Annotated in this window: 232 protein-coding genes and 4 tRNA genes (2 of these 236 running past the window's edge); 52 read left to right on the top strand and 184 right to left on the bottom strand. The window is 72.0% G+C overall.

Going from position 1 to position 223469, the window contains the following annotated elements; translation table 11 throughout:
• On the top strand, positions 1 to 592 hold the end of the coding sequence (locus DFQ13_RS09120) for a carboxyl transferase domain-containing protein (protein WP_110079483.1). Its footprint begins 737 nt before the window's first position; the window shows 592 of its 1329 coding nt (coding positions 738-1329); its start codon lies off the left edge, out of view; it ends in the stop codon at positions 590 to 592.
• On the opposite strand, the gene DFQ13_RS09115 is transcribed toward DFQ13_RS09120, so the two are convergent.
• Genes DFQ13_RS09115 through glmS form a run of 6 tightly spaced genes read right to left on the bottom strand, consistent with a single transcriptional unit; the run spans position 589 to position 7277 of the window.
• Positions 589 to 1290, bottom strand: coding sequence for an HAD family hydrolase (locus DFQ13_RS09115; protein ID WP_110079482.1), 702 nt, complete (start codon positions 1288 to 1290; stop codon positions 589 to 591). The genes DFQ13_RS09120 and DFQ13_RS09115 overlap by 4 nt on opposite strands.
• An 11-nt stretch (positions 1291 to 1301) precedes the next feature.
• Positions 1302 to 1784 carry a tRNA (adenosine(37)-N6)-threonylcarbamoyltransferase complex ATPase subunit type 1 TsaE gene (gene tsaE / locus DFQ13_RS09110; protein WP_110079481.1) on the bottom strand — a complete coding sequence of 161 codons (483 nt, stop codon included), beginning with the start codon at positions 1782 to 1784 and terminating at the stop codon, positions 1302 to 1304.
• Between the two features lie 6 nt (positions 1785 to 1790).
• Positions 1791 to 2879 (bottom strand): alpha/beta fold hydrolase, encoded by a 1089-nt coding sequence (locus tag DFQ13_RS09105; protein ID WP_233438330.1) that lies wholly within the window; start codon positions 2877 to 2879, stop codon positions 1791 to 1793.
• Complete coding sequence (gene alr, locus DFQ13_RS09100) at positions 2876 to 3991, bottom strand: alanine racemase (RefSeq protein ID WP_233438329.1); 1116 nt, start codon at positions 3989 to 3991, stop codon at positions 2876 to 2878. Before alr ends, DFQ13_RS09105 begins: the two co-directional genes overlap by 4 nt.
• Positions 3972 to 5414, bottom strand: coding sequence for an NAD(P)H-hydrate dehydratase (locus DFQ13_RS09095; protein ID WP_110079479.1), 1443 nt, complete (start codon positions 5412 to 5414; stop codon positions 3972 to 3974). Before DFQ13_RS09095 ends, alr begins: the two co-directional genes overlap by 20 nt.
• A 3-nt stretch (positions 5415 to 5417) precedes the next feature.
• The gene (glmS, locus tag DFQ13_RS09090) at positions 5418 to 7277 is read right to left on the bottom strand and encodes a glutamine--fructose-6-phosphate transaminase (isomerizing) (RefSeq protein ID WP_035290628.1); all 1860 of its coding nucleotides are present in this window, start codon (positions 7275 to 7277) and stop codon (positions 5418 to 5420) included.
• 49 nt (positions 7278 to 7326) lie between these two features.
• Between glmS and DFQ13_RS09085 the strand changes: the two genes are divergently transcribed.
• Positions 7327 to 8151, top strand: a complete 825-nt coding sequence (locus DFQ13_RS09085; protein WP_035290626.1) for a dienelactone hydrolase family protein — start codon at positions 7327 to 7329, stop codon at positions 8149 to 8151.
• Positions 8152 to 8242: 91 nt separating this feature from the next.
• On the opposite strand, the gene DFQ13_RS09080 is transcribed toward DFQ13_RS09085, so the two are convergent.
• From DFQ13_RS09080 to DFQ13_RS09010, 15 genes are all read right to left on the bottom strand, one after another.
• Positions 8243 to 8497, bottom strand: a complete 255-nt coding sequence (locus tag DFQ13_RS09080) for a hypothetical protein (RefSeq protein ID WP_035290624.1) — start codon at positions 8495 to 8497, stop codon at positions 8243 to 8245.
• On the bottom strand, positions 8494 to 10848 hold the full coding sequence (locus DFQ13_RS33040) for a WXG100 family type VII secretion target (protein ID WP_146241180.1): 2355 nt from the start codon (positions 10846 to 10848) through the stop codon (positions 8494 to 8496). The genes DFQ13_RS09080 and DFQ13_RS33040 overlap by 4 nt, the downstream gene beginning before the upstream one ends.
• Entirely contained in the window at positions 10848 to 11177 is a 330-nt protein-coding gene (locus tag DFQ13_RS09070; RefSeq protein ID WP_146241179.1) for a hypothetical protein, read from the bottom strand. The genes DFQ13_RS33040 and DFQ13_RS09070 overlap by 1 nt, the downstream gene beginning before the upstream one ends.
• A 123-nt stretch (positions 11178 to 11300) precedes the next feature.
• Positions 11301 to 11819, bottom strand: coding sequence for a hypothetical protein (locus DFQ13_RS09065; RefSeq protein ID WP_146241177.1), 519 nt, complete (start codon positions 11817 to 11819; stop codon positions 11301 to 11303).
• Between the two features lie 5 nt (positions 11820 to 11824).
• Complete coding sequence (locus tag DFQ13_RS33680; RefSeq protein WP_181399899.1) at positions 11825 to 14320, bottom strand: hypothetical protein; 2496 nt, start codon at positions 14318 to 14320, stop codon at positions 11825 to 11827.
• Entirely contained in the window at positions 14317 to 14640 is a 324-nt protein-coding gene (locus DFQ13_RS09055) for a hypothetical protein (protein WP_146241175.1), read from the bottom strand. Before DFQ13_RS09055 ends, DFQ13_RS33680 begins: the two co-directional genes overlap by 4 nt.
• A gap of 148 nt (positions 14641 to 14788) precedes the next feature.
• Positions 14789 to 16123, bottom strand: a complete 1335-nt coding sequence (gene glmM, locus DFQ13_RS09050; RefSeq protein WP_110079475.1) for a phosphoglucosamine mutase — start codon at positions 16121 to 16123, stop codon at positions 14789 to 14791.
• A 135-nt stretch (positions 16124 to 16258) separates the two neighbouring features.
• Positions 16259 to 16852: a 30S ribosomal protein S9 gene (rpsI, locus tag DFQ13_RS09045; RefSeq protein WP_407643146.1), complete on the bottom strand. Its 594-nt coding sequence runs from the start codon at positions 16850 to 16852 to the stop codon at positions 16259 to 16261.
• Entirely contained in the window at positions 16849 to 17292 is a 444-nt protein-coding gene (rplM, locus tag DFQ13_RS09040; RefSeq protein ID WP_035290612.1) for a 50S ribosomal protein L13, read from the bottom strand. The genes rpsI and rplM overlap by 4 nt, the downstream gene beginning before the upstream one ends.
• A 402-nt stretch (positions 17293 to 17694) precedes the next feature.
• Positions 17695 to 17988: a WXG100 family type VII secretion target gene (locus DFQ13_RS09035; protein ID WP_035290610.1), complete on the bottom strand. Its 294-nt coding sequence runs from the start codon at positions 17986 to 17988 to the stop codon at positions 17695 to 17697.
• A gap of 74 nt (positions 17989 to 18062) precedes the next feature.
• Positions 18063 to 18374 carry a WXG100 family type VII secretion target gene (locus tag DFQ13_RS09030; protein WP_035290608.1) on the bottom strand — a complete coding sequence of 104 codons (312 nt, stop codon included), beginning with the start codon at positions 18372 to 18374 and terminating at the stop codon, positions 18063 to 18065.
• Positions 18375 to 18609: 235 nt separating this feature from the next.
• Positions 18610 to 19086 carry a hypothetical protein gene (locus tag DFQ13_RS09025; protein WP_110079474.1) on the bottom strand — a complete coding sequence of 159 codons (477 nt, stop codon included), beginning with the start codon at positions 19084 to 19086 and terminating at the stop codon, positions 18610 to 18612.
• A 33-nt stretch (positions 19087 to 19119) separates the two neighbouring features.
• Positions 19120 to 21039: a type VII secretion-associated protein gene (locus DFQ13_RS09020; RefSeq protein ID WP_110079473.1), complete on the bottom strand. Its 1920-nt coding sequence runs from the start codon at positions 21037 to 21039 to the stop codon at positions 19120 to 19122.
• Between the two features lie 150 nt (positions 21040 to 21189).
• On the bottom strand, positions 21190 to 25185 hold the full coding sequence (gene eccCa / locus DFQ13_RS09015; RefSeq protein ID WP_110079472.1) for a type VII secretion protein EccCa: 3996 nt from the start codon (positions 25183 to 25185) through the stop codon (positions 21190 to 21192).
• Between the two features lie 45 nt (positions 25186 to 25230).
• Complete coding sequence (locus DFQ13_RS09010; RefSeq protein WP_110079471.1) at positions 25231 to 25920, bottom strand: hypothetical protein; 690 nt, start codon at positions 25918 to 25920, stop codon at positions 25231 to 25233.
• 136 nt (positions 25921 to 26056) lie between these two features.
• Between DFQ13_RS09010 and eccD the strand changes: the two genes are divergently transcribed.
• On the top strand, positions 26057 to 27448 hold the full coding sequence (eccD, locus tag DFQ13_RS09005; protein ID WP_110079705.1) for a type VII secretion integral membrane protein EccD: 1392 nt from the start codon (positions 26057 to 26059) through the stop codon (positions 27446 to 27448).
• Positions 27448 to 28887: a type VII secretion-associated serine protease mycosin gene (mycP, locus tag DFQ13_RS09000; RefSeq protein ID WP_110079470.1), complete on the top strand. Its 1440-nt coding sequence runs from the start codon at positions 27448 to 27450 to the stop codon at positions 28885 to 28887. Before eccD ends, mycP begins: the two co-directional genes overlap by 1 nt.
• Before the next feature lie 625 nt (positions 28888 to 29512).
• On the opposite strand, the gene DFQ13_RS08995 is transcribed toward mycP, so the two are convergent.
• The 3 genes from DFQ13_RS08995 to eccB all read right to left on the bottom strand — a co-directional run bounded on the left by DFQ13_RS08995 (position 29513) and on the right by eccB (position 32832).
• Positions 29513 to 30781 (bottom strand): WXG100 family type VII secretion target, encoded by a 1269-nt coding sequence (locus DFQ13_RS08995; RefSeq protein WP_052020790.1) that lies wholly within the window; start codon positions 30779 to 30781, stop codon positions 29513 to 29515.
• Positions 30782 to 30792: 11 nt separating this feature from the next.
• Positions 30793 to 31107, bottom strand: a complete 315-nt coding sequence (locus tag DFQ13_RS08990) for a hypothetical protein (protein WP_052020789.1) — start codon at positions 31105 to 31107, stop codon at positions 30793 to 30795.
• Positions 31108 to 31212: 105 nt separating this feature from the next.
• On the bottom strand, positions 31213 to 32832 hold the full coding sequence (gene eccB / locus DFQ13_RS08985; RefSeq protein WP_052020788.1) for a type VII secretion protein EccB: 1620 nt from the start codon (positions 32830 to 32832) through the stop codon (positions 31213 to 31215).
• A gap of 434 nt (positions 32833 to 33266) precedes the next feature.
• On the opposite strand from eccB, the gene eccE reads away from it, so the two are divergent.
• The 3 genes from eccE to DFQ13_RS08970 all read left to right on the top strand — a co-directional run bounded on the left by eccE (position 33267) and on the right by DFQ13_RS08970 (position 37038).
• A complete protein-coding gene (gene eccE, locus DFQ13_RS08980) occupies positions 33267 to 34457 on the top strand; it encodes a type VII secretion protein EccE (RefSeq protein WP_110079704.1) in 1191 nt (396 codons plus the stop codon).
• A complete protein-coding gene (locus tag DFQ13_RS08975; protein ID WP_052020787.1) occupies positions 34454 to 35185 on the top strand; it encodes a hypothetical protein in 732 nt (243 codons plus the stop codon). The genes eccE and DFQ13_RS08975 overlap by 4 nt, the downstream gene beginning before the upstream one ends.
• 293 nt (positions 35186 to 35478) lie before the next feature.
• Entirely contained in the window at positions 35479 to 37038 is a 1560-nt protein-coding gene (locus DFQ13_RS08970; RefSeq protein WP_110079703.1) for a S8 family peptidase, read from the top strand.
• Between the two features lie 94 nt (positions 37039 to 37132).
• On the opposite strand, the gene truA is transcribed toward DFQ13_RS08970, so the two are convergent.
• The 38 genes from truA to DFQ13_RS08780 form a co-directional block, all read right to left on the bottom strand.
• Complete coding sequence (truA, locus tag DFQ13_RS08965) at positions 37133 to 37918, bottom strand: tRNA pseudouridine(38-40) synthase TruA (RefSeq protein WP_200873318.1); 786 nt, start codon at positions 37916 to 37918, stop codon at positions 37133 to 37135.
• A gap of 68 nt (positions 37919 to 37986) precedes the next feature.
• Positions 37987 to 38565, bottom strand: coding sequence for a 50S ribosomal protein L17 (gene rplQ / locus DFQ13_RS08960; RefSeq protein ID WP_035279567.1), 579 nt, complete (start codon positions 38563 to 38565; stop codon positions 37987 to 37989).
• A 48-nt stretch (positions 38566 to 38613) separates the two neighbouring features.
• The gene (locus DFQ13_RS08955; protein ID WP_035279566.1) at positions 38614 to 39663 is read right to left on the bottom strand and encodes a DNA-directed RNA polymerase subunit alpha; all 1050 of its coding nucleotides are present in this window, start codon (positions 39661 to 39663) and stop codon (positions 38614 to 38616) included.
• A gap of 134 nt (positions 39664 to 39797) precedes the next feature.
• Entirely contained in the window at positions 39798 to 40403 is a 606-nt protein-coding gene (rpsD, locus tag DFQ13_RS08950) for a 30S ribosomal protein S4 (RefSeq protein WP_035279565.1), read from the bottom strand.
• A 23-nt stretch (positions 40404 to 40426) separates the two neighbouring features.
• On the bottom strand, positions 40427 to 40834 hold the full coding sequence (gene rpsK / locus DFQ13_RS08945; RefSeq protein ID WP_035279563.1) for a 30S ribosomal protein S11: 408 nt from the start codon (positions 40832 to 40834) through the stop codon (positions 40427 to 40429).
• A gap of 15 nt (positions 40835 to 40849) precedes the next feature.
• Positions 40850 to 41035, bottom strand: coding sequence for a hypothetical protein (locus DFQ13_RS08940; RefSeq protein WP_110079469.1), 186 nt, complete (start codon positions 41033 to 41035; stop codon positions 40850 to 40852).
• Entirely contained in the window at positions 41032 to 41412 is a 381-nt protein-coding gene (gene rpsM, locus DFQ13_RS08935; RefSeq protein WP_035279562.1) for a 30S ribosomal protein S13, read from the bottom strand. Before rpsM ends, DFQ13_RS08940 begins: the two co-directional genes overlap by 4 nt.
• Before the next feature lie 184 nt (positions 41413 to 41596).
• Entirely contained in the window at positions 41597 to 41710 is a 114-nt protein-coding gene (rpmJ, locus tag DFQ13_RS08930; protein WP_018682809.1) for a 50S ribosomal protein L36, read from the bottom strand.
• Between the two features lie 58 nt (positions 41711 to 41768).
• Positions 41769 to 41990, bottom strand: a complete 222-nt coding sequence (infA, locus tag DFQ13_RS08925) for a translation initiation factor IF-1 (RefSeq protein ID WP_005166804.1) — start codon at positions 41988 to 41990, stop codon at positions 41769 to 41771.
• A 250-nt stretch (positions 41991 to 42240) separates the two neighbouring features.
• The gene (gene map, locus DFQ13_RS08920; RefSeq protein WP_035279643.1) at positions 42241 to 43017 is read right to left on the bottom strand and encodes a type I methionyl aminopeptidase; all 777 of its coding nucleotides are present in this window, start codon (positions 43015 to 43017) and stop codon (positions 42241 to 42243) included.
• A 50-nt stretch (positions 43018 to 43067) separates the two neighbouring features.
• Positions 43068 to 43616 (bottom strand): adenylate kinase, encoded by a 549-nt coding sequence (locus DFQ13_RS08915; protein ID WP_110079468.1) that lies wholly within the window; start codon positions 43614 to 43616, stop codon positions 43068 to 43070.
• Positions 43613 to 44911 (bottom strand): preprotein translocase subunit SecY, encoded by a 1299-nt coding sequence (secY, locus tag DFQ13_RS08910; RefSeq protein ID WP_035279557.1) that lies wholly within the window; start codon positions 44909 to 44911, stop codon positions 43613 to 43615. The genes DFQ13_RS08915 and secY overlap by 4 nt, the downstream gene beginning before the upstream one ends.
• Positions 44912 to 45403: 492 nt before the next feature.
• Positions 45404 to 45847 carry a 50S ribosomal protein L15 gene (gene rplO / locus DFQ13_RS08905; protein ID WP_035279555.1) on the bottom strand — a complete coding sequence of 148 codons (444 nt, stop codon included), beginning with the start codon at positions 45845 to 45847 and terminating at the stop codon, positions 45404 to 45406.
• A gap of 1 nt (position 45848) precedes the next feature.
• Positions 45849 to 46028, bottom strand: a complete 180-nt coding sequence (gene rpmD / locus DFQ13_RS08900) for a 50S ribosomal protein L30 (RefSeq protein ID WP_035279552.1) — start codon at positions 46026 to 46028, stop codon at positions 45849 to 45851.
• A 2-nt stretch (positions 46029 to 46030) separates the two neighbouring features.
• Positions 46031 to 46690 carry a 30S ribosomal protein S5 gene (gene rpsE / locus DFQ13_RS08895; protein WP_035279549.1) on the bottom strand — a complete coding sequence of 220 codons (660 nt, stop codon included), beginning with the start codon at positions 46688 to 46690 and terminating at the stop codon, positions 46031 to 46033.
• Between the two features lie 31 nt (positions 46691 to 46721).
• Complete coding sequence (gene rplR / locus DFQ13_RS08890; RefSeq protein ID WP_035279547.1) at positions 46722 to 47123, bottom strand: 50S ribosomal protein L18; 402 nt, start codon at positions 47121 to 47123, stop codon at positions 46722 to 46724.
• A gap of 2 nt (positions 47124 to 47125) precedes the next feature.
• Positions 47126 to 47665 (bottom strand): 50S ribosomal protein L6, encoded by a 540-nt coding sequence (gene rplF / locus DFQ13_RS08885; protein WP_035279546.1) that lies wholly within the window; start codon positions 47663 to 47665, stop codon positions 47126 to 47128.
• A 15-nt stretch (positions 47666 to 47680) separates the two neighbouring features.
• Positions 47681 to 48079 carry a 30S ribosomal protein S8 gene (rpsH, locus tag DFQ13_RS08880; RefSeq protein ID WP_035279544.1) on the bottom strand — a complete coding sequence of 133 codons (399 nt, stop codon included), beginning with the start codon at positions 48077 to 48079 and terminating at the stop codon, positions 47681 to 47683.
• Positions 48080 to 48181: 102 nt separating this feature from the next.
• Positions 48182 to 48367, bottom strand: coding sequence for a type Z 30S ribosomal protein S14 (locus DFQ13_RS08875; protein WP_035279543.1), 186 nt, complete (start codon positions 48365 to 48367; stop codon positions 48182 to 48184).
• 1 nt (position 48368) lies between these two features.
• Entirely contained in the window at positions 48369 to 48932 is a 564-nt protein-coding gene (rplE, locus tag DFQ13_RS08870) for a 50S ribosomal protein L5 (RefSeq protein WP_035279541.1), read from the bottom strand.
• Positions 48933 to 48934: 2 nt separating this feature from the next.
• On the bottom strand, positions 48935 to 49270 hold the full coding sequence (rplX, locus tag DFQ13_RS08865) for a 50S ribosomal protein L24 (RefSeq protein WP_035279539.1): 336 nt from the start codon (positions 49268 to 49270) through the stop codon (positions 48935 to 48937).
• 1 nt (position 49271) lies between these two features.
• Positions 49272 to 49640, bottom strand: a complete 369-nt coding sequence (gene rplN / locus DFQ13_RS08860; RefSeq protein WP_018682823.1) for a 50S ribosomal protein L14 — start codon at positions 49638 to 49640, stop codon at positions 49272 to 49274.
• 73 nt (positions 49641 to 49713) lie between these two features.
• The gene (gene rpsQ, locus DFQ13_RS08855) at positions 49714 to 49992 is read right to left on the bottom strand and encodes a 30S ribosomal protein S17 (protein ID WP_035279536.1); all 279 of its coding nucleotides are present in this window, start codon (positions 49990 to 49992) and stop codon (positions 49714 to 49716) included.
• Positions 49989 to 50234 carry a 50S ribosomal protein L29 gene (rpmC, locus tag DFQ13_RS08850; RefSeq protein WP_035279534.1) on the bottom strand — a complete coding sequence of 82 codons (246 nt, stop codon included), beginning with the start codon at positions 50232 to 50234 and terminating at the stop codon, positions 49989 to 49991. Before rpmC ends, rpsQ begins: the two co-directional genes overlap by 4 nt.
• Positions 50234 to 50653 (bottom strand): 50S ribosomal protein L16, encoded by a 420-nt coding sequence (gene rplP, locus DFQ13_RS08845; protein ID WP_035279531.1) that lies wholly within the window; start codon positions 50651 to 50653, stop codon positions 50234 to 50236. The genes rpmC and rplP overlap by 1 nt, the downstream gene beginning before the upstream one ends.
• Before the next feature lie 3 nt (positions 50654 to 50656).
• Complete coding sequence (rpsC, locus tag DFQ13_RS08840) at positions 50657 to 51487, bottom strand: 30S ribosomal protein S3 (RefSeq protein ID WP_035279527.1); 831 nt, start codon at positions 51485 to 51487, stop codon at positions 50657 to 50659.
• Positions 51487 to 51900 (bottom strand): 50S ribosomal protein L22, encoded by a 414-nt coding sequence (gene rplV / locus DFQ13_RS08835; RefSeq protein WP_035279524.1) that lies wholly within the window; start codon positions 51898 to 51900, stop codon positions 51487 to 51489. The genes rpsC and rplV overlap by 1 nt, the downstream gene beginning before the upstream one ends.
• Positions 51901 to 51946: 46 nt before the next feature.
• Positions 51947 to 52228, bottom strand: a complete 282-nt coding sequence (gene rpsS / locus DFQ13_RS08830; protein ID WP_018682829.1) for a 30S ribosomal protein S19 — start codon at positions 52226 to 52228, stop codon at positions 51947 to 51949.
• Between the two features lie 17 nt (positions 52229 to 52245).
• Positions 52246 to 53079 (bottom strand): 50S ribosomal protein L2, encoded by an 834-nt coding sequence (gene rplB / locus DFQ13_RS08825; protein WP_035279522.1) that lies wholly within the window; start codon positions 53077 to 53079, stop codon positions 52246 to 52248.
• Between the two features lie 14 nt (positions 53080 to 53093).
• Entirely contained in the window at positions 53094 to 53393 is a 300-nt protein-coding gene (rplW, locus tag DFQ13_RS08820) for a 50S ribosomal protein L23 (RefSeq protein ID WP_035279520.1), read from the bottom strand.
• Complete coding sequence (rplD, locus tag DFQ13_RS08815) at positions 53390 to 54076, bottom strand: 50S ribosomal protein L4 (RefSeq protein WP_035279519.1); 687 nt, start codon at positions 54074 to 54076, stop codon at positions 53390 to 53392. The genes rplW and rplD overlap by 4 nt, the downstream gene beginning before the upstream one ends.
• Entirely contained in the window at positions 54076 to 54726 is a 651-nt protein-coding gene (gene rplC / locus DFQ13_RS08810; protein ID WP_035279518.1) for a 50S ribosomal protein L3, read from the bottom strand. The genes rplD and rplC overlap by 1 nt, the downstream gene beginning before the upstream one ends.
• A 24-nt stretch (positions 54727 to 54750) precedes the next feature.
• Complete coding sequence (gene rpsJ / locus DFQ13_RS08805; RefSeq protein ID WP_003938093.1) at positions 54751 to 55056, bottom strand: 30S ribosomal protein S10; 306 nt, start codon at positions 55054 to 55056, stop codon at positions 54751 to 54753.
• Between the two features lie 355 nt (positions 55057 to 55411).
• Positions 55412 to 56605, bottom strand: a complete 1194-nt coding sequence (gene tuf / locus DFQ13_RS08800; RefSeq protein ID WP_035279517.1) for an elongation factor Tu — start codon at positions 56603 to 56605, stop codon at positions 55412 to 55414.
• Positions 56606 to 56783: 178 nt separating this feature from the next.
• Entirely contained in the window at positions 56784 to 58883 is a 2100-nt protein-coding gene (fusA, locus tag DFQ13_RS08795) for an elongation factor G (RefSeq protein ID WP_035279515.1), read from the bottom strand.
• 73 nt (positions 58884 to 58956) lie between these two features.
• On the bottom strand, positions 58957 to 59427 hold the full coding sequence (gene rpsG / locus DFQ13_RS08790) for a 30S ribosomal protein S7 (protein WP_035279513.1): 471 nt from the start codon (positions 59425 to 59427) through the stop codon (positions 58957 to 58959).
• A gap of 1 nt (position 59428) precedes the next feature.
• Complete coding sequence (gene rpsL / locus DFQ13_RS08785) at positions 59429 to 59803, bottom strand: 30S ribosomal protein S12 (protein ID WP_018682837.1); 375 nt, start codon at positions 59801 to 59803, stop codon at positions 59429 to 59431.
• A gap of 483 nt (positions 59804 to 60286) precedes the next feature.
• Positions 60287 to 61021: a D-Ala-D-Ala carboxypeptidase family metallohydrolase gene (locus DFQ13_RS08780; RefSeq protein WP_110079467.1), complete on the bottom strand. Its 735-nt coding sequence runs from the start codon at positions 61019 to 61021 to the stop codon at positions 60287 to 60289.
• Positions 61022 to 61446: 425 nt separating this feature from the next.
• Between DFQ13_RS08780 and DFQ13_RS08775 the strand changes: the two genes are divergently transcribed.
• Entirely contained in the window at positions 61447 to 62235 is a 789-nt protein-coding gene (locus DFQ13_RS08775) for an MHYT domain-containing protein (RefSeq protein WP_110079466.1), read from the top strand.
• A gap of 60 nt (positions 62236 to 62295) precedes the next feature.
• Here the strand turns inward: DFQ13_RS08775 and DFQ13_RS08770 are convergent, their stop codons facing one another.
• Positions 62296 to 63081, bottom strand: coding sequence for a DUF7687 domain-containing protein (locus tag DFQ13_RS08770; RefSeq protein WP_146241173.1), 786 nt, complete (start codon positions 63079 to 63081; stop codon positions 62296 to 62298).
• A gap of 200 nt (positions 63082 to 63281) precedes the next feature.
• Between DFQ13_RS08770 and DFQ13_RS08765 the strand changes: the two genes are divergently transcribed.
• Positions 63282 to 64133 (top strand): DNA adenine methylase, encoded by an 852-nt coding sequence (locus DFQ13_RS08765; RefSeq protein WP_052020785.1) that lies wholly within the window; start codon positions 63282 to 63284, stop codon positions 64131 to 64133.
• A gap of 203 nt (positions 64134 to 64336) precedes the next feature.
• Here DFQ13_RS08765 and DFQ13_RS08760 read toward each other — a convergent pair whose 3' ends face one another.
• The 16 genes from DFQ13_RS08760 to rplJ all read right to left on the bottom strand — a co-directional run bounded on the left by DFQ13_RS08760 (position 64337) and on the right by rplJ (position 85563).
• Positions 64337 to 64591 carry a hypothetical protein gene (locus DFQ13_RS08760; protein WP_035279504.1) on the bottom strand — a complete coding sequence of 85 codons (255 nt, stop codon included), beginning with the start codon at positions 64589 to 64591 and terminating at the stop codon, positions 64337 to 64339.
• A gap of 102 nt (positions 64592 to 64693) precedes the next feature.
• The gene (locus DFQ13_RS08755; RefSeq protein WP_035279501.1) at positions 64694 to 68593 is read right to left on the bottom strand and encodes a DNA-directed RNA polymerase subunit beta'; all 3900 of its coding nucleotides are present in this window, start codon (positions 68591 to 68593) and stop codon (positions 64694 to 64696) included.
• A gap of 103 nt (positions 68594 to 68696) precedes the next feature.
• Positions 68697 to 72200: a DNA-directed RNA polymerase subunit beta gene (gene rpoB / locus DFQ13_RS08750; RefSeq protein ID WP_035279498.1), complete on the bottom strand. Its 3504-nt coding sequence runs from the start codon at positions 72198 to 72200 to the stop codon at positions 68697 to 68699.
• A 331-nt stretch (positions 72201 to 72531) separates the two neighbouring features.
• Positions 72532 to 73677, bottom strand: a complete 1146-nt coding sequence (locus tag DFQ13_RS08745; RefSeq protein WP_146241171.1) for a hypothetical protein — start codon at positions 73675 to 73677, stop codon at positions 72532 to 72534.
• 27 nt (positions 73678 to 73704) lie between these two features.
• On the bottom strand, positions 73705 to 74406 hold the full coding sequence (locus DFQ13_RS08740; RefSeq protein ID WP_110079463.1) for a hypothetical protein: 702 nt from the start codon (positions 74404 to 74406) through the stop codon (positions 73705 to 73707).
• 61 nt (positions 74407 to 74467) lie between these two features.
• Complete coding sequence (locus tag DFQ13_RS08735; protein ID WP_110079462.1) at positions 74468 to 75733, bottom strand: MCE family protein; 1266 nt, start codon at positions 75731 to 75733, stop codon at positions 74468 to 74470.
• The gene (locus DFQ13_RS08730) at positions 75733 to 76974 is read right to left on the bottom strand and encodes an MCE family protein (protein ID WP_110079461.1); all 1242 of its coding nucleotides are present in this window, start codon (positions 76972 to 76974) and stop codon (positions 75733 to 75735) included. Before DFQ13_RS08730 ends, DFQ13_RS08735 begins: the two co-directional genes overlap by 1 nt.
• On the bottom strand, positions 76974 to 78170 hold the full coding sequence (locus DFQ13_RS08725; protein ID WP_110079460.1) for an MCE family protein: 1197 nt from the start codon (positions 78168 to 78170) through the stop codon (positions 76974 to 76976). Before DFQ13_RS08725 ends, DFQ13_RS08730 begins: the two co-directional genes overlap by 1 nt.
• The gene (locus DFQ13_RS08720; RefSeq protein ID WP_035279489.1) at positions 78167 to 79159 is read right to left on the bottom strand and encodes an MCE family protein; all 993 of its coding nucleotides are present in this window, start codon (positions 79157 to 79159) and stop codon (positions 78167 to 78169) included. Before DFQ13_RS08720 ends, DFQ13_RS08725 begins: the two co-directional genes overlap by 4 nt.
• A 5-nt stretch (positions 79160 to 79164) precedes the next feature.
• Entirely contained in the window at positions 79165 to 80202 is a 1038-nt protein-coding gene (locus tag DFQ13_RS08715) for an MCE family protein (RefSeq protein ID WP_110079459.1), read from the bottom strand.
• Complete coding sequence (locus tag DFQ13_RS08710) at positions 80199 to 81566, bottom strand: MCE family protein (protein ID WP_052020783.1); 1368 nt, start codon at positions 81564 to 81566, stop codon at positions 80199 to 80201. Before DFQ13_RS08710 ends, DFQ13_RS08715 begins: the two co-directional genes overlap by 4 nt.
• Positions 81563 to 82414 (bottom strand): MlaE family ABC transporter permease, encoded by an 852-nt coding sequence (locus tag DFQ13_RS08705; RefSeq protein WP_035279483.1) that lies wholly within the window; start codon positions 82412 to 82414, stop codon positions 81563 to 81565. Before DFQ13_RS08705 ends, DFQ13_RS08710 begins: the two co-directional genes overlap by 4 nt.
• Before the next feature lie 2 nt (positions 82415 to 82416).
• A complete protein-coding gene (locus DFQ13_RS08700) occupies positions 82417 to 83211 on the bottom strand; it encodes an MlaE family ABC transporter permease (RefSeq protein WP_110079702.1) in 795 nt (264 codons plus the stop codon).
• Positions 83208 to 84344, bottom strand: a complete 1137-nt coding sequence (locus DFQ13_RS08695) for an ABC transporter ATP-binding protein (protein WP_233438328.1) — start codon at positions 84342 to 84344, stop codon at positions 83208 to 83210. The genes DFQ13_RS08700 and DFQ13_RS08695 overlap by 4 nt, the downstream gene beginning before the upstream one ends.
• 211 nt (positions 84345 to 84555) lie before the next feature.
• The gene (rplL, locus tag DFQ13_RS08690) at positions 84556 to 84942 is read right to left on the bottom strand and encodes a 50S ribosomal protein L7/L12 (RefSeq protein ID WP_035279481.1); all 387 of its coding nucleotides are present in this window, start codon (positions 84940 to 84942) and stop codon (positions 84556 to 84558) included.
• A 63-nt stretch (positions 84943 to 85005) separates the two neighbouring features.
• A complete protein-coding gene (rplJ, locus tag DFQ13_RS08685; RefSeq protein WP_035279479.1) occupies positions 85006 to 85563 on the bottom strand; it encodes a 50S ribosomal protein L10 in 558 nt (185 codons plus the stop codon).
• 273 nt (positions 85564 to 85836) lie between these two features.
• Here rplJ and DFQ13_RS08680 point away from each other — a divergent pair, with 273 nt between their 5' ends.
• Positions 85837 to 86607, top strand: coding sequence for a hypothetical protein (locus DFQ13_RS08680; RefSeq protein ID WP_146241169.1), 771 nt, complete (start codon positions 85837 to 85839; stop codon positions 86605 to 86607).
• 71 nt (positions 86608 to 86678) lie between these two features.
• On the opposite strand, the gene rplA is transcribed toward DFQ13_RS08680, so the two are convergent.
• The 12 genes from rplA to DFQ13_RS08620 form a co-directional block, all read right to left on the bottom strand.
• Positions 86679 to 87398 (bottom strand): 50S ribosomal protein L1, encoded by a 720-nt coding sequence (rplA, locus tag DFQ13_RS08675; RefSeq protein ID WP_035279477.1) that lies wholly within the window; start codon positions 87396 to 87398, stop codon positions 86679 to 86681.
• A gap of 121 nt (positions 87399 to 87519) precedes the next feature.
• On the bottom strand, positions 87520 to 87951 hold the full coding sequence (gene rplK, locus DFQ13_RS08670) for a 50S ribosomal protein L11 (RefSeq protein WP_035279476.1): 432 nt from the start codon (positions 87949 to 87951) through the stop codon (positions 87520 to 87522).
• 109 nt (positions 87952 to 88060) lie between these two features.
• Positions 88061 to 88972, bottom strand: coding sequence for a transcription termination/antitermination protein NusG (gene nusG, locus DFQ13_RS08665; RefSeq protein WP_110079457.1), 912 nt, complete (start codon positions 88970 to 88972; stop codon positions 88061 to 88063).
• Positions 88973 to 89043: 71 nt separating this feature from the next.
• Complete coding sequence (secE, locus tag DFQ13_RS08660; RefSeq protein ID WP_084175342.1) at positions 89044 to 89475, bottom strand: preprotein translocase subunit SecE; 432 nt, start codon at positions 89473 to 89475, stop codon at positions 89044 to 89046.
• Positions 89476 to 89551: 76 nt separating this feature from the next.
• Positions 89552 to 89624: transfer RNA gene (locus DFQ13_RS08655), tRNA-Trp, on the bottom strand.
• 161 nt (positions 89625 to 89785) lie between these two features.
• Positions 89786 to 90892, bottom strand: a complete 1107-nt coding sequence (locus DFQ13_RS08650) for an aminotransferase-like domain-containing protein (RefSeq protein ID WP_110079456.1) — start codon at positions 90890 to 90892, stop codon at positions 89786 to 89788.
• Positions 90893 to 91050: 158 nt separating this feature from the next.
• Positions 91051 to 91443 carry a MaoC/PaaZ C-terminal domain-containing protein gene (locus DFQ13_RS08645; RefSeq protein ID WP_110079701.1) on the bottom strand — a complete coding sequence of 131 codons (393 nt, stop codon included), beginning with the start codon at positions 91441 to 91443 and terminating at the stop codon, positions 91051 to 91053.
• A 5-nt stretch (positions 91444 to 91448) separates the two neighbouring features.
• Positions 91449 to 91904 carry a MaoC family dehydratase N-terminal domain-containing protein gene (locus DFQ13_RS08640; protein WP_035279466.1) on the bottom strand — a complete coding sequence of 152 codons (456 nt, stop codon included), beginning with the start codon at positions 91902 to 91904 and terminating at the stop codon, positions 91449 to 91451.
• Positions 91905 to 92004: 100 nt separating this feature from the next.
• Positions 92005 to 92169 carry a 50S ribosomal protein L33 gene (gene rpmG, locus DFQ13_RS08635; RefSeq protein ID WP_035279464.1) on the bottom strand — a complete coding sequence of 55 codons (165 nt, stop codon included), beginning with the start codon at positions 92167 to 92169 and terminating at the stop codon, positions 92005 to 92007.
• 106 nt (positions 92170 to 92275) lie between these two features.
• Positions 92276 to 92348: transfer RNA gene (locus DFQ13_RS08630), tRNA-Met, on the bottom strand.
• A gap of 64 nt (positions 92349 to 92412) precedes the next feature.
• Positions 92413 to 92485 (bottom strand) — tRNA-Thr (locus DFQ13_RS08625).
• Between the two features lie 84 nt (positions 92486 to 92569).
• Entirely contained in the window at positions 92570 to 95254 is a 2685-nt protein-coding gene (locus DFQ13_RS08620; RefSeq protein WP_035279462.1) for a putative bifunctional diguanylate cyclase/phosphodiesterase, read from the bottom strand.
• Between the two features lie 523 nt (positions 95255 to 95777).
• On the opposite strand from DFQ13_RS08620, the gene DFQ13_RS34895 reads away from it, so the two are divergent.
• Positions 95778 to 96722: a GNAT family N-acetyltransferase gene (locus tag DFQ13_RS34895; protein WP_233438327.1), complete on the top strand. Its 945-nt coding sequence runs from the start codon at positions 95778 to 95780 to the stop codon at positions 96720 to 96722.
• 7 nt (positions 96723 to 96729) lie between these two features.
• Here the strand turns inward: DFQ13_RS34895 and DFQ13_RS08610 are convergent, their stop codons facing one another.
• Both DFQ13_RS08610 and DFQ13_RS08605 read right to left on the bottom strand, forming a co-directional pair.
• The gene (locus tag DFQ13_RS08610; RefSeq protein ID WP_110079454.1) at positions 96730 to 97725 is read right to left on the bottom strand and encodes a DNA glycosylase AlkZ-like family protein; all 996 of its coding nucleotides are present in this window, start codon (positions 97723 to 97725) and stop codon (positions 96730 to 96732) included.
• 2 nt (positions 97726 to 97727) lie between these two features.
• Entirely contained in the window at positions 97728 to 98144 is a 417-nt protein-coding gene (locus tag DFQ13_RS08605) for a VOC family protein (RefSeq protein WP_110079453.1), read from the bottom strand.
• Positions 98145 to 98237: 93 nt separating this feature from the next.
• Between DFQ13_RS08605 and DFQ13_RS08600 the strand changes: the two genes are divergently transcribed.
• Positions 98238 to 98744, top strand: a complete 507-nt coding sequence (locus DFQ13_RS08600) for a sigma-70 family RNA polymerase sigma factor (RefSeq protein ID WP_035279458.1) — start codon at positions 98238 to 98240, stop codon at positions 98742 to 98744.
• Complete coding sequence (locus DFQ13_RS08595; protein ID WP_110079452.1) at positions 98741 to 99922, top strand: hypothetical protein; 1182 nt, start codon at positions 98741 to 98743, stop codon at positions 99920 to 99922. Before DFQ13_RS08600 ends, DFQ13_RS08595 begins: the two co-directional genes overlap by 4 nt.
• A gap of 59 nt (positions 99923 to 99981) precedes the next feature.
• On the opposite strand, the gene DFQ13_RS08590 is transcribed toward DFQ13_RS08595, so the two are convergent.
• On the bottom strand, positions 99982 to 100470 hold the full coding sequence (locus tag DFQ13_RS08590; RefSeq protein WP_146241167.1) for a hypothetical protein: 489 nt from the start codon (positions 100468 to 100470) through the stop codon (positions 99982 to 99984).
• Between the two features lie 594 nt (positions 100471 to 101064).
• Between DFQ13_RS08590 and DFQ13_RS08585 the strand changes: the two genes are divergently transcribed.
• Together DFQ13_RS08585 and DFQ13_RS34375 are read left to right on the top strand one after the other, a co-directional pair.
• Entirely contained in the window at positions 101065 to 101286 is a 222-nt protein-coding gene (locus DFQ13_RS08585; protein WP_035279449.1) for a type II toxin-antitoxin system HicB family antitoxin, read from the top strand.
• Positions 101283 to 101432, top strand: a complete 150-nt coding sequence (locus tag DFQ13_RS34375; RefSeq protein WP_200873317.1) for a type II toxin-antitoxin system HicA family toxin — start codon at positions 101283 to 101285, stop codon at positions 101430 to 101432. The genes DFQ13_RS08585 and DFQ13_RS34375 overlap by 4 nt, the downstream gene beginning before the upstream one ends.
• A 130-nt stretch (positions 101433 to 101562) precedes the next feature.
• Here the strand turns inward: DFQ13_RS34375 and DFQ13_RS08575 are convergent.
• Positions 101563 to 101643: transfer RNA gene (locus DFQ13_RS08575), tRNA-Tyr, on the bottom strand.
• A gap of 152 nt (positions 101644 to 101795) precedes the next feature.
• Between DFQ13_RS08575 and DFQ13_RS08570 the strand changes: the two genes are divergently transcribed.
• A complete protein-coding gene (locus DFQ13_RS08570; RefSeq protein ID WP_035279447.1) occupies positions 101796 to 102287 on the top strand; it encodes a YajQ family cyclic di-GMP-binding protein in 492 nt (163 codons plus the stop codon).
• A gap of 442 nt (positions 102288 to 102729) precedes the next feature.
• Entirely contained in the window at positions 102730 to 103611 is an 882-nt protein-coding gene (rfbA, locus tag DFQ13_RS08565; protein ID WP_110079451.1) for a glucose-1-phosphate thymidylyltransferase RfbA, read from the top strand.
• Positions 103612 to 103633: 22 nt separating this feature from the next.
• Here rfbA and DFQ13_RS08560 read toward each other — a convergent pair whose 3' ends face one another.
• From DFQ13_RS08560 to DFQ13_RS08550, 3 genes are all read right to left on the bottom strand, one after another.
• A complete protein-coding gene (locus DFQ13_RS08560) occupies positions 103634 to 106561 on the bottom strand; it encodes an NACHT domain-containing protein (RefSeq protein WP_110079450.1) in 2928 nt (975 codons plus the stop codon).
• Positions 106562 to 106606: 45 nt separating this feature from the next.
• Positions 106607 to 107470, bottom strand: coding sequence for a zinc metalloprotease HtpX (gene htpX / locus DFQ13_RS08555; protein WP_110079449.1), 864 nt, complete (start codon positions 107468 to 107470; stop codon positions 106607 to 106609).
• 87 nt (positions 107471 to 107557) lie between these two features.
• Positions 107558 to 108337 carry a siderophore-interacting protein gene (locus DFQ13_RS08550; protein WP_063935897.1) on the bottom strand — a complete coding sequence of 260 codons (780 nt, stop codon included), beginning with the start codon at positions 108335 to 108337 and terminating at the stop codon, positions 107558 to 107560.
• 81 nt (positions 108338 to 108418) lie between these two features.
• On the opposite strand from DFQ13_RS08550, the gene DFQ13_RS08545 reads away from it, so the two are divergent.
• Both DFQ13_RS08545 and DFQ13_RS08540 read left to right on the top strand, forming a co-directional pair.
• Positions 108419 to 109801, top strand: coding sequence for an amidase (locus DFQ13_RS08545; RefSeq protein ID WP_110079448.1), 1383 nt, complete (start codon positions 108419 to 108421; stop codon positions 109799 to 109801).
• Positions 109794 to 110339, top strand: coding sequence for a TetR/AcrR family transcriptional regulator (locus tag DFQ13_RS08540; RefSeq protein WP_110079447.1), 546 nt, complete (start codon positions 109794 to 109796; stop codon positions 110337 to 110339). Before DFQ13_RS08545 ends, DFQ13_RS08540 begins: the two co-directional genes overlap by 8 nt.
• Here DFQ13_RS08540 and DFQ13_RS33670 read toward each other — a convergent pair.
• Positions 110320 to 110469, bottom strand: a complete 150-nt coding sequence (locus tag DFQ13_RS33670) for a hypothetical protein (RefSeq protein ID WP_161784432.1) — start codon at positions 110467 to 110469, stop codon at positions 110320 to 110322. The two genes, DFQ13_RS08540 and DFQ13_RS33670, sit on opposite strands and share 20 nt — an antisense overlap.
• A 217-nt stretch (positions 110470 to 110686) precedes the next feature.
• Here DFQ13_RS33670 and DFQ13_RS08535 point away from each other — a divergent pair, with 217 nt between their 5' ends.
• Positions 110687 to 111319: an alpha/beta fold hydrolase gene (locus DFQ13_RS08535; protein WP_110079446.1), complete on the top strand. Its 633-nt coding sequence runs from the start codon at positions 110687 to 110689 to the stop codon at positions 111317 to 111319.
• Positions 111320 to 111428: 109 nt separating this feature from the next.
• Here the strand turns inward: DFQ13_RS08535 and ddaH are convergent, their stop codons facing one another.
• Positions 111429 to 112319 (bottom strand): dimethylargininase, encoded by an 891-nt coding sequence (ddaH, locus tag DFQ13_RS08530; RefSeq protein ID WP_084175341.1) that lies wholly within the window; start codon positions 112317 to 112319, stop codon positions 111429 to 111431.
• A 74-nt stretch (positions 112320 to 112393) separates the two neighbouring features.
• Between ddaH and DFQ13_RS08525 the strand changes: the two genes are divergently transcribed.
• The 4 genes from DFQ13_RS08525 to DFQ13_RS08510 all read left to right on the top strand — a co-directional run bounded on the left by DFQ13_RS08525 (position 112394) and on the right by DFQ13_RS08510 (position 117100).
• Positions 112394 to 112843: an Lrp/AsnC family transcriptional regulator gene (locus tag DFQ13_RS08525; protein WP_035279433.1), complete on the top strand. Its 450-nt coding sequence runs from the start codon at positions 112394 to 112396 to the stop codon at positions 112841 to 112843.
• Between the two features lie 84 nt (positions 112844 to 112927).
• Complete coding sequence (locus DFQ13_RS08520) at positions 112928 to 113692, top strand: enoyl-CoA hydratase (RefSeq protein ID WP_110079445.1); 765 nt, start codon at positions 112928 to 112930, stop codon at positions 113690 to 113692.
• A gap of 383 nt (positions 113693 to 114075) precedes the next feature.
• Positions 114076 to 115971: a 2-oxoacid:acceptor oxidoreductase subunit alpha gene (locus DFQ13_RS08515; protein WP_110079444.1), complete on the top strand. Its 1896-nt coding sequence runs from the start codon at positions 114076 to 114078 to the stop codon at positions 115969 to 115971.
• Between the two features lie 58 nt (positions 115972 to 116029).
• On the top strand, positions 116030 to 117100 hold the full coding sequence (locus DFQ13_RS08510) for a 2-oxoacid:ferredoxin oxidoreductase subunit beta (RefSeq protein WP_035279426.1): 1071 nt from the start codon (positions 116030 to 116032) through the stop codon (positions 117098 to 117100).
• 65 nt (positions 117101 to 117165) lie between these two features.
• Here DFQ13_RS08510 and DFQ13_RS08505 read toward each other — a convergent pair whose 3' ends face one another.
• The 19 genes from DFQ13_RS08505 to DFQ13_RS08410 form a co-directional block, all read right to left on the bottom strand.
• Positions 117166 to 117585, bottom strand: coding sequence for a hypothetical protein (locus tag DFQ13_RS08505; RefSeq protein WP_110079443.1), 420 nt, complete (start codon positions 117583 to 117585; stop codon positions 117166 to 117168).
• Between the two features lie 88 nt (positions 117586 to 117673).
• Positions 117674 to 119827, bottom strand: a complete 2154-nt coding sequence (locus DFQ13_RS08500; RefSeq protein WP_110079442.1) for a sunset domain-containing protein — start codon at positions 119825 to 119827, stop codon at positions 117674 to 117676.
• Between the two features lie 150 nt (positions 119828 to 119977).
• Positions 119978 to 120994: a polyprenyl synthetase family protein gene (locus DFQ13_RS08495; RefSeq protein ID WP_035279425.1), complete on the bottom strand. Its 1017-nt coding sequence runs from the start codon at positions 120992 to 120994 to the stop codon at positions 119978 to 119980.
• Between the two features lie 179 nt (positions 120995 to 121173).
• Positions 121174 to 122763 (bottom strand): NADH-quinone oxidoreductase subunit NuoN, encoded by a 1590-nt coding sequence (gene nuoN / locus DFQ13_RS08490; RefSeq protein ID WP_035279622.1) that lies wholly within the window; start codon positions 122761 to 122763, stop codon positions 121174 to 121176.
• A complete protein-coding gene (locus DFQ13_RS08485) occupies positions 122763 to 124391 on the bottom strand; it encodes an NADH-quinone oxidoreductase subunit M (protein ID WP_110079441.1) in 1629 nt (542 codons plus the stop codon). Before DFQ13_RS08485 ends, nuoN begins: the two co-directional genes overlap by 1 nt.
• On the bottom strand, positions 124388 to 126379 hold the full coding sequence (gene nuoL, locus DFQ13_RS08480) for an NADH-quinone oxidoreductase subunit L (RefSeq protein WP_233427453.1): 1992 nt from the start codon (positions 126377 to 126379) through the stop codon (positions 124388 to 124390). Before nuoL ends, DFQ13_RS08485 begins: the two co-directional genes overlap by 4 nt.
• A 10-nt stretch (positions 126380 to 126389) precedes the next feature.
• Positions 126390 to 126689, bottom strand: a complete 300-nt coding sequence (gene nuoK, locus DFQ13_RS08475; protein WP_035279422.1) for an NADH-quinone oxidoreductase subunit NuoK — start codon at positions 126687 to 126689, stop codon at positions 126390 to 126392.
• Entirely contained in the window at positions 126686 to 127516 is an 831-nt protein-coding gene (locus tag DFQ13_RS08470) for an NADH-quinone oxidoreductase subunit J (RefSeq protein WP_035279615.1), read from the bottom strand. The genes nuoK and DFQ13_RS08470 overlap by 4 nt, the downstream gene beginning before the upstream one ends.
• An 8-nt stretch (positions 127517 to 127524) precedes the next feature.
• A complete protein-coding gene (nuoI, locus tag DFQ13_RS08465; RefSeq protein ID WP_110079440.1) occupies positions 127525 to 128049 on the bottom strand; it encodes an NADH-quinone oxidoreductase subunit NuoI in 525 nt (174 codons plus the stop codon).
• The gene (gene nuoH / locus DFQ13_RS08460; RefSeq protein WP_035279419.1) at positions 128046 to 129347 is read right to left on the bottom strand and encodes an NADH-quinone oxidoreductase subunit NuoH; all 1302 of its coding nucleotides are present in this window, start codon (positions 129345 to 129347) and stop codon (positions 128046 to 128048) included. Before nuoH ends, nuoI begins: the two co-directional genes overlap by 4 nt.
• Positions 129344 to 131797, bottom strand: a complete 2454-nt coding sequence (locus DFQ13_RS08455; RefSeq protein WP_110079439.1) for an NADH-quinone oxidoreductase subunit G — start codon at positions 131795 to 131797, stop codon at positions 129344 to 129346. Before DFQ13_RS08455 ends, nuoH begins: the two co-directional genes overlap by 4 nt.
• Entirely contained in the window at positions 131794 to 133119 is a 1326-nt protein-coding gene (nuoF, locus tag DFQ13_RS08450; RefSeq protein ID WP_035279417.1) for an NADH-quinone oxidoreductase subunit NuoF, read from the bottom strand. Before nuoF ends, DFQ13_RS08455 begins: the two co-directional genes overlap by 4 nt.
• A complete protein-coding gene (gene nuoE / locus DFQ13_RS08445; protein ID WP_052020777.1) occupies positions 133116 to 133976 on the bottom strand; it encodes an NADH-quinone oxidoreductase subunit NuoE in 861 nt (286 codons plus the stop codon). The genes nuoF and nuoE overlap by 4 nt, the downstream gene beginning before the upstream one ends.
• Positions 133973 to 135370, bottom strand: a complete 1398-nt coding sequence (locus DFQ13_RS08440) for an NADH-quinone oxidoreductase subunit D (protein ID WP_110079438.1) — start codon at positions 135368 to 135370, stop codon at positions 133973 to 133975. The genes nuoE and DFQ13_RS08440 overlap by 4 nt, the downstream gene beginning before the upstream one ends.
• Positions 135367 to 136167, bottom strand: coding sequence for an NADH-quinone oxidoreductase subunit C (locus tag DFQ13_RS08435; RefSeq protein WP_052020776.1), 801 nt, complete (start codon positions 136165 to 136167; stop codon positions 135367 to 135369). Before DFQ13_RS08435 ends, DFQ13_RS08440 begins: the two co-directional genes overlap by 4 nt.
• 11 nt (positions 136168 to 136178) lie before the next feature.
• Positions 136179 to 136727 (bottom strand): NuoB/complex I 20 kDa subunit family protein, encoded by a 549-nt coding sequence (locus tag DFQ13_RS08430; RefSeq protein ID WP_035279413.1) that lies wholly within the window; start codon positions 136725 to 136727, stop codon positions 136179 to 136181.
• Positions 136728 to 136744: 17 nt separating this feature from the next.
• Positions 136745 to 137143 (bottom strand): NADH-quinone oxidoreductase subunit A, encoded by a 399-nt coding sequence (locus DFQ13_RS08425; protein ID WP_035279410.1) that lies wholly within the window; start codon positions 137141 to 137143, stop codon positions 136745 to 136747.
• Positions 137144 to 138300: 1157 nt separating this feature from the next.
• Complete coding sequence (locus tag DFQ13_RS08415; RefSeq protein ID WP_110079437.1) at positions 138301 to 138780, bottom strand: DinB family protein; 480 nt, start codon at positions 138778 to 138780, stop codon at positions 138301 to 138303.
• A gap of 72 nt (positions 138781 to 138852) precedes the next feature.
• Positions 138853 to 140154 (bottom strand): geranylgeranyl reductase family protein, encoded by a 1302-nt coding sequence (locus DFQ13_RS08410; protein WP_052020775.1) that lies wholly within the window; start codon positions 140152 to 140154, stop codon positions 138853 to 138855.
• A gap of 144 nt (positions 140155 to 140298) precedes the next feature.
• On the opposite strand from DFQ13_RS08410, the gene DFQ13_RS08405 reads away from it, so the two are divergent.
• Positions 140299 to 141006, top strand: coding sequence for a DUF4328 domain-containing protein (locus DFQ13_RS08405; protein WP_052020774.1), 708 nt, complete (start codon positions 140299 to 140301; stop codon positions 141004 to 141006).
• Here the strand turns inward: DFQ13_RS08405 and DFQ13_RS08400 are convergent.
• Complete coding sequence (locus tag DFQ13_RS08400; RefSeq protein ID WP_035279407.1) at positions 140996 to 141682, bottom strand: demethylmenaquinone methyltransferase; 687 nt, start codon at positions 141680 to 141682, stop codon at positions 140996 to 140998. The genes DFQ13_RS08405 and DFQ13_RS08400 overlap by 11 nt on opposite strands.
• Positions 141683 to 141706: 24 nt before the next feature.
• Entirely contained in the window at positions 141707 to 142816 is a 1110-nt protein-coding gene (locus DFQ13_RS08395) for a glycosyltransferase family 4 protein (protein ID WP_035279406.1), read from the bottom strand.
• A gap of 155 nt (positions 142817 to 142971) precedes the next feature.
• Here DFQ13_RS08395 and DFQ13_RS08390 point away from each other — a divergent pair, with 155 nt between their 5' ends.
• From DFQ13_RS08390 to DFQ13_RS35925, 3 genes are all read left to right on the top strand, one after another.
• A complete protein-coding gene (locus DFQ13_RS08390) occupies positions 142972 to 143790 on the top strand; it encodes an inositol monophosphatase family protein (RefSeq protein ID WP_035279405.1) in 819 nt (272 codons plus the stop codon).
• Between the two features lie 95 nt (positions 143791 to 143885).
• A complete protein-coding gene (locus DFQ13_RS08385; protein WP_035279404.1) occupies positions 143886 to 144647 on the top strand; it encodes an alpha/beta fold hydrolase in 762 nt (253 codons plus the stop codon).
• 68 nt (positions 144648 to 144715) lie between these two features.
• Positions 144716 to 145717 (top strand): mechanosensitive ion channel family protein, encoded by a 1002-nt coding sequence (locus DFQ13_RS35925; protein ID WP_219994340.1) that lies wholly within the window; start codon positions 144716 to 144718, stop codon positions 145715 to 145717.
• Positions 145718 to 145731: 14 nt separating this feature from the next.
• Here the strand turns inward: DFQ13_RS35925 and DFQ13_RS08375 are convergent, their stop codons facing one another.
• Complete coding sequence (locus tag DFQ13_RS08375; RefSeq protein WP_052020772.1) at positions 145732 to 146199, bottom strand: DUF3592 domain-containing protein; 468 nt, start codon at positions 146197 to 146199, stop codon at positions 145732 to 145734.
• 93 nt (positions 146200 to 146292) lie between these two features.
• Here DFQ13_RS08375 and DFQ13_RS08370 point away from each other — a divergent pair, with 93 nt between their 5' ends.
• The gene (locus DFQ13_RS08370) at positions 146293 to 147630 is read left to right on the top strand and encodes a hypothetical protein (RefSeq protein ID WP_110079436.1); all 1338 of its coding nucleotides are present in this window, start codon (positions 146293 to 146295) and stop codon (positions 147628 to 147630) included.
• Positions 147627 to 148484, top strand: coding sequence for a hypothetical protein (locus DFQ13_RS08365; protein WP_110079435.1), 858 nt, complete (start codon positions 147627 to 147629; stop codon positions 148482 to 148484). Before DFQ13_RS08370 ends, DFQ13_RS08365 begins: the two co-directional genes overlap by 4 nt.
• Positions 148485 to 148574: 90 nt before the next feature.
• Here the strand turns inward: DFQ13_RS08365 and DFQ13_RS08360 are convergent, their stop codons facing one another.
• Positions 148575 to 149450, bottom strand: a complete 876-nt coding sequence (locus DFQ13_RS08360; protein WP_035279600.1) for a 1,4-dihydroxy-2-naphthoate polyprenyltransferase — start codon at positions 149448 to 149450, stop codon at positions 148575 to 148577.
• A gap of 135 nt (positions 149451 to 149585) precedes the next feature.
• Between DFQ13_RS08360 and DFQ13_RS33665 the strand changes: the two genes are divergently transcribed.
• Entirely contained in the window at positions 149586 to 149735 is a 150-nt protein-coding gene (locus DFQ13_RS33665) for a hypothetical protein (protein WP_181399898.1), read from the top strand.
• Positions 149736 to 149920: 185 nt separating this feature from the next.
• On the opposite strand, the gene DFQ13_RS08355 is transcribed toward DFQ13_RS33665, so the two are convergent.
• A complete protein-coding gene (locus tag DFQ13_RS08355) occupies positions 149921 to 151012 on the bottom strand; it encodes an FAD-dependent monooxygenase (protein ID WP_110079434.1) in 1092 nt (363 codons plus the stop codon).
• An 80-nt stretch (positions 151013 to 151092) separates the two neighbouring features.
• Here DFQ13_RS08355 and DFQ13_RS08350 point away from each other — a divergent pair, with 80 nt between their 5' ends.
• Complete coding sequence (locus tag DFQ13_RS08350) at positions 151093 to 152019, top strand: TetR/AcrR family transcriptional regulator C-terminal domain-containing protein (protein WP_110079433.1); 927 nt, start codon at positions 151093 to 151095, stop codon at positions 152017 to 152019.
• On the opposite strand, the gene menE is transcribed toward DFQ13_RS08350, so the two are convergent.
• A complete protein-coding gene (gene menE, locus DFQ13_RS08345; RefSeq protein WP_110079432.1) occupies positions 151933 to 153072 on the bottom strand; it encodes an o-succinylbenzoate--CoA ligase in 1140 nt (379 codons plus the stop codon). The genes DFQ13_RS08350 and menE overlap by 87 nt on opposite strands.
• A gap of 80 nt (positions 153073 to 153152) precedes the next feature.
• On the opposite strand from menE, the gene DFQ13_RS08340 reads away from it, so the two are divergent.
• Both DFQ13_RS08340 and DFQ13_RS08335 read left to right on the top strand, forming a co-directional pair.
• The gene (locus DFQ13_RS08340; protein WP_035279399.1) at positions 153153 to 153548 is read left to right on the top strand and encodes a VOC family protein; all 396 of its coding nucleotides are present in this window, start codon (positions 153153 to 153155) and stop codon (positions 153546 to 153548) included.
• A gap of 3 nt (positions 153549 to 153551) precedes the next feature.
• The gene (locus DFQ13_RS08335; RefSeq protein ID WP_110079431.1) at positions 153552 to 154451 is read left to right on the top strand and encodes an arylamine N-acetyltransferase family protein; all 900 of its coding nucleotides are present in this window, start codon (positions 153552 to 153554) and stop codon (positions 154449 to 154451) included.
• Between the two features lie 10 nt (positions 154452 to 154461).
• Here DFQ13_RS08335 and DFQ13_RS08330 read toward each other — a convergent pair whose 3' ends face one another.
• Entirely contained in the window at positions 154462 to 155373 is a 912-nt protein-coding gene (locus DFQ13_RS08330) for a 1,4-dihydroxy-2-naphthoyl-CoA synthase (protein WP_110079430.1), read from the bottom strand.
• A gap of 72 nt (positions 155374 to 155445) precedes the next feature.
• Here DFQ13_RS08330 and DFQ13_RS08325 point away from each other — a divergent pair, with 72 nt between their 5' ends.
• Positions 155446 to 156747 carry a hypothetical protein gene (locus tag DFQ13_RS08325; protein ID WP_035279395.1) on the top strand — a complete coding sequence of 434 codons (1302 nt, stop codon included), beginning with the start codon at positions 155446 to 155448 and terminating at the stop codon, positions 156745 to 156747.
• Positions 156748 to 157167: 420 nt separating this feature from the next.
• Positions 157168 to 158859: a 2-succinyl-5-enolpyruvyl-6-hydroxy-3-cyclohexene-1-carboxylic-acid synthase gene (menD, locus tag DFQ13_RS08320; protein WP_110079429.1), complete on the top strand. Its 1692-nt coding sequence runs from the start codon at positions 157168 to 157170 to the stop codon at positions 158857 to 158859.
• A gap of 1422 nt (positions 158860 to 160281) precedes the next feature.
• Here the strand turns inward: menD and DFQ13_RS08315 are convergent.
• The 6 genes from DFQ13_RS08315 to DFQ13_RS08290 all read right to left on the bottom strand — a co-directional run bounded on the left by DFQ13_RS08315 (position 160282) and on the right by DFQ13_RS08290 (position 163939).
• Positions 160282 to 160710, bottom strand: coding sequence for a hypothetical protein (locus DFQ13_RS08315; protein WP_052020768.1), 429 nt, complete (start codon positions 160708 to 160710; stop codon positions 160282 to 160284).
• Between the two features lie 2 nt (positions 160711 to 160712).
• Complete coding sequence (locus DFQ13_RS08310) at positions 160713 to 161603, bottom strand: WXG100 family type VII secretion target (RefSeq protein WP_110079428.1); 891 nt, start codon at positions 161601 to 161603, stop codon at positions 160713 to 160715.
• Positions 161603 to 161938: a hypothetical protein gene (locus DFQ13_RS08305; RefSeq protein ID WP_035279389.1), complete on the bottom strand. Its 336-nt coding sequence runs from the start codon at positions 161936 to 161938 to the stop codon at positions 161603 to 161605. Before DFQ13_RS08305 ends, DFQ13_RS08310 begins: the two co-directional genes overlap by 1 nt.
• Before the next feature lie 103 nt (positions 161939 to 162041).
• Entirely contained in the window at positions 162042 to 163127 is a 1086-nt protein-coding gene (cds1, locus tag DFQ13_RS08300; RefSeq protein ID WP_110079427.1) for an L-cysteine desulfhydrase Cds1, read from the bottom strand.
• Between the two features lie 56 nt (positions 163128 to 163183).
• Positions 163184 to 163453 carry a DUF4229 domain-containing protein gene (locus DFQ13_RS08295; protein ID WP_035279384.1) on the bottom strand — a complete coding sequence of 90 codons (270 nt, stop codon included), beginning with the start codon at positions 163451 to 163453 and terminating at the stop codon, positions 163184 to 163186.
• A 9-nt stretch (positions 163454 to 163462) separates the two neighbouring features.
• Positions 163463 to 163939, bottom strand: coding sequence for an Lrp/AsnC family transcriptional regulator (locus DFQ13_RS08290; RefSeq protein WP_035279383.1), 477 nt, complete (start codon positions 163937 to 163939; stop codon positions 163463 to 163465).
• Between the two features lie 200 nt (positions 163940 to 164139).
• On the opposite strand from DFQ13_RS08290, the gene DFQ13_RS08285 reads away from it, so the two are divergent.
• On the top strand, positions 164140 to 164352 hold the full coding sequence (locus DFQ13_RS08285) for a BldC family transcriptional regulator (protein ID WP_035279382.1): 213 nt from the start codon (positions 164140 to 164142) through the stop codon (positions 164350 to 164352).
• Between the two features lie 83 nt (positions 164353 to 164435).
• Positions 164436 to 164630 carry a hypothetical protein gene (locus tag DFQ13_RS08280; RefSeq protein WP_035279381.1) on the top strand — a complete coding sequence of 65 codons (195 nt, stop codon included), beginning with the start codon at positions 164436 to 164438 and terminating at the stop codon, positions 164628 to 164630.
• A 62-nt stretch (positions 164631 to 164692) separates the two neighbouring features.
• On the opposite strand, the gene DFQ13_RS08275 is transcribed toward DFQ13_RS08280, so the two are convergent.
• The 13 genes from DFQ13_RS08275 to DFQ13_RS08215 all read right to left on the bottom strand — a co-directional run bounded on the left by DFQ13_RS08275 (position 164693) and on the right by DFQ13_RS08215 (position 175377).
• On the bottom strand, positions 164693 to 166183 hold the full coding sequence (locus tag DFQ13_RS08275) for a MinD/ParA family ATP-binding protein (protein WP_110079426.1): 1491 nt from the start codon (positions 166181 to 166183) through the stop codon (positions 164693 to 164695).
• A gap of 117 nt (positions 166184 to 166300) precedes the next feature.
• Positions 166301 to 167269 (bottom strand): c-type cytochrome biogenesis protein CcsB, encoded by a 969-nt coding sequence (gene ccsB / locus DFQ13_RS08270; protein ID WP_035279379.1) that lies wholly within the window; start codon positions 167267 to 167269, stop codon positions 166301 to 166303.
• A complete protein-coding gene (gene resB / locus DFQ13_RS08265) occupies positions 167269 to 168762 on the bottom strand; it encodes a cytochrome c biogenesis protein ResB (protein WP_084175346.1) in 1494 nt (497 codons plus the stop codon). Before resB ends, ccsB begins: the two co-directional genes overlap by 1 nt.
• Before the next feature lie 38 nt (positions 168763 to 168800).
• A complete protein-coding gene (locus DFQ13_RS08260; RefSeq protein WP_035279375.1) occupies positions 168801 to 169571 on the bottom strand; it encodes a cytochrome c biogenesis CcdA family protein in 771 nt (256 codons plus the stop codon).
• A gap of 77 nt (positions 169572 to 169648) precedes the next feature.
• Positions 169649 to 170221 carry a TlpA family protein disulfide reductase gene (locus DFQ13_RS08255; protein WP_110079425.1) on the bottom strand — a complete coding sequence of 191 codons (573 nt, stop codon included), beginning with the start codon at positions 170219 to 170221 and terminating at the stop codon, positions 169649 to 169651.
• 3 nt (positions 170222 to 170224) lie between these two features.
• A complete protein-coding gene (locus tag DFQ13_RS08250; RefSeq protein WP_035279371.1) occupies positions 170225 to 170854 on the bottom strand; it encodes a histidine phosphatase family protein in 630 nt (209 codons plus the stop codon).
• Positions 170851 to 172170, bottom strand: a complete 1320-nt coding sequence (gene hemL / locus DFQ13_RS08245; RefSeq protein WP_110079699.1) for a glutamate-1-semialdehyde 2,1-aminomutase — start codon at positions 172168 to 172170, stop codon at positions 170851 to 170853. Before hemL ends, DFQ13_RS08250 begins: the two co-directional genes overlap by 4 nt.
• A gap of 36 nt (positions 172171 to 172206) precedes the next feature.
• Positions 172207 to 172521: a hypothetical protein gene (locus DFQ13_RS08240; protein WP_110079424.1), complete on the bottom strand. Its 315-nt coding sequence runs from the start codon at positions 172519 to 172521 to the stop codon at positions 172207 to 172209.
• A 37-nt stretch (positions 172522 to 172558) separates the two neighbouring features.
• Positions 172559 to 172954 (bottom strand): hypothetical protein, encoded by a 396-nt coding sequence (locus DFQ13_RS08235; RefSeq protein WP_146241165.1) that lies wholly within the window; start codon positions 172952 to 172954, stop codon positions 172559 to 172561.
• A 60-nt stretch (positions 172955 to 173014) separates the two neighbouring features.
• Positions 173015 to 173575 carry a hypothetical protein gene (locus DFQ13_RS08230; RefSeq protein WP_146241163.1) on the bottom strand — a complete coding sequence of 187 codons (561 nt, stop codon included), beginning with the start codon at positions 173573 to 173575 and terminating at the stop codon, positions 173015 to 173017.
• A 64-nt stretch (positions 173576 to 173639) separates the two neighbouring features.
• Positions 173640 to 174164 (bottom strand): hypothetical protein, encoded by a 525-nt coding sequence (locus DFQ13_RS08225; protein WP_110079423.1) that lies wholly within the window; start codon positions 174162 to 174164, stop codon positions 173640 to 173642.
• The gene (locus DFQ13_RS33660) at positions 174161 to 174865 is read right to left on the bottom strand and encodes a hypothetical protein (protein ID WP_181399897.1); all 705 of its coding nucleotides are present in this window, start codon (positions 174863 to 174865) and stop codon (positions 174161 to 174163) included. The genes DFQ13_RS08225 and DFQ13_RS33660 overlap by 4 nt, the downstream gene beginning before the upstream one ends.
• Positions 174862 to 175377 (bottom strand): hypothetical protein, encoded by a 516-nt coding sequence (locus DFQ13_RS08215; protein WP_110079422.1) that lies wholly within the window; start codon positions 175375 to 175377, stop codon positions 174862 to 174864. Before DFQ13_RS08215 ends, DFQ13_RS33660 begins: the two co-directional genes overlap by 4 nt.
• A gap of 148 nt (positions 175378 to 175525) precedes the next feature.
• Here DFQ13_RS08215 and DFQ13_RS08210 point away from each other — a divergent pair, with 148 nt between their 5' ends.
• Complete coding sequence (locus DFQ13_RS08210; protein WP_110079421.1) at positions 175526 to 176251, top strand: dienelactone hydrolase family protein; 726 nt, start codon at positions 175526 to 175528, stop codon at positions 176249 to 176251.
• Between the two features lie 86 nt (positions 176252 to 176337).
• On the opposite strand, the gene DFQ13_RS08205 is transcribed toward DFQ13_RS08210, so the two are convergent.
• The 5 genes from DFQ13_RS08205 to DFQ13_RS08185 all read right to left on the bottom strand — a co-directional run bounded on the left by DFQ13_RS08205 (position 176338) and on the right by DFQ13_RS08185 (position 179973).
• Positions 176338 to 177123 (bottom strand): phosphotransferase, encoded by a 786-nt coding sequence (locus tag DFQ13_RS08205; protein WP_052020791.1) that lies wholly within the window; start codon positions 177121 to 177123, stop codon positions 176338 to 176340.
• A 54-nt stretch (positions 177124 to 177177) separates the two neighbouring features.
• Positions 177178 to 177921, bottom strand: a complete 744-nt coding sequence (locus DFQ13_RS08200; RefSeq protein WP_181399896.1) for an AAA family ATPase — start codon at positions 177919 to 177921, stop codon at positions 177178 to 177180.
• A gap of 14 nt (positions 177922 to 177935) precedes the next feature.
• Complete coding sequence (locus tag DFQ13_RS08195; protein ID WP_181399895.1) at positions 177936 to 178820, bottom strand: radical SAM protein; 885 nt, start codon at positions 178818 to 178820, stop codon at positions 177936 to 177938.
• 95 nt (positions 178821 to 178915) lie between these two features.
• Positions 178916 to 179095, bottom strand: a complete 180-nt coding sequence (locus tag DFQ13_RS08190) for a DUF397 domain-containing protein (protein WP_110079420.1) — start codon at positions 179093 to 179095, stop codon at positions 178916 to 178918.
• A complete protein-coding gene (locus DFQ13_RS08185; RefSeq protein ID WP_110079419.1) occupies positions 179092 to 179973 on the bottom strand; it encodes a helix-turn-helix domain-containing protein in 882 nt (293 codons plus the stop codon). Before DFQ13_RS08185 ends, DFQ13_RS08190 begins: the two co-directional genes overlap by 4 nt.
• Positions 179974 to 180162: 189 nt before the next feature.
• On the opposite strand from DFQ13_RS08185, the gene DFQ13_RS08180 reads away from it, so the two are divergent.
• Complete coding sequence (locus DFQ13_RS08180) at positions 180163 to 180405, top strand: hypothetical protein (protein ID WP_110079418.1); 243 nt, start codon at positions 180163 to 180165, stop codon at positions 180403 to 180405.
• On the opposite strand, the gene hemB is transcribed toward DFQ13_RS08180, so the two are convergent.
• The 8 genes from hemB to DFQ13_RS08140 all read right to left on the bottom strand — a co-directional run bounded on the left by hemB (position 180392) and on the right by DFQ13_RS08140 (position 189830).
• A complete protein-coding gene (gene hemB / locus DFQ13_RS08175) occupies positions 180392 to 181369 on the bottom strand; it encodes a porphobilinogen synthase (RefSeq protein ID WP_110079417.1) in 978 nt (325 codons plus the stop codon). The two genes, DFQ13_RS08180 and hemB, sit on opposite strands and share 14 nt — an antisense overlap.
• An 86-nt stretch (positions 181370 to 181455) precedes the next feature.
• Positions 181456 to 182988, bottom strand: coding sequence for a bifunctional uroporphyrinogen-III C-methyltransferase/uroporphyrinogen-III synthase (locus tag DFQ13_RS08170; RefSeq protein ID WP_035279349.1), 1533 nt, complete (start codon positions 182986 to 182988; stop codon positions 181456 to 181458).
• 22 nt (positions 182989 to 183010) lie between these two features.
• Positions 183011 to 183970, bottom strand: coding sequence for a hydroxymethylbilane synthase (gene hemC / locus DFQ13_RS08165; RefSeq protein ID WP_035279346.1), 960 nt, complete (start codon positions 183968 to 183970; stop codon positions 183011 to 183013).
• Positions 183967 to 185271, bottom strand: a complete 1305-nt coding sequence (locus DFQ13_RS08160; protein ID WP_110079416.1) for a glutamyl-tRNA reductase — start codon at positions 185269 to 185271, stop codon at positions 183967 to 183969. Before DFQ13_RS08160 ends, hemC begins: the two co-directional genes overlap by 4 nt.
• Positions 185268 to 186062, bottom strand: a complete 795-nt coding sequence (locus DFQ13_RS08155; protein WP_110079415.1) for a redox-sensing transcriptional repressor Rex — start codon at positions 186060 to 186062, stop codon at positions 185268 to 185270. Before DFQ13_RS08155 ends, DFQ13_RS08160 begins: the two co-directional genes overlap by 4 nt.
• A 353-nt stretch (positions 186063 to 186415) precedes the next feature.
• Positions 186416 to 187981: a molybdopterin-dependent oxidoreductase gene (locus DFQ13_RS08150; protein WP_110079696.1), complete on the bottom strand. Its 1566-nt coding sequence runs from the start codon at positions 187979 to 187981 to the stop codon at positions 186416 to 186418.
• A gap of 90 nt (positions 187982 to 188071) precedes the next feature.
• The gene (locus DFQ13_RS08145) at positions 188072 to 188308 is read right to left on the bottom strand and encodes a glutaredoxin family protein (protein ID WP_035279340.1); all 237 of its coding nucleotides are present in this window, start codon (positions 188306 to 188308) and stop codon (positions 188072 to 188074) included.
• A gap of 22 nt (positions 188309 to 188330) precedes the next feature.
• On the bottom strand, positions 188331 to 189830 hold the full coding sequence (locus tag DFQ13_RS08140; RefSeq protein WP_110079414.1) for an AMP-binding protein: 1500 nt from the start codon (positions 189828 to 189830) through the stop codon (positions 188331 to 188333).
• Between the two features lie 230 nt (positions 189831 to 190060).
• On the opposite strand from DFQ13_RS08140, the gene DFQ13_RS08135 reads away from it, so the two are divergent.
• From DFQ13_RS08135 to DFQ13_RS08120, 4 genes are all read left to right on the top strand, one after another.
• Entirely contained in the window at positions 190061 to 190741 is a 681-nt protein-coding gene (locus DFQ13_RS08135) for a sigma-70 family RNA polymerase sigma factor (protein WP_035279339.1), read from the top strand.
• Between the two features lie 114 nt (positions 190742 to 190855).
• Positions 190856 to 192136: a DUF5667 domain-containing protein gene (locus tag DFQ13_RS08130; RefSeq protein ID WP_110079413.1), complete on the top strand. Its 1281-nt coding sequence runs from the start codon at positions 190856 to 190858 to the stop codon at positions 192134 to 192136.
• Between the two features lie 177 nt (positions 192137 to 192313).
• Positions 192314 to 193123: an HAD family hydrolase gene (locus DFQ13_RS08125; protein ID WP_110079695.1), complete on the top strand. Its 810-nt coding sequence runs from the start codon at positions 192314 to 192316 to the stop codon at positions 193121 to 193123.
• Positions 193124 to 193230: 107 nt separating this feature from the next.
• Positions 193231 to 194487: a cytochrome P450 gene (locus DFQ13_RS08120; protein WP_110079412.1), complete on the top strand. Its 1257-nt coding sequence runs from the start codon at positions 193231 to 193233 to the stop codon at positions 194485 to 194487.
• 4 nt (positions 194488 to 194491) lie between these two features.
• On the opposite strand, the gene DFQ13_RS08115 is transcribed toward DFQ13_RS08120, so the two are convergent.
• The 18 genes from DFQ13_RS08115 to DFQ13_RS08030 all read right to left on the bottom strand — a co-directional run bounded on the left by DFQ13_RS08115 (position 194492) and on the right by DFQ13_RS08030 (position 212720).
• Positions 194492 to 195463, bottom strand: coding sequence for a lysophospholipid acyltransferase family protein (locus DFQ13_RS08115; RefSeq protein ID WP_035279336.1), 972 nt, complete (start codon positions 195461 to 195463; stop codon positions 194492 to 194494).
• A 29-nt stretch (positions 195464 to 195492) separates the two neighbouring features.
• Positions 195493 to 196521, bottom strand: coding sequence for an NAD-dependent epimerase/dehydratase family protein (locus DFQ13_RS08110; RefSeq protein WP_035279335.1), 1029 nt, complete (start codon positions 196519 to 196521; stop codon positions 195493 to 195495).
• A 174-nt stretch (positions 196522 to 196695) separates the two neighbouring features.
• Positions 196696 to 196797 carry a 30S ribosomal protein bS22 gene (locus DFQ13_RS08105; protein ID WP_018684825.1) on the bottom strand — a complete coding sequence of 34 codons (102 nt, stop codon included), beginning with the start codon at positions 196795 to 196797 and terminating at the stop codon, positions 196696 to 196698.
• A gap of 153 nt (positions 196798 to 196950) precedes the next feature.
• A complete protein-coding gene (locus DFQ13_RS08100; RefSeq protein WP_035279333.1) occupies positions 196951 to 197166 on the bottom strand; it encodes a helix-turn-helix domain-containing protein in 216 nt (71 codons plus the stop codon).
• A gap of 127 nt (positions 197167 to 197293) precedes the next feature.
• The gene (gene proC / locus DFQ13_RS08095; protein ID WP_035279330.1) at positions 197294 to 198121 is read right to left on the bottom strand and encodes a pyrroline-5-carboxylate reductase; all 828 of its coding nucleotides are present in this window, start codon (positions 198119 to 198121) and stop codon (positions 197294 to 197296) included.
• 64 nt (positions 198122 to 198185) lie between these two features.
• Entirely contained in the window at positions 198186 to 199046 is an 861-nt protein-coding gene (locus DFQ13_RS08090; protein WP_233427452.1) for a thioesterase family protein, read from the bottom strand.
• 60 nt (positions 199047 to 199106) lie between these two features.
• On the bottom strand, positions 199107 to 200027 hold the full coding sequence (locus DFQ13_RS08085; protein WP_035279324.1) for a proline dehydrogenase family protein: 921 nt from the start codon (positions 200025 to 200027) through the stop codon (positions 199107 to 199109).
• Positions 200028 to 200890: 863 nt separating this feature from the next.
• Positions 200891 to 201691, bottom strand: coding sequence for a sugar phosphate isomerase/epimerase family protein (locus DFQ13_RS08080; RefSeq protein ID WP_110079411.1), 801 nt, complete (start codon positions 201689 to 201691; stop codon positions 200891 to 200893).
• Positions 201688 to 203421, bottom strand: a complete 1734-nt coding sequence (locus tag DFQ13_RS33655) for a hypothetical protein (RefSeq protein ID WP_181399893.1) — start codon at positions 203419 to 203421, stop codon at positions 201688 to 201690. The genes DFQ13_RS08080 and DFQ13_RS33655 overlap by 4 nt, the downstream gene beginning before the upstream one ends.
• Positions 203422 to 203511: 90 nt before the next feature.
• The gene (locus DFQ13_RS08070) at positions 203512 to 204465 is read right to left on the bottom strand and encodes a Ppx/GppA phosphatase family protein (protein WP_035289692.1); all 954 of its coding nucleotides are present in this window, start codon (positions 204463 to 204465) and stop codon (positions 203512 to 203514) included.
• A 24-nt stretch (positions 204466 to 204489) separates the two neighbouring features.
• The gene (locus tag DFQ13_RS08065) at positions 204490 to 205179 is read right to left on the bottom strand and encodes a response regulator transcription factor (protein ID WP_035289690.1); all 690 of its coding nucleotides are present in this window, start codon (positions 205177 to 205179) and stop codon (positions 204490 to 204492) included.
• On the bottom strand, positions 205176 to 206372 hold the full coding sequence (locus DFQ13_RS08060; RefSeq protein ID WP_219994338.1) for a sensor histidine kinase: 1197 nt from the start codon (positions 206370 to 206372) through the stop codon (positions 205176 to 205178). The genes DFQ13_RS08065 and DFQ13_RS08060 overlap by 4 nt, the downstream gene beginning before the upstream one ends.
• Positions 206373 to 206701: 329 nt before the next feature.
• On the bottom strand, positions 206702 to 207448 hold the full coding sequence (locus tag DFQ13_RS08055; RefSeq protein WP_035289687.1) for a phosphoglyceromutase: 747 nt from the start codon (positions 207446 to 207448) through the stop codon (positions 206702 to 206704).
• 497 nt (positions 207449 to 207945) lie between these two features.
• Complete coding sequence (locus DFQ13_RS08050; RefSeq protein ID WP_233438326.1) at positions 207946 to 208875, bottom strand: DUF4349 domain-containing protein; 930 nt, start codon at positions 208873 to 208875, stop codon at positions 207946 to 207948.
• A gap of 77 nt (positions 208876 to 208952) precedes the next feature.
• Entirely contained in the window at positions 208953 to 209474 is a 522-nt protein-coding gene (locus DFQ13_RS08045; RefSeq protein WP_035289684.1) for a type III secretion system chaperone family protein, read from the bottom strand.
• Positions 209471 to 210757: a D-inositol-3-phosphate glycosyltransferase gene (mshA, locus tag DFQ13_RS08040; RefSeq protein ID WP_233438325.1), complete on the bottom strand. Its 1287-nt coding sequence runs from the start codon at positions 210755 to 210757 to the stop codon at positions 209471 to 209473. The genes DFQ13_RS08045 and mshA overlap by 4 nt, the downstream gene beginning before the upstream one ends.
• Positions 210758 to 210762: 5 nt before the next feature.
• Positions 210763 to 211563, bottom strand: a complete 801-nt coding sequence (locus DFQ13_RS08035; protein WP_233438324.1) for an alpha/beta fold hydrolase — start codon at positions 211561 to 211563, stop codon at positions 210763 to 210765.
• On the bottom strand, positions 211560 to 212720 hold the full coding sequence (locus DFQ13_RS08030; RefSeq protein ID WP_407643153.1) for a L,D-transpeptidase: 1161 nt from the start codon (positions 212718 to 212720) through the stop codon (positions 211560 to 211562). The genes DFQ13_RS08035 and DFQ13_RS08030 overlap by 4 nt, the downstream gene beginning before the upstream one ends.
• Before the next feature lie 173 nt (positions 212721 to 212893).
• Here DFQ13_RS08030 and DFQ13_RS08025 point away from each other — a divergent pair, with 173 nt between their 5' ends.
• Positions 212894 to 213631: an SDR family NAD(P)-dependent oxidoreductase gene (locus tag DFQ13_RS08025; protein ID WP_035289675.1), complete on the top strand. Its 738-nt coding sequence runs from the start codon at positions 212894 to 212896 to the stop codon at positions 213629 to 213631.
• On the opposite strand, the gene DFQ13_RS08020 is transcribed toward DFQ13_RS08025, so the two are convergent.
• Together DFQ13_RS08020 and DFQ13_RS08015 are read right to left on the bottom strand one after the other, a co-directional pair.
• Positions 213579 to 214607, bottom strand: a complete 1029-nt coding sequence (locus DFQ13_RS08020) for a threonine ammonia-lyase (RefSeq protein ID WP_110079409.1) — start codon at positions 214605 to 214607, stop codon at positions 213579 to 213581. The two genes, DFQ13_RS08025 and DFQ13_RS08020, sit on opposite strands and share 53 nt — an antisense overlap.
• Positions 214608 to 214617: 10 nt before the next feature.
• Entirely contained in the window at positions 214618 to 215724 is a 1107-nt protein-coding gene (locus DFQ13_RS08015) for a UDP-N-acetylmuramate dehydrogenase (RefSeq protein ID WP_035289672.1), read from the bottom strand.
• A 25-nt stretch (positions 215725 to 215749) separates the two neighbouring features.
• Between DFQ13_RS08015 and DFQ13_RS08010 the strand changes: the two genes are divergently transcribed.
• From DFQ13_RS08010 to DFQ13_RS07990, 6 genes are all read left to right on the top strand, one after another.
• Entirely contained in the window at positions 215750 to 216253 is a 504-nt protein-coding gene (locus tag DFQ13_RS08010) for a DUF2505 domain-containing protein (protein WP_110079408.1), read from the top strand.
• A complete protein-coding gene (locus DFQ13_RS08005; RefSeq protein ID WP_110079407.1) occupies positions 216253 to 217080 on the top strand; it encodes an SAM-dependent methyltransferase in 828 nt (275 codons plus the stop codon). The genes DFQ13_RS08010 and DFQ13_RS08005 overlap by 1 nt, the downstream gene beginning before the upstream one ends.
• Positions 217081 to 217134: 54 nt before the next feature.
• Positions 217135 to 217905 carry a MerR family transcriptional regulator gene (locus DFQ13_RS08000; protein ID WP_110079406.1) on the top strand — a complete coding sequence of 257 codons (771 nt, stop codon included), beginning with the start codon at positions 217135 to 217137 and terminating at the stop codon, positions 217903 to 217905.
• Positions 217906 to 218006: 101 nt separating this feature from the next.
• A complete protein-coding gene (locus DFQ13_RS34885) occupies positions 218007 to 218156 on the top strand; it encodes a hypothetical protein (protein ID WP_233438322.1) in 150 nt (49 codons plus the stop codon).
• Positions 218157 to 218252: 96 nt separating this feature from the next.
• Complete coding sequence (locus DFQ13_RS34880; protein WP_233438321.1) at positions 218253 to 218399, top strand: hypothetical protein; 147 nt, start codon at positions 218253 to 218255, stop codon at positions 218397 to 218399.
• A 6-nt stretch (positions 218400 to 218405) separates the two neighbouring features.
• Positions 218406 to 218987, top strand: a complete 582-nt coding sequence (locus DFQ13_RS07990) for a DUF3558 domain-containing protein (protein WP_110079405.1) — start codon at positions 218406 to 218408, stop codon at positions 218985 to 218987.
• 64 nt (positions 218988 to 219051) lie between these two features.
• Here DFQ13_RS07990 and DFQ13_RS07985 read toward each other — a convergent pair whose 3' ends face one another.
• Together DFQ13_RS07985 and DFQ13_RS07980 are read right to left on the bottom strand one after the other, a co-directional pair.
• Positions 219052 to 219207, bottom strand: coding sequence for a DUF397 domain-containing protein (locus tag DFQ13_RS07985; RefSeq protein ID WP_084176400.1), 156 nt, complete (start codon positions 219205 to 219207; stop codon positions 219052 to 219054).
• 2 nt (positions 219208 to 219209) lie between these two features.
• Positions 219210 to 220040 carry a helix-turn-helix domain-containing protein gene (locus tag DFQ13_RS07980; RefSeq protein WP_181399892.1) on the bottom strand — a complete coding sequence of 277 codons (831 nt, stop codon included), beginning with the start codon at positions 220038 to 220040 and terminating at the stop codon, positions 219210 to 219212.
• A gap of 325 nt (positions 220041 to 220365) precedes the next feature.
• On the opposite strand from DFQ13_RS07980, the gene purU reads away from it, so the two are divergent.
• On the top strand, positions 220366 to 221241 hold the full coding sequence (purU, locus tag DFQ13_RS07975; protein WP_110079403.1) for a formyltetrahydrofolate deformylase: 876 nt from the start codon (positions 220366 to 220368) through the stop codon (positions 221239 to 221241).
• Between the two features lie 207 nt (positions 221242 to 221448).
• Here purU and DFQ13_RS07970 read toward each other — a convergent pair whose 3' ends face one another.
• From DFQ13_RS07970 to DFQ13_RS07955, 4 genes are all read right to left on the bottom strand, one after another.
• Entirely contained in the window at positions 221449 to 221889 is a 441-nt protein-coding gene (locus DFQ13_RS07970) for an SRPBCC family protein (protein ID WP_110079402.1), read from the bottom strand.
• 73 nt (positions 221890 to 221962) lie between these two features.
• On the bottom strand, positions 221963 to 222652 hold the full coding sequence (locus tag DFQ13_RS07965; protein WP_063936046.1) for a response regulator: 690 nt from the start codon (positions 222650 to 222652) through the stop codon (positions 221963 to 221965).
• A gap of 99 nt (positions 222653 to 222751) precedes the next feature.
• Positions 222752 to 223300: a YbaK/EbsC family protein gene (locus DFQ13_RS07960; RefSeq protein ID WP_110079401.1), complete on the bottom strand. Its 549-nt coding sequence runs from the start codon at positions 223298 to 223300 to the stop codon at positions 222752 to 222754.
• 10 nt (positions 223301 to 223310) lie between these two features.
• Positions 223311 to 223469, bottom strand: partial view of an alpha/beta hydrolase gene (locus DFQ13_RS07955; RefSeq protein ID WP_233427904.1) — the 3' end only. Its footprint extends 573 nt past the window's final position; 159 of the gene's 732 nt are visible here — the last part of the coding sequence; its start codon lies beyond the right edge, outside the window; it ends in the stop codon at positions 223311 to 223313.

Raw genomic sequence — 223469 nt, 5'->3', positions numbered from 1 at the left:
CGCGGTGACGGGGGCGCGCGCCGCGTCGCGGCCTCGGGCGGAGGCGTACCTGGACGACTACTTCGACCTGCGGCGGGAGATCCGCGGGGACCGCGCGGGCGGGGTGGACGCGGGGATGCTGTGCGGGGTGGGGCTGCGGGGGCGGCACGCGGTCGCCTTCGCGGCGCAGACCGGGACGGCCACCACACCGGCCGGGTTCCGGACCGCGTCCCGGTTGGTGCGGCTGGCCGAGCGGCTCGGGCTGGCGGTGCTGACGCTGGTGGACACGCCGGGCGCCGCGAACGACGCGGTGGCCGAGCGGGCCGGGGTCGGCCCCGCGATCGCGGAGCTGTTCGGGGTCGTCGGCGGGGCGCGGGTGCCGGTCACCACGCTGGTCATCGGCGAGGGCGGGTCCGGCGGGGCACTGGCGCTGGCCGCGCCCGAGCGGACGTGGATCGCGCCGGACGCCTACTTCTCCGTCATCGCACCGGAGTTGAGCGCGGCGATCCTCAAGCGGACCCCGGAGGACGTGCCCGCGCTGTCCGACCAGTTGCGGCTGCGCCCACAGGACCTGCTCGAACTCGGGGTGGTCCGGGGGATCGCGGCGCGCTAGAGCAACCAGGTGTCGAGGACTTCGGGCAGTTCCGACAGGGACTGGATCACCGCGTCGGGGGCAACGTCCACGGGGACCTGCTGGACCGCCGGGATGGTGCTGTGCGGGATGAGGACCGCCTTCATGCCCGCCGACTTGGCGCCGCTGATGTCGTCGTACGGGCGGTCGCCCACGTAGACGCACTCGGCGGGGTTGTCCACGCCCACCGCTCGCATCGCCGCCTCGAACGCGGCTCGGTGGGGCTTGGTGTGGGCGAGGTCGCTGCTCCAGACCCGGGCGTCGAACAGGTCGCGCACGCCGTCGCGGTGCAGGACGTGCTCGTGCCAGTCGGCGGGCCAGGCCGTGGAGGACAGGACGCCGGTGAGCAGGCCCCTGTCCTTCAGGGCTTTCAGCATGGGGGCGGCTTGCGGGTCGGTGTGGGTGGCCCGGTCCCAGTAGCGGCGGAAGGCGTCGAGGGCCTGGTCGTCGTGCGGGCCGCCCGCGTTCTCCAGGACCTCGGCGAGGGTGAAGGCGCGGTGTTCCTCGCGGACCCGCAGCCACAGGGCGTCCTCGGCCCCCAACGCCGTGGTGGCGAGGGTCGCCGCCCGGCCCGGGTCGTCGGGGTGGACGACGTCGGCGTAGGCGCGCCAGGCGGCCAGGTGGTCCATGGTGACCCAGGGGGTGAGGGTGCCGCCCCAGTCGAAGATCACTGCGCGCATGGGGGGGCAGCCTAGGGGACCGGGTTCGGTCGGGGGAAAGGGAAATCGACGCGGTCCACCCAGGTGCCGTGCGGCTCCAGGGTGAGCGTGCGGGTGTCGTCGGGGTGGCGGGTGAGGCGGACGACGAGGTGGTCGGGGGTGAGGCGGTCGGCGCTGCCCTCGCCCCACTCGACCACCACGGCCGAGTCGACCAGTTCGCTGTCGAGGTCCAGGTCGTCCAGCTCGTCCAGGTCGCCGCCGAGGCGGTAGGCGTCCACGTGGATGAGCGGGATGCCCCGGGGACCGGCCGGGTGCTCGCGGGCGATGACGAAGGTGGGGCTGCTGACCCGGCCCCGCACGCCCAGCCCGGCGGCGATTCCCCGCGTCAGCACGGTCTTCCCCGCGCCCAGCGGGCCCGCCAGCAGGACCAGGTCACCGGCGCGCAGGGCCTCGCCCAGGGCGTGGCCGAAGGCCTCCGTGTCTTGCGGGGTGCGCAGCGACAACCGCTCGGGCACGGTCCCTCACTTCCTCGTCGGAGCCGCGCCCTCGGAGTCCGCGCCGCGACCGCGGGCGCACTCGCGCAGCAGGGTGGTCAGGTGCCCGGTGACCAGGTCGGGCTGTTCCAGCATGACGGTGTGCCCCGCGCCCGGGGCCTTGACCAGGGTGGCGTCGGGCAGTGCCAGGGCGATGCGCTCGGAGTGGGAGAAGGGGGTCATCCGGTCCTCGTCGCCGCCGAGGACCAGGACCCGGCAGTGCTTGAGACCGGCCAGGGCGGCGTAGCGGTTGTGGCTGCCCAGGGTGTCGGCGAAGTCGGCGAGGACGCGGACCGGGGTGGCGTCGAGCATGGACACCAGGAAGTCGACGGCGGCCGGGCTGACGTCGCCGCTGCCGAAGCCCAGGACGCGCGTCCCCCGGCGGGTCAGGCGCCCGCCCGCCGACCGGACCAGTTCCACCAGGCGGGGCTGCCGGTCGGCGACGACGCCGAGGAGCCGGACCGTGGGGTTGTACTTCGACAGCAGCGGCCGGGGCAGGCCGGACTTGCCGACCTCGCCCGCGGAGGTGCCGATGAACGCCACCCCGCGCACCCGGTCGGCGAACAGCCCCGGGTCGCGCTCGGCCAGCGCCATGATCGCCATGCCGCCCATGGAGTGCCCGACAAGGACCAGCGGGCCGGTGGGGGCGACGGCGCGGATGACCTCGTCGAGGTCGGCGGCGAGCTGGTCGATGGTGCTGGTGTCGGCCCGCGCCCTGGCGGAGCGGCCGTGGCTGCGGTGGTCGTAGAGGACCTGGCGGACCCGGGGGTCGGTCAGCGCGGCGAGGTCGCGGCGCTGGAAGTGCCAGCAGAGCCTGCTCATGGCGAAGCCGTGGACGAGGACCGCGGTCAGCGCGGGCTCGCCGCCGTCGTCGGGGTCGACCTCCTCCACCGACAGGGCCAGGCCGTCGGCGGTGGTCACGGTGGACTCGCGGGTGGGGGCCAGCCCGCCCAGGCGGTCACCCGGGTCCGGCTCCCCGGACCCGCGGCCCCTGGCGACGCGGACGGCGACGGTGGCGCCCGCGGCGGCGACGCCGACCGCGGCGCCGACCAGGCCCGCCCAGCCCGCGCGGTTCACCTCGCCCCCGGGTACCGCCGCACCACGCGGGGGCGGTACATGCCGGTGACGACCTCGTAGTCGATGGTGCCGATCGCCTCGGCCCACTCGGTGGCGGTCGGCTCGCCGCGCGACCCGTCGCCGAACAGCACGACCTCCGCGCCCACGGCCACCTCGTCGTCGCCGCAGTCGACGACGACCTGGTCCATGCAGACCCGGCCGCGCACCGGGCGGCGGCGACCGGCGAGCAGGACCTCCATCCGCCCCGACAGCAGCCGGGGGACGCCGTCGGCGTAGCCGACGGGGACCAGGGCCACCGTGGTGTCGCGGTCGGCGGTCCAGGTGTGCCCGTAGGAGACGGACTCGCCAGCCGGGAGGCGCTTGGTCAGCGCCACCGACGAGCGGAACGACATGACCGGGCGCAGGTCCTCGCGCTGCGGCACCGGGTTCAGCCCGTACATGGCGATGCCGACGCGGACCATGTCGAAGTGCAGGTCCGGGCGCAGCAGGGTCGCCGCGGAGTTGGCCAGGTGCCGCTTGGGGGTGAGCCCGGCGGCCAGGGCGACGTCGTGGGCGTCGGCGAAGCGCTTGGCCTGGGCGTCGACGGAGGGGTGGTCGGGTTCGTCGGCGCAGGCCAGGTGCGACCAGATCGCGTACACCTCGTTGTCCGAGGCGGCGGCCGCGGCGACCAGTTCCGGCCAGTCCCGCGGCGGGCAGCCGTTGCGGCTCAACCCGGTGTCGACCTTGAGGTGCAGCCGGGCGCCGGACAGGCCGCGCAGTTGGTCCACACTGGACACGCCGAGGTCGATGCCCGCCGCCACCCCGGCGGCGAGGTCGGTGCCCGGGGTGTCCAACCAGGACAGTATGGGCGCGTCGATGCCCGCCGCGCGCAGGGCCAGCGCCTCGTCCAGGGAGCAGGAGCCGAGCCAGGTCGCCCCGGCCTCCAGCGCCGCCCTGGCCACCGGGACGGCGCCGTGGCCGTAGGCGTCGGCCTTGACCACGGCCAGGGTGTCCGCGCTCCCGGCGCGGGCGGCGAGGAGGGCGACGTTGTGCCGCAGGTGGTCGAGGTCGACCACCACCTCGGCGCGCACGGGGTTCGGCGCTGGGTTCGGCTCAGCCATGACGGCGGTCATCGTCGCACACCAGGTCGCGGATGGCGGCGGTCACCGCTTCCCCGATCCGGGCCGCGGACGCGGGGGCACCGTCGGCGGCCAACTCCCCCGCCCGGACGTGCAGGTAGGCCGCCGCGCCGCCGGCCAGCACCGGGTCGAGCCCGGCGGCGAGCAGCGCGCCGACGATGCCGGAGAGCACGTCGCCGGAGCCCGCGGTGGCCAGCCAGTGCGAGCGGGCCTGGTTGACCAGCACCCGCCCGTCCGGCCCGGCGACGACGGTCGCGTGCCCCTTGAGCAGCACGGTCGCGTTCAGCTCGGCGGCCAGTGCGCGGGCGGCGGCGACCCGGTCGGCGCCCAGGGTGATGCCGCGCGGCTCGGCGATCCTGGCGAACTCGCGGTCGTGCGGGGTGAGCAGCACCGGGGCACCCGGGTCGCGGGCGTCCCACAGCTCCGGGTGGTCGGCGAGCAGGGTGATCCCGTCGGCGTCGACCGCGGTGGGCACCCCGGCGTCGAGCACGTGCCGCAGCACGTCGCGGGCGGCGTTGCCGGTGCCCATGCCGGGCCCGGCCACCCACGCCTGCACCCGGCCCGCGTCGGTCACCGAGCCGGTGACGACGACCTCCGGGTACCGCCTGCTGACCTCCTCGGCGGCCGACCCGGCGTAGCGGGTCATGCCCGAGGTGGCGCGCACCGCCGACCCGGTGGCCAGCACGGCCGCGCCCGGGTAGGTCGACGACCCGGCGGTGACGCCGACGACGCCCTGGGTGTACTTGTCGTCGGACTCCCCCGGCAGCGGCCAGGCGGCGGCCACGTCCGCGCGGTCGAGGACGGCGAAGTCCGGGTCGGTCAGGTCCAGGCCCAGGTCGACCAGGTGCACCTCGCCGCAGCGGGCACCGGCGAGGAAGTGCACCGGCTTGTACCCGCCGAAGGTGACCGTGGCCGCGGCGGTGACCGCCGGTCCGTCGACGGCCCCGGTGTCCGGGTCGACGCCGCTGGGCAGGTCCACGGCCAGGATCGGCGCGCTGATCCGCTCGACCACCGCGGCGGCGTCCGGGCGCAGCGAACCACGGGCGGACAGCCCCACGATGCCGTCGATGACCAGGTCGGCCGGGACCACCCCGGTCACCACCCGCCCGCCCGCCGACCGGAACGCGGCCAGGCCCCCGGCGTGCGCGCGGTCCGGGGCGAGCAGCAGCGCGCTCACCCCGACCGACCGGCGCCGCAGGTAGGCGCCCGCCCACAGGGCGTCGCCGCCGTTGTTGCCCGCGCCGACGAGCAGCAGCACCCGGCGCCCGGCCACCCCGCCGGTGCGCTCGGCCAGCATCCGCCGCGCCCGCCCGGCCAGCCCCCAGGCGGCGCGCCGCATCAGCGCGCCGTCGGGGGTGACGGCCAGGACCTTCTCCTCGGCCTCGCGGATGCGACCGGTCGACCACGCGCCTCGCACGACCTACTCCACCGTGACGGACTTGGCCAGGTTGCGCGGCTTGTCCACGTCGTAGCCGCGCGACCTGGCGATCTCCGCGGCGAGCACCTGCAACGGCACCGTCGACACCAGCGGTTGCAGCAGCGTCGGGACGGCGGGCACCTCGATCAGCTCGTCGGCGAACGGGCGCACCGTCTCGTCGCCCTCCTCGGCGATGACGATGGTGCGCGCGCCGCGGGCCTGGATCTCGCTGATGTTCGACACCAGCTTCGAGTGCAGCACCGCCCGCCCCTTCGGCGACGGCATCACCACCACCACCGGCAGGCCCTCCTCGATCAGCGCGATCGGGCCGTGCTTGAGCTCACCGGCGGCGAAGCCCTCGGCGTGCATGTACGCCAGCTCCTTGAGCTTGAGCGCGCCCTCGAGGGCCACCGGGTAGCCGACGTGCCTGCCCAGGAACAGCACCGCCTTGGCGTCGGCCAGCTCGCGGCCCAGCTCGCGGACCCGCTCGCTGGTGCCCAGCACGGTCCGCACGGCCTCGGGCATGGCCTCCAGCTCGTGGAACTCGCGGGCCACCTCGTCGGGGTACTTGGTGCCGCGGGCCTGCGCCAGGGCCAGGCCGACCAGGTAGTTCGCCGCGACCTGGGCCAGGAACGCCTTGGTGGAGGCGACCCCGATCTCGGGACCGGCGTGCGTGTAGAGCACCGCGTCGGACTCGCGCGGGATCTGGGCGCCGTTGGTGTTGCAGACGGCCAGCACGCGCGCCTTCTGCTCGCGGGCGTGCCGCACCGCTTCGAGGGTGTCGGCCGTCTCCCCGGACTGGGAGATCGCCACGACCAGGGTGGAGCGGTCGAGCACCGGGTCGCGGTAGCGGAACTCGCTGGCCAGCTCGACCTCGACGGGCAGCCGGGTCCAGTGCTCGATGGCGTACTTGGCGACCAGGCCGGAGTGGTAGGCCGAGCCGCAGGCCACCACGAACACCTTGTCGACGTCGCGCAGCTCCTGGTCGGACAGGCGCTGCTCGTCGAGCACGATCCGGCCGCCGACGAAGTGCCCGCGCAGGGTGTCGGCGAGCGCGGTGGGCTGCTCCTCGATCTCCTTGAGCATGAAGTACTCGTGGCCGCCCTTCTCCGCGGCCGACAGGTCCCAGTCGACGGTGAACGGCTTCGCGGGCGCGGGCTCCCCGGCGAAGTCGGTCACCTCGTACCCGTCGCGGGTGATCAGCACCACCTGGTCCTGGCCCAGCTCCACGGCCTGGGAGGTGTGCTCGATGAACGCGGCGACGTCCGAGGCGAGGAACGTCTCCCCGTCGCCGATGCCGACCACCAGCGGCGAGGACCGGCGCGCGGCGACGATCAGGTCCGGGTGGTCGGCGTGGGTGAACACCAGGGTGAACGCGCCTTCGAGCCGACGGCACACCGCGCGCACGCTCGCCGGGAAGTCCCCGGCGGTCTCCCCGGTCGCGTAGGCCAGGGCGACCAGGTGCGCGGCGGTCTCGCTGTCGGTGTCGCTGATCAGCTCGACCCCGGCCGCCTCCAGCTCGGCGCGCAGCGCGGCGAAGTTCTCGATGATCCCGTTGTGCACCACGGCCACCCGCCCGGTGGCGTCGCGGTGCGGGTGGGAGTTGCGGTCCACCGGCGCCCCGTGCGTGGCCCACCTGGTGTGGCCCATGCCCGCGGTGCCCGCGAACCCGTCCCGGCCCACCTCGTCGAGCCGCGCTTCCAGGTTGGCGAGCCGACCTGCCTTGCGCTCGACCGCGAGCCCACCGTCCGCGAGGACGACGACACCCGCAGAGTCATATCCGCGGTACTCGAGCCTGCGCAGTCCGTCCAGCACGACGTCCAGCGCGGGCCGGTGCCCGACGTATCCCATGATTCCGCACACCCGACCAGGGTAGCCGGCCGCGCCGGGGGGACCCGGATAGGCTGCGCGCATGGCACGCAAGGCCAAGAACCTCCTCGTCGAGCTGTCCCGCCAGGGCCCGCACCGAGTCCTGCGCGGTGACCTGGCGCTCGTCGGGATGCCCGGACTGGTCTGCACCCCGGAGTCGGGCCTCGGCCTGCCCGCGGTCGCCTTCGGCCACGGCTGGCTGCAACCCCCCTCCCGCTACCACGGCCTCCTGCGCCACCTGGCGTCCTGGGGCGTCGTCGCGGCGGCCCCGGCCACCCACGCGGGCCCGCTCGGCTCGCACCGCCTCCTGGCCGCTGACCTGCAGACCACCCTGGACGTCTGCGTGGGGGTCCGCCTCGGCGACGGCGCGATCAGCGTGGACCCGGGCAAGCTCGGCCTGGCCGGTCACTCCACCGGCGGCGGCAGCGCGGTCCTGGCGGCGGCGGCCAACCCGAAGGTCCGGGCGGTGGCCACCCTGGCCGCGGCCCAGACCCGCCCGTTCGCCACGGACGCGGCGCGGGGGTGCTCGATGCCCGGCCTGCACCTGGTCGGCGGGCGCGACGTCGTCGCCCCACCGGTGGCCAACGCGGAGCTGATCGCCGAGGCGTGGTCCGGCCCGGCGCAGGTGCGCACCCTGCCCAAGGCCAGCCACCTGGGGTTCACCGAGGGCAGGCACTGGAGCGGGCTGCTGGTCGCGGGCAAGGCGGAGTCGGCGACGCACAAGGCGGCCAAGGCCCTGCTGACGGCGTTCTTCCTGGTGCACCTGGCGGGGCAGCGGGACTACCTGCCGCTCCTGGAGACCCCGTTCAAGTCGGCCGACATCACCTTCGACAACACCCTGGAAGACCCGGTCGACCAGAGCGCGTGACCGGGCAGCCTCCGGTCACGCGGAACCCCGGTCCTCGGAAGACCTGTCGACCAGGCGCCGGGGTGCGGTCGCTCCCCGGCCCGGCGGGACCTCAGTCCTCGGCGGGTCCGAGGTCCAGCACGTAGGACTTCGCCTCCGGCCGAGGCGGCGCGGTGGACTTGGCCCGCTCCTCGGAACGGTCGATGGCCTCGGCGGCCGCCAGCGCGGCGGCACCGGCGGCGGCGCTGTTGGCCGCCGCCCGCCGACGCACCTCGGCCAGCGCGTCCTCCTCCCGGAGCCGCACCTCCCGGACAGCCGCCGCGGCGGCCGCCAACCGGGCTCGTGCCCCGTCCAGTCCGGGGGTCACTTGACCGACTCCGGGTCCAGCATCCCCTTGACCCTGGCGAAGCGGTCGAAGTCCTCCTCGAACACGTCCTTGGCCACCAGGTAGCGGTTGGCTTCGCGGTCGGTCCCCCCGGCGTTGCCGCCACCGCCCGCGCCCATGCCGCCCATCATCGGCGTGCCGCCGAACCCGCCACCGCCCCCGGACCCACCGGACACACCGGAGGCGGCGGGTGCGGCGGCGGCGACGCCGCCCGCCGGGTTCCCCGGCACGGCCTCGGCGGGCATGGCCCCGGCGAACGACCCCGGCCCGGCGGGCACGGGCGCGGCGGCCCCACCGCCGGGGGAACCGCCGCCCGCCGGACCACCGCCCGCCACTGGGCCACCGCCCGCCGAACCCCCACCGGCAGGACCACCGCCGGCCGAACCACCGCCCGCCGCTGGGCCGCCGCCTGCCGAGCCCCCGCCAGGCCCGCCGCTCGCGGAGCCACCGGCGGTGCCCGCGGTGTCCACCGGCATCCCACCGGCGAGCCCGGCAGGCCGCGAAGCGGGATCGGCGGGCGCGGGTTCGTGGAAGTCGACCGTGTAGGACTTCGGGGCCGCGCCGTCCACGCCCGGGGTGCGCAGGACGATCTTCCCGTCCTCGGTGCGCTCGGCCGTGAGCGAGTCGGTGACCTGGATCTTGCCCGTCCCCGGCTCCGGGGTGAGGACGCCCTCCGCCGCGACCCGCCGCTCGGGACCGAAGCCCGCGTCGGCGCCTGCCGGTCCGAAGTCGAGCTGGTGGGTCTTGGGCTTGCCGTCCCCGGTGTCCACGGTGAGCGTCGCCCGCCCGGCCGCGTCCGGTTCGGAGACCGTGTACGAGACGTCCCCGTCGGTGATGGTGACCGTGTCCGGGGCCGGGTCGAGCGCGTCGCCCACCCCGCCGCCGACGTGCCCACCCGTGCCGCCGGTGATCAGGTCGTCGAGCCGGGGCCCCGCGCCCGGCGTCTGGTCGAGCTGCGTGAGCGCACCCTGCGGAACGGTCGGGACCGCGGGCGCCTGCGGAGTCCCACTGCTCGAAGCCCCCGAACCGGACCCGCCCCCGCCGGGAGCGGATGGGCTGCCCGACGACGAAGGCGCGGTCGGCGCGCCGCCGCCACCCGACGAAGGGCTTCCCGACGTGGGGTTCTCCACCGCGCCCGGCCCCTGCGTCGAGGGCCCCTGCCCGGTGTCCGGCCGCGGCACCTCGATGCCGCCCGCCAGGTCGGCGAACGGGTCGGCCGGGACGGCGTTCAGCCCGTCGACGACGGCCGCCCACCCCTCCGACACCGATTCCCTGGTGGAGGCGCAGATCTCGTCGAAGGTCCGCTTCTTCTGGTCGAACAGGGCCACGAACGTGCCGTCGAGCCACCCCTGGGCCGCCTGGGCCATGATCTCCCGCACCCGGTTGCCCCAGAGGGCCCAGCCGATCCAGGAGAACAGGTCGTCGTCGAGCCCGCCGAACATCGGCCAGCCGCGCATGTCGCGCAGCTCGTCCCGGTCCGCCTGCTGCCGGGCGGCCCGGATGACCCGGGAAGTGTCCTGGGGCGTGAGCCCGTCTACGGTGTCCGCCCACAGCCCGAACACGGTCTGCGCCCGGTGCAGCACGGCCGTCTCGATGTGCGCGACGCCCTCGGTGACCAGGGTCGACGCGGTCCCGGCGCTGTCGGCGACCTCCCGGCCGTGCCCGACGAACGCGCGCCCGTAGGCGTCGGCGGCGTCGGCGGCCGGGCCGGACCACACGCCGCGCAGGTCACCCGCGGCGGTGCTCAGGTCGAGGGTCACCTCGGTCAGCTCGCCGTGCACCTGGCCCATGGTGGCGGCGTCGGCGCGGAACCTGCCGAAGTTGATGGACTTCAGCTCGTCGTAGACGTTCTCGAAGTCGGTGTGCAGGTCGGGGCCACCGCAGCGCCAGTCCCGGTAGGGCGGGAGGAACAGGGCGAAGAAACCCATGCCGCGCGACCCGGGTTCCAGGATCTCGTCGGAGGTGCCGACCCCCGCGCCACCGCCCTCGACGGTGCGGCCGGGCAGGCCCGCCAGGTCCTCCCCCGCCCGGTCCACGGCCCGGTCCCACTCGGCGCGGTTCAGCTCCCGGTCGAGCGTCGCCTGACCCGCGTCCCGCTCCTCCCGGCTGGGGAAGCCGCCGATCCGGTCGCGGACGTCGTCCCGGACGCCGTAGCGGTCGGCGTAGTCCTCGATCTCCCCGGCGTTGTCCCAGAACTCCGGATCGCGCCCGAGGAACGGCGAGGAGCCGTGCACGTCGGCGAAGGCGCGCAGGATGCGGGCCTTGTCGTCGTCGGAGACGGCGGGGTCGTCCAGGACGGCCTTGACCTCGTCCCAGGTGCTGTAGTCGGCCATCACTGCCACGCATTCCGGACGGTGGAGCTGTTGTCCTGCTCGGCCGCGGCGTAGTCGCGGTGGGTGTCGGTCAGCCGGTCGGCGTAGGTGCTGGTGGCGGTCGCGTACCCGCGCACCCCGGCGACGAGGTGCCCGCGCAGGGCCTCGGCGTAGGCGCTCCCGCGGTCGGCGAACGCCCGCCCGAAGTCGGCCGGACCGACCTGCCCGTCGTCGAGCCGGTCCGCCTGCGCGCCGATGGGCTCGACCTGCCCCTTGACGCGCCCGGCGATCCCGGCCAACTCACCCCCGGTGCTGTACCCGTCCACCACGATCGCCCTCTTCCCTCGCACCTGCTCGTCCACCTACGACGTCCGCACGGCGACGGCGGGTTCCGGATCGGGCAGATCCCTTAACGGACGCAAAACGCCCCGCTCCCGAGTGGACTCGGCGGCGGGGCGTCCGCGGTGGACGGATCAGCGCATCCAGGTGTGCCCGGACAGGTCGTCGTCGTCGGGCTCGGCGGGCCTGCTCGGCCGAACCGGCCGCCGCTGCACCCGCGGCGGGAGCGCGGCTTCCGCCTCGTCCTCCTCGCCCCCGAAGGACAGGTATCGCGGCGGCTGCGCCTCCCGCACCGGCTCAGGCACCGGGATGGGGGTGGTCGGCGGCGCGGCCTGCACCGGGATGGGCGTCGTCCGCGGGGCGGCCTCGGCCCGCAACTCCTCGTCGCCGAACGACATGACGACCTGCCGGTTCTGCCGCGGCCCCCAATCGGGCTTCGACGGCTCGACCGGCTCCTGCGGGGCGCGGGCGGCTTCGCGGGCCGCCTCCGCCGCGGGCAGCGCCTCGGCCGCCGCGCGGGCCCGCTCGGCGGCCAGCGCGTCCTGGCGGGCCAGCTCGGCGGCGAACTCCTCGCCGATGCCGTCGACCCGGGCGGTGTGCTGGGCGGCGATGTCCTCGTACTGGGCCAGGATGGCCCGGTTCGGTTCGGTCACGGTGTTCACCGACCCCCGATCGCGTCGCCGAGGGGCAGCCCGACCTCGTCGTCGTCATCGAACAGGTTGCCCACGGTCCGCCACTGGGACCCGGCGCGCTCGGAGTCGCCCCCGCCACCACCGCCCCCGCCGCCGCCCATCGCGCCGCCACCGCCCATCGGCATCCCGCCGCCCGCGGCCCCGGCACCCGCCGGGCCCGCCGCGTCGCCCTGGTGCCCGGGTTGGGCGCTGGCCAGCCCGGCCTCGCCGGAACCCGAAGCCTGCACGTCGCCGGTCTGGGCGGACGCGGGCAGGCCGTCGGCGTGACCGTCGCGACCGTCCTGGTCGAAGGCGCTGCCCGCGGCACCCCACTCGTCGCCCGCGGTCAGGGCACTCGACGCGTGGGTGGCGGCCGAGGGTTCCTGCAACGGACCGAGCGGCTGGCCGTCGGCGGAGCCGCCGAAGCCCGCGGACTGCTGCCCGACGCCGGGGTCGCCGAAACCGGGGCCGGACGCGAACGCCTGCTGCTGGCCGCCCGCGACCGGCTGACCGACCGGATCGGCCTGGAACTGCTGCGCCTGGGGACTCGCGGCCTGCTGACCGATCGGATCGGCTTGGGGTGATTGCGCTTGGGCGCCCGCGACCGGCTGGCCTGCCGGACCGGCTTGGAGCGGCTGCGCCTGGGGGCCTGCGTTCTGCTGCCCGGTGCCGGGAGGCCCGGCGGTGGGTGCCGCGGGGTTCGAAGCGGTGGAATCCGCGGCGGGGCCGTCGGCGTAGTCGAGCGTGTAGACCTGCGGGGTGCCGGTCCCGTTGTCGACGGTGACCCGGACCGTGTCCGGGGCGCCGTCCGGGCGCTCGGCGGTGATGGTCAGGTCGCCGTCGTGGATGACCGCCTTGCCGTCGGCACCGGCGAGGACTTGCTCGGCCCGGGGCGGGGCCGCCGGGTCCTGGCCGGGGGCGACCGGGGTGCCGTCGGGGCCGAAGCCCGAGGTCGGGGTGGCCGCTCCCGGGGTGGCTGCTCCCGGGGTGGTCGTGGGCTGGCCCGCGCCGAAGTCGAGGTCGTAGGACTTGGGGGTGCCGGTGCCGTCGTCGACCGTCACCTTGACGTGGCCCTGGCCGTCCGGGCTCTGCACGCCGATCGTGCGGTTCCCGTCCGTGATGGTCACCGTCTCGGGGCTGCCGCCCGTGTTCTGACCGGGCGTGCCGGTGGCCGGGTCGGTGGCGGTCGGGTCGGTCGCGGTCGGATCAGTGGTGGTCGGGTCGGTCGCGGTGGGGTCGGTGACCCCGGCGGCCTGGGTGGGGTCCGGCAGCGGCGGGACCTCGGGCGGGGGCGGCATGGCGGCGCTCGGCGGGGTGGAGGTGTCCGAACCGCCCGTGCCGCCGGTGTCCGAGCCGCCGGTTTCCTTGGGGCCGCCGGTCGAGCCGCGCTTGTCCTCCTTGGGCGGGGGCTTCTCCTCCGGCGGGGGCTGGCTGGCACCGGAGAGGCTGAGCTTGCCGAACGGGTCCGCGGACATGGTCGTCGCGGCCGAGTTCAGGGTGTCCCAGGCCTGCTCGACGGCCTTGACGGCCTCCTCGATGCGGCGCCGGAAGTTGCCGATGGTGAGGAAGTAGCACTCGCAGAAGGCGTCGAGCTCGTTGCAGATCTCGTTGGCCCAGCGGTTGTTGCCGTCGGTCAGGTGGACCTGCCCCGCCCACCGCATCGTCTCCGGCGTCTGCATGACCCGGCCGAAGGAGAGATTCGTGTCATAGAACTCCCCCACCCAAACATCGTGCACCTGGTCGCACTCGTCGTGCGCGAAAGGACCGGCCCGGTAGGTGCCCTTGCCCTCGCCGCCGAACTCCTGTCCGATGATGCGCTTCATCTCGTCCATGTAGCGGCTCAGGTCGCCGCGGACCTCGGCGCCGCCGCCCTCACCGCCGCCGAGGGAGCTGTAGCGGTCGACCAGTGGCTTGCCGCCGACGTCGCTCTGGGTCGGGAAGTCCCTGAGCTTGTTGATCACGTCAAGCGTGGTCTGGCGGGCGCCGGTGATGTGGTCGCGCAGTTGGCCGAGCTGGGTGCTGTAGTCCATGGCGGCGGCGCGCAGGTCGTTGAACTTGGTGGCGGCGAGGTCACCGGCACCGCTCTTCCACGCGCCCTGGAGCTTGGCCGAGACCGCGCCCGCCGAGCCGTCGATGCCACCGGCGGCCTTGATGAGGTTCTCCAGGCGCCCCTTGGCGCCCCACATCATGCCCCAGTTGATGATCTTGAGCTTGTACAGGCCGCCGGACTGGTCGGTCTTCTCCTGCCACCCGTCGCCGTAGACGGGCTGGCTGCCCCACCTGGACTTGTTCCCCGGCAGGCAGGCCGGGTGGTTGCGCCACTTGTCGTAGAGGAAGCCGAGGTTGTCCTTCCCCATCATCCTGGTGAAGTCGTCGAGCTTGCGCAGCTCGTTCTCGGAGTGGTGGTCGGCCCGGACGTCGGCTGGGGTCTGCAGCGCGTCCTGGACCTCGTGGCTGAAACGACCGCCGTCGGGCACGGTCACTCACCCCCGGCCTTGGTGATGCCCCACGCGTTGTCGACGTCGGTGGCGCTGGTGGACTTGGCCGAGTCGGTGAGCCGCTGGGCGGCCTCCACGCAGAACTGCTGCGCCTTGCCGACGGAGGCGCTGAGCCGCTGGACGACACCGTTGAACGCGGTGAAGGCCTCGAAACCGTCGGGCGTGCCGCCGAAGTGCTCCGCCTTCAGACCGTCCCCGGTCGCGTAGCGCTGGACCTCCTGCAGTGAGACGGCGAGATCGGCGACGTCCATCCCGGCGGACCTCACCGCCTCGTGGTCCATCTCCATGGTCTCGTCTACCGCCATGCTGGCCCCCTAGCCTCGACTTCCCCTCCGTCGACGACCGCCGAAATCCCGGTGCCGCCCGCGTGACCCCACCACACGCGTGGGGAGAAATCTACCGACCACCTGGGACACGCGACCGCCGAACGGCCTATTTGCGCGGGTGAAGACGTCAGCTCGCCGCGGAGACGACGGCGGCGAGGCGGTCGGCGCAGGACTGGGCGAGGTCGTGGGTGGGGGCCTCGACCATGACGCGGACCAGTTGTTCGGTTCCGGAGGGGCGGAGCAGGACGCGGCCGGTGTCGCCGAGTTCGGTTTCGACCTGGGTGACCGCGGCGCCAACCGAGGCGGAGCCCGCGACGGCGGCCTTGTCGGCGACGCGGACGTTGACCAGGACCTGCGGGAGGCGGTGCATGACGCCCGCGAGTTCGGCCAGCGGGCGGCCGGTGGCCACGACGCGGGCCATCAGGCGCATGGCGGTGAGCAGGCCGTCGCCGGTGGTGGCGTAGCCGGGGAGGACGACGTGGCCGGACTGCTCGCCGCCGAGGGCCAGGCCCGCGCCGCGCAGTTCCTCCAGGACGTAGCGGTCGCCGACGGCGGTGCTGCGGAGCTTGACGCCCGCGTCGCGCATGGCCAGGTGCAGGCCGAGGTTGCTCATGACCGTGACGACCATGGTGTCGTCGACCAGTTCGCCGGAGTCGCGCAGGGCCAGGGCGAGCACGGCCATGATCTGGTCGCCGTCGATGACCTCGCCCGCGGCGTCCACGGCCAGGCAGCGGTCGGCGTCGCCGTCGTGGGCGATGCCCAGGTCGGCGCCCTCGGCGAGGACGGCGGCGCGCAGCGGCTCCAGGTGGGTGGAGCCGCAGCCGTCGTTGATGTTCTCCCCGTCGGGGAGGGCGTTGATGGCGATGACCTCGGCGCCCGCCTCGCGGTAGGCCTGCGGGGCGGCGGCCCAGGCGGCGCCGTTGGCGCAGTCGACGACGACCTTGAGGCCGTCGAGGCGGTTGGGGATGGACGCCAGCAGGTGGGCCACGTAGCGGTCGTGGGCGTCGGTGATGTCGTAGATGCGGCCGACCCCGGCGCCGATGGGGCGCTCGGCGGGCTGCGCCAGCGCCGCCTCGATCGCGTCCTCCACCACGTCGTCGAGCTTGTGCCCGCCCGCGGCGAAGATCTTGATGCCGTTGTCCGGCATCGGGTTGTGCGAGGCGGAGATCATCACGCCCAGGTCGGCGTTGAGCGCGCCGACCAGGTGCGCCACACCCGGGGTGGGCAGCACGCCCACCTGGAGCACGTCCGCGCCCGCGGACGCCAGGCCCGCGCACACCGCGGCCTGCAGCATCTCACCGCTGGCGCGGGGGTCGCGGCCGACCACGGCGACCGGGCGGTGCGAGCCGTCCCGGGGGGCCAGCACCGCCGCCGCCGCGGCGGCGACCGACAGGGCCAGTTCCGGGGTGAGGTCCCGGTTGCCGAGCCCCCGGATTCCGTCGGTGCCGAACAGGCGTGCCATGGGGTGCATCCTCCGCTGCGGTGGGGCCGGGGGCCGTCGGGCCGCCGACCCTGGGGACCAGGACCTGCTGGGGTGTGAGACGCAGGAAGGAGCGGCAGGTTCGCACCTGCCGCTCCTTCCCGGGAAAGCTCTCGATCAGCGCTTGCTGTACTGAGGCGCCTTGCGGGCCTTCTTCAGACCGTACTTCTTGCGCTCCTTGGCCCGCGGGTCACGGGTCAGGAAGCCTGCCTTCTTGAGGACCGGGCGGTCCTCGATGTCCAGCTCGATCAGCGCGCGGGCGATGGCCAGGCGCAGCGCGCCGGCCTGCCCGGTGATGCCGCCGCCGTGCAGGCGGGCGCGGATGTCGAACGACTCCGGCTTCTCGGTGATGACCAGCGGCTCCTTGATGAGCTGCTGGTGCACCTTGTTCGGGAAGTACTCCTCGAGCGACTTGCCGTTCAGGGTGAACTGGCCGGTGCCGGGGAGGATGCGGACCCGGACGATCGCCTGCTTGCGGCGGCCGACGGTCTGCGCGGTCTCGTTGCCGATGCGCGGGAGGGCGGGCGCCTCGTCGGCGTCCTCCGCGACCTCGTACTCGACGGCGTCGGACTCGGCCGGGGCCTCTTCCGCCGACTCGTCGGCGTCGGTGTCGGCGACCTCGGGGGTCTCCTCGACCGCGTCGGCCTCGGGAGCCTCGACGGCGGCCACGGGGGCCTCGTCGGTCTCGGGGGTCTGGACGTCCTCGCTCACTTGGCGACCTTCGCAATCTCGAACGGCTTGGGCTGCTGGGCGGCGTGCGGGTGCTCCGGGCCTGCGTAGACCTTGAGCTTCTTGCCCTGCGCGCGGCCGAGCTTGTTCTTCGGCAACATGCCCTTGACGACCTTCTCGAGCAGGCGGTCGGGCTTGGTGTCGAGCAGCTCGCCGAAGGACCGCTTGCGCAGACCGCCGGGGTAGCCGCTGTGGCGGTACGCGAACGCCTGGTCCCGCTTGTTGCCGGTCAGCACGACCTTCTCAGCGTTGACGATGACGACGAAGTCGCCGGTGTCCACGTGCGGGGCGAAAGTGGGCTTGTGCTTGCCACGCAGGAGCGTGGCCACATGCGTGGCGAGACGGCCGAGCACCACGTCCTCGGCATCGATCACGTGCCAGGCGCGGTCGACCTCGCCGGGCTTAGGGCTGTACGTGGGCACGGGTCTACCTCATCGTCAACTTGCGTCATGGGTGCCTGTGCGGGCATCACCCCGGGTTGAGTTGGTCATCCCGGGGCGCGCAACGCCACTCGACTCGCGTTCGACCAGTCGAGCTTCACGCCCCGCGCCGCACAACAACGTAAGAAGATACCGGGTCGCTCCGGGAGGGTCAAAACGACCCCCTGTTGGCGGTGTTTTCCCGCTGTTCAGCGGGCGTCGACCGGCGGTTCGGCGCCGGTGGCGAGCGGGTGGCGCGGGCGGGTGGCGGGACCCGGGAGCGCCCCGGGCGGGGGCACGGGTGTTTTCGGACACACGAAAAACCCGAGTGGGGCCCGAGAGCTCGCGCTCCGGGCCCCACTCGGGAGTTCTCGACTCAACCCGCCACCAGGGGGCAGCGGTCGATCAGCCCCACTTGCTGGCGTTGGCCTTCTCGGTGGCCTCGTAGTTCTCACCGGACTGCTGTACGGCCACGGCGATCGAGGAGAGGACCTGCTTGAGCTCGTCGTAGGCGCGGTCCCACTCGGCCTGCTTGGCGGCCCACGCCTCGGAGGCGGCACCGGTGTAGCCCGCGGCCAGCGGGGCCAGGCGGGCCTTGAGGTCGCCGAGCAGGCCCTCGAGCTGGCCGGAGGTGGAGGCCAGGGACGCCGAGGCGTTCGCGACCTCCGCGAAGTTGACCTTGATCATGTCGCCGGACATTGTGGTTCTCCCTAAGTCTGCGAAGTCTGGGTGTGGAAGCTGGAAATCAACCGCGGAGCGAAGAGGGCGGGAACTCAGCCGCCGAGGACGTTGGCGATGGAGCTCATCGAGGAGGAGGACTCCTCTTCCTGCTGCACGTACGCCGCGTTCGACTGCTTGAGCTGCTCGGAGATCGCCGCGAGGGCGTTGTGCAGCTTCTGGGCGTCGGTGTTGTAGCGCTCCATCAGCGTGGCGAACGCGCGGGCGGCGCCACCCTTCCAGTTGTCGTGCAGCGGGGCGAGGGCGCCGCCGAGGCTCTTGAGCGCGTTCTGGCTCTCCTCGTTGACGTTGTCGACGTCGACAGCGGCCTTGGCCATCTCTTCGGGCGTGATTCCGTAACCGGACATTGGGAGAACCCCCTGGTGGTAGTGGGTCGTACGCGTTCTTTGTTCGTACGCCGCTTACGACGATGACCCTGCCAGGTTCGGTTCCGTCTGCGTGCGACTTGTTCGGAGGTAGTTGCTCCCGTAAATGTCGGGGCGGGGAACCCGCAGGTCAGAGGCGCTTTGGCCGGGCGCGCGGCAATGGCGGGGCTTCACATTGGTGAAGCTGCCATGTGCGTTCGCGACGCGGCCGGGGGAATCAGCCGCCCTCGAGCAGGATCTGCTGGTCGGCGAAGTAGCCGTCGTCGTCCTCGGGGTCGGTGCGCCGGACCGGTGGGGCCGGGCGGGCGGGCCTGGGCGGCTCGGGGTCGTCGCGCTCCAGGACCACCGGGTCGTTCTCGGCCAGCGGGTCGTCCACCGGCTCGGGTTCGGGCTCCGGTTCCGGCTCCCGCTCGGCGACCAGCCGGTGCGCCGGGGGGAACTCGTCGACCGGCAGGCCGCGTTCCCGGCGCCACTCGGCGGCCCGCTCGCGAGCCCTCGGGTCGGTCAGCTCGTCGACCCCGACCCGGAGGCCGCCGTCGCGGGCGCGGGCGGCCAGGGTGTCGTTCTCCCTGCGGAAAGCGGCCACCTGGTCCCTGGCCTCGGCGGAGGCCCGCCGGGCCCGGGTGACCGCGGCCGACACCTCGGACCGGAACCGGGCCACCGACTCGGCGAAGCCCTCGTTCGGCGCGCTCATCCCCGCTCCCCTCATCTCAGCCGGTGACCGGACTCAGCCGGTGACCACCATGGACCGGACCACCGCGTCGCACGCCCGCGCGACCCGGTCGCGGCCGTCGTCGGTGTACTGGCACCCGACGCTGACCTGGGCCGCCCCCTGGAACAGGACGTACCAGTCGACGGTAGCGCTCTCGGCGTCGAGCTGTTCGCGGTAGTGCACGACGTCGCGGTCGGCGAACCTGGTCGCGTCGGCGAAGTCGGTGAACTGGTCGCCGCCCGCCTCGTAGTCGCTGCGCAGCTTGCCCACCGCGCGGGCCCGCTCGGCGCCGCTGTCGAAGCTGAGCCGCTTCTCCTCGACCAGCACGGCGTCCCCGCCGCCGGTGTCGTCGGCCGGTCTGATCTCGGTGCGCAGCAGGCCCGGGTCGCCCCCGGTCTGGGTCCAGCCGTCGGGCAGCGCGAAGCGGTACTCGTACTGGGCGATGACCCGGCCGGGGTCGGCGGGTGGCTGCTCCTCGCGGCCGAGCACCACGACCAGGGTGACCGCCACCGCGACGGCGAGCACCAGCGCGCCCAGGCCGGCCAGCAGCCACGTGCGCCCGCGCACCCCCCGCGCGCTGTCCGGGGTGGACGGTCGGACCGCCGCGGACCCGGGGTGCGCGGCGGGGAACCCGCCGGACGGGGGACCCGGGGGGCGTGGGCCGGTGGGCAGCGGGCGCGGCAGCGGGCCGGAGGGGTGGCGGTGGACCGGACCGCGGACCGGCCGGGTGCGCTCCTCGGCCGGGCTGTGGACCGGACGGGTGCGCTCCTCGCCCGGGCTGTGGACGGGGCGGGTGCGCTCCTCGGCGGTGACGATCGGGGGGCGGCTGGTGGGCACGGTGCGGTCCTGACCGGGGGCGAGCACGCCGGTGCCCTCCGGGTCGGGGGCGACCGCGCGCAGCGCGCCGCGGGCGACGACGGTCTCCGGCTGGTCCAGGGTTACCGGGACCACACCGGTGCGCTCGGCCACCAACCGGGCGATCAGCGGGATGCGACTGGAGCCGCCGACCAGGAACACCCCGGTCAGCTCGGCCGGGGTCAGCCCCGACTCCGCCACCGCCGCGCTGACCAGCCGCACCGCCCGGCCCACGGGTTCGGCGATGAGGCGCTCCAGGTCGTCGCGGGTGACGTGGGCGTCCGGGAACGGCGAGGGCAGCGGGACGTCGGTGTAGGGGTGCCGGGAGAGGGTCTCCTTGGCGTCGCGGACGTCCTGGCGCAGCACCCGGCGACGGCGCCGCTCGGCGAGGTCGCGGCCCTCCACCAGGTCGCGCCAGGCCTCGGGGTGCCCGGAGGTGGCGCCGATGTGCTCCAGCAGGAGCTGGTCGACGTCGGCGCCGCCGAAGGACGGGTCGCCCTTGGTGGCCAGGACGGTGTGCCGGTGCCCCTGGGTGCGCACGACGCTCACGTCCACCGTGCCGCCGCCGACGTCGAGGACGGCGAGGGCGCGCTGCGGCGGGCCGGGGAAGCTCGCCGCGTGGAACACCGCGGCGGCCACCGGTTCCGGGACGGTGGCGACCCGGTGGCCCAGGCCCGCGGCCGCCTGGCGCAGGACCCGGGTGCGCACACCGCCCCAGTCGGCGGGGTGGGTCAGCACGAGCTGGTCGACCGGGGCGCCGCCCGCGACCCGCCTGGCCTCGGCCACGGCCCGGCTGAGGACGGCGCGGAAGACCGCCGGGACCGGGAGGACCGCGTCGCCGAGGAGGAGTTCGGACTCGTCCACCCGGCGCTTGGGGTGGGGCTCGTAGCGGGAGGGGTCGAGCGCGGCCTGGCGCTCCGCCTCCTGGCCGACGAACAGGGTGCCGTCGGTGGCGGCGTAGACGGCCGAGCGGAGCAGGGGCTGCCCGTCGACGACGACCACCTGCGGCTCCCGGCCGTTGACCGAGACGGCCACGCAGGTGCTCGACGTCCCGAAGTCGACCGCCACACGCAGCGCCACAGTCCACCCCCCGCTCGGCTCCGGGATCACCCTACGTGCCCGGACAAGAGCGGCGCGGGCAGCCGGGACGCCCCGGCGCGGCGCAGGCGCCCGGGGAAGCGCCGAGCCCCGACCCCTCGGGCGAGGGGCCGGGGCTCGGGGGTGCCGCGGTTACTCCGGGTTGATCCAGGCGATCTGCATGAGGGCCTGGCCCACCTTGCGCGAGACCAGGGTGCCCCGGCCGGGTGGCATGACGCTGGGCTTGGTGGTGCCCAGCAGGGCGCCCTCGTCCTTGTTGCCGCTGCCGACGAGACCGGGGCTGGCGATCTCGCGGAGCTTGCCCAGGACCGGGTCGAACATGGCCCGGGAGGCGCCGCCGGTGCGGCGGACGGTGACCACGTGCAGGCCGACGTCCTTGGCCTGGGGGAGGAACTCGGCGATCGGTTGCAGCGGGTTGGTGCCCTGCGGGGCGACCAGGTCGTAGTCGTCGACGATGAGGAACAGTTCCGGGCCCTTCCACCAGCTCCGGTTCTTGAGCTGCTCCTGGGTGACGTCGGGGCCGGGGAGCCGCTTGAGCATGGAGCCCCGGACGTCCTTGACCATGTCGGTGAGCTGGTTGCTCGACACCGCGTAGCCCAGCAGGTGCTCGGTGTTGATGAAGCCGAGCATGGTGCGCCGGTAGTCGACCAGGATGATGACCGCTTCCTTGGGCGTGTAGCGGTCCATGATGCCCCGGACGATGGTGCGCAGCAGGTTCGTCTTGCCGGACTCGCCGTCGGCGAAGGCCAGGAAGTGCGGCTCCGCGTCAAAGTCCAGGTAGACCGGTGCCAGGTCGTTCTCGTCGACGCCGATGGGGACGAGCTTGGTGTCCCCGCGGGTGTCCTGGGCGAGCAGGTCCTCGTAGGACATCAGCTCGGGCAGCAGCCGGACCTTCGGCGCGTGCCTGCCGCGCCAAGCGGCGTTGATCTTGGCGACCGCGTCCTGGACGCCGCCCGCGACGTCCTCGGGGTTGCTGGAGCCGTCGACGCGGGGCAGGCCGGTGAGGAAGTGCAGCTTGTCCCGGGACAGGCCGCGGCCGGGGCGGCCCGCGGGGATGTTGACCGCGACCCTGCGGTCCACGTCGGACTCGCTGGGGTCACCGAGGCGCAGCTCGAAGCGGGTGCCGAGCAGGTCCTTGAGCGCGGGGCGGATCTCCGCCCAGCGGTTGGCGGCCACGACCACGTGGATGCCGAAGGACAGGCCCTGCGCGGCGAGGTTGACGACCTGCATCTCCAGGGACTCGAACTCCTGGCGGAAGTTCAGCCAGCCGTCGACGATCAGGAACACGTCGCCGAACGGGTCGTCCTTCAGGCCGCCCTGGCGCTTGCGGTTGCGGAAGTCGGTCATCGAGTCGATGCCCATGTCGCGGAAGCGCTGCTCGCGCTCGGCGACCAGGCCGGTGACCTCGGCGACCATCCGGCGCACCTTGTCCGGGTCGATCCGGCCCGCGACGCCGCCGACGTGCGGCAGCCCGTCCAGCGTGCCCATCGTGCCGCCGCCGAGGTCGAGGATGTAGAACTGCACCTCCTCGGCGGTGTGCGTCAGCGCCATCGACATGACCAGCGTGCGCAGCAGCATCGACTTGCCCGCCTGCGGGCCGCCCGCGATCGCCGCGTGGCCCGCGGCACCGGAGAAGTCCGCCCACAGCATGTCGCGGCGCTGCTCGTAGGGCTTGTCGACGATGCCCAGCGGCACCTGGAGCCTGCCGTTGCCGAAGAACCCGACCGGGGACAGGCCCCGGTCCTCGGTGACCTGCAGCGGCACCGTGAACAGCATGTCCAGCGAGCTGGGGTCGTTGAGCGGCGGCAGCCACACCGCGTGCGCGGGCGGGCCCTGCCCGACGAGCCGGTTGACGATCACGTCCAGCTCGCTGGCCTCGGTGCCGCCCTCGGGCTTCTTCTCCTCGACCACCGGGGCCAGCGGCTTCTCCGGCTCCTTGGGGATCTCCACGTAGTCGGGCACGAACAGCTTCGCCCGCCGGTCGCCGGAGACCGCCGCGACCGGTCCGGCGGCCTGCATCCCGGCCGGGCGGTAGGGCCCGGAGACGTACGCGGCCTTGAACCGGTGCATCGTGCTGGTGTCGAACTTGAGGTAGCCCGAGCCCGGGATGGACGGCAGCTCGAACGCGTCCGGCACGCCGATCGCGGCGCGGGACTCCGCGGCGGAGAAGGTCTTGAGGCCGATGCGGTAGGACAGGTGCGAGTCCAGGCCGCGCAGCTTGCCCTCCTCCAGCCGCTGCGAGGCGAGCAGCATGTGCATCTGCAGCGACCGGCCCAGCCGCCCGATGGCGACGAACAGGTCGATGAAGTCCGGCTTGGCCGAGAGCAGCTCGGAGAACTCGTCGACGACGATGAACAGCGCGGGCAGCGGGTCGAGGTCGGCGCCGTTCTCGCGGGCCTTCTCGTACTCCCACACGTTCTTGAAGTTGCCGCCGTTCTTGAGCGCCTCCTGCCGCCGGTTCATCTCCCCGGCGAGGGCGTCCTTCATACGGTCGACGAGGGTCAGGTCGCCCTGCAGGTTGGTGATGGTCGCGGCGACGTGCGGGGCGCCGTCGAGGCCGAGGAAGGTGGCGCCACCCTTGAAGTCGACCAGGATGAAGTTCAGCGTCGTCGACGAGTGCGTGGCCAGCATGCCCAGCACCAGCGTGCGCAGGAACTCGGACTTGCCGGAACCGGTCGCGCCGATGCACAGGCCGTGCGGGCCCATGCCCTCCATGGCCGCTTCCTTGATGTCGAGCTCGACGGCCTGGCCGAACTCGCCGACGCCGAAGGGCACCCGGTAGCGGTCGCGCACCGGCCGGGGCCGCCACGCCTGCTGAACGTCGAAGGTCATCGGGTCGCCCGGGATGCCCAGCAGCTCCAGCAGCGTCGGGTTGGACAGCAGCGGCTCCTCGTCGCCGGAGTCGGCCGCCGCGGCGCCCACCCGGTACGGGGACAGCTTGCGCGCCAGCGCCTCCGCCTCGGCCACGCTGAGCTGGTCCGGGGAGGCGAACCACTCCACGCCGCTGGCGCTGCGCGCGCCGAGCCGGTCGCCCTCGACCACCAGGCGCAGGCCGCGGCGGGCGGTGAGGTTGCCCAGCGACTCCGACAGGTCCAGCAGGGTGACCCCGACCAGGCCCTCCTCCAGGATGATCTGCTCCTCGCGGGTGACCTCGCCGTCGTCGATCACCACCACGACGTGCGGCTGGTCGGGCTGCGGCGGGGCGTTGCGGGTGAACCGCTGCCGGTCGCGCAGCTCGTCGTCGAGCCAGTCCTCGATCTGGGCCAGCGACCCGGCCATCATCCGCAACTGGCCGATGCCGTCGAGCAGGTTCGGGTGCTGCACGTGCGGCAGCCACTTGGCCCACTCCCACTCGGCCTTGGCCTTGCCCGAGGTGACCACGGCGACCAGCACGTCGTCGGGCGTGTGGAAGGTGACGAGCTGGGCCAGCAGCGCGCGGGCCAGGCCGCGGCACCGGTCCTTGTCGCCGGTGATGCCGACCGCGGCGAACCCGCGCACGGCGACCTGGATGGGCAGCTCGGGGACGATCGAGTGCGCCCGGACGAACCGGCGCAGGGCCAGCGTGGCGATCGGCTCCAGCTCGTCGACCGGGCCGGTCTGCGGCGGCACCAGCCGGGTGGCCAGCCGCTGCGAGCCGCGGCCCGCGCGCAGGTGGCAGAAGTCCGGGTCGGCCTGGCGGCGCTCCCACATCCGGCGGCTGGTGGCGATCGACCACAGCGCCTGCGGGTCGGGGTGGGTCCACTCCAGCGAGGCGCGCTGGTCGAGGGAGGCCTCGCGGGCCCGGTCGCGCATCTGGCCGAGGTAGCGCAGGTAGTCCTTGCGGTCCTCGTTCATCTCGGCCTTCTTCTGGCCACCGCCCCGGCCGCCCATGCCGCCGGCCATCATGCCGATCGTGGACATCAGGAACATGCCGCCGAAGAGCAGGGAGGACGGGTTCTTCCCGCCCACCATGAACATGAAGACCATCATCCCGACCGAGGCCACGATCATGACCGCGGGCAGCATCTTGAGCAGGATGTTGCCCGGGATGACCCTGGGCACCTCCGGCGGCGGCTCCAGGTGGACCTCCCCGCCGGGCTGCCGCGGCGCGGACAGGCGGGGCGAACGCTTGAACTGCAGCGTGCTCACCGGGCGGACACCTCTTCGACTCGATTTGCGGCTTGGGGGGTGAAACTACCGAACCGCCGGGTCCGGCCCGGCCGGTTCGGCGGAACGGGCCGCCGGGAGCGAGCCCACCAGGGCCGCCAGGAAGACCGCGCCCAGCACCACGGGGACGACCCCGCCGCCGGACACCGCGAGGAAGTAGACGATCCCGACCGACACCGCGCACACCGCGGCCCCGACGGCGAACCGCCCCGGCCCCCGCGCGCGCCGCCCGGCCAGGAAGACGGTGACCGCCACCAGCAGCAGGCTGCCGTGCACCAGCGCGGCCGGGTCCGCGTCGTCGCTGACGAACGCCCACCCGGTGATCACCCCGGCGACGAGCACGGCCAGCACCGGCAGGACCGCGGCCGGGGTGGGCCCGCGCCCCGGCCGCACCGCGGAGCCGACCAGCAGGACGAGCGCGGCCAGCAGGAAGACCACCCCGAACAGCAGCGAGCTCGGGTTGCGGCCGCCGAAGACGAACAGCACGCCCATCATCACGATCGAGGCCACCACCAGCACCAGCCCCAGGGCGACCCGGTCGGCCAGCTCGTGCCCGCTCGGCGTCCACACCAGCACGACCGCGGCGACCAGGTACACCAGACCGGGCAGGGCGCCCGCGGGGTGCCGCCCGGTCAGCTCGAACAGGAAGGCGCCCATGGCGACCGCGCCGACGACGGCCAAGACCGCCAGCGCGCGGTAGCCAACCCCTGCGGGCATTCGCCCCACCCCCGTGCTCGGCGACTTTCTGCGGAACCGCCGGACCCGGCGATGTCGGTGCGGCCATACTAGGACCGATTCGCGCCGGACCGGGGTCGGTCCGGCCAGACCTGTGGACAACTCGAGGGGGCAGGCGGTGGCAACGGGGACGACCGTGTTCAGCCGGGTGACGGTGGTCGCGCCGAGGACGCGCATCGACGTCGCCCTCCCGGCGGACGTGTCGGTGGCTGACCTGCTGCCGATGCTGCTGGAGATGGCCAAGGAGACCACCTCCGACGGCGGTGCCCGGCACGGCGGCTGGTGCCTGGCCAAGCTGGGCGACAACCCGCTGGACCCCAGCCGGACGCTGGGCGCGCTCGGCGTGGTCGACGGCGACATGCTGCAACTGCGCAAGCGCGCGGAGAACCCCCCGCCGCCGCTGTACGACGACGTGGTCGACGCGATCGCCGAGTCCGCGCCGGACAGCTACCGGCCGTGGACGAAGGAGACCGCGAACCGCATCGGGCACATCGCGGGCGCGCTGGCGCTGGTGCTCGGCGCGCTGGCGGTGCTGATGGCGGGCCCGCTGTCCGGCGGCGACAACCTGGCCCCGGCGATCACCGCGGGCGCCGCGGCGGTCGTGCTGGTGGCCCTGGGCGCGGTGCTGGCCAAGGCGTACCAGGCGCCGACGACCGGGGTGCTGGTCGCGGCGGCGGGCGGGCTGCCGATGGCGTTCGTCAGCGGCCTCTACATCGTGCCGGGCGAACCGGGCCGGGCCAGCCTGCTGCTGGCCTGCTCGCTGGTGCTGATCGTGGCCTCGGCGTCGATCATGCTGATCGGCGCGGGGGTGACCACGTTCGTCGCGGCGGGCACCGCCGCGCTGCTGGGAGTGGCCGCGTTCGCGGTGGCCACCCTGGTGGCGCACCCGGCGGCGGGCATCGGCGCGGGCACGGCCGCGGTGGCGCTCGGCGCGCTGTCGGTACTGCCCCGGCTGACCATCCAGCTCGCCAGGCTGCCGCTGCCGAACGTGCCGGGCAGCGCGGAGGACCTCAAGGAGGACACCGGCTTCCCCGACTACCGCTCCATCGAGCGGCGGGCGGGCCTGGCGCACGAGTACATGACCGGCATGATCATCGGCTGCGGCGCGGCGGCGGCCACCGGCGCCATCGTCAGCGCGGGCTCCCCGGAGGTCTGGGGCGTCATCCTGGGCGTCGTGGCGACGCTGGTGCTGCTGCTGCGCGCCCGCACCTACGCCAACGGCAGCCAGGCGATCGCGCTGCTGGCCACCGGGATGCTCTCGGCGGTCGGCATCCTCATCGGCTGGCTGCTCGAGGCCGACAGCTTCGAGCGGCTGCTGTGGGTGTTCGGCGCGCTGGTGCTGATCGCGGCGGCGGCGATGGTGCTCGGCGTGGTGTTCCCCGAGCAGCGCTTCTCCCCGCCGCTGCGGCGCACGGTGGAGGTCTTCGAGGCCATCTGCATCGCGGTCGTGCTGCCGCTGGCGCTGGCCGTGATGGACCTCTACAGCAGCCTGCGGCAGGTGAGCCTCTGATGCGGGCGCGGCGGATCGGGGCGGTGCTCGGCGCCGCGGCGATCGCGGTGGCGCTGCCCGCGGTCCCCGCGTCCGCGCAGCAGCAGCCGCCCCCCGGCGGCAGGCCGTCCCCGGTGGACACCAGGGCGGTCCCGCCGCCGCTCGACCCGAACTGGCAGGTGCCCAAGGTCGGCGGCCCGGACGCGACCTACGCGCCGAAGACCGCGTGCATCGCCCCGGCGTCCGGGCAGCGGTTCGACCTGAAGAACAAGCCGTGGGGCCAACTGGAGATGCAGTTCGACGAGCTGCACCAGTTCTCCCGCGGCGAGGGCGTCACGGTCGCGGTGATCGACACCGGTGTCCGCAAGCACGACTACCTCACCGTGCGCGGCGGCGGCGACTTCGTCATCGCCGCCCACAACGGCCTCGAGGACTGCGACGGCCACGGCACCGAGGTCGCGGGCATCATCGCCGCGCACCCGCCCGCGGACGGCCAGATCGGGTTCGTCGGCATCGCCCCCGGCGCGGAGATCCTGTCCATCCGCCAGTCCAGCGCCAACTACGAGGGCAAGCGCCCCACCGCGGCCGACCCGGACCCGCGCGCCGAGCCCGCGGGCACCCTGGAGACGCTGGCCCAGGCCGTGGTGTCGGCGGCGAACCAGGGCGCCCGCGTGATCAACATGTCGGTGGACAGCTGCCGCCCGGCCGACCTGCCGATCCAGCCGTCGGAGAAGAACCTCCAGGCCGCCCTGCGCTACGCCCACGAGCAGATGGACGTCGTCCTGGTCGCCTCCGCGGGCAACTATGGCCAGGACTGCGAATCCGGCGTCAACGCGGGCGACCCGACCCGGCCGGACCACCTGGTGCTGCCGCCGTGGTTCTCCGAGTACGTGATCTCGGTGGCCGCCATCCAGGCCAACGGCGACCCGGCCGACTTCTCCGTCCCCGGCCCGTGGGTCACCGTCGCCGCCCCCGGCACCAACATCATCTCCCTGGACCCCACCACGAACGACGGCCTGGTCAACCTCCAGGTCGTGAACGGCAAGAGCCAGGAGATCCAGGGCACCAGCTTCGCGGCCCCGTACGTGGCGGGCCTGGCCGCGCTGATCCGCTCCTACCGCAAGGAACTGAGCGCCAAGCAGGTGTCGGAGCGGATCAAGCTGACCGCCATCCACCCGGCCGCGCCCGGGGGCCGGGACAACCGCATCGGCTACGGCATGATCAACCCACTGGCGGCGCTGACCGCGGCGATCCCCGCCGAGAAGGGCATCCAGCCGGACCAGCCGCTGGACATGAAGGCCGAGCTCCCGGGCCCGATCGTGAAGAACTGGGCGCCGATGCAGGTGGCGCTGATCGGCTCCGCGGGCGGGTTGCTGTTGCTGCTGCTGACGCTGTTCGTCGTGCACACGGTCCGGCGGAACCGAGGCGGCGGGAAGGACGAGCTGCGCGGGATGGCCTAGCCGGGGGTTCCGGTCAGCGGCCTGGCTCTCGGCCGGAGCCCGGTCGGTCTTGCGGGGCTTGGGCCAGGCTCCTGTGGACAGGTCGGGCTTCGGCTGCGCTTGGTGTCGGCGCCTGCTGCTTGGATTGATTCGGGGGCTTCGCGGATCGGACTGTGGACAAGTCCGATCCAGCTTGGGGTTTGTGTCGGTGCCGCGTGGTTGGGTTGATTCGGGGGCTGCTCTGGCGGGGTGCGCTGCGTGCGGGGTGCTGGATCGGGTGGTTGTTCTTGGTCGGGGCCCCTGCGAAGACCCTCTGCGGCGGTGCGCGTGAGTGGGCGAAGGGATGCCCACCTCGCGAAGCCAGCTTGGCAGAGGGTCTTCTCCCCCAACCAAGAACAACCACCCGATCCAGCGCACCACCACTTCTCTGCGCCGTGGCCGCAGGCTCGCACCGACGCCCGGACCCGGGTGCGAGTGGCGGTGGTTCACCACATTGCCGCGCCGTGGCCGCAGGCTCGCGCCGACGCCCAGCCCCGGGTGCGCGTGGCGATGGCTCACCGCCTCGCTGCGCGTGACCGCCGGCTTGTGCCCCTGCGAGCTGGGCGGACTACGGGTGCCGGGGCAGCCCGTGGTGGTGGGGAGCGGGTCAGGCGGGGTCGTCGCCGATGACGGAGGGGCTGGCTCGGCCGGGTTTGCCGAAGATGTCCTCCGGGTTGCCCGCGACCTTGGTCCTGGCCTTGTGCTCGTTGTTGCCGCCCTGGGCGCCCATGCCGCCGCCCATGGGCATGCCGCCCATCATCCCGCCCATGCCGCGGCCGCCCGCCGAGGCGGCGGCGGGGGCCGCGCCGCCGTTGGGCATCCCGCCGGGTTTGCCGGGGCCCGCCTCGCCGACGCCCGTGGCCGCGCCGCCCGCGCTCAGCGGGGTGGCCGGGGAGGCCGCGCCGCCGCCGAGGCCCGCGCCACCGCCGCCGAAACCACCACCGCCGCCGCCGAAGCCGCCGCTGCCCAGGCTCGCGCCGCCGCCCGGGGGGTCTGGGGTCGCGGCGGCGGGGGTGACGGCCGCGGGGACGTCGACCGGGGGGACTTCGGCGGTGATGCCCCAGTTCTCCTCGGGGAAGGTGTGGGCCATGGTGATCTTGTCGAAGACCTGGGAGCCGTCGACGCCCTCGCACAGCTTGACCAGGGCTTCGAGGACCTGGCGGGTGGCCTCGAACAGTTCCCGGGTGGGGCGGCGCATCTGGTCGAGGTACTGGCGGGTGCGCTCCTCGCCCTGCACCGGGCCGGACATGGCCTGCGAGGTGGTCTCGGCCATCTCCACCAGGACGCCCGCCATGTCCTCGACGACCTGGCGGAGGCCGTCGGCGGTGGTGTCGAGGACCTCGCCCATGGTGATCATGGCGTCGGCCAGGTCGTGACCGGCGAGGCCGACGCGGTTGACGTAGTCGATGAAGGACTCGGCGTCGGCTCCCTGCCAGGCGGCGTCGAGGCCGCCGAGGGGCTGGGTGAGGCCCTCGGTGACGACCTCGGCCACCGCGCCCACCGCCCGCCAGCGGTCGGCCTCGGCGTGCATGTCGCTCCACCGGCCGACGACCGGGGCGAAGTACTCCTGGACCGGGTCGGGGATGCCCAGTTCCGCGCACAGCGCGCTCAGGAAGTCCAGGTACGCCGAGAGGTCGGACCGGATCTGCGCGCCGTCGCGGCCACCCTGGGCCTGGCTGGGGCGCGGGGTGGGGGTGGCGACCGGGGCGGGCGGCGACGGCTGGGCGCGGGTGTCCGGGGGCAGGGCGCTGGACAGCCCCGCCTCACCGGCGTCGAGGGCGGCGCTGATCGGGCGGGACTGCCAACCGCCGAAGGCGGGGTCGGTGGACAGGCCCGCCGGGCCTGCCGCGCCGTCGGCGGGCTCTCGGGTGCGCATGGTCGCCCCTCTCAGGCCTGGCCGCTGCGGTTGATGGAGGCGATGCCGTCGCCGTCGGAGGACTCGTACTTCTCGGCGACCTGGGTGAGGCTGGTGGAGGCGGACTTGAGCGCCTCCACGCCCCGGGTGAGCTGGGTGCGCAGCGCCTCGGCGGCGCGCAGGTAGGACTCGGTGACCCGGACGGTGTCGCCCAGGGTGCCGAAGGTCTCCGAGGTGAGCGGGGCGGTGCGCAGCACGGCCGCGCCCTCGGACAGGACCTCGGCCGCCTCGCCGACGTTGTACGCGTACTGGCTCACCCAGGTGGGGTCGACCTTGATCGTGGCCATCGGGTGCGCACCTCCTCGGTCACGGGGCGTTGCTCACCGGTGTGACGGTAGTCGTCGGCGCCCGGTTCCCGTGACCACCGATCAGCCGCCCGCCGGGGCGTCCGGTCAGCCCCCGCCCGCCGGGTTGGCCGCGGTCGACGGGAACAGGCCGGGCTCGACCGGCACCGTGTCGTAGGTCTGGAGCACGTCGGTGGTGCTCAGCGAGGCGCCGTCGGGCAGCAACTGCACGATGGACACCGGGGCGGGCAACTGGTTGTCCAGGCCCAGCGCGTTGGCGCTGCGGGCGTCGGGCACGCCGTACTTCACGCCGCGGTCGGAGATCAGGTAGATCGGGCCGGTCTGGAAGTTCATCCGGTTCGTCGCCCCGCGCACCACGGCCGCCTTGCCCGGCGGCATGTAGAACGAGTCGATGCGGATCTGCGCGCTGCCCGGGCTGGTGATCGGGATGGTGGCGGGCTCGCCGTCGGCGTTGAACCGGTCGATCGGCAAGCGCTTGCCGACGTGCACCTTGGTCTGCTGGTCAGCGTCCTGGCCCTCGCCGACCAGGCCCCAGCCCAGGCAGGCGACCGGGGAGTTGATCGGGTCGAGCACCTCGGGCACCTGCGCCGGGAACGACGAGTCGTCGATCACGCCGTTGGGGCTCTTGGCGGGCAGTTCGGCCGGGCTGATCTGCTTGATGTCGGCGCCGCCCGCGGTGGTGGTGAAGCGGATCAGGTCGGCGGTGGACCGCTTGATCTGCTGGACGCCGTCCCGCAGGACCACGTAGTACTCCAGGACGCGCCCGGCGCGCTCGACCTCCAGGACCGCGCCCACCACCAGGTCGTCGGCGGTGCGACCGCCCACGCCGGGGATGGTGGGCGCGGTCAGCGGCGCGACCGGGGGGATGGCGTTGAGCAGGCCGTCGGTGATGTTGCGCTCGGTGCCCTTGTTCCTGGTCTCCAGGCTGAGCACGTCCTTGATGCTGCGGCTGGTCGTGTCGACCTCGGCGCGCACCGTGTCGGCGTTGGGGACGTTCGCCGTCGCGGGCTTGCGGTAGACCAGGTAGGTCTTGCCCGCCCGGTCGCGGACCAGCAGCGACTCCGTCTCGGCCAGCTCGGGGCCGAGGTCGGGCACGCCGCCGATGACGCTGGTCTCGATCTTGTTCTCGTTCGCCACCCGGTTGAGCGAGGGGTCGTTCTGGTAGGCGTCGCAGACCGCCCAGTTGGCGCTGATCCGCTCGGCCGCGGAGCCGGGGAGGAACTGCGGGCCGTCCTGGATGCCGGTGAGGCGCTCGCGCGGGAGGCCGATCAGCTTGTCGTCCGGGACGACCTCGGGCTGCACGACCTGACCGCCGCCGCCCGCGTCGGTGTTGCTCGCCGGGGCCTGGTTCTGGCCGGAGGAGCTGCGGGCGAGCATCAGCAGCCGGGCCGAGGCCAGGTTGAACGTGGGGATCAGGACGTCGCCCTTGAGCGGGTCCTTCCACTTCACGTAGACCGCGCCGGAGGGCTTGCCGATGATGATCCCGGTGTTCTCCGGTGCCTTGCCGGTCGGGTTGAGCAGGCCGACGACGAGGAAGCCGACGCAGATGATGGCCGCGATGCAGACCCCGACGATGGTGGCCCGCGAGTGCGTGCGCATCGGGTCGTGCAGCATGACCGCGTCCTTGCGCACGAGTGCCGACTGCATCCGGCGCAGCACGAAGCGGTACGCCTGGACCTGAGACTTCGTCGTTGGTGTTGATGGCATTCTCGGCCTGCTGCTCTCCCCGTCGCGGTACCGTTCCGCAGGATAGCCGTACGGCTCCGGCCGTACGCGGGTCTTGCGCCATCCTGTGGAAAACCCGGGACCGCGCAGGCGCCGAGCAGCACCGATGAGGGGAAGAGACCGATCGGATGTCCGTGACCACTCCGCCACGACAGGGCAGGACGCCACCACCTGGACAGCCGCCGCGCCCCGGCGACCCCGGGGGTCCGGGCGGTGGCCCCGGCAGACCGGGCGGCCCCGGAGGACCCGGTGGCCCGGGTGGTCCCGGTGGGCCGGGCGGTCCGGGCGGACCCGGTGGCCCCGGTGGCCCCGGTGGGCCCGCGCGCCCGCCCGGTCAGCCCGCCGAACCGGAGCAGCCGCGCGCCAGGGTGGCGGCCCGCAGGCGCACCAAGGGCGCCAGCCTGGGCTCGCTGCCGGTGTCGAACCTGGTCGTCCTCGAGGTCGGCGCGGCCATCGGGCTGGTCCTGCTCGCGATCGACCTCACCATGGTCTACGTCGCCATCGGCATCGCCGCGGTGGCGCTGGTGGTGGCGTTCCTGCGCTGGCGCGGCCGCTGGTTCACCCAGTGGATCGGGCTCACCACCCGCTACACCTTCCGGTCGCACTCGCGCACCACCAAGCCCGTCGACCCGGTGACCATGGAGGAGCAGCTCGCCGCCGCCGAGGAGGCGACCACGGTCACCGGCCCGGACGACGCGCGGGTGGCGCTGCTGCGGCTGGCCGTGCCGGACCTGGTGGTGGCGCACGGCGCCGACCACGAGCGCAGGCCGCTGGGCCTGGCCTGGCACGAGGGCACCTGGACCGCGGTGCTGCTGGTCGACCCGGCGCCCGCGCTGGTGAGCGCGGTCGGCTCCACGCCGAGCCTGCCGCTGGGCGCGCTGGCGCCGTGCCTGGAGGACCGCGGGGTGGTGCTCGACGCGATCCAGGTGATCTGGCACTGCTACCCGGGCAGCGTGGCGCTGCCGCCGAACTCCCCCGCCCTGGCGTCCTACCTGGAGGTGCTGGGCCCGCTGCCCGCGGCCGCCCGGCGCACCACCTGGGTGGCGGTCCGGCTGGACCCGCGGCGCTGCCCGGCGGCGGTGCGCGAGCGCGGCGGCGGTGTCGTCGGCGCGCACCGGGCGCTGATCGGCGCCCTGTCCCGGGTGCGCAACGCGCTGGAGTCGCGCGGCGTGCCGACCCGGCCGCTGGACCCCGACGAGCTGCTGCGCGCCGGGATCTCCTCCGCCGAGCTGACCGGGGTCGCCGGGTCGACCGACCGGGTGGGGCTGCGCGAGCGCTGGACCGGGGTCACCGCGGCGGGCATCGGGCACGCCAGCTACGCGATCACCGGCTGGCCGCAGGGCAAGATGGCGACCAGCCTGAACGCGCTGACCGGGGTGCGCGCGCTGTCGGCGACGGTGGCGATGTCCATCTCCCCGGGCACCGACGACGACCAGGTCGGCCTGCGCGGGCTGGTGCGGGTCAGCGCCCGCAACCCCGACGAGCTGAGCCTGGCCGACGAGCGGCTGACCGCGATCTCCGACCGGCTCGGCATCACCCTGACCCCGCTGCGCGGCCTGCAGGTGGCCGGGCTGGCGGCGACACTTCCGCTGGGAGGCCGGGCATGAGCGGGTCGAGCAGGCTGCTGGACACCCAGGGCGGCGGGGCGAGCATCGCCCCGGAGTTCCTGGTGTCGCCGGACATGCTGGACGCGGTGAGCCCCTCCGGTGACCGCGGCGGCATGGTGCTCGGCTCGGGCTTGCAGGGCGAACCGCTGACGATCTCCGCGCTGCGGCCCGCGCCGACCAGGATCGTGCTGGTCGGCGGGCTGTACCTGGCCCGGCAGGTGGCGCTGCGGGCGATGGCCGTCGGCGCCTGGGTGGTGGTCGCCACCGGGCGGCCCGCGGCCTGGCAGATGTTGCAGAAGGCGGCGGGCGAGGGCCCCGACGGGCGGCTCGCGCCGCTGGTGCAGATCCGGCGGCTGAGCCCGGTTGAGCTGCCCCGGCCGTCCGAGGACGGCCCGCTGATGGTGGTGCACGACGGCGGCCCGACCCCGCAGGAGCTGTTCCCGCCGCGCACACCGTGGCAGACCACGGTGTACGTGCTGCCCTACATGCACCCGCAGGCGGGGGCGACGGCGAACGCGGCCGACCTGGTGCTGCTGCAGCGGCTGCCGGTCGGGCAGGCGCAGTTGGCGGCGCGGATCTGGCGGCTGCCGCCGCCGATGGTGCAGCAGCTCACCTCGCTGGCCGACGACCAGGTGGTGGCCCTGGGCCGCAACCTGTGGAAGCCGCTGCGGCTGGTCACCACGCAGAAGGAGCAGCAGATCCTGGGCCCGGTCCGGCGCGGCGACTGAGCAGGTCGCAACCGGTTCCACGAACCCCCACCCCTTCCGGCGGCGGGGGGTTCGTCCGTTCGAAGTGGCCGGTGGGCACTGGATCGACCAAAAGGCGCATTCCGTTGCCGGCGGCGGCCAACTGTTCATAAGTGGCGTGGGGAAATCCCCGACGCGCCTTGCGCCGGAAATGCGCGTTCGCCACTGTTGTGCTCAGTTCGCGCGAACAAACGTTCACCAGCATCTCTCCAGCACGCGGCCCGGTTGTGAGGGCCTCCGCCGCCGCGTGCCCCCTGCTTGAAGGAGCCATGCACATGCGTTTGTCTCGCACTGCCTTACAGCGCTTCGCCGGGTTGGGCCTGGCCGCCGCCGCGACCCTCGCGGCGAGCGTGTCGCTGGCCGCGCCCGCCTCCGCCGCCCAGGGCACGATCCTGGGCGCGGACCGGGCCGACGTCGTCCCCGGCAGCTACATCGTCGTGCTCAAGAACGGCCTGTCGGCCGCGGCGAGCACCGACGGCCTCGCCGCCGCCTACGGCGGCCAGGTCGGCCACCGCTTCTCCTCGGTCAACGGGTTCTCCGCGAAGATGTCCGAGACCCAGGCCAGGAAGCTCGCCGCCGACCCGTCGGTGGCCTACGTCGAAGCCGACCAGGTCGTGCGGATGTCGGTCGACCAGACCAACCCGCCGTCCTGGGGCCTGGACCGCATCGACCAGCGGGACCTGCCGCTCAACAGCGTCTACTCGTACGCGACCACCGCGTCGAACGTGAACGCCTACATCATCGACACCGGCATCAACTTCCCGCACAGCGACTTCGGCGGTCGCGCGGTCAGCGGCACCGACAAGGTGGACAACGACAACGACGCCACCGACTGCCAGGGCCACGGCACGCACGTGTCCGGCACCGTCGGCGGCGCGGCGTACGGCGTGGCCAAGGGCGTCAAGCTGATCGGCGTGCGGGTGCTCGACTGCAACGGCTCCGGCACCACCGCGGGTGTCATCGCGGGCGTCGACTGGGTGACCGCGAACGCGGTGAAGCCCGCCGTGGCCAACATGAGCCTGGGCGGTGGCGCGTCCACCACCCTGGACAACGCGGTGGCCGCCTCGATCGCCTCCGGCGTCACCTACGCCGTCGCGTCGGGCAACTCCAACGCCAACGCGTGCGGCTACTCCCCCGCCCGCGTGCCCACGGCGATCTCGGTGAACGCCTCGGACCGCAACGACGCCAGGGCGAGCTTCTCCAACTTCGGCACCTGCACCGACATCTTCGCGCCCGGCGTGGGCATCACCTCGGCGTGGATCGGCGGCACCTCCGCCACCAACACCATCAGCGGCACCTCGATGGCCTCCCCGCACATCGCGGGCGGCGCGGCGCTGTACCTGGCCGCCAACCCGACCGCCACCCCGGCTCAGGTCGCCTCGGCGCTGATCTCGGCGGCCACCCCGAACAAGATCACCAACCCGGGCACCGGCTCGCCGAACCTGCTCCAGTACACCGGCACCGGCGGCACCACCCCGCCCGGACCGGGCTGCGCCGCGGTCACCAACGGCACCGCGACCAACATCCCGGACCTCAGCACGATCAACAGCAGCATCACCGTCTCCGGCTGCTCCGGCAACGCGGGTTCGGCCTCGACGGTGGCGGTGAACATCACCCACACCTACCGCGGTGACCTCACCATCACCCTCGTCGCGCCGGACAACTCCACCTACCTGCTGAAGAGCTCCAACAGCTCGGACGGAGCGGACAACGTCGTCGCGACCTACACGGCGAACCTGTCGTCCGAGCCCGCCAACGGCGTCTGGAAGCTCCGGGTCGCCGACGTGTACGCGGGTGACACCGGCAAGCTGAACACCTGGACGCTCGACCTCTGAGCGCTGCGATCGGCAGCCTGATCGGCTGGACCACGGTGAACGGCCCGGACTCCCCCGAGTCCGGGCCGTTCGTCCGCGGTGCCTGCCGTGGGGCTCAGAGGGTGCGGACCCGGCGGGTGAGCTCGGCGCGGGCCGCCAGTTCGGCGTCGGCCGGGTAGTCCACGCCGACCAGGGCCAGACCGTGCGCCGGGGCGACGGTGATGGCGCTGGGGCGCTCGGTGGCGGTCAGCATCCCGGCGGGCCAGCCCGGGGGCTTGCGGCCCTCGCCGACCGCCAGCAGCGCGCCGACCAGGCTGCGGACCATGGAGTGGCAGAAGGCGTCGGCGGACACCCTGGCCTCCAGGGTGCCGTCGGCCGCGCGGGACCAGTCCAGGCGCTGGAGTTCGCGGATGGTGGTGGCGCCCTCGCGGCGCTTGCAGAAGGCCACGAAGTCGTGCTCGCCCAGCAGCAGCGCCGACGCGGCGTTGAGCGCGCCGAGGTCCAGCGGGCGGGGCCAGGTGACGACGTGGTTGCGGCGCAGCGGGTCCGCGCTCGCCTGGTGGTCGCACACGCGGTAGGCGTAGTGGCGGCGCAGCGCCGTGAAGCGGGCGTCGAACTCCGGTGGGACGGGGGTGGCGGCGCCGACGCGGACGTCCGCGGGCAGCGCGCGGGCCAGGCGGGGCACCAGGACGCCCAGGTCGACGTCGGCGGGCAGGTCGACGTGGGCGACCTGCCCGGTGGCGTGCACGCCCGCGTCGGTGCGGCCCGCGACCGTCAGCCGGACGTCGAGGCGCAGCACCAGCGACAGCGTGTCCTCCAGGACCCCGCACACCGTGCGGCGGGCGGGTTGGCGGGCCCAGCCGGAGAAGTCGGTGCCGTCGTAGGCGATGTCCAGGCGCACCCGTCGAACACGGACGAGCCCGCCGCCCCCGGTGGGGGTGGCGGGCTCGTCCGTGGTGTGCTGCGAGGTCAGGACTTGTCCTTGGCGCCCTCGGCGGGCTCCTCGGCGGCGTCCTTGGTGGCCGACTCGGGCGCCTCGGCGTCCTGGTCGACCGCGGTGTCCTCAGCGGGGGCCTCGGTGGTGGCCGCGTCGGTCTCGTCGACCTTGGCGTCCTCGACCGGGGCGTCCGCCTTCGGCTCGTCCTTGGCGAACCTGGTCTTGCGCGCGGCCTCGGCCTCGGCGGTGACCGTCTTCTCCTGGATCAGTTCGATGACCGCCATGGGGGCGTTGTCGCCCTTGCGCGGCATCGTCTTGGTGATCCGGGTGTAACCGCCGGAGCGGTCGCTGAAGAACGGGCCGATCTCGACGCAGAGGCGCTGCACGACGTCCTTGTCGCGGATCACCTTCATGATCTCGCGGCGGTTGTGCAGGTCGCCGACCTTGGCCTTGGTGATCAGGCGCTCGGCGTAGGGGCGCAGGCGCTTGGCCTTCGCCTCGGTCGTGGTGATCCGGCCGTGCTGGAACAGCGCGGTGGCCAGGTTGGCCAGCAGCAGCCGCTCGTGCGCGGGGCCCCCGCCGAGACGGGCGCCCTTCGTGGGGGTGGGCATTGCTTGCTCCTTGTGGAAATCCGCTGCTCAGGCGTCCTCGCGGACGACTCAGAGCTGCTCGGTCTCTGCGTAGTCCTGGCCGTCGTCGGTGCCGGTGTCCGCGGTGTCCGACCAGCCGTCGGTCGCGTAGTCCGCCGCAGCGGCCGTCGGGTCGAACCCGGGCGGGCTGTCCTTGAGGGCCAGGCCCAGACCGACGAGCTTCATCTTGACCTCGTCGATGGACTTGGCACCGAAGTTGCGGATGTCCAGCAGGTCCGCCTCGCTGCGCGACACGAGTTCACCCACGGTGTGGATGCCCTCGCGCTTGAGGCAGTTGTAGGAGCGGACGGTGAGGTCGAGGTCCTCGATCGGCATCGCGTAGGCGGCGATGGTGTCCGCCTCCTGCGGCGAGGGGCCGATCTCGATGCCCTCGGCGTCCACGTTCAGCTCGCGGGCGAGCCCGAACAGCTCGACCAGCGTCTTGCCCGCGGACGCGACCGCGTCGCGCGGGGTGATCGACGGCTTGGTCTCGACGTCGAGGATGAGCTTGTCGAAGTCGGTGCGCTGCTCGACGCGGGTGGCCTCGACCTTGTACGTCACCTTGAGCACGGGCGAGTAGATGGAGTCGACCGGAATCCGGCCGATCTCCGCGCCCGCCTGCTTGTTCTGGACCGCCGGGACGTAGCCGCGACCGCGCTCGACCACGAGCTCGATCTCCAGCTTGCCCTTGCCGTTCAGGGTGGCGATGTGCAGGTCGGGGTTGTGCACCGTGACGCCCGCGGGCGGCACGATGTCGCCCGCGGTGACCTCGCCGGGGCCCTGCTTGCGCAGGTACATCGTCACCGGCTCGTCCTCCTCGGAGGAGACCACCAGCTCCTTGAGGTTCAGGATGACGTCGGTGACGTCCTCCTTCACCCCGGGGACGGTGGTGAACTCGTGCAGCACGCCGTCGATGCGGATGCTCGTGACCGAGGCACCCGGGATCGACGAGAGCAGCGTGCGGCGCAGCGAGTTGCCGAGCGTGTAGCCGAAGCCGGGCTCGAGCGGCTCGATGACGAAGCGGGAGCGGGTCTCGACGACCGGCTCCTCGGCCAGGGTGGGACGCTGTGAGATGAGCACTCTGGGTTCTTCCTTCCCTGTGGGCGCCCGCTATTTGACGCCCGGACTGATTGGGATGCCCGCGCGCGCTCCCCGTCTGGAGGGGGTGTGCGCGCGAGCGGGGCGGCGGCTCCTGCGCCACCGCCCCCGCGCGATCACTTCGAGTAGAGCTCGACGATCAGCTGTTCCTGCACGGGCACGTCGATCTGCGCGCGCTCGGGCAGCTGGTGCACCAGAATCCGCAGGTTGGACTGCACGACCTGCAGCCAGCCCGGGATCGGGCGGTCGCCGAAGGACTCCTTGGCGGCCACGAACGGCAGCGTCGAGAGCGACTTGGGCTTGACATCGATGATGTCGAACTTGCTCACCTGGAACGACGGGATGTTGACCTTGCGGCCGTTCACGATGAAGTGCCCGTGGCTGACCAACTGGCGGGCCTGGCGCCGGGTGCGCGCGAGACCCGCGCGGTACACGACGTTGTCCAGGCGCGACTCGAGCAGCTGGAGCAGGACCTCACCGGTCTTGCCCTGGCGGCGCACGGCCTCCACGTAGTACTTGCGGAACTGCTTCTCGAGGACGCCGTAGGTGTAGCGCGCCTTCTGCTTCTCCTGGAGCTGAAGCAGGTACTCGCTCTCCTTGATCCGCCCGCGGCCGTGCTGGCCCGGGGGGTAGGGGCGGCGCTCGAACGCCTGGTCCCCACCGACGAGGTCGACCTTGAGGCGACGCGAGATGCGCGTCGCGGGCCCGGTGTAGCGTGCCATTTCTTGTTACTCCTCCCCGTTCCTCAGACCCGGCGCCGCTTGGGCGGGCGGCAGCCGTTGTGGGGCTGCGGGGTCACGTCCTGGATGGTGCCGACCTCGAGGCCCGCCGCCTGCAGCGAGCGGATCGCGGTCTCCCGGCCGGAGCCGGGGCCCTTCACGAACACGTCGACCTTCTTCATGCCGTGCTCGGCGGCCTTGCGGGCGGCGCTCTCGGCGGCCATCTGCGCCGCGAACGGCGTGGACTTGCGCGAGCCCTTGAAACCGACGTGGCCGGAGGAGGCCCACGCGATCACGGCACCGGTCGGGTCCGTGATGGACACGATGGTGTTGTTGAACGTGCTCTTGATGTGAGCGTGCCCGTGGGCGACGTTCTTCTTTTCCTTGCGCCGGACCTTCTTGGCTCCGGCGCCGGTACGCGACTTGGGGGGCATGTCTTCGGGTATCTCCTACTCGGACCGCGAGGTGGTGATCTCAGGAGCGGCGTCCCGGATGATTGATCCGGCGTCCTTGTACAGGTCGCGCAGGGCGGCCGGGCGGGCACACCTGGGCGCGACGGTGTAGGCCATGAATGACCTGTTGCGACGTCGGCGCTGCGGCACGACGTGCGACACGGACTCGCAGCTCTTGCTCACTTCTTGCCGGCCTTCTTCTTGCCGGCGACCGTCTTCTTGGGGCCCTTGCGGGTGCGGGCGTTGGTCTTGGTGCGCTGTCCGCGCACCGGCAGACCGCGGCGCCACCGCAGGCCCTCGTAGCAGCCGATCTCGATCTTCCGGCGGATGTCGGCCTGGACCTCGCGGCGCAGGTCACCCTCGACCTTGAAGTTCTGGTCCATGTACTCGCGGAGCTTGATCAGGTCCTCGTCGGAGAGGTCCTTGGCCCGCAGGTCGGGGTCGATGTTCGTGGCGGCCAGCAGCTCCTTGGAGCGGGTGCGGCCGATCCCGAAAATGTAGGTCAGCGCGATCTCCATCCGCTTTTCGCGGGGGAGGTCGACGCCGGCGAGTCGTGCCATCTCGGCGTTGTCTCCTCTGTGTCTTCCCCGGGTTTGCTCCCCCACCACCCCGGACCGACTCAAGGTCCGGGACCCGGCCTGGGGTCCGGGCGTGCTCCGGGTCCGTGTGACCCGACAGGTTGGGGGAGGCCTTCTTCATTGCTCTATCTGTGCGTCTGGTCTGCGACCGGGCGCTCGGCGGTGATCAGCCCTGGCGCTGCTTGTGGCGCAGGTTCTCGCAGATCACCATGACCCGGCCGTGACGGCGGATCACCTTGCACTTGTCGCAGATCTTCTTGACGCTCGGGTTGACCTTCACGTCTGCTGTTCTCCTGCTTCGGCCGTGGCTGCCCGGTCCGGGGGGACCGGGAGGCTCGTCACTTGTAGCGGTAGACGATGCGGCCGCGGGACAGGTCGTAGGGCGAGAGCTCCACGACTACCCGGTCCTCCGGCAGGATGCGGATGTAGTGCTGCCGCATCTTGCCGCTGATGTGTGCCAGGACCTTGTGGCCGTTCTCCAACTCGACGCGGAACATCGCGTTGGGGAGTGGCTCGACCACGCGGCCTTCGACCTCGATGGCCCCGTCCTTCTTGCCCATGTCCTCCGCGTTTCGTGACGTTGGTTCGCTGTTGGGTGGCTGGTGCTTGTCGTGCTGGTCCTGCTCCCCGGCGGGCGCGCGGCACGGCAGCAGGAACTGCACCGGGCGACGCGCACGACGGATTCGGCGCTGAGCGCCACCGGTCAAGTGTACGCACAGTGCCGACGGGCACAAAATCCGGGTTGCCGATCCGTCAAGAACCGGTGTGAAATTCACTCGATCGAGTCGAGTGTGGCGGAAGAACCGCTGGTCAGACGCCCTCGGGCGCGGTGAGGACCCACGGGCCGTCCTCGGTGATGGCGACCGTGTGCTCCCAGTGCGCGGCGCGGCTGGCGTCGGCGGTGACGACCGTCCAGCCGTCCTCCAGCTCCACCGTCTCCTCGCTGCCCAGGGTGAGCATGGGCTCGATGGCGATCGCCATGCCGACGCGCAGCTTGGGGCCTCGGCCGGGCTTGCCGTAGTTCGGCAGGAACGGGTCCATGTGCATCGAGCTTCCGATGCCGTGGCCGCCGTACTCGCGGACGATGCCGTACTCGCGGCCGTGCGCGCGCCCGGCCGCCAGCGTGGCGGTCTCCACCGCGTGCGAGATGTCCGAGAGCCGGGCACCCGCGACGGCGGCCTTGATGCCCGCCTCCATGGACAGCCGGGTGGCCGTCGACAGGTCCTCGTCCGCCGCGGAGACCCCGCCGATGGCCAGGGTCACCGCGGAGTCGCCGTGCCAGTCGTCGAGGATCGCCCCGCAGTCGACCGAGAGCAGGTCGCCCTCGGCCAGCACCTGCGACCCCGCCGGGATGCCGTGCACGATCTGCTCGTTGACCGAGGCGCAGATGCTCGCCGGGAAGCCGTGGTAGCCCTTGAAGGACGGCACGGCGCCCGCGTCGCGGATGGTCTGCTCGGCGATCTCGTCCAGCTCGGCGGTGCTCACCCCGGGCTTGGCCGCGGCGGTGACCTCGGCGAGCGCCCTGGCCACCACCAGCCCGGCCGCGCGCATGGCCTGCAGCTCGGCGGGCGACTTGATCTCGATCATCCGGGCCTTCCAGGTCGCGAGCGCCATCCGGAAGGCGCTGAAACCACCGCTCATCCCCGGTCGCGCAGGGCCGACAGGACCCGACCGGTGATCTCGTCGACCTCGCCGACCGCGTCCAGCGTGATCAGCTTGTCGGCGTAGTACTCCAGCAGCGGGGCGGTCTCCTTGCGGTAGACGTCCAGCCGGTGGCGGATCACGTCCTCGCTGTCGTCGACCCGGCCGCGGCCGAGCAGCCGCCCGACCACGACGTCCTCGTCGATCTTGAACTCGACCACGGCGTCCAGGTCGACCCCGCCGAGGGCGTCGCGCAGGAAGTCGGCCTGGCCGGTGTTGCGCGGGAAGCCGTCGAGCAGGAAGCCCGCCCGGGTGTCCTCGTCGGCGAGCCGGACGCGGACCATCTCGTTGGTGATCTCGTCGGGGACCAGGCCGCCGCTGTCGATGATCGCCTTGACCCGCAGGCCCAGCTCGGTGCCGTTCGCGATGTGCGCTCGGAACAGGTCACCCGTGGAGATGTGCGGTACGCCGAGCTGACGGCTGAGCGCAGTTGCCTGGGTTCCCTTGCCCGCACCGGGCGGACCGACGAGCACAACACGAGTCACTTGAGGAACCCTTCGTAGTTACGCTGCATGAGCTGGCTCTCGATCTGCTTCACGGTGTCCAGGCCGACGCCGACCATGATGAGCACCGCGGTGCCGCCGAACGGGAAGTTCTGGTTCTGCCCGCTGTCGGTCACTTCGAGGAAGAAGTTCGGCAGCACCGCGATGATGCCGAGGTAGAGCGAGCCGGGCAGGGTGATCCGGCTCAGGACGAACTGCAGGTACTCCGAGGTGGGGCGCCCGGGGCGGATGCCGGGGATGAAGCCGCCGAACTTCTTCATCTCGTCGGCGCGCTCGTTCACGTTGAACGTGATGGTGATGTAGAAGTACGTGAAGAAGATGATCAGCAGGAAGTACACGCTGATGTGCACCCAGCTGTCCTGCTTCACGATGTAGTTCGCGATGAAGTTCTGCCAGCCCGCGCCGTCCGCGCCGACCAGGCGCGAGATCAGGTCCGGCAGGTACAGCAGCGACGAGGCGAAGATGACCGGGATGACGCCCGCCTGGTTCACCTTGAGCGGCAGGTAGGTCGAGGTCCCGCCGTACATCCGGCGGCCGATCATGCGCTTGGCGTACTGCACCGGGATGCGGCGCTGGCCCTGCTCGACGAACACCACGCTGGCGATGATCAGCAGCGCGAACACGCAGACGACGGCGAAGGTCACGCCGCCCTTGTCCAGGATGGCGGCACCCTCGGCCGGGATGCGGGCCGCGATGTTGATGAACATCAGCAGGGACATGCCGTTGCCGATGCCGCGCTCGGTGATCAGCTCGCCGAACCACATGATGATCGCGGTGCCCGCGGTCATCGTGACCACGATGACGATCAGCGTGAAGATGTTGCTGTTCGGGATGATCGGGTCCTGGCAGTTGCCGAAGAGCTGCCCGCGGTCGGCCATCGCCACGATGCCGGTGGCCTGCAGGATCGCCAGGGCGATCGTCAGGTACCGGGTGAACTGGGTCAGCTTGCCCTGGCCGGACTGGCCTTCCTTCTTCAACTGCTCGAACCGCGGGATGACCACGGTGAGGAGCTGGATGATGATGCTCGCGGTGATGTAGGGCATGATGCCCAGCGCGAAAACGGAGAGCTGGAGCAGCGCGCCGCCGCTGAACAGGTTCAGAAGCTGCACGACGCCCTGGTCGTCGACGTTCTCCAGGCACCGCTTGACGTTCGGGTAGGACACACCGGGCGACGGGATCGTCGCGCCCACCCGGTAGATCGCGATGATCATGAGGGTGAACAGGATCTTGCGGCGCAGGTCCGGCGTCGCGAGAGCCGAGCGGAAGGCGCTGAGCACCGCAAGAACCTCCTCGGCGTCACCGGCAGCTCGGTGCCGGTGAACGGCTGGAGCCGGCTGGTCAGCCGGCACGTACACGATGTTCCCGAACGACCGCTTGGTGGCAGGACGGGAACGCTCCGGGGGACAGGGCTCCCGCAGCGTGCTCCCGACTCTAACAGTACGGCGAGTAGGTGGAGCACCCCCCGGGGTGCACTGAAAGCGACGATCACTACTGGTGAACAGCGGATCGGCGGCGGTTGCTCCGATGGGCTGACGCCGTTCGTCGGTGGTGCCCCCGCCTTGCGCGGGACGCGATGACACCGCGCGCCGATTGGGGGAGGAATTGCGCACCCGCGCTCAACCGGTCATCGCCCCGCCGGATGTCGATCGGGGACGCCCCACTCCCCCACCGGGCCCGGGCAGTGGGCTGGGGGACCCGCGCGAGGCCCTGTGCACAAGCGAGAAGGGCCGGAACCCCGTGGGGGTTCCGGCCCTTCTCGTGCGCCTGGATCAGACGGTGGTGGCGGTGCCACCGGCCGCGGACAGCTTCTCCGACGCGGAGCCGGAGAACTTGTCGGCGGTGATGTCCAGCTTCACGCCGTTCAGGTCGCCGTTGCCGAGGACCTTGACCAGCGAGCCCTTGCGGACCAGGCCCTTGGCGACGAGGTCGGCGATGCCGACCGTGCCGCCGTCGGGGAACGCCACGGCGATGTCGCCGACGTTCACGACCTGGTACTCGACCCGGAAGCGGTTCTTGAAGCCCTTGAGCTTCGGCAGCCGCATCTGGATCGGCATCTGGCCACCCTCGAAGCGCGCGGGGACGTTCTTGCGCGCCTTGGTGCCCTTGGTGCCTCGACCGGCCGTCTTGCCCTTGGAGCCCTCACCACGACCGACGCGGATCTTGTCGGACTTGGCACCGGGGGCCGGGCGCAGGTGGTGGATCTTGATGGCCATGTCAGACCTCCTCGACGGTCACGAGGTGGCGGACGGTGTGGATCAGGCCGCGCACCTCGGGGGAGTCCTCGCGCACGGTGCTCTGCCGGATCTTGCGCAGGCCGAGGGTGCGGAGGGACTCGCGGTGGTTGCGCTTGGTGCCGATGCTGCTCTTGACCTGGGTGACCTTGAGCTGCGCCATGGTCAGGCCCCCGTTCCGGCAGCGGCGGCCGCGCGGGCGCGGAGCATGCCCGCGGGTGCCACGTCCTCCAGCGGCAGGCCGCGGCGGGCCGCGACCTCTTCCGGCCGCTGCAGACCGCGCAGGGCCGCCATGGTGGCGTGCACGATGTTGATCGCGTTGTCCGAGCCGAGCGACTTGGACAGCACGTCCTGGATGCCCGCGCACTCCAGCACCGCGCGGACCGGACCACCGGCGATCACACCGGTACCGGCGGACGCCGGGCGGAGCAGCACGACGCCCGCGGCCTTCTCACCCTGGATGGGGTGCGGGATGGTGCCGCCGATGCGCGGGACGCGGAAGAAGCTCTTCTTGGCTTCCTCGACGCCCTTCGCGATCGCGGCGGGCACCTCCTTGGCCTTGCCGTAGCCGACGCCGACCATGCCGTCGCCGTCGCCGACGACGACCAGCGCGGTGAAGCTGAAGCGCCGACCGCCCTTGACGACCTTCGCGACGCGGTTGATCGCGACGACGCGCTCGAGGTGCGGGGTCTTCTCCTGGGCCTGGCCGCGACCGCCGTCACGCCGGTCGCGACCGCCGCGGCGCTCGCCGCGCTCGTTGCCGCCGCCCTGCTGACCGCCGCCCGGGCCGCCCTGCCCGCCGAACTGCCGTGTACGTCCCGGCATCAGGCGTTCCTTCCATCGTTGCTGTACGTCATCAGAACTCCAGCCCCGCTTCGCGGGCCGAGGTGGCCAGCGACGCGATCCGGCCGGTGTACTTGTTGCCGCCGCGGTCGAAGACGACCTTGGCGATGCCCGCGTCCTTCGCCCGGGCGGCGAGCAGCTCGCCGACCTTGGCCGCGCGGGCCTTCTTGTCGCCGTCCACCGCGCGCACGTCGGCCTCCAGGGAGGACGCGGACGCGAGGGTGTGCCCGGCCAGGTCGTCGACGATCTGCGCGGTGATGTGCCGCGAGGACCGGTTCACGACCAGGCGGGGGCGCTCCGAGGTGCCGCTGATCTTCTTGCGGAGCCGGAAGTGCCTGCGGGTCTTGGCGATGCGCCGGGAGGTGGAGATGTCCTTGCCCACCGGCTTGCGCTTGGTGACAGTCGCTTCGCTCATGATCACTTACCCGTCTTTCCGACCTTGCGGCGGATCTTCTCGCCCGCGTACCGCACACCCTTGCCCTTGTACGGGTCGGGCTTGCGGAGCTTGCGGATGTTGGCCGCGACCTCGCCGACCTGCTGCTTGTCGATGCCCGAGACGGAAAACTTCGTCGGGCTCTCGACAGCGAAGGTGATGCCCTCGGGGGCGACGACCTTGACCGGGTGGCTGAAGCCCAGGGCGAACTCGAGGTCCGAACCCTTGGCCAGAACGCGGTAACCGACGCCGTGGATCTCGAGCTTCTTCTCGAAACCCGCGGTCACGCCGACGACGACGTTGTTGACGAGCGAGCGGGTCAGGCCGTGCAGGGCACGGTTCTGGCGCTCGTCGTTGGGCCGCTTGACCTCGAGCGTGCCGTCCTCGGCGCGCTCGACGACGATCGGCTCGGACACCGTCAGCGTGAGGGTGCCCTTGGGCCCCTTGGCGCTGAGCTGCTGCCCGTCGATGGTGATGTCGACCCCGGTCGGGACGGGGATCGGAAGCCTACCGATGCGAGACATGCTGCTACCCCTCCCTTACCAGACGTACGCGAGGACTTCGCCGCCCACGCCCTGCTTGCCCGCTTGCCGGTCGGTCAGCAGGCCACCGGACGTGGAGATGATCGCCACGCCCAGGCCGCCGAGGACCTTCGGCAGGTTGGTCGACTTCGCGTACACCCGCAGACCGGGCTTCGACACCCGGCGCAGACCGGCGATGCTGCGCTCGCGGTTCGGGCCGTACTTGAGGGTGACGACGAGGTTCTTGCCCTTCTCGCCGTCCTCGTCGCGGAAGCCCGCGATGTAGCCCTCGCGCTTGAGGATCTCGGAGATGTGCGCCTTGAGCTTCGAGTGCGGCAGCACGACCTCGTCGTGGTACGCCGAATTCGCATTGCGCAGACGGGTCAGGAAGTCTGCGATCGGGTCGGTCATCGTCATGGGTGACCTGTCAACCTTTCTCGCCGTGGTTCCCTCGCGGGCCTGCGGCGAACTGGGGGTAGAGCGGGCGAGGAGCCCGGGCCCGCGAGGGGCCCGGGTTCCCTACCAGCTGGACTTGCTGACGCCGGGCAGTTCGCCCCGGTGCGCCATCTGGCGCAGGCAGATCCGGCACAGGCCGAACTTGCGGAACACGGAGTGCGGACGGCCGCAGCGGTTGCAGCGGGTGTACGCGCGCACCGCGAACTTCGGCTTGCGAGCGGCCTTGGCGACCAGAGCCTTCTTCGCCATCTCAGTTCTCCTTGAACGGGAAGCCCAGGTGCTTGAGCAGCGCCCGGCCCTCCGCGTCGTTGGTCGCGGTGGTCACGATGGTGATGTCCATGCCGCGGGGGCGGTCGATGGCATCGGGGTCGATCTCGTGGAACATGGACTGCTCGTTGAGACCGAAGGTGTAGTTGCCGTTGCCGTCGAACTGCTTCGGGGACAGACCGCGGAAGTCGCGAATCCGGGGCAGCGCGATGGTGAGCAGGCGGTCGAGGAACTCCCACATGCGGTCGCCGCGCAGGGTGACCCGAGCGCCGATCGGCATGCCCTCGCGCAGCTTGAACTGCGCGATGGACTTGCGGGCCTTGCGGACCTCGGGCTTCTGGCCGGTGATCGTGGCGAGGTCGCGGACCGCGCCCTCGATCAGCTTGCCCTCACGGGCGGCGTCGCCGACGCCCATGTTGACGACGACCTTCACGACGCCGGGGATCTGCATGGGGTTCGAGTACGCGTACTCGTCCCGCAGGGCGACCGTGATCTCCTCGCGGTACCGGGTCTTCAACCGGGGGATGATCTTCTCAGTGGTGGACATGATCAGATCTCCTTCCCATTGCCGTTGGTGCCGCGGGCGATCCGGACCTTGTTGCCCTCGTCGTCGAACTTGTAGCCGACCCGGACGGCCTTGCCGTCGTTGACCAGCATCACGTTGCTGATGTGGATCGGGGCCTCCTGGGTCACGATGCCGCCGGACTGCGCGCCGCGCTGGGTCTGCGAGACCCGCGTGTGCTTCTTGATCCGGTTGACACCCTCGACGAGGACCTTGTTGGTGTCGGGGTAGGCCTGGATGACCTTGCCCCGCGCGCCCTTGTCCTTGCCCGCGATGACGACGACCGTGTCGCCCTTCTTGACCTTGAGCTTGGGCTTCGCCATGTCAGAGCACCTCCGGCGCCAGCGAGATGATCTTCATGAACTTCTTGTCGCGCAGCTCGCGGCCCACCGGGCCGAAGATGCGCGTGCCCCGCGGCTCGCCCTCGTTCTTGATGAGGACGGCGGCGTTCTCGTCGAACCGGATGTAGGAACCGTCGGGACGGCGGCGCTCCTTGACGGTGCGGACGATGACGGCCTTGACGACGTCACCCTTCTTCACACCGGCGCCGGGGATCGCGTCCTTGACGGTGGCGACGATGATGTCGCCGATGCCGGCGTAGCGGCGACCGGAGCCGCCGAGAACACGGATGCAAAGGATTTCCTTCGCACCGGTGTTGTCGGCGACCCGAAGCCGCGACTCCTGCTGGATCACTACTTACTCCTGACCATTCGTGGCCTGCCAGATTTCCGACCTGACAGGCTCGGCCTAGCAGAAAACGGAAGTATTACTTGGCCTTCTCGAGGACCTCGACCAGGCGCCAGCGCTTGGTGGCCGACAGCGGCCGGGTCTCCATCAGCAGGACGCGGTCGCCCACGCCCGCCGTGTTCTCCTCGTCGTGCGCCTTCACCTTGGTGGTGAAGCGCAGGACCTTGGCGTACCGCGGGTGCTTCTTGCGGTCTTCCAGGGCCACGACGACGGTCTTGTCCATCTTGTCCGACACGACCAGGCCCTCGCGGACCTTGCGGTTGTTGCGGACCTCGACGGATTCAGTGTTCTCGCTCATGCGGATGCCTCACTCGACGCCTCATCGGGGGACACCGACAGCCCGAGCTCGCGCTCGCGCATGACGGTGTAGATGCGGGCGATGTCGTGCTTGACGGTGCGCAACCTGCGGTTGTTGTCGAGCTGACCGGTCGCCATCTGGAACCGAAGGTTGAACAGCTCTTCCTTCGCCTCTCGCAGACGCGCCACGAGCTCCTCGTCGCTGAGCTCGCGCATGTCCGCCGCGGTGGTACCCGCTGCCATCAGAAGTCACCACCCTCACGCGTGACGATGCGGCACTTCATCGGGAGCTTGTGGATCGCCCTGCGGAGTGCCTCGCGCGCGATCTGCTCGTTCGGGAAGCTCATCTCGAAGACGACGCGACCCGGCTTGACGTTCGCCACCCAGTACTCCGGCGAACCCTTTCCGGAACCCATGCGGGTTTCGGCGGGCTTCTTGGTGAGCGGGCGGTCCGGGAAGATGTTGATCCAGACCTTGCCGCCACGGCGGATGTGCCGGTTGATGGCGATACGAGCGGACTCGATCTGGCGGTTCGTCACGTAGGCGGGCTCGAGCGCCTGGATGCCGAACTCGCCGAAGGTGACCTTCGTGCCGCCCTTGGCAGCACCCGACCGCTTGGGGTGGTGCTGCTTGCGGTGCTTGACCCTGCGCGGGATGAGCACTGGTCAGCCCTCCCCGTTGGAAGCGGTCTCCGCCGCGGGGGCGTCGACCTTCGTCTGCGCCTCGGCGGCCGCGCGGCCCGCCTCGGTGCTGGTGGCGGTGGTGCCCGAGGCACCGGAGCGGCGAGCGCGGTTCGGGCGCTCGCGGCGCGGCTCGCGGCGGTTGTCCGGCGCGGCCGAGCGGGGGTTGTTGTCGGCCTCGCGGCGACCGCCGACGACCTCGCCCTTGTAGATCCACACCTTCACGCCGATGCGGCCGAAGGTGGTGCGGGCCTCGAAGAAGCCGTAGTCGATGTCCGCGCGCAGCGTGTGCAGCGGGACGCGACCCTCGCGGTAGTGCTCCGAGCGCGACATCTCGGCACCGCCGAGGCGGCCACCGCACTGCACCCGGATGCCCTTGACCTGCGGCGAGCGCATGGCCGACTGGATGGCCTTGCGCATCGCGCGCCGGAAGGACACGCGGTTGGACAGCTGCTCGGCGGTCACCTGGGCGACCAGCTGGGCGTCGGACTCGGGGTTCTTGACCTCGAGGATGTTGAGCTGCACCTGCTTCTTGGTGAGCTTCTCCAGCTCACCGCGGATGCGGTCGGCCTCGGCGCCGCGGCGGCCGATGACGATGCCCGGGCGGGCGGTGTGGATGTCCACCCGCACGCGGTCACGGGTGCGCTCGATCTCCACGCGGGAGATACCGGCGCGCTCCATGCCCTTGGACAGCAGGCGGCGGATCTTGACGTCCTCCGCCACGTACTCGGCGTACTGCTTGTCGGCGTACCAGCGGGACCGCCAGTCGGTGGTGATCCCGAGCCGGAAGCCGTGTGGGTTGATCTTCTGCCCCATTAGCGGGCACCACCCTTCTTCGCGGCCTTGGCCGCAGGCTTCGGCCGGGACTCGACCTCGACCGTGATGTGGCTCGTGCGCTTGCGGATGCGGTACGCGCGACCCTGCGCACGCGGCCGGAAACGCTTCAGCGTCGGGCCCTCGTCGACGAACACCGTCTTGATCCAGAGGGTGTCCGGGTCGAGGCTGAGGTTGTTCTCTGCGTTGGCAATGGCACTGGCGAGCACCTTCGCGACCGGCTCACTTGCCGCAAACGGCGCGAACCGGAGCACTGCCAGGGCCTCGCTGGCGCTACGACCCCTGATGAGCTCAACGACGCGACGCACCTTCATCGGAGTGTCGCGGACGTAGCGAGCCCGAGCGACGGCGCTGGGGTATTCCTCCTGCGCCGTAGCTGCGTTGCGGGCGTTCATCGCTGCTTCCCCTTAGCTCTTTCTCTGCTCTGTGAGTTCGTGCCGACTAGCGGCGGCGGGCCTTGCGGTCGTCCTTGATGTGGCCCTTGAACGTGCGGGTCGGGGCGAACTCGCCCAGCTTGTGACCCACCATGGCCTCGGAGACGAACACCGGGACGTGCTTGCGGCCGTCGTGCACCGCGATGGTGTGACCCAGCATGTCCGGGATGATCGTGGACCGGCGGGACCAGGTCTTGATGACGGTCTTCTTGCCCGACTCGTTGAGAGCGTCCACCTTCTTGAGCAGGTGGTCGTCCACGAACGGGCCCTTCTTCAGGCTGCGTGGCATTGCTTCTACCTCCCTGCTCAGCGCTTCTTGCCGGTACGCCGGCGGCGGACGATCAGCTTGTCGCTGGGCTTGCGGCGACGGGTGCGGCCCTCGGGCTTGCCTGCCGGGTTCACCGGGTGGCGACCACCGGAGGTCTTGCCCTCACCACCACCGTGCGGGTGGTCGACCGGGTTCATCGCGACACCGCGGACGGTCGGGCGCTTGCCCTTCCAGCGCATGCGCCCGGCCTTGCCCCAGTTGATGTTGGCGTGCTCGGCGTTGCCCACCTCGCCGACGGTGGCGCGGCAGCGCACGTCGACGTTGCGGATCTCACCGGACGGCATGCGGAGCTGCGCGTACGGGCCGTCCTTGGCCACGAGCTGCACGCTGGCACCGGCGGACCGGGCGATCTTCGCGCCGCCACCGGGGCGGAGTTCGATCGCGTGGATCACGGTGCCGACGGGGATGTTGCGCATCGGCAGGTTGTTGCCCGGCTTGATGTCGGCGCGGGGGCCGTTCTCGATCGGGTCGCCCTGCTTGAGCTTGTTCGGCGCGATGATGTAGCGCTTCTCGCCGTCCGCGTAGTGCAGGAGCGCGATGCGCGCCGTGCGGTTCGGGTCGTACTCGATGTGCGCGACCTTGGCGGGCACGCCGTCCTTGTCGTTGCGCCGGAAGTCGATCAGTCGGTACGCGCGCTTGTGGCCGCCACCCTTGTGCCGGGTGGTGATCCTGCCGTGCGCGTTGCGACCGCCCGTGCCGTGCAGGGGGCGGATCAGCGACTTCTCCGGCGTCGACCGCGTGATCTCGGCGAAGTCCGAGACACTGGAGCCGCGACGACCCGGGGTCGTCGGCTTGTACTTGCGGATTCCCATGTGTTCTCAGTCCCTTACGCGGCCGGGCCGCCGAAGATCTCGATCGGCTTGCTCTCGGCGGACAGCGTCACGATCGCTCGCTTGGTGTCCTTGCGCTTGCCGTACCCGGTGCGGGTGCGCTTGCGCTTGCCGTTGCGGTTGAGCGTGTTCACGCTCACCACCTTGACGCCGAACACCTTCTCGACCGCGATCTTGATCTGGGTCTTGTTGGCGTCCGGGGACACCAGGAAGGTGTACTTGTTCTCCTCGAGCAGCCCGTAGGACTTCTCGGAGATCACCGGCGCGAGAAGGATGTCTCGGTGGTCGGGGATCACTTGTCCTCCTCGGACTGCTCGGCCTCGGCCGACGTGGCCTTCGCCCTGGCGCCGCCCTGGCTGGGGCGGGTGAGGAAGGCGTCGAGCGCGGCCTTGGTGAACACGACGTCGTCGTTGACGAGGACGTCGTAGGTGTTCAACTGGTCCGGCGCGATCACGTGCACGTTGGGCAGGTTGCGCACCGACACCCAGGCGACGTCCTCGGAGCGGGTGAGCACGACGAGCAGGCGCTTGGCGTCGGACACCGACGCCAGCAGCGTGCGCGCGGTCTTGGTCGACGGGGTGTCCCCCTCGACCAGGCCGGACACGACGTGCACCTGGCCCGCGCGGGCCCGGTCCGAGAGCGCACCGCGCAGCGCGGCGGCCTTCATCTTCTTGGGGGTCCGCTGCACGTAGTCGCGCGGCTGGGGACCGTGCACGACGCCACCGCCGACGAACTGCGGCGCGCGGGTCGAGCCCTGCCGGGCGCGGCCGGTGCCCTTCTGGCGGTAGGGCTTGCGACCACCGCCGGACACCTCGCCCCTGGTCTTGGTGGAGTGCGTGCCCTGCCGGGCGGCGGCCATCTGCGCGACGACGACCTGGTGCATCAGCGGCACGTTGGCCTGCACGTCGAAGATCTCGTCGGGCAGCTCGGCCGTGCCGTCGGTCGTGCCCGCGGGGGTCTTGATGTCAACGCTGGTCATCAGGCACCGCCCTTCGCGGCCGTGCGGAGGAACACCAGGCCGCCCTTGGGGCCGGGAACGGCGCCCTTGAGCAGGATCAGGCCGGACTCGGCGTCGACCCGGTGGACCTTGAGGTTCTGCGTGGTCACCTTCACGTGGCCCATGCGACCGGCCATGCGCAGGCCCTTGAAGACCCGGCCGGGGGTGGCGCAGCCGCCGATGGAACCCGGCGAGCGGTGCTTGCGCTGGGTGCCGTGCGAAGCGCTGAGGCCCTTGAAGCCGTGGCGCTTCATGACACCGGCGGTGCCCTTGCCCTTGGTGGTGCCGGTGGCGTCGATGACCTGACCGGCCTCGAACACCTCGGCGGTGATCTCCTGGCCGACCTCGTAGCCGCCCGCGTCGCTGGTGCGCAGCTCCGCGAGGACGCGGCGCGGGGTCACGCCCGCCTTGGCGAAGTGGCCGGACTCCGGCTTGTTGACCTTGCGCGGGTCGATGGCACCGAAGGCGAGCTGGACCGCGACGTAACCGTCGGACTCCTGGCTGCGAACCTGGGTGACCACGTTGGGACCCGCCTTGACGACGGTCACCGGAACGATCCGGTTGTTCTCGTCGAAGACCTGGGTCATCCCGAGCTTGGTGCCCAGGATTCCCTTCATCTGCCTGTCAGACATGGCTCTTTACTCTCCGCCGCGCGCTTACTGGATGTTGACGTCGACGCTGGCCGGGAGGTCGATGCGCATCAGCGCGTCGACCGTCTTCGGCGTCGGGTCGAGGATGTCGATCAGACGCTTGTGCGTCCGCATCTCGAAGTGCTCGCGCGAGTCCTTGTACTTGTGCGGCGAGCGGATGACGCAGTACACGTTCTTCTCAGTGGGCAGCGGCACTGGCCCCACGACCCGGGCGCCGGTGCGCGTCACCGTCTCCACGATCTTGCGCGCGGACGCGTCGATCGCCTCGTGGTCGTAGGCCTTGAGCCGAATGCGGATCTTCTGTCCCGCCATGGTGGCTTGCCGTTCCTCTTCTCGTTGCGATCCCGGCGGTCCGTGGAGGACCGGTGCCGCGCCGCTTCCCTGTTCATAGTGTGTGGACCCACCGGCTCCCGGTCCACGAGGTCGGGCGTGTCGCGCCCGATCCGCACACCGGTCCCTTGGACGAACTTCGCTTCCTCGGGCTAACCGTGCATCGTGTCTATCGGCGGAACCCTGTGCTTGGGGACCAGGATTCCGACTTCTCGCGCGGGGCGGCCGGTGGTAGGACCCGGCCGCCCCCGCAACGAGCAACCCATCAAGGATGCCACACCGCGGCGCGGCAAACAAAACCGGGGGGTCGGAGTCGCCTCCGACCCCCCGGGGGGCACTACTTGTTGATCTTGGTGACCCGGCCCGCACCGACGGTGCGGCCACCCTCGCGGATGGCGAAGCGGAGACCCTCGTCCATCGCGATGGGCTGGATGAGGTTCACCGACATGCTGGTGGAGTCACCCGGCATGACCATCTCGGTGCCCTCGGGGAGGGTCACCACGCCGGTCACGTCGGTCGTCCGGAAGTAGAACTGCGGACGGTAGTTGTTGAAGAACGGGGTGTGCCGACCGCCCTCGTCCTTGCTCAGGATGACGACCTGGGCCTCGAACTCGGTGTGCGGGGTGGTGGTGCCCGGCTTCACGATGACCTGGCCGCGCTCGATGTCCTCGCGCTTGATGCCGCGGAGCAGGAGGCCGACGTTGTCGCCCGCCTGGCCCTGGTCGAGCAGCTTGCGGAACATCTCGACACCGGTGACGGTGGTCTTCTGCGCCTTCTCGCGGATGCCGACGATCTCGACTTCCTCGTTGACGTTGACGATGCCGCGCTCGATGCGGCCGGTGGCCACGGTGCCGCGACCGGTGATGGTGAAGACGTCCTCGACCGGCATGAGGAACGGCTTGTCCGTCTCGCGCTCCGGCTGCGGGATGTTCTCGTCCACCGCGTCCATCAGCTCGATGAGGCGGGCGCCCCACTCGGCGTCGCCCTCGAGGGCCTTGAGCGCCGAGACGCGCACGACCGGGAGGTCGTCGCCGGGGAAGTCCTGCGCGGACAGCAGCTCGCGCACCTCGAGCTCGACGAGCTCCAGGATCTCCTCGTCGTCCACCATGTCGGCCTTGTTCAGGGCCACCACGATGTAGGGGACGCCGACCTGGCGGGCCAGCAGCACGTGCTCGCGGGTCTGCGGCATCGGGCCGTCGGTGGCCGCCACGACCAGGATGGCGCCGTCCATCTGGGCCGCACCGGTGATCATGTTCTTCACGTAGTCGGCGTGCCCGGGGCAGTCGACGTGCGCGTAGTGGCGGTTCTCGGTCTGGTACTCGATGTGCGCGATCGAGATGGTGATACCGCGCTGCTTCTCCTCCGGCGCCTTGTCGATCTCGTCGAACGGCGTGAAGGGGTTCAGGTCGGGGTACTTGTCGTGCAGGACCTTCGAGATGGCCGCGGTCAGCGTGGTCTTGCCATGGTCGATGTGACCAATGGTGCCGATGTTGACGTGCGGCTTGGTCCGCTCGAACTTGGCCTTCGCCACTGGACTGTCCTCCTGGACTGGATTTGCTTTCTTCCGCTGCGGGGACGGACGTTATCCGGCCGGCCTCGGAAGCGGCTCATTAGGGTCTGTGCGGACCGGGGGGAACCCCCCGGAGTACCGCACTAAAGTGCGGTGCTCCGGGGAGCAACCCCGCAAACTCGGGGGAGTGAGCGCACGCTCACTCGCCGGTGGCCTTGGCGATGATCTCCCGCGCCACGCTGGCCGGGACCTCGGCGTAGGAGTCGAAGACCATCGAGTAGTTGGCGCGGCCCTGGGTCTTCGACCGCAGGTCGCCCACGTACCCGAACATCTCCGACAGCGGGACCAGGGCCTTCACGATCCGGGCACCGCTGCGCTCCTCCATGGCCTGGATCTGGCCGCGGCGGGAGTTGAGGTCGCCGATGACCTCGCCCATGTAGTCCTCGGGCGTGGTGACCTCGACGGCCATCAGGGGCTCCAGGATGACCGGACCCGCCTTGCGGGCGGCTTCCTTCATCGCCATGGAACCCGCGACCTTGAACGCCATCTCGGACGAGTCGACCTCGTGGTACGCACCGTCGAGCAGGGTCAGCTTCAGGCCCACCAGCGGGTAGCCCGCCAGCACGCCGTACTGCATGGCGTCCTGCGCACCGGCGTCGACCGAGGGGATGTACTCCCTGGGCACGCGGCCACCGGTGACCTTGTTGTCGAACTCGTAGAGCGCGCCGTCCGTGGTGGCCAGCGGCTCCAGCTTGATGACGACCTTCGCGAACTGGCCCGACCCACCGGTCTGCTTCTTGTGGGTGTAGTCCAGCTTCTCGACCGTCTTGCGGATGGTCTCGCGGTAGGCCACCTGCGGCTTGCCGATGTTGGCCTCGACCTTGAACTCGCGCCGCATGCGGTCGACGAGGATGTCGAGGTGCAGCTCGCCCATGCCCGCGATGATCGTCTGGCCGGTCTCCTGGTCCAGGTTGACCTTGAAGGTGGGGTCCTCCTCGGCCAGCTTCTGGATCGCGGTGCCCAGCTTCTCCTGGTCCGCCTTCGTCTTCGGCTCGATGGCCACCTGGATCACGGGGTCCGGGAAGGTCATCGACTCGAGCACGATCGGGTTCGCCGGGTCGCACAGGGTGTCGCCGGTCGTGGTGTCCTTCAGCCCGATCACGGCGTAGATGTGACCGGCGCTGGCGGTGTCGACCGGGTTCTCCTTGTTGGCGTGCATCTGGAACAGCTTCCCGATGCGCTCCTTGCGGTCCTTGGTCGAGTTGATGACCTGCGAACCGGAGGCGAGCTTGCCCGAGTACACCCGGACGTAGGTCAGCTTGCCGAAGAACGGGTGCACGGCGATCTTGAACGCCAGGGCCGAGAACGGCTCCTCGGTGTTCGGCGCGCGGGTCGCCTTGGTCTCGCCGTCGAGCAGCGTGCCCTCGACCGGCGGGACGTCCAGCGGCGCGGGCAGGTAGTCGATCACGGCGTCGAGCATGGGCTGCACGCCCTTGTTCTTGAACGCCGAGCCGCACAGCACCGGGTAGGCGAGCCGACCGGTGACGATCGCGCGGATACCGGTCTTGATCTCCTCGACGGTCAGTTCCTCGCCACCGAGGTACTTCTCCATCAGCGCGTCGTCGGTCTCGGCCACGGCCTCGATGAGCGCCTCGCGGTACTCGGCGGCCTTGTCGGCCAGGTCCGCGGGGATCTCCTCGACGGCGTAGTCCTCGCCCTTCTGGACCTCGCCGCGCCAGGTGAGCGCGCGCATCTCGACCAGGTCGACGACGCCGATGAAGTCGCTCTCGGAGCCGATCGGGAGCTGGATCGGCAGCGGCTTGGCACCGAGGCGCTCGGAGATGGTGCGCACGGTGAAGTAGAAGTCCGCGCCCAGCTTGTCCATCTTGTTGACGAAGCAGATGCGCGGGACGTCGTACTTGGTGGCCTGGCGCCAGACCTGCTCGGACTGGGGCTCGACACCCTCCTTGCCGTCGAAGACCGCGACGGCGCCGTCCAGCACGCGCAGCGAGCGCTCCACCTCGACGGTGAAGTCGACGTGCCCGGGGGTGTCGATGATGTTGATCTGGTGGTTCTTCCAGAAGCAGGTGGTGGCAGCCGAGGTGATCGTGATGCCCCGCTCCTGCTCCTGCTCCATCCAGTCCATGACCGCGGCGCCGTCGTGCACCTCGCCGATCTTGTAGCTGATCCCCGTGTAGAAGAGGATTCGCTCGGTCGTCGTGGTCTTGCCCGCGTCGATGTGGGCCATGATCCCGATGTTGCGGACCTTGGCCAGGTCGGTCAGCACGTCGAGTGCCACGGGTGTGTTCCCCTGTCCTTGATGCAGAGCTACGGCGCCGCTGGGGCCCCGACCGGGTGGCCGAGGCCGGTTCTCACCAGCGGTAGTGGGCGAAGGCCTTGTTGGACTCGGCCATCTTGTGCGTGTCCTCGCGGCGCTTGACGCTGGCGCCAAGGCCGTTCGAGGCGTCGAGCAGTTCGTTCTGCAGGCGCTCGATCATGGTCTTCTCGCGGCGGGCCTGGGAGAAGGACACCAGCCAGCGCAGCGCGAGGGTGGTCGAGCGACCCGGCTTGACCTCGATCGGCACCTGGTAGGTGGCGCCACCGACGCGGCGGGACTTCACCTCGATGGTGGGCTTCACGTTGTCCAGCGCGCGCTTGAGCGTCACCACGGGGTCGGTGCCGGTCTTCTCCCGGGCACCTTCCATCGCCCCGTAGACGATGCGCTCGGCGACCGAGCGCTTGCCGTCCTTGAGGACCTTGTTGATGAGCTGGGTGACCAGCGGCGAGGCGTACACCGGGTCGGAGATAAGCGGCCGCTTAGGGGCCGGTCCCTTGCGGGGCATGTCAGCTCTTCTCCTTCTTCGCGCCGTAGTGGCTGCGCGCCTGCTTGCGGTTCTTCACGCCCTGCGTGTCCAGCGAACCCCGGATGATCTTGTAGCGCACGCCCGGGAGGTCCTTCACACGGCCACCGCGGACGAGCACCATGGAGTGCTCCTGCAGGTTGTGACCCTCACCGGGGATGTACGCCGTGACCTCGATGCCGCTGGTCAGCTTCACGCGAGCGACCTTGCGGAGCGCGGAGTTCGGCTTCTTCGGGGTGGTGGTGTACACGCGGGTGCACACGCCACGCCGCTGCGGGCTCCCCTTGAGAGCCGCAGTCTTCTGCTTGGCGACCTTGTCCTGGCGGCCCTTGCGGACCAGCTGCTGGATCGTGGGCATAGACCGGCTTTCTCTGTTCACTCTCGGCACCCCTGCCGGGCGCCGAAGGCACTGTGTACTTGCGGTTCCTGCTGCTCCGCCCGCCCCCCGAGGTCGGGCGTGTCGCCCGGCCCCGAAGCGCCCGCGGGGTATCACACCATCCCTGCGGGGTTCGGGAGGAACTCCGGCGTGACTGGCAGGAGTCCGATCCCCGACGGTGTGGTTGACACCGGCAGATCACCGACCGCGCGGCACAGGCACACGGACCGACCCGACATGGGTCGGGCACGAGTAGCAAAGATACCCCGACCGTGGACGCGGGGTCAAAACGGGGTGCACTACACCCCGCGGCAACCCCGGGGCGTGCACCGTACAGGGGCGAAACCTGTGGCGTTCACCACAGGGCGCCGCCGGGGTGTCCCCGGCGGCGCCCGTCGAGCAGGTGTTCGAACCCGATCGCACCCGACCGTCCACGGGGAACGCGGGCGCGCGGTGGAACCGTTGTCAGATGCCGCAATTCGGCGCGGACCAAAGCCGCCCGGACCGGTTCGCCAGGTGGGTGTGGTCGTTGTGGTCGGGGTAGCCCGGGCCGAGGATCTCGCTGAACCCGTGGTTGCGCGCCTGCTGCGCCAGCTTGCAGAAGCCGATGCCCCCGGCGCCGAGGTCCGCCGCGTCGCCGTAGAGGTGCCTGCTGCCCGCCGCTCCCCCGACGGCGCTGTTGCAGGCGTAGCTGCGGAAGCCGCCGTTGACGGTGATCGGCCGGTCCCCCAGGGCGTGCCGCATCGCCTGGAGCTTCCACATCGTGACGAGCGCGTTGGCCTTCGCCGTCGCGGCCGAGACCGCCCCGCCGGACCAGGTCGAGTTGCAGCGGTTCAGCTCGGCGTAGGAGAAGTTGACCGGGGTGCAGTCGGAGTCCTCCAGGGAGGACAGCTTGGCGAAGGTCGCCGGACCCGCGACGCCGTCGGCGCCGAGCCCGTAGGCCTGCTGGAACCGGGTCACCGCGGCCTTGGTGCCCGCGCCGAACTGGCCGTCGATGGCCAGCACCGCGCCGTAGCCCGGGTAACCGGACACGCGGATCTGCAGTTGGCGCACGTCCTCCCCGGAGGCACCCTGCGACAGGGAGCGCCCGAAGCCGTAGCAACTCGCCGCCGAGGCCGGGGCGGCGCTGACGGTGAGCACGGAGAGGACGGCGGCGGCGATCAGGGGGACGACGGCTAGGAGCCTGGCCAGTCGCTTCACGGGGGCACCTCCGGGTGGGTGAGTGACACCGGAAGCGTGACGCGGCGGTGAAGTGGCGGTCAACGAATCACAGACCGAATAGGGGCTCGGTGGAGGCCACCCCTGCCGTGGCCGCGCGATGGCGGAGCGGGCCGAACAGGCGGTGGCACAGGAGTCCGGCCCACCTGGATTTCCAGTGCCGGTGTTCGACACTTCGGACCGACAACCGCCGTGTGCCGAATGCCCCGACACCACCCGGCGCAGTCGGTGAGTTTATTTCGCCCCTGTGAACCACGCCTGGCTATTCGAACGTCATCGCAGGTCAGAGCCGTACCGATACCATGATCTCAATGTGAAACAAGTCACAAAGCAACTATTGGCACGTACACACTAAAGCGTGTTCTGCTCCCCGCTATTCATCCCTCCGCGCCTATCGGGGATCGCCCATGGACCACGTGCACCACTTCTCCGCGGGACCGTTCACACCCACCGTCGCCTACGTCCTCTCCGTGGTCGGCTGCTCGCTCGGGCTGCTGAGCATGCAGCGGGCGCGGAACCACCGCGGGTGGCAGAAGGTCTCCTGGCTGGTGCTGGGCGCGGTGTCCATCGGCGGCACCGGGATCTGGGTGATGCACTTCGTGGCGATGCTCGGCTTCGCCGTGGACGGCACCGACATCCGCTACGACCTGGTGCGGACGCTGGTCAGCATGGTGGTGGCGGTGGGGATCGTGCTGCTGGGCCTGGCGGCGGTCAGCTACCGCGAGGTCGGCCGCGTCCGCCTGGCAGGCGCGGGCACCATCACCGGCCTCGGCGTGGCGTCGATGCACTACGTGGGCATCTCGGCGATGCACCTGCGCGGAACGGTCACCTACAACGGCTGGCTGGTGGCGCTGTCGCTGCTGATCGCGGTGGCGGCGGCCACGGCGGCGCTGTGGGCGGCGCTCAACATCCGCGGCGTCCCCGCCACCGCCGGAGCGGCCCTGGTGATGGGCCTGGCGGTCAGCGGCATGCACTACGTGGGCATGGCCGCCATGTCCGTGGAGGTGGACCCGACCACCCCCGCCTCCCTGCCCGGGGTGGGCTCGTACGCGTTCTTCGCTCCCCTGGCCATGATCATCGGCCTGGTCACGGCAGCGTCCCTGCTGACGGTGGCGATCTCCTCCAGCGAGCAGGAGATCGAAGAGGAACTGTGGGTGCAGAGCCAGCTCACCGGCCTGGCGGGCACCCGCGGCTGAGCGCTGCGAACCCAGGTCGCTCGGCGCACTCGCAACGCGAGCTTCCCGAAGGTGATTTCCTCATTGCCGTCGTCCGGCGTGGGGGTGATGCGCACTGCGCGGGACATGCTGAGCGCACAGGCTTTCCATGATCCTCGGCCAGTCGGTGAGCACATCCCTGCCGACGACCAACTCGTCGACGAGTCCGCAGTAGAGCAGGTCGACTGCCCGCCGCAGGTCCGACTGACGCGCCGTCCACTGGTCGCGCCCGTCAAGGATGACATGGTGCTCGACGTGAACGCCGTACTTGTCCTCGAACGCCCGCAGTTCGATACCGACGAGTTGACACTCGTAGATGGCATCGGACATCTTGCTGCCACCACTGGTCTTGCCCCAGTACTCCTTGATCTCCCACAACGCCTTCGGATTGGCGAGACCGGGAAATGCTCCGTCAAGGCGGCGGGGGCTCACCCAGAGGTGATCATCGGCGATCACGGTGGCGCGCTGTTGCGGATTGACGTTCACCGTCCTCCCGTACTGCCCGCAGACCTGGTTCGTCATCGCTTCAACGGTGGCGACGAGCACTTTGGCCGACTGGTGGTGACCAGTCATCTTCGTGCCATAGGTGAGTGCTTCGACACCGAAGAGCCTGCTCAGGTCCATCTTGGCCTCGTCTTCCGTGCGCATGCGAGCCAGCAGGTCGCTCGCCAACTCCGCCCGGAGGTGGAGGTATTCGACCAGCGGCTCCACCAGGTGTTCACGGCCACGGATGTAGGCGTCGAGTCCTGGCGATTTCTGCCCACCCAGGGCTTGTCGGGACGAGAGGATGTCTTCCCTTGAAGGGATTTTCCTCTTGTACACATCCACCAAGATCCGAACGACATGCCAGAACGGATCGTCCCATGATGGGGACGCAAAGTGGTCGGATCGTCGCAATTGGTCCCTCCCGGTGAACCGAAGTGATCGAAGAATTGCCCTGGGGCGCACGCCGCGCATCGGCGATCTCAACGACGTCGAACAGGCTCGCGTTTCGTTCTCCGCACATGACATGGGTTAGGATCTCGCCCATGGCGTCGATACGTCCACAGACGACGAGCAGCACCCGCGGTGAAGGTCGCTCGTTCCTCAAGTGGGCAGGCGGCAAAAGCCGGTACGCAGACCAGTTGATCAAGGCGGCTCCGGCCTACGACGGCTGCTACTGGGAGCCCTTCATGGGCAGCGCCGCCGTGTTCTTCGAGGGCAAGCCCACCAAGGCTGTGCTTTCCGACGCCAATCCGGACCTTGTCGTCTGCTTTTGCGCTGTCGCTCGCGACCCGGAAGCGGTCATGGCCCAGCTCGACACCATGCCGAACACGCGCGAGTACTTCGAAGTGATTCGACGTCAAGACGTCGAAAATCTTTCGGAAATACAGTGCGCCGCGCGTGTCATCTACCTGAACAAGACATCTTTCCGCGGCTTGTGGCGAGTCAACAAAAAAGGTCAGTACAACGTTCCGTACGGGAACTACGATCGACCGTACTACAACCGGGACACCCTCCTCCTCGCGTCGCGCGCATTGAACGGGGTTGAGGTGCGGCACGGCGACTTCGCGGAGTCGCTGAAAAAGGCGTCGGCTGGTGATTGGATTTACCTCGATCCGCCGTACATTCCGGAAGGCGGGTTCTCCGACTTCAAGAGGTACACCTCCGGGCAATTTCACGAAGCTGACCACCAGCGTTTGGCCGAGGCGATGTGGGATGCTGATCGACGTGGAATTTTCCTGATGCTGACAAATAGCGACACAGACACGACCCGGACCATCTTCAAGGGTTTCAACGTGCGGCGGATGGCCACTCGGCGTGACATCAACCTCCAGTCAGCGAAGCGCGGGAGCTGGGATCTCGTTTTCACCAACTACGAGCCGAAGACCGAGCCCTGAACTCTGTTCTGAGCCACTGTCCGCTCATCGCGGTGAAGGCCCCCGGGCGCCCTGAGGTGTCCGGGGGCCTTCACCGCGGTGACCACCACTCGGTCAGCGGTGGTCGCGGCCGAATCGGTACGGACACGGGCAGCAGCGCGCCACAGGGCCTGCGGCGACCGGCACGTGCTGGGCGAGCACGTGCGGGCGACCGCCCTCGGGGATCAGCCCCGCATGTGGTGCTGGGCCGCGCTCTGGATCTCCTGGCGGAGCTGTTCCAGGGATGAGCCGACGTCGTTGAGGAGGCCCTGGGATCGGGAGATGGCGTTCTGGATGCTGTTCGCGCTGCTGGTGTCGCCGAGGATGCCCGCGACCTGGGCCTGGACGTTGACGAGTTCGTTCAACAGTCCCTGGACGTGCGCGGTGGGCAGTTGCTCGGCCAAGCCGAGGAGCTGCTGGGCCTGGTCTTGGATGGTCATTCTCCTGGTGCTCCTGTCCGGCGATCGGTGGGTGTGGCACGAGGGAAGGCCCCGGACACCTCGAGGGTGTCCGGGGCCTTCGCCGTGGGAACTGCTACTCGGTCAGCGGTAGTCGCGGCCGAAGTCGTAGTCGTCGAGCGGGACAGCCGCGCCGGTGCCGGTGCCGAAGACGTCGGGGGTGTAGTACCCGTCGTCGTAGCTGGGGATGGCGTAGGCGGCCACTCGGGCCTCCTCGGTGGGCTGGACCTGGATGTTGCGGTACTTGTTGATGCCGGTACCGGCCGGGATCAGCTTTCCGATGATCACGTTCTCCTTGAGGCCCACCAGCTTGTCGCTGCGACCGTTGATCGCGGCGTCGGTGAGGACCCTGGTCGTCTCCTGGAAGGAGGCGGCCGAGAGCCAGGAGTCGGTGGCCAGGGAGGCCTTGGTGATGCCCATCAGGACCGGGCGGCCGGAGGCGGGCTCGCCGCCGGAGGCCACCACGCGGCGGTTCTCGGACTCGAACTGGGCCCGCTCGATGAGCGCGCCCGGCAGGAACTCCGCGGCACCGCTGTCGAGGATCGTGACCCGGCGCAGCATCTGCCGGACGATGACCTCGATGTGCTTGTCGTGGATGGACACGCCCTGCGCCCGGTACACCTTCTGGACCTCGTCCACCAGGTGCAGTTGGGCCTCGCGGGGACCCATGACCCGCAGCACCTCGTGCGGGTCCCTGGTGCCCTCCAGGAGCTGCTGGCCGACCTTCACGTGGTCACCGTCGGACAGCGGGCCGTCCGGGGTGGCCGCCAGGCGCTGGCGCTTCGACAGCTTCTCGAAGATGATCTCCTCGCTGCCGTCGTCCGGCGTGAGGGTGATCTTCCAGAAGCGGTCGCCGTCCTCGATCCGCACGCGGCCGTCGACGTCGGCGATGGGCGCCTTGCCCTTCGGGACGCGGGCCTCGAACAGCTCCTGGACGCGCGGCAGACCCGTGGTGATGTCGTCGTTGACGACACCGCCCTGCTGGAAGGTGCGCATGGTCAGCTGGGTGCCGGGCTCACCGATCGACTGGGCGGCGACGATGCCGACGGCCTCGCCGATGTCGACCAACTGGCCGGTGGCCATCGAGCGGCCGTAGCAGGTGGCGCAGACGCCGACCGCGGCCTCGCAGGTCAGCACCGAGCGCACCTTGACCTGGGTGACGCCGGAGCCGATCAGCTTCTCGATCGCCGGGTCGCCGAGGTCGTCGGCGCGGTTGAGCAGCACGTTGCCCTCGGCGTCGGTGACGTCGTCGGACACGCAGCGCGCGTAGACCGAGGTCTCCACGTGCTGGTCGCGCAGGACCTTGCCGTCCGCACCGGCCTCGCCCAGCGGCATGATGATGCCCCGGGTGGTGCCGCAGTCGACCTCGCGGACGATGACGTCCTGCGACACGTCCACCAGGCGCCGGGTCAGGTAACCCGAGTCGGCGGTGCGCAGCGCGGTGTCGGCGAGGCCCTTGCGGGCACCGTGCGTGGCGATGAAGTACTCGACCACGGACAGGCCCTCGCGGAAGTTCGCCTTGATCGGCCGGGGGATGAACTCACCGCGCGGGTTGGTCACCAGGCCGTTCATGCCCGCGAGCTGCCGGATCTGGGTCATGTTGCCCGCCGCGCCCGACTTGACGATCGTCGGGATCGGGTTGTCGTCCGGGAAGTTCTCCTCCATGGCCTTGGCGACGTCCTCGGTCGCGTTCGACCACACCTTGACCAGCTCGTTGTTCCGCTCGGTCGAGGAGAGCTGGCCGCGCTGGTAGCGCTTCTCGACGATGTCGGCCTTCTTCTCGTACTCGTCGAGGATGCCCTTCTTGGCGGGCGGCACGATGACGTCCGAGATGGCGATGGTGACACCCGAGCGGGTCGCCCAGTAGAAGCCCGCGTCCTTGAGCTTGTCCAGCGTCCGCGCCACGGTGACCATCGGGTACCGCTCGGCGAGGTCGTTGACGATCGCGGCCTGCCGCTTCTTCGGCATCGGCTCGTTCATGAACGGGTAGTCCGCGGGCAGCAGCTCGTTGAACAGCACCCGGCCCAGGGTGGTGCTCGCCAGCCACGGCTGACCCGGTGCCCAGTCCTCGGGCGCCATGCCCGGGCCCGGGTTGCGGTCGCTGATGCGGATCTTCACCGCGGACTGCAGGCCGATCACGCCGCGGTCGAAGGCCATGATGGCCTCGGCCGGGGACGAGAACGCCAGGCCCTCGCCGACGCCACCCTCCTTGGGGCGGGTCAGGTGGTAGATGCCGGTCACCATGTCCAGGCGGGGCATCGCCAGCGGGCGACCCGACGCCGGGGACAGGATGTTGTTCGACGACAGCATCAGGATGCGGGCCTCGGCCTGCGCCTCGGCCGACAGCGGCAGGTGGACCGCCATCTGGTCACCGTCGAAGTCCGCGTTGAACGCCTCGCAGACCAGCGGGTGGAGCTGGATGGCCTTGCCCTCGACGAGCTGCGGCTCGAACGCCTGGATGCCGAGGCGGTGCAGGGTGGGCGCGCGGTTGAGCATCACCGGGTGCTCGGTGATGACCTCCTCCAGCACGTCCCACACGGCCGGGCGGGCGCGCTCGACCATGCGCTTGGCCGACTTGATGTTCTGCGCGTGGTTGAGGTCGACCAGCCGCTTCATCACGAACGGCTTGAACAGCTCCAGCGCCATCGCCTTGGGCAGGCCGCACTGGTGCAGCTTGAGCTGCGGGCCGACCACGATGACCGAACGGCCGGAGTAGTCGACGCGCTTGCCGAGCAGGTTCTGGCGGAACCGGCCCTGCTTGCCCTTGAGCAGGTCGGACAGCGACTTGAGCGGGCGGTTGCCCGGCCCGGTCACCGGGCGACCGCGGCGGCCGTTGTCGAACAGCGCGTCGACGGCCTCCTGCAGCATCCGCTTCTCGTTGTTGACGATGATCTCGGGCGCGCCGAGGTCGATCAGCCGCTTGAGGCGGTTGTTGCGGTTGATGACCCGGCGGTACAGGTCGTTGAGGTCCGAGGTGGCGAAGCGGCCACCGTCGAGCTGCACCATCGGGCGCAGGTCCGGCGGGATGACCGGGACGCAGTCGAGGACCATGCCCATCGGCGAGTTGCGGGTCGCCTGGAACGCCGCGACGACCTTGAGCCGCTTGAGCGCGCGGAGCTTCTTCTGCCCCTTGCCGTTGCGGATGGTGTCGCGGAGGTTGACCGCCTCGGCGTCGACGTCGAAGTCGCGGGCCAGGGTCTGGATGGCCTCGGCGCCCATCGAGCCGGTGAAGTAGTCGCCGTAGCGGTCGACCAGCTCGCGGTAGAGCATCTCGTCGGCGATGAGCTGCTTGATGTCGAGCTTGGTGAAGGTCGTCCAGATCTCGTCGAGCCGGTCCAGCTCGCGCTGGGCGCGGTCGCGGAGCTGGCGCATCTCCCGCTCGCCGCCCTCCTTGACCTTGCGGCGGACGTCGGACTTGGCGCCCTCGGCCTCGAGCTGGGCCAGGTCGGCCTCGAGCTTCTGCGCGCGGGCCTCGATGTCGGCGTCGCGCTTGTTCTCGACCTGCTTGCGCTCGACGCCCATCTCGGAGTCGAGGGTCGGCAGGTCGTTGTGGCGCAGCTCGGTGTTCACCGTGGTGATCACGTACGCGGCGAAGTAGATGATCTTCTCGAGATCCTTCGGCGCGAGGTCGAGCAGGTAGCCCAGGCGGCTGGGGACACCCTTGAAGTACCAGATGTGGGTGACCGGCGCGGCCAGCTCGATGTGGCCCATCCGCTCGCGGCGCACCTTGGCGCGGGTGACCTCGACGCCGCAGCGCTCGCAGATGATGCCCTTGAAGCGCACGCGCTTGTACTTGCCGCAGTAGCACTCCCAGTCCCGGGTGGGACCGAAGATCTTCTCGCAGAAGAGCCCGTCCTTCTCCGGCTTGAGCGTGCGGTAGTTGATCGTTTCCGGCTTCTTCACCTCGCCGAAGGACCACTGGCGGATGTCGTCGGCGGTGGCGAGGCCAATGCGGAGCTCATCGAAGAAGTTGACGTCCAGCACGTCTGTTCTTCTCCCCTTCTTGGTTACAGCACGTAAATGGGGGGATCAGTGCCTGACCCGCCGGGGAGGGGTTTCCGGTCCCTCCCCGGCGGTGACGGCTAGATCAATTGACGACGTCGTCCACCGACGGCGACTCGTTGCGCGAGAGGTTGATGCCCAGGTTCGCGGCGGCGCGCTCCAGGTCCTCGTCGTCCCCGTCGCGCATCTCGATCGCGGCACCGTCGCTGGAGAGGACCTCCACGTTCAGGCACAGCGACTGGAGCTCCTTGAGGAGCACCTTGAACGACTCCGGGATGCCCGGCTCGGGGATGTTCTCGCCCTTGACGATCGCCTCGTAGACCTTGACCCGGCCCAGGACGTCGTCGGACTTGATGGTGAGCAGCTCCTGCAGGGTGTACGCGGCGCCGTAGGCCTGCATCGCCCAGCACTCCATCTCACCGAAGCGCTGGCCACCGAACTGGGCCTTGCCGCCGAGCGGCTGCTGGGTGATCATCGAGTACGGGCCGGTCGAGCGGGCGTGGATCTTGTCGTCGACCAGGTGCAGCAGCTTGAGGATGTACATGTAGCCGACCGAGACCGGGTACGGGTACGGCTCGCCGCTGCGGCCGTCGAAGAGCTGCGCCTTGCCGTCCTCCTTGACCATCCGCTCGCCGTCGCGGTTGGGGCGGGTCGAGGCGAGCAGGCCGGTCAGCTCGTTCTCCCGGACGCCGTCGAACACCGGGGTGGCGGTGTTCGTGCCCGGGGCGACGTCGCGCAGGTCCTCCGGCATCAGGGCCGCCCACTCGGGGTCGCCCTCCACCTTCCAGCCCTGCTTGGCGATCCACCCGAGGTGGCTCTCCAGGATCTGGCCGATGTTCATCCGTCGCGGGACACCGTGGGTGTTCAGCACGACGTCGACCGGGGTGCCGTCGGCGAGGAACGGCATGTCCTCGACGGGGAGGATCTTGCCGATGACGCCCTTGTTGCCGTGGCGGCCCGCGAGCTTGTCGCCGTCCTGGATCTTGCGCTTCTGGGCCACGTAGACGCGGACCAGCTCGTTGACGCCGGGGGGCAGCTCGTCCTCGTCCTCGCGGGAGAACACCCGGATGCCGATGACCTTGCCGGTCTCGCCGTGCGGGACCTTGAGCGAGGTGTCGCGGACCTCGCGCGCCTTCTCGCCGAAGATCGCGCGGAGCAGCCGCTCCTCCGGGGTCAGCTCGGTCTCGCCCTTGGGGGTGACCTTGCCGACCAGGATGTCGCCCGCGCCGACCTCGGCACCGATGCGGATGATGCCGCGCTCGTCGAGGTCGGCCAGGACCTCCTCGGAGACGTTCGGGATGTCCCGGGTGATCTCCTCGGCGCCGAGCTTGGTGTCGCGCGCGTCGATCTCGTGCTCGTCGATGTGGATCGAGGTGAGCACGTCGTCCTGCACGAGGCGCTGCGACAGGATGATCGCGTCCTCGTAGTTGTGGCCCTCCCACGGCATGATCGCCACGAGCAGGTTCTTGCCCAGCGCCGTCTCGCCGTTCTCGGTGCACGGGCCGTCGGCGATGACCTGACCGGCCTCGACGCGGTCGCCCTCGGAGACGATCGGCTTCTGGTTGATGCAGGTGCCCTGGTTGGACCGGCGGAACTTGTGCATCCCGTAGGTCTGGCGGGTGCCGTCGTCGGCCATCACCGTGATGAAGTCCGCGGACAGCTCCTCGATGACCCCGGTCTTCCCGGCGACGACCAGGTCGCCGCCGTCGACCGCGGCGCGCAGCTCCATGCCGGTGCCGACCAGCGGGGACTCGCTGCGCAGCAGCGGCACCGCCTGGCGCTGCATGTTGGCGCCCATGAGCGCGCGGTTCGCGGCGTCGTGCTCGAGGAACGGGATCATCGCCGTGGCGACGGAGACCATCTGCCGGGGCGAGACGTCCATGTAGTCGACGTCGAAGGGCTCGATGAACTCGACGTCGCCACCCTTCTTGCGGACCAGGACGCGGTCCTCGGCGAAGTGGTTCTGCTCGTCGAGCGAGGCGTTGGCCTGCGCGATGACGTGCCGGTCCTCCTCGTCCGCGGTCAGGTAGTCGATCTGGTCGGTGACCTGGCCCTCGACGACCTTGCGGTACGGCGTCTCGATGAAGCCGAACGGGTTGACCCGCGCGTAGCACGACAGCGAGCCGATCAGGCCGATGTTCGGGCCCTCGGGCGTCTCGATCGGGCACATGCGGCCGTAGTGGCTGTGGTGGACGTCGCGGACCTCCATGCCCGCGCGCTCACGCGAGAGGCCACCCGGGCCCAGCGCGGACAGGCGGCGCTTGTGGGTCAGGCCGTCGACCGGGTTGGTCTGCTGCATGAACTGCGAGAGCTGCGAGGTGCCGAAGAACTCCTTGATCGCGGCCACCACCGGGCGGATGTTGATCAGGGTCTGCGGCGTGATCGCCTCGACGTCCTGGGTGGTCATCCGCTCGCGGACCACGCGCTCCATGCGGGAGAGGCCGACCCGGATCTGGTTCTGGATCAGCTCGCCGACGGTGCGCAGGCGGCGGTTGCCGAAGTGGTCGATGTCGTCGACCTCGACCGGGATGGTGACCGCGTTCTCGCCCTGGCCGACCGTCATCTCGGTGTCACCGGCGTGCAGGCGGACCAGGTACTCGATCGTGGTGACGATGTCGTCCTCGGTCAGCACGCCGGTCTTCGTCGGCAGCGACAGGCCCAGCTTCTTGTTGACCTTGTACCGGCCGACCTTGGCCAGGTCGTAGCGCTTGTCCTTGAAGAACAGGTTCTCCAGCAGGGTCTGCGCCGACTCCTTCGTCGGCGGCTCGCCGGGGCGCAGCTTGCGGTAGATGTCGAGCAGGGCCTCGTCGGTGCCCGCGGTGTGGTCCTTGTCGAGGGTGGCGATGAGCGTCTCGGAGAAGGAGAAACGCTCGCGGATCGCCTCGGTCGACCAGCCCAGCGCCTTGAGCAGCACGGTGACCGGCTGGCGGCGCTTGCGGTCGATGCGCACCCCGACGGTGTCGCGCTTGTCGACGTCGAACTCCAGCCACGCGCCGCGGCTGGGGATGACCTTGACCGAGAAGACGTCCTTGTCGGTCGTCTTGTCGATGTTGGTGTCGAAGTAGACACCCGGGGACCGGACGAGCTGGGAGACCACGACACGCTCGGTGCCGTTGATGATGAAGGTGCCCTTGTCGGTCATGACCGGGAAGTCACCCATGAACACCGTCTGGCTCTTGATCTCGCCGGTGGTGTTGTTGGTGAACTCGGCCGTGACGAACAGCGGCGCCGCGTATGTCATGTCCTTGTCCTTGCACTCCTCGACGGAGGCCTTGACCTCGTCGAAGCGCGGGTCGGAGAAGGACAGGGACATCGAACCGGAGAAGTCCTCGATCGGGGAGAGCTCGTTGAGGACCTCTTCGAGGCCACCGGTGGGGGTCTCCTCACCGGCGTCGACGCGGCGCTGGAACCACGCCTCGTTGCCGGTGAACCACTCGAACGACTGAATCTGCAGATCCAGCAGGTTGGGCGTGACCAGGGGCTCGCGGATCTTCGAGAAGGAGACCCGAAGAGGGGCGCCCGGAATACCCGGGTTCGACGCAGTGGAGTTGGTCGCAGCAGTGGCCTTGGTCGCGCGGGAGATCGCCAAGATGCGTCCTTCCAGGACTATGAGCGGTTGGCAGCCGCGTTAGCAACAGTCAACGCGGCTGTCAAGGGTGCCGTGGTGCCCAACATCCTAGCTCTTGGCAAAGGGCGTGCGGAAAGTGGGCAGCGCAAAGGGGCAGTCTAGCCACTAGATGGGCGACTGTCGAGGCCCGCTGTGCAATCGGTGCTCCCACTCGTTCCGTGCTGGGTAACAGCCTGACCCCGAGCGGTCGCTGAGTCAAGGTGCCACGCCAACCAGACCACTTTTGCAGCAGTGTGCGATCACTCACCGATTACGGTGTGACCTGGGGAAACACGCACCGCACCCGGACGGCTCAGCAGTTGGCCGTGCTCTGCCCGCCGGGCAGCGGCTGGTTGAGCATGTCGAAGGCAGTGATCTTCCAGACATCGCCGTCCGCGCGCGCCCGGACGGCGAACTGGGCCCCGCTGGCGACGGTCTGGCCCTCCGCGCCCGCCGTGGCGGCGGCGCGGGTGGTGGTCTGGTCGACGAAGACCAGCGCCTCGGCCTCGGACCCGCGCAGCGACACCACGCCGATGTCGCGCACCTTGGTCGACAGGACGAGCTTCTCCTGCGGGGCGAGCTCGCGGATCTTGCCGTAGAGGGCGTTGTAGTCGCAGACCGCGCGGTCGGTGAGGGTCTCCTGGACGGCCTTGGCGGTGGCGTCGAGGTCGGCGAAGTTGTAGGACAGCGTGCGCTCGATGGCGGACTTGAGCTTGTTCTTGAGCTCCTCGGTGGCCCGCACGTCGGTGACCGCGCTGTTGTCGGCGTCGGCGCCCGCGGTCAGCGAGTCGGACTTGCCCTTGAACCACAGCGCCAGACCGGCCAGGACCAGGGCGACGACGGCCAGCACGATGGCGGCGTTCATCCCGGACCCGGCGGCGTTCCGGGACGGCTTGCGGGGCTTGCGAGCGGCGGCGGCGGGCCGCTCGCGGGTGTCCTCGCGCCGGTCGCCCACCAGGGAACTCTCGGCCTTGCGCTTGCCCGCGGGCCTGCGGCCGGGCGTCGGGCGGTCGGCGGTCGCCGGGGCGGCCTTCGCCTTCGGCCCGACCGCGGCGGTCTTCGCCGCCTGCTCGGCGGTGGTGCTCGTGGCGACCTCGGCGGCTCCGGTGCCCGCGCGCGACCCGGCGGTGGTGCCCGGCTCGGCGGTGCGGGACTCGGCGGTGCGGGACTCGGTGGTGCGGGACTCGGTGGTGTCGTCGGCCGGGGTCTCGGCGGCCGGGGCACCGAGCACGCCGCCGGTCACCGCGGAGGCGGGTTCGGCGGCCTCGTCGACGTCGGTCGCCCGGTCGGCGGGGTGCGGGCCGGTCTCGGCGGCCGGGGTCGACGCCGTGAGGTCCGCGGGGTCGACCAGCGGGCCCTCGGCGGCCTCGTCGGCGGGGGTGGCGGGCCTGCGCAGACCGGCCACCCTGGGGCGGCGGGCGGGCGGGGTCGCCGGGCGGCGGCGCGGAGGCGTGGGCACTGCGGGTCCTCTCGACGGGCTCTCGGCTCAGCTTGCGGGGGTGAACGGCACCGTGTCGATCCCGGTGAGCTTCCAGCCGGTGTCGGTGCGCAGCAGGGTGCTCTGCAGGCGCAGGTAGTCGGTGGTGGTCTCGCCGCCCTCCGGGATCGTCTCCCGGACCAGCGCGGTCATCACCTGGGCGGTGCCGTCGCGGTCGTTGAGCTGGGTCACCGCGGACTTGAGGACCTTGGCAGTGGTGCTCTTCTTGGTCGACTCGATGGTGGACTTGCTCGTGGCGCGCCCGTTGCGGATGTTGTCGTGCAGCTCGCCGGTGGAGGCGGCCTCCCAGCGGTCCAGGCCCTCGTCGACCCTGCGGTGGTCCAGGGTGTTGAAGGTGACCACCGCGGCGTCGGCGACCCGGGACACCTCGTCGCGGGTGCGGTCGAGCGCCAGGTCCTCGTCGCCCGCGGCGCGGGCCCAGGAAATGCCGAACCAGGCCGCGAAGACCAGCGCGACGGCGGCCAGCGCGCCCGCGCCGAGCAGGACCGGGTTGGGGCCGCGCCGCGCGGGTCCGTCCGCCGTGGACGCGGTGGCGCCGGTTCGCTCGGACTCGGCCCGCTCGTCGTCGTCGGCCTCGGGAACCAGGTCTGGGGAAAGCGCGGGCGGCTCCTCGCGGGTGCCGTCGCGGTCGGCGGTCTCCGCGTCCGCGATCTCGGCGCCGGGGTCGTCGCGCTCGTCCTTACTGGTCATGGCGCTCCAGGGTAGAGGGTGGCCGGTCAGGTCCGCGTTTGACTCCCCGGTGGCAAAGCGCTCAGCCGCCCAGGCCGAGCAGGCCCGCGAGCGAGGGCGGGCTGGGACTGCCCGGCTGACCCACGGTGCCCGGCAGGTTCGCCGCCGCCATCGCCGCCAGTTGCTCCCGCGACCGGTCCTGGTTGGCCGCGATGTCCCCCGGGCTCGGCGTGGTCGGGCTGCCGCCGAACGGGGCGTTCTGCGAGCCGCGCACGTTGATCGGGCTGCCCAGCGGTTCGGCGCAGTAGGCGGCGGTGTTCTCCGCGATCGGCGCCGCGTCGGTGCCCGCGCGCCTGGTCGTGCCCTCGTAGCCCTTGGTGCACGGCGGCGGGTCGAACAGGTTGAGCGCCAGGCCCAGGTGGGCGGTGCCGTCGCCGGGGGCGACCGTCTTCGGGCCGACCGCCAGCACCGGGTAGACCACCAGCGCCAGCTCGATCCCGTCGACCCGGGCGCGGAGGATGTCCGAGGTGGTCAGCAGGTTCGCGGTGAGCACGCCCAAGCCCTGCCCGGACTCGCGCAGCAGGTTGACCACCGAGTCGGCGGCGGCCGGGGTGTTGGCGATCAGCGTGCGCAGCGCCGGGTCGGACGCCTTGAGCTGCGCGGTCACCTCGGCCAGGTCCGCGGCGAAGGACTTGATGTTGCCGGAGTTCGCCGCCTGGGTGTCCAGGACGGTGTTGCCGTCCTGGATCAGCTTGATCGTCTCCGGCAGGTTCTCCTTGGCCGCCCTGGTGAACTCGCTCGCCGTGTCGAGCAGGACCTGCAGGTCGGGGCCGGTGCCGGTGAACGCCTTGTCCAGCTCGTCGACGACGGTGCGCAGCGAGTCGGTGGGGACCGAGCGCGCCAGGCCGTCCAGGTCGCGGATGACGGTGTCGGTGCTGACCGGGGTCCTGGTCCGGTCGGCGGGGATCAGGGACCCCTCCCGCAGCACCTCGCCGCCGTCGTGGCGCGGGCGCAGGTCGACGAACTGCTCGCCGACCGCGGACCGGTTGGCCACCAGGGCGTCGAGGTCGGCGGGGATGTCGGGGGCGGACGGCTCGATGTCGAGGTCGACCTCCATGCCCCCGGGGGTCAGCCGGATCTCCCCCACCCGGCCCACGTTCACGCCGCGGTAGGTGACCTCGGCGTTGGTGAAGATGCCGCCGGACTCGACCAGTTCCATCCGCACCCGGTAGCCCTCGGAGCCGAAGGCGCGGCCGAGGTCGGTGAACCGGAACAGGGCGTAGACCACCGCCACGACCGCGATGACCGCGAACGCGATGAGCTGCCTGCGGACCGTCGTGGTGAGCATCAGGCACCGCCTCCGAGCAGGGAGTCGAGCAGGCCGGGCAGGCCGGTCCGCGCGGGGGTGGGCGGCGCGCCCGCCGCGGGCGGGGCGGTGGGGGTGCCGAGGCCGGGCAGTGGGGGCAGCGGCAGCAGGGGCGGCGCCGAGGTGCCGGGGGTGGCGCCGGTCCCGGCGGGCGGGGCGGGAGTGCCGCCGATGCCGGGGATGAGGCTGTCGAGCGGGTTCTGCCGGGACCGGCCGAGGTTGTCCAGGACGTTCGACAGGTTCAGGTCGATGTCGGCGTAGATGTTGAAGTAGTCGCCCTTGACGCCCGCGACCGCCGCGTCGGTGAACGGGAAGGTGATCAGCAGCTCCAGCGACTTGGGCAGGTCGTTGCCCGCCTCGCCCAGCTTGAGCAGCGTCGGGGTGAGTGCCTTGAGGTCGGCGACCAGGTCGGCCTGGCTGCGGTTGACCGTGTCGACCGCCACCCCGGAGAGCGAGTCGAGGCTCTGCAGCATGGTCACAAGCTGCTCGCGCTGGTCGGTGAGGACCTTCAGGCCGGGGCCGATGCCGTCGATCACGCCGACGATCCGGTCGCGCTGGCCGTTGAGGGTCATCGCCAGGCGGTTGATGCCGTCGATGGCCCTGGTGATGTCGGCCTTGCCCGCGTCGAGGGTGGTGACCGCGCTGTTGACGTTGTCCAGCAGCGCGCGGATGTCGGTCTCGCGGCCCTCGGTGGCCTTGTTCAGCTCCCGGGTGATGTCGCGCAGTTGCTCGACGCCGCCGCCGTTGAGCAGCAGCGACAGCGCGCCCAGGACCTCTTCGACCTCGGTGTTGCGGTTGGTGCGGCCGACCGGGATGACCGCCCCGTCGGCGAGCCTGCCATCCGCCGCGGTGCCGGTGGGGGGCGCGGCCAGTTCCACGTACTTCTCGCCGAGCAGGCTGGACTGGCGCAGCTTGGCCGAGGCGTTGGCGGGCAGGTCGACGTCGCCGCGGACCAGCAGGGTCACCTCGGCGGTCCAGCCGTCGGCGGCGAAGCCGACCGAGTCGACCCGGCCGACGGCGACCTCGTCGACCTTGACCGCGGACTGCGGGACCAGGTCGAGCACGTCGCGGAACTCGACCTTCACCGTGTACGGGTGGTCGCCGAGGTCGGCGCCGCCGGGCAGCGGCAGGTCGTAGACGCCGGTGAACCCGCACCCGGAGGCGGTGAGCACGACCGCGCCCACCGCGGCGGCCACCCTGGTGGCCAGTGCCCTGGCGCCCATCACTGGCCTCCCGTGGTGCCGAAGACCTGGCCCGCGAGCGGCAGCGGCAGCGACGGCAGCCGCCCGCTCTGCAGGTCGGAGATGATCTGCGCGGGCGTGGGCAGCGGCACCAGGCCCTGCACGATCGGGGCGAGCTGGTCGCAGGCGTCGGCCAGCGTGGTGGGCAGCCCGGTGGGGGTGCCCTGCCGGACCAGCTTGCACAGGGTGACGATCACCGGCTGGGTCAGCTCGTTGATGTTGGCCCTGGCGTCGAGGGTGCCGGACGCGGCGTTGTAGGTGTTGTAGACGTTGCCCAGCGCCAGCGGGGCGATGTCGAGGGTTTCGGCCAGCGCGGCCCGCTGGTCGGTGAGCACCTGGGTCACCGAGGCCAGCTTGTCCACGTTGGACCGGATGCGGCCGCGGTTGTCGTTGATGAACTGCTGCACCACGCCGAGGGACCGGCCGAGCTGGTCGACCGAGGCGCCGAGGTTGCCCTTCTCGGCCGCCAGGAACTCGCTGACCTGGGCGAGCTGCCTGCTGAACAGGTTCACCTGCTCGTCGCTGCCCGCCAGCGCGGTGGTGAACCTCTGGAGGTTGTCCACGGTGGCGAACAGGTCGGTGGAGTTGCCCGACAGGGTGCTGGAGAGCTGACCGAGCTGCTTGATCGTGTCGTTGAGGGCCTGCCCGTTGCCGCCGAGGTTGGTCGCGGCGGTGGTGAGCAGGTCCGACAGCGCGCCGTTCTTGTTGGCCCCGTTCGGGCCGAGGGTTTCGCTGACCCTGGTGAGGCTGGCGTAGAGGTCGTCGACCTCCAGCGGGGTGGAGGTGCGCTCGCGCGGGATGACCGCGCCGGTCGCCATGACCGGGCCCGCGGTGTAGGCGGGGGCGAGCTGGACGTAGCGGTCGGACACCAGCGACGGCGCGACGATGAGCGCCTGCGCCTCGGCGGGCACGTCGACGGTCCGGTCCACCAGCACCTCGACCTCGACCACGTCCCCGCGCGGGGTGATCTTGTCGACGGTGCCGACCTTGACGCCCAGCACCCGCACGTCGTTGTCCTCGTAGAGGCCGACGACGCCGGGGAACACGGCCGTGTAGCGCTTCTCGTTCGGCTCCCGCAGCAGCCACCACAGCGCCGCCGCGACGAGGAGGCCGAGCACGCAGGCGAGGGCGACGGTGCGGGACAGGTCGCGGCCGAACTTGCTGGAGAAGGTGCTCATTTCGGGTCCCCCAGGCAGCCGGAGCTGTTGATCGGGCCGAGCGAGGGCGGCAGCAGGCCGCAGAGGTAGGCGTCGAACCACCGGCCGTTGCCCAGGACGTTGTTGAACTGCCTGGCGAACGGGGCGAACTTCTCGATCCCCTCGGCCAGCGAGGTCTGGTTGCGCTGGAGCATGGCGGTGAGCTGGTCGAGGCCGGTCAGCACCGGGCCGAGCTGGGCCTGGTTGTCGGAGACGAGCCCGGACAGCTCCCGCGACAGCGCCTGGGTGCCGGTGAGCAGCGCGTCGATGGCCTTCTTGCGGGCGTTGACCTCGTCGAGCAGCAGGTTCCCGTCGGTGATCAGCTTGACCACCTGGGCGTCGCGGTCGGCGAGGGTCTGGCTGAACTGCCGGGTGTTGCCGAGCAGCACCGACAGCTCCCGGTCGCGCGAGGAGATCGTCTTCGACAGCGCCTGCAACCCGGTCAGCGCGCCCTTCACGTCGTCCGGGGTGTCGGCGAAGGTCTCGGTGATGACCTCGAAGCTCTGCGCGAGCTGGGTGGTGTTGATCTCGTTGGTGGTCTCGGCCAGCCCGCGGAAGGCCTCCAGCACGTCGTACGGGGCGGTGGTGCGCTCGCGCGGGATGCGGGTGCCCGGGTCGAGCACCTCGGTGCCGTCGGGTTCGAGGGAGAGGAACTTCTGCCCCAGCAGCGTCTTGATCCTGATGTCGGCGCGGGTGCGGTCGCCGATCCAGGCGTCCTTGACCTTGAAGCTGACCACCACCCGGTCGTGGTCGAGGTCGATGTCGGACACCTGGCCGACCTTGATCCCGGCGACCCGGACCTCGTCGTCGGCCTGCAGGCCGGAGGCCTCGCTGAACTCGGCGCTGTAGGTGGTGCCGCCGCCGATGACCGGCAGGTCGTCGGAATAGATGGCCGCGGTCAGGACCAGGCCGATGGTCAGCAGGCTGACCAGGCCGATCGGGATCGGGTTGCGCTGGCGGAAGGGCTTCATCGGGCTCATGGCGTCGTGCACCTCGGCTGGTTCGCGGGCAGCACCGGGATGTCGATGGGCGTGGTGATCAGGCCGGGGACACCGATCTGACCGGAGGCCGAGCAGAGGAAGAAGTTCAGCCAGGACCCGTAGCTGACCGTCCGGGCCAGCGTCTCGGTCTTCTGCGGCAGGAACTGGATGAACCGCTCCACGGTGGACTCGTCGGCGTTGAGGTTGTCCACCAGCCCGCCCAGCGCGGCGATGTCCTGCCTGAGCGGTTCGCGGGCCTCGGTGAGCAGGCCGGAGGTGGTCGTGGCCAGGCCGCCGAGGGCGTCGATGGCCTCGCCTATCGGCTCGCGGTCCCCGGCCAGGCCGCTCACCAACTGCTGCACCTGCCCGACGAGCTGCCCGAGCTGGTCGCCGCGGGAGTTGATCGCGCCGAGCACCCCGTTCAGGTTGGTGATCACCTCGCCGATCACCCGGTCCTTGTCGGCGAGGGTGGTGGTCAGCGTCGCCGTGTGCGCCAGCAGGTTCTCCACCGTGCCGCCCTCGCCCTGCAGGACCTGGATGACCTCGTAGGACAGCTTGTTGACGTCGTCCGGGGACAGCGCCTGGAACAGCGGCTTGAAGCCGTTGAACAACTGGGTCAGGTCCAGCGCGGGCCGGGTGCGCTCCAGCGGGATCACCCCGTCCGGGTCGAGCACGGCGTTCGGGTCGCCGCCCGCGCCCTGCCCGAGCGCGACGTAGCGCTGCCCGACCAGGTTGCGGAACTTGATCTGCGCGGTGACCGAGGCGGGCAGCCTGCGCCCGGCGGTCACCGAGAACCTGACCTCCGCCTGCTTGCGGTCGGCGATGGCGACCTCCTCCACCTGCCCGGCCCGCACCCCGGAGATCCGGACGTCGTCACCGGGCAGCAGTTGCGTCGCGTCGGTGAAGCGGGCGGTGTAGGTGGTGGTGTCGGACAGGTCGATGTTGGCGATGCTCACCGCGAGCACGCCGGTGGCGGCCACCGTGACGACCATGAAGACCGCCAGCTTGACCAGCGGTGCGACGAGGCCCCTCACTTGAAGCTCACCTCCGTGCCGCGGTAGGCGGGGCCGAGCAGCAGCGCGCTCCAGCTCGGCACCTGTTCGGGCGCCACCCCCAGGTCGGGGGCGAGCAACTGGGCCAGGAAGTCCGCCTCCCCCGGCGAGTTCGCCAGGCCGAGGTCGCCGTCGGCCGGGGCGGACTGCGGGGTGGTGCCGCCGAGGTTGGCGGGCGGGTTGACCCCGTCCTGCTGCGAGCGGGCGACGGGCTTGGGCGAGGTGCCGTCCTGGATCTGGCCGTCCGGCGGGTTCTGCGGGAACGGCGTGGGGAACTGGGTGAAGTCGTAGCAGCGCGGGCCGCGGTCGTCTTCGTAGGCGGGCGTGTCCTTGCCGGGCTCGTACTTGCCGCGGTTGACCGTGACCTCGATGGTGGCGTGCAGGCCGGGCCGGTCGGTGCCCTTGCCGAACACCTTGTCCAGCGTGTCGACGTTGTCGGCCATCATCCCCAGCAGGCACGGGTACTCCGGGGAGTACCGGGCCAGCGCGTCCAGGGTGGGCCGCGAGCTGTCGGCGAGGCGGATCAGGTTGTCCCGGTTGATCCGCAGGAACGACTCCAGGTCCCGCGCGGCGGTGGTGGTCGTGGCGAACAGGCTGTCGAGGTTCGCGCGCTGCTCGGCGACGGTCCGCGAGGTGACGGTCAGGTCGGTGAGCGCCTGCACCAGGTCCGGCGCGGCGTCGCTGTAGGTGTCGGAGACGGTGGCCAACTGGACCAGGTCCTCGCGCAGCCGCGGCAGGTGCGGGTTCAGCTCGCCGACCAGCGAACCCAGGTCGGACAGGGTCTGCCCGAGGGCGTCGCCGCGGCCCGCGAGGGCGGTGGAGATGGCGGTGAGGGTACTGGAGAGCTTCTGCGGCTGCACCGCCTGCAACACCGGGAGCAGGCTCTCGAACGCCTGCTCCAGTTCGACGGCCGCGGTGGAGGTGTCCTGCCGGATGCGGTCGCCGCCGCGCAGCCGGGCGGCGGAGGCGCCGTCGGGGATCTGCAGGGAGACGTAGCGCTCGCCGAACAGCGTCTTGGGCAGGAACCGGGCGGAGACGTCGGCCGGGATGACGTCGATCTTGTCCGGGTCCAGCGCCAGGTCCAGCTCGGCGCCGTCGCGGGTCGGGGTGATGCCGCGGACCTCGCCGACGACCAGCCCGCGCACCTTCACGTCGGAGTGCACCGCGAGCTGGTTGCCGACCTTGTCGGTGGTCAGCGTGACCGAGGCGACCGGGGTGAACGCCTTGTTGTACATGGCGATGCTCAGCGCGACGAGCCCGGCGACGATCAGGATGAACGCCAGCCCGGACAACCTCCGCTTGATGAGCTTGCCCAACCCACCCCGGCTCGTGCTCTGCTGACTCATCCGGCGATCCTCACCGTCGTCGTGGTGCCCCAGATGGCGAAGCCGATGAAGAAGTTGACGATGGCGACGGTGACGATCGTGGTCCGCACCGCCCGCCCCACGGCGATCCCGACGCCCGCCGGGCCGCCACTGGCGTTGTAGCCGTAGTAGCAGTGCGACAGGATGATGATGATCGCGAAGATCAACACCTTGCCGAACGAGTAGAACACGTCCTCCGGCGGCAGGAAGAGGTTGAAGTAGTGGTCGTAGGTCCCGGCCGACTGCCCGTAGAAGTAGACGGTGATCGACCTCGACGCCAGGTACGACGTCAGCAGGCCGATGATGTAGAGCGGGATGACCGCGATGAACCCGGCGATGATCCGGGTGGTCACCAGGAACGGCAGGCTCGGGACCGCCATGACCTCCAACGCGTCGATCTCCTCGGAGATCCGCATCGCGCCGAGCTGCGCGGTGAACCCGGACCCCACCGTCGCCGACAGCGCCAGCCCGGCGACCAGCGGCGCGATCTCCCGGGTGTTGATGTAGGCGGAGGCGAAGCCGGAGAACGCGGCGGTGCCGATCTGGTCCAGCGCGGCGTAGCCCTGCAACCCGACGACCACCCCGGTGAACACGGTCAGCCCCACCATCACCCCGACGGTGCCGCCGATGACCGCCAGCGCGCCGGAGCCGAAGCTGACCTCGGCCAGCAGCCGCATCGTCTCCTTGGTGTAGCGGCGCAGCGCCCGCGGTATCCAGGCCAGCGCGCGCAGGTAGAACGAGAGCTGGTCGCCCAGCTCGTCGAGGACCCCCATCGGGCGGTCGTAGCCCCGCTTGGCGATCCGCTTCGCGGAATCGGCTGCCGAAGCCATGCTCAGCTCCCCTTCGCCGGGACGACCTGGAGGTACACCGCCGTCAGCACGAAGTTGACGAAGAACAGCAGGAGGAACGTGATGACCACGGACTGGTTCACCGCGTCACCCACCCCCTTCGGGCCGCCCTTGGGGTTGAGCCCCCGGTGGGCGGCCACGACCCCGGCGATGAACCCGAAGATCAGCGCCTTCAGCTCGCTGATCCACAGGTCCGAGAGCTGGGCCAGGGCGGAGAAGCTGGCCAGGTACGCGCCCGGCGTGCCGCCCTGGAGCACCACGTTGAAGAAGTAGCCGCCCATCACCCCGACCACGCTGACCAGCCCGTTGAGCAGGACGGCCACCAGCATCGCGGCGAGCACCCTGGGCACGACCAGGCGCTGCACGGCGGAGACGCCAAGCACCTCCATCGCGTCGATCTCCTCGCGGATGGTGCGCGAGCCGATGTCGGCGCAGATCGCCGACCCGCCCGCGCCCGCCACCAGCAGCGCGGTCACCAGCGGCGCCGCCTGCTGGATGATCGCCAGCACGCTCGCCGCGCCGGTGAACGACTGCGCGCCGAGCTGCACGATCAGCGTGCCGAGCTGCAACGCGATGATCGCGCCGAACGGGATGGCGACCAGCGCGGTCGGCAGGATCGTGACGCTGGCGATGAACCAGCACTGCTGGATGAACTCGCGGGTCTGGAACGGCCGCCGGAACGTGTTCACCACGACGTCGATGCCCAGCGCGCACAGCTTGCCCGTCTCGCGCAGCGCCCCGGCGCCGGGGAAGTCGCCGCGGGCGGCCCCGGTGGTCACGGGCGCCCGCCCCCCGGCCACCCCGGCTCGGGCACCCGGGCGATCTCCTGGGTGTCGTGCGGACCCGGCTGGGGCCGCGGCCGCGGCGACGGCTGCGCGACCGGCTGGGCGAAACCGGTGCGGGCGCCGCCGACGCCGTAGTGGCGCCGCTCGTCGTCGGTCAGCGAGGCGATGATGCCCTGCTGGGCCACCGGCGGCAGGGTGTGCAGGATCTTCATGACCCGGTCCTTGCGGCGGCGCTCGCCCTGCCGCGGCGGCAGCCCGGGGGTGGGCACGAGCTGCGGGACCACGCCGCGCATGTCCTCGCCGGTGGTGCCGTCGGCGTGCCCGGCCTCCACGTGCGCCTGCTCGCGGGCCATCTGCGCGGCGTCCTTCTCCTCGGACATGCCGATGGGCCCGAGCCTGCGGCCGTTGAGGAACTGCTCGACCACCGGTTCGTCGCTGGTCAGCAGCACCTCGCGCGGGCCGAACATGACCAGTTCCTTGCGGAAGAGCATCCCCAGGTTGTCCGGCACCGTGCGGGCCAGGTTGATGTTGTGCGTGACGATCAGGATCGTCGCGTCGATCTGGGCGTTGAGGTCGATGAGCAGTTGGCTCAGGTAGGCGGTGCGGACCGGGTCGAGCCCGGAGTCCGGCTCGTCGCACAGGATGATCTCGGGGTCGAGCACCAGCGCCCTGGCCAGGCCCGCGCGCTTGCGCATGCCGCCGGAGATCTCCCCGGGGAGCTTGCCCTCCGCGCCCTGCAGACCGGTGAGGTCGAGCTTCTCCAGCACGATCCGCTTGATCTCGGACTCGGACTTCTTGGTGTGCTCGCGCAGCGGGAAGGCGACGTTGTCGTAGAGGTTCATCGACCCGAACAGCGCGCCGTCCTGGAACAGGACGCCGAAGAGCTTGCGCGTCTCGTAGAGCTTCGCCTCGCTGCAGGTGACGATGTCCACGCCGTTGATCACGCAGCTCCCCCGGTCCGGCTTGAGCAGGCCGATCATCGACTTGAGGAACACCGACTTGCCGGTGCCCGACGGGCCGAGCATCACCGACACCTCACCGGGGGGCAGCGTCAGCGACACGTCCCGCCAGATGGCCTGCTTGCCGAAGGACTTCGTCAGACCCTCGATGACCACCTCGGCGCCCATCGGACCTCCCCGAACCTGTGCTCCGCCGCCCGGCCGCCCGCCGAACCGCGTCAGTGGATGCAACGACGGCGGACCATCCTGGTTACTGCGGGAGTTACCGCCGAGTCGGAAAAGTACTCGGATGGCCCTTGTCCCGCTCGCGGAGGTTGTGCCGGAACGCAAAAAGGCCCGGCACCTGACGGTGCCGGGCCCTTCGGGCTGCTGCGCTGGACTACTTGACGGAGACCTTGGCGCCAGCGGCCTCGAGCTTCTCCTTGGCGGCCTCGGCGGCCTCCTTGTTGACCTTCTCCAGGAGGGCCTTCGGAGCGGCCTCGACCAGCTCCTTGGCCTCCTTCAGGCCCAGGCCCGAGACGACCTCGCGGACGACCTTGATGACCTGGATCTTCTTGTCACCGGCGGCCTCGATGATGACGTCGAACTCGTCCTGCTCCTCGGCGGCCTCGGCCGGGGCGGCACCCGGCGCGGCGGCGGCCACGGCGACGGGGGCGGCGGCGGTGACCTCGAAGGTCTCCTCGAACTGCTTCACGAAGGACGACAGCTCCAGGAGGGTCATCTCCTTGAAGACGTCGAGCAGCTCGTCGGTGCTGAGCTTCGCCATGGTGGCGTTCCTTTCACTAACACACCCGGTCGAACGGGCGCGATGTACTTACCGGGTGGGTGATCAGCTCTCGGCTGGGGCTTCGGCAGCCTCGGCGGCGGGCTCGCCCGCCGCCTTCTTCTCCTGCAGGGCGGCCGCGAGGCGCGCGACCTGCGAGGCGGGGGCCTGGAACAGGCCCGCTGCCTTGGACAGGTTGCCCTTCATCGCACCGGCCAGCTTGGCGAGGAGGACCTCGCGGCTGTCCAGGTCGGCGATCCGGGTGACCTCGTCCACGGACAGCGCGCGGCCGTCCATGTAGCCGCCCTTGACGACCAGGCCCTTGTTGTCCTTCGCGAAGTCGCGAATGGCCTTGGCCGCGTCGACCGGCTCACCGGTGACGAACGCGATGGCGGTCGGACCGACGAAGAGGGACTCGAGGCCCTCCACGCCCGCGTCCTCGGCCGCCCGCTTCACCAGGGTGTTCTTGGCGACGCGGTAGGACGAGCCGGAGCCGAGGGCGCGCCGCAGCGTGGTGAGCTGCGCCACGGTGAGGCCGCTGTACTCGGTCACGACGGCAGCCGAGCTGGTGCGGAACTTGTCCGCGATCTCGGCGACGGCGTTGACCTTGTCAGGCTTCGCCATGGGACGCCTCCTCTCGTGTGCATGGGGTTGCGCCGGCATCACGAGGGCCCTGGAACGCACGAACGCCCCGGCGCGGGAGCGGCACGGGGCGTGGCAGCGCGCGGGGCGCTGCGTCTTCCTCGTTCCCCCTGCGCGGGCCGCCCACATCCGGGGCCTTCGTCCTGCGCGGCCCTGGCGGGCAGCGCGGGAAACCAGCGGTCTTCGGTAGAACTCCCCGAAGAGTACGCGCCCGGCTGTCGACTCTCCAAATCGGGTCACGGCAGAATGGTCGACGTGGCCGACAACCAGCAGTCAGGACCCGGCGACCCCGAGTCGAGGCCGCCCGCCGTGCGCCCGCAGGCGCCGCCCCCGGCGACGCCGGGCGCGACCCCGCCCGCCCAGCCCCTGAGCGCGGAGGAAGCCGAGCGCTGGCGGCAGTTCCAGGAGTTCCAGCGCTTCCAGGAGTTCCGGGACTCCTCGCGGTTCGGCGAGGCCCCCGAACCGGACAGGCCGCGCCGCCGGGGCAGGCCGGTGTGGAAGAAGCTGCTGCTGTCCAAGTGGCTGCGCAGGCTGGCTTTCCTCCTGGTGGTGGTCCTGGCGGCGAACTGGGCCTACGAGAAGTACTTCGGCAACCCGGACGAGAGCCTCCCGGCCTCGGTGACCGGTGGCTTCAAGACCGAGCGCACGGTCCTGTTCGCCACCGACCCGAAGGAGGCCATCCGCGCCTTCTACGACAACGTCGCCCAGGAGACCCTCCCCGACGCCTGCACCCGGTTCGAGACCGAGGCGGTGGAGCGGTCGTTCGCGAACCACTTCAACGCCCCCGACTGCGCCACCGCGGTGCGGCGGCTGCACGCGGAGGTGACCGGCAAGAACGACTACGCCGAGGTGTACTTCCCCACCGACGTCAGCCTCGCCCCGGGTCCGGACGGGACGGTGGTGGTCAGCTCCTGCGACCTGGAGGTCAGCGCGGGTCCCCGCCTCGGCCGCTTCACGATCAAGGTCATCGGGGGTTCGCGCGGCGACCAGTGGACCATCTCCCGGCACGAGCGCGAGACCTGCTGAGGCGGGGCCCGACGACGGACGAGGGCGGCCCCGCCGAAGCGGGACCGCCCTCGTTCGTCGGGAGGGGAGGCTCAGACAGCCGCCTCGTCCTCCAGCAGGTTGCGGGTGCGCGACGGGTCGACCGGGATGCCGGGGCCCATCGTGGTGGAGAAGGTGATCTTCTTCAGGAAGCGGCCCTTCGCGGCCGACGGCTTGGCCCGCAGGACCTCGTCCAGCGCGGCGGCGTAGTTCTCGACCAGCTTCTCCTTGTCGAAGGAGACCTTGCCGATGACCAGGTGCAGGTTGGCCTGCTTGTCCACCCGGAAGTTGATCTTGCCGCCCTTGATCTCGTTGACGGCCTTGGTCACGTCCGGGGTGACGGTGCCGGTCTTCGGGTTCGGCATCAGGCCGCGCGGGCCCAGGATGCGGGCGATCCGGCCGACCTTGGCCATCTGGTCCGGGGTGGCGATCGCGGCGTCGAAGTCGAGCCAGCCGCCCTGAATCCGCTCGATCAGGTCCTCGGCGCCCACGGCGTCGGCACCGGCGGCCTCGGCCTCGGCGGCCTTGTCGCCGGTGGCGAAGACGATGACGCGGGCGGTCTTGCCGGTGCCGTGCGGCAGGTTGACCGTGCCGCGGACCATCTGGTCGGCCTTGCGGGGGTCCACGCCGAGCCGGATGGCGACCTCGACGGTCGCGTCCAGCTTCACCTTGGAGGTGTCCTTGGCGAGGTTGGCCGCCTCGAGCGGGCTGTAGAGCCGCTCGCGGTCGATCAGCTCCGCCGCCTGACGGTATGCCTTGCTGCGCTTTGCCATTGCTGTTCCTCTGGTAAGTCCTGGAGTGCGGTTCCGGTCAGGAAGGCGAACCGGCGTCCGCTGATCAGTTGTGGTGCGAGCCGCGCTCGGCCCTCCCACGTCGGTGCTGGTGGAGCTGGTCCTACTCGACCGTGATGCCCATCGAGCGGGCGGTGCCCGCGATGATCTTGGCGGCCTGGTCGATGTCGACCGCGTTCAGGTCGGCCTTCTTGGTCTCGGCGATCTCGCGCACCTGGTCCCAGGTCACCTTGGCGACCTTCTTGGTGTGCGGCTCCGGCGAGCCCTTCTCCACCCCGGCGGCCTTGAGCAGCAGCTTCGCCGCGGGCGGGGTCTTGAGCTTGAAGTCGAACGAGCGGTCCTCGAACACGGAGATCTCGACCGGCACGACCTGCCCGCGCTGCGACTCGGTCGCGGCGTTGTAGGCCTTGCAGAACTCCATGATGTTGACGCCGTGCTGGCCCAGCGCGGGGCCGACCGGCGGGGCCGGGTTGGCCAGGCCCGCCTTGATCTGCAGCTTGATGATCGCTGCGAGCTTCTTCTTCTTGGGTGGCATTTCCGTGCTTCCTGTTTCCATCGGGAGTGGCCAGGTACGGCCACAGGGTCCGCACCCGGCGAATGGCTGCGCCGGGTGCGGCCGTCCGTCCCCGCGGGCGGGGAGCGGATCAGATCTTGGAGACCTGGGTGAACGACAGCTCGACCGGGGTCTCCCGGCCGAAGATCGACACCAGGACCTTCAGCTTCTGCCCGTCGGCGTTGACCTCGCTGATCGTGGCGGGCAGCGTGGCGAACGGGCCGTCCATGACGGTGACCGACTCGCCGACCTCGAAGTCCACCTCGACCGCGGGACCGCGGGACGCGGTGCCCGAGGAGCCCTTGGCCTTGTCCGGCTTGGCCTCCTCGACCCGAGGGAGGAGGAACTTCAGCACCTCGTCGATGGTCAGCGGCGACGGCTTGGAGGTCGCGCCGACGAAACCGGTGACCCCGGGGGTGTTGCGGACCGCGGACCAGGAGGCGTCGTTGAGCTCCATCCGGACCAGGATGTAGCCGGGCAGCACCTTGCGCTGCACCTGCTTGCGCTGGCCGTTCTTGATCTCGGTGACCTCTTCGGTCGGCACCTCGACCTGGAAGATGAACTCCTCCTGGTCGAGGGTCTGGATGCGGGTCTCGAGGTTGGTCTTGACCTTGTTCTCGTAACCCGCGTAGGAGTGCACGACGTACCAGTCGCCGGGGGCCGCGCGCAGCGCGTCGCGCATCTCGGCGACCGGGTCGGCGGGCGGGGCGTCGATCGGGGTCTCGTCGACCACCGCACCGTCAGCGGCCTCGGTCTCGGCGGCCTCGGACTCGAGGTCCCCGGTGTCGGAGTCCTCGGTGTCGGAGTCCGCCTCGTCGGAGTCGTCCGCGTCGTCGGCGTCCGCGCTGTCGGCCTCGTCGGTGCCGTCGGCCTCATCGGCGCTGTCGGTCTCGGTGGAGTCCACCGCGTCCGCGTCGGACTCGGTGTCCTTGGCCGCGAAGACCTCGTCGTCGGTGAGGGCGGACAGGCCGCTCCCGTCGGCGGCGCCGTTCTCGGAGGTCACAGTTGGTCTCGCTTCCTTTCGTACATCACGTCCCCAGCCCGTTCCGACCGGCGCACCCAGCGGGCGCGGGCTCAGCCGAACAGCCAGAAAACGCCCTTGCCGAGGAGGAGGTCGAGGCCCGAGACCAGCGCCACCATGAAGGCGACGAACACCAGCACCACGGCGGTGTAGGTGATCAGTTGCTTGCGCGTGGGCCAGATGACCTTGCGCAGCTCGGAGACGACCTCGCGGAGGAACCGGGCGATGCGCGCGAAGAAGGACACCTTCTCGGCCTTGCGCTCCCGGCTGGGGGTCGCGCGGCCCTTCTTGTCCTTCGCGTCGGCCGCGTCGGTCTTGCCCGCGGGGCGGACCGCCTTGACCCGCTCGGTCTTGGGGTCGACGTCCTTGCCCGTGGAGGCAGCGGCGGCGGGCCGGGCGGTGCCGCGGCGTTCCCGCCGGGAAGCGGCGGTGGACGGACGAGAGGGGCGCTCCTGCCCCTCTTCCCGCTCCTTGTCCTCGGCCACGCCATCCTCCACTCGGTGTGTTCTGTTCGCCCGGGCCGGTCGAGTCGAGGACTCGGGCCGGACCGGGCGACAAACGCAGGGGCGACAGGAATCGAACCTGCAACCTGCGGTTTTGGAGACCGCTGCTCTGCCAATTGAGCTACGCCCCTGTGCAGCCTCGCGACTGCGTGGTGCGAACGCACCCGATCGACCCCCACCTTACCGCTCGCGCGGACCAGCGTGGGCGATCAAGCCGTCCCAAGCACGAGAGCATACGGTACCCGGGAGTGGGTCTCGCAACCGAGGCCCACATCCCGGGTGACCGGTGCTCTCAGCCCGCGGCGACCTGCAGCGAGCGCAGCGCCTCGGCGAGGCGGCCGACGCCCTCGGCGATCTGGTCGGCGCGCACCCCGGAGTAGGCCAGGCGCATGGTCGACGCGCCACCCTCCAGCAGGAAGTCGGTGCCCTTGACGAAGGTCACCCCGCGCTCCTCGGCGGCGGGCAGCAGCCGCGCCACGTCGACGCCCTCGGGCAGCTCGACCCACATGAAGTAGCCGCCCTCGGGGGCGGTGAACTTCGCCTCCGGGAGCTGCTCGGCCAGCGCGGCGCACAGCGTCGCGACCCGCTCGGCCAGGGCCGCGTTGACCTTGGCGATCGACCGGTCGAGGCCGCCGTCGACGCAGAACTGGTAGACCACGGCCTGGGCGAACATGTTGGGCGAGATGTAGGTGTTGGTCGCCCGCGCCCGCACCCGCGCCACCAGCTCCTTGGGGCCGACGATGTAGCCGACGCGCACGCCGGGGGCCACCGTCTTGGAGAACGAGCTGGCGTAGACGACCCGGCCGCGGCCCTCGTCGAGCTCCAGCATGGTCGGCAGCGGCTCACCGGCGAACCGGATCTGCGCGTACGGGTCGTCCTCGAAGACGACGAAGTCGTACTGCTCGGCCAGCTCCAGCAGGCGCTTGCGCTTGGCCAGGCTCAGCGTGTAGCCTGCCGGGTTCTGGAAGTTGGGGATGATGTGCGCGAACGTCGGGCGCAGGCCCCCGTCGAGCAGGGCGGCCAGCTCCTCGGTGTCGATGCCGTCGAGGTCCAGCGCCACCGGCCGCACGTCGGCGCCGCGCTCGCGCAGGCCCAGCAGGGTGCGGTCGTAGGTGGGCCGCTCCACCACGACCGGGCTGCCGGAGACGACGAGCTGGTCGAACAGGAACGCGTCGGCCTGCATCGAGCCGTTGGTGACCAGCACCTGGTCCTCGGCCACGCCGTGCCGCTCGGCGAGCAGCTTGCGCAGCGGGGGGTAGCCGATCGCGGTGCCGTAGCCGAGGGCGCCGCCGGGGTCTTGGGTGAGCGCCGCGTCCGTGGCGGCCTTGAGGCCTGCCACGTCGATGATGTCGAGGGAGGGGGCGCCGCGGGCGAAGGAGATGAGGTCGGATGCCGTCACCCGGGCGAATGTAGTCCCGTCCCACCAGGGCTGGGCGAGTGGGCCGCATTACCCGACACACCCCCGGTTTGGCCAGCCCGGGACGACAAATGTTGCGGGCGTCCCCCTGGCGACCGGAGCAATTCCGGCGGCCGGGCAGGTGTCCGGCCGCCGGGGGCTCAGGGGCGGACGATCGCGATGGCCTTGCCGAGCACGGTCCGGCCGTCGAACCGGGCGGTGATGTCGATGCGCAGGTCGCCGTTGTCGAGCACCGCGCCGACCTTGGCGCTCAGCTCCACCAGGGCGCCCTTGTCGTCGTCCGGGACGACCACGGGCCGGGTGAACCGGGCGCTGTAGCTGACCAGCGTGCCCACCCGGGCCTCGGTGACGACGCGACCGGCGACGCCCATGGTCAGCATCCCGTGCGCGATGACGTCCGGGAGGCCGACCTCCTTGGCGAAGCGCTCGTTCCAGTGGATCGGGTTGTGGTCGAGCGCCGCGCCCGCGTACCGGACCAGGTCGGCCCTGGTCAGCCGGACCTGCAGCGGCGGCAACTCGGCGCCCTTCTCCAGCGCGCTCACGAGTCGACTCCCGCGTCCCGCACGACCAACTGCGCCGTGCCGGTGACCCTGGGCTCGCCCGACTCGGTGGTGATCTCCGCCCGGAGCACGATGAAGTCGTTGCCCGCCCGGCTCATGATGCTCTGCACCGATCCCACCGCGACCAGCCGGTCCCCGGCCACGACGGGCCGGTGGTACTCGAAGCTCTGGTCCCCGTGCACCATCCGGCCGTAGTCGAGCCCCAGCTTGGGGTCGGACACGATGGTGTTGATGAGTTCGAGGTTCAGGATGGTGGTGAACGTCGGCGGTGCCACCACGTCCGGGAAGCCCGCGGCGCGCGCGGCCTCCGGGTCGCGGTGCACGGGATCGGTGTCGCCGATCGCGTCCACGAACTCCTTGATCTTCGCCCGCCCCACCTCGTACACGGGCGACGGCGGGTAGGTACGCCCCACAAACGACTGGTCGAGTGCCACGGGAGCACCTTAGTCAGGCGCGCTTGAAAACGACCAAAGCCGCCCTACCGAGGTAGGACGGCTCAGTCAGCCAACCAGGGGGCCCGTGGGGCCCGGTGGGTCAGCGGGTCTCCTTGTGCAGCTTGTGCGCGCCGCAGTTCGGGCAGAACTTCTTCATCTCCAGGCGGTCCGGGTCGTTGCGCCGGTTCTTCTTGGTGATGTAGTTGCGGTGCTTGCAGCTCTCACACGCGAGCGTGATCTTCGGCCGCACGTCAGTAGAAGCCACAGCGATGCCTTTCGTAACCGATGACCGCCCTGCGGGCGGGGAGGCCTGGTCCACGGCGTGGACCGGGTCTCAAGGATGCGAGGGGCGAACCCCTCGGTCTATCGCGTAGCGACGGCCGGACTTGAACCGGCGACACAACGATTATGAGCCGTTTGCTCTACCAACTGAGCTACGCCGCTATGACATGGTTCAAGCCGCGACACACCGCGAAAATTCCCGGTGCAACCGCGGCTTCAACCGTCGAGCCCCTTTACGGAATCGAACCGTAGACCTTCTCCTTACCATGGAGACGCTCTGCCGACTGAGCTAAAGGGGCTGGTCTGGCTCCTGCCGCCTGGTTTCCCTGGCGACGCGGGTAACCATACACAACGGTGTCGCAGGGTCAAAACCGGGGGGTCCCTTACGACAACAGGGTCAGCACGGTCTCGTCGCGCAAGCCCCTGGCCTGCGTCGTTCGGGCTTGGAGCCACGCCTCCAGCCTGCTCTCCGACAGCGGGCGGGAGATCAGGTAGCCCTGCGCCACGTCGCAGCCCATCGCGGCCAACTGGTCGCGGGCGGCGTCGTCCTCCACGCCCTCGGCCACCACGATCAGGCCCAGCGAGTGGCCCAGCTCGACGATGGAGCGGACCACGGCGAGGTCGCCGAGGTCGGTGCCCATGCCGAGCACGAAGCTCTTGTCGATCTTCACCTCGTCCACCGGGAGCTGGCGCAGGTAGGCCAGCGACGAGTAGCCGGTGCCGAAGTCGTCGACCGCCAGCGTCACGCCCAGGGTGTGCAACCGGCGCAGCACCGGCAGGGCGCGCTGCGGGTCGGCCATCACCCCGGACTCGGTCAGCTCCAGGGTCAGCAGCTCCGGCGGCACCTGGTGGCGCTCCAGCGCCTCGGCGACGCGGTCGGGGAAGTTCGGGTCGTCCAGGCTGCGCACCGACAGGTTCACCGCGGCGGCGATCCGCAGCCCGCGGTCGAGCCACTTGCGCACCCGGATCAGCGACTGGTCCATGACGAACCCGGTCAGCGCGTCCACCAGCCCGGCGGCCTCCACGGCGGGCACGAACTCGTCCGGGTCGAGCCTGCCGAACTCCGGGTGCCGCCAGCGCACCAGCGCCTCGACGCCGAGCACCTGGCGGCTCGGCAGCGCCACCTTCGGCTGGTAGTGCACCTTCACCTGCCCGGTCTCCAGCGCCTGGCGGAACTGGGTGACCAACTGGAAGCGGCGCAGGAAGATCTGGCCCATCGTGGGCAGGTAGACCCGCACGTTCTCGCCGCTGGAACGGGCCGCGCGCAGCGCCACGTCGGCGCGCTGCAACAGCGCGTCGACGTCGAGTTCGAGCGCGTCCTCCGCGTCGGTGCCGACCGTGCGCGGGGTGGAGTAGCCGACCACGGAGCTGGCCTCGACGGTCAGCCGGTCGACCGGGTAGGAGGCGGCGAGCCCGGAGCGCAGCCGCTCGGCGACCCGGTGCGCCTCCTCGGGGGTGGTCTCGGCCAGCAGCACGGCGAACTGGCCGCCCTCCAGCCGGGCCAGCGCCACGTCCGGGCCGAGCGCGTCGCGCAGCCGCCTGCCCGCGGCCACCACCATCCGGTCGCTCCAGGCGTAGCCGAGGGCGTCGCTGACGGTGGAGAGCACGTCGAGGTCGATGCGCAGCACGACCGAGTCGGGGTGCTGGCGGATGGGCTCCCCGGCGGCGCGGCGGAAGCCGGGCCGGTTGAGCAGGCCGGTCAGGGGGTCGTGGTAGGCGTCGTGGCGCAGGGTGGCGAGCAGCCTGCGGTTGTCCATGGCGGTGGCGAGGTGGCTGGCCATGGTGCCGATGAGCCGGGTGTCGGCCTGGCCGAAGCCGCGCCACCGCGACAGCTTGTCGTGCGCCTCGACCACGCCGAGCAGGTGGCTGGCGCTGCGCAGCGGCACCACCAGCGCCTCCTCGGCGTCGCGGCGCAGCAGGGCGTGGCGCACCTCGGGGACCGCGTCGCCGCGGCGGAAGTGGCGCACGTGCGAGCCGGGCAGCCGCAGCAGGGCGTCCGCCTTGGGCCCGGTCGCCTCGAGGTCGTACATCTCGCCGGGCAGGTCGGTGCCGGAGACCACGGTGTGCAGCGGGAGCTGCGGGTCGAACCGCAGCCGCAGAACCACCCTGGCGGCGCCGAGCTGGTCCTTGATCCGCTCGGCGATGACCTGCCACTCGTCGGGGTCGGTCACCTCGGCGACCTCGTTCGGGTCGGCCAGCCCCATCGAGGGCTTCGCCGCGGCCTGGTGCCCGGAGCGGGCGACGATCAGGCTGACCTCCGAGAGCGCCTCCAGGTCCCGCTGCTCGCGCAGCAGCCCGGAGTAGGCGATGTAGAGCGCGGCCAGCCCGCCCATGGCCAGCACCAGCAGCGGCCACCCGGCCTCGGCGTGCATGACGACCTGGTAGCCGACGACGCCGGTGGAGGCGTTGACCAGGCCGAGGACCAGGGTGCGCAGGACGAGCCGGACCGCGGCGCCCAGCCGCATCCGGCGGCCGAGGACGCGCACGCAGACCAGGGCCAGCAGGGTGCTCGACAGCGGGGCGGCCAGCGCACCGGCGAGCACGCCGGTCCAGCTCGGCCCGACCCCGGCGAGCCAGCGGTTGACGAACCCGAACACGGCGAAGGCGCTGACGATCTCGAAGACCATGGCGCCCGCGTTGTAGAGGATGCGGTCCTGCACCCGGCGGACCAGCAGCGTGCCGACGCCCGCGACCAGGTGCGCGGCCAGCACCACCTCGAACGGGGCCACGAACAGCCCGATGACCAGGGGGATCTCGGAGAAGGAGATCGACCAGGACACGCCGCTGCGCACGTCGATGTTGATGCCGAGCTGCTCGGCGACCAGGAAGCCCAGCGCCAGCAGCAGCCCGATCCAGATCACCTGCGCCCCGCCGGAGGGCATCGACCACGGCGACACCAGCGCGGCCGCGACCAGGGAGGAGGTGAGGACCAGGACGGAGAAGACCAGGAACCGCCGATTCGGCGGGGGCTCCTCGGACGCCCACTGCTGCCCCTCGTCCGGGGTGTCGGCAGTGGTGCTCACCGCGGGCAGTTGGCCGGGAGCGGCCCCGCCATGGTGGTCCGACATTTAACCTCCTCGGACGGCCGGTGGATGGCCCTGCTGACCACCCCCGCGCATGGCGAGTCCCCCGACGGCGAGCCGACTGTACCCCGATCAGGCGAAACTGGCACGTGTGCTAGTTACTCGTGGACACCAAGTTCAGGCGTCCGCCCACCGCTCGACAGCCCGCCGAACCCGGTTTTCGCTCACCCCCGCAACACCACCGGACCGCTGTCGAGCACTCCCGGCACGTTCTCGCGCCGCGGGGCACCCACCGGGCCACCAGCGACGACCGCCCGGCCCGCTCCCGCTCAAGTCCTGGCCCAGGCGCAGCGCGGAGATCCACTCCACGCACCCCCGGGGCCGCCGGGGACCCCGACCGACACGAGCCGCCTTCTCCGGTCGGGGTGCGGCGACAATCACCCCACTGGCGCAACGCCGTCCCAACGCAGAGACACCGAGCTCGTCCCCCGGCATCACCCACCCGAACGAGGAACCGTCCCGCCCCGATCGCGGCACGCCGGGCCGGTCGCTGCGCTTGGATGGCCGCGTGAGCCCCGCCGATCCCACCCCAGACCTCACCGCCGTCGCCGCCGTCGCCGACGAGCACGCCGCCCGCCTGGCGGACCTGGACCCGTTGCTGCCCGCGCCCCCGCCCCTGTCCCCCGGCGCGGGCAAGCTGATCACCGCCCCCGCGGGCGCGGCGATCGCCTGGTACCAGGAATCCGCGGTCGGCACGGCGGCGCGCACCTGGGACCCGGCGAAGCGGCACAACCTGGAGGTCCGCCTGGCGGGCGCGGACCGGGCCACCACCCTCGGCGCCCTCCTCGACACCTGGTTCGACCTGCTGCACGGCGCCACCACCCCCGGCGACACCGACTCGGCGGCGGTCCTGGAACTCCCCAGCCGCGACACCGAGGCGGTCCTGGCCCTGGTCCACCGCGGTTTCGCCCCGGTCAGCACCATCGCCGCCCGCACCGCGGGCCGCCCCGGCCCGAACCCGCCGACGGGCGCCACCATCCGCCCCGCCACCCCGGACGACCTCGACACCCTCGTGGCCCTCAACCTGGAGGTCGTCGAGTACGACGCCCCCTTCGGGAAGGTCACCCCCCGCGAGGACACCGCCGAGGCCCTGCGCAACCAACTGGTGTTCCTCTTGGGGGAGCCCCGGCCCGCGGTCTGGGTGGCCGTGCGCGGCGACCGCGTCCTCGGCCACGTCCACCTCCAGCTCCCACCCACCTCGCGGTGGGCCCGCCGCTACACCTCGGCGCCGGAGGTGGCCTACCTGGCCAGCCTCGGCGTCACCGCGGCCGAGCGCGGCACCGGGATCGGCTCGGCCCTCGCCGCGCACGCCCACCGGGTCCTCGACGACGAGGGCATCCCGGTGACCCTCCTGCACCACGCCCTGCCCAACCCCCGCTCCACGCCGTTCTGGTACTCCCACGGCTACCGCCCGCTGTGGACGATGTGGCTGCGCCGCCCGGTCCGCCGCTGACCGGTCCTCAGGCCCGTTCCAGCAGCGTCAACGGCTGCCCCAGGAACCGGCCCAGCTCCCCCGTCTCCACCCGCAGCAGCGACCCCACCCCGCGCGGCAGGATCGCGAACGGCGCCACCCGCACCTCGTCTCCCTCCAGCCCCCACGTCCCCACCGCGGCCCCGTCCACCAGGACAACCGGGTTCACCACCCCGTCGCCCTCCTGCACGCGCCCCTCGAACCCCGAGGGCACCACGAACGCCCGCGACCGGTACGCCGACAGGTACGGGTCCGAGTGCCCCAGCAGCCGCGCGGTCCGGGGCGGCTCCGGCCGCGCGGCGGGCGGGTACAGCCCGGCGAACGCCGCCTTGGCCTTGCCGGTGGGCAGCCCGGACCAGGTGGCGAAGTCCTCCCACCCGGCGGGCGCGTGCCCGTCGAGGTAGCGCAGGGCGAGCCGGTTCAGCAGCACCGCCTCGTCCTCGACCACCGGTTCCGCGCGCAGGAACGTCGGCTCCCCGTCCCGGTCGGCGACCCGGACGACCTCCCCGGCCATCGCCGCGTGCGCGACCAACTGCGCGAAGGCCCGGCTGTCGTCCAGCGCCATCCCCGCCGCGGCCAGGTCGGCCAGCAGTTCCGGGTGCGTGCGCGGGACCACCGCGGCCTCGGCGACCACCTTCGTGCCGTGCGCGACCCTGGCGTCGTCGAGCCCGAGCCGGTGCCTGCGCTCCCGCAGCCCGTGCGCGGCCCGCGGCCCCAGCAGGGCGACCAGCCAGCCCGCGTCCGCCGCTGCGACCAGGTGCAGGGCGCCGCGCATCGCCCAGGTCCGCACCACGGAACCGGAGGTGATCGCGTCGTCCACGTCGGCGAGCACCAACCCGTCCGTGCGGGCGCGGACGGCCAGGGCGGCGGCGAACACGTCGCGGGCGGGCACGCCCACCACCCGCCGGACGGCGTCGGCGACGGCCTTCGGGCGGGGACCGGCGAGGCCCTGGGACACGGTCCGCGAGACGAGGTCGAGGTCCATCGTCAGCGGGCGAAGAGCTGGTCGCGGTCGGCGAAGGCCTTGAACTCCAGGGCGTTGCCCGCCGGGTCGCGCAGGAACATGGTCCACTGCTCACCGGGCTGCCCGGGGAAGCGCACGTGCGGCTCGATGACGAACTCGGTCCCGGCCGCGCGCAGGCGCCCGGCCAGGGCCTGGAAGTCGGGGACGTCGAGGACCAGGCCGAAGTGCGGGACCGGGACCCCGTGGCCGTCGACGGCGTTGACGGCCACGTCGCCGCGCCCGCCCGGGGCGAGGTGGGTGACCAACTGGTGGCCCCCCAGGTCCCAGTCGACCCAGGTGTCGGCCTCCCGCCCCCGCGGGCACCCGATCAGCTCGCCGTAGAAGCGGCGGGCGGCGTCGAGGTCGTCGACCGGGATGGCGAGGTGGAAGGCGGTGCTCATGGCCGCACGGTAGCGCGGGCGGGGAGATTCCCGCCGGGCACGGCAACCTTCCGGGCGACCGGGCGGTCTGGGGAGTGGATCGGGAGGTAAGACGTGCCGGGTGACCCGGACTTCGACGCGTTCGTCCGCGAGCGGTACGACCAACTGCTGCGCTACGCCCTGATGCTCGCCGGACGCCGGACCGACGCGGAGGAGATCGTGCAGGAGGCGCTGCTGCGCTGCCTGGCCCGGTGGCGCCGGGTGCCCGCGGACAACGCGGTCGCCTACGCGCGCAAGGCCGTCTACCACGAGTTCCTGCGGACCGTCCGGCGCAAGCCGCCGGTGCCGCTGGCGGAGTACGCCGAGCAGTTGGACGTGGCGGACTTCTCCCGGGCGGTCGACAACCGCCACCACGTGCTGGCGGTGCTGCAGCAGCTCCCCGCCCGGCAGCGGGCGGCGGTCGTGTGCCGGGTGGTCCTGGACATGACCGAGGCGCAGGCCGCCAGGGAACTGGGCTGTGCCGTGGGCACGGTGAAGTCGCTGACCAGCAGAGGGCTGGCCAGGGTGCGCGAGCTGTGGGGGGCCGACGAGCCCGCCGCGCCGGGGAGGAGGAGGCCGTGATCGCGGGAGGACAGGACGAGACCCACCGGACGGCCACCCGACTCCGGCGCGAACTCGACGCGGTCGAGGTCCACGGGGACGGCGCCGCGGTCGACGGGGTGCTGCGGCGGCTGCACCAGCGCAGGCACGCCCAGCGGCGGCAGCGCGCGCTGGTGTCGGTCACCGCGGCGGTGGTGGCACTGGCACTGGTGGTGGGCGGGTTCGCGGCCCGGGACCGGGGCACGGAGGTACCCCCCGCCGCCCCGGTCACCGAGTGGACCCCGCGCGGCAACCTCGTCGGCGATGGGGAGCTGGCCGACCGGGCCCGCGCGGCCTGGCCGGAGGGCGGGGCGTCGCGGGTGGTCTACGCGGGCACCTCACCCAACCGGGCCGCGTCGCTGGTGGTGGTCGTCCTGGTCGCGGTGGACCCCGGCGGCGGAGAACGGGTGGGCTTCGCCACCAGCCCACTCGACGTCCAAGGCACCCCCGACCCGTCGCGGCTGGTGCTGCGCGCCACCGCACCGGTGGCCCGCGGCCAGCGCGCGGTCGGCTTCGTGTCCGCCACGGCCCTGCCCGGGGACGAGGTGCCCGCGGGCGGCGGCTCCATCGGCTTCGCCCTGGCCGAACCGGGAGCGCGGGACGTCACCCTGCACACGTCCGTCCTCGACGACCAAGTGGCGACGCCGTCGGTGGAACCCGGGGTGACCTGGGCGCTGTTCCAGACCGGGGCGGGCGCGTGGAACACGGTGGCCCTGGTGGGTGCGGTGCCGGTGCCGGTCACCGCGGGCGTGGCGGACCCACAGGTCACGGTCACCACGCTGACCCGCACCAGCGACCTGCTGAGCGTCCCGGACGCGGGCCGCACCAGCCTGCTGGCCAGCCCCGAAGGCCTCCTCGGCGTGGTCGCCCCGGACGGGACGGTCACCACGGACCTGGGCGCGGTCCCCGACCTCCCGGTCGCGGTGGCCATCACCGGCACCCCCGGCACCCTCACCACGCTCGACGACACCACGGTTGTCTTCACGCCCAAGGGCAGGACCAAACCCTCCCCCGGCAACCGCATCACCCTCGCCGACCCGGACCACCCCGAGGTCCTGATCAACGTCGGCGTGGTCACCGAGGTGGAACCGGTGGTCCGAGTCCGCCGGTCCGCCACCCCGGACACGGCCACCACCGTCCTGCGGGTGGACGGCCTGTGAAGCCCACCTCCAGGACGAGGACGGGGCGGTTGTCGCCGCCCCGTCCTCGGACCAGGGGGTCAGATGGGCGAGGTCCAACCGTTGCCCCACACCCGGGCACCGAGGTTCCAGTCCTTGTAGATGCGGAAGTAGTGCTCGTGCCCGGAGGACAGGCCCGACCAGCAGTAGCCGTAGTAGCCGCCGTTGAGCGAGTACCGGGCGGTGAGGCCCTTCTTGGTGTCGGTGCCGTAGGCGTCCCACATCTCGACCTTCACCTCCCGCTGGTAGTAGCTCGGGTCAGCGCTCCCGGTCCCCCGCAGGCTCACGCACGCCCGCCCCAGAACAGGCCAGAAGGTCCGCGAGGCAAGGCTGACGGTGAAGTCGAAGTTGAAGTTGAACGGCAGGAACGCCGCCTGCACCCCCACCTCCCCAGTCGCCCGATCCGCCCCGGTGTCCGGCACCAACTCCACCTTCACCGCCCCCGAAGGCGGCTCCCCCTCCACCACCCGGGCGACGACCTCCCCCTCCCGCTTGCCCTTGTCCTTGTCCGCCGAAGCCGAAGCACCCACCCCGGAGCCCCCCAACACCGCGACAACCGCGAATACCGCACCCACACGTCTTTTCCACGCCATCTCAGCAAACCCCCTGCGTAGGACCAATCGGTTCGGAGCCGAAAACTAACCACCCCCACCCCTCCCGACGTCCCTCTTGCGGGTGATCCACCCTCGACTTCACCGGCTTACCAGCAGAGATCCATCAAACGCGCCACCGCGCTACCACAGAAAGCCCAACCACCCCCCACCATTCGGCAGCACACCCGAATTCGATCGATTGTTCCCATGCTTTCCGCAGCCCAGCCAGCCGCGGAAAGGGCAGTCCCCAACGCCGCGGGGACCGGCCGCACCACAGGGGGCGCGGCCGGCCCCCGCCCGAAACCCCGAGCACGCATTCCCGCATCGGCAATGCTGACCACACGGCCGCCGGTGCCGAATACGACATCAGCGCAATTGCCCGGCAAGCCGAACCCGGCGTTCACAGGAGACACGGGACCTGATGAGGCGGGAGACCGTTAGCAAACAGCGAACGCACCCACGACTGCCAACGCGTGACCGGCCCGGCGTCTGCGGGAGACACGTGGCCTGGGCAGGTGGACACTGGGGCACATGAGCGAACAGCGAACGCTGACCGCAGCAGTGCACCAGCAAGAGGACTGGTTCATCGCCCAATGCCTGGAGGTGGACGTTGCCAGCCAGGGCCAATCGATCCAAGAGGCCCTGGCCAACCTCCGCGAAGCCGTTGAACTGTACTTCGCGGAGGTTCCCGAGGCGGAGGTCACCACTACGCCCCTGGTCACCTCGTTCCAGATCCCAGCCACCGCCGCGTGAGTTCAGCCCTGTCCAACCTCTCGGTCAAGAAGGTGATCCGCGCGCTCGATGCCGTCGGCTTCGATTTCACCCGCACCAAAGGCAGCCATGCCGTCCACCGCAACGCCGACGGACGCACCGTGACCATCCCGTGCACGGCACAGTGAAGCGCGGCGCCCTCGCCTCCACCATCCGCCGAGCGGGATTGACACCGGCGGAGTTCTTGGCGCTGCTCCAACAGAAGACCAAACCGCAACAAAGGCCCGTGTTCTCGCAGTGAGAACACGGGCCTTGCTGTGGCGGGTAGAGGATTCGAACCTCTGTAGCTTTCGCGACGGATTTACAGTCCGCTCCCATTGGCCGCTCGGGCAACCCGCCGGGTGTCCACCACTGTGGACGACGGAGACCTTACCCAATGCCCCCGGGGCTCCGCCAACGGGTACCCCCTGACGCGCGGGGGTGGGGGTGGGGCGGGCGGCGGTAGCATCCACGGGACCCCAGTGAGCCCTGAACGCGGAGGTGCGAGACACGTGGCGGACCCGTCATTCGACGTGGTGAGCAAGGTTGACCGGCAAGAGGTGGACAACGCGCTCAACCAGGCGGCCAAGGAGTTGGCGAACCGCTTCGACTTCCGCGGTACTGGGGCGGAGGTGAGCTGGGCCGGGGACGAGGCGATCACCATCAAGGCCGAGACCAAGGAGCGGTGCACCGCCGCCATCGAGGTGTTCAAGGAGAAGCTGGTCAAGCGCAACGTCTCCCAGAAGGCCTTCGACGTGGGTGAGCCCACGCTGTCGGGGAAGACGTACCGGGTGACCGGGACGCTGGTGCAGGGCATCAGCAGCGAGAAGGCCAAGGAGATCGGCAAGAAGATCCGCGAGGAGGCCCCCAAGGGCGTCCAGGCGCAGATCCAGGGCGACCAGCTACGCGTCTCGGCCAAGAAGAAGGACCACCTGCAGGAGGTCATCGCCCTGCTCAAGGCGAGCGACTTCGGCATCGCGCTCCAGTTCACGAACTACCGCTGACCGGCGGCCACCGCATCTCGGCTGTCGCCGCATCTCGGGGGGCGGCCACCGCATCTCGACGGCGGGGGCTGCGTCTCGAGGAGGGTGCCACGCCTCGTCGGTGGGCACCGCGTCTTGACGATGGGCATCGCATCTCGGTGGCGGGTGTCGGCGCTTGGTGGTGGGCACCGCATCTCGGTGGCGGGCACGGCGTCTCGAGGGCGGGTGCCGGGGCTTGGCGGCGGGGGTGCGGTGGTGGGGCCGAGTGGGCGTCCGGCGGGCCGCGAGTGGCGGCGGGCAGGGTTGCGCAATCGGGAGCAGTGGTGGCGCTCGGGGCGCGGCAGGGTGGCGGGACGAACCGGGCGAGGAGCCCCGGTCGGTCGCGGTAGCCTCGACTCCGAGGGATCGGGGGCCGGGGGGCGTGCGGGACCGGTCAGATCAAGGACTTACGACAGGAGCCGTGATGAAGGGCATCGTTCTCGCCGGGGGTAGTGGGACCCGGTTGCACCCCATCACCCAGGCGGTGTCGAAGCAGTTGCTGCCGGTGTACGACAAGCCGATGATCTACTACCCGGTGTCGGTGCTGATGCTGGCCGGGATTCGGGACATCCTGATCATTTCGACGCCGACCGACCTGCCGAACTTCCAGCGGTTGCTGGGGGACGGGTCGCAGTTCGGGGTGCGCTTCAGCTACGCCGAGCAGGCGGCGCCGAACGGGCTGGCCGAGGCCTTCATCATCGGTGAGGAGTTCATCGGGTCCGACGACGTGGCGCTGGTGCTCGGGGACAACATCTTCTTCGGGGTGGGCTTCTCGCACCTGATGAAGGCCCACGTCTCCGACATCGACGGCGCGGTGCTGTTCGGCTACCCGGTCAAGGACCCCGAGCGCTACGGCGTCGGCGAGGTCGACGAGAACGGGATGCTGGTCTCCATCGAGGAGAAGCCGCTCGAGCCGAAGTCGAACCGGGCGATCACCGGGCTCTACTTCTACGACAACGACGTGGTGAAGATCGCCAAGGGGCTGGAGCCCTCCCCGCGCGGCGAGCTGGAGATCACCGACGTGAACCTGGAGTACCTGCGGCAGGGGCGGGCCCGGCTGCTGGACCTGGGCCGCGGGTTCGCCTGGCTGGACACCGGCACGCACGACTCGCTGCTGGAGGCGGGGCAGTTCGTGCAGGTGCTGGAGCACCGGACCGGGGTTCGGCTCGCCTGCCTGGAGGAGATCGCCCTGGACCGCGGGTTCATCTCCGCCGACGAGGCGTACGCGCTGGGCGCGAAGCTGGCGAAGTCCGGTTACGGCCAGTACGTGATGCAGTTGGCCAAGGCCGCGGGCGCCACCGGCTGACCACCGGGCTCCCCGGGTTCGCTCAGAACTTGGGGAGCCTGATGTCGACGCTTCCGAGGTAGTCGGCGATGGTGCCGACCGGGAAGTTGGCCAGGCGTTCAGGGGTCAGCGTTCGGAGGAGTTCCGCCCAGTATGGGGTCCGGTCGTTCTCGACCTCGGAGAGCAACCGGTCGAACACCTCCCGGTAGTGGTGGTACGCCAGCATCATGGGCAGGGGCGAGGGCGGGTTCAGCAGCGGCAACCGCAGGAGCCAGCGGAGATAGCGTTCGACGAACTTCGGTCCCCAGTCGCCGCAGCGCACGGCCAGCACGCCGTAGGCGAGGTTGGCGACCTCCGCCATTTCCTGCACCTCGGTCCAATCCGGCGGAGTCAGGAAACCATAGGCCAACGAGTCGGGTTGGACGAGCAGTGCGGTCAGCCAGCCCGAGCAGTGGACCGCCCAGTCATTTCCCCTGCCGAATCCGCTGTAGTGCCGGTCGAGGACGACCGCAACGCTGAACTGTTCCAGGACCGCACGGCGGCCTCGCAGGTGTTGCGCGTCGAGGAGGTCCAAGCCGGTGGTGGACGCGCCCGGTGAGGAGCGGATTTTGCCGCTCGCGAAGTTGAACACGCCGAACAGCGAGCGGTAGCCATCGCTGTCCAAGCCCGCGGCCCAGAGGTCGGCCAAGGCGATCCACCGGCTGTCCGTTTCGTCCTGCGGCCACACGGTCTCCGGGTCGATCGGAGCGATGGTGGCGCGGAGCAGGAACAGGTTGGCCGAGTACGCCGCGCTGGCGCGGATGTGGTCAGCGGGGAGGGGGCGGTACTCGGGGTGGCGGTTCCCGGGTGGGCGATGCGTGGGGAGCAGGAGGTCTAGGGCCGCCGCGATGTCGTCGGCTTCGTCGCCCAGGGTGTCGAACAGTTGGGTGATGAAGGCCAGCACCGGGCGTTGGGTGGTGAGGGGTTGGTACGACAGCAGGGTGAACAGCAGGTCGTCGTCGGGGTGGTGGCGTTTGCGGCGGGCGAAGGTTCCTTCGGCCAGGTCGCGGAGGACGTCGACGACGCGGGCCGCCACCAGGTACTCGTTGAAGGTGGCGTGCAGGAACTCGTAGCTGCGGTGGACGGTTCCTGTGGTCGCCTCGGCGGAGTGGACGAAGAAGAACTCACCCAGGAGTTTGCCGCCGTCGGGGACCTGCTCGCCCAGGGCGAGTAGGTCGGCGGTGAGTTCTGCTTCGGTGATGGACTGGCGGCCTCGGTTGAACATGCCCAGGGCCGCAACGGAAAGCCGGGTCAACTGGGTTTCCACGGCCTCCTCGAACTCCGCGTCCGGGGGGACTCGGCCCGCCTGCTTGGTGACCTCGCGGCGGGCGTAGGTGTCGAACAGGCGGCCGTACAGTTCGGACTCCGACAGGTCCTCCACCGGGCCCACCGCCGGGTCGGTGAAGTACAGCGTCAGCATCAGCAGCAGGAGCGGCTGGCGGGCCAGTTCTCCTTGCGCCTTGGCGGTTTCCGCGTCCATCGGGCGGGTGTTGTGCTGGTTCCACGCCGACACCCACTGGTCGATCTGGGCGTCGTCGAACTCCTCCAGTTTGACCACGGGGGTTGCGTCCGGGAGGCGGACCCGTTCGGCCACCAGGGTTCGGGAGGTGACGACCACCGCCACCGGGCGGCCCATGGCGGCTTCGCGGCGCTGGAACTCGACCACGTCGGTGAGGTAGCCGCCTCGGTCGTTCGTGGTGGCCTGGAGGAGTTCGTCGAGACCGTCCAAGAGGACCACGCGGACGGTGTCGGCGCTCTGGTCGGCGAGGGCGGACCAGTCGACGCGGCCGTGGGTGGACTGGGAGAGGGCTTCGCGGATCTGGTCGGCGATGTGGGCGTCCGCGTCGACTCGGCGCAGGGGGACTCGGATGACCGTGTACGTCGAGTCCGGGAGGCGGGCGGCGAGGACCTTGGTGAGCAGGGACTTGCCTGCGCCGGGGTGGCCCAGGAGCAGCAGTGGGCGTTTGGTGGCCTCGCCGGTGAGGAAGTGGCGGGCGAGGACCAGGTCCAGGTCTTCGCCCAGGGAGATTTCCTGCCACCACTGCTCGTCGCCGAGGCGGGAGCCGCGGCTGGCGTACCAGGCGCGGAAGCGGGGGGTGATGAAGATGTCCGAGACCGCCGGGAAGACCGCGTCGGTGCCGTAGCCGTCGGTGTCCACGTCGATGATCGGGCGGTCGAGTTCGGCTCGGTTGATCGCGCGGACGGTGTCGCGGAGGTCGCGGGGCTGGGCGGCGACGGGGGTGGTGAGCAGGGATTCCAAACGGGCCAGGGCGGAGCGGGTGGCGGCGTGTTCGCCGAGGTCGGACCAGACCTTGAACTCGGGGACTGTGGCGGCGAGGATCAGGTAGGAGTCGCGGTAGGCGGATTCGACCAGGGCGAGCAGTTGGGGGATCTGGCGGGGGCTGGCGTCGAGGTCGAGGCCGTCGAGGAAGTGGAAGACCTCGTTCAGCAGGCTCATCGCCCAGGAGCGGACCACGGCGGTGTTCTCGTGGAAGCCTCGGACCAGGGACGGGGTGGGCACGTCCGCGGCGTAGAGGGCGCGGACCAGGGACTCGCCCTTGTCCGCCCAGTTCGCGGTGAGGATGCCGAGCTTTTCCGGGTCGGTGAGGTTGGACTCCGGGTAGGCCGCGTGGATGGTGTCGAAGACCGCCGCCGTGGCGATGGTGGTGTGCGCGGCGATGACCAACTGGTGGCGGTCCAGGCCGCCGGTGCGGGTGAGGCGGTCGGACACCGCGTCCAGCGCCTGCCTGGTCAGTGCGGTGGCCTCGTTCTTCTGGTCGACCCAGCCGAACAGGGCCGTGATCGGGGGGATGCCGCCCGCCGCCAGGACCACGCCGCCGAGCAGGCCGTTGAGGCGGGTCAGCCAGGGGCGGTCGTGGTGGCCGAGGATCTGCAGGGCGCCGCGGAAGGTGATCGGCGGGTCTCGTCGCACGTGGCTCAGGTTAGAGGTCGGGCGGGCGGAAATCCCGGGAGTGGATCAGAAGTCCGGGAGGGCCAGGCGTTCCAGGCGGGCGATGCGGTCGGCGATGGGCGGGTGGGTGGAGAACCGCTTGGAGAGGCCGTCGCCGGGGCGGAAGGGGTTGGCGATCATCAGGTGGGACTGGGAGACCAGGGCGGGTTCGGGGGCCAGCGGGGCCACCTGGGTGCCCGCGTCCAGCTTGCGCAGGGCGTTGGCCAGGCCGATCGGGTCGCCGGTCAGCTCCGCGGCGGAGGCGTCGGCCTGGTACTCGCGGGAGCGGCTGACGGCCAGTTGGACGATGGTGGCGGCGATCGGGCCGAGGACGGCCACCAGCAGGAGCATCAACGGGTTGTTGTCCTCGTCGTCGTCATCGCCGAAGAGGCCGGTGAGCAGGGCGAGGCTCGCGACCACGCTGACCGCGCCTGCCAGGGCGCCCGCCACACCGCTGACGAGGATGTCGCGGTTGCGGACGTGCGACAGCTCGTGGGCGAGGACGCCGCGCAGTTCGCGCTCGCTCATCAGGTCGAGCAGGCCGGTGGTGCAGCAGATGGCCGCGTTCCTGGGGTTGCGGCCGGTGGCGAAGGCGTTCGGGGCCTGGGTGGGGCTGAGGTAGAGCCGGGGCATGGGCTGGCGGGCGGCGGTGGCCAGTTCGCGGACGATCCGGTACAGCGCGGGCTGCTCGGCCTGGGAGACCGGGCGGGCGCGCATCGCGCGCAGCGCCAGCCGGTCGGAGTTGAAGAACGCGTAGGCGTTGACCACGAGCGCCACGCCGAGGCCGATCAGCAGGGCCGTGGCGCCGAACAGGGAGCTGACCAGGACGATCAGCGCGCTGAGACCGGCGAGGAGCAGCGCGGTCTTGACCGCGTTGGTGTGGCGGTGCACGGCGCGCTCCTCCCCGGTGTGAAGTCGTTGTTCGGTCCGGAAGGTCAAACGCGGGCCGGGGGCGAGAAGTTCCAACCGGACACTGAGTCAGTTGCCACTCTCGCCCGACCGCCAGTACGTGGTGGGGCGGACCTGCTTGCGCGGGAAACCGCGCTCCTCCAACAGGTGCGCGCGCACGGCCACCATGGCCGCGCGCTCCCCCGCCAGCCACACCTCGGGGGTGCCCCCGGGCAGGTCGGCGGCGCGGATCGCGTCGACGAGGACCGTGCTCTCGCCCGCGGGGGCGTCGCGGTGCAGCCAGGTGACGCCGGGGATGTCCTGCTCCTCGGCGGCGTCGGCGACCTCGACGAACGCGCGCACGGGGGCGGTGACGGCGGTGAGGATGTTGGCGATGGCGGGCAGCGCGGTCTCGTCGCCCGCCAGCAGGTACCAGTCGGCCGCCGGGTCGGGCTGGTAGGCGGGTGAGGGGCCGACGAAGACCACGTCGTCGCCGACCTCGACCCGCGACGCCCAGGCCGAGGCCGGGCCGGAGTCGCCGTGCAGGACGAAGTCGAAGTCGACCTCGTCGGTGGCCGGGTCGTGGCGGCGGATGGTGTACGTCCTGGTCAGCGGGCGGACCTTGGACCACAGGCCGCGCGCGGACTCCAGCGTCAGCGGCTCGGGCAGCTCGGTGCCCTCCGGGTAGAAGTACAGCATCACGTTCTGGTCGGTGCCCGCCCCGGCGAGGTCGGCCAGCGACGGGTCCTGGACGGTCACCCTGGCCAGGCGCGGGGTGACCCGCTGGACGCGGACCACCGGCACGCGCCAGAGCCGGGTCTCCTGCCTGCGCGAGCGGCGGCGGGGCGGGGTGTCGGGGTTCGTGCTCATCGCGGCCCATCCTCACCCTCGTGGCGGGTGGTCGCCAAACCGGCCGCTGTTACTGTTCGTTCGAACGAACAGGAGGCGGCGATGACGACGACACCGGATCTGCGGTTCGCCGGGCTGGTGGCGACCGCGCAAGCGCTTGCCGACGGCGCGGTCACCTCGGTCGAGCTGGTCGACCGGGCCCTGGCGGAGATCGAGGACACCCGGTCGACGCTCAACGCGTTCCGGTTCGTGCGCGACCGGGAGGCGCGCGCCGAGGCCCGCGCGGCCGACCAGCGGCTGCGCGACGGCGAGCGGCTGCCGCTGCTGGGCGTGCCGATCGCGATCAAGGACGACGTGGACCTCGCCGGGGCGCCGACGGCGTTCGGCTGCGCGGGCGAGTTCCCGGTCAAGACCGCCGACTGCGAGCTGGTCCGGCTGCTCAAGGCCTCCGGCGCGGTCGTCGTGGGCAAGACGAACACCCCGGAGTTCGGCCAGTGGCCGATCACCGAGGGCAGCGCGTTCGGGGTGACCCGCAACCCCTGGCGGCTCGACCACAGCCCGGGCGGGTCCTCCGGCGGGTCCGCGGCGGCGGTCGCGGCGGGTGTGGTGCCCGCGGCGGTCGGGTCGGACGGGGCCGGGTCGGTGCGCATCCCGGCCGCGTGGACGCACCTGGTGGGCGTCAAGCCGCAGCGCGGGCGCTTTTCCCCGCTGCCGGAGAAGGAGTTGTTCAACGGCATCACCACCAGTGGCGTGCTGGCCCGCTCGGTGGGGGACGCGGCGCTGCTGTTCGACGTGCTGGCCGACACCGGCACCGCGCACCAGGACGCCGCGCGGACCCCGCCGGGGCGGCTGCGGATCGCGCTGTCGCTGCGCCCGGCGTTCACCGGGCTGCCGGTGGCGCTGGACCCGCAGGTGCGGGCGGCGGTCGTGCGGCTGGCCAGGGTGCTGCGCGGGCTGGGCCACGAGATCGTGCTCGCCGACCCCGCCTACGGCCTGATCGGCCTGAACTTCCTGCCGCGCTCGCTGGGCGGGCTCAACGACTGGCACGGCCGGGTGCCGGACCCGGCGCTGCTGGACCGGCGCACGCGGGACAACGGTCGGATGGGTGGACTGCTCCGCGGTCGGGCGCTGGCCGCCGCGCACGCCACCCTGGGCCTGTTCCACAGGCGGGTCGGCCGGATCTTCGACCGGGCCGACGTGGTGCTCACCCCCACCACGGCCAAACCGCCGCTGCCGGTGGGCGGCATCGACGGCCTGACCGGCTGGCAGACCGACCGGACGATGATCCGGTCGTGCCCGTACGCCTGGCCGTGGAACGTGCTGGGCTGGCCCGGGGTCAACGTGCCCGCGGGGCTGACCGACGACTGGTTGCCGGTGGGGGCGCAACTGCTCGGGCCCGCCGACAGCGAGCCGCTGCTGTTCTCGCTGGCAGCGGAGTTGGAGCAGGTCGAGCGCTGGTACGAGCGGACGCCGCCGCGTGCGTGAGCGCATCCTCCGCGCGGTCCTGCGGGTGATCGGGGCGTCCGGTGTGGCGGGGGTGACCAACCGGCGCGTCGCCGCCGAGGCGGGCGTCTCGCTGGGGTCGATCACCTACCACTTCGCCACGCAGACCGAACTGCTGCGCGAGTCGCTGCTGCTGTTCGTGCGGGAGGAGACGACCAGGCTGACCGCGTTCGCCCGGCAGCAGCGCGGGCCGGTGTCGGTGGAGCAGGCGGCGGCCCTGGTGGAGCAGGTCGTGGAGAGCACGGTGTTCGGCCGGGAGGAGATCGCGCCGCTGGAGCTCTACATCCAGGCGGGCCGCGACCCGTCGCTGCGGGACGCCGCGGCGGAGTGCTTCGCCGCGTACGACGCGCTTGCGCTGTCCGTGCTCACCGGTCTGGGCGTACCCGAGCCGGAGCGGCTGACCGGTCCGGTGGTGGCACTGGTCGCGGGCTTGCAACTGCGCAGGCTGGCGACCGGCGCCGCGGGCTCGACCGGGGTGGCCGAGGCGGTGACCCTGCTGCTCAGGCCTGCGGGCTCGTGAAGACGGGCCGCGGGACGGCGGTGACCGCGTGGGTGACCTTCGGCTGCTCCTCGTGCTCGGGCTCGGGCACGTTCTGGAAGACCGGGACGGGCACCTTGCGGAGGTCGCGGTGCTGGGTGTTCTCGTTCAAGGGCTGTTCCTTACGATGAGGTCCGCGTCCACTCGCTGCGGGAGTCCGCTGCCGAGGGAGGGCGGGAAGAACCCGGCTTGGCCGGATGCGATCGACTGTACGGGAATTCTGGTTGCTCGGGCAGGTATTTCCCCGTGCGGGCCCACATGACACCCGACTCGCTGTGATCGCGATCACTTCCGCGTGTCCACACCGCACCCCGGGAAATCCGCCGCCCATGCCCGCGCTGCGCATCGACGACACGCTCGAACTGCACTACGAGGACTTCGGCGACGGCCCCCCGGTGGTGCTGGTCCACGGCTGGCCGCTGAGCGGCCGGTCCTGGGAAGCCCAGGTCCCCGCCCTGGTCAACAGCGGTCACCGGGTCGTGACCTACGACCGCCGTGGCTTCGGTGAGTCCTCCCAGCCGTGGACCGGCTACGACTACGACACGTTCGCGGCGGACCTCAACGCGCTGCTCGAACACCTCGACCTGCGCAACGCCACCCTGGTCGGCTTCTCCATGGGCGGCGGGGAGGTCGTGCGCCACCTGAGCCGGTACGGCACCTCGCGCGTGTCGCGGGCCGTGCTGGCCGCCGCGGTGCCCCCGTACCTGCTGCGCACCGACGACAACCCGGACGGCGGCCTGGACGAGGCCACGATCGGCGCCTTCCAGCAGGGGGTCCTGACCGACCGCCAGGCCTTCCTGGACGAGTTCACGAAGAACTTCTTCACCGCCGGGTCGACGCTGAAGGTCAGCGAGGCGCAGCGGCGCCACGCCCGCGACATCATCGAGGACGGTCCGCACGGGATCAACGCCTCGCACCCGGAGGAGTTCAACGCCGCGCTGCTGGAGTTCCTGGCGAGCTGAGGTCCGCTCACCGAGGGGGCGCGCGCCCCCTCGGCGGGGTCGGCGACCCGGGCGATCGCGGTGCGGCGCAAGGCCGTCGGCACTGCTCCGCCGCGGAACCGACCGGTGCTCAGCCCCGGAGTTCCATGGTGCAGCACTTGGGGCCGCCGCCGGACTTGCGGAGTTCGGAGATGTCCACCGGGTGGGGGGTGTAGCCGTGGGCTTCGAGTTCGGCCGCGAGGTGGGTGGCCTCGGCGGCGAGGACGACGTTGCGGCCGTCGGAGACGGCGTTGAGGCCCAGGCAGGCGGCGTCCGCCTCGGTGGCGAGGACGGCGTCGGGGTAGAGGCGGCGCAGGGCTGAGCGGGTGCCGGGGCTGAACGCGCCCGGGTAGTAGGCGATGTGGGCCGGGCGGGCGCGGGTGGCCTCGGAGAGCACGACCAGGGCGACGTCGAGGTGGTAGTAGGCCGGGTCGACCAGGGACAGGGAGACCACCGGGACGCCGAGCGCCTCCTGGGCCTCGGCGTGGGCCGCGGGGTCGGTGCGGAAGCCGGTTCCGGCCAGGAGGACCTCGCCGGTCCAGGTGAGGTCGCCCTCGGCCTCGTTGACGCGGGTGGGCATGACGACGTCGCGGTAGCCGTGGTCGAGGAACCAGCGGCGGTAGTGGTCGGCCTCGGCGGCCCGCTGCGGGGCGCGGAAGCGGGCGCCGAGGACCCTGCCGCCGATGACCGTGCCGGAGTTGGCGGCGAAGACCATGTCGGGGAGGCCGTCGACCGGGTCGATGCGCTCGACCCGGTGGCCCAGGGACTCGTAGGTGGCGACGAGGGCGTTCCACTGGGCCACCGCGAGCGCGGTGTCCACCGGTCGGGTGGGGTCCATCCAGGGGTTGATGGAGTACTCGACGGTGAAGTGCCTGGGTTCGCACATGAGGTAGCGGCGGGTGGTCGGGACCCGCTCCGCGTGGGCGACGGCCGCGGTGGGGACGGGCAGCACGAGGGTGGCGGTGCTCGCGGGTGGCGTCATGGATCGAAATCTATTGACCCCGTTGACCTCCTTCAATGTCGCTTCCTTGCCTGTTGACCGGCAGTATGTTGCGTGTGGACGTGATAGATCAGCGAATCATTTCGCGGCTGGTCGCCGACGCTCGGGCGAGCTACGCCGAGATCGGCAAGGCCGTGTCCCTGTCCGCCCCTGCGGTGAAGCGGCGGGTGGACCGGTTGCTGGAGCTGGGGGTGCTCAAGGGGTTCACCGCGGTGGTGAACCCGGAGGCGCTGGGGTGGGGCACCGAGGCCTTCGTCGAGGTGCACTGCCAGGGGAACGTGTCCCCCGACCGGATTCGGCAGCGGCTCGAACCCCTGCCGGAGGTGGTGGCCGCCTACACCGTGTCCGGGTCGGCGGACGCGATCGTGCACCTGCGCGCGGCGAACATCCACCACCTCGAAGAGGCCCTGGAACGCCTGCGCAGCGTCGACATGGTGTCGCGGACGGTCTCCACCGTGGTGCTCTCCACGCTCCTGGAGCGGCCCGCCGGGCCGGAGCCCGGGTGACGGTGGGCGGGGGTGCAGGCAGGGGGTGGTGGCGGAGTCCACACCGGGCGCTGCCCGGGGGTGCGCCGGGCTAGGTTGTCGGCCATGGACAACGCGGTTCTGCTGGAGCGGCGCGACGGCGTCGCCGTGCTCACCCTCAACGACCCCGAGCGGCGCAACGCGCTGACCCTGGCCAGTTCCGCGCGGCTCGCCGACCTCGTGCGGCAGTGCGAGGAGGACCCCGAGGTCTCCGCGATCGTGGTGACCGGCGCTCCGCCCGCCTTCTGCGCGGGTGCCGACCTCACCGTGCTGGGTGAGTCGAAGGCCGAGGGGTTGCGCGGGATCTACGCCGGGTTCCTGGCGGTGGCGAACTCGTCGCTGCCGACGGTCGCGGCCGTGGGGGGTGCGGCGGTGGGGGCCGGGTTGAACCTGGCGCTGGCCGCGGACGTGCGGATCTCCGGGCCGCGCGCCCGCTACGACGCGCGGTTCCTGCAGCTTGGCATCCACCCCGGCGGCGGGATGACCTGGATGTTGCAGCGCGTCGTCGGCCCGCAGACCGCCACGGCGATGACCCTGTTCAAGCAGGTCCCCGACGCCGAGGAGGCGCGGCGGCTGGGGCTGTCCTTCGCGACCGTGGACGGGGACCACGACGCGCTGGTCGCCGCCGCCGTCGAGTTGGCGGCCCCGGCGGCGAGGGGGCCCAGGGAGCTGGTGAAGACGATCAAGCGGACGCTGCGGGCGACCTCGGCGATGACCGGGCACGCCGAGGCGGTGGACGCCGAGCTGGTCGCGCAGGTGGAGTCGATGGGCACGCCCGAGTTCGCCGAGCTGCTGGCGACGATGAAGGCCCGGATCTCCGGCTCGTCCTGACCCCGCGCCCGGTCCAAGCCGCGCTTAAGTCGGCTTTGTGCCGACGACAAGCGCGATCCGGCAGAATCATCCACACAGCGGGAACCGTCGACCAGAGCTTGGGATAGCTGTAACCGCCGGTTACACTAATCGGTACGCCCATATCCCATCGCCACCCGGCGTGGGAGTGGACTCTTTGTGATCTACAACGCACCCAGCGGGCCTCGGCCCACCGGGTGCCTACCGTGGACAAAGGCGGCGAACAGCCGACCTGCTGCCGGTACGTCGGCGGTCAGCGCGCGGCCGGAGACTAGCCTCGGACGGTGCGCGGCCCGCCGGGAAGCCGGGTACGGGCGGCCTGACCCGCGGACGGACCGCTGTCAGGAGAGAGGGATCGGCAGCTCATGAGCACAGGCTTGGACGGCGACGTGGCCGGGAGCACCCGCGGAGCCGGGATCACCAAACTGGACCGGGTCGTCATCCGGTTCGCCGGTGACTCCGGCGACGGCATGCAGCTCACCGGCGACCGGTTCACCTCCGAGGCGGCGGCGTTCGGCAACGACCTGTCGACGATGCCCAACTTCCCGGCCGAGATCCGCGCCCCGCAGGGCACCATCCCCGGTGTCTCCAGCTTCCAGGTGCACTTCGCCGACTACGACATCCTGACCCCCGGCGACCGCCCCGACGTGCTGGTGGCGATGAACCCGGCGGCGCTCAAGGCCAACATCGCCGACCTGCCCGCGGGCGGCACGCTGATCGTCAACACCGACGAGTTCGTCAAGCGCAACCTCACCAAGGTCGGCTACGACGCCAACCCGCTCGAGGACGACTCGCTGGCCGCCTACCAGGTGCACCAGGTCGCCATGGCGACCATCACCCAGGGCGCGCTCGCCGAGACCGGCCTCGGCAAGAAGGACGCCGAGCGCTGCAAGAACATGTTCGCCCTGGGCCTGCTGTCGTGGATGTACCACCGGCCGACCGAGGGCACCGAGCAGTTCCTGCGGGAGAAGTTCGCCAAGAAGCCCGACATCGCCGAGGCGAACGTGCTGGCCTTCCGCGCGGGCTACTACTACGGCGAGACCACCGAGTCCTTCGCCACCACCTACCAGGTGGCCCCGGCGAAGCTGAGCCCCGGCACCTACCGGCAGATCACCGGCAACACCGCGCTGGCCTACGGCATCGTGGCCGCCTCGCAGCAGTCCGGGCTGCCGGTGCTGCTGGGCACGTACCCGATCACCCCGGCCTCGGACATCCTGCACGAGCTGTCCAAGCACAAGCAGTTCGGCATCACCACCTTCCAGGCCGAGGACGAGATCGCGGGCATCTGCGCGGCCCTGGGCGCCAGCTACGGCGGCGCGCTGGGCGTGACCTCGACCTCGGGCCCGGGCGTGGCGCTCAAGTCCGAGGCGATCGGCCTCGGGGTGATGACCGAGCTGCCGCTGCTGGTGATCGACGTGCAGCGCGGCGGCCCGTCCACCGGCCTGCCCACCAAGACCGAGCAGGCCGACCTGCTGCAGGCCATGTTCGGCCGCAACGGCGAGTCCCCGGTGCCGATCGTGGCGCCGCAGTCGCCCGCCGACTGCTTCGCCGCGGCCGTGGAGGCCACGCACATCGCGCTCAAGTACCGCACGCCGGTGATGCTGCTGTCCGACGGCGCGATCGCCAACGGCTCCGAGCCGTGGCTGGTCCCCGAGGTCGGCGACCTGGCGGACTTGGGCGTCGAGTTCGCCACCGAGCCCAACGCCCCGGACGGGTCCGGCGAGTTCTGGCCGTACCTGCGCGACCCGGAGACGCTGGCGCGGGCGTGGGCGGTCCCCGGCACCGCCGGTCTCCAGCACCGCATCGGCGGGCTGGAGAAGGCCGACGGCACCGGCAACATCTCCTACGACCCGAACAACCACGACCGGATGACCCGCATCCGCCAGGCCAAGGTCGACGGCATCGAGGTGCCCGACCTGCTGGTCGACGACCCGTCCGGCAAGGCGCGGGTGCTGGTGCTGGGCTGGGGCTCGTCCTACGGCCCGATCGGCGCCGCCTGCCGCCGGGTGCGCAAGCAGGGGCACGCCATCGCCCAGGCGCACCTGCGCAACCTCAACCCGTTCCCGGGGAACCTGGGCGAGGTGCTCAGGTCCTACGACAAGGTCGTGGTCCCGGAGATGAACCTGGGCCAGCTCGCGCTCCTGCTGCGCGGCAAGTACCTGGTCGACGTCATCAGCCACACCAAGGTGGCCGGTCTGCCGTTCATGGCCGAGGAGTTGCAGGACGTGCTGACCGGTGTGGTCAAGGGGATCGACGCATGAGCGAGCTTGCGGGCGAAGTGCGGAGTGATCTTTTCTCAGCGAATTGGGGAGTGACACGATGACCGCGATCGAGCTTGGTCTGCCCGGCCTCGGGGGGCTGGCCGGTGTTCCGACCACCGACGAGCCGCAGAAGGCCAAGGACTACAAGTCCGACCAGGAAGTGCGCTGGTGCCCGGGCTGCGGCGACTACGTCGTGCTCAACGCGGTGCAGTCGTTCCTGCCGTCGCTGGGCCTCAAGCGCGAGAACATCGTGTTCGTGTCCGGCATCGGGTGCTCGTCGCGGTTCCCGTACTACATGAACACCTACGGGATGCACTCCATCCACGGCCGCGCCACCGCCATCGCCACCGGCCTGGCCACCGCGCGCGAGGACCTGTCGGTGTGGGTCGTCACCGGCGACGGCGACGCGCTGTCCATCGGCGGCAACCACCTGATCCACACGCTGCGGCGCAACGTGAACCTCAAGATCCTGCTGTTCAACAACCGGATCTACGGGCTCACCAAGGGCCAGTACTCGCCCACCTCGGAGACCGGCAAGGTCACCAAGTCGACGCCGATGGGCTCGCTGGACCACCCGTTCAACCCGGTCTCGCTGGCCCTGGGCGCCGAGGCGACCTTCGTCGGCCGCGCGCTCGACAGCGACCGCAAGGGGCTCACCGAGGTGCTGCGGCAGGCCGCCGAGCACCGGGGCACGGCGCTGGTGGAGATCTACCAGAACTGCCCGATCTTCAACGACGGCGCGTTCGACGTCCTCAAGGAGCCGGGCGAGGCCGAGCAGCGGCTGGTGCCGCTGGAGCACGGCAAGCCGATCCGGTTCGGCGCGGGCGGCGAGTTCGGCGTGGTGCGGGCCGGGTTCGGCACGCTGGAGGTGGCCAGAGTCGCCGACGTCGGCGAGGACGCGCTGGTGGTGCACGACGCGCACACCGACGACCCGTCGTACGCGTTCGCGCTGTCGCGGCTGTCCGCCCAGGACCTGAGCCACACGGTCACCGGCGTGTTCCGCTCGGTGTCGCGGCCGACCTACGACGACTCGGCGCGCGCCCAGGTCACCCAGGCGCGGGAGACCAGGAAGGCCGACCTCCAGTCCCTGCTGCGCGGCAGGGACACCTGGACGGTCGTCGGCGACTGACCGACCCCCGAGCAACGACTGAGGCCCCCACCGGCGGTGGGGGCCTCAGTCGTTGCTCGGGGGTCCTACAGGACGTCGTCGAGGTTGCCGGACACGCGGGTGACCTCGGCGTCCGGGTGGCGCTGCACCGGGAACGCGCCGGTCGGGGTGTCGTCGTACCAGGCGTCGTCGACCTGGGCGCCTTGGCCCACCGGGATCTCGACGTCCGGGGCTTCGGCGTTGCGGGGCTCGACGTCCTGGGGCCTGGCGCTCCGGGGCTCGGCGTCGTGGGGTTCGGCGTCGTGGGGCTCGGCGTCGTGGGGCTCGGCGTCGTGGGGACCGGCGTCGTGGGGACCGGCGGCCGGGGCTGCCGCGGCGGGTTCGGCCGGGGACGGGCTCGCGGGGGCGGTGACCGGGGCCGCGGCGGCGCGCCTGGCGTTGCGGTTCCAGGCGACCAGGACCGCCGCCAGGAGCAGCAGGGCAGACAACAGGAGCGGTCGCCGCACGGGGTTGGCCTCCTCGCCATCGGGTGGCGCGGCCCGTCCGCGCGCCCTGGAACTTGCTACCACCCGCGCCCGGCGGACGCCAGTCGCCTCACGGGAGCGGGCGGAACCCGACCCGTTCGGCGTCGTCGACCGAGCGGAACCACACCTCGGCGACGGTCCGGTCGAACTTCGGCGACTCCGGGGAGCAGTAGCGCAGCGCGGTCACGCTGGCCTTGATCGTGTACTCGCCCGACGGCGGGCGGCCACCGGGCAGCGGCATCGCCGAACCGGGGCCGAACGGGCCGGGCGGCACGAACGGGTCGACGCCGCCCGCGGTCTGCTGGAGCGTGCGGGCACCGCGCCTGCGCTGCTGGGCGTGCGCCGGGGCCGCCTCCGCCTTGGCCGCCGGGGCCTCGTCGACCGGCACGATCGGCTCGAACAGGGACCGTTCCCGGCCGCCGTTGCTGGTGGTCTCCACGCCGAACGGGATGGGCGCGCCCATCGAGGCGGCGGGGACCTTCTGGCGCTCCGGCAGCGGCGCCGACCCGCCCGCGGCACCAGTCCCGCCGAACGGGACGCGGGTGCGCGGCCGGGAGGGGACGCGCTTGGGCAGCGGGTCGCCGGGGCGCTGCGGCCCGGCCGGGGTGTAGGCGGGGGTGATGCCCGCGGGGACCTCGGGCTCCCGGGCGGCGGGTTCCGGCTCCGGGGCGGGCTCGGGCTGGGGCTCGGGGCGGGACTGAGGCTCAGGGCGGGACTGGGGCTCGGGGCGGGACTGGGGCTCGTCGGTCACCCGGGGCACGAAGGTGGTCTCCGCGGCGGCGGGCTCCGGGTCGGCCGGGCGCTCGTCGGTGATCCTGGGGACGATGCTGGTCTCGGCGGCGGGTTCCTCGACCGGCCTGCCGAACGGGGTCAGCTCGGGCAGCGCGCCGGAGAGCGACCCGGGGGCGTGCCTGCGGCGGTTCTCGGCGGGCAGCACCTCGTCGAGGTCCTGGTCCACGTCGTCGGCGAGGTCGTCGACCAGGGCGTCGTCGTCGGCGAGGTCCGCGTCGTGCTCGTCGCGGCGGGCGCGGCGGCGGCGGGTGCCGCGGTGGTCCTGGTCGGCGGGCGGTTCCTGGTCGGCGCGGGGCTGGTCGGCGGGCTCGTCCTGGTCGGCGCGGTCGCCGTCGAGGTCGGTGTGGTCGAGGTCGGCGGGCCGGTCGTGCTCGGCGTGGTCACCGTGCTCGGCGCGGTCGGTGTGGTCGAGGTCGGCGTGGTCGAGGTCGGCGCGGTGCTCGACGTGGTCGCGGTCCGGGTCGCCGTGGTCGGGGTGGCCCTGGTCGGGGTGGCCCTGGTCGGCGGTGTCCTGGTCGGCGCGGTGGTCGAGGTCGTCCTGGTCGGCGCCGTGGCGGGGGACGGCGTCGGGGTCGGGGGTGCTGTCGTCGAGGGAGCGGATCAGCGCGGCGGGGATGCGCTCGGTGTGCTGGGTGAAGATCGTGCCGTGGTCGTCACCATCGTCGACGAGGTCGATGCGGTCGTCGTCGGCGCGCTCGGCGTCGAGGTCGCGGGAGCGGCCGGGCAGGTCGTCGACGAGGTGCTCGCCGTCGGCGTCGCGGCCCGCGTACCAGCCGTCGCGGTCGTCGGCGAAGTCGTTCCCGCGGTCGTCGTGGGCGTGGGCGGCGAGGTCGCCCAGGTCGCCGAAGTGGGCCAGGTCGCCGCGGGTGGCACCGCTGTCGGTGTCGCGGTCGTCGTGGTCCCCGGGGGTGGGCGGGAGGTACCGGGTGGTCTCCGCGGCGGCCTCGGTGGGCACGAACAGGTTGCCGGGGGCGCGGTCGTCGTGGAAGTCGTCGCCGCGGTCATCGTCGCGGTGGTCATCGCGGTGGTCATCGCGGTGGTCGCGGAGGTCGTCGCCGTGGTCGCCGTCGGCGCGGTCCGGGTGCGGGGCCGCGTCGTCGCGGTCGTACCCGTCGTGGCGGTCGGGGTGGCGGTCGTCGGGGTGGTGGTCGTCGACGTCGTGGGCGGGGTCGTCGTGGAGGGGGCGGATGTCGCTGTCGCGGCGGTCGTACTCGTCGCGCTCGTCGGCGTAGCCGGGGACCACGGCGGTGCGCTCGGGGGTGGGGGCCTGCTCGGTGCCGCGCACCGGCTCGACCCGGCGGTCCTCGGCCAGCCTGCGCTCCAGCACCAAGACCCGCTTGCGGGCCGGGTTGGCGATCAGCAGCCAGCACAGCAGGGAACCGACCAGGAAACCGGCGAGGCTCCAGACCCACACCTGCCCGAAGAACGGCATCGCCGACGTCTCCCTCCCCGGCCGCGCCATGGGGTGGACGCGGGTGAAACGGTTGCCCAAGCGTAGGGAAGGCTACTGCGAGCGGGTGAGCAGGACATGTGCGACCGGGGTTTTCGCCGCGATGTCACAATCCGCGACACGCCAGGTGGCTCAGCGCGTGCGCTCGACCACGTAGCGTGTGAGCAGTTCCAGGGCGTCGCGGGCGGCACCGGCGGGCAGGGCGGCCAGCTCCGCGTGCGCCCGGTCGGCGTAGCTGTCGAGGGTCTTGCGGGCGCGCTCCAGGCCCGAGGAGCGGCGCAGCAGCTCCAGCGCCTCCTCGACCTCGGCGTCGTCGTGGACGGGTCCGGCGAGCAGCCGGGCCAGCCGGGGGTCGGCGTCGTCGGCGAGGGCGTAGAGCATCGGCAGCGTGCGGACGCCCTCGCGCAGGTCGGTGCCCGGGGTCTTGCCGGACTCGGTGGCGGGTGAGGCGATGTCGATGACGTCGTCGGAGATCTGGAACGCGGCGCCGATGACCTCGCCGAAGCGGTACAGCGCCTCGGTCTGCGCCGCGGGGGCACCGGAGAACATGCCGCCGTAGCGGCCGGAGGTGGCGATGAGCGACCCGGTCTTCTGCCCGATCACCGACAGGTAGTGCTCGATCGGGTCGTCGTCGCGCGGGCCGACGGTCTCGCGCATCTGCCCGGTCACCAGCTCGCGCATGGTTTCGGCGATCACCCGGGTGGCCACCGGGCCCAGGTCGGCGACCAGCATCGAGGCGTGCGCGAAGAGGAAGTCGCCGGTGAGGATGGCGATGGAGTTGTCCCAGCGGGCGTTGGCGCTCTCGTCGCCGCGGCGCATGGTGGCCTCGTCCATCACGTCGTCGTGGTAGAGCGTGGCGAGGTGGACCAGCTCGACGGCGGCCGCTGCGGCGACCACGGCGTCCGTCGCGCCCTCGTTGACCTCGGCGGCCAGCAGGGTGAACAGCGGGCGGAAGCGCTTGCCGCCTGCCTTGACCAGGTGCAGCGCCGCCTGGTCGACGAAGTCGACGTCGCTGTGCACGACCGCGCGCAGCAGGTCCTCGACCCGGCCGAGGTCCGCGCCGACGCGGGCGATCAGCGCCGGGTCAGCCGAGTCGAGCCCGAGGAACGCGGGCAGGTCCGGCTGGGCGGAGTTCTCGGTGGCAGTCACTGCTTCGGCACTCCTGATCGGGTGGGCTGGTCGCGGAAACGAGCGTACTTGGCGAGTGAACCCTCACCGCGCGCTGCGGGCTCCGGACCACTGACAACGTGGCCGACCCCACAGGGTGTCCCCGAACGCGTGAGGGGCCGGGCACAGTCCGTGCCCGGCCCCTCACGCGGATCGCTGCTTTACCGGATGGCGAACGCCCCGCCCGCCGCCCAGTCGAGGGCGAACGAGGGCAGGATGCCCAGCAGCAGGGTGACCAACACGCCCAGGGTGATCGCGGCGGTGGTGAACGCGCCCGGAACGGTGACGGTCGGGCCGTCCGCGGCGGGCTCGCTGAAGTACATCAGCACGATGACCCGCAGGTAGAAGAACGCCGCGACCGCGGAGGCGACCAGCGCGATCACCACCAGCGGGGCCATGCCGTCGTCGATCGCGGCCTCGAACACCACGAACTTGCCGACGAACCCGCTGGTCAGCGGGATGCCCGCGAGGGCGAGCAGCAGGAAGGTGAACACCCCGGCCACCAGCGGCGACCGCTTCGCCAGCCCCGCCCACTGCGACAGGTGCGTGGCCTCGCCGGAGGAGTCGCGCACCAGGCTGATCACGCCGAACGCCGCCAGCGTGGTGAAGCCGTAGGTGAGCAGGTAGAACAGCGTGCCGGACAGGCCCCGGTCGGTCAGCGCGATGGCGCCGATGAGCAGGAAGCCCGCGTGCGCCACCGAGGAGTAGGCGATCATCCGCTTCACGTCGGTCTGGGTGAGGCCGAGGATCGCGCCGATGACCATGGACGCGATCGCCACGCCCCACAGCACCCCGCGCCACTCCCACTGCGTCGACTCGAACGCGACCTGGAGCACCCGCAGGATGCCGCCGAACGCGGCGACCTTGGTGCAGGCGGCCATGAACGCGGTGACCGGGGTCGGGGCGCCCTGGTAGACGTCCGGGGTCCAGGTGTGGAACGGGCCGACCGACGCCTTGAACAGCAGGCCGACGACCAGCAGGCCCATGCCCGCGAACAGCAGCGTGTCGGAGCGGTCGGTGCCCGCGGCGGCGGCGGAGATGTCGGCCAGGCGCACCGAGCCCGCGTAGCCGTAGAGCAGGGCCACGCCGTAGAGGAAGAACGCCGAGGCGAACGCGCCGAGCAGGAAGTACTTGACCGCCGCCTCCTGCGACAGCAGCCGACGGCGCCGGGCCAGGCCGCACATCAGGTACAGCGGCAGCGACAGCACTTCCAGCGCGATGAACATGGTGAGCAGGTCGTTGGCCGCGCAGAAGATCATCATGCCGCCGAGCGCGAACAGCGTCAGCGGGAAGACCTCGGTCTGCATCCCGGTCGCGGTGACCTGCGCCCGGTCCTGCACGGTGCCCGGCCGGATGGCCGCGGTGGCCACGAACGCGCCGCCCGGCTCGACCGAGCGGTCGGCGATGAGCAGCACCGCCCCCACCGACAGCGCCAGCAGCGTGCCCCACAGGAACAGGGCGGGCCGGTCGACCGCGAGGGTGTTGAACATGGCCATCTCGCCCGCCTCCGGCGCGTCGGACAGGTAGGTCGCCAGGGCGACCCCCGCTCCGGCGAGCGCCAGCAGGGACAGGGCGACCTGGGCGGGCCAGCGCTGGTGGCGGGGCAGGAACGCCTCGAACAGCACGCCGACGCAGGCCGCGGCCAGCACGATCAGGATCGGCCACACCGCGTCCAGCGCGGGCGGGTCGATCTTGGCCGGTGCCGGGGACGGCACCGGCTGGACCTGTGCGAGGAACAGGACCGAGGACATCACGGACACTGCGACTGCCTCTCTGCGGACTGGACCGGGTCGGCCTGGCCCGCCGCGCACATCGTGGCGTCCACGGTGGGCGCCACGGTGGCGAGCACGGGCTTGGGGAACAGACCCAGGCCGACGATCAGCACGAGCAGCGGGGCGAGGACCCACTTCTCGCGGCCGGTCAGGTCGAGGATCTTCTTGGTCTCGGTCTGGGTGGCGGTGGCGAGGGCGCCACCGGCGCTGCTGCCCCCGGAGACCGGCTCACCCGGCTCGACCCCGACCAGCGCGGCGCCGCGCAGCGGCCCCTGCATGATCCGCTGGTAGAGCCAGAGCACGTAGAGCGCGGCGAAGACCATGCCGACGGTGGCGATGATCGTGTAGACCGGCGCCTTCGGGAAGGAGCCGATGAGCACGAGGAACTCGGAGATGAACGAGTTCGTGCCGGGCAGCGACAGCGAGCTGAGCCCGGCGATGAGCAGCATCCCGGCCAGCAGCGGGGTCAGCTTCGCCATGCCGCCGTAGTCGGCGATGCGCGACGAGCCGCCGCGGGCGATGACCATGCCGATCACCAGGATGAGCATCCCGGTGGCGATGCTGTGGTTGACCATGTAGGTCACCGAGCCGGTCATGGCCTGCGAGCTGAACGAGAAGATGCCCAGCGCGATGAACCCGAAGTGGGCGATCGACACGTAGGCCACGAACCGCTTCATGTCCGACTGGCCCACCGCGAGCAGCGAGCCGTAGACCACACCGGCCACCGCGAGCACCAGCACCAGCGGGGCGAGTTCCGCGCTGGCCGCCGGGAACAGCGGCAGCAGGTAGCGCAGGAACCCGAAGGTGCCGACCTTGTCCAGGATGCCGACGAGCAGCACGGCGACGCCGATCGGCGCCTCCGCGGTGGCGTCGGGCAGCCAGGTGTGCAGCGGCACCAGCGGCGCCTTGATGGCGAAGGCGACGAAGAAGCCGAGGAACAGCCAGACCTGCGTCGACAGCGGCGCGTCGCTGACCGTGCGGACCAGGGTGGCCCAGTCGAAGGTGCCCGAGCCCAGTTCGTCGGCGGACATCACGTAGAGCGCGATGACCGAGGCCAGCATGATCAGGCCGCCGAGGAACGAGTACAGGAAGAACTTGACCGCCGCGTACTGCCTGCGCGCGCCCCCGTAGGAGCCGATCAGGAAGTACATCGGGATCAGCATGATCTCGAACAGCACGTAGAACAGGAACACGTCGGTCGCGGCGAACACGCCGACGGTCAGCGCCTGCTCCAGCAGGATCAGCGCGAAGAACCCGCCCGCGGTGCGGCCCTCGGGCAGCTTCTCCGACCAGCCCGCGCCGATCACCAGCGGGACCAGCAGGCCGATGACGGCGATCATCACCAGCGCGATGCCGTCGACGCCGAAGGAGACGTGCACCCCGAACGCCGGAATCCAGTCGAAGGAGAACGACTGCTGGATGCGGGCGCCGCCGGTGTCGAACAGCACCCAGGACGCGATGGCCAGGGCGAACTCGGCCAGCGAGAAGCCCAGCGCGGTCAGCTTGGCCGTGCGGGCGTCGGCCCGCAGCGCGGTGACCACCCCCGCACCGACCAGCGGGAGCAGCAGCAGCGCTGCCAGCACCCAGGAATTGGTCGCCGACGTCATGCGAACCTCACCATCAGCAGTGCGGCGATCACCAGGATCGACCCTCCGAGCATGGACAGCGCGTAGGACCGGACGAACCCGGTCTGGGTGCGGCGCAGGCGGCCGGAACTGCCGCCGAGGCCCGCCGCGATGCCGTTGACCAGACCGTCCACGCCGCGGTTGTCCACGTACACCAGGGCCCGGGTGAGCCAGGTGCCGGGACGGGCGAACAGCGCCTCGTTGAGGTGGTTGCCGAACAGGTCGGCGCGCGCGGCGCGGACCGGGAACGACACCCGCTTGGGCCGCTCGACCGCGGTCTCGCGCCTGCCGAAGAGCAGGAACGCCAGACCCGCGCCGATCGCGGCGAGCACGACGGTGAGGATGCCGACCATGGTGTGCGACAGCGCGCCGTGGGTCTCCTCGACCTCACCGATGGCCGGGGTCAGCCACTCGGGCAGCACCGCGGACAGGATCGCGCCGCCCGCCACCGAGCCGAACGCCAGGATGATCATCGGGATGGTCATCGTGCTGGGCGACTCGTGCGGGTGGTACGGCTTGCCGACCGGCGCCTCGGGGCTCTCCGGGTCCGGGGTGGCCGGGCTGGTCAGGTTCTCCCAGCGCGGCTTGCCCAGCCAGACCAGGATGAGCAGCCGGGTCATGTAGAACGCGGTCAGGGCCGCGCCCAGCAGCGCGATGCCGCCGAAGACCCAGCCCCGGGTGCCGCCCTGGCCGAGCGCGGCGTTGATGATCTCGTCCTTGGAGAAGTACCCGGACAGGAACGGGAAGCCGATCAGCGCCAGGTAGCCCAGGGTCCAGGTGACGAACGTGACGGGCATCTTCTTCCACAGCCCGCCCATCCGCCGGATGTCGCCCTCGTCGTTCATGGCGTGCATGACCGACCCGGCGCCGAGGAACAGCCCGGCCTTGAAGAAGCCGTGCGTGAGCAGGTGCAGGATGCCGAAGGCGTACCCGGCCGGGCCGAGGCCCACGGCCAGGATCATGTAGCCGATCTGGCTGACCGTCGAGTACGCCAGGACCTTCTTGAAGTCGTCGTAGGCGCAGCCGATGACGCACCCGAGCAGCAGCGTGATCGCACCGATGATCATCACGACCAGTCGGGCGTCCTCGGCCTGCGGCAGCGAGTACAGCGGCGAGGAGCGGGCGATGAGGTACACGCCCGCGGTCACCATGGTCGCGGCGTGGATCAGCGCGGACACCGGCGTCGGACCGGCCATCGCGTCCGGCAGCCAGGCCTGGAGCGGGAACTGGCCGGACTTGCCGCAGGCACCGAGGAGCAGCAGCAGGCCGATCGCCACGATGGTGCCGGTGGACTGGTCGCCGATCTGGCTGAACACCACGTCGTACTGGGTGGAGCCCATGGTCTTGAACATCAGGAAGATCGCCAGCGCCAGGCCGACGTCACCGACGCGGTTCATCAGGAACGCCTTCTTCGCCGCCGTGGCCGCGAAGTCCTTGCCCTGGTACCAGCCGATGAGCAGGTAGGACGCGAGACCGACGCCCTCCCAGCCGAAGTAGAGCGTCACGAAGCTGTTGCCGAGGACCAGCAGGAGCATGGCCGCGATGAACAGGTTCAGGTAGGCGAAGAACCGGCGCCGGTCCTCCAGCTCGTGGTTCAGGTAGCCGATCGAGTAGATGTGGATCAGCGAGCCCACACCGGTGATCAGCAGCACGAAGGTGATGGACAGCGGGTCCAGCCGCAGGCCGAAGTCGACCGAGAGCTGGTTGACCGAGATCCAGTCGAACAGGTGCAGGTCCCGCAGCCGGTCCTCGGCCGCGAGCGAGGTCGTGTCGAAGAACAGCACCACCGCGTAGGCGAAGGCCGCGATGACCATCCCGCTGCCGAGCAGGTGGCCCCACTTGTTGGTGCGCCTGCCGCCGATCAGCAGGACGGCGGCGCCGAGGGCGGGCAGGACCAGCAGCAGCCAGGCCGCGCTCGCCGCCCCGGCCGCGGGCTGGGTGTCCAGCGCCAGGTTGAACGTTCCGGTCACCGAGTTCCCCTTAGTACTTCAGCAGGTTCGAGTCGTCGACCGACGCGGTCCGGCGGGTGCGGAAGATCGACAGGATGATCGCCAGGCCGACCACGACCTCGGCGGCCGCGACGACCATCACGAAGAACCCCATGACCTGCCCGTGCAGGTCGCCGTTGAGCCGGGCGAAGGTCACCAGCGACAGGTTCACCGCGTTGAGCATCAGCTCGACGCACATGAACACGACGATGGCGTTGCGCCGCACCAGCACGCCGACGGCGCCGATGGTGAACAGCAGCGCGGACAGCAGCAGGTAGTACGTCGGCGTCATCGCGACTCCTCCTTGCCGGGGGCGAGGGCGCGGGTCCCGGCGGCCGGGCCGGTGCCCGCGACGGACTCGCGCTCGGCCGCGAGCTTGTCCGCGGTGGTGGACTCGATGAGCCGCGACAGCGACTCCGGGGCGACCGAGCCGTCGGGCAGCAGGGCCGGGGTGGCCACCGAGTTGGCGGTGGCGAACACGCCGGGGCCGGGCAGCGGGGACGGCCGGTCGTGCTCGCCGCGGAAGCGGGCCTCGACCAGTTCCTTCTGCGTCCTGCGGCCGCGCTGCTCGCGGTTGACGTAGCCCAGGACCATCGCGCCGACGGCGGCGGTGATCAGCAGCGCCGAGGTCAGCTCGAATGGGAACAGGTAGTCCGAGAAGATGAGCTGCCCGATGTTGGCCACGTTGCCGCGACCGCCGTTGGCGGTGTCGGCGGCGAGGCCCTGGTCGGTGACGTCGATCAGCGAGCGGGCCACGGCGCCGGTGATGAGCACCGCGAGGCCGACGCCGAGGACCCCGGCCCACAGCCGCTGCCCGCGCAGCACCTCGACCACCGAGTCCGAGGCGTCGCGGCCGACGAGCATCAGCACGAACAGGAACAGCATCATGATCGCGCCGGTGTAGACGATGATCTGCACGAAGCCGAGGAACGGCGCCTGCTGGACCATGTAGATGCAGCCGAGGCTGAGCATCGTCATCACCAGGAACAGCGCGGAGTGCACCGCGTTGCGGGCGAAGATCATGCCCAGCGCGCCCGCGAGGGCGAGCGGGCCCAGGACCCAGAAGGACACGGCCTCACCGGTGGAGACGGTGGCGGCGCCCTGCTGGGCGAGGAGCATGGTGGCGCTCACTTGGGCGTCTCCCCTCGGGCGAGCTGCGGGCCGTTGACGTAGTAGTCCTGCTCGTTGTCACCGAGGCGCATCGGGTGCGGCGGCTGCTCCATCCCGGGCAGCAGCGGCGCGAGCAGCTCCTCCTTGGTGTAGATCAGCCGCTGCCGGTCGTCGTCGGCCAGCTCGAAGTCGTTGAGCATGGTCAGCGAGCGGGTCGGGCAGGCCTCGATGCACAGGCCGCAGCCGATGCAGCGCAGGTAGTTGATCTGGTAGTCGGCGCCGTAGCGCTCCCCCGGGGAGTAGCGCTCGTCGTCGGAGTTGTCGCCGCCCTCGACGAAGATCGCGTCCGCCGGGCAGGCCCACGCGCACAGCTCGCAGCCGACGCACTTCTCCAGCCCGTCCGGGTGCCGGTTGAGCTGGTGGCGGCCGTGGTAGCGGGGCGCGGTGCCGGGGAAGTTCTCCGGGTACTCCTCAGTCACGACCTTCTTGAACATCGTGCTGAAGGTGACCCCGAAGCCCTTCAAGGGATCGAAGATGCTCACTGCTCAGTCTCCTTCTCGGCGCCTGCGCCGACCGACGCGGTCTGGCGCTTGCGGCGCACCCGGCGCGGGGCCGCGGCGTCCTTGTCCGGGACGACCAGGTCCAGCGGCGGGATCGGGTAGCCGCCGCCGGTGACCGGCACCCGGTCGGAGTCCTCGTCCGGCGCCGCGCGGTCGGGCAGCAGGAAGCTGAGCCCGATCAACACGACCAGCACGATGCCGCCCGCGACCAGGATCGTCGTCGCGGAGATCTCGGCCTCGTTGCGGAACGCGCGCAGCGCGACCACCAGCACGATCCACACCAGGTTCGCCGGGACCAGGATCTTCCAGCCCAGCCGCATGAACTGGTCGTAGCGCATGCGGGGCAGGGTGCCGCGCAGCCAGATGAACACGAACAGGAAGAACCAGGTCTTGGTGAAGAACCACAGCAGCGGCCACCAGCCGGTGTTGAAGTAGTTGTCCCCGATCAGCGACACCGGCCACGGCGCCATGTACCCGCCGAGGAACAGCGTGGTGCAGAACGCGGAGACGATGACCATGTTGACGTACTCGGCGAGGAAGAACAGCGCGAACTTCATCGAGCTGTACTCGGTGTGGAAGCCGCCGACCAGCTCCGACTCGGCCTCGGGGAGGTCGAACGGGGCGCGGTTGGTCTCACCGACCATGGAGACGCAGTAGATGAGGAAGCTGGGGATCAGCAGGTAGAAGTACCAGCCACTGGCTTGCGCGTCGACGATGTCGCCGGTGGACAGCGATCCGGTGTAGAGGATGACCGCCACGATCGACAGGCCCATGGCGATCTCGTAGGAGATCACCTGCGCCGCCGAGCGCAGACCGCCCAGCAGCGGGTACGGCGAGCCGGAGGCCCAACCCGCGAGCACGATGCCGTAGACGCCGAGCGAGGAGCAGGCCAGCACCACCAGCACGCCGACCGGCAGGTCGACGAGCTGGAGCACGGTGCGCTCGCCGAAGATCGAGACCTCCGGGCCGAACGGGATCACCGAGAAGGCCAGGAACGCCGGGATGGTGGAGATGATCGGCGCCAGGAAGTAGACCTTCCGGTCGGCCGTGTCCGGGATGATCTGCTCCTTGAACGGGAGCTTGATCGCGTCCGCGATGGACTGGAACCAGCCGTTGGGCCCGACCCGGTTGGGGCCGGGGCGGTGCTGCATCCTGGCGACGATCTTGCGCTCCAGGATGATCATCGCCATGGTGGCCAGGGCGCCGAGCAGCAGCAGCGCCACGGCCTTGATCAGGATCAGCCAGAGCGGGTCGTCCGCGAGCAGTTGGGCCCTGGTCATGCGTTGCCTCCAGCGTTCACGGACACCACGTCGCCGTGGCCAGCCCCGAGGACCCGGCGGGGAGCCGAGCCGGGCGAGTTCGCGGGCAGCCAGACCACGCCGTCGGGCAGGTCGGCGATCAGCACCGGCAGGGTCAGCGCGCCCCGGTTGGTCGAGACGCTGACCTCGCCACCCGGTGCCACGCCCAGCGCGGCGGCGGTGCCGGGCGAGACCCGGGCCACGACCGGGCGGGCGGTGCCCGCCAGGTGCGGCTCGTCCACCTGGAGCGACCCGTCGTCCAGCAGCATCCGCCAGGTCGACAGCACGACCTGCCCGGCGGCCGGGGTGACCGGTTCGGCCGCGACCGAGGGGGCGGGGGTGGTGCGCGCCACGGACGGCAGCCTGGCCAGGTCGGCCGCGCTGGCGGCCGGGGTCTGGGTGAACAGGTCGACGTCCATCTCGACGGCGAGCGAGTCCAGCACCCGGCAGTCCGGCAGCGCGCCGGTGCCCGACAGGGTGTTGCCGAACGGGCGGACCCGGCCCTCCCAGTTGACGTAGGAGCCGGACTTCTCCACCGCCGGGGCGATGGGCAGGACCACGTCGGCGTGCGCGGTGACCGCGCTGTGCCGCAGCTCCAGGCTCACCACGAACCCGGTGGCGGCCAGCGCCCGCTCGGCGAGCTGCGGGTCGGCCAGGTCGAACGGGTCGACACCGCCGACGACCAGGCCGTCGATCATGCCAACGGACGCGGCGGAGAGGATGCCGTCGGTGTCGCGGCCCGGAGCCGGGGGCAGGCTGCCCTCGGCCAGGCCCCACACCTGCTCGACCGCGGCGCGGTCGCGGTGGTCGCTGACCAGGCGCCCGCCGGGCAGCAGGGTCGGCGCGGCACCGGCGTCGAGCGCGCCGCGCTCACCGGCGCGGCGCGGGACCCAGGCCACCTTGGCGCCGGTGGTCCCGGCCAGCCGCAGCACGGCGCTGAACAGGCCGGGCACCTCGGCGGCGCGCTCGCCGACGAGGACCACCGCACCGGGGGCGCCCAGCGCGGCGGCGGCGTCCGGGGCGTGGGTGCCCAGGCCGTCGAGCGCGGCGGGTTCGGCGCCCGGGGCGCAGGCCAGCAGGGTGGCGGAGGTCTTCTCCGCGCTGGGGCTGGTCCACTGCCCGACGTGGAACACCCGGGTCTTGTTCTGGCGGGCCGCCTTGCGCAGCCGCAGGAACACGATCGGCGACTCCTCCTCGGCCTCGAAGGCCACGGTGAGCACCGCGGGCGCCGCCTCCAGGTCGGCGTAGGAGACGCCGGTCTCCGGGGTGGTGCCGACGACCGCGGCGGCGAGGAAGTCCAGCTCCTCGGTCGAGTGCGGCCGGGCCCGGAAGTCGATGTCGTTGGTGCCCAGCGCGATCCGGGCGAACTTGGCGTAGGCGTAGGCGTCCTCGACGGTCAGCCGACCGCCGGTGAGCACCGCGGCGCCCTGGCCGTCGCGCGCCCTGGCCAGGCCCTCGGCCGCGACCTGGAGCGCGTCGGTCCAGCTCGTCTCGACCAGCTCACCGGTCGCGCGGTCGCGGACCATCGGCCGGGTCACCCGGTCGCCGACCCCGGTGTAGCGGAACGCGAAGCGGCCCTTGTCGCACAGCCACTCCTCGTTCACCTCCGGGTCGTCGCCCGCGAGCTTGCGCATGACCTTGCCGCGCCGCCAGTCGGTGCGCTGCGCGCAGCCCGACGAGCAGTGCTCGCACACGCTGGGCGTGGACACCAGGTCGAACGGCCGCGACCGGAACCGGTAGGCGGCGGAGGTGAGCGCGCCGACCGGGCAGATCTGGATGGTGTTGCCGGAGAAGTAGCTCTGGAACGGCTTCTCCTCGGCGATGCCGATCTGCTGCTGGGCGCCGCGTTCGAGCAGTTCGATGAACGGGTCGCCCGCGATCTGCGCGGAGAAGCGGGTGCAGCGCTGGCAGAGCACGCAGCGCTCCCGGTCCAGCAGCACCTGGGTGGAGATCGGCAGCGGCTTGGCGAAGGTGCGCTTGGTCTCGACGAAGCGGGATTCGGTGCGCCCGTGCGCCATGGCCTGGTTCTGCAGCGGGCACTCGCCGCCCTTGTCGCAGATCGGGCAGTCCAGCGGGTGGTTGATGAGCAGCAGCTCCATCACACCCTGCTGGGCCTTGTCGGCGACCGGGGAGGTGATCTGGGTCTTGACCACCATGCCGTCGGCGACGGTGATGGTGCAGGAGGCCTGCGGCTTGGGCATCGGCCGCCCGCCCATCTCCACCTCGACCAGGCACTGGCGGCAGGCGCCTGCCGGGTCGAGCAGGGGGTGGTCGCAGAACCGGGGGATGGTGATGCCGAGCCGCTCGGCGGTGCGGATGACCAGCTCGCCCTTGGGCGCGTCGACCTCCACCCCGTCGATGACCAGCCGCACGTGGCCCTCGGGCACCGGCGGCTTCTCGGTCGTGGTGGGGTTCTCCGGCGCGATCGTCATGAGTGCGCTCCCGCGAGTGCTGGGGCGGAGGTCTTCGCGTTCTGGTCGCAGAGCGCGAGGAACTCGTCCCGGAAGTACTTGATGCCGCTGGTGATCGGGCTGACCGCGCCATCACCGAGGGCGCAGAACGAGCGGCCCAGGATGTTGTCGCAGATGTCGAGCAGCGTCTCGATGTCGGCGGGCGTGCCCTGGCCGGCGACCATCCGCTCCAGGATGCCGGTCAGCCAGTAGGTGCCCTCGCGGCACGGGGTGCACTTGCCGCAGGACTCGTGCTCGTAGAACTGGGTCCACTTCATGACCGCCCACGGCACGGACACGGTGTCGTTGAAGACCATCACCGCGGTGGTGCCCAGCATGGACCCCGCCCCGGCCGCGCCCTCGAAGTCCAGCGGGACGTCGAGGTGCTCGGCGGTGAACATCGGCGTGGACGAGCCACCCGGCGTCCAGAACTTCAGCGGGATGCCGTCCTTCATGCCACCGGCCAGTTCCAGCAGCTCGCGCAGCGTGGTGCCCAGCGGCGCCTCGAACTGGCCGGGGTTGGTGACGTGCCCGGAGATCGAGTAGATCTTCGGGCCGGGCGACTTCTCGGTGCCCATGGTGCGGAACCAGTCCGACCCGCCGTTGACGATGAAGGGAACGCTGGCGATGGTCTCGACGTTGTTCACCGTGGTGGGCGCGGCGTAGAGGCCCGCCGCCGCCGGGAACGGCGGCTTGAGGCGGGGCTGGCCGCGGCGGCCCTCCAGCGAGTCGAGCAGCGCCGTCTCCTCACCGCAGATGTAGGCGCCCGCGCCCGCGTGCACGGTGATCTCCAGGTCGAACCCGGAGCCGAGGATGTTCGTCCCCAGGTACCCGGCGGCCTTCGCCTCGCGCACCGCCGCGTTGAGGCGGCGGATGCAGTGCAGGGCCTCGCCGCGCACGTAGATGAAGCAGTGGTGCGAGCGCATCGCGTACGAGGCGATGACGCAGCCCTCGATCAGCGAGTGCGGGTCGGCCATCATCAGCGGGATGTCCTTGCACGTCCCGGGTTCGCCCTCGTCGGCGTTGATCACCAGGTAGTGCGGCTTGTCCTCGTTGGGCGGCATGAACGACCACTTGACGCCCGCCGGGAACCCTGCGCCGCCGCGGCCGCGCAGGCCGGAGGCCTTGACCAGCTCGACGAGCTGCTCGGGGGTCCCGCCCAGCGCCTTGCGCAGCGCGGTGTAGCCCTCGAGCTGCTCGTAGGTCTTGATCGACCACGAGGTGGGCGAGAGCCAGCGCTTGGTGAGGACCGGGGTGACCGGCGCGGGCTTGTTCGGGCCCGGGGCGGTAGTCGGTTCGGTCATTTCTTCTCCACCTCCGGCAGCGGCACGTCGTCCGGGTAGGGCACGGCGGTCCAGCCGCGGTCCTCGGCGAGCTTGGCGCCGCGCAGGGTCTCCACCGCGGCACTCGGACCGTCCACAGTGGCGCGGTAGTCCGCCTCGTCCTCCGGCCAGAACCCGGCCAGCTCCAGCTCCGCGGTGCGGAAGTCGCGCAGCGGGGCGCCCCGGGTGGGGGCGGGCTTCTCGCCCGCGCGCAGCGCGTCGACCAGGGCGACCGCCGACTCCGGGGTCTGGTTGTCGAAGAACTCGTAGTTCACCTGGATGACCGGGCCGAGGTCGCAGGCCGCCAGGCACTCGGCGTGCTCCAGCGTGATCGAGCCCGGCTCCCCCGGCTCGCCCGCGGTCTCGTTGTGCCCCAGCTTCTTCCCGTCGGAACCCAGGTGCTCGCCGAGCGCCTTGTAGATGTCGTCGCCGCCGAGCACCGCGCACAGGGTGTTGGTGCACACGCTGACCAGGTGCTCACCGCAGGTCTTGCGCTTGTACATGGTGTAGAAGGTCGCGACGGCGCTGACCTCGGCCGCGGTCAGGTCGAGCTGCGCGGCGCAGAACTGGATGCCCGCCTGGCTCACCCTGCCCTCCACCGACTGCACCAGGTGCAGCATCGGCAGCAGCGCCGAGCGCGACTGCGGGTAGCGGGTGATGATCGCCTGGGCCTTGCCCACGATCGGGTCGAAGACGCCCAGGTCCTCGACGTACTCGGCCACCAGGTGCTCGGCCGGGACCGGGGAGACACCCAGGACGTCGGTGTCGCGCACCGTCGCCTGGTGGGTGTCCCCGGCGCCGACGCCGGAGCCGCCGTAGGTGGAACCGGTGCTGCTCATCGGTCACATCCCCCCATCACCGGGTCGAGCGAGGCGACGGCCGCGATGACGTCGGCGACCATGCCGCCCTCGCTCATCGCGGGCATGGCCTGGAGGTTGACGAAGCTGGGTTCGCGCACGTGCACGCGCAGCGGCCGGGTGCCGCCGTCGGAGACCAGGTGGTAGCCCAACTCCCCGCGCGGCGACTCGACCGGCACGTACACCTGGCCCGCCGGGACCGCGAAGCCCTCGGTGACCAGCTTGAAGTGGTGGATCAGCGACTCCATGGACTGGCCCATGATCTTGCGGACGTGCTCCAGGGAGTTGCCCATGCCGTCGGCGCCGATGGACAGCTTGGCGGGCCAGGCGATCTTCTGGTCGGCCACCATGACCGGGCCGGGCTCCAGCTTCTTCACCGCCTGCTTGATGATCCGCAGCGACTGGTGGATCTCCTCCAGCCGCAGCAGGTAGCGGGCGAAGGAGTCCGCGGCGGTGTCGGTCGGGACCTCGAAGTCGTACTCCTCGTAGCCGAGGTACGGCTCCACCTTGCGCAGGTCCCAGGCCAGGCCCGCGCTGCGCAGCACCGGACCGGTGATGCCCAGCGCCAGGCAGGCGTCCACCGGGAGGTAGCCGACGTCCTTGAGCCGGTTGCGCCAGATCGGCTGGCCGGTGAGCAGCTTGTCGTAGTCCGGCAGGCGCTTCTCCATCACCTTGACGAACTCGCTGATCTTGCTCGCGTAGTCGTCCGGCAGGTCCTGGGCGACGCCGCCGGGGCGGATGAACGCGTGGTTCATCCGCAGGCCGGTCAGGTGCTCGAGCAGGTGCAGGGCTTCCTCGCGCTCGCGGAACCCGGAGGTCATCGCGGTCAGCGAACCCAGCTCCATGCCGCCGGTGGCCAGCGCCACCAGGTGCGAGCTGATCCGGTTGATCTCCAGCAGGATGACCCGGATGACCTGCGCGCGCCGCGGCGCCTCGACGCCGAGCAGCTTCTCCACCGCCAGGCAGTACGCGGCCTCGTTCGACAGCGGCGCCAGGTAGTCCATGCGCGTCACGAAGGTGACGCCCTGGGTCCAGGTGCGGTACTCGCAGTTCTTCTCGATGCCGGTGTGCAGGTACCCGATGACCGACCGGGCCTGGGTGACGGTCTCGCCCTCCAGCTCCAGCACCAGCCGCAGCACGCCGTGCGTCGACGGGTGCTGCGGGCCGAGGTTGATCACGATCCGCTCGTCGTGGATCGCGTCTTCCAGCACGTCGTCCCAGTCGCCGCCGGTGATCGTGTAGACGCGGCCCTCGGTGGTCTCGCGCTCCTGGGCGTAGTCGGCCTGGGCGGTGCTGTCGCTGCCCTCGGCGGTGGTGTCGGTGCCGGTGGCGGCGTCGGACAGGTTCTCGGCCTTGGTCCCGTGTGAGGTGGTCACGAGTACGACCTCCGCTGGTCGGGCGGAGGGATCTCCGCGCCCTTGTACTCGACGGGGATGCCGCCGAGCGGGTAGTCCTTGCGCTGGGGGTGGCCGTCCCAGTCGTCCGGCATGAGGATGCGGGTCAGCGCGGGGTGGCCGTCGTAGACGATGCCGAACATGTCCCACGCCTCGCGCTCGTGCCAGTCGGCGGTCGGGTAGACCTCGACGACCGACGGCACGTGCGCGTCGTCGACGTCGAGGGCGACCTCCAGCCGGATGCGGCGGCGGAACGTCATCGAGGTCAGGTGGTAGACCGAGTGCAGCCGCTGCGGCACGTCCACGCCGTAGTCCACACCGGACACCGAGCTGCACAGCTCGAACCGCAGCGCGGGCTCGTCGCGCAGCGTGCGGCACAGCTCCAGCAGGTGCTCGCGGCGCACGTAGAAGGTGATCTCGCCGTGCGAGACGGTCACCTGCTGCACGGCGGAGGCGGGGATGTCCCGGTTGGCCATCGCGGCGGTGAGGTCGTCGGCGAACTCGTCGAACCAGCCGCCGTAGGGCCGCTCGGCCGGGGCCGGGCTGAACGCGGGCAGCCGCAGGCCGCCGAAGCCGGAGGTGTCGCCGGTGCCGCTGATGCCGAACATGCCGGAGCGGGTGCGGCCGGTGACCAGCGGGGCCTTGGGCTCGGCGTCGCCGGGGCCGGTGACCTGCAAGCCCTCGTCGGGCTGCTGGGCGGAGGAGTCCGCGCCGCCGATCTCGTGACCGGCGTCGGACTCGGGGGTGGTGGGGTCTGGGGTGGTGGGATCGTCAGCCATTCGGGTTCACCTCACTTCTTCGCGTACTTCACGGTGGACGCGATGAGCTCGGTGCGGGCGCCGCTCTGGGCGCGGATCGCGGCCCGGGCGGCGTTGATCGGCTCGTCGCCGATCTTGGCGTGCAGCTTCAGGATCGCGTCGATCAGCATCTCCGGCCGCGGCGGGCAGCCGGGCAGGTACATGTCGACCGGGACGATGTGGTCGACGCCCTGCACCACGGCGTAGTTGTTGAACATGCCGCCGGAGGAGGCGCACACGCCCATGGCCAGCACCCAGCGCGGCTCGGCCATCTGGTCGTAGATCTGGCGCAGGACCGGGGCCATCTTGTTGGTCACCCGGCCCGCGACGATCATCAGGTCGGCCTGGCGCGGCGAGGCGCGGAAGGCCTCCATGCCGAACCGGGCGATGTCGTAGCGGGGTCCGCCGGTCGTCATCATCTCGATCGCGCAGCAGGCCAGCCCGAAGGTGGCGGGCCACAGCGAGTTCTTGCGGCCCCAGTTCACCAGCTTCTCCAAGCTGGCCAGCATGATGCCGTTGGGGAGCTTTTCCTCGAGTCCCATGACCTCAGTGCCTCCCGTCAGTTCCAGTCGAGGCCGCCGCGCCGCCACACGTAGGCGTAGGCGAAGCCGACCGTCGCGATGAACAAGAAGATCTCGACCAGTCCGAACAGACCGAGGACGTCCGCCGACACCGCGAACGGGTAGAGGAACACCATCTCGATGTCGAACAGGATGAACAGCATGGCCGTCAGGTAGTAGGCGACCGGCACGCGGCCACCGCCCACCACCGGCTGCGGCGATGGCTCGATGCCGCACTCGTAGGCCTGGAACTTCGCCCGGTTGTAGCGGCTGGGCCCGACCAGGGGTCCCAGGAGCGCGGAGAACACCGCGAACGCCGCGGCCAGCGCGAACATCACCACCAGGGGGAGGTAGATCCCCAGGTCCGACGACACGTCCGAAGATTGGGCTACGAGCATGGGCACTCCGTCGTCCTTTCCCGCTTCCTCCGGCCCGAACCCTATGGGGCATCGGTCACACCACCCGTTGTTAGGCAGCCCTAACCCATACCATGCGATCGGGTGATGATTGTGAAAACATTCACAAGCTGGCGCAGCCTGGTGTGAACGGGTTCACAAGCATCGGGGCCAGTGTAGGACGCGGCTCACAACGCGAAACCCTGGGTCCCGGACAACTCTGCGTGACCATTCTCATGGCCGTGACCTGGGCGGACTCACCAGTACGGGTGTATTGCTTCTCACTCCTCCGAGGCTGCCCGCAGACAAGATCATCTCTGAGTTACCCATAGATCAAGATCGACATCCGCCGACCGGGCACCGCCTCGGCGAAACGGGACCGAGAGCCGCAACCCGAGGCGGATGGCCGATCAGCGCCCAACCCATGAGCGCAGAATCTGGTCTCAATGCCAAAGACGTGGCGGTATGCCTGTGGTGCGGATCGTGCCGTGTGCCCATTGGAGCGGTGATTGGCAGATTGCCCGATCGGATGTTCCATCTCACAAGTCGATCCGGAAATTATTACACCCAGCCGGGGGTGGTGACCGTGCAGCGCGCCGCGAGCACGGGCGGGCGCGGCGGAACAGTGGACGAGAAGATCACGCGCCCGCAGTGCGACGGGTCGCAGTGGGTGGACGCATGACGAACCAGTGAGGCGGCACAGATGAACGGCGGCTACGGGGACGACGAGACAGGCGACGACGTGGAGGTCCCGTCGGAGACCCACACGGTGTGCGTGCTGTGTGGCGGCGGGGGCCTGATCGCGGACCCCAAGCTCGCCATCATCGGTGGTGTACCTCGCACGGTGGACAATGGACGCCCGTGCCCACACTGTCAGACCGTGGGACACTTTCCCGGAATCGTCCCCCCCGTGTGAGCGGGTCAGGCCACGGCGTTCGTGAACGGCAGCAAGCCCCCGGCCATACGGTCGGGGGCTTGCTGCCGTTCACGGGTTTTTCTGTCGTCACAAAGCGCCCGGAAGGCGGACGATTGAGAAAAAAACCGGGTTGACGGTCTTGCACGAACGGGCGATGTGTTGCTTGGTGGTGTCTCTTGGTGGTCTCTTTCCGGAGTTCGGAGGGTGGTCGCGCGAGGGAGCCCAGAACTGCGGGTGGGTGAACTCAGTCGGTGAGGACCTGTTCGCGGAGGATGTCGGCGTGGCCGCAGTGGTGGGCCAGTTCCCACAGGACTTGCAGGTACACCCAGCGGAGCGTGCGCGGTCCGGTCCGGTGGCCGGTCACCACGGTGTCCAGCGGCAGGTCCGCGACCGCGGTCCTGGCCGTGGCGCAGGCTTCCCGGTGGGCCGCGGTGACCGAGGCGACGGTGTCGCCGTCGGCGAGGCGGAAGGACTCGTCCGGGTTTCCCACCAGGCCGAGTTCCCGGCGGGGCGTGCCGCCCACGCACTCCTCGAACCACACCCGCTGCATCCACGTGACGTGCTTGAGCAGCCCGAGCAGCGTCGTCGCCGACGGGACGAGTGCGCGGCGGGCCTGTTCCTCCGTGAGGGAGTCCAGCGTCGCCTCGACGGCGGCGCGGTACTCCTCGACGAACGCGTCCAGTTGGGTGCGTTCATCATCCAGCGGCACGTCGAACGCACCCATCGAGTCCTCCATCACGCCACAGCAGCCCCGGGCTTCGGTTGCGGGGCAACAGGTCGGCGACTCAGCGCCCGGTCAGACGGTGGGGGCCATCCTGGTGGCGGCGACGATGACCTTGTCGAAGGCGTCGCCGTCCTTGGGGTCGTAGAGGCCCGCCAGGAGCTTGAGCACGAGCTTCATCAGCGTCTGGCGGGGGAGGCCGTACTTGGTGGCGAGGGCCATGACCTTCGGGTTGCCGATGAGCTTGGAGAAGATGTTGCCCAAGCGGTAGTAGCTGCCGAGTGCCTGCTGGAGGGCGACCGGGTAGCCGTGCAGGGCCTTCTCCCTGGCCGGGCCCTCGGCGCGGGCCAGGGCCTGGATGACGCACTCGGCGGCGATCCTGGCCGACTCCATGGCGTAGCCGATGCCCTCGCCGTTGAAGGGGTTGACCATGCCGCCCGCGTCGCCGACCAGGAGCAGGCCGTCTCGGTAGTGGGGGGTGCGGTTGAAGCCCATGGGGAGGGCCGCGCCGCCGATCTTGCCGGTGGCGTTGTGCTCGCGGAAGCCCCACTCCTCGGGGGTTCCGTCCAGCCAGGACGTCAGCAGCTTGCGGTAGTCGGTGCTGCCGAACGCCTTCGACGTGGACAGGATGCCCAGGCCGACGTTGACGGTGCCGTCGCCCATGCCGAAGATCCAGCCGTAGCCGGGGAGCAGGACCGGGTTGGCCGGGTCGGACCGGTCCCACAGCTCCAGGTGCGACTCCAGGTAGTCGTCCTTGCTGCGGGGGCTGGCGTAGTAGCGGCGGACCGCGACGCCCATGGGGCGGGATTCGATCTTGTCCAGGCCGACCGAGAGGGCCAGGCGGGCGGAGACGCCGTCGCAGGCCAGGACCAGCGGGGCGCGGTAGGTGACCGGGGTCTTGTCCGGGCCCGCCTTGGCGGTCACGCCGACGACGCGGCCGGTGCGGTCGTCGGTGACGGCGCCGGTGACCGTGGTCTGCTCCAGCAGGCGGGCGCCCGCGCGCTGGGCGGTGCGGGCCAGCATCTCGTCGAAGTCCTGGCGGGGGCGGACGACGCCGTACGGGGGGAAGGTGGCCAGGTCCGGCCAGTCCAGTTCCAGGGTGACCCCGCCGCCGACCACGCGCAGGCCGCGGTTGTGCAGCCAGCCCGCCTCTTCCCTGGTGTCGACGCCGAGGTCGATGAGCTGCTTGACGCCGCGGGGGGTGAGCCCGTCGCCGCAGACCTTCTCGCGGGGGAAGGTGCTCTTCTCGAGCAGCAGGACGTCCAGGCCCGCGCGGGCGAGGTAGGTGGCCGCGGTCGAACCTGCGGGGCCCGCGCCCACGACGATCACCTCGGCGTCCTCGCCAGCCTTGCGCCTGCTGATCGAAGAAGTCGTCATGCCGCCCAGTCTAGGGCGTGCCGGGAGCGGCCCGTCCGCGCAGCGCCCGCGTGGGACACCGGCGCCGGGGTCTGGTGAAACGGGTGTACGGCGGGTCACGATGTTCCCCGGGTCGACCACGGCCCGCCAGGAGGCGCACCCTCGATGACCGAGATGACCGGTGTGGCGCGGACGGACGACCACGCGCCCGCCGCACCGCCGGACGACGTGCCGATCGTGCGGCCCGCGCACACCGCCCGCTGCACCGCGTCCGGGTTGATCGCGGTCACCGCGCTGGTCGCCTGCTCGGCGGCCTGGCAGGCGTGGGGTTCCTACGCGCTGGTGCGCGACCCGGCGGCGGAGGCGGCGCAGCTCGTGGCCGCCAACGGGCGGGCGGTGACGCTGGCCTGGGTGTGGCTGGTCGGGTCGGTGGCGTCCACGGCGGCCTTCGCGACCTGGCTGCGGCGGGCCCGGGCGAACTCGGCGCGGATCTGCGCGGCGCCGCACCGGTTGGGGCCGGGGTGGGTGGTGGGGGCCTGGTTCGTGCCGGGGCTGAACCTGTGGCTGCCCGCGGTGGTGGTGTCCGACGTGTGGCGGGCGAGCAACCCGGACGTGCCGCCGCGCGGGGCCGACCTGCGGGCGGTGCCGACCGGGTGGGTCGTCGGGCTGTGGTGGGGCGCGTCCCTGCTGTCCCTGCTGGCCGAGGCGGTCGGGGTGGTGCTGGCGGGCGGGCACGCGGTGGCCGCGTTCGGGGCCGTGTACGCCGCCGCCGCGGTGGGCGCGGGGCTGACGGTCGTGGCCGCGGCGGCGGTGCTCTACCTGATGCGGCGGGTGGACCGGTGGCAGACCGGTCGGGAGGCGGTCACGGCTTGACCGCGCGGTGCAGGGCGACCACGCCGAAGGTGAGGTTGCGCCACTCGACCTCGGTCCAGCCCGCCTTGGCCACCAGTTCGGCGACCGAGCGCTGGTCGTGCCAGTCGCGCATGGACTCCGCCAGGTAGGCGTAGGCCTCGCCGTTGGAGGAGAACGGGCGGGTGATCAGCGGCAGCGCCCGCAGCACCGTGTTGTGGTAGAGCCAGCGCAGGGTGCGCAGCGGCGGCTGGGACACCTCGCACACCACCAGCCGCCCGCCCGGCCGCACGACGCGGCGCATCTCGGCGAGGGCCTCCACCGTGGGGACCATGTTGCGCAGTCCGAAGGTGACGGTGACCGCGTCGAACGCCTCGTCGGCGAACGGGAGGTGGAAGGCGTCCGCGGCGACCCTGGGCACGCCCCGGCCCGCGCCGCCGGAGAGCATCGGCAGCGAGAAGTCGGCGGCGACGCACCAGGCGCCGGAGCGGGCGTACTCCACGGTGGACACCGCGGTGCCCGCGGCGAGGTCGAGGACCCGCTCCCCCGGGCGGGCGTCGAGGACGCGGCGGGTCTGCTCGCGCCAGCGGCGGTCGAACCCGAGTGTCATGACCGTGTTGGTGCGGTCGTAGCCCTGGGCGACACCGTCGAACATCTCGGCGATGTCGTGCGGGTCCTTGTCCAAACCGGCGCGCGCCATGTGCGGCAGCGTACGAGAAACGCCTCAGGCGGCCACCGCACGGGTGTCGTCGAGCACCGCCCGGTAGTGGCCCAGCAACTCCTCGCACACCCCCGGCCAGCCCCGGTCGCGGACCGCGGCGCGGCCCGCGGCGCCCATCCGGCGGCGGGTCAGCGGGTCGGCCAGCCGGTCGACGGCGCCGCGCAGGTCGAACTCCGCCGGGTCGAGCAGCAGCCCGGTGCGGCCGGGGCGGACCAGGTCGCGCGGGCCGCCCGCGTCCGGGGCGATCACCGGCAGCCCGGAGGCCATCGCCTCCTGCACGGCCTGGCAGAAGGTCTCGTGCGGGCCGGTGTGCACGAACACGTCGAGGCTGGCGTAGGCCTCGGCGAGCGCGGTGCCGTCGCGGAAGCCGAGGAACGCGGCACCGGGCAGCAGGGCGCGCAGCGACTCCTCGGCGGGCCCCTCGCCGACGACGACCACCCGGACCCCGGGCACCCCGTGCAGGGCGGCGAGCCGGTGGACCTGCTTCTCCGGGGCGAGCCTGCCGACGTAGCCGACGAGCAGTTCCCCGTTCGGCGCCAGCTCCGCGCGCAGCGCCCGGCTGGCGCGGTCCGGGCGGAACCGGTCGGTGTCGACGCCGCGGCCCCAGCGGTGCACGCGGGGCACGCCGTGCGCGGTGAGGTCGTCGACCGCGGCGGTCGACGGGGCCAGGGTCCGGTCCGCGCCCGCGTGCAGCCTGCGAATCCAGCGCCAGGCCGCCCGGGAGCCGCGGCTGAGGCCGTAGGCGGCGGCGAACCCGGCGACGTCGGTCTGGTACACCGCGACCGTCGGCACCCCGAGCCGGTTGGCCGCCCACAGCCCGCCCGCGCCGAGCACGAACGGTGACGCCAGGTGCACCACGTCCGGGTCGAACGCGGCCAGTTCGGTGAGCACCCGGCGGGTGGGCACCCCGATCGGCAGCGATGTGATCAGCGGTACACCGACCGCCGGGACCCGGGTGACCTCGGCGTGCCGGTATCGGTCCTGGCCGGGCCCGGGGGCCACGACGAGCGCCGGGTGGCCCCGGCGCTGCAGGTGCTCCACCACCCGCAGCACGGAATTCGCGACCCCGTTGACCTGCGGCAGGAAGCTCTCGGTGACGATGGCGACGCGCACGGGTCCGACCGTCGCAGCCGGGATCGACCTGGGCGTGGCAGTCGGGCGAACGGCCGCCGAACAGCCGGTGCCCCGCGCGACCTTGGCCCGACCATCGTCGTTTGGTCACCTGGGGGTCGTGAACCGGACACCAGAGGTGGTCACCCTAGGTCGGCATGACCCTCATGTCACCGCGTCCGCGCGGCCAGGTGGACCCCGGGCTGCTCTCCAGGGCCCTGGAGACCGCGGGCAGGCTCGCCAACGACGCCACCGACGTGATCACCGCGACGGCGGGTCGGGACGCGGTCCTGGACACCCCGGAGTCGCCGTTCGACTGGGTCACCGACACCGACCACACCCTGGAGCGGCACACCCGGCGGGTGCTGACCGCGGAGTTCCCCGGCATCCCGGTGGTCAGCTCCGCCTTCGGCGCCGAGGCCGGGTCCCGCTACCGCTGGGTGGTCGACCCGCTCGACGGCACCGCCAACTACGCCGCGGGCATCCCCTGGTGCGCCTACAGCCTGGCCCTGGTCGACGCGGACGGCCCGGTGGTCGGGGTGGTCGCCGACCCGTTCCGCGGCCGCATCTACGCCGCGGCCAGGGCGCGCGGGGCGCGGGTGAACGGGGTGCGGATCGCGCTGCGGGACCGCACCTCGGTGGCGGGGGCGATCGTGTGCACGGAACTGGTGTCGGGTGGGCCGTGGCCGGGGCTGGCCGGGTTCATCGAGCGGGCGGGGGCGGCCGCGGCGCGGGTGCGGGTGCTCGGCTCGTCGGCGCTGGCGGTCGCCCAGGTGGCGCTGGGGCACGCGGCGGCGGCGGTGCTGCACGGCTGCCGGGAGCACGAGGTGGCCGCCGCGGTGGCGCTGGCCTCGGAGTCGGGGGCGGTGGTGCTGGACCGGTCGGGGCGCGACGCGGTGCGGTTGCCCGCGGACGGGCTGCTGGTGGCGGCGCCGGGGGTGGCCGAGCAGGCGCTGGGCTGGTGGCGCGGCGGCTGAGGAACTGGCGATCAGGACTGGCGATCGGGACTGGCGATCGGGACTGGCGATCGGGACTGGCGGGATTGTCGGTGGGGTGCGGGAGGCTGGGCGCCATGGCGAAGGTGCGTTCGGCGGACGGTGTCGGGGTCGAGTTCGACGTGGTGGGGTCGGGGCCGCCGGTGGTGCTGGTCGGCGGGGCGTTCATGGACGCCGGGTCGACCGCGGGGTTGGCGGCCGGGCTGGCCGGGGAGTTCAGCGCGGTCAGCTACCACCGGCGCGGGCGCGGCGGCAGCGGGGACGCGCCGGGGTACGCCGTGGAGCGGGAGTTCGAGGACCTCGCCGCGGTGGTCGGGGCCGTCGGCGGGAGCGCGCGGCTCTACGGGATGTCCTCGGGCGGGGTGCTGGTGCTCAAGGCCGTGGCGGCGGGGGTGCCCGCGGAGCGGGTCGCGGTGTACGAGCCGCCGTTCGGCGCCGGGTCGCCGACCTACGCCGAGGAGCAGGAGGCCCGGATCGCCGCGGGCGACCGGGAGGGCGCGGTGGTGGCGTTCCTGGAGGTGACCGGGATGCCCGCGGAGGCGGTCGACGCCGTGCGCCGCGGCCCGGCCTGGGGCCACCTGGTGGGCATGGCGCACACGCTGCCCTACGACGGGCGGGTCGTCGGTGACGGTTCGGTGCCGGACCTGTCCGCGGTCGCCGTCCCCGCCCTGGTCTGCCACGGCGGTGCCAGCCCGGAGGCCCTGGTGCGCGGCGCCCGGGCCGCCGCGGCGGCGCTGCCGGACGTCACCGTCGCCGTGCTGCCGGAGCAGACCCACCAGGTCGAGGAGGGCGTGCTGGCCCCGGTGCTGCTCGACTTCTACCGTGGGCTGACCCCCTGACGCGTGGTCCGCGTGTACGCCCCCGAACCCCGGGTAGGCCCCTGGTCCGTGACGGAAAGGGGAAGGCTGTGACGTCGACATCGACCGTGGCCGCCGTGGACTTCGGGAGCGGCCTGTCCCAGGCGTGGCAGGTGGTGGCCACCTCCGCGCCCAGGCTGCTCGGGTTCCTGCTCGTCCTGGTGATCGGATGGTTCGTGGCGAGGCTCCTGGCCAAGGCGGTCAACGCCGTCCTGGAGCGGGTCGGGTTCGACCGGGTCGTCGAGCGCGGCGGGGTCAAGACCGCGCTGGCCAGGTCGGAGTACGACGCCTCGGACGTCATCGCCAAGCTCGTCCGCTACGCGGTCCTGCTGATCACCCTGCAGCTCGCCTTCGGCGTGTGGGGCAGCAACCCGGTCTCGCAGCTCCTCGGCGATATCGTGGCGTGGCTGCCCAGGGCCGCCGTGGCGATCGTCATCGTCGTGGTGGCCGCGGCCATCGCCAAGGCCGCCAAGGACTTCATCACCAATGCGATGGGCGGGCTGTCCTACGGCAAGGTCGTGGCCACCGCCGCCTCGGTGTTCGTCGTCGGGCTCGGGGTGATCGCCGCGCTGAACCAGGTCGGCGTCGCCACCACCGTCACCACCCCCGTCCTCATCACCGTCCTGGCCACCATCGGCGGCATCGCGGTCATCGGCGTCGGCGGTGGTCTGATCAAGCCGATGCAGCAGCGCTGGACCCGGTGGCTCGACCGGGCCGAGCAGGAGATCCCCCGGATGCGCGAGCAGGTGGAGGCCAACACCGCCCGCAGGCAGGCCGAGCAGCAGCGCGCCGCCTACTACCAGCAGGGGTTCGCCCACGCGGCCCACGGCGCCCACCCGACCCAGTCCGTTCCCGCGGGGCCGCCCCGGCAGAGCCAGTACCCGCCGGAGCAGCCGTACGGCCAGGGCCAGTTCACCCAAGACTGGCCTGCGCAGCCCGGGTACCACCAGGGCACCATCCCCCAGCAGCCCACGGGCGGGCGGCAGGTGCCGCAGCAGTACGCACCCCAGCACTTCCCCGCCCCGGACGACCACCGGCCGAACCGGTACTGATCAGCGCGGGACCGTCACACGCGGATGCGGCGCGGCAGCAGCGGGCGGATGTGCAGCGGGCCCCGGCTGCGCAACCACCAGACCAGCCCGCCGACGACCAGCCACCCGACCAGCAGGGTGGTGCTCACCGGCAGCACGGTCAGCGTCGCGCCGCGACCGGCGACCCGCACCAGGTCCGGGTTGCCCTGGTCGTACTCCACCCGCACGACCTGCCCCTCCTCCAGCGCCTCGGGGTAGAGAACGCCCCCCGACGGGGTGTGCTCGGCACCGTCGGGGGTCTGGAAGCGGACCAGGGTGCGGCCGAAGGCCACGCTGACCACGTCGGCGTTGGCCCGGCCGGTGTCGGACTCGATCGCCGAGTCCTCGGTGAAGGCGCCGATGACCAGGAGCAGGCCGAGGACGGTCAGCAGCCCGGCGACACCGATCGCCACGATCGCGGTCGTGCGGCGGACCGGCTGGGAGCGATCGGGCTCGGCTGTCACACGACGAGCGTAGCGGGATGACCGGCGGTGACCGGTCGCGTGCGCTATGGGTGGTTTGCGCCGGTCCGGGGGCGCACTGCCTATGCTCTCTCGGTGGCGAAGGGTGAGAGCGCGCGGCGGGACACGACCCTGGTCGTCCTGGTGGTGCTCCTGCTGTTCAGCACGCCGTTCGTCATCGCGGGCATCAGGTTCCTGGCCACCCACGGCGGTGAGCCCCCGGTCTCCGCCCCGGCGACCACCACGACCACCGCCGCGGACGCGCCGATCCCCTGGACCGCCGAGGAGGCCGTGCGGGCGCTGGCGGACGACCACGTCGCCCGGCTCCCCGGCGCCCCCGCCGTCGTCGACGAGGGCCGGGTGCGCCCGGAGCTGGAGCGGGCGGGCTGGAAGCTGCTACTGCTGCCGTTCTCCGGCACCGACAGCCGCGACCGCCACCGCGACGAGCTCCGCAGGTTGCGGGACGAGCACGGCGGGGACCGGCTGGTCGTGGTGAGCGGCCTGCGGGTGGAGGTGGGGCGCAGCCACCGGTTGATCGGACCGGAGAACATGGCCGAGGTCGCGGCCGTCCTCGGCACCGCCGACCTGACCGAGTCCGTGCTGACCGCGCTGGCCGAGGACCGCCCGCACGCCGAACCCGCCGCCCCGGTGCCCGCCGAGGCCGCGCAGGTCGAGCGGGTCGCCGCCGACCTCGCCGCCCGCTCGGTGCACACCGGCCCCGGCGTGCCCGCCGCCGAGGAGGACGAGCGGTGGTCGCGGGCCGGGCCGGACCTGGCGGTGCGGATCGCCGTGCTGCCCGCGGGTCCGGCCACCGACCTCGTCCACCGCCTGGGCGCCCGCTTCCCGCGCGACCTGGTGGTCGTCGTCCGCGGGCGCTGGGTGGACATGGCGGGCCCGGAACCCGACGTCGCCCGCACCGCCCGCGACGCCTACTACGGGCAGAACTTCTTCCGGCTCGCCGAGTGGGGCCCGGACCCGCTGCGACTGGGGTCGCTGCTGGTCGAGGAAGTCGGCGGGACCAGGGCGGCCCGGGCTGCCGCCCTGGTCGCCCCGTCGGCCGACGCGGGCCCGCCGGCCTGGGCGACGGCGGTGGCGCCGTGGGCGTTCGCCGGTGCGGCGGTGCTGCTGGTCGGGGTGCCGGTCGCGCTGCGCCACCGCCCGTCCCGGCTGCGGCGGGAGCGGGCGGTGGCCGAGCGGGTCGCCCGGAACCGGCTCGCCGCCGAGGTCACCGCCCTGGCCGGCGAGATCGCCCGGCTCGACGGCCTGGCCCGCGACGGCCGGGCCGCCGACCTGGTCACCAGCGCCACCGAGCGGTACGGCGCGGCCAGGGACCTGCTCGCGGCGGACGGCGACCTGCCGACCGCGCGGGGGGCGGCGCGGACCGCGCGGGACCAGCTCACCGAGGCCGCGGGGTTGCTGGGGGTGGCGCCGTGAGCGCGCGGGCGGGGTGGGTGGTGCCGCGCCGCTGGCTGGTCGCGCTGGGCGTGGCCGCGGTGGTGTTCCTGAGCTGGGCGGACCTGCTGCTGCTGTTCTCACCGGCGCGGTCGGCGGTGGCGGCGCTGGACCGGGACGCGGTGTGGGTCGAGCCGGGGGTGGCGGGCGTCGACGCGGACGGGGTCCGGCGGGCGTTCGGGGAGCGCCCGCTGACCATGGTGGTCGTCGCCGCCGGGTCACCGCTCGCCGCGGACGAGTCCGAGAGCTGCGCGGCCGTCACCGACGCCATCGACGGCATCGTGAACGTCCTGGTCGTCGACGGCCGGTTCGAGCACGGCTGCGAGAGCGACGACCTGCCGCTCACCACCGACCGCTTCGGCTGGGACTTCGCCAACTGGACCGCCTACGACAACACCACCCAGTTCCTCCGCCACGACCACCGGGCCATGGCCGAGCAGCTCGCCGCGATGTACGACAACGACCTCGCCCGCGGCAAGCTGCTGCGCGAGGTCCGCGCGTTCCACTCCCCGGCGTACCGCCACCTGCTCCCCGTCGCCCTGGTCGGCGCCGTCGTGGTGGGCGTGCACGGCGGCGCCGGGCTGCTGGAGCGCGGCCTCGCCCGCCTCGACGACCGGCGGCGCGAGCGCGCGGCGTGGCGGGAGCGCCGGGCGGACCTGGGGGCCGAACTGGCCCTGGTCGCCGCGCGGATGGTCCACCTCCCCCCGACCCCGGAACTCGGCGACCTGTCCCGCGACTACCTCCGCGCCCTGTCCGACTGGGAGACCGCCCGCCCCGGCACCTCCCTGTCCGAGGTGGAGGCCCGCGTGCGCGGGCTCCGCGAACGGGTGCGCTGACCGGTGCACGCGCGGCGGTGGGTGCCGGGGCGGTCGTCGTGCCTGCGCCGGCCTCCCGGGCGGGAGCGGGGGCGCGGGCGGGCTTGACGGCTACCGGGCGAGGGCGAGGACGGCGGTGGTGACGGCCGCCCAGAGCAGCATCGCCAACCCGGTCTGCTTCAACACGGGGATCAGGTTGAGCCCGGTCTCCTTGCCCAGCACCAGCTTCAACCCAGGGACCACCAGCACAACCGCCACGACCCCCACCAACGCCCACGGCGTCCACAACACCAGCGCCACGCTCACCAGGAACGGCAGCACCACCAGGGCGGCGTAGAGGACCCGGGTCCGCTCCTCCCCGAGCCGCACCGCCAGCGTGTTCTTCCCCGCCACCCGGTCGGTCGGCACGTCCCGCAGGTTGTTCGCCACCAGCACGGCCGCGGAGAACCCCCCCATCGCCACCGCCCCGCCGACCCCGACCCAACTGACCCGCCCGGTCTGCACGTACTCGGTCCCCAACACCGCGAACACCCCGAAGAACAGGAAGACCGCGACCTCCCCCCACCCGGAGTACCCGTACGGCTTGTCCCCCCCGGTGTAGAACCAGGCACCCGCGATGCTCACGGCCCCCAGCAACAGCAGCCACCAGTAGCCCGACAGCGCCACGAGCACCAACCCCGCCACCGCCCCGATCCCGAAGCAGGCGAACGCCGCCCCCTTCACCGACCCCGGCGTGGCCACCCCCGACCCCACCAACCGCAACGGCCCCACCCGATCGGCATCGGTCCCCCGAACCCCGTCGGAGTAGTCGTTGGCGTAGTTCACCCCCACCTGCAACGACAACGACACCACCAACGCCAACACCGCCCGCCCCCACGAAAACCCACCCCCGGCGACGGCGGCCCCCGCCCCCACCAACACCGGTGCCACGGAGTTCGGCAACGTCCGCACCCGCGCGCCTTCGATCCACTCCGCCACAGTCGCCATGCCACCATCTTCACCGATGGCGACGACGACCCCGACCACGGGTGGCCACCGTTGCGCCCATCCGACGCTCCACGGGATTCCCCGCCCGCCACACCGCCGCGCGGACCGTGGGGGGCGCTCGGTTCGATGAGTGTGGTGGCGGTTGGCACGCCGGTCCCGGCGAAGCGGCAGGAGCGGGCCAGGGCGAAGTGCCTGGAGCGGATGGTCACCGAGCTGCACGACTGGGGCGTGGAACTGCTGATGATCGAAGCCCGCACCGCCCAGCTTCCATCACACTACGTGTGAGCACGCCGACAGGGCACACTCGAGCACGTTGGCGAGGGCTGGGGGTCGATACCGGTCGCGTGGTGTGGCGGATCGAGACATCGGGTTCGACCGCGCGGTCATGGGCGACGAGGACGTGCTCGGCGGCCGTGCCGTAGTGCAGCGGGGCGGTCGGCGAGGGTGGCCACGGCGAGGTCCACGTGTTCCTAGTACGCCTTGAGGTCGATGGCGTCCACCGCTTTGCGCATGGCCTCCGGGGGCGGCGGGGCGCCCTGGTGCTCGGTGGCGAGGGCCTGGTTGAGCCGCACGTACTCGCGCATCGCCGACTCGTACCCGGCGAGGCCACCCCCGTGGGCCAGTTCGCCCGCCAGCACGTACGCGCCGACCAGGGCCAGGCTGGTGCCCTGCCCGGACAGCGGGGACGGGCAGTGCGCGGCGTCCCCGAGCAGGCCGACCCGGCCGCGCGACCAGGTGTCGAGGTGGACCTGGCTCATGGTGTCGCAGTAGAAGTCCGGCGCGGTCCGCATGGCCTCGACCAGGGCGGGGGTTTCCCAGCCGCCGCCCGCGAAGGCCTCGGCGACCAGGGTGCGCTGGGCGTCGGGGTCGCGGGGCAGGTCGGTGCAGTGCCAGCCCATGACCACCCGGGCCTCGGCGTTGGCGCGGGCGCTGTAGACGCCGACCATGCCCGCGTCGCTGCTGTGGAAGACCTGCCAGCGGTCGAGGCCGAAGGTGTTGGGGGTGCTGAACACGGCCAGCGCCACGCCGAGGTGGTGCGGGGGGACCTCGCCGAAGGCCAGGGAGCGGACCCGGGAGTGCAGGCCGTCGGCGCCGATGACCAGGTCGAAGCGGCGGGGGGCGGAGCGCTCGAAGTGGACCAGCACGCCGTGGTCGTCCTGGTCGAGGGCCGTGATCGTGTCGCCGTAGAGGTATTCAGCCGGGGCGGCGCGGACCAGGATCTCGGACAGGTCGTCGCGGAGGACCTCGATGTCGGGGCCGTCGACCGGGCCGCCGGTGAAGGTCTCGCCCTCGGTGCGGGACAGCTCGGCGCCCCCGGCGTCCACGTAGGACGTGCCGAGGGTGCCGGTGCGGGCGGCGCGGACCTCGGCGAGCACGCCCATGCGGTCGAGCACCTCGACGGCGGGGCCGCGGACGTCGACGGCCTGGCCGCCCGGTCGCGGTGCCGGGGCGCGCTCGACGACGGTCAGGGCGAAGCCGTGGTGGCGCAGCCAGTACGCGAGGGCGGGTCCGGCCACACCCGCGCCGGACACCAGAACCGTGTGTACGTCGTATGCTGTCATGGCGAGCAACGTACACAGCGTTTCCGCAGGTCACAACTAGTACAGTCGCTCCTGCTGTACTAGTACAGGGAGGGTGGGACATGGACGCGCCGTACCTGGTCATCGCTGCGGAGATCCGGCGGCGGGTGGCCGACGGGGAGCTGCGGCCGGGTGACCGCGTGCCCTCCACCAGGGAGATCACCCGGGAGTGGGGGGTGGCCCTGGCGACCGCGACCAAGGCCCTGGCCGCGCTGCGGCGCGAGGGCGTGGTCGAGGCGCTGCCGCGGATCGGCACGGTGGTCGCGGCCGGGGTGCCGGTGCGCAGGCGCGAACCGGAGCTGTCACGGGGCCGGATCGTCGAGGTGGCCGTGGAACTGGCCGACGCCGAGGGGCTGGCGGCGCTGTCCATGCGCGGGATCGCCGCCCGGCTCGGCGTGGCGACGATGGCGCCGTACCGGCACGTCGCGGGCAAGGACGAGCTGGTGCTGCTGATGATCGACCACGCCCTGGGCACCGTGCCGCTGCCCGACACCGCTCCCCCGGACTGGCGCACGGGGCTGGAAGTCGCCGCCCGGGCGCAGTGGGCGGTCTACCGGCGCCACCCCTGGCTGGCGCACGCGCTCTCGCTGACCCGGCCGCAGCTCCTGCCGAACGCGGTGGCCCACTCGGAGTGGATGCTGCGCTCGCTCGACGGCCTGGGCCTGGCGCCCGCGGTGGCGTTCCAGGTGTACGTCACGGTGTTCAACCACGTGCGCGGCACCGCGGTGAACCTGGAGTGGGAGCGGGAGGCGGAGAGCGCGTCCGGGCTGACCGACGAGCAGTGGATGGACACCCAGTCGACCGCGCTGCGGGCGGTGCTGGCCACCGGCCGCTTCCCGGCGTTCGCCCGCACGGTGGCGGGCGGGGTCGACCTGGAGCTGGACGAGCTGTTCGACTTCGGCCTACAGCGCCTCCTCGACGGCATCGGCGGCCACCTCGCCGAGCAGCGCGGCGACGGCGGCGCGGTCGACCTTCCCGGGCCCGCGTAGCGGCAGCCCGGCCACCACCCGCACCCGCTTCGGCGCGGCCACCGGCCCCAGCTCCGCGCGCACCGCGGCCACGAGCCCCCGCACGTCGACGGTCCCGGAGGCGACCACCGCGGCGGCCACCGACTGCCCCCACTCGGGGTCGGGCAGGCCGACGACGCAGGCCTCCAGCACCCCGGGGCACCCGGTCAGCACCCGCTCGACGGCGGCGGGCGGCACCTTCTCCCCACCGGTGTTGATCACGTCGTCGGCCCGGCCGAGGACGGTGAGCACCCGGCCGTCGAACGCGCCGAGGTCGTTGGTGCGGAACCAGCCGCCCGCGAAGGCGGGGTTGCCGGGGTCGAGGCGGTAGCCCGAGGCCAGGGTCGGCCCGGCAAGCTGGACCAGGCCGTCGGCGGTGCGCACGCGCACGCCGTCGAGGGGGACGCCGTCGTAGACGCAGCCGCCCGAGGTCTCGCTCATGCCGTAGGTGGTGCGGACGCGGACGCCCTCGGCGCGGGCGCGGTCGAGCAGGGCGGGCGGGGTGGCGGCACCGCCGACCAGCACCCCGTCGAAGGCGCGCAGCGCGGCCAGGGCGGCACCGCCCTCGGTGAGCAGCCGGGTGAGCTGGGTCGGCACCAGCGCGGTGTAGCGGGGGCCGTCGGCGGCGAGCACGTCCGCCGCCGACTCCACGAACACCCGACCGCGGAAGCTCCCCGGCGGCAGCACCGACAGCGGGGTCGCGGCCAGCAGCGAGCGCACCACGACCTGCACCCCGGCGATGTGGTGGGCGGGCATGGCCAGCAGCCAGGTCCCCGGCCCGCCCAGCCGGGCGTGCGTGGCCCCGGCGGAGGCGCGCAGCGCCGCGGCGGGCAGCAGCACCCCCTTGGGCGCACCGGTCGACCCGGACGTCCGCACGATCAGCGCGGTGCCCGGCTCCACCGGCAGGTCCGGCCGCATCGCCGCGGCCGACTCCCCCGCCGCAAGGGGCAACACAGCGGGCCCGGTGCCGTCCAACGCCGCCCGCAGCGGCCCGACCAGGGGACCGGGACCACTGGCCAGTTCGACCACTCGCATGCGCCTCATCCTTCCAGCAGAACGGTCCCTGCCCCTACGCTGCGACGGACCCGCTCACCCGGTCGAGAGGACTCCACACCATGTCGCAGAAGGTCTCCACCTTCCTGATGTTCCAGGGGCAGGCGGAAGAGGCGCTGACCTTCTACGCGGACCTGTTCGCCGAGGCCGAGCTGCTGGCGCTGACCAAGTGGCCCGCGGGCGGGCCGGGCAAGGAGGGCACGGTGCAGCAGGCCGTGCTGCTCCTGGGCGGTCAGACCATCCTCGCCAACGACAGCACCGTCGAGCACGACTTCACCTTCACCCCCTCCACCTCCCTGTTCGTGCAGTGCGACTCCGAAGAGGAGATCGACCGCGTGTACGCCGCCCTGGCCGAGGGCGGCAGCGAGCTGATGCCCCTGGCCGACTACGGCTTCAGCCGCAGGTTCGGCTGGACCAACGACCGCTTCGGCGTGTCCTGGCAGCTCAACCTCGCCTGAGCCGTGCCGCAGCGCACCTGGCGCCGCCCCCTCGACGAGGGCCTGCGCGACGCGTACCTGACCCGGCTCGGCTTCGCGAGCCCGCCGCCACCCACCCTCGACACCCTGCGCGCCCTGCACCGCGCGCAGATCGAGGGCGTGCCGTACGAGGTCGTGTGGATCGCCCTGCGCGAACCGCGGACCGTCGAACCCCTCGACTCGATGGGCTACCTGGCCTCCGGTCGCGGCGGCTACTGCTACCACCTCAACGGCGCCCTGGCGGTGCTGCTGGACTGGCTCGGTTTCGACACCCACCTGCGCGTCGGCGGCGCGCAGGGCCGCAACGACCCGGTGGCCCCCGGCGCCACCGGGTCGCACATGGTCATCGAGGTGCACGGCCTGCCCGCCCCCGAGTGCGCGGGCGGCCGCTGGTTCGTCGACACCGGCCTCGGCGACGGGCTGCGCGACCCGCTGCCGCTGGTGCCCGGCGACCACCGGGCCGACCCGTTCCGGTTCCGGCTGCGCCCCTCGGACGTCGTCCCCGGCGGTTGGCGCTTCGACCACGACCCTCGCGGTGCGTTCGCCGGGATGGACTTCGCTCCCTCCGAGGCCAGTATCGCCGACTTCACCGACAAGCACCGCGAGTTGTCCACAGCCCCCGATTCGGGGTTCGTCCGCACCGTCACCCTGGCCCGCCGCGAGGGGCGGGTGATCCACGAACTGCGCGGCCTGGCGCTGCAGACGGTCGCCCCGGGCGGCGAGGACTCCTCGGTCCTCACCGCCCGCGCCGACTACTTCGCCGCCCTGGCCGACCTGTTCCGGCTACCACTGTCCGATGTGGACGAGAGCAGGCGCGGGGTGCTGTGGAACCGGCTGCGCGAGGACCACGAGCGCTACCTCCTCGCGCAAACCGGTTCCCAATAGCAGCCGGTTCTCAGTAGTAGTAGGGGAAGCGGGACCAGTCGGGGTCGCGCTTCTCCAGGAACGCGTCGCGGCCCTCCACGGCCTCGTCGGTCATGTAGGCGAGGCGGGTGGTCTCCCCCGCGAACACCTGCTGCCCGACCAGGCCGTCGTCGATGGCGTTGAAGGCGTACTTGAGCATCCGCTGCGCCGTGGGCGACTTGCCGTTGACCTCCCGCGCCCACTCCAGCGCGGTCGCCTCCAGCTCCGCGTGCGGCACGGCCTGGTTCACCGCGCCCATCGCCACCATGTCCTCGGCGGTGTAGGTGCGGCCGAGGAAGAAGATCTCCCTGGCGAACTTCTGCCCCACCTGCCGGGCCAGGTACGCCGAGCCGAACCCGCCGTCGAAGCTGCCCACGTCGGCGTCGGTCTGCTTGAACCGGGCGTGCTCGGCGCTGGCGAGGGTGAGGTCGCAGGTCACGTGCAGGCTGTGCCCGCCGCCCGCGGCCCACCCGGGGACCACGGCGATGACCACCTTGGGCATGAACCGGATCAGCCGCTGCACCTCCAGGATGTGCAGCCGCCCGGCGCGGGCCGGGTCGACCGTCTCCGAGGTGTCGCCGCTGGCGTACTGGTAGCCGGTGCGGCCGCGGATGCGCTGGTCGCCGCCGGAGCAGAACGCCCAGCCGCCGTCCTTGGCCGAGGGCCCGTTGCCGGTGAGCAGCACGCAGCCGACGTCGGAGCTCATCCGCGCGTGGTCCAGCGCCCGGTACAGCTCGTCGACGGTGTGCGGGCGGAAGGCGTTGCGCACCTCCGGCCGGTCGAACGCGATGCGCACCGCGCCGGTGCCCACCGCCCGGTGGTAGGTGATGTCGGTGAAGTCGAACCCGGCGACCTCGGTCCACTGCGCCGGGTCGAACAACTCGGAAACCTCGCGATCAGCCACGCGCCCGAGGATGCCCGACGCCCTGTGGACAGCCGTTCGCGGGGTTGCGGGTCGGCGTGTAAAGCTGGACCCGTGCACGACCTGGACTCCGCGCTGGACGTGATCCGCGCGCGGGACGACACCGCGGCGAAGCACGCACACGCGCTCTGGCACGTGATGCGGGCCACCGCCGCGCACCCGACCAAGGTCACCCGCTACGACGTGCAGCAGATGGTGTGGCGCACCCTGCCCGGCGCCCACCACAGCCCCGGCGGCGAGGGCGCCTTCGACGACCTGCACCAGACCTGCGAGTCCTTCGCCGAGCTGCTGTTCCTGCTCGGGCACGAGGAGTACGCCGGGCTGTGCCGCTCGGCGGTCACGCACGAGATCCTCGACGCCGCCGCCGACCGGCCGCGCTACCGGGAGCTGGTGGCCGCGGCGTGGGCGGCCTCGGGCGTGTGGCCGCCGGACACCCCCGTGCTGAGCTGGGCCGACGACGGCGGGCCGGTCGAGACCGCCCTGCACGCCGCCTGCGGCAGGCTGCTGGAGGAGGCCGTCGACCAGGGCACGCTGCCCGCCGACGGCAGCGGCGAACCGATGCGGGTCGGCCTGGTGATGCGCCTGCTGACCAGCCCGGAGTCCGAGGGCGAGGAGTCCTGGTTCGCCCGGCTGCTCGACGAGCGCCTCGACGCCTGGTTCACCCGCCGCGGCAGCCAGACCCGCCGCGAGATGCTGGTGCGGCTGCGGCCGGAGGTCCGCCGGGCCCCGGAGACCACCGAGGAGCGGCTGCCCGCCCTGACCGTCCTGCTGGAGTCCTGCCGGGGCGCGGGGGCGAGGCTGACCGGCAGCGGCTACCTGCCCACGGCCCTGGTGGCGACGCTGGTGGAGGTCATGCCCGCCTGCCGGGGCGGTGCGGGCACCGGCCGCAGCGAGTCGCAGTGGCCCCCGGTGGCCCTGCTGCGCGAACTGGCCGAGCGGATGGACCTGCTCACCCGCGAGGGCGGCAGGCTCCGCCTCACCGACCAGGGCGCCGCCCTCATCGGCGACGCCGACTCACTGCTGATGACCGTCGGCGAACGGCTGGTGACGAGGGAGCGGACGGCACTGGGCGCGGTCCAGGAGGTCGTGTTCGCGGCCCTGCTGCTCGAGGAGCGCATGGCACCGGCCAGGGTGTTCGAGAAGATCGCGTTCGTCCTGGCCGAGGAGGGCTGGTCGGGCGAACCGGGCCCCGCCAACGCCACCGAACTGGGCGAGCGCTTCCTGCGCAGGCTGTGGGTCCTCGAAGCGGTGGACGCCGACCCGACCGGCCGCCGAGTGGCCCTGACCGACGCGGGCCGGGCCCTGGCCCGCTGGTCCCTGCGGGCCAGGGTGCTGTTCCCGGCCCGAGCGGAATGAGGCGGCCGTGCCGAACCCGCCCACCCGCATGACCACCCCGCGAGCCACCCCCGCGAACCCGACCACCACACCGGCAGGCCCGTGGGTCGCCGAGGTGGACCCGGCCGCAGGTGCGGGCACCACGACGACCGGCCTGCGGGCCGCCGAAGCCAACCGAGCCGCCACCGCGATGACCGGGCCACCGGCCGCGAACACGCGCCCCACCACCGCCCCGACAGGCCGCACCCAGGCCGCGAACACGCGCCCGACAGCCCTGGCAAGCCGCACACGGGCCGCGAACGCACGTCCGGCCGCCGTTCCGGCGGGTCGCGGCTGCCCGCCGCCGGGTGACGCGGTGATCGACCCAGCGCCGCGGTGGGTGGCGGGTGGGCGGGTACCGCGAGCCCGGGTGCCGAGAGGCGATGAGGGAATGGAGTTGTGGTGAACCCGTCCACCGCGATGGCCACCGTGGTGGTCGACGAACTGGTGCGCAACGACGTGCGGCAGGTGGTGCTGTGCCCGGGGTCGCGCAACGCGCCGTTGAGCCTGGCGCTGCACGAGGCGGCGGTGGCGGGGCGGGTGACGCTGCACGTGCGGGTGGACGAGCGGTCGGCCGGGTTCGTGGCGCTGGGGTTGGGGCGGGCGACCGGGCGGCCCGCGGCGGTGGTGTGCACGTCGGGGACGGCGGTGGCGAACCTGCACCCGTCGGTGCTGGAGGCGCACCACTCCGGGGTGGGGTTGCTGCTGATCACCGCGGACCGGCCGCCGGAGCTGCACGGCAGCGGCGCGAACCAGACCATCGACCAGCGCGGCATCTTCGGCAGCGCGGCGGTGGCGGTGGACTTCCCGGTGGCCGAGCGGCGGACCGGGCAGAACCCGGTGTGGCGCGGGCTGGTGTGCCGGGGGGTGGCGCGCGCGGAGACCGGCATCCCGGTGCAGCTCAACATCCCGTTCCGCGAACCCCTGGTGCCCACCTTCGGCGACTCGTGGCCGGACGCGCTGACCGGGCGGCCGGGTGGGGCGCGGTGGACGACTTCGTCGGTACCGCGGTCGGTCCCGGACAACCGGGTCGACTTCCCGCTGCCCGCCCGGTCGGTGGTGGTCGTCGGCAGCGGCGACCCGGCGCGGGCCACGGCGGCGGCCAGGGTGGCGGCGCGGGCGGGCTGGCCGGTGGTGGCCGAACCGGTGGGCACCGCGGCGGCGCTCGCCGGTGGGGCGGCGGTGCTGCGCGGCGGGCCGCTGCTGCTGGGCACCGGCGCGCTCCCGCCGTCGCTGCGGCCGGAGGCGGTGGTCGTCGTCGGCAGGCCCACCCTGTCGCGCGGGGTGCGCGGGCTGATGGACCGGGTCGCGGTGTACGGCATCGGCGACCACCCGCAGTGGACCGACCCGCAGTACGTGGCCACCCACGTGCGCGGCTGGCTGGACGAGGACGACCTGCGCTGGGTCACCGACCACGACCCCACCTGGCTGCCGGTGTGGCGCGAAGCCGAACAGGCGGCGACCCTGGCGGTGGAGAAGCTGCTCGGTGAGGAAACCTGGCCCACCGGCCTGCACGTGGCCCGCGAGGTGCTGGAGGCACTCCCCACCGGCGCGTCCCTGGTCCTCGGCTCCTCGAACCCGGTCCGCGACCTGGACCTGGTCTCCACCCCCCGCCCCGACATCACCATCCACGCCAACCGGGGCGTGGCGGGCATCGACGGCAACCTCTCCACCGCGGTCGGCGTGGGCCTCGGCAGCACCGCCCCCGGCTACGCCCTGATGGGCGACCTGACCTTCCTGCACGACGCCAACGCCCTCCTCATCGGCCCCACCGAGCCCCGCCCCAACCTCTGCGCCGTAGTCCTCAACGACGACGGCGGCGGCATCTTCTCCCTCCTGGAACAGGGCGCCGCCGAGCACAAGAACGGCTTCGAACGCGTCTTCGCCACCCCCACCGGCGCCGACCTCGGCGCCCTGTGCGCGGGCTACGGCGTACCCCACACCCTGGTCACCACCCCAACCGACCTCCGCGCCGCCCTCACCCCCACCCCGGGCCTGCGGGTGGTCGAAGTCCGCGCCGACCGCGACCGCCTCCGCGACCTGCACGCCCGCCTCCGCGCCGCAGTCGGCGAAGCCGTGACCGCAGCGGTCTGACACCCCCCAGCCGCCCACCCGGCTCGCCCTCCACCCGGCCGGGCTGTCCGCGCCCGGCCACGCCATCCGCCTGCCGCTCACCCCGGTTGAGCGGGCTGACGCCCCGCCCGGGCTGGACCGAGCCGCCCGGAATGGGCCGAACCTGCCGGCTGAACCAGCCGGGATGGGCCCAGCCGAGCTGGCTGGGCTGGAGAGCTGGCAGAAGCAAACTGAACTGAGCCGGAGCGGCCCTGCCCTGCCCGGCTGGCAGGGCAGGGCCGGACAGAGCCGAGCCGGGCGGGGGAGCATCGGGCCGGGGACTGAGCCGGGCCAGGAGGCCGAGCAGGACCGGGCCAGGCCAGCCGGGCCGGGCCAGCCGGGCCGGGCGGGCCGGGCCAGCCGGGCCGGGCGGGCCGAGCCAGGCGGGGCCGGGCCAGGCAGAACCGGGCCGGACCGGGCCGAGCCGGGCCGGGCGGGGCAGGACCGGGCCGGGCCGAGCCGAGCCGGACCGAGCCGAGCCAGGCCGAGCCAAGCCGAGCCAAGCCGGGCCGGACCGAGCCGGACCGGACCGGACCGAGCCGGACCGGACCGGACCGGACCGGACCGGACCGGACCGAGCCGGACCGGACCGGACCGGACCGAGCCGGACCGGACCGGACCGAGCCGAGCCGGGCCGGGCCGGGCCGGACCGAGCCGAGCCGGGCCGGACCGGGCCGGACCGAGCCGGGCCAAGCCGGGCCGGGCCGGACCGAGCCGGGCCGGACCGGGCCGGACCGAGCCGGGCCAAGCCGGACCGGGCCGGACCGAGCCGGGCCAAGCCGGGCCGGACCGAGCCGGGCCAAGCCGGGCCGGGCCGGACCGAGCCGGGCCAAGCCGGACCGGGCCGGACCGAGCCGGGCCAAGCCAGGCCGGGCCGGGCCAGGCCGAGCCAAGCCAGGCCGAGCCAAGCCGGGCCAGGCCGGGCCAGGCCGAGCGGGGCAGGGCCGGGCGGGGCAGGGCCGAGCAGGGCAGCCCGGCTGGCAAGGGCGGGCTGAGCCGGAGCGACCAGTCCAGCCAGGCCGGGCCGATCGGCTTCTGTCCTTGTCGGAGAGTCGACCGCCCCGAGAACCGCCGGCCCGACCAAGCAACTGCCCGGGTGGGTGGATGTGTTTGGCCGGGGGTGGCGATCATGTGACAGCCTGCCTGGGCGGTGGGGCATCTTTTCAGCCCCACCCGGTCACACTGGAACACATGATCGCCATAGGGGCCCCGGCCAAACACATCCACCCAGCCGGGCACCACCCACCAAACGACCGGCGCTTGAACCCGGATGCGACCAAGCACTTCCCCGGCAAAGACCGGCAGCCGGACACGGCCAAGCACCTCAGCCCCAAGCCTCCAACGCTCACCCGACAAACCGAGAGCGGCCCACCCCAGGAGGCAGCCCGCTCTCGGCGTGAACGACTAGCGCCTGCGCATGATCGGACCGCTGAAGTCGTCCGGGTCGTCCTCCGGCGGAACCCCAGCGGCGATGATCTCGTTCAGCGTGTGCCCCTCCTCGATCAGGGCGTACGCCTGCCGCATCTGCGGGAGGCCCGCCTCCAGCGCCTCCTGGACCCCTTCCGCACCCGCGGCCCGGCCGCTCGTGATGTCGCGCCAGGTGAGTTCGCCCGCGTCGATGCGGGTTTGGAGGGCTCGTTGGGCGGGGGTGGCGTCCGGGCCCCGGTTGTGGGCCGAGATCAGTTCGATGTCCTCGTCCGTCAGCGTGGTTTCGGGGGTGTCGGCGAAGCGGGCGGCGGTTTCGGCGACCGTTGCGTCCAGGGCGGCGAGGGCGAGGTCCAGGTCGGCTTCGGCCTCGCGGAGTTGGACGTTCTTCCAGTTGTCGTCGGGCATGGTCAGCTCGCCGCCGGTTCCGGCTCGGGGGCGGGGGCCGGGACGGGGTTGCGTTCCTGCTGGTACTCGCCGTAGTGCTTGTTGGCCTTGTAGCCGTTCTTGCCCGCTGAGACGGCGCCCTTGGCGGTGGTCTTGAGGCCGCCCGCGGCTTGGTCCTTGCCCGCGTTGATGTCGTCGCGGGCGTCGGAGATGTCGTTGGCGGAGTTGATGGCGTCGTTGACGTTGCGGATGTCCTTGATCTTGCCGATGGCGCTGCCCAGGTCTTGGACGCCCTGCACGACGGCCTTGCAGCCCTCGATGATGGCCTTGATGCCGTTGATGATGGTCATGACCGCGTTGTAGATCTCGATGGCGTCGATCACCGTCTTGACCGCCTTGGCCCAGCCGACCACCGGGATGGGCAGCAGGGCGATGGCTTCCAGCAGTTTGTTGACCAGCTTCTTGATGAGCTTGAGCGCTTGGTCGCACGCCTTCTTCGACGCGTCGGCGACCTTGTCGAAGGCGGTGCCGACCAGTTTGGCGGCTTGGGCGTCGGCTTCGATCGCGACCGTCCACATGGTGCGGATGCGCATGGCGAAGGCGTCCGCCGCCGCGCCGTCCCAGTGGGGGTCGAGTTCGTCGAGGCCGGTGTTGAGGTTGTCGCGGACGGCCTGGAGGGCGTCGCAGACGTTGGTCCACTGCTTGCCGGTGGTGGCGATCTTCTCGAAGTCGCCGGTGATGGGGGCGATGAGGGAGGTGACGAGGTCGTCGCCGACGACCTTCTCCCAGATCCAGTTGACGACCTGGACCTGCACGCCCGCTTCGCTGATGGCGTCGGAGATGCTGGGGCCGCCCTGGAGGTTCGCCTCGTTGTTGAGGGCGGTGATCGGGTCGGCGGTGTCGGCGTAGCCCATCAGTTGCCCCCCACCGTCGGGATGTTCGACACGGTGTCCACAGTGGTCATCTTGGTGACGTTGGCGGCGTCCGCGCGGTCGTAGGCGTCCGCGGCGCCGGTGAGGGACTGGTGCAGCTCGGCCATCTTGTCGTGCCCGAACTTCAGCGTTTCCGCGTACAGGCCGACCGCCCCGTCGACCACCGGGACCAGCAGGGACAGCAGGCCGGTGAAGCCGCTGGTGTCGCCGCCCTTGTCCCTGGCGTGGCCCTCGATCGCCGAGAAGTGCCCGGCGTTGCGCTCCAACAATCCCGCGTACCCGCGCAACTGTGCTGTCTCGACCATGAACTCGCTCATCGCGGCTCCCCACCACTCCCGTGCCTGACCCCGGGGTTGACGGTCCGCGGCGGACACCGGTTCCGGACTCCGGTGGTGCTTTTCCAATGCGAATCGGAACCGGTCACCACTCGCCGGTGCGCAGGAACTCCTCCAGCGACGCCAGGTGCGGGGTGATGTCGATGCCGTTGGCGGCGAGCCACGCGTCGTCGTAGTAGGTGTGCGAGTAGCGTTCGCCGCCGTCGCAGAGCAGGGTGACGACGCTGCCCGCGCGCCCGGCCGCGCGCAGTTCCGCGATGACCTGGAACGCGCCGCACAGGTTGGTGCCGGTGGACCCGCCGACGCGCCTGCCCAGGACCCGCTCGGCCAGCCGGGCGGCGGCGATGGACGCCGCGTCGGGCACCTTCACCATGCGGTCGACGACCTGCCCGAGGAACGACGGCTCCACGCGGGGCCGCCCGATGCCCTCGATCCGCGAGCCGCACCCGCCGGTCAGGTCCGGGTCGGCGTCGCGCCAGGCGTCGAAGAACACCGAGTTCTCCGGGTCGACCACGGCCAGCCGGGTGCCGAGCCTGCGGTAGCGGATGTAGCGGCCGATGGTGGCGCTGGTGCCGCCGGTGCCCGCCCCGACGACCACCCAGTCCGGTTCCGGGTGCGGTTCCAGCGCCATCTGCTGGAAGATCGACTCGGCGATGTTGTTGTTGCCGCGCCAGTCGGTGGCCCGCTCGGCGTGGGTGAACTGGTCGAGGAAGTGCCCGTCCAGTTCGTCGGCCAGCCTGTGCGCCTCGGTGTACATCTCGCCCGGGGAGTCGACGAAGTGGCAGCGGCCGCCCTCGCGCTCGATCAGGCGGATCTTCTCCGGGCTGGTGGTGCGCGGCATGACGGCGATGAACGGCAGCCCGAGCATCCTGGCGAAGTAGGCCTCGGAGACCGCGGTGGAGCCCGAGGACGCCTCGATCACCGGGGTGCCGCCGACGATCCAGCCGTTGCAGATGCCGTAGAGGAACAGCGAGCGGGCGAGGCGGTGCTTGAGCGAGCCGGTGGGGTGGGTGGACTCGTCCTTGAGGTAGAGCCGGACTCCCCACTCGGTCGGCAGCGGGAAGGGCAGCAGGTGCGTGTCGGCACTGCGGTTGGCGTCCGCCTCGATGATCCGGACGGCCTCGTTCACCCAGGCCCGCGTGCGCTCACTGCATCGGTCGACAGCCGTCATGAGCCGACACTATCGGCGTTTTGTCACCTTCCGAGCATGGCGAAGACCACGGGTGACTAGCCCCGGTCGCCGCGCAGTTCCGCGCGCAGGCGGTCGCGCTCGGCGTCGCGGTCCGCGCCGCGCTCGGCGAGGCCCGCGGTGACCCTGGCGTTCAGGCCGCGGAACAGCAGCAGGCCCAGCGGGAAGCCGACGACCAGGGCGATGGCCAGGCTGACCAGCAGCGGCAGGTCGAACCACAGCAGCACCCCGGCGACCACGGCCACCAGCGCGACCCTGGCCGCGGTGTACAGCACGATGTCGCGCCCCAGGTTCCGCCGCTCGTCCACGGCCCCAGGCTACCCGTCGGTCCGCGGGGTGGGTCCTTCGACGTCGGACACGTTGGGCCTGCCCTCGAAGCGGGTGGACAGGACGACCGTGGAGCGGGTGCGGGCGACGCCGTTGATCCGCCGCAGCCTGCCCAGGCTGCGCTCCAGCTCGTCGACGGTGGCGACCCGGACCTTGACCACGAACGCCTCGTCGCCCGCGACCCGGTAGCAGCTCTCCACCTCCGGCAGCTCGGCCAGCGCGGCGGCCACGTCCTCGTCGTCGGCGGTGTCGGTGGGGTGGATGCCGACCAGGGCGGTCACCCCCAGGCCGACGGTCATGGGGTCGACCACGGCGTGGTAGCCGGTGATGACCCCGGCGGCCTCCAGCTTGCCGACCCGTTCGTGCACCGCCGAGGCGGAGAGGCCGACCTGCCTGCCCAGGTCGGCGTAGGTGAGGCGGCCGTTGGTGCGCAGTGCGGCGATGATGCGGCGGTCCACGGTGTCCACGGTGAGGCAGCGTACGACGTCCGTCTCAGGGGGTGAACGGTGTCCGGATACAGCCGTTTTGTCCCTTACTACCTCTTTACCATTCCCCAACCGTTCGAGTACCCGATGGTCGAAGTGCCACGATGGTCCCGGTTTGGTCCGACGGTTCCCGCCGACCAGGCCCCCAGCCGAGTTCCAGCTCATCGAGGAGGGCGGCCCCAGTGACCGTTGCGCACGTCGGAGAACGCCTGCTGACCCCGGGCGAGGTCGCGGCCCTGTTCCGCGTCGACCCGAAGACCGTCACCCGCTGGGCCACCGCGGGCCGCATCGGTTCCATCAGGACCCCGGGCGGGCACCGCCGGTTCCGCGAGTCCGAGGTGCGGACGCTGCTGGCGGAGCTGACCACCGAGGCCAACGGCCCGGGCGGCCTCTGATCGGCGAATCGAGCGCCGCGCGGGACCCGCGAAAGCGACAAAGCGGCTAGCCTCGAACCCCCAGGGTTCGGAGGTGTCTCTCGATGATCTATCTGCTCGCCGTGGTCGGCGCCATCACCGTCGCCGTCCTGCTGTGGCGCGCGCTCGGACCGCAGCCCGCGGCCGTGGCGCCCCACCGCACGTCGGTGGCCCCGGATGACGACCCCGAGTTCCTGCGCGGACTCGACAAGCACCGGAAGAAGGACGGCAAGGACGACGGCACCCCGCCCGCGCCCTAGACCGGACACCGAGAGGAGGCCGTCCGCCGACGAATCCGGCGAACGGCCTCCCCGCGGCGTGGTCAACGCCTGCGGTGGGCCTCGTTCGGGAAGTCGTCGGCCACGGTGGCGGCCATCTCCAGGAGTGCGACCCGGGTGTCGGGCTGGAGGCGTTCGAGTTCGATCTCGGCGCCCTCCTCCAGGTGCGGGTCGAACGGGATGCGGCAGACCGCGCGGCAGCGCGCGCTGAAGTGCTGGGTGAGCTTGTCCAGGTCGACCGACCCGGACTTGGGCCGCACCGAGTTGATCACCGCGACCGAGCGGGACACCAGGTCCCGGTAGCCGTGCGCGTCCAGCCAGTCCAGCGTGGCCGAGGCGCTGCGGGCGCCGTCGACCGAGCCGGAGGAGACGATCACCAGCGAGTCGGCGATGTCGAGCACGCCCTTCATCGCCGAGTGCATGAGCCCGGTGCCGCAGTCGGTGAGCACGATGTTGTAGAAGTGCTCCAGCAGCGCCACCGTGCGCCGGTAGTCGTCCTCGCTGAACGCCTCGGACACGGCCGGGTCCTGCTCGGAGGCGAGGACCTCCAGGCGGCTGGGGCCCTGGGAGGTGTAGGCGCGGATGTCGCTGTAGCGGCGAATCCGGTTGGCGTCGCGCAGCAGGTGCCGCACGGTGGCCGTGGTCTCCAGCGGGATCTTCTGGCTCAGCGTGCCGCGGTCGGGGTTGGCGTCGACGGCGATCACCCGGTCACCGCGCAGCGACGAGTACGTCGAGCCCAGCGTGGTCGTGGTCGTGGTCTTGCCGACGCCGCCCTTGAGGCTCAGCATGGCGATCTTGTAGCAGCCGCGCAGCGGCTGGTTGACCCGGGCGATCAGCTCGCGGCGGTGCCGGTCGGCCGGGCTCTCGCCCACGTTGATCAGGTGCCCGCTGACCACGTAGACGGCCTTGCGCCAACCCGACTGCGGGGCGCGCTTGGCCTGCTTGAGCAGCCGCGCCGACGACAGCTCGTCGCTCTGCGGCGGCCCCATCGGCGCCTGCTGCGGCGGCGGTCCGTAACCGGTCGGGCCGCCCTGCGGGGGCATCCCGGGCTGCGGGTAGCCCTGCCCGTAGGCCAGCGGCTGCGGGCCGGAGGGGGTCGGTTCGCTGTAGTAGCCCGGCGGCGGGCCGGGCTGGTGCGGCCCGGGCACGGCGTGCGGGCCGGACTGCCCGGGACCGGGCATCGCGTGCGGACCCGACTGGCCAGGGCCGGGCACGGCGTGCGGGCCCGACTGGCCGGGACCGGGCACGGCGTGCGGGCCCGACTGGCCAGGGCCGGGCACGGGGTGCGGGCCGGACTGGTTCGGGCCGGGGACCCGGTGCGGACCGGATGCCTCGGGGAACGGGGTGTGGTCGGTGGCCGCGTCGTCGGTCAACGGGTCGTCCGCCTTCGGGGTGTCGGCCTTGTCGGCGAGTTCGGGGGCTGGGCCGAAGTCGTGGGTGTCGGTGTCGGCTTCGCGCGGCGGCCCGCTCCGGCCCACCGCGGACCCGCCACCGGGCCCCCAGGCCTGCTCGGACTCATCTTGGCGTCCAGTCACCCCTGCGACCCCTCCTGCCCGGCGTGCGAGCGGTCCCGCCCGACTCACGATGGCGACGGTAGTCGCTCGCGGCAGGCGCCACCGAAACGGGGGCTGTCCGCAACGCGCGCAAAACGGTTACGACGCGTACGAGTGCAGCCCGGAGATCACCAGGTTGATGAAGAACAGGTTGAACACGACCATGGCGAACGCGGTGGTGTTGACGATCGCCGCCCGGGTGCCGCGCCAGCCCGCGGTGGCCCTGGAGTGCAGGTACCCGGCGTAGACCACCCAGGCCACGAAGGCCACGGTCTCCTTGGGGTCCCAGCCCCAGAACCGGCCCCAGGCGGCCTCGGCCCAGATGGCGCCGCAGATGATGCCGAAGGTGTAGATCGGGAACGCGAAGATCGTGGTGCGGTAGGCCAGCCGGTCGAGGGTGTCGGCGTCGGCGAGCTTGGGGGCCAGGCGGGCGAACTTGGCCGGGTTGCGGTCGTGCGCGGCCTTGATCAGGTACAGCACGCTGAACACGCCGGGGACGAGGAACAGGCCGCTGGAGATGATCGCGGCGGAGACGTGGACGACCAGCCAGTAGGACCGCAGCGCGGGCTGCACCGGGCCCGCGTCGGTGTAGAGGACGGTGCCGCCGAGGAACATCAGGATGACGACCGGGGTCAGCACGAACACGCCCATGCGGCGGACGTCGAACTTGCGCATCAGCACGAGCCAGGTGATGACCGCGATGAGCATCGTGGCCATGCTGTACTCGTACATGTTGCCCCACGGGGCGCGCTGGGTGGCGACCCCGCGCAGCACCAGCGAGGCCAGGTGCAGCGCCACGCCGAGGACGGTCAGGGCCACCGCCGCGCGACCGGCGCGCTCGGCCCGGTCGCGCCGGGGGGCCGCCTCGACCCGGCCGTAGGCGGGGGTGTCGGTGCCCGCGGGCACCGGGCCGCCCGCGCCGACCAGCTCGCGGGCCGCCTCGGACTTCTTCGCGGTGCGGGTGAACGCCTGCTCGACGGCGTACCCGACCATCGCGAAGACGTAGACCAGCACGGCGGCGCGGAAGCACCAGTCGCTGTAGGTCGCCAGGGTCTCGTTGACCGCCATCAGGGTTCCCTCCTGGGAGTGCGCAGCGCGGCTGCGATCCTGCTGAACTCCTCGCCGTACCCCGCCTGGTCGGTCCGGGCGAGTCCGCCGACCGAGACCACGGTACGACCCGCGTCGTCCGGCGTCGCGCGCACCCACAGCCTGCGGCGCTTGATCGTCAGCGAGGTGCCCAGGCCCAAGATCATCGCCACGGCGAAGACGAGCACCCACACCTGCGTCGGGTCGTGCGAGACCTGGAGGTAGGCCCAGCGCTCGACGCCGTCGAACCGGACGGTGGTGCCGTCGTCGAGCCGGAGCTGACCGCCGACCTCCAGGTTCTGCCTGGCCACCCGGACCAGCCTGCCCTGGTCCACCAGCGACTGGTCCACCTCGAAGATGGACTGCCCCCGCCCGGAGTCGATGCCCAGGTCCCCGCGCAGCACGTCGACGGCCACCGCCGGGTCCTGGAGGTCGGGGTGGCCGGAGGTGAGCAGGGTGCCGTCGTACTGGGCGGTGGGGGCGAACAGGCCGGTGATCGCGATCTGGCTCTTGCGCCGCTGCTCGGCGTCGGTGGTCCCCGGCGGGTCGAACTTGGTCGCGCCCTGCGAGAGCAGGGTCTGCGGGTCGACCGTGCGCCACTGGATGGTCTGGGTGCGGCTCTCCCCGTTGGGGAAGGTGACGGTGAAGGTCGGCGCGTAGCCGTGGCCGAGCAGGTAGACCCGGTCGCCGACGACCCGCAGCGGCTCGTTGACCCGCAGGTCGTAGGGCCGCCAGGTGCCCGCGTCGAGGTCGGCGCCCGCCTGGTAGTCCATCCGCACGGTGAACTGCTCGGCCTGCCCGTCGGGGAAGTAGCTGACGTCGAGGTCGTCGACCCGCACGCAGAACGGGGTGAGATCGGTGCCGTCGACGCGCAGGCCGGGCCGGAAGGTGTCGTACCCGGCGGTGCCGGAGTTGCAGAACTCGGAGCCGTCGGCCAGCACGATGACCTGGCCCTCGTAGTTGAACATCTTGCCCAGGGCCAGGGCGACGATCAGCCCGAGCATGGCGAAGTGGAAGACGAGGTTGCCCAGTTCGCGCAGGTAGCCCTTCTCCGCGCTGAGGGTCTTGCCGCCGCCGTCCTCGTCGCGCTCGACGGTCCGCCAGCCGGACAGCCGCGCCTTGGCGTCGGCGATGACCGCGGCGGGCTCCTCGGGCAGCGTGGCCTGCGCGTGGTGCGGCATCCGGGCGAGGTTGCGCGGGGTGAGCACCGGCTGGGCGCGCATGGACCTGGCGTAGTCGACCGTGCGCGGCAGCAGGCAGCCGACGAGGGAGATGAACAGCATCAGGTAGATCGCGGAGAACCAGACGCTGGAGTAGACGTCGAAGAACTCCAGCCGGTCCAGCAGCGTGCCCCACCAGCCGTGGGCGGCGATGTAGTCCGCGGTGCGGGGCGGGTTGAGCGAGCGCTGCGGCAGCAGGGCGCCGGGCATCGCGGCCAGCGCCAGCAGGAACAGCAGGATCAGCGCCGTGCGCATCGAGGTGAGGCCGCGCCAGGTGTTGCGCAGGAAGGCGGTCACAGCGGCAGCTCGTAGTCGTTGACGACGGCGTCGCGCAGCCACCCGACCACATCGCCCCACACCCCGGTGACCAGCAGCACCCCGACGACGAACAGCAGCCCGCCGCCGAAGAGCTGCATCGCCCGGCCGTGGGCGCGCATCCAGGTGGTGGTGCGCACGGCCCACCGGGCGCCGAGGGCGATCAGCAGGAACGGCACCCCGAGGCCGAGGCAGTAGACCAGGACGAGCACGAACCCGCGGGCCGCGGTGCCGCCGGTGGCGGTGGCCAGGGACAGCACGCCCATCAGCGTCGGCCCGATGCACGGCGTCCAGCCGAGGCCGAACACCGCCCCGAGCACGGGGGCGCCGACCAGGCCCATCCTGGGCGTCCTGTGGATGCGGATGTCCTTCTGCATCCCGGGGACCAGGCCGATGAACACCAGCGCCATGGCGATGGTGACCACGCCGCCGACGCGTTGCAGGACGTCCTGGTTGATCAGGAGCGTGTCCGCCAGCCAGACGACGGTGCCGATCGTCGCGGCGAAGACGGCGGTGAACCCGAGGATGAACAGCGCCACCGCGCCCAGCACCCGGCCGCGGCCGGACTTGCGCTCCTCGTCGGCGGACACGGCCGGGGCCTCGGCGCCGACCAGGGCGGCGAGGTAGGCCAGGTAGCCGGGGACGAGCGGGACCACGCACGGCGAGGCGAAGGAAACCACGCCCGCCAGCAGCGCCACACCACCCGCCGCCAGGAGCGGGCCGGTGGTCACGAGCTCGGTGGCGTCCACGGAACCAGCGTAGGGATCGGCTGTCAGGGCCTGGTGAGCGCCCGGCCCTGGGGCGTCCTACCTCACACCGGGGGCGGTCAGGACTCGGCGGTGAGCTTGTCCAACTCGGCCCTGAGGTCGTCGGCCAGCAGGTCGCGCATGTAGGCGGCGGCGACCCGGCCCTGCTTGTCGATGAGGAAGGTGGCCGGGACGACCGCGCGCGGGTAGCCCTTGAGGGCCAGCAGGGTGCGGCCGGGCGGGTCGAAGATCGATGGGTAGGTCAGGCCGCGGTCGCGGACGAAGTCCTGCGGGACGTCGCGCTGGTTGTCGCGGAAGTTGATGCCCAGGACCTGCACGCCCTTGGGGCCGTAGTCGTCCTGGACCTTCTGGAGTTCCGGGGCCTCCGCGCGGCACGGGCCGCACCACTGGCCCCACACGTTCACCACGACCACCTTGCCGCGGTAGTCCGACAGCTTGAGCTGCTGCGACTCGTCCATCAGGCTCGGCCCGCTCAGCTCCGGCAGCGGCTTGCGGTCGGCGACGGGGTAGGTGATGTCGGTCTGCCCGCCGGGGGAGACGAAGACGAACTCGGTGTCGGTGGAGACCGCGTCCTTCTCCGCCGTGCAGCCCGCCAGGGCCAGCAGCAGCGCCACGACCGCGACCGCGCGCACGGCTCAGGCCCCCGTGTTCTTCGGGTCGCTGGCACCGGCGGGTTCGGCGTAGCGCAGGCCGACCAGCTTCTCGTCCTCGAACACCAGGGAGGTCAGCGAGGCCAGGGAGCACTCGCGCTTCGAGGGGTTGTGCCAGAGGCGCTTGCCCTCCAGGTAGCGCCGGACCGTCCACACCGGGAGCTGGTGGGACACGCACACCGCCTCGTGCCCGGCCGCCGCCGCCCGCGCCCGGTGGACCGCGCCGAGCATCCGGTGGGCGATCTGGAGGTACGGCTCCCCCCAGGACGGGGTGAACGGGTCGCGCAGGTGCGGCCAGTTCTTCGGCTGCCGCAGGGCGCCGTCGCCGACGGAGACCTTCTGGCCCTCGAAGACGTTCTCCGACTCGATCAGCCGGTCGTCGGTGGCCAGCTCCAGCCGGTGCGAACCGGCGATCGGCGTGGCCGTCTCCTGCGCGCGCAGCAGCGGGGAGGCCACGACGTGGGTGATGTCGTGGTCGCGCAGGTACTCCGCGACGGTGAGCGCCTGGCGCTTGCCGGTCTCCGACAGGCGGAAGTGCGGCAGGCGGCCGTAGAGGATGCCCGACGGGTTGTGGACCTCGCCGTGGCGCAGCAGGTGGACGACGGTCTGGGTCACGCGGGCTCCTCGGCTGCTGCGGCCGCCGCTGCGGCGACGGGGAGGGCGGCGGCGATGCGCTCGAACGCCTCGTCGTCCAGGGCGGCGTTGACGAACCACGCCTCGAACGCGCTGGGCGGGGCGTAGACGCCGTGGTCGAGCAGGGCGTGGAAGAAGGCGGGGAAGCGCCAGGTCTGCGCCGCCTTCGCCCCCGCGTAGTCCACGACCGGGTCTTCGGTGAAGAACACGCTCACCAGGTTGCCCGCGAACTGCACGCGGTGCGGGACGGACGCGGCGGTCAGCGCCGAGGTGAACAGCTCGCCGAGGCGGGTGGCGTTGGCGTCGAGCACGCGGTAGACCGACTCGTCGGCGGCGCGCAGCGTGGCCAGGCCCGCCGCGACCGCCACCGGGTTCCCGGACAGGGTGCCCGCCTGGTAGACCGGGCCGCTCGGGGCCAGCCGGGCCATCACGTCGGCCCGGCCGCCGAAGGCCGCGGCGGGCAGGCCGCCGGACATGACCTTGCCGAAGGTGTAGAGGTCGCCCGCGACGCCCTCGAGGCCGAACCAGCCCGCGGCGGACACCCGGAACCCGGTCATCACCTCGTCCATGACCAGCAGCGCGCCGTGCTCGGTGGCCAGCTCGCGCAGGAGCGCGTTGAAGCCGGGCAGCGGGGCGACGGCGCCCATGTTGCCCGCCGCCGCCTCGGTGATGACCGCGGCGATGGTCGGGCCGTGCTCGGCGAAGACCGCGCGCACGGCGTCGAAGTCGTTGTACGGCAGCACGAGGGTGTCCTCGGCCTGCGCGCCGGTGACGCCCGGCGTGGTCGGCAGGCCCAGGGTGGCGACCCCGGAGCCCGCCTCGGCGAGCAGCGCGTCGACGTGGCCGTGGTAGCACCCGGCGAACTTGACGACCCGGGCCCGACCGGTGAACCCGCGGGCCAGGCGGATGGCGCTCATCGTGGCCTCGGTGCCGGAGTTGACCAGGCGCACCCGCTCCACCGGCGCGACCCGGCGGATGATCTCCTCGGCGAGGTCGACCTCCCCCGCGGTCGGCGTGCCGAACGACAACCCGTCACCGGCGGCCTTGCGCACCGCCTCGACGACCTCGGGGTGCGCGTGGCCGAGGATCATCGGCCCCCACGACGACACCAGGTCGACGTAGCGGTTGTCGTCGACGTCCCACAGGTAGGCGCCGGACCCGCCGGTCATGAAGCGCGGGGTGCCGCCCACCGCCGAGAACGCCCGGACCGGGGAGTTGACCCCACCGGGGGTGACGGCCTTGGCGCGGTCGAAGAGGGCGGCGGAGCTGCGGACGTGGGCCTGGACTTCAGCGGTCACCACGCCAGTGTCCCAAACGCGGCGGGGTGGCCGCGCTCACGCCACCTCGACGGCCGCCTTCGGCGTGGTCCGCACCGCCAGCACGACCTGCCGCACGGCGTCCACCAGGACCAGGCCCGCGAGGGTGGCCGCGGCGACCGCACCGGCCACGAACGGCCCGTCGAACTCCTCGAACCGCAGGTTGGGCCGCTCGGGGATCGGGGTGCCGACGACCGTGCCGCGCGACCACAGCCAGAACGCCAGCCACACCAGGGCGGCGGTGACCACGACCTCCGCCGCGGCCACGATCGCGCGGCGGGGGCGGTGCGGCGCGGGGGCGGGTTCCGGCCAACCGGGTTCGGGGGTGGTCACGGCCCCAGGGTCTCATGCGCCCACCGGGGGCGGCGGCTCAGGAGCGGCGGGCGAAGAAGGTGCCCGCGTCGACGCGCAGCAGCAGCGTCACCACGACCACCCAGACGACCACAGCGGCCCCGCCCAGGAAGGGGGCGGCCGGGCCGGGGACGGGGTTCGCGGCGGCGGGGGCGCACAGGGCGCCGAGCAGGGCGGCGGCGACCAGGCCCGAGCGGGCCCAGCCGCGGCCCTCGCGCAACGGGTGCGCGCAGGCCGCGGCGGCCAGCGCCGACAGGGCGGCCCCGAGGCCGAGCAGCCCCGGGGACCGGGTGGAGAGGACGAGCATGACGCCGGTGAGGCAGGCGCCGAGCAGGGCACCGCAGAACGCGCCGGTCACCGCCGCCGGTCTGGCACGGGACACCTCGGGTTCGGGGAGTACGGACAACTGGGTCACGCCCGGTATGTAGCAACCGGACCGGTCCGTGTTACCGACCCCGGCGGTGTCCCGCGCGCATCACCCGGTGCGCTTGGCGGCCTCGAAGTAGTGCGTGGCCTCCTTCTGCCACATCATGAAGATCGCCGTGCCGATCAGCGCGATCTGGATGATGTTCAGCACCAGGCTCACCGCGTCCAGCCCACCGCCGAGCAGGCTGAACAGGCCGCTGATCAGGCCGAGGGCACCGAGCACGGTGAGGGTGATGCGGGCCCAGTTGCGGCCCGCGCGCATCTTGAACGCGAACAGCAGGTACAGGGCGAAGAACGCCACCGCGATGACCCCGGAGAACACCAGACCCGCGGTGACCGCGGTGTCGATGTCGGCTTCGGAGAGGCCACCGCCGCCGCTGGCGCGGGCGGAGTCGCGGGCCGCCTCGCGCAGCGCGTCACCACCGAGCGTCAGGGTGACGACGTAGGCGATGAGGCTCAGCGCGGCGTTGGCGATCCACAGGGTGAACGCGGTGTCGACGGGCTTGGGGCGGGCCAGGGGCTGACCCATCTCGCGGTCGCTCAGCGGCGGGGCCGCGGGCATGGGGTCGTACCTGGGGGACTGGTCGGGATCGGGGCCACTCGTGGTCATGGGGGTGACCGTATTGCCTGCAAGCGGTCGCCGCACGACTTTTGCCGCCGCGCCGCGGCGCTTTTCAGCCCCGGCGGCCCGGCTGGAAGAACTTGGTCGCCTCGGGTTGGAACAGGTAGACCACGGCGGCGACGCGGAAGGCGGCGTCGGCCAGGTTCCACATCAGGTCCGGCGCGGGCCCGACGGTCGACACCCCGGCGAGGAACCCGGCGGCCCCGAGCGCGGCCAGCGCGGCGAGGGCGATCCGCGCCCAGTTCCGCCCGCGCCTGGCCATCAGGGCGAGCAGGACGTAGAGGCCGATCGTCAGCAGCACGCCGCACACCCCGGCGATCACCACCACCTTGGCGTCCACGGCGGCGAAGGTCGGGTTGGTGTCCTTGGTCAGCTCGCGGACGGTCCGGTCGACCCACGCCCGGTCGAAGATCAACTGGTAGAGCGTGCCGACCACGTTCACGGCCATCCCGGCGAGGGTCAGCCACACGGCGTGGTCGACGATCCGCGGCCGCGGGTTCGGCGGCGGCGCGGACACCGGCGGCATCGGCGTGTACTGCGGCGGGGCCTGGTACGGCGGCGGGGTGGGACGGGTCACTGCTCGCCTTCCTTGCTCTCGACCGGGATCTGCGGCCGTTCGGTGTCGCTCTCGGCGGTCTTGCCCTCGGCGGTATTGCCCTCGGCACTGTCGTTCGCGGCGGTCTCGTTCACAGCACTGTCGTTCGCGGCGGTGCCGTTCGCCGTGCTGTCGTTCGCGGCGGTGGCCGGGCGGGCGCTGGGAGGGAGGTCGAGGTCCAGGCAGGCGGACTCGGCGGTGTTGCCCTCGACCATGGGCGCCAACACCTCGACCAGGTCGTCGGAGAAGCGGGCCCACCCGAGCACCACCGACCCGTCGACCAGCTCCATCGGCACCGGGTGCGTCTTGGCCGGGATGGTGAACCCACCCCCGACCGCCCGCGCCCCTACCGGCTCCGGCACCCCCTCGACGCGAGCGATCCGCGCGACGGACACCATCCCGGTCCCCATCCGGAGGGTGGTGTCGGTGAGCGTCACGGCCCGATCGGTCCGCCGCGCCGACACCCAGAGCGCGGTCAACCCGAGCAGCACCACCCCGACGACGATCCACGCGAGACCGTGCGAGGCCCCGGTGACGGTCTCCAGGGTGAACCCAACCCCGCAGAAACCGGGCCCCCACAGCAACGGCCACCAGGTGGAGCCGGACTCGTGGTAGCGGACGGCCTCCTCGACCTCCGGGGCCTCTGTGATTTCCCCGGGAACTCCCCCGGCCTCCTCGGTCACCGCTCGTCCCCGGCGAAGAAGCGCCGGGCCGGGGGCGCGTAGAGCAACCCGGCGGCCACGATGATCAGCAGCGCGCTGATGAGCCCGTAGATGGTGACCCGCCCCAACGAGTACTCGAACAGGGCGGCGAAGACCCCCAGCACCAGTAGCAGCGTGCGCGCCTTCCGCACCCCGCGCCGGGCGTTGTAGCCGACCAGCACGAAGAACGCCAGGAACATGACCGACCCGGCCAACAACCACCAGGACAACCCGGCGGCCAACCCCCGCATCTCGGCGACGCTCCGCCCCGGGCTGCTCCGGGCCTGGATGTCCGCCCACTCGTCGCGCAGCACGAGGAACAACACGGCCCCGACCAGCCCGATGACCCCCGCCGCGATCCACAGCCAGAAGCTGACCCGGACAACCCGGGGCGCGTCGGTCCGCGCCTGCCCGGCAGCGGCGGCCTCCTCGGCGGTGGGCATGACCGGCGCCTCGCGCGGGGTGGCGTCGTCGGTGTCGTCCGGGGTGCTCACGGACCCGAGGTTACCCGCCGGTCGGAAAGGCCTGTCCGGCGAAGACCTCGCGCACCCGTCGCACGGTCGCAGGAGGTTGTGGCCGCGCTGTTCCGCCTGCGGTGAACCCCGGCCCGACCGTGCCCGCCGATCGCTACCGTCCGATTCCATGGCGACGATCACCACACGCACGGTCGAGTACCCGGCCGACGGCCTGACGATGCTCGGGCACCTCGCCCTCCCGGCAGGCACCGACCGCAGGCCCGCGGTGCTGCTCGGCCCGGAGGGCACGGGCCTCAGCGACGTCGAGCGCCACCGGGCCGACACCCTCGCCGAACTGGGGTACGTGGCACTCGCCTTCGACATCCACGGCGGGCGCTACCTGGGCGACCCCGAGGAGATGCTGGCCCGCTGCCTGCCGCTGCTCGCCGACCCCGACCGGATGCGGGACATCGGCCACGCCGCGCTCGACGTGCTGCGCGCCGACCCACGGACCGACCCCGACCGGATCGCCGCCATCGGCTACGGCACCGGCGGCGCGATCGCACTGGAACTCGGCCGCGACGGCGTCGACCTGCGCGCGATCGGCACCGTCAACGGACTGACCACCGGCCGCCCGGGCGAGGCGGCGCGCATCCGCTGCCCGGTGTGGGCCGGGGTCGGGTCGGAAGACCCGATCATGCCGCCCGCGCAACGGGAAGCGTTCACGGCCGAGATGCAGTCCGCGGGCGTCGACTGGCGCCTCATGGTCTACGGCGGCGCCCTGCACGCCTTCCACCACCCACCGGTCGACCACACGGTGCTCCCCGGCGTCGGACCCCACCCACGGCACGCACAGCGAGCCTGGCGTGACGTCGTCGACCTGCTCGCCGAGTGCCTGCCCGTGACGGAGTGATCCGGTCAGTTCTCTTCGGCCGGTCGAATCACGTACACGGTGCGCTCTTCCACCAGCGGGGGTGTTCGGTCTGCCGTCACACGCGGTCAGGATCGGAGCAGGCCCGAAGCGTGCCGTTCGAGCGGTTCGGCGAGGTCGGGGAACTCGCCGCGGTCCACCCTGCGCAGCAGTCGAGCGGTGGCGTAGAGCTGCGCGAACCGGCCCGTGTCGGTGTCGAGCACGTCGGCGAAGACCTCGCGCACCCGTTGCGCGGTCTCGGGCACCAGGAGGCTGTAGCAGAGCAGGGTCGCCGCGTCGGTGCCGACGGGGCCATTGCCCCACCACTCCCAGTCGAGCAGTCCGAATCGAGGACCGAACAGGTTCGCCCAGTGCACGTCACCGTGCACGGTTTCCCACCCGGGCACCGTCGGGTCCACCGCGTCGCCGAAGCGCTGCGCAAGCCAGTCGGTCACCTTGGCCTGGGTGGTGTTGGCGCGCTCGGTCGGTGTGGCCGCGACGGTGTCGACGGTTCGGCGCAGCTCGACCCACCACTCGTCGGGTAGGTCGGCCGTGGCGCGCAGTGCGTCGGTCGGCGAGCACGCGCGGCCCGGCAACCTGGTCATGATCTCGGCGCGCTGCTGCCGCCACTCCTCCCACTCGACCACGTCCAGTACGCGGGGCTTGGCGATGCCCTCGAACACGTTCGCGTCGAGGTTGCCCGTCCAGAAGTCACCGCCGATCCACCGTTTGTCCTCGGACACGACGCGCAACCAGCAGTCGTCATCGCCACGGCGGGCGGGAGCGCTGACCGACCGGTCGCGCCAGCCGAGCAGCGGCTCGCCGACGACGACCGCCCCGAAGTGCTCCGCGGCGCGGTCGAGGTTTTCGCGCATCCACTGCCTGAACTGCGCGTCAGCCCCGCTGGTGTCGACCGGCACCGGTGTTCCTCACTCGTCGGTGACGTACCGCAGGTACGCGGCCGGGTTGTTCATGTACCGCCGCCAGTGGTCGACCACGTCGAGGTCTTCCCACTCGGCCCGGCGGAACCCGTCGTCGCCCACCTCGATGATGTCGGCGCCCGGGGTCGAGGCCAGGATCGGCGAGTGCGTCGCGCAGATGATTTGCGCGCCGGACTCGCCGAGGTCGTACATGAGGTTCACCAGCCGCAGGCAGGACTTGAACGACAGGGCCGCCTCGGGCTCGTCCATGAGGTAGAAGCCCGGTTCGCGGAACATGTTCGAGAACACGGTGAGGAACCCCTCGCCGTGGCTCATCTCGTTGGTGTTCTCTTCCCAGTAACCGCGCATCCCGCTGACGGCGTCCATGAACCCGAACGCGGTTTCGGCGCGCAGGAAGTAGCCGCGGCGCTTCGTCCGCGTCCCGCTCTTGTGCCGAGCGCCTGCGCCGGTCGTTTCCCAGCGCACCAGCTCACCAAGGGCTGTCTTCGGGCGGTCGTTGACGTACTTGCGACCCGCCCGCCCGCCGCGCGCGTCCAACCCCCACGCCTCGGCGAACGCCTCGACGAGGGTGGACTTCCCCGAACCGTTCTCACCGACCAGGAAGGTGATCGGCTTGTCGAAGGTCATGCCTTCCTCGGCCAACTGCGCCACACAGGGCACGGTGAGCGGCCAACTGTCGGCCGACCCTGCCGACAGCAGTTCCCCGGGGATGTACGCGCGGCGGGCGAGCACGGGCCTGTCCTCGCTCAGTACTCGGACGGGACGCACGCGCCGACCGGCGTGCAGTTGTTGGCAGGCGAACACGCGGGGCTGCAACTCGGCCCGCACTGCGGGTCGCACATGTTCGGTACGCACGGGAACACCGGCCCTGACGAGAACTGCTCGGCCAAGATCGCCTCGGTGTCCAGCATCGCGCGCCCGTTCAGGATCTCGACGAGGGGGTCGACCCGCACGTTACCGACCGGCAGCCAGCGCGAGAACACGCAGGGCCACACCGAGCCGTCGGCCGCCACGGCGACCTTGCCCCGAGCGCACCCCCCGCACAGTTGCGACGTGTCCGGGGCCGCCGCCCGTACCCCGCGCCCGACCCCGCGCAACCGGTCGACGCGCACCTCGCCGTCGACACCCAGCGCCGCCAGCTCGGCGCGCGCTTGGTCGACGCGCTGCCCATCGCCGAGGTCGATCACCCCGACCCGCAGCGGGATCGACCGGCGCAGCGCTTCCACGATGTTGTCCTGGGTCCGCTTGTGGCTGCCGCGCCCCTTGGTGATGCGCTCATGCTCGCCCGCCTGGTCGCTGTAGTAGCTCGTCGCGAGCTGCACGCCCGGTTGCGCGAAGACGTCCCACAGGTGCGGCGTCACGTGCACGAGGTTCGAGAACACCTCGACCCGCAGGCCGAGCCCGACCGCCCGGTCCACGAGATCGGGCAACGAGCGGTGCAACGTCGGTTCGCCCCCGATGAACTGCACCATCTCGACACCGAGCCCGGCAGCCTGGTCGATGACGCTCTTCCAGTCCGCCGGAACCATCGCGCCGTCGGTGCCGCCCGGCCCGGACTCGGCGTAGCAATGAGTGCACTGCAACTGGCATTTGCCTGTGATCTCCAACCACATGAACGACAAATCGTTCATTCCCTGCCCTCCTGGTTCAGTGAAGTCCGGCAGCAGTGCTGGTACGAGGCAGGCCCCCTCCGAACGAAAGGGGCCTGCCCTCGGAACCAATGGGGTCAGCGGGTGAGGGTGGTGAGGAAGGTGTGCCAGGTGGGGGCGGGGAAGGAGAGGGTGGGGCCGGTGGGGTGCTTGCTGTCGCGGGTGGCCACGGAGAGGCCGGGGAACGCCACCTCGACGCAGTTGGCCTCTCCCGAACTGTGGCTGCTCTTGCGCCAGGACAGGTTGGGCTTGCTCATGGCATGAACTCCCTTGCTGCTTGGTGGATAAGGCTCTTGCTGGCCTTCTCATCCGGGATCTCGGCGAGCAGTCCGGAAAAAGCCTGGTCGAATTTTCCGACTTCACTCGGCTTGTCCAGGTAGAGGGAGCCGGTGAAGCCATCGACGAAAACCGTAGGTGGCTCCGGGTCACGATCGCCGTACCGGGGGAAGCGCATGATCACGAACGGGCCGGTGAGTGCGCCGTGGTGCAGCCCGATGGAGAACGGCGCCACCCTGATGCTCACGTTGGGCAGTTCCCCGAACTCGATGAGGCGGTCCAGTTGCAGACCCATGACAACGGGTCCCCCGATGGGGCGGCGGAGGATCGCTTCGTTGATCACCACGGAGACGTCCGGGGCGGCGGTGACCCTGTCCAGGATTGCCTGCCGCTCGACACGCAGCCGGACAAGACGCTCGATCACTTCCTCTGACACGGCAGAGCGTCCACCACGGAAGATGACCCGAGCATATTCGGGGGTCTGGAAGAGGCCAGGAATCAACTCGCACTGATACCAGCGCAAGGACGAGGCAGCTTCCTCCAAGCCGACGTAGAGGTTGAAGTCGTTGGTCAGGACATCGCCGAAGGCGTGCCACCACCCCTTGCTCTTGGTTTCCTTGGCGAGTTCCTTCAGCGATCCCGTGGCCTCCGGCGGGGCGCCGTAGACCTTGCACATGGCCTCCACGTCCATGCTCCGCAAGCTGGTCTGGCCGGTTTCTATCCGCCAGATCTTGGCCTCTGACCACTCCAGCGCCTCGGCCGCCGCGCGGACCGTGAGCCTGGCCTTGCCGCGCAGGTCGCGCAGGTACCTGCCGAGTTGGCGCCTCGGCACCGTTGAGCCCGTTGCCCCCTCGGACACCGCCCCACCTTTCATCCCGGGGGGAGCTTACATCCGATTTGCAAGACTTTCCCCGCTCGTTTCGCGGTATTGGACTCGGTTTGCCAACGACATCCCGGGGCCTCTCCGCTCGCGCTTGCAGAATAGGGGCCGAACCCGTTGTCTCAACGGCAGTACAACCCCCACCTTCGAGCGTTTCAGGAGATTTCCATGAGCGATGTGCCCACCGTCGGGGCCTGGGTCAGCGTGCCCGACGACTGCCGGATGAGCTTCACCCTCGGCGAGGACGAGGACACCCGTCTGCTCTTGGGCGAGTGGGCGACCGGGTTCGAGGTCGTGCTCACCGATCGCAGCCTCGACCGGTTGATCGAGACCGCGACCACCGCGCGGGAGCGACGGGTCGCCGCAGAGGCCGGTGAGAACAGCGAAACCAGCGGGGTCAGCGGCGGTTGAGCCAGATCGCGGCCTCGGTGGCCCAGTAGGTGAGGATGACGTCGGCGCCTGCGCGGCGGATGGAGGTCAGCGTCTCCAGGATGGTGCGGTCGCGGTCCAGCCAGCCGTTGGCGGCGGCGGCTTCGACCATCGCGTACTCGCCGGAGACCTGGTAGGCCGCCACCGGCACGTCGGAGACCTCGTGCACCGCGCGGATGACGTCCAGGTAGGCGCCAGCGGGCTTGACCATGACCAGGTCAGCGCCTTCGGTCAGGTCGAGGTGGACCTCGCGCAGGGATTCGCGGATGTTGCCCGGGTCCTGCTGGTAGGTCTTGCGGTCGCCGGTGAGCTGGGAGTCGACCGCCTCGCGGAAGGGGCCGAAGAGGGCCGAGGCGAACTTGACCGAGTAGGCCAGGATGCCGGTGTCCGCGTGGCCCGAGGTGTCCAGGGCCTCGCGGATGACCCCGACCTGGCCGTCCATCATGCCGCTGGGGCCGAGCAGGTGCGCGCCCGCGTCCGCCTGGGCCCTGGCCATGTCGGCGTAGACCGCCAGGGTGGCGTCGTTGTCGACGTTGCCCTCGTCGTCGAGGACGCCGCAGTGGCCGTGGTCGGTGAACTCGTCCAGGCACAGGTCGGACATCAGGACCGTGCTGTCGCCGAGTTCGGCGCGCAGGTCCCGCAGGGCGACGTTGAGGATGCCCTCCGGGTCGACCCCGCCGGAGCCCACGGCGTCGCGGACCTCCGGGACGCCGAACACCATGATGCCGCCCACCCCGGCCTCGACGGCCTCGACGGCCGCCTTGCGCAGGGTGTCGCGGGTGTGCTGGACGACGCCCGGCATGCTCGAGATCGGGGTGGGCTCGGTGGCGCCCTCCTTGACGAACACGGGGAGCACCAACTGGTGCGGCGCGAGGGTGGTCTCGCTGACCATGCGGCGCAGCGCGGGGGTGCGGCGCAGGCGGCGGGGGCGGTGGTTGGGGAACATCAGGCTCTCCCGAACTGGATCGGAAACCGGAGCGGGCGGGGTGCCAGTGGCAACCCCGCCCGCCCAGTCTGTCGGTGCCGCGCCGGTCAGCGGCGCGCGCGCTTGGTCTTGCGCGGGGGCGGCAGGGCGCCCTCGGCGCGGAGCCGGGCCGCGTGCTCGGCCAGGGCGTCGACCAGGGCGGGCACGGTGGCGTGCTCGGGCTGGACGTCGACCCGCAGGCCGAATTCGCGGGCGGTCTCGGCGGTCTTCGGGCCGATGCACGCCACCAGGGTGCGGGTGTGCGGCTTGCCCGCGATGCCGACCAGGTTCCGCACGGTCGACGACGAGGTGAAGCACACCGCGTCGAAACCGCCGGTCTTGATCATCTCGCGGGTGTCGGCGGGCGGCGGGGCCGCCCGGACGGTGCGGTAGGCCGTCACGTCGTCGATCTCCCAGCCGCGGTCGCGCAGGCCGGCCGCCAGGGTTTCGGTGGCGATGTCGGCCCTCGGGAGCAGCACGCGCTCCACCGGGTCCAGGATGTCGTCGTACGGCGGGAAGTCGGCCAGCAGGCCCTCGCTGGACTGCTCGCCCGAGGGCACCAGTTCCGGGTTGATGCCGAACGAGCGCACCTTGGCCGCGGTCGCCTCGCCCACGCAGGCGATCTTCACGCCGGAGAAGGCGCGGGCGTCCAGGCCGAACTCGGCGAACTTCTCCCAGACCGCGCGCACGGCGTTGGTCGAGGTGAAGATGACCCACTGGTAGCGGCCGTCGACGAGGCCCTTGACCGAGCGCTCCATCTGCGCGGGGCTGCGCGGCGGCTCGACCGAGATGGTCGGCACCTCGCTGGGGATGGCGCCGTGCAGGTGCAGGCGCTCGCTCATCTCCCCCGCCTGGTCCTTGGTGCGCGGCACCAGCACGCGCCACCCGTAGAGGGCGCGCGACTCCCACCACGACAGCTTCGAGCGCTGCGCGGCGGCGGCGCCGACCGTCACCACCAGGTGGCCGGAGATCTCCCCGGCGTCGGCGGCGAGCGAGGCCAGCGTGGTGTCGACGGTGCGCTGGCTGGTCGCGGTGCCGTCCGCGGTGACCGCGACCGGGGTCTGCGCGGCGAGGCCGTGCTCGACCAGCGAGGAGGCCGCCTCGGCGAGGTGGCTGGCGCTGGCGTGCAGCACGATCGGGCCGGGCGCGGCCGCCAGGGCCGCCCAGTCCACGTCGCCGCGCACGTCGACCTCGGTGTGCCCGGAGCCCAGGGCGATGCCCGCGTAGGCCGGGACCGCGGTGGCGGGGGAGACGCCGGGGATGACGTCGAACACCGCGCTGGTGCGGGCCACCGCCTGCGCCTCGGCCACCACGGCCGAGTGCGTCAGCGGGTCGCCCGCGACCAGGCGCACCACGACGCGACCGGCCTTCGCCTCACCGGAGAGGTCCTTGGCCACGTCCGCGGGTTGCCCCACGGCGGGGCGCACCTCGGCGTCGGCGCTGGTGAAGGCCAGCACGGCGGCGGGCACATCGGGGTCGGTCACCACCAGCTCGGCGCGTTCGAGCAGCTCTTTGGCGCGAACCGTGAGCAGTCCGGCGTCGCCGGGACCGGAGCCCACGAAGGCGACGCGACCGGGGGACTTACGTGCACGGGTGGTCATGTCAGGCCACACTTCCCATCAACTACGCCTCGGGACCGGAGAGCACCCCGGCCCCGAGTTCCAGCAGCTCGGCGGCCAGCGCACGACCGAGCTGCTCTCCTTCGGTCAGGTCACCGGTGGCCGACGCTCGCATGATCTCGACCGGACCCGTCGGGTCGCCGTCCGCGCTGTAGGCGGCGGCGACGCCGCGCAGCGACAGGCGGAGGATCACCCTGTCGTCCTGGTCGAAGTCTTCGACGACGTCGGCCAAAGCGCCAACGGGCGCGCTGCATCCCGCTTCGAGCGCGGCCAGCATGGCGCGCTCCGCGGCAACCGCGAGCCGGGTGGCTTCGTCATCCACTGTGGACCGGAGAAGGTGTTCGACGTCGACGTCGTCGACCCGGCACTCCACCGCCAGCGCTCCCTGCGCGGGCGCGGGGAGCATCTGGATGGGGTCGAGGGTCTCGGTGATCTCGTCGAGCCTGCCCAGCCGGGCGAGCCCGGCGCGGGCGAGCACGACGGCGTCGAGTTCGCCGTCGCGCACCTTCTTGATCCGACTGTCCACATTGCCGCGGATCGGCACGATCACGTGACCGAGGCCGAGCGCGTGCAACTGCGCGGCCCGCCGTGGCGAGCCGGTGCCGATCCGCGCGCCCGGCAGCAGCTCGCCCAGGGTGAGCCCGTCGCGCGCCACGAGCGCGTCCCGGGGGTCCTGGCGCTGCGGCACCGCGGCCATCGACAGGCGCGGGTCCGGGGCGGTCGGCAGGTCCTTGTAGGAGTGGACGGCCACGTCCACGGTCCCGTCGGCGAGCGCGTCGCGCAGCGCCGAGGTGAACACGCCCACGCCGATCTCGGCGATGGGGGCGTGCGAGCGGTCGCCGGGGGTGGACACGACGACGATCTCGGTCGCCGCGCCCGCCTTCTCCAGCGCGTCGGCGATGGTCCCGGTCTGGGCGAGCGCGAGGGCGCTGCCGCGGGTGCCGATCCTGATGGTTCGCTTCACGTCTTGTCCTCACTGGCGACGGCCACGGCGGCGGGCTTCTGCGGGTCGAGCTGGAACAGCTCGCGCAGCGCCTCGGCGTAACCGGTGCCCGCGGGTCCGGAGGCCAGCTCCTTGACCCGCACCGTCGGGGTGTGCAGCAGCTTGTCGACGACCCGGCGGACCGTGCGCGCCAGCTCGTCGCGGACCGGGTCGTCCAGGTCGGGCAGCCGGGAGTCCAGGCGCAGCAGTTCGGCGTCGACGACCTCGGCGGCCCGGCGGCGCAGGGCGGTCACGGTGGGGGTGACCTCCGCCGAGCGCTGCGCGGCGAGGTAGCCGCGCACCTCCTCGGCGACGATCTCGGCGGCCCGGCGGGTGTCGAGCCCGCTGGGCGTCTCGGCCAGGCGGCGCTGGAGGCTGACCAGGTCGACCACGTGCACGCCGGGCAGCTCGCCAACGCCGTCCTCGACGTCGCGCGGCAGGCCGAGGTCGCAGACGACCAGCGGCGTGGTGCGCGCGGCGACGGCCTCGACCGGGATGACCGCGCCGACCGCGCCGGTGCAGGACACCACGACGTCGGCGGCGGCGATCAGCGCCGCCAGGTCGTGCAGGCCGACCTCGGCGCGGGCGGGGACGCCCTGCTCCAGCAGCGCCGCGGCCAGCCGCTCGCCGTTGGCGGCGGAGCGGTTGGCGATGACGACCTCGCCGACGCCCGCGCGGCGCAGGGCCGCGGCGGCCAGCCCGCCCATGGAACCGGCGCCGACGATCAGCGCCGAGCGGCCCGCGAGGCCGCCCAGGGACCGGTCGGCGTCGGCCAGCGCCTCGGAGACGACGGAGCCGCCGACCTGGTCGAGCCCGGTGTCGGTGTGCACGCGCTTGCCGATGCGCAGCGCCTGCTGCACCAGCTCGTGCAGCGAGCGGCCGACGGTGCCGCACTCGGTGGCGGTGCCGTAGGCGATCCGCACCTGGCCCAGGATTTGCGACTCGCCGACGACCATGGAGTCCAGGCCCGCCGCCACGGTGAACAGGTGCTGCACGGCGGAGGCGGCGTAGTGCACGTAGAGGTGGTCGTGCAGCGCGGTGGGGTCGGCCCCGGCGTGCCGGGCCAGCACGCCCACGACGTCGGAGAGCCCGCCGTGGAAGGCTTCGACGACGGCGTAGACCTCGACCCGGTTGCAGGTGGAGACGAGCACGGCCTCGGTGACGTTCGGGCAGGCCAGCAGGTCGTGCAGGACCTTGGGCACGTCGGGGGCGGCGACCGTCACCCGCTCCAGCAAGCGGACGTCGGCGCTGCGGTGCGACATCCCGACCGCGAGCACGCTCATGACACCACCATCCCGTTGACCTGTTGCCCGTTCGTGGCGGCCGCGTCGTCGGCTCGCCGCGCCACGTGGAACGACAGCACCTGCAGCTCGACCGCCAGGTCGACCTTGCGCACCTCGACGTGGTCGGGCACCTGCAGCACGACGGGCGCGAAGTTCAGGATGCACTGAACTCCCGCCTCGACCAAACGGTCGCAGACCGTCTGGGCGGCGGGCGGTGGCGTGGCGATGACCCCGATGGAGACCTCGCGCTCGGCGCACACCCGGGAGATGTCGTCGATGTGGTCCACCGGCAGGCCCCCGACCGGCACCCCGACCAGGTCGGGGTCCACGTCGAACAGCGCGGAGACCGGGAAGCCGCGCCCGGGGAAGCCGCCGTAGTTGGCCAGGGCGTGACCGAGATTACCGATCCCGACCACGGCGACGCTGTGCTTGCGGGTCAGGCCGAGGATGCGCTCGATCTCCTCGATGAGCACGGCCACCTCGTAGCCGACCCCGCGGGTGCCGTACGAGCCGATGTAGGACAGGTCCTTGCGGAGCTTGGCCGAGTTGACCCCGGCGGCGGCGGCGAGTTCCTCGCTGGAGACCGTTCCCGCGCCCTGCTCCTGCATGGCGGACAGGACCCGCAGGTAGACGGCCAGCCGGGCCACCGCGGCCTCGGGGATCGCCCGGGCGCGCTCCCGCGCCGCGGGCACCTCGGCCACCCTGGGGATCGGGGTCGTGACCTCCGCGGCGGTGGGGGCGGGTGGGGTGTCGCCGCCGACACCGTTCCGCTGGCCTCGCTGTGCCGCCACGCTGGTACTCCTCGACAGGAAATGTCTCCGGGATGAGAACACGGTACCGCTTGTGAACGCGTGCACAAAGTCAGTGGCCAGGGGCTTGACGCACGCCACACCACCGCATCGAGGTGTACCCGGATGGCCCAGGGCCGCTGACGGGCGGTGCGCGGCGGGCGCCCGGAGAGACCGGGGCGGGTGCGAACGGGCCAGCGGTCGGCGAGCCGCGTGGGCTCGCCGACCGCCAGGCACCCGACCTTGGTCGACCTTCCCCGCCGACCAATCCCGGATGCCGACGAGTATAGCCCACAGTCGAACACCTGTGCGAACGCGGGTGGTGTGTCGGGTGCCACCGGCGCCCGGGTCAGGGCTCAGTCCACGGAGAACTGGATGAGGTGCCAGCCGGTCGCGCCGTCGGGGATCGGGGGGACGCGGTCGGGGGTCTGGGTGTCGCCGTTGCGGTCGGTGGCGCGGACCTCCACCCGGTGGCTGCCGCTGCCCAGGTCGAACTCGGTGCGCCACTGCCGCCAGGTGCGGTCGTTGACCTCGGTGGCCAGCTCCGCGACCTGCCAGGGGCCGCCGTCCATGCGGACCTCGACCTTGTCGATGCCCACGGTCTGCGCCCAGGCGACCCCGGCCACCTGGACCTTGCCCGCCGGGACGTTGCCGAAGCCGACCGGGAAGTCGATGCGGGACTGGGTCTTGATCGGGCCCCTGGTCGCCCAGCCGCGCTCCTCCCAGTAGAACTTCTTGGCGCCCTCGGTGATCAGCTCCAGGTCGACGACCCACTTGGTGGCCGAGGCGTAGCCGTAGAGGCCGGGGACGACCAGGCGGGCCGGGAAGCCGTGCTCCAGCGGCAGCGCCTCGCCGTTCATGCCGATGGCCAGCAGGGCGCCGCGCTCCTCGTCGAGCAGGTCGGCCACGGGGGTGGCGGTGGTCCACCCGTCCACGCTGGTGGAGAAGACCCAGGCGGAGCGGTTCGGCACGCCCGCCTCCAGCAGCAGGTCGCGCACCGGGACGCCGATGAAGTTCGCGGTGGAGACGTACGGGCCGCCGACCTCGTTGGACACGCAGGTCATGGTGATGGTCTTCTCGACCAGGTCGCGGTCGCGGATGTCGCCGAAGTCGAAGGTGCGCTCGTTGTCGACCAGGCCGTGCACGCGCAGCTTCCAGTCCTCGGCGCGCAGGCGGGGCACGGTGAGGGCGGTGTCGACGCGGTAGAACTTCTCGTTGCTGGTGATGAACTTCGACGAGCCGATGGCGGAGAAGTCGGCCGTGTTGGGGATCGCGGGGGCGGGCACCTTCGGCCTGAGCGAGCCGACACCCGCCCGCGAACCCTCGACGTCGACGCGGCCCGACAGGAACTGGCCCACCCCGCCGAGCACGCCCGCGCCGACCGCGACACCGGCGGAGGAGTAGAGGAACCCGCGCCGCGACAGGCCCCGGTCGTGCGCGGATTCGGCGGTGAAGCGGCTGGTGGCCACCAGGTGCAGCCAGCGGAAGACGCCGATGGCGGCGGCGAGGCTGGCGATCGGGGCGAGCACCGCGAGCTGCCCGCCGTCGGGGCGGTTGAGCACGGCGGCGATGGCGACCAGGCCCAGGGCGCCCGCGATGACCAGGCCGGGCAGCGGCTTGCGGCGCGACAGCAGGCCCGCGACGACGGCCACCAGCAGCATGGTCACGGCCATGCCGGAGAGCAGCACGACCTTGTCGTTGGACCCGAAGTTGCGGATGGCGAACGACTTGAGCGACTCGGGCGTCAGGTCGATCGCGCTGTTGCCGACGGCCAGGAACGGGGAGGCGGTCGGCCCCACGAACCCGGCCACGAAGTGCCCCGCGGCCAGGGCGGCGGCCACCGCGAGCACGCCGATCAGCGCCGCGATCGGCACCGGCAGCTTGTCGGCGGGCTGTGCCTCGGCCACTGCGTCGCGCTCCATGGTGTCCACGTGCGGTATTCGATCCCGGTGGACCCGCGGATTGCCACCACCCGATCGGGTGGTGGCTGCTCAACCCCGGTCCGCGCGGCGTCAGGCGAGTGCCGCGCGCAGGCGGGGTTCCTCGACCTTCCAGTACCCGTGCTCGTCCCCGTCGACCAGGATCACCGGGACCCGGTCGCCGAACTCGGCCCGGAGTTCCGGGTCGGTGTCGACGTCGGTGGTGTCCCAGCCGATGCCGAGGTCGGCGCAGATGCGCGCGACGTCGGCCTCGGCGACCTCGCAGGCGTGGCAGCCCTGCCTGGTCACCACCGTCACCCTGGTGCTCATGGCCGCCACGCTACCGGCGGGGTCAGCGCGGGCCGCGCAGGCCGGCGCGGCGGATCTTGCCGGTGACCGAGTGCGGGAGGGCGTCGGCGAATTCCACGGCCGCCGGGACCTTGAAGCGGGCCAGGTTCTCCGCGCAGTGGGCGCGGACGCCGTCCTCGGTCAGTTCCGTGCCGGGGCGCAGGACGACCACCACCTTGACCCGCTCGCCCGCCCGCTCGTCCGGGACGCCCACGGCGGCGGCCTCGGCGACCTCCGGGAGTTCGCCGACGACCCGCTCGACCTCGTGCGGGTAGACGTTGAAGCCGTTGACGATGATCAGGTCGTTGGCGCGGTCGACGAGGCGCAGGTCGCCGTCGGGGTCGAGGTAGCCGACGTCGCCGGTGCGGAACCAGCCGTCCGCGTCGGGGCCGTGGGCGCCGTCGGGCCAGTAGCCGCTGAACAGGTTGGGGCCCCGGGCGGCGACCAGGCCGGTGCCGGTCTCCTCCTCGCCATAGCTGATCTCGTCGTCCTCGGTGGGGACCTCGATCGTCGAGCCGTCGCTGTCGACCAGGCGCAGTTCCACGCCGGGGATGGGCTTGCCGACCGAGCCGGGCTTGGCGACCCCGCTGGCCAGGGTGGAGGTGAGCACCGGGCCGGTCTCGGTCAGGCCGTAGCCCTCGTAGATCGACAGGCCGGTCTCGCGGCGGAACCCGGCCAGCACCCCGGGGTCCAGCGGGGCCGCGCCGGAGGTGGCCAGCCGGACCGTGGACAGCGCCTCCCCCAGCCGCTCGGCGCCCGCGCCGACGAACGCCCGGTACATCGCGGGCACCCCGACGACGGTGCTGATCCGCCGCTCCTGGCAGGCGGCCAGCGCGCTGCCCACGGCGAAGTGGTCGAGCAGCACCCCGGTGGCCCCGGCGGCGGCGACCTGCCACAGGCCGGACAGGCCGTAGGCGTGCGAGAGCGGGAGGGCCAGCAGGACCCGGTCCTGGGCGGTGACCGGGGCCGGGCGCAGCGCGGCGCACTGCTCGACGTTGGCCAGCAGCGCCCGGTGCGACAGCATCACCCCGCGCGGCAGCCCGCCGGTGCCGGAGGTGTAGCAGAGCACCGCCAGGTCCTCGCCGCCGCCGACGGCCGCGAACGGCTCCCCCGGCTCCGCGTCGAGGACCGGGGCGGGCAGCGCTGCCGCGGCGGCATCCCCGCCGAGTCCCAGGGCCAGCTCGGCGCCGCAGTGCTCCACGACCCGCCGCACCTCGGGCGGGGCGGATTCGGTGTCGATCGGGACGGCCACGCCACCCGCACGGATGACGCCGAAGAGTGCGACGCAGAATTCGAGCCCATTGGGCAGCAGCAGGACGACGCGATCACCCTGCGTCAAACCGTGCTCGGTCAGCACCCGGGCGTAGGCGTCGACCGCCGCGTCCAGCGCCCGCCAGGTCAGCGACGCCCCGCTGGGGGCGTCGACCAGGGCGAGATGACGGGGTACCGTCGCGGCGGCCTTCATGACCAGGTCAGCGATGGTTCCGGTGGGCAACTCTGCCATCGGAGCGGGCCTCTCGTCGCAGGTACCCGGATAGGGTGCTGCATTTGCACGGCATCGGGCAATGCCCACGCTGTGGCGCGGCTCACCAACATCACGGTTCACTACATCAGATGACACATCCTTTACCTGAAGACTTATCAACTACTAAAAAGTAACGACACGTAAGCCCCACCGGATGCCCAACGCGTGGTCAGCCGAACGGGACCGTCCAGGGAGTGAGCGGCAGCTCGATGACCCGTCCTACGCGAACGAACACGGCCGACGCGGCCGTGCCGCACGCCCGTCCGGCACCGGAGCCGGCCGGGGACGCGACCGTTCCCGCCGACGGGACCACCGGGACCGAGCCGGTGGAGGCCGAGGAGGCGCACCGCGCGTCCTGGGAGCTGGTGCACGCCGCGCAGGCCGGGGACACGGTCGCGTTCGGCAAGCTCTACGACCGCTACGTCGACGTGGTGTTCCGCTACGTGCTGTTCCGGGTGGGCGACCGCGAGCTGGCCGAGGACGTCACCAGCGAGACGTTCCTGCGCGCGCTGCGCCGCATCACCTCCGTCAGCTACCAGGGCCGCGACGTGGGCGCGTGGTTCGTCACGATCGCCCGCAACCTGGTGCTCGACCACGTCAAGTCCAGCCGCTACCGGCTGGAGGTCACCACCCCGGAGTTCCGCGACTCCGAGCGCGACGAAGCGGGCCCCGAGCAGCAGGTCATGTCCCGGGTGACCCGCGACGCGCTGCTGCAGTGCGTCGACCAGCTCGGCGACGACCAGCGGGAGTGCATCGTGCTGCGATTCCTGCAGGGGTTGTCCGTCGCGGAGACAGCCGAGATCATGAACCGCAACGAGGGTGCGGTGAAGGCGTTGCAGCACCGGGCGGTGCGGCGGCTCGCGCAGTTGCTGCCGACGGAGCTCCGGTGAGCGGTGTACGCCGAACGGGTGTACAACGCGGGGAGCGGCGGGCCGGAGCCGTAACCCCCGGCACCCGCGGTCGTTGAGACCGATCAAGAGCCAACGCCGAAATCGGAGCGGGATGTGGAGAGCGGATCGGGGTCCTCGGGCCCGCGCGACGGGCGCGCGCCGGACGGCCGCGCCGAGTCGTCGCGCGCCGACCTCGGGGCGCTGCTCGCCGACCTCGACGACGACTTCACCGACGACGACCGGGCCGTCCTCGGCCTGTTCGCCCAGCTCGGCCCGCTGACCGGCCCGGACCCCGCGGCCCGCGACCGCATCTTCAACCGGGTGCTGACCGAGTTCCCCGCCGACCGGCCGCGACCGACGCCCAACCCGCGACCGGTCCGGGCGGGCCGCGCGCCGCGCTCCCGCCGCGCCACCGCGACCACCGGCAGCACGCGGCCCGGGGAGGGCCCAAGAACCACCCACGGGGTCCGCGGGCGGTTCGCGGTGGCGGCGGTGGCCGTGCTGGTGATGGTGTTCTCCCTCGGCGGGATGAGCCTGCTGCTCGCCCGCGACGCCCTCCCGGGTGATCCGCTGTACGGGATCAAGCGCACCGGCGAGGCCGCGTCCCTCGGCCTGACCTTCGGCGACGAGGAGCGGGCGTTCAAGCACCTGGAGTTCGCCTCCGCGCGGATCACCGAGATCGAGACGCTGACCCAGCGCCACCCCGACCCGGCCGACGGCCCGGTGTCGGACTACCTGGCCGCGTTCTCCGACTTCGAGGGCGACACCACCGCGGGCACCCGGCAGTTGCTGACCCTGGCCCTGGTCACCACCGGCGACGGCGGCGGGCTCGACGCGCTGGGCGGCTGGGCGGCCCAGCAGGGTTCGCGCCTCGCCGCCGTGCGCGACCGGCTGCCCGCGGCCGCGGCCAACCGCGAGTCGACCACCTCGACCCTGCTGACCGAGGTCCAGGCCCGCTCGGCCGCGCTGCTCGACCGGCTGCCCTGCCACGAGATCACCTCCGGCGCGGTCGACGAGCTGGGTCCGCTGCCCGCCACCACGGTGTGCGCGCTGCGCCCCGGCGCCGTGCCGCCGCCGCCGTCGCAGGCGGGCACCCAGCCCGGGACCGGTGCCCCCGGCACCACCACCGGCACCGGCCAGGTCGCCCCGACCACCGGTTCCGACGGCCCCGCGGGCCTGCCCCCCGCACCGGGCGCGGGCAGCGACCCGGTGGCCACCACGACCGCCCCGACACCCGTGCAGCCGCCGCCGTCGACGCCCGGTGAGGCGACCACGACCACGCCGCCGAGGCCGGGAACCTCGACGCCGCCGACCCTGAAGGTGCCGCTCCCGCTCCCCCTGCCCACGATCGCGGTACCCCCGATCCTGGGCCTGCCCGGTATCGAGATCGGCTGACCGGACGGCGCTAGGCTGTGGTCGACTGGTCGGCTGACTGATCGACACTGATCGGCGGAGTCCCAATCGGACGGGAGGCGCGCGGTGTCCCTGCGGCGTGGGGAGCAGGACCCCGAACTCGAACGCGAACGCATCGCGGTGGTCGCGGGCGCGGCGAGCGCCGACGCCGCGGTCGCGATGGAGGCCAACGAGCCGCCGCGCACGAGCGCCCCGCCCGACCTCACCGCCGCGGCCTTCTTCGACGTGGACAACACCGTCATGATGGGCGCCTCGATCTTCCACTTCGCCAGGGGCCTGGCCGCGCGCAAGTTCTTCACCAACTCCGACCTGCTCAAGTTCGCCATGCAGCAGGTCCTGTTCCGCGTCGGCGGCAAGGAGACCGCGGAGAGCATCCGCACCAGCCGCGAGCAGGCCCTGTCCTTCGTCGCGGGCCACACGGTGGCGGAGCTGATCTCGCTCGGCGAGGAGATCTTCGACGACCTGATGGCGGACAAGATCTGGCCCGGCACCCGCGCCCTGGCCCAGATGCACCTGGAGGCGGGCCAGCGGGTGTGGCTGGTGACCGCCACCCCGGTCGAACTCGCCTCGATCATCGCGCGCCGCCTGGGGCTGACCGGGGCGCTGGGCACGGTCGCGGAGAGCACCGACGGGGTGTTCACCGGCAAGCTGGTCGGCGAGATGCTGCACGGGCCCGCGAAGGCGCACGCGGTGCGCTCGCTGGCCGCCCGCGAGGGGCTGGACCTGCGCCGGTGCACGGCGTACTCGGACTCCTCGAACGACGTGCCGATGCTGTCGGTGGTGGGGACCGCGGTGGCGGTCAACCCGGACGGCGGGCTGCGCGAGGTCGCCCGCAAGCGCGGCTGGGAGATCCGCGACTTCCGGACCGGGCGCAAGGCGGCGAAGATCGGCGTGCCGTCGGTGCTGGGCGCGGGGGCGCTGGCCGGTGCGGTCGCGGCGGGGCTGGCCTACAAGAAGCGGGCCTTCTGAGGCTGCCCGGACCAGGGGTTCGATTCCACGCTTCAGCGGGCGCCTGGGCGGCACCCCGCTGGTCACGGCCCTGGAAGAGGGGCTGGGTCGCGCCTAGGGTGGGGCGCATGGCGCTTCGGGACGAGATCGCTCTGGGTGGTCGGCTGGCGTTGGTGTGGGGCGGGGTGTGGGGGATCGCCGCGGCCGGGGACCCGCTGGCGCGGGTGGTGGCGCCGCCGTGGCGGGCCGACCCGTACGCCCAGTACCGGCGGCTGAGCGGGGCGCAGCGCAGCCGGACCGGTGCGGTGACCGTGGCCTCGCACGCGCTGGTGTCGCAGGTGCTGCGCGACCGGCGGCTGGGGGTGCGCACGGCGGACGGGTCCGAGCCCGCGCCGTTCGCGCGGTCGCCGCTGCCCGCCGAGCACCTGGTGACGCACACTTTCCTGGAGGAGGACCCGCCGAACCACACCCGGCTGCGGGGGCTGGCCCGGCCCGCGTTCGGGCCGAAGCAGATCGCCGGGTACCGGGAGAGCGTGGAGAAGACCACGCACCGGCTGCTCGACGACGCGCTGGCGAAGCCGGTGTTCGACCTGGTCGCGGACTTCGCCTCGCCGCTGCCGATCGCCGTCATCAGCGACCTGCTGGGGGTGCCGGACGTCGACGCGGACACGTTCCTGCGGTACGGGAGGGTCCTCGGCGCCTCGCTGGACGGCATCAAGTCGGTCCGGCACGCCCGGGACCTGCGCGACGCCACCGGGGAGTTGCAGAAGCTGTTCCTGCGGCTGATCGAGGAGCGGACCGCCGACCCGGGGCCGGACGTCATCAGCACCCTCGTCGGGGCGCTCGGGCGCGGGGAGCTGACCGAGCAGGAACTGCTCTCGACCTGCGAGCTGCTGCTGATCGCGGGGTTCGAGACCACGTCGAACCTGATCGGGAACGCCGTGCACACCTTCGCCGCGCACCCCGACCAGTGGGCGGCGCTGCGCGCGGACCCGTCGCTGGCGCCCGCGGCGGTGGACGAGGTGCTGCGGTACGAGTCGCCGGTGCAGATGACGCAGCGGCTGCCGCACGAGGACGTGGAGATCGGCGGGGTGAAGGCGCGGGCGGGCACGCTCGTGGCCTGCCTGCTGGGCGCGGCCAACCGCGACCCGGAGGTGTTCACCGACCCCGACCGCTTCGACATCTCCCGCCCCGACAGCGGCGACCACCTGTCGTTCTCCAGCGGCATCCACTACTGCCTGGGCGCACCCCTGGCCCGGCTGGAGGGCGAGGTCGCCCTGACGGCCCTGGCCGAGCGGCTGCCCGAGCTGAAGCCGGTCGGGCGGGCGCGCTGGCGCAAGACCGTGGTGATCCGCGGCCTGACCCGCTACCGGCTGGCCCGGTAGCCGCTCAGCCGAGGAACGGGTTCCCGCGCTGGGTGAGCATCCGGTAGAGGGTCTGCTGGATCGTCTCGCGGACCTGGTCGGTGAGGTTGAAGACCAGCATCGGGTCGTCCTGGGCGTCGGCGTCGTAGGTGTCGGTGGTGATGGGCTCGCCGAAGCGGATGTGCCACTTCGACGGCAGCGGGACGGCGCCGAGCGGGCCGAGCAGCGGGAAGAACGGGGTGATCGGGAAGTACGGCAGGCCGAACAGCCGGGCGATGGCCTTGAGGTCGCCGATCTTCGGGTAGATCTCCTCCGCGCCCACGATGGAGCACGGGACGATCGGCACCCCGGTGCGCAGGGCGGCCGAGACGAACCCGCCGCGGCCGAAGCGCTGGAGCTTGTAGCGGTCGGAGAACGGCTTGCCGATGCCCTTGAAGCCCTCCGGCCACACGCCGACCAGTTCGCCGGAGCGCAGCAGGTGCTCGGCGTCGGGGTTGCAGGCCAGGGTCTGGCCGGACTTGCGGGCCAGCGCGCCGAGCACCGGCACCTGGAAGACCAGGTCGGCGCCGAGCATCCGCAGGTACCGCCTGCCCGGGTGGTTGTCGTGGACGGCGACCGCGGTCATCAGCGCGTCGATCGGCAGCGTGCCCGAGTGGTTGCTGACGATCAGGGCGCCGCTGTCGACCGGCAGGTTCTCGATGCCGCTGACCTCGACCCGGAACCACCTGTCGTAGAGCACGCGCAGCGGCGGGAGCAGGAGGGCCTCGGTGAGGTCGCGGTCGAAGCCGAACTCGTCGACCTGGTAGTCGCCCGCGAGCCTGCGTCGAGCGAAGGCCAGCGCGTCGGCCACGCCCCGGCGCAGCGGCGAGACCGGCGGCGCGGCGGGCTCCGGGCGCAGCGGGGTCGGTTCGACGGCCGGGCCGTCGGGGGTGGACGGCGGGGTGAACCGGCGATTCCGCTCGGTCCGCTGGAGCGGGATCACCCTGGCTTCCTGCATTCCCTACGCACCTTCTCCGCTCGGTTGCCTCACACCCGGGTCCGCAGGACCCGGCTCTCCAACGCGGCGAGCAGCGACGGGTCGAGCACCGGCCGCAGCGCGCTGCCGTGCACGTAGTCGTCGAACGCCTGCCGGGTGGTCCACCTGGGGGTGAACCCGAAGACCGTCCGCAGCCGGGTCGTGTCGACCACCCGGCCGTAGTTCAGGTAGCGCACGTGGTCGGGGTTGAAGTCGACCAGCCGGGCGCCGCGCAGCAGCCTGCCCGCGGTGGGCACCGCCGCGGCGGGCATGGGGAGCTGGACGCGCCCCGCCCGGCGGATGGCCTGCGACAGCATCAGCACGCCGTCGCCGCCCACGTTGAACACTCCCCCGCCCTCGCGCAGGGCCGCCTGCTCCAGCACCGCGAGGGCGTCCTCCGAGTGCAGCAACTGGATGCGGGCGTCGTAGCCGAGCACGGTGGGGACCACCGGCAGGGCGAAGTAGCGGGTGAGCACCGTGTCGACCCGGGGGCCGATCAGGTTGGTCAGCCGGACCAGGGTGACCTCGACGTCCGGGCGGCGGCGGGCGAAGCCGCGCACGTACTGCTCCACCTCGACGGCGTCCTTGGCCGGGCCGCCGGAGGAGATGTCCTTGGGGGTGTCGTCCTCGGTGAACACCGCCGGGGAGCGGGGGCCCGCGCCGTAGACGGCGGTGTTGGACTTGACCACCAGCTTGCGCACCGACGGCGCCCGCTGGCAGGCCGCCAGGAGCTGCATGGTGCCGATGACGTTCATCTCCTTGAGCGCGGTGCGCCGGGTGGGCCCGGGCGGGAGCGCGGTCAGGGAGGCGTGCACAACGGTGTCCACGTTCGCCGAGGTGATGACCTTGGCGATCAGCGGGTTGCGGATGTCGGCGCGGACGAACTCGGCCCGACCCATGGTGCGCACCACGTCCCGGTACGGGGGCACGGTGTCGACGCCGAGGACGCGGTCGATGTCCGGGTTGGCCGCGAGCCGGGCGGCCAGGTGGCCACCCAGGTAGCCGCCGACGCCGGTCACCAGAACGACTTTGGGCGTCATGGGCATCCCTGGGATGAGGTGTCGGGACCTACGACTGTACGCGGGCCCCGGCGGGCCGCCAGTCGAGCAACACACTCTTAACGCAGGTCACACGGGGTGTCGGGGGATGTTCACCCGAACAAGGCAGCGGCCTGTGCGCAGATGAGCACAGGCCGCCCGCCGGGTATTGCGAAACTACTTCTTGAGCTTGCGACGCTGGACGCGAGTCTTGCGCAGCAGCTTGCGGTGCTTCTTCTTCGACATGCGCTTGCGACGCTTCTTGATGACCGAGCCCATGTGGGTTCAGCTCCTGTCCGTTGGTCGTACTGGAGTCCGGCGCTCCGGTGCTGCCACGTCCGAGGACGCGCGCCAAGACACCAGGCACAACGGCTGACCAGAGTACCCGGCGGCTTGGGCGGCCCCGGCAAGGGGCCCGTCAACGGGCCCGGGTCACCCCGCGTCGAAGTACGCGTTCTGCAGGTAGTCGTGCACGGCCTTCTCCGGCACGCGGAACGACTTGCCGACCCGCACCGCGGGCAGCTCGCCGCCGTGCACCAGCCGGTAGACCGTCATCTTGGAGACCCGCATCAGGGTGGCCACTTCGGCCACGGTCAGGAATTGCACCTGGGGCAGGGTCTTGGGCTCATCTCGCTTCTGAACAGCCATGATTCACCGCAACCTTCAACACGCGTCGCGCCGCCGGCTTCCCCACCGACGGATTCGACACGCACGTGCTTCGATCGAGGGTAGCGGGACACGTGTGACTGGTGCGATGTCACTTTCGGTTATTCAATCAACCCTGGTCGTGCGCGGCGCCCAGTTCGCGGGAGCGGTCCCTGGCCGCCTCGATGGCGTCGATGAGCGCGGCGCGGACCCCGTGCCGCTCCAGCTCGCGGATCGCCATGATCGTCGTGCCCGCCGGGGAGGTGACCGCCTCGCGCAGGGTCACCGGGTGGTCGCCGCCCTGGGCGAGCATGGTGGCCGCGCCGACCGCGGACTGCACGATGAGGTCCTGGGCGACCGCGCGCGGGATGCCGAGCAGGATGCCCGCGTCGATCATGGCCTCGACCAGGTAGAAGAAGTAGGCGGGCCCGGAACCCGACAGCGCGGTGACGGCGTCCTGCTGCGCCTCGGGCACCCGGACGACCTTGCCGACGACGCCCATCAGCTCCTCGACGGTGGCCAGGTGCTCGGGACCGGCGTGCGCGCCCGCGGAGATGGCGCTCATGGCCTCGTTGACGAGCATCGGGGTGTTCGGCATGACCCGGACCACCGGGACGCCCTCGGGCAGCCTGCGCTCGAACAGGGCGGTCGGCAGGCCCGCGCACAGCGACACGACCAGCTTGCCCGGGCCGACCACCGGCGCCAGCTCGTCCAGCAGCGGCTCGATGTCCTGCGGCTTGACCGCGACCACCAGCACGTCGGCCCGCTCCGCCGCGTCCGCCACGTCGGCGGAGGGGATGCCGTGGTCGGCGGTGAGCTGGGCGGCGCGCGCGGCCGAGCGCTCGGTGAACACCAGCTCGTCGGTGCTCCGCCCGCCGTGCAGCAGGCCCGAGAGCAGCGCCTCGCCGATCTTGCCCGCGCCGAACACCGCGACGACCGGTCGCTTCACCTCAGTCATGCGACCAGGCTATCCAGCCCGGCCGCCCCGGGAGGGGCCGGGGAACCGGACCCTCCCGGGGTGGTCAGCCGATGGCGGAGAGCGCGAGCTGCCGGGCCTGGCAGACCAGGCGGCCGGTGGAGTCGACGACGGTGGCGTCGGCGTCGAACCACATGCCGTGCACGGCCTTGGACTCGACCTGGATGCGCAGCCAGCCCGGCGCCGGGCGGGAGCGCAGGAAGGCCGTGAGCTGGACCGTGGGCGACCAGCCGACGCGGCCGAGGTTGAACGTCACCGGCATCGAGATGTCCCCCGCGACCAGCGCGAACAGCGGGTCGGGGTGCTCGCCGCGCGGGCGGGCCCACAGCCGCAGCCGCAGCGGGTCGCCGATGTGCCCGTGCAGGAAGCCCGCCCCGTTGGGGTCGAGGCGCACGTCGCAGGTCTCGCTGAGCTTGAACGCCGACGCCGAGCGCATGGCCGACAGGTCGATGGCGTTGCCGGGCGGTTCGGCGGACTGGTTGGGCAGGTCGGTCCACGCGGCCCGCTCCCTGGGCAGCCTGCCGGTGGTGACCAGGCCCTCGACGCAACTGTGCCCGCTCTGTTCCAAGTGGACGGACACGACGGTGGTGCGCCTGCCCGACTTGCGCACGTCGGTGCGCAGCAGGACCGGCCCCACCCCCGGTGGGCGCAGGAACTGCGCGCTCACCGAGAGCGGGTCGACCAGCGGCGTGCCGGAACCGGTGTGCGTGGCCACGGCCGCCTTGGCCAGCAGGGCCATCAGGAAGCCGCCGTGCGGGCGCCCGCCCACGGTCCAGGCGGCGGGCAGGTCGGCGGTGAACGTGCCGTCCCCCAGGGGGCGCACGCGCACGGCCGCGGCGAACGACCCGACCGCGGGCGCCGGGCCGCCACCCGCCCGCACATCGCCGTGCCCAGCAGCGCTATTCATGGCCACAGCCTGCCACGCCCGGTCCACCGATTCCCCCCGCGCCACCATCGCCGCCGTCCGTCAGGTCCGGGTCACCAGGGCGCGCAGGAAGAACGCGGTGTTCGCGGGCCGTTCGGCCATCCTGCGCATGAGGTAGCCGTACCACTCACCGCCGTAGGGCACGTACACCCGGACGGTGTGCCCGAGGCGGGCCAACCGCAGTTGCTCCTCGGGGCGGATGCCGTAGAGCATCTGGTGCTCGTAGCTGCCCGGGGGTCGCCCGTGGGCCTGGGCGCGCTCGCCGATGATCCGCACCAGGCGCGGGTCGTGGGTGGCGAACATCGGCACACCGGAACCCGCGAGCAGGGCGTTGGTGCAGCGCACGTAGCTCTTGTCGACCTCGACGGGCTCCTGGAAGGCCACCGACTCCGGTTCGGCGTAGGCGCCCTTGCACAGCCGGACCCGGGAGCCGGGGCCGGAGAGGTCGAGCACGTCGTCCAGGGTGCGGTGCAGGTACGACTGGAGGACCGCGCCCACCCACGGGTGCTCGCGGCGCAGGCCGTCGAGCACCCGGAGGGTGGAGTCGGTGGTGGTGTGGTCCTCCATGTCGAGGGTGACCGTCGTGCCCGCCTCGGCCGCGGCGGCGCAGATCCGGGCGGCGTTGTCCCGGGCCAACCCCTCGTCGAGCAGTTGGCCGACGGCGGTGAGCTTGACGCTCACCTCGGCGTGCGCGGCGAGCGGGCCCAGGGCGGAGAGCAGGTCCAGGTAGGCGCGGACGGTGTGCTCGGCCTGCTCGGTGTCGGTGGTGTCCTCACCGAGGTGGTCGAGGGTGACGGCGAGACCGGAGTCGACCAACCGCCGGGTCACGGCGACGGCGTCCTCGGTGGTCTCCCCCGCCACGAACCGGCGGACGACGTCCCGGCTCACGGGGGCGGTCGCCACGAGGCGGCGGGTGGCGCCGTTCCGCGCGGCGGCGAGGATCAGGGAACGGAGTGGGTTCACGGACCGGGACTCTACGTGGGGAACACCAACTCGGCGGCAAACCGTCCGGTCGTCCTACGTCTGTTGTCGGGGGTGGCACCCGACCGCCTGTGGACAACCCCGATCCGGCCGCCCGCCTCTGTCGGTGTCTCCTGCTTGGATTGATTCGGGGGCTGCGAAATTCGCTGGGCCGTGTGCTCGGCCGCTTCGCCGGGACCTTGGTACGCGCTTCGGCTCAAGCGCCGGGGTTTGTTGTGGGTGTCCGGGGTAGGCTGACCTGCTCAGCCGTGCCGTGGTTTCAAAGCCCGGTCGTTTTGTGGGCGTGCCCGGGTGGATCTGCTCAGCCGTGCCGTGGTTTAAGGGCCCGGTCGTTTGTTGGGCGTGCCCGGGTGGGTGGATCTGCTTGGGCGGGGCCCCTACAGCGATCATGCGCCCAGTGTGACCGAGTGGGACGAAAAGAGTGCCCCACTGCCCAGGCAGGCTCGCACATGATCGCTTCCCCCACCCAAGCACATCCACCCACCCGGGCATTCCGGCGCCGGGCCGGCGGCTGCGGGGGTGGTCGCCGGCTGCGCACTGTGAGGTTCGGGTGGCTGGCCGCCAGGCCGGGGGTTGGTGGGGTGGTCGCCGGCTGCGCACTGTGAGGTTCGGGTGGCTGGCCGCCAGGCCGGGGGTTGGTGGGGTGGTCGCCGGCTGCGCACTGTGAGGTTCGGGTGGCTGGCCGCCAGGCCGGGGGTTGGTGGGGTGGTCGCCGGCTGCGCACTGTGAGGTTCAGGTGGCGGGCCGCCAGGCCGGCGGTTTGTCGGGTGGTCGCCGGCTGCGCCGGTGGGGTTCGGCGTGGCAGGGCAGTTGGCGGGGTGGCTGGGTGGCTTCGGGGACTGGCCCTAGCGGGGCACGAGGTGCTTGCGGGCGAAGGCCAGGGACTCGCGCAGCTCGGCGGCCCGTGCCCCCGGCGCCTTGGCGTGCCGGGTGTTGACCTCCAGCACCACCTGCCCGGTGAAGTCCCGTTCGACCAGGCTGTGCAGCAGCTCCGCGCACGGCTGGTCGCCCCGGCCGGGGACCAGGTGCTCGTCCTTGGGCAGGCCCCTGCCGTCGGCGAGGTGCACGTGGGTCAGGCCCGCGCCCATCCGCCCGGCCAGCGCCATCGCGTCCACCCTGGCGGCGGAGGCGTGCGACAGGTCCAGCGTGTAGTGCCGGTGGCCCTCGTCGGTCGGGTCGGTCGACGGGCGGAACGCGGACAGCTCCACCGCCCGCCCCGCGCCGAGGCCCCGGCGGACGGGGAACATGTTCTCCACCGCCACCGCTACACCGCTCTCGTCCTCCAGGGCGGCGACCAGGTCGGCGAAGCCGTCGGCGTAGCGGCGCTGCCAGCGGAACGGTGGGTGCACCACCACCGTGCGGGCGTCGAGGTCCTGCGCGGCGCGGACCGCCCGGCGCAGCCGGACCTCCGGGTCCGGGGACCAGACCCGCTGGGTGATCAGCAGGCACGGGGCGTGCACGGCCAGCACCGGCACGCCCGTGCTCCGCGACCGCCTGCGTAGCTGCGGCACGTCCTGGCTCAGCGGGTCGGCCCACACCATGACCTCGACGCCGTCGTAGCCGAGGTCCGCGGCGAGGGCGAACGCCGTCGCCGCTGTCTGCGGCCACACCGACGCGGTGGACAGGCCGACCGGGACCACCGTCACCGGCCCAGCAGCAGGAGGACGGCGGGGGAGACCGTGACGACCAGGCCGACCAGTACCGCCAGCACGGTGGTCTGCAGGTCCTCGGCCTTGCGGATCTTGCGGACGATCAGCACCAGGCCGACGATCACGGCCAGCGCGCCGATCAGCGCCGCCGGGGCCAGCACCCGCCACAGCCAGTTGAAGCCCAGCCACACCGCCGCGCCGCCTGCCACGCCGAGCGCGAGCTGGCCGCCCATGATCAGCCACTCGCGGGTGGGCGAGGTCTCGCGCTCGTCGTCGGCGTCGTCGGCGTCGAGGTCGTCCAGGTCCTCGAGCTCCTCGAGGTCGTCCTCGTCGTCGCGGTCGTCGGGCCGGTCGTCGTCGGCGTCGAACGTGTCGGGGGCGTCGAGCCTGCTGACGTCGAAGTCGCCGGAGGGGCGCTCGTCGACCGCGGCGCGACCGCGCGGGCCCGCGCCGAGGCCGGGGTAGTCGTCGTGGGCCTGGTAGTCGTCGAACCGGGTCGCGGCCTTGTCGTCGAAGCCCTCGACCTTCTCGTGGAACTCCGTGGGCGGGCCCTGCGGGTCGACCGCGGTCTCGGCGGCGTCACCGGGGAACTCCTGGGCGCGACCAGGCGGCACCGGCAGGGCCTGCGAGGGCTGCTGCGGGCCGTTCGGCAGCCCGGGGCGCCGGGACGTGCCCGGGGCGCGGCGGGGCAGCAGCGGGCCACCCCGGCGCGGACCGGCGGCCTGCGCCGGACCGGCCTGGGGCGGGTCGGTCGGCACCGGGTCGGTCGGCGCCTGGTCCACCTGCACCGGGTCGACCAGCTCGGTGCGCTCCGGGACGCGGGGCAACTGCTCGGTCATCGGCTCCGGCGCGGGGCGCGGCGGTTCCGGCCGCCCCGGGCGGCGGGGCAGGTCCGGGGCGGGCGGCTCGGCGGAACCGAGGTCGGGCAGGTCCGGGCGGGTGCCCTCCATCCGGGTGTCCCGGCGGGCCTCCCGCCTGCCCTGGTCGGCCTGCTGGCGGCCGGGGTCGCGCAACTGGTCCACCCCGGGGCGCGGCCGACCGCGCGGCGGGCGCGGCGGCTCGACGTCCGGGCGGGCGGGCGGGTCGAACTCCGGGCGCTCGTAGTCCGGGCGCTCGTGGTCCGCGCGGCCCTGCGGCTCGAAGGGCGGCGGCTCGAATGCCTGCTGCTCGAACTCCTGGCGGTCGGGCTCCGGGCGGGCGGCCGGGTCGAACCGGCCGGTCTCCAGGCCGGGGTCGCCGGTGCGGCCGCGGACCGGCAGCGACCGGCGCGGCGTGGTCGGCCTGCCCGCGGGCGGGCCCGCCTGCGGCACGGTCGGCGGGTCCTGCGGGGGCTCGGCCTGCGGCGGCCCCTGGGGCAGCGTGCGGCGGCGCGGCGGGGCCTGGCGGTCCTGCGGCGGCTGGTGCGCGGGCGGCGGGGCCTGCTCGGGCTGCGGGGGCGCCTGCCTGCGCTGCGGCGGCTGCTGCCGGTCAGCGGCGGGCGGCTGCTGCGGGGCGCGGCGCGGCCGGTGCGAGGTGCGCTCGGGCGCCTCCTGGTCCTCGCGGATCGGGAGCATGGTGCCGCTGTCGGACATGACCCGCTCGATGATGGCCTGGGGTGCGGTGTCCGAGGCGTCGTCCGCCCTGCGGCGGCGTCGCCTGGGCGCGCCCTCGTCCGGGTTGCCGCCGTACTTGGCCAGCAACTCGGCCACGGTGCGCTGCGTGCGCTCCGGTCCACCTTCTTGACTCATCCACTCCACCGTGCCCCGTGCGGGCCGAACAGTCCAGTGCTCGCACACTCCAGCGGCAGCACCCGGTCGGTCGCCGCCCAGCAGTACCTGTCAGTCCGAGGAATCAGTGTGGTCCTCGCCATTCGTCTGGTCCAGCCGTCGCAGGATGACACCCTCGCGCAGGGCCCACGGCCCGATCTCGAGTTCGGTCAGTGACAACGCTCGCATAGTGGCCTGCGCCACAAGGGCACCCGCCAGGAGCTGGTGCGCGCGGCTGGGGCTCACCCCGTCCAGCTCGGCCAGGTCGGTCGCGGACATCCGGGAGACGAACGCGATGAGCTGGCTCAGCCCGGACTCGGTGAGCACCCGGCGGACCCTCGGCCCGGCCGACGACGGCGCCGCCCCGGTCAGCCTGGCCAGGGTGCGGAACGTCTTGGAGGTGGCGACCGCCCGGTCCGGCCTGCCGAACTTCGCCGCCCGCTTGGCCACCGGCGCGAGCTGCTCGACCAGCCACTGCGCGGTCTCGGCCACCTCGGTGCGGGTGGGCGGGTCGGCGGTGAACCGGGTGCGGGTCGTGCGCCCGGCGCCCAGCGGCACCGACACGGCGAAGTCCGGGTTCTCGTCGATGCCCGCGGCCAGCTCCAGCGAGCCGCCGCCGATGTCGGCCACCAGCAGGTTCCCCGCCGACCAGCCGTACCAGCGGCGGGCGGCGAGGAAGGTGTAGCGGGCCTCGTCCTCACCGGAGAGGACGCGCAGCTCCACCCCGGTCTCCCTGGTGACCCTGGCCAGCACCTCGGCGGAGTTGCCCGCCTCGCGCACCGCCGAGGTGGCGAAGGCCATCAGCTCCGCGCAGCCCAGGCGCACCGAGGACGCCTTCGCCTCGGCCACGGTGCGCACCAGGTCGTCGGCCCCGCGCTTGGACAGCAGCCCGGACGGGGTGAGCCGCTCGGCCAGCCGCAGCACGGTCTTCTCCGAGCGGGCGGGGGTCGGGTGGGCACCACGATGCGCGTCCACCACGAGGAGGTGGACGGTGTTGGAGCCGACGTCTAGCACACCGAGGCGCACGGCCAGAACCGTACATGGCCTCGATCAGGACTCGAACTTGTAACCCAGGCCGCGGACCGTGACCAGGTGCCTCGGGGCCGCCGGGTCGGGCTCGATCTTGGAGCGCAACCGCTTGACGTGCACGTCCAGCGTCTTGGTGTCGCCGACGTAGTCCGCGCCCCAGACCCGGTCGATGAGCTGGCCGCGGGTGAGCACCCTGCCGACGTTGCGCAGCAGGTACTCCAGCAGGTCGAACTCCTTGAGCGGCAGCGCCACGTCGGTGCCGGAGACGGTCACCACGTGCCGCTCGACGTCCATCCGCACCGGCCCGGCCGCCAGCACCTGCGGCAGCAGCTCGCCGTCGCCACCGGCCTCGCCGCCGCGGCGCAGCACCGCGCGCACCCTGGCGATCAGCTCGCGGGCGGAGTAGGGCTTGGTGACGTAGTCGTCGGCGCCCAGCTCCAGGCCCACCACCTTGTCGATCTCGCTGTCGCGGGCGGTCACCATGATCACCGGCACGGCCGAGCGCTGGCGCAGCGCCTTGCACACGTCGGTGCCGCTCATCCCGGGCAGCATCAGGTCCAGCAGGACGATGTCGGCGCCGTTGCGGTCGAACTCCTCCAGCGCCTGCTGCCCGGTGCCCGCCACCGCGGCGGTGAACCCCTCCTTGCGCAGCAGGAAGGCGAGCGGGTCGGCGAAGGACTCCTCGTCCTCGACGATCAGCACCCTCGTCATGCCGGTCCTCCGTGGTGATCGCTAACGGCGCTGTCGACCGTCGACAGCGCGCCTTGTGCCCCGACCCCGACGGGTTCCGACCCGACGTGGGCCGGGATGCGCAGGGTGAACGTGGAGCCCAGCCCCGGCTTGCTCCACAGCCGCACCTCGCCGCCGTGGTTGGCCGCGACGTGCTTGACGATGGCCAGCCCGAGGCCGGTGCCGCCGGTGGCCCGGGAGCGGGCCTTGTCGAGGCGGTAGAAGCGCTCGAACACGCGCTGCTGCTCCTCCTCGGCGATGCCGATGCCGCGGTCGGTGACCGCGATCTCGACCATGCCCTCGGCGGCCCGCCTGCTCACCGTCACCGGGGACCCGGGCGGGGAGTAGGCGAGGGCGTTCTCCAGCAGGTTCGACAGCGCGGTGACCAGCAGCGTGCGGTCGCCCTCGACCAGCAGGCCGCTGTCGGTGTCGGTGGTGATGTCGATGCCCGCGGTCTCCATCGCCGGGCGGGCGCGGCCCATGGCCTCGGCCACCACCGCGTCCACGCCGACGGTGTTCATGTCCGGCAGCCGCTCGGCGCCCTGGAGGCGGGAGAGGGCGATCAGCTCGGTGACGAGGGTGCCCAGGCGGTTGCCCTCGTGCAGGATCTTGGTGGTGAAGCGGCGCACCTCGACCGGGTCGTCGGCGGCGTCGAGGACGGCCTCGGCCAGCAGCGCCATCGCCCCGACCGGGGTCTTGAGCTCGTGGCTGACGTTGGCGACGAAGTCGCGGCGGACCGCCTCCAGCCGGACCACCTCGGACTGGTCGTCGGCGTCGATGGCGGTGAACCCGTCGCCGAGCGGGCGGACCTCGCCGACCACGGCCTCCGGGGTGCGCCCGCCGCGCGACTCCAGCGGCGCCAGGTCGACCTCGATGGGCTCGTTGGTCTCGCGCACCACCTCGGCGGCCTTGCGGGCCCGGTCGTCGGCGCGGTGGTTGCGGACCAGGCCGAGGGCCTCGGCGCGCGGGTTGTGCAGGACGACGTCGCCGAAGCGGTTGAGCACGACGATGCCGGAGTGCGAGGAGTGCGTCAGACGGCTGACCAGCTCGGCGACCGTGGGGCCGACCGGCTTCCGCTTGCCCACCGCGCCGCGGGTGCGGCCGAGCAGGAAACCGACGGACAGGCCGATCAGCAGGGTGCCGAGCGACAACGCGATACAGACCGGGGCGGCCACAGGGGGATCGTAAGCAGCCCGGCAGCGGTTTTGACCAGTCTGATCACGCTTTCCGTGACAGTGGTGACACCTGCCGCGCGGTTGTTCGTACCGCAGTCAGGTCACGTTCACCCTGTCGTGTCCTACCGGCCGGTAGAAACCCGCCGGTGATCCTTCCGTAACCACCCCGGCGGGTGAACTTGGCGGGGCTGCCACGGGCCGGTCGCCTGCGCGTGGCGCCCCGTACGACGGGGCGTCGCCCGGTGAACCGCGGGGCCGCCGGGACGGCGCCCCGGGGACGGCGGAGGCCCCGGCTCGGGTGAGCCGGGGCCTCGGTCGGTCGTCGGGGGTCAGCGGCCCTGGTTGGCCACCGCGCTGATGGCGGCCGCGGCGGCGTCGGGGTCGAGGTAGGTGCCGCCCGGCGTGGTCGGCGCCAGGTCCTCGGTGAGGTCGTAGCGCAGCGGGATGCCGGTCGGGATGTTCAGCCCGGCGATGTCGCTGTCGGAGATGCCGTCGAGGTGCTTGACCAGGGCGCGGAGGCTGTTGCCGTGCGCGCCGATCAAGACCGTCCGACCCGCGCGCAGGTCGGGGACGATCTCGGACTCCCAGTACGGGACCAGCCGGGTGACGACGTCCTTGAGGCACTCGGTCAGCGGCAGGTCGGCGCCCAGCCCGGCGTAGCGCGGGTCGGCGTCCTGGCTGAACTCGGAGCCGCGCTCGATGGGCGGCGGCGGGACGTCGTAGGAGCGGCGCCAGAGCATGAACTGCTCCTCGCCGAACTCCGCCAGCGTCTGCTTCTTGTCCTTGCCCTGCAGGGCGCCGTAGTGGCGCTCGTTGAGCCGCCAGTCGCGCTTGACCGGAATCCAGGCGCGGTCGGCCGCGTCCAGCGCCAGGTGCGCGGTGTTGATGGCCCTGCGCTGCAGGGAGGTGTGGACGACGTCCGGGAGGATGCCCGCCTCGCGCAGCAGGGTCCCGCCCCGGATCGCCTCGGCGGTGCCCTTCTCGGAGAGGGGCACGTCGACCCAGCCGGTGAAGAGGTTCTGTGCGTTCCAGACGCTTTCGCCGTGCCGGAGCAGCACCAGGGTTCCGATGGCCATGGGTGGAGCCTGCCAGACCCGTTCGGGCGCACCCGTGGGGTGGGCTTGACAGGGGCGCACGGGTGCGCTCGCACGTGGTACCGGCGCCCGCGGCGGCGGGGCCTGCCCGGATGATCCGCCCCGGATGGTCGGACCGCTGTCCGCGACCGGTCCGGGGGTGCGCGCCGGGGCCGGTCGGGGTTGCGCTGACCTGCGGAACAAGCGTCGTTATGAAATCGAGACGCCAACCGCGCGAGAGTCCCCGATCGGCTTACCTGGCGGCCTTGTGTCCGTGTCCCGCATCTGACAAGTTGACAACAGCCTCGACGGATCAGCTCCCAAGCACTCCCTGATCCCCGGGGCCACCCGCGCGGCTCGACTCCCCTGCCGAGCCGCACGAAACCCGCAGTGGGCCCCAGGTGCCCCCCGCCTCGGCGGCCCGGTGGGTTCGGTCGCGGGGCGGTCCGGGATTACGACTCCCCCCTCGCCCGGTCCGCTCCGCGACCCCACCCCGCGCCTCAGCCCTCCGCGGGCGCCACGGGCGCCGCGGGCGGCTCCGCCCTGGTCCTGCGGCGCAGCCGCAGCACGACCCAGCCGACAGCGGCCGCGAGCGCGGCGAACGGCAGCAGGTAGCCCACCACCCGCAGCACGAACCCGCCCGCGGTCAGGAAGCCGTCCCAGCCCGCCGCCAGCGCGGACAGGAAGCTGTTGTCGTCCGCGGGCTCGGACACCACCGGGGCGTCCGCCCGGACCACCTGCACGGTGATCTTCGACATCGCCACGCTGCCCGCGAGCCGGTCGCGGCGGGCGAGGAGGGATTCCAACTCGGCCTCGCGGCGGGTCACCTCGCTCTCGATCTCGACGATCTCGGGGACCGAACGCGCGTTCGCCAGCAGGGCGCGGACCCGGTCGAGGCTGGCGCGCTGGGTCTTGATGCGGCTCTCCACGTCCACGGTCTGCTCGGTGACGTCCTCGGCGTTCTGCCCCCGGTTGCGGACCGTGCCCGCGCCGCCGTCGGTGAGCTTCGCCAGGACCGCGTCGAGCTTGTCCGACGGCACGTGCAGGGTCAGCGAGGCGGTGCGCTCGGAGACGGACTCCTGCCCGGAGTAGCCGCCCGCCGCCAAGACCTCGGCGCGGATGGTCTCGGCGGCGGCGACCACGTCGTCCGAGCCCAGTTCGAGGGTGGCGGTGCGGGCGAGCTTGCGGTCCACGCCCGGGGCGCTGACCTGGGCGGCCTGCCGGTCGGCCGGTCCGGACTCGGCGGCCTTCCCGCCGTTCGCGGAACCTGCGGCGTCCGCGCCAGCCGGGGCCTGCGCCGCCCGCTCCGGGGCGACGGCGGCGGAGGTGCCGCTCTCACCGCTGCTGGTGCAGGAGGCCAGGGCCGCCAGCGCGGTCGCGGCCAGGAGCAGGCCCGCCGTGCGGCGGGCCCGTCTCGGGGTGGTGTTCATCTCGGTGTCCCCTCAGGTGAGCTGTGCGATCACCGGTGGGACGGGGCATCCGGGTCAGCCCGTTGCCGGGGAGCCGGTCACGAGTCGGCCTCGTCTGAGACACGCGACCGTTGCGCGGGCTCCAGCAGGTGCTCGAAGGCCTTGAGGTTGGCCAGCGACTCGCCCCGGGAGGTGCGCCAGTCCCACTCGCGGCGGATGGCGGTGGCGAAGCCGATCTCCAGCAGGGTGTTGAAGTCGCCGTCGGCGGCCTCCAGGACCTGCCCGAGCAGCTTGTCCAGCTCGTCGGCGGTCACCGAGTTCAGCCCGACCCGGCCGAGCAGGTAGATGTCACCTGCCTTGTCGACGGTGTAGTGCACGCCGTAGAGGCGGGCGTTGCGGCGCAGCAGGAACCGGTAGACCTCCTCGAACGCCTCGTCCGGGCGGCGGCAGACGAACGCCTCGACCACCAGCGCGTGCTTGCCGACGCTCAACCAGCAGTTGGTCTGCTGCTTCTTGATGCCGGGCAGCACGACCAGGAAGCGGCCGGGTTCCGGGTTGTCGTAGGCGAGCTCGCGCTCGTCGAGTGCGTCCTTGATGACCTGATCGAGTGGAGTGCTCACACCGCAACCTCAACACGCGGCAGCGACCGCCGCAGCGCGCGCCCCGCTTCCGCGTAGCCCGCCAGCAGCGCGTCGGTGGTGCGGTCCCAGGAGAAGGCGCGGGCGTGGCGGACCGCGCCCGCCGCCAGTTCGGCCCGCAACCGGGGGGCGGTGGCCAGCCGGGTCAGCGCGTCGGCCCAGTCGGGAGTGGCGTGGCCGTCGACGAGCAGGCCGGAGCGGCCGTCGGCGACCGCGACCGGGAGCCCGCCGACCGCGGCGGCCACCACGGGGGTGCCGCAGGCCTGCGCCTCCAGGGCCACCAGGCCGAAGCTCTCGTTGTGGCTGGGCACCGCCACCACGTCGGCCGCCCGGTACACCCTGGCCAGCGCGTCGCCGGACTGCGGCGGCAGGAACCGGACCACGTCGGTGATGCCCAGGGCGGCGGCCAGGTCTCGCAGCGCGGCGGGCTGGTCCAGGCCGGAGCCGGACGGGCCACCCGCGACCAGCACGACCAACCGGTCCCTGGCGAGGTCGCCGCGGGCGAGCAATTCGGCGGCGGCGCGCAGCAGCACGTCGGGGGCCTTGAGCGGCTGCACCCGGCCGACGAAGGCGAACACGACCGCGTCGGCCGCGATGCCCAGGGCGGCGCGGTCGGCGGCCCGGTCGGCCGGGCGGAAGCGGTCGAGGTCGACCCCGGGGGCGATGGTGTGCACCTTGTCCGGGTCGGCGGCGTAGAGGCCGGTGAGCTGGGCCGCCTCCACGTCGGTGTTGGCGATGAGCCGGTCGGCCTCGTCGACCACCTGCTGCTCGCCGATCACCCGCACCCGCGGTTCGGGGGCGTCGCCGTCGGCGAGCGCGGCGTTCTTGACCTTGGCCAGGGTGTGCGCGGTGTGCACCAGCGGCACCCCCCAGCGCTCCCGGACCAGCCAGCCGACCTGCCCGGACAGCCAGTAGTGCGAGTGCACGAGGTCGTAGTGGCCCGGGTCCTGGCGGGCCTCGGCGCGCAGCACACCCGCGGTGAACGCGCAGAGCTGGCTGGGCAGCTCGGCCCGCTCCAGCGGCTCGTACGGGCCCGCGGTGACGTGCCGGACCAGGACCCCGGGGGCCAGCTCCACCACCGGCGGCAGGTCCGAGGACGTGGCCCGGGTGAAGACCTCGACGGCGATGCCGTGCCGGGCCAGCCGCCGGGTCGTCTCGCTCACGTACACGTTGAGGCCGCCCGCGTCGCCCGTGCCGGGCTGTTCGAGCGGGGACGTGTGGACCGACAACACCGCCACCCTGCGCGGCCGGTGAAGCTGCGTCACGCCGTTCACTCCTTCCGACCTCCCGCGTGCGAGCGAACGGCGTGGGTGAACTCGGCGGCCCGCTCGGCGAAGGGCATGTGCCCCACCCGGGTGAACCAACGCGCGGAGGCCCCCGGAATCTTCCCGAGCGCGTACTCGGCCGCGGCCGGGGCGACCACGGCGTCCTGGTCGCCGTGCAGCACCAGCGTCGGCACGGTGATGCCCGCGAGGACGTCCCCACTGCTCACCGATCGGGTGAACAGGCCGCGCCGGACGTGGGCGGGGGTGCGCAGCGTGGTGGCCACCCCGCGCTCCACGACCCCCGGGGCGGCGGGCTCGGCGGTCATGGCCGCGACGAGCGCCCGGGCGGCGGGCTCGGCGACCGCGTCGTCCGGGCTGAGCACGTCCGGCAGGGCGGCGCGCATGGCCGGGCCGACCGCCCCGCCGGGGTTGCCGCGGCCGATCTCGGTCAGCGCGCCCACCAGCACGATCCCGCGCAGGGCCGCGCAACCGTGGTGGCGCAGGTAGTCGGTGATCACCAGACCGCCGTAGGACCAGCCGACCAGGGTCACCGGGCCACGGGTGAGGGCGATCACCGCGGCGAGGTCGTCCGCCCACACCCGGCCGTCGTCGAACGGCCCGTCGACGCCACCGGAGCGGCCGTGCCCGCGCAGGTCGGGCACCAGTAGGTGGAACTCGTCGGCGAGCGCGTCGACCGCGTCCGACCACACCTCCCCGGTCTGCGCCCAGCCGTGCAGGAGCACGATCGCGGGCCTGCCCGGCTCGCCGCGCTCCAGCAGCGACAGCTCGCCGGTGGTGCGGGTCACCGGAGGGCGGACATGCTCTGCCACTGCGCCCACGGGATCAGCCAGTCGTAGACGTCGGAGGTGGTGGGCATGTTCGCCTGGGAGCCGGTGACCTCGACCGGGTCGCCCACCAGCGCGCTGTCGAAGTAGGCCTTGGCGTCGGCCTCCAGCAGGTTGACGCAGCCGTGCGAGGTGTTGGCCTTGCCGATGTTGGCGGCGTTGTCGTTGTTCTCGTGGATGAACTCGCCGTGGTTGGAGAACCGCACGGCCCACTTCTTCATCACGTTGGTGTAGCCGTACTGCGGGTTGGAGAAGTCGCCGACCGGGTCCTTCTGCATGACGATCATGGTGCCGTTGGGCGTGTTCAGGTTCGGGTCGGAGTCCTTGCCGTTGCTGGCCGGGTAGCTGGCGACCAGCGCGCCGTCGCGGTACACGTTCAGCTTGTGGTCGGGCGTGTGGACCTTGGTGACCTGGTTGCGGCCGATGGTGAAGTCGCTGGTCAGGTCGGCCTTGCCGTAGGCGCCGCCGCCGTAGGCCAGCCCGTAGAGCTTGGCGCTGACGGAGACCTTGGTGCCCGCGGGCCAGTACTCCTTCGGCCGCCAGTCGACCTGCTGGTCGTTGAGCCACGCCCAGGAGCCCTCGACCGGGACCGAGGTGGTGACGGTGAGCGCCTTCTCCACGGTGGCCTTGTCGGTGACCTTGCCCTCGGGGAACTTCACGCTGATCGGCATCGCCACGCCGACGTTGGCGTTGTCGGCCGGGTTGACGGTGGCGCGCGGCGTCTTCGCGGGCTTGAGCGTGGTGAAGGAGCCCTTCAGCTCCACCTGCTTGCCGTCGCTGCCGGTCGCCGACGCGTCGTAGGTGTACTTCTTGGCGTAGCCCAGGGTCTCCGCGGAGGTCCAGGTCAGCTTGTCGGCGGACAGCTCGCCCTTGACGGCCTTGCCCTCGGCGTTGGTCAGCGCCACCTCGTCGAGCTTCCCGTCCGCCACGGTGACCCGCACCGGCGCGGCGGGCGAGACGTCCGCGGCGTCGGCGGCCGGGAGGGCGGTCAGCTTCGCCACCGGTGGGGTTTCGGCGGTCGTGCCCGCCGCCCCGCCACCGGAGGAACCGGGCGTGCCCGACCCCTCCGAGGTGCAGGCGGTGAGCAGGACGAGAACCGAGAACAACGCCCCGATCAGGGTCGAGTTCCTGGTCTTCGTTGCCGTGCTTCTCACCGGTGACCTCCAAGTCCGAAATCGTGTCCCGTGGGGAAAGACGCCCGGGGTGGGGGCGCGGTGGGGTGCACCCCCGGTGACAGTTCTCACAACCCCCCGGAAGGGAACGAAATTCCCCCGAGAGGATTATCGGTGACGTGGAGAAACGTGTTGCAGTGGTGACCGGGGCGAGCACCGGGATCGGGGCCGCGACCGCGGCGGCACTGGCCGGGGCGGGCTTCGCCGTGGTGCTCGGCGCCCGCAGGCTGGACCGGCTGGAAGCGGTGGCGGAGCGGGTCGGCGGCCGGGCGCTGGAGTTGGACGTGACCTCGCAGGAGTCGGTGGACGCCTTCGCGGGACAGTTGGACCGGGTCGACGTGCTGGTGAACAACGCGGGCGGTGCCCTGGGCCTCGACCGCGTCGACGCGGCGGACGTCGAGCAGTGGCGCTGGATGTACGAGACCAACGTGCTGGGCACCCTCCGGATGACCAAGGCCCTCCTGCCGCCCCTGGTCGCCTCCGGCGACGGCCACGTGGTCACCGTGACCTCCATCGCCGCGGTGGAGGTCTACGACGGCGGCGCGGGCTACACGGCGGCCAAGCACGCCCAGTCGGCCCTGCACCGCACGCTGCGCGGCGAACTCCTGGGCAGGCCTGTCCGCTTCACCGAAATCCTCCCCGGCATGGTCGAGACCGACTTCTCCCTGACCCGCTTCGACGGCGACGCGGACCGGGCCGCGGCGGTCTACCAGGGCATCGAGCCGCTGACGGCGGACGACGTGGCCGAGGTGATCGCCTTCGCGGTGACCCGCCCGGCGCACGTCAACCTGGACCAGATCGTGCTCAAGCCCCGCGCCCAGGCGTCGGCGACCCGGGCGCACCGCGAACCGAGCTGACCCGCTCCGAGCGGGCGCCGGGTGGCGCCGTCCAGGTGCGGAAGTCGGCGGGGGCGACGTTGCTGCCGCACACGACCGTGGCCACGTCCAGCCCGGCGAACCGCTCCGGCTCCCCGAGGACGGCCGCCACCCCGAGGGCGGCCGACGGTTCGACGACGAGCCCGGCGCACTCCAGCAGGAGGCGCATGCCGCGCTTGATGAGGTCTTCGTCGACCAGGGTGACGTCGTCGAGGACTTCCAGGAGGTCGTCGAGGACCTCGGGGATGGGGTGCCTGCCCGCGACGCCGTCGGCGATCGTGTCGACGGCGTCGGTGTTGACCACCGCCCGCGCCCGCCAGGACAGCGCCATGGCGGGGGCGCCTGCCGGTTGCACCGCGATGACCCGGGTGTCCGGGGACAACTGCCTGGTCACGTAGCCGACGCCGCTGGCCAGGGCGCCGCCGCCGAGGGCGATGACCAGCACGTCGGGGCGCGCGGGGCCTGCGAGGAGTTCCAGGGCGATCGTCGCCGCGCCCTCACAGGTGTCGACGTCGAGGCTGTCCTCGACCAGGAACGCCCCCTCGGTCCGGGCGTACTCGCGGGCGAGGGCCCTGGGCCGTTCGATGTCGTCCCCCTCCAGGTGCACCGCCGCACCCAGGGAGCGCATGCGCTCGACCTTGACGGGGTTGGCGTTCGCGGCGGCGAAGACGGCGACGGGCACGCCGCGCCGCGCGCCGCTGTAGGCGAGGGCCTGGCCCAGGTTGCCCGCGCTGGCGCACACGACCGAGGGGTACCGGCGCTCGGACAGCAGCCGCGAGACGACCAGTTCGGTTCCGCGGCCCTTGAAGCTGCGCACCGGGTTGAGGGTTTCCACCTTCAACGTCACCGAGCACCCGAGGGCGGTGTCGAGCGGCCACGACCGGAACTGCGGGCTGCGCAGGAACGCCGGGTCGATCGCGGACACGGCGTCGCGGATGCGGGCCAGGTCGAGGCGCACGGCGCGGGACCTACTCGGGGTGGTCGGCGAGGGAGCAGTTCACCAGGACCGGTTCCGGGTGCAGGGTGACGCCGAAGGTGCTGTGGACGCCGTCGCGGATGGTTCCGGCGAGGGTGAGGAGGTCGGCGGTGGTGGCGCCGCCGCGGTTGGTGAGGGCGAGGGTGTGCTTGCCGGACAGCGCCGCCCGGCCCGGGGGTCGGCTGTAGCCCTTGGTGAAGCCCGCGCGCTCGATCAGCCAGGCGGCGGACAGCTTGGAGGCGCCCGGGTTGGCCGGGTAGCGCGGGACCGGCACGTCCGGGCCGACCCGGGCGGTGATGCGGGCCAGGACCTCGTCGGCGTCGGCGTCCGGGACGATCGGGTTGGTGAAGAAGGAGCCCGCGCTCCAGGTGTCGTGGTCGGTGGGGTCGAGGACCATGCCCTTGCCCCGGCGCAGGCCCAGGACCGCCTCGCGGGCGGCGGCGACCGGCACCCGCTCGTCCTGGCGGACGCCGAGGGCGCGGGCCAGCTCGGTGTAGCGGATCGGCATGGACAGGCCGTCGTCGCTGAGGGTGAAGGTGGCGCGGAGGACGACGGCGCGGTCGGTGCCCTTGAGGACGCTGGTGCGGTAGCCCAGGCCCAGTTCCTCCACCGCCAGGGTGCGGACCTCGCCGGTGGCGCGGTCGAGCAGGTCGACGCAGGTGAGGACCTGGCTGATCTCCACCCCGTACGCCCCGACGTTCTGCACCGGGGTGGCCCCGACCAGGCCGGGGATGCCGGAGAGGCATTCCAGGCCGCCGAGGCCCGCCTCGACGGCGCCCGCGACCACGTGGTCCCAGTCCTCGCCCGCCTCCACGGTGAGCCGGACCCGGCCGGGACCCGCCGTGTCGATCTTGGTGCCGCGGTGGGCGACGTGCACGACAGTGCCGTCGAAGCCCGGGTCGCCGATGACCAGGTTGGAACCGCCGCCGAGGACCAGCAGCGGGGTGCCCGCGGCGTCGGCGCCGCGGACCGCGTCGACCGCCTCGGCGGCGGTGGTGGCGGTCACGAACGCCGCCGCCGGTCCACCCAGGCGCAGCGTGGTGTAGCCGCTGAGCGGGACGCGGGGGTGGGTCGGCTGACCGACGGGGAGGCTCGTCACGGGCGCCAACGGTAACCTCCAGCCCATGGCGAGCCGCATCGAGCACCGTGCCGCGTTCCCCGTGCCCGCGAAGGCGGTGCACGCGGCGTTCGTCGACCGCGACTTCCTCGCCGAGCGCCTGCGGGTGCTCGGCGGCAAGGACGCGCGGCTGATCGACTACACCGAGCGCGGCGCCGAGGTGGTGTTCCGGCTGCGCCAGGGCGTCGACGCGGCCCGGCTGCCGTCGGTGGCCCGCACGGTCATCAAGGGCGACCTGGTGGTCGAGCGCACCGAGGGCTGGCGCCCGGACGGAACCGGTTTCGCCGGGGACACCACCGCCGCCGTGTCCGGGGTCCCCGGCGACATCAAGGGCCGGTTCGCGCTGGTCGACAACGGTTCGGGCAGCGTGTGGACCACCTCGGGCGAGGTGAAGGTGCGCATCCCGTTCGTCGGCGGCAAGGTCGAGTCGGTGATCGCCGAGCAGGTCGGCAGGCTGCTGGCCGCCGAGGCGGAGTTCACCGCGGCCTGGCTGGCCGAGCACGGCGGCTGATGGCCCGCGCACCCCGCCTGGCCGCGGGCCGGGCGCGAGCCCTGGGCGCACCGACCCGGGGCACCACGAACCCGAACCGGCTGCGCCGCGTCGACCGCTGGCTCACCGGCTCCCCCGAGGTCCGCACCCGGCTGGCCGCCGCCCCGGACCCGCTGGTCGTCGACCTCGGCTACGGCGCCACCCCGGTGACGACCGTGGAACTGGCCGCCCGGCTGCGCGCGGTCCAGCCGGGCGTGCGCGTGCTGGGCCTGGAGATCGACCCGGAACGGGTCGCCGCCGCCGCACCCGCCGCCGACCCGCCCCGGCTGGACTTCCGCCGCGGCGGCTTCGAACTCGCGGGCGCCCGCCCGGTGCTGCTGCGCGCGTTCAACGTCCTGCGCCAGTACACCGAGGCCGAATCGACGGCGGCGTGGGACACCATGCTTGCCCGCCTGGCCCCCGGCGGCCTGCTGGTCGAGGGCACGTGCGACGAGATCGGCAGGCGCTGCTGCTGGGTGGCGCTGACGGTGGACGGGCCGCTGACGCTCACCCTGTCCTGCCTGCCGTCGGGCATCGAGAAGCCGTCGGACCTGGCCGAGCGCCTGCCGAAGGCGCTGATCCACCGCAACGTGCCCGGCGAACGGGTGCACGACCTGCTCGCCGCCCTGGACGCCTGCTGGGCCACCGCGGCGGCGTTCGCCCCGTTCGGCCCGCGCGCCCGCTGGGTGGAGTCGGCGCGCCTGCTGGCCGCCGAGGGCTGGCCGGTCCTCGACGACCGCAGGCGCTGGCGCCTGGGCGAGATCACGCTGGACTGGGCGGCGGTGGCCCCCGCCGAAAACGGGGTTTGACCTTCTCGCCGCGTCAACTTCTACCGTTGACCGGGTCAGCGAGATGACGGGGAGATGAGCGCGGTGGCCTGGTCGATCCAACAGGTGGCGCGAATGGCGAAGGTGACCTCCCGAACGCTGCGGCACTACGACGACATCGGTCTGCTGCCGCCCGCGTTCGTGGGCCACAACGGCTACCGCTACTACGAGCGGGAACAGGTGCTGCGGTTGCAGGAAATCCTGCTCCTGCGCGAACTGGGGCTCGGCCTGGACGCGATCGCCGAGGTCGTCGACCGCGAGAAGGACCAGGTGGTGGCCCTGCGCCAACACCGCGACCGACTCCTGGCCGAACGCGACCGGTTCGACCGGCTCGCGCGAACCGTCTCCCGCACGATCACCGAGGTGGAGAGGAACGCTGAGATGACAACGACATCCGTGGCGCACTGGTTCGAGGGCTTCGACCCGGAAAAGCAGGAGGCGTTGCAGGCCGAAGCGCGGAAGCGCTGGGGCGCGGAGCACGTGGACGCGGCGAACGCGGCCGTCCAGGGCAAGGGCCAGGACTGGATGCGCGAACAGGGCCAGGCCTGGGTGGCCGCCCTGCGGACGCTGGTCGAGCACATCGACGCGGACCGCGCGCCGGACGACCCGGCGGTGCAGGAGACGATCGCCGGGCACCACCGGTGGCTCCAGGGCCACTGGGTGCCGAACCGGGAGGCGTACAAGGGCTTGGCCGACGTGTACGCGGAGGACCCGAGGTTCCGGGTCAAGTTCGACAAGACCGACCCGCGCCTGGCGGAGTACCTGCGCTCGGCGATGGTCGTCTACGCGGACGCGAACCTGGACTAGCGGCTCGCTGGTCGCCGAGGTTGTTTCGAACCTGAGACACACCACCCCTACGGCTCGTAGAGTGACCAGCGGTCAACGCATCGTCACTACAGGGGGGCACGGTGTACATCGATGAAGGCAACAACGCGTCACTGGAGCAAATCGGCGCGTCCATGAACGCACTCGTGGGCGCGGCAGCGGCAGGCCAGTTCGCCGTCAACCAACACGGCGGCGACGCCCTACTGGCCGCCATCCGCAAGATGGTCGACTGACTGGACAAGCAAGACAACCTGCGCCTTGTCCTGGATCAGGAGCCTCAGCTTGGTGGCAGCAACGCCGCCACAGTGATGAAGCCGTATGTTCACCAAGTGGCCACCGACCACCAGGGTTTCCTGACTCAACTCGCCGCCCTCCGCGACACGCTCGGCAAGGCCGAGTCCGCCATTAAAATGGCGATGACAAACTACCGCCACGCCGACGAGGACTCGGCCGGGCGACTCACGCAAGAGGAGTGACCCACCGTGAAGCTCACCCGCACCCGGGCGATCCTCGTCGCATTCGCTCTCGCCACAACCACGGCGTGCTCCACACAGACACCAGGCCACCCCATCGCCGTAGCGGCAGAACCCAATGGGTCCGATCACACGACCACGCCACCATCCACAGCATCCTCACAACCACCATCGACCTCTGACGGGGGGTTGGACACCCTCGATCCGTGCGACCTGCTCACCCCAGCCGCCAAGACCGCACTCGGCGTAACAGGGCCACCAGAACCCGATGAAACCAGAATCGCAAAACTCTGCCAATTCACGGTCGCCAAAGAAACAGCAGCGGAAAGCTACGCTTTGACGGTGGCCATTTACCCCAAACTCGGCATCGACAAAGTGAACTTCATCAACGAGAAAAAATCACTGACGATAGGCTCACACCGAGCTATCCAGGGGTACGGAAGTGCAACCAGCAACGCATGTGCGGTAGCTCTTGAGGTGACCGCGACCTCACGAGTGGACGTACTGGGCTCTGGAGGAGGGGGGCCGCCCGGCTCCATCTGCCCCCAAGTGCTGGACGCCGCCAAGCTGGTGGAACCGGAACTGCCCTGACGACACCTGTGCTCGAATCCGGGGGTGGGTCGCCGTGGTGACCCACCCCCGGATTCGCTGGGGGTCAGCGGGCGAGGCGGGTGATCAGTTCGCGGACGGCGGACCGGGTCACGGGGAGGGTGACGCCGGGGCGCTTGCTGTCCCGCACGGCTGCGAGGTCCTGCCGCAGCTCGACACAGTCACCGGTGCTGCCGGAACGGGATGACTTGCGCCACTCCATGATCACACCCTTTCTCGTAGTTGTTCGATCATACTGCGGCTTTCCGCAGTCGACAGGGCCAGACGATCGAGCGCGGAGCGCATGTTCTCGTAGCTGTCCACCTCATCGTCGTGCAGGTAGACACTGCTGCCGTGCAGCTCGACATTCAGCACCGGGGGTGCGTCCGGGAAGTGCATCAGCAGCCACGGGTGCAGCAGCAATCGGTGCGGCACCCGTCCGCGCACGATGCGGACAGCGTGGCCTCGGGTGGAGGCTTGGACCAGGTGGCCCAACTGCTCCCGAAGCGCATCGACGCCGCCGAACGGCATGTACAACGCGGCTTCGTGGAGAAAGGCCACGTAGTCGACGGTGGGCAACACCGCCTGCCGCCGCAAGCGGGCGAGCCAGCGCATCTCGGCGTCGCGGGGGTCGACGCCATCCTCGATCATCAGATCCGTGGCGTACCGCTCGGTTTGCAGCAGCCCGGGGATGAAGTTGAGCGACCAGTTCGTGATCGCCCTGGCCGAAGCCTCGTAACTGGCCAGGGTGCCCACGTCCGGGAACACGCCGGGCAGGGGGCGGGACCACCAGCCTGCCTGCACGCCCGCTCGGGCGCTTTCGATCAGCTCCCCGCGCTGGGTCATGGGCACGCCGTAGACGGCCAGGACCATGGCGACGTCCTCGCTGGTGATGTGCCGCTTGCCGTTCTCGGTGCGGCTCAGGGTCGCCGTCGACCAGCCGATGGCTCGGGCGGCGGCCTCCAGGTTCAGCGGGGTCTGCTCCAGGCGGACAGCCTTGAGCTGGGCGCCGATGGTGCGGTCGCGCGCCTGTGGGTTCTTCCTCTGACCGGACACGTCTTCCTTTCCACCCCCGCAAGGACACACGTGCGCCGTTGCCGGGATTTTACAGTGTGGGACGCATCCGGCGGGGCGGTCATCGGCAGACACCCGGCGTCGAATCGGAGTTGCACCATGCGGAACACGACCAGAATAGGAGGAACCACTGCGCCACAACGGTTGTCCGGGCCGATCGAGCCGCCGATTCACCCGATCAGAGGCTGGGGGTTCCCAACAGGAGCGCGGGCGCGGCGGTGACCGCTCGCTGATGGCCGACCTCGGGGGGCGCTGACAACACCGCGAGCGGGGCGCGCTTGTGGACGGTGGCTGCCACAATCGGGGCGTGCCCACAACCGAACGCCGCTACGTCATCCGCCTGGCCTGCCCAGACCGGACCGGCATCGTCGCCGCCATCGCCGGATTCCTCGCCGAGGCAGGCGGGTGGATCGTCGAGGCCGCCTACCACACCGACCCCGAGACCAACTGGTTCTTCACCCGCCAGGAGGTGCGGGCGGACTCGCTGCCCTTCGACGTCGCCGAGCTGCGGGAGCGGTTCGGGGCGGTGGCGCGCGGGCTGCACGCGCAGTCGGACTGGTCGGTGACCGACACCGGGGACCGCCGCCGGGTGGTCATCCTGGTGTCCAAGGAGGGGCACTGCCTCTACGACCTGCTCGGCCGGGTGCAGAGCGGCGAGCTGGACGTGGACGTGCGGGCGGTCGTGGGCAACCACACCGACCTGGCCGCGATCACCCGCGCGCACGGCATCCCGTTCCACCACGTGCCCTTCCCCGCCTGCGAGCCGGAGGGGAAGCAGGCGGCGTTCGCGCAGTTGCGCCAGCTCGTGGACGCCGCCAAGCCGGACGCGGTGGTGCTGGCGCGGTTCATGCAGGTGCTGCCGCCGGAGTTGTGCGCGGACTGGGCGGGCAAGGCGCTCAACATCCACCACAGCTTCCTGCCGTCGTTCGTCGGCGCCCGGCCCTACCACCAGGCGCACCGGCGCGGGGTGAAGCTGATCGGGGCCACCTGCCACTACGTGACCGCCGAGCTGGACGCCGGGCCGATCGTGGAGCAGGACGTGATCCGGGTCGACCACCGGGACTCGGTGGTGGACATGGTGCGCAAGGGCCGCGACATCGAGAAGGTCGTGCTGGCGCGCGGGCTGCGCGCGCACCTGGAAAGTCGAATCCTGTTGCACGGCAACAAGACCGTCATCCTCTGACCGGGAGCCGCCGCGCGAACCGTTGCGGTTCACGCATATATCGGTTGCCCGGGGCGGCGTCGACGGGGCATCGTCTTCCCCATGACCAAGGGGGAGCAGAACAGGATCACCATCGACCATCCACAACCGACCGATCGGGAGTGGGTCTGACCGGGTGCCGTCAGGAGCGGGTTTCCCGCCCCTGACGGCACTTCCCGTGCTCGTGCCTCAGGCGTCGAGGTGCTTGGCCAGGTTGGCGAGCAGTTCGTCGTGGATGGTGCGCAAGCCCGCGGGGGCGAAGGTGCGCTCGAAGAAGCCGCCGATCCCGTTGGCGCCCTCCCAGGTGGTGGCGACGCGCACCGACGCCGCGTCGGCGGAGCCGTCGACGGTCCAGGTGGTGACCAGCGTGGAGTTGCGGTCGGCCTCGACCAGGGTGCCGGGCTGCGGTTCGGTCACGTCGAGCAGGCAGTCGCGGACGCGCTTCTTGGTGGCCTGCAACTTCCAGTGCACGACCGTGCCCGCGCCGGTGCCGCCCTCGCGGACCTCGTACTCGCTGTAGTTCGCGGGGAGGATCTTCGAACGGGTGCCGGTGTAGTCGGCGACGGCGGCGCGGACCGCGTCGACGGGCGCGGCGAAGCTGCGCGAGGTGACCGCTTGGACCTGGTTCATGGGTCGTGAGGCTACCGGTTCGGCAGTGCGCCGGTTTTCGGATAACGCCATTCTCCGGTTGGGCTCGGGGACCTCAGTCGAGCAGGCCTGCCCGCTGGGCCAGGACGGCGGCGGTGACCCGGTTGGCGCAGCCGGTGGCGGCCAGGATCTCCGAGACGTAGCCGCGGACGGTGGAGTCCGACAGCCGCAGCGCCTCGGCGATCTCGCCGTTGCTGCGCCCCATGCCGACCAGCTTCAGCACGTCGCGCAGGCGGGCCGACAGGCGGGCGACCTCGGTGGCCGCGCCGATCCGGTCGAGGTGGTGGCTGGCCAGGTGGCCCATCAGCTCGTGGGTCAGGGTCGGGTCGAGCACCGCCCCGCCGCGGGCGGCGACGCGGACCGCGCGCACCAGCTCGGCCGGGTCGACGTGCTTGAGCAGGAAGCCCTTGGCGCCGAGCTGCAACGCCGTGGCCACGGCCTGGTCGGCGTGGAAGGTGGTAAGCACGACCACGGCGGGGGCGCCCGGCACCCGGCGCAGCTCGCGCAGGGTGTCCAGGCCGTCCATCTTCGGCATCCGCAGGTCCAGCAGCAGCACGTCCAGGGAGCTGGTGCGGACCAGCTCCAGCGCCTCGGTGCCGTCGGCGCCCTCGGCGACCACGGTGACGTCGGGCGCGGCGCCGAGGATCTTGGTGACGAACGCCCTGGCCATGGCCTCGTCGTCGACGACGCCCACGCGGATGGTGGCTCTCGCCGCCTCCGGCCCACCCTCGACCTGCATGGTCATCTCCGCAGCCTCCCTGGGCCCGCTCCACCGACCGTCAGGGGAAATGGGACCGGAAACCGGCATATCGGGGCAACCGACGAAGGTAGGTTCCCGCCGACGTCACCCGACCGGACGGCCCAGCCCCTCGACCACCTCGGCCGACGACAACCCGGCGAGCAGGTCGCCGGGCACCAGCAGCTTGCTGCCGCGCACGCCGCTGCCGATCACCAGCTCCGGGGCGGTGGCAACGGCCGCGTCCACCAGCAGCGGCCACCCGGCGGGCAGGCCGATCGGGGTGATGCCGCCGTAGGCCATGCCGCTGCCCTCCACCGCGCGGTCCATCGGCGCGAACGACGCCTTGCGCACGCCCAGGTGCCTGCGGGCCAGGCCGTTGACGTCGGCGCGGGTGGTGGCGAGCACCAGGCAGGCGGCCATGGTCTCGGTGTCCCCGCGCTTGCCCAGGATCACCACGCAGTTCGCCGACGCGGCGAGCGGGGAGCCGTAGTGGGCGCAGAACTCGGCGGTGTCGGCCAGGTCCGGGTCGATCTCGGCGACGCCGACGCGGGTGGCGTCGAGCCCGGCGAGGGCCTTGGCCACCGGCTCGGCGAGCAGGTCCGGGCGGTCGAGGGCGGGGACGACGGTGAGGCTTCCGGCGATGCTCCAGGTCACCGCGCCGAGGTTAGTCCGGGCGGCCCAGGAAGCCGCTGAGGCGTGCCCGCAGTTCGCGGCGGTGGGTGACCAGCGGGGCGGGCGAGTCGTAGCGGACCAGCTCGGCGCGCGGGAAGGCGTTGGCGGCCTCCTCGGCGACCTCGGCCGGGTGCACCGGGTCGCCGGTGGC

The organism is Actinokineospora spheciospongiae (assembly GCF_003182415.1).
GTDB lineage: Bacteria > Actinomycetota > Actinomycetes > Mycobacteriales > Pseudonocardiaceae > Actinokineospora > Actinokineospora spheciospongiae.
Note: the sequence above shows the minus strand (reverse complement) of the source record. Positions and strands in the feature narration are given on the sequence as shown.

Bases quoted from the DNA above. Each gene is read 5' to 3' on its own strand.
- DFQ13_RS09115 (WP_110079482.1), bottom strand. From the start codon at position 1,290: ATGCGCGCAGTGATCTTCGACTGGGGCGGCACCCTCACCCCCTGGGTC.
- alr (WP_233438329.1), bottom strand. From the start codon at position 3,991: ATGACCGCCGTCATGGCTGAGCCGAACCCAGCGCCGAACCCCGTGCGC.
- DFQ13_RS09085 (WP_035290626.1), top strand. From the start codon at position 7,327: ATGGCACGCAAGGCCAAGAACCTCCTCGTCGAGCTGTCCCGCCAGGGC.
- DFQ13_RS33040 (WP_146241180.1), bottom strand. From the start codon at position 10,848: ATGGCCGACTACAGCACCTGGGACGAGGTCAAGGCCGTCCTGGACGAC.
- DFQ13_RS09055 (WP_146241175.1), bottom strand. From the start codon at position 14,640: ATGGCGGTAGACGAGACCATGGAGATGGACCACGAGGCGGTGAGGTCC.
- glmM (WP_110079475.1), bottom strand. From the start codon at position 16,123: ATGGCACGCCTGTTCGGCACCGACGGAATCCGGGGGCTCGGCAACCGG.
- DFQ13_RS09035 (WP_035290610.1), bottom strand. From the start codon at position 17,988: ATGTCCGGCGACATGATCAAGGTCAACTTCGCGGAGGTCGCGAACGCC.
- DFQ13_RS09030 (WP_035290608.1), bottom strand. From the start codon at position 18,374: ATGTCCGGTTACGGAATCACGCCCGAAGAGATGGCCAAGGCCGCTGTC.
- DFQ13_RS09025 (WP_110079474.1), bottom strand. From the start codon at position 19,086: ATGAGCGCGCCGAACGAGGGCTTCGCCGAGTCGGTGGCCCGGTTCCGG.
- DFQ13_RS09010 (WP_110079471.1), bottom strand. From the start codon at position 25,920: ATGCCCGCAGGGGTTGGCTACCGCGCGCTGGCGGTCTTGGCCGTCGTC.
- mycP (WP_110079470.1), top strand. From the start codon at position 27,448: ATGCGGGCGCGGCGGATCGGGGCGGTGCTCGGCGCCGCGGCGATCGCG.
- DFQ13_RS08995 (WP_052020790.1), bottom strand. From the start codon at position 30,781: ATGCGCACCCGAGAGCCCGCCGACGGCGCGGCAGGCCCGGCGGGCCTG.
- DFQ13_RS08990 (WP_052020789.1), bottom strand. From the start codon at position 31,107: ATGGCCACGATCAAGGTCGACCCCACCTGGGTGAGCCAGTACGCGTAC.
- eccB (WP_052020788.1), bottom strand. From the start codon at position 32,832: ATGCCATCAACACCAACGACGAAGTCTCAGGTCCAGGCGTACCGCTTC.
- DFQ13_RS08975 (WP_052020787.1), top strand. From the start codon at position 34,454: ATGAGCGGGTCGAGCAGGCTGCTGGACACCCAGGGCGGCGGGGCGAGC.
- DFQ13_RS08970 (WP_110079703.1), top strand. From the start codon at position 35,479: ATGCGTTTGTCTCGCACTGCCTTACAGCGCTTCGCCGGGTTGGGCCTG.
- rplQ (WP_035279567.1), bottom strand. From the start codon at position 38,565: ATGCCCACCCCCACGAAGGGCGCCCGTCTCGGCGGGGGCCCCGCGCAC.
- rpsD (WP_035279565.1), bottom strand. From the start codon at position 40,403: ATGGCACGCTACACCGGGCCCGCGACGCGCATCTCGCGTCGCCTCAAG.
- rpsK (WP_035279563.1), bottom strand. From the start codon at position 40,834: ATGCCCCCCAAGTCGCGTACCGGCGCCGGAGCCAAGAAGGTCCGGCGC.
- rpsM (WP_035279562.1), bottom strand. From the start codon at position 41,412: ATGGCACGACTCGCCGGCGTCGACCTCCCCCGCGAAAAGCGGATGGAG.
- infA (WP_005166804.1), bottom strand. From the start codon at position 41,990: ATGGGCAAGAAGGACGGGGCCATCGAGGTCGAAGGCCGCGTGGTCGAG.
- map (WP_035279643.1), bottom strand. From the start codon at position 43,017: ATGATCGAGATCAAGTCGCCCGCCGAGCTGCAGGCCATGCGCGCGGCC.
- rplO (WP_035279555.1), bottom strand. From the start codon at position 45,847: ATGGCCATCAAGATCCACCACCTGCGCCCGGCCCCCGGTGCCAAGTCC.
- rpmD (WP_035279552.1), bottom strand. From the start codon at position 46,028: ATGGCGCAGCTCAAGGTCACCCAGGTCAAGAGCAGCATCGGCACCAAG.
- rpsE (WP_035279549.1), bottom strand. From the start codon at position 46,690: ATGCCGGGACGTACACGGCAGTTCGGCGGGCAGGGCGGCCCGGGCGGC.
- rplR (WP_035279547.1), bottom strand. From the start codon at position 47,123: ATGAGCGAAGCGACTGTCACCAAGCGCAAGCCGGTGGGCAAGGACATC.
- rplF (WP_035279546.1), bottom strand. From the start codon at position 47,665: ATGTCTCGCATCGGTAGGCTTCCGATCCCCGTCCCGACCGGGGTCGAC.
- rpsH (WP_035279544.1), bottom strand. From the start codon at position 48,079: ATGACGATGACCGACCCGATCGCAGACTTCCTGACCCGTCTGCGCAAT.
- DFQ13_RS08875 (WP_035279543.1), bottom strand. From the start codon at position 48,367: ATGGCGAAGAAGGCTCTGGTCGCCAAGGCCGCTCGCAAGCCGAAGTTC.
- rplE (WP_035279541.1), bottom strand. From the start codon at position 48,932: ATGTCCACCACTGAGAAGATCATCCCCCGGTTGAAGACCCGGTACCGC.
- rplX (WP_035279539.1), bottom strand. From the start codon at position 49,270: ATGGCGAAGCCCAAGCTCAAGGTCAAGAAGGGCGACACGGTCGTCGTC.
- rpsQ (WP_035279536.1), bottom strand. From the start codon at position 49,992: ATGAGCGAGAACACTGAATCCGTCGAGGTCCGCAACAACCGCAAGGTC.
- rpmC (WP_035279534.1), bottom strand. From the start codon at position 50,234: ATGGCAGCGGGTACCACCGCGGCGGACATGCGCGAGCTCAGCGACGAG.
- rpsC (WP_035279527.1), bottom strand. From the start codon at position 51,487: ATGGGGCAGAAGATCAACCCACACGGCTTCCGGCTCGGGATCACCACC.
- rplV (WP_035279524.1), bottom strand. From the start codon at position 51,900: ATGAACGCCCGCAACGCAGCTACGGCGCAGGAGGAATACCCCAGCGCC.
- rpsS (WP_018682829.1), bottom strand. From the start codon at position 52,228: ATGCCACGCAGCCTGAAGAAGGGCCCGTTCGTGGACGACCACCTGCTC.
- rplB (WP_035279522.1), bottom strand. From the start codon at position 53,079: ATGGGAATCCGCAAGTACAAGCCGACGACCCCGGGTCGTCGCGGCTCC.
- rplD (WP_035279519.1), bottom strand. From the start codon at position 54,076: ATGACCAGCGTTGACATCAAGACCCCCGCGGGCACGACCGACGGCACG.
- rplC (WP_035279518.1), bottom strand. From the start codon at position 54,726: ATGTCTGACAGGCAGATGAAGGGAATCCTGGGCACCAAGCTCGGGATG.
- rpsJ (WP_003938093.1), bottom strand. From the start codon at position 55,056: ATGGCGGGACAGAAGATCCGCATTCGGCTCAAGGCCTACGACCACGAG.
- rpsG (WP_035279513.1), bottom strand. From the start codon at position 59,427: ATGCCCCGCAAGGGACCGGCCCCTAAGCGGCCGCTTATCTCCGACCCG.
- rpsL (WP_018682837.1), bottom strand. From the start codon at position 59,803: ATGCCCACGATCCAGCAGCTGGTCCGCAAGGGCCGCCAGGACAAGGTC.
- DFQ13_RS08775 (WP_110079466.1), top strand. From the start codon at position 61,447: ATGGACCACGTGCACCACTTCTCCGCGGGACCGTTCACACCCACCGTC.
- DFQ13_RS08765 (WP_052020785.1), top strand. From the start codon at position 63,282: ATGGCGTCGATACGTCCACAGACGACGAGCAGCACCCGCGGTGAAGGT.
- DFQ13_RS08760 (WP_035279504.1), bottom strand. From the start codon at position 64,591: ATGACCATCCAAGACCAGGCCCAGCAGCTCCTCGGCTTGGCCGAGCAA.
- DFQ13_RS08740 (WP_110079463.1), bottom strand. From the start codon at position 74,406: ATGACCAGTAAGGACGAGCGCGACGACCCCGGCGCCGAGATCGCGGAC.
- DFQ13_RS08735 (WP_110079462.1), bottom strand. From the start codon at position 75,733: ATGCTCACCACGACGGTCCGCAGGCAGCTCATCGCGTTCGCGGTCATC.
- DFQ13_RS08730 (WP_110079461.1), bottom strand. From the start codon at position 76,974: ATGGGCGCCAGGGCACTGGCCACCAGGGTGGCCGCCGCGGTGGGCGCG.
- DFQ13_RS08725 (WP_110079460.1), bottom strand. From the start codon at position 78,170: ATGAGCACCTTCTCCAGCAAGTTCGGCCGCGACCTGTCCCGCACCGTC.
- DFQ13_RS08720 (WP_035279489.1), bottom strand. From the start codon at position 79,159: ATGAAGCCCTTCCGCCAGCGCAACCCGATCCCGATCGGCCTGGTCAGC.
- DFQ13_RS08710 (WP_052020783.1), bottom strand. From the start codon at position 81,566: ATGAGTCAGCAGAGCACGAGCCGGGGTGGGTTGGGCAAGCTCATCAAG.
- DFQ13_RS08705 (WP_035279483.1), bottom strand. From the start codon at position 82,414: ATGGCTTCGGCAGCCGATTCCGCGAAGCGGATCGCCAAGCGGGGCTAC.
- DFQ13_RS08695 (WP_233438328.1), bottom strand. From the start codon at position 84,344: ATGGGCGCCGAGGTGGTCATCGAGGGTCTGACGAAGTCCTTCGGCAAG.
- rplL (WP_035279481.1), bottom strand. From the start codon at position 84,942: ATGGCGAAGCTCAGCACCGACGAGCTGCTCGACGTCTTCAAGGAGATG.
- rplJ (WP_035279479.1), bottom strand. From the start codon at position 85,563: ATGGCGAAGCCTGACAAGGTCAACGCCGTCGCCGAGATCGCGGACAAG.
- rplA (WP_035279477.1), bottom strand. From the start codon at position 87,398: ATGGCAAAGCGCAGCAAGGCATACCGTCAGGCGGCGGAGCTGATCGAC.
- rplK (WP_035279476.1), bottom strand. From the start codon at position 87,951: ATGCCACCCAAGAAGAAGAAGCTCGCAGCGATCATCAAGCTGCAGATC.
- DFQ13_RS08620 (WP_035279462.1), bottom strand. From the start codon at position 95,254: ATGTCGGACCACCATGGCGGGGCCGCTCCCGGCCAACTGCCCGCGGTG.
- DFQ13_RS08610 (WP_110079454.1), bottom strand. From the start codon at position 97,725: ATGGACCTCGACCTCGTCTCGCGGACCGTGTCCCAGGGCCTCGCCGGT.
- DFQ13_RS08605 (WP_110079453.1), bottom strand. From the start codon at position 98,144: ATGAGCACCGCCTTCCACCTCGCCATCCCGGTCGACGACCTCGACGCC.
- DFQ13_RS08585 (WP_035279449.1), top strand. From the start codon at position 101,065: ATGAGCGAACAGCGAACGCTGACCGCAGCAGTGCACCAGCAAGAGGAC.
- rfbA (WP_110079451.1), top strand. From the start codon at position 102,730: ATGAAGGGCATCGTTCTCGCCGGGGGTAGTGGGACCCGGTTGCACCCC.
- DFQ13_RS08550 (WP_063935897.1), bottom strand. From the start codon at position 108,337: ATGAGCACGAACCCCGACACCCCGCCCCGCCGCCGCTCGCGCAGGCAG.
- DFQ13_RS08545 (WP_110079448.1), top strand. From the start codon at position 108,419: ATGACGACGACACCGGATCTGCGGTTCGCCGGGCTGGTGGCGACCGCG.
- DFQ13_RS08535 (WP_110079446.1), top strand. From the start codon at position 110,687: ATGCCCGCGCTGCGCATCGACGACACGCTCGAACTGCACTACGAGGAC.
- ddaH (WP_084175341.1), bottom strand. From the start codon at position 112,319: ATGACGCCACCCGCGAGCACCGCCACCCTCGTGCTGCCCGTCCCCACC.
- DFQ13_RS08520 (WP_110079445.1), top strand. From the start codon at position 112,928: ATGGACAACGCGGTTCTGCTGGAGCGGCGCGACGGCGTCGCCGTGCTC.
- DFQ13_RS08515 (WP_110079444.1), top strand. From the start codon at position 114,076: ATGAGCACAGGCTTGGACGGCGACGTGGCCGGGAGCACCCGCGGAGCC.
- DFQ13_RS08510 (WP_035279426.1), top strand. From the start codon at position 116,030: ATGACCGCGATCGAGCTTGGTCTGCCCGGCCTCGGGGGGCTGGCCGGT.
- DFQ13_RS08500 (WP_110079442.1), bottom strand. From the start codon at position 119,827: ATGCCGTTCTTCGGGCAGGTGTGGGTCTGGAGCCTCGCCGGTTTCCTG.
- nuoN (WP_035279622.1), bottom strand. From the start codon at position 122,763: ATGTCCTCGGTCCTGTTCCTCGCACAGGTCCAGCCGGTGCCGTCCCCG.
- DFQ13_RS08485 (WP_110079441.1), bottom strand. From the start codon at position 124,391: ATGACGTCGGCGACCAATTCCTGGGTGCTGGCAGCGCTGCTGCTGCTC.
- nuoK (WP_035279422.1), bottom strand. From the start codon at position 126,689: ATGACGCCGACGTACTACCTGCTGCTGTCCGCGCTGCTGTTCACCATC.
- DFQ13_RS08470 (WP_035279615.1), bottom strand. From the start codon at position 127,516: ATGCTCCTCGCCCAGCAGGGCGCCGCCACCGTCTCCACCGGTGAGGCC.
- nuoH (WP_035279419.1), bottom strand. From the start codon at position 129,347: ATGACCAGGGCCCAACTGCTCGCGGACGACCCGCTCTGGCTGATCCTG.
- DFQ13_RS08455 (WP_110079439.1), bottom strand. From the start codon at position 131,797: ATGACGATCGCGCCGGAGAACCCCACCACGACCGAGAAGCCGCCGGTG.
- nuoF (WP_035279417.1), bottom strand. From the start codon at position 133,119: ATGACCGAACCGACTACCGCCCCGGGCCCGAACAAGCCCGCGCCGGTC.
- nuoE (WP_052020777.1), bottom strand. From the start codon at position 133,976: ATGAGCAGCACCGGTTCCACCTACGGCGGCTCCGGCGTCGGCGCCGGG.
- DFQ13_RS08435 (WP_052020776.1), bottom strand. From the start codon at position 136,167: ATGGCTGACGATCCCACCACCCCAGACCCCACCACCCCCGAGTCCGAC.
- DFQ13_RS08430 (WP_035279413.1), bottom strand. From the start codon at position 136,727: ATGGGACTCGAGGAAAAGCTCCCCAACGGCATCATGCTGGCCAGCTTG.
- DFQ13_RS08425 (WP_035279410.1), bottom strand. From the start codon at position 137,143: ATGCTCGTAGCCCAATCTTCGGACGTGTCGTCGGACCTGGGGATCTAC.
- DFQ13_RS08415 (WP_110079437.1), bottom strand. From the start codon at position 138,780: ATGGGTGCGTTCGACGTGCCGCTGGATGATGAACGCACCCAACTGGAC.
- DFQ13_RS08410 (WP_052020775.1), bottom strand. From the start codon at position 140,154: ATGACGACTTCTTCGATCAGCAGGCGCAAGGCTGGCGAGGACGCCGAG.
- DFQ13_RS08405 (WP_052020774.1), top strand. From the start codon at position 140,299: ATGACCGAGATGACCGGTGTGGCGCGGACGGACGACCACGCGCCCGCC.
- DFQ13_RS08400 (WP_035279407.1), bottom strand. From the start codon at position 141,682: ATGGCGCGCGCCGGTTTGGACAAGGACCCGCACGACATCGCCGAGATG.
- DFQ13_RS08390 (WP_035279405.1), top strand. From the start codon at position 142,972: ATGACCCTCATGTCACCGCGTCCGCGCGGCCAGGTGGACCCCGGGCTG.
- DFQ13_RS08385 (WP_035279404.1), top strand. From the start codon at position 143,886: ATGGCGAAGGTGCGTTCGGCGGACGGTGTCGGGGTCGAGTTCGACGTG.
- DFQ13_RS08360 (WP_035279600.1), bottom strand. From the start codon at position 149,450: ATGGCGACTGTGGCGGAGTGGATCGAAGGCGCGCGGGTGCGGACGTTG.
- DFQ13_RS08355 (WP_110079434.1), bottom strand. From the start codon at position 151,012: ATGACAGCATACGACGTACACACGGTTCTGGTGTCCGGCGCGGGTGTG.
- DFQ13_RS08350 (WP_110079433.1), top strand. From the start codon at position 151,093: ATGGACGCGCCGTACCTGGTCATCGCTGCGGAGATCCGGCGGCGGGTG.
- menE (WP_110079432.1), bottom strand. From the start codon at position 153,072: ATGCGAGTGGTCGAACTGGCCAGTGGTCCCGGTCCCCTGGTCGGGCCG.
- DFQ13_RS08340 (WP_035279399.1), top strand. From the start codon at position 153,153: ATGTCGCAGAAGGTCTCCACCTTCCTGATGTTCCAGGGGCAGGCGGAA.
- DFQ13_RS08315 (WP_052020768.1), bottom strand. From the start codon at position 160,710: ATGCCCGACGACAACTGGAAGAACGTCCAACTCCGCGAGGCCGAAGCC.
- DFQ13_RS08310 (WP_110079428.1), bottom strand. From the start codon at position 161,603: ATGGGCTACGCCGACACCGCCGACCCGATCACCGCCCTCAACAACGAG.
- DFQ13_RS08305 (WP_035279389.1), bottom strand. From the start codon at position 161,938: ATGAGCGAGTTCATGGTCGAGACAGCACAGTTGCGCGGGTACGCGGGA.
- cds1 (WP_110079427.1), bottom strand. From the start codon at position 163,127: ATGACGGCTGTCGACCGATGCAGTGAGCGCACGCGGGCCTGGGTGAAC.
- DFQ13_RS08280 (WP_035279381.1), top strand. From the start codon at position 164,436: ATGATCTATCTGCTCGCCGTGGTCGGCGCCATCACCGTCGCCGTCCTG.
- ccsB (WP_035279379.1), bottom strand. From the start codon at position 167,269: ATGGCGGTCAACGAGACCCTGGCGACCTACAGCGACTGGTGCTTCCGC.
- resB (WP_084175346.1), bottom strand. From the start codon at position 168,762: ATGCGCACGGCGCTGATCCTGCTGTTCCTGCTGGCGCTGGCCGCGATG.
- DFQ13_RS08230 (WP_146241163.1), bottom strand. From the start codon at position 173,575: ATGACCACGAGTGGCCCCGATCCCGACCAGTCCCCCAGGTACGACCCC.
- DFQ13_RS08210 (WP_110079421.1), top strand. From the start codon at position 175,526: ATGGCGACGATCACCACACGCACGGTCGAGTACCCGGCCGACGGCCTG.
- DFQ13_RS08205 (WP_052020791.1), bottom strand. From the start codon at position 177,123: ATGCGCGAAAACCTCGACCGCGCCGCGGAGCACTTCGGGGCGGTCGTC.
- DFQ13_RS08195 (WP_181399895.1), bottom strand. From the start codon at position 178,820: ATGAACGATTTGTCGTTCATGTGGTTGGAGATCACAGGCAAATGCCAG.
- DFQ13_RS08190 (WP_110079420.1), bottom strand. From the start codon at position 179,095: ATGAGCAAGCCCAACCTGTCCTGGCGCAAGAGCAGCCACAGTTCGGGA.
- DFQ13_RS08180 (WP_110079418.1), top strand. From the start codon at position 180,163: ATGAGCGATGTGCCCACCGTCGGGGCCTGGGTCAGCGTGCCCGACGAC.
- hemB (WP_110079417.1), bottom strand. From the start codon at position 181,369: ATGTTCCCCAACCACCGCCCCCGCCGCCTGCGCCGCACCCCCGCGCTG.
- DFQ13_RS08170 (WP_035279349.1), bottom strand. From the start codon at position 182,988: ATGACCACCCGTGCACGTAAGTCCCCCGGTCGCGTCGCCTTCGTGGGC.
- DFQ13_RS08160 (WP_110079416.1), bottom strand. From the start codon at position 185,271: ATGAGCGTGCTCGCGGTCGGGATGTCGCACCGCAGCGCCGACGTCCGC.
- DFQ13_RS08150 (WP_110079696.1), bottom strand. From the start codon at position 187,981: ATGGAGCGCGACGCAGTGGCCGAGGCACAGCCCGCCGACAAGCTGCCG.
- DFQ13_RS08145 (WP_035279340.1), bottom strand. From the start codon at position 188,308: ATGAGCACCAGGGTGACGGTGGTGACCAGGCAGGGCTGCCACGCCTGC.
- DFQ13_RS08140 (WP_110079414.1), bottom strand. From the start codon at position 189,830: ATGGCAGAGTTGCCCACCGGAACCATCGCTGACCTGGTCATGAAGGCC.
- DFQ13_RS08135 (WP_035279339.1), top strand. From the start codon at position 190,061: ATGACCCGTCCTACGCGAACGAACACGGCCGACGCGGCCGTGCCGCAC.
- DFQ13_RS08125 (WP_110079695.1), top strand. From the start codon at position 192,314: ATGGAGGCCAACGAGCCGCCGCGCACGAGCGCCCCGCCCGACCTCACC.
- DFQ13_RS08120 (WP_110079412.1), top strand. From the start codon at position 193,231: ATGGCGCTTCGGGACGAGATCGCTCTGGGTGGTCGGCTGGCGTTGGTG.
- DFQ13_RS08115 (WP_035279336.1), bottom strand. From the start codon at position 195,463: ATGCAGGAAGCCAGGGTGATCCCGCTCCAGCGGACCGAGCGGAATCGC.
- DFQ13_RS08110 (WP_035279335.1), bottom strand. From the start codon at position 196,521: ATGACGCCCAAAGTCGTTCTGGTGACCGGCGTCGGCGGCTACCTGGGT.
- DFQ13_RS08105 (WP_018684825.1), bottom strand. From the start codon at position 196,797: ATGGGCTCGGTCATCAAGAAGCGTCGCAAGCGCATGTCGAAGAAGAAG.
- DFQ13_RS08100 (WP_035279333.1), bottom strand. From the start codon at position 197,166: ATGGCTGTTCAGAAGCGAGATGAGCCCAAGACCCTGCCCCAGGTGCAA.
- proC (WP_035279330.1), bottom strand. From the start codon at position 198,121: ATGACTGAGGTGAAGCGACCGGTCGTCGCGGTGTTCGGCGCGGGCAAG.
- DFQ13_RS08090 (WP_233427452.1), bottom strand. From the start codon at position 199,046: ATGAATAGCGCTGCTGGGCACGGCGATGTGCGGGCGGGTGGCGGCCCG.
- DFQ13_RS33655 (WP_181399893.1), bottom strand. From the start codon at position 203,421: ATGAGTCAAGAAGGTGGACCGGAGCGCACGCAGCGCACCGTGGCCGAG.
- DFQ13_RS08065 (WP_035289690.1), bottom strand. From the start codon at position 205,179: ATGACGAGGGTGCTGATCGTCGAGGACGAGGAGTCCTTCGCCGACCCG.
- DFQ13_RS08055 (WP_035289687.1), bottom strand. From the start codon at position 207,448: ATGGCCATCGGAACCCTGGTGCTGCTCCGGCACGGCGAAAGCGTCTGG.
- DFQ13_RS08050 (WP_233438326.1), bottom strand. From the start codon at position 208,875: ATGAACACCACCCCGAGACGGGCCCGCCGCACGGCGGGCCTGCTCCTG.
- DFQ13_RS08010 (WP_110079408.1), top strand. From the start codon at position 215,750: ATGGCGAGCCGCATCGAGCACCGTGCCGCGTTCCCCGTGCCCGCGAAG.
- DFQ13_RS08005 (WP_110079407.1), top strand. From the start codon at position 216,253: ATGGCCCGCGCACCCCGCCTGGCCGCGGGCCGGGCGCGAGCCCTGGGC.
- DFQ13_RS08000 (WP_110079406.1), top strand. From the start codon at position 217,135: ATGAGCGCGGTGGCCTGGTCGATCCAACAGGTGGCGCGAATGGCGAAG.
- DFQ13_RS07985 (WP_084176400.1), bottom strand. From the start codon at position 219,207: ATGGAGTGGCGCAAGTCATCCCGTTCCGGCAGCACCGGTGACTGTGTC.
- DFQ13_RS07970 (WP_110079402.1), bottom strand. From the start codon at position 221,889: ATGAACCAGGTCCAAGCGGTCACCTCGCGCAGCTTCGCCGCGCCCGTC.
- DFQ13_RS07965 (WP_063936046.1), bottom strand. From the start codon at position 222,652: ATGACCATGCAGGTCGAGGGTGGGCCGGAGGCGGCGAGAGCCACCATC.